Origin of the sequence: Haemophilus parainfluenzae ATCC 33392, assembly GCF_031191205.1 — a bacterium.
Taxonomy (GTDB): Bacteria; Pseudomonadota; Gammaproteobacteria; order Enterobacterales; family Pasteurellaceae; genus Haemophilus_D; species Haemophilus_D parainfluenzae.
Genome location: NZ_CP133470.1, coordinates 871,331 through 1,102,016, shown reverse-complemented (window position 1 = coordinate 1,102,016; position 230,686 = coordinate 871,331). Strand labels below are relative to the sequence as shown.

The window sequence follows — 230,686 nt, the reverse complement described above, 5'->3', positions numbered from 1 at the left end:
TTAAACTTTCGACATTTTTCAGTTCAATTTCCATATCCATCGTTGCCACTTGTTTTTTGGTGTCTGCACGGCTTGAAACCCCTAACACGCTGACTTTTTCATTCGCGAGCACGGTTGTAATATCGCGTAATAAACCGTTTCGATCACTGGCCACAATGCGAATATTAATATGGAACCCCGCCGCATAATTATCTCCCCAAAGGGCTTCTACTACGCGTTCAGGATGGGCAGCTTGTAATTCAATGAACTGTTCACAATCGCAGCGATGAATTGAGATGCCACGCCCCATCGTAATGTAGCCTGCAATGGCATCGCCTGGAATCGGTTGGCAACAACGCGCCATATGATGCAGTAAATTACCGACACCTTCAACAATCACATAGCCTTTTTTCTGCTGCTGATCTGCTTTTTGTTGTGCCTTTTGCTGTGCGGTATTCGCGCTTTTGCTCGCCACATGACGGAGAATTTCTTGATCCGCCTCTTCAGCCGTCACTTTAATCAATCGGCTTTGTAAGAAATTCACCAATTGATTTAAACGAATATCCCCGCTACCAATGCCCGCGTATAAATCTTCGAGATTTTTTAAGTTATAACGAGGTAATGCAACCTGCTCTACTTGTTTTAAACTGATATTCAAACGCGCAAGCTCATTATCTAACAGCTCTTTACCCGCAGGAACGTTTTTATCACGATCTTGTTTTTTGAACCACGCTTGGATTTTCGCACGCGCTTTTGACGTATGCGTAAACCCTAAATTAGGGTTTACCCAATCTCGACTTGGATTTGGATTTTTCTGCGTGATGATATCCACTTGCTCACCCATTTGCAGATGATAAGTGAATGGCACGATACGCCCACCAACTTTCGCCCCAATACAACGGTGCCCAATTTCACTATGAATCGCATAAGCAAAATCGAGCGGTGTAGAACCAGCTGGCAAGTCTACTACCTCACCTTTTGGCGTAAACACATAGACTCGGTCATCAAAGACTTGGCTACGCAATTCGGCCATCACTTCGCCAGAATCTGTAATATCATCTTGCCATGCAAGTAATTTACGCAACCAAGTGATTTTTTCTTCGTAAGCAGAAAGGCTACCCGTCGTCCCCTCTTTGTATTTCCAGTGTGCTGCGACGCCAAGCTCCGCATCATCATGCATTTGCTGGGTACGAATTTGCACTTCAATCGGCTTACCGCCTTTGCCCAATACCACAGTATGAATGGATTGATAGCCATTCGGTTTAGGATTGGCGACATAGTCATCAAATTCTTTTGGTAAATGTTTGAAATGAGTGTGTACGATACCAAGCGCGGTATAACAATCCTGCAATTTTTGCACAATAACTCTGACCGCTCTTACATCATATAAACCACTGAATTCCAAGTGTTTCTTTTGCATTTTTCGCCAAATGCTATAGATATGTTTTGGACGACCGTAAACCTCAACCTGATCAATATTTTCTTTTAAATAACCGGTTAATTCTGTCACAAAATCAGTAATATACTGTTCACGATCTAAACGACGCTCATGTAATAATTTAGCGATATTTCGATATTGTTCGGGATGCAAATAACGGAAACAGTAATCTTCAAGCTCCCATTTCAATTGACCGATACCTAAACGGTTCGCCAACGGGGCATAAATATTGGAACATTCTTTGGCAGCCAACACTTTTTCTTCTTCGCAAAAATGATTTTCCGCATCGCGAAGAAAGGTAATACGTTCAGCAAGTTTGATAATCACACAGCGGAAATCGTCCACCATCGCAAGGAGCATACGGCGTACATTATCCACTTGGGAAGCATTGGCAGAATGACTGGCATTGAGTTGACGGATGTTATCCATCTCTTCCACGCCTTTGAGTAATTTAGTGATTTTAGGGCCAAAATCTTCTTGAATTTGTTCCCAATCTACGAGTTGGTTGGCCACTAATGGGAATAGCATCGCAGTGAGCAAGCTCTCACTGTCCATATTCATTTCATGCAGTATTTCCACCATTTCCACACCGGATTGCAATGTGAGCACTGCATTTTCCATTTTATCGGTATGTTCAGCTATTTTAGCTTGAGCGTAATACCAAGCATCAATCAGGGACTTTTCAGTGGCGGCAGGAAGTTTAAGGCTCGAACACCATTGCTCGATCACAAAATCTTGCGGATTTAATAAGTGAGAACCACGAACTGCAACCATAATACCCCCTTGTTGATGAATATGGCTCGGTGACATCCTATCAACCGAGTTGTCTTTTTAAGACAACAAAAAAGTCTGACTATTCTATCAGAATTTACATCTTATTTGATAAATAATGTCACCGACTCCAAATGACTGGTATGCGGGAACATATCAATCATGGCGGTTTTGATAATGCGATAACCGAAAGAGCGAAGTATTTCTGCATCTCGTACTAAAGTTGCGGGGTTGCAAGACACATAGAGAATTTTTTCTGCACAAAGCTCACATAACGCATTCAGCGCAAAAGCGGCACCACTGCGAGGTGGATCGAGAAGAATTTTATTGAAATGTTGTTTTGCCCAAGGTTGTTCTGAAAAAGCTTGGTCTAAATCGGCTTGATAAAATTCAACATTCTCAATGTGGTTAAACTGTGCATTCGTTTGGGCTTTTTGAACCATGTCAAAAACACCTTCAATTCCAACCGCACTTTTCACGCGTTTGGCTAAAGGCAGAGTAAAATTACCCATCCCACAGAATAAATCTAAAACGTGATCGTCCTGATTCAAATCAAGCCAATCTAAAGCAGTCTCAACCATTTGAAGATTTAAGTGGGTATTCACTTGAATAAAATCGCGGATATCAAAAGATAAACGAATATCGTCCAGAGAATAATAAGGCATTTCACCATGCGCAAGTTGAATACATTGATCATCTTGTAAAAACAAATTCACAGCATTGACACGTGCAAACTCGAGTAACAAAGTGCGGTCAGTTTCGGCTAAATTTCCCTTATAGCGTAACAACATGGCTACGCCATTCTCTGCTGAAACTAATTCAACATGCCCTAATTGTTTCGGGACCGAATATTGCGCCCAAAGTGCGGTCAATTTTGGAATAAGATCATTAATCGCAGGCTCAGCGACTAAGCATTGCTGAATGCTGACTAACTGATTGGAGTTTTTCTGACGAAATCCCATTTCAATAGTTTTATTTTTAGCATTCCACAGCAAACTTAATCGTACACGACGACGATAGCCCCATTGTTCGCCACAAATCATTGGCATTAATTGAATAGGCTCTGCTTGCAGTTTACTTAATCGAGAAAAAAGGGCTTTTTCTTTCGCTTTACGCTGCATTTCTACAGGGATATGCTGTCCTTGGCATCCACCACAACGTTCATAATAACTGCATTGCGGTTCAACACGCTGACTACTCTTTTGTAGCCACTTTTGTGCAATGGCTAACCCATATTGACGTTTTTCATCGGTGACTACCGCTTCCACTTTTTCCGTTGGCAAGGCATTTTCAATGAACCAGGTTTTACCTTGAATTTTAGAGACACCTAGCCCTTGATAATCTAAATCCTGAATTTCAGCGACAACTTTTTGGGTGGTTTTCTGTTTTTTTTGTGGAGCGTAAAGTAAAGCCATGATGGTGTTTTAATTTATTTGTATCAAAGAAAGGAATTATTTTAAATAAAGCACGTTTTGCGTAAATAACTCTCGACTTTTCAGCGGCTTATCGCCTAAATAAGGTTTGAGCGCAATTCGAGTAAAGCGCTTTGCTGCTAGCAAGACGGATTCATCGGTGAATTCCAAACGGTCAAAAGCAAGCAAATCTCGCCCATAAAAGGTTAAGTTATCTTTCACTAACGAGGCGATAAAACCCTTTTCCGCACGATATTGGTAAGTCATCGATTCATCTACTGGTAAACCTGATCCTGCACAATGCAGAAAATCAATGCCATAACCTAAGATTTTAAGTAAATGAAATTCAAATAGACGCAATGTGGGCTCAACCTGTGGTTGAGTGGCTAAGCCTGTTAAGCATTGAAGATAATGCTGAAAAAGTTGTGGATTGGCCGTTTCGGGCTCGATCACTCGAGTAATCAGCTCATTTACATAAAACCCGCTATATAAAGCCGTTTGCTGCAAAGGCAACGTAATTGCTGCGGGCTCTGCTTTCGTGAGTGTTTTTAATGCGCCTTTTCCTGACCAACGAAGAAGTAATGGCGTAAAAGGCTGTAAGACAGATTTCCATGCAGAACGTTTCGCACGTGCACCTTTTGCAATAACCGTCAAACGCCCTGTTTCTTCAGTGAATAAATCCACCAAAAGGCTGGTTTCACTATAAGGACGACGATGTAACACAAAGCCGCGTTGGAGATCCATACAAGAATTATTTGCCTGATTTTAATTCACTTGGTTGTTTCACACAGTGTTCTGCGAGCACTTCACCTACGCTAGTTTGTAATTGACTGAAGTCATCACGCTCCTGCCAATACCAACGAATATTCGCATAATTTCTACCACGTTCAGAAATCACACGAGTCAATTTTTCGGTTACATCATTAAAAGTAACGGTCACCTGACTGAGTGTTTTTTTACTTTTCTGTTTTTGCTTCGTATGAACCACACTCACTTCTTTATTGCCTTTACACAAATAAACCGTCGCCGAACCCTTTTGAGATTTTTTATCCACGGTTTGCACTTTCATTTTCTGTGGTGCGGGGTCGCTTAATTCAACATTTTGTGAACAAGCGGAAAGGCAAAGTGCGGTCAAAATTACGCTTAATTTTTTTAACATGAATTCTATTTCCATCAAGGTTTGTTTATGATTGCTCACTTTTCGAAATGAGCAAGGATAAACAATCTCATCTAGAAAAATGGGCGATTACTCGCCCACTAAAAATTATTTTTTATATTGATATGAACCATCGGCTTGACGAATGAACTTGCCGCCATTTGATAAACGAAGCTCACTCACTCGACCTTGACTATTCACAGATACCTGTACTTTATCACCAGGTTTGAAACTGCTTAATGCATTACCTGCACCGCTTGCTTTTGTCATGGCATTCACATCTGAAATATTCAATTTATTATCACGGAATACTTGCATCAATGAAACACCTTGCGGCACCGTTAATGTTTTTGTTGCACCTGTTGAAGCGGTTTGTACTGTTGGTTCTGTTGCTTTCACCGCATTGTTGCTTGCTGATTTCGCATCCACAATTTGAACCTTACTATCTTTAGTTGCAACCGGTTTCGCTTCTTGAATTTTGCTTGACTCTTTTTTCACGGTTTGAGTCGGCTGAACTGTCACTTTTTCAGTTACAGGTTTAGGTTGTTTTTTCTCTTGAACCACAGGTGTCTGTTCGCGACGAGGTTCTGCTTTATGCTCAATCGTTGCGGTATGTTTTTCTACAGTTGGTTGTACTGTTTTCACGGGTTCTTTAACTGGTGCAGGAGCAACAGCTGGTTGAGTTGCTGGTTGTTGAACAACAGTTTGTTGTGCAGGCTCTGCAGGTTGTAATTTCGCAGCATCTGCTTTATCACCTACGTACTCCATGGCTGGAAGTGCATCTGATTTAGCTTCATTTGCGGCTTGTTCCGTTGTTGCCGGCGCTGCATTGTTATTATTATCTAATACTGTGGTTTCAACCGGTTGAGACTGATCCAATGATTGGAATTGAACCGGAATTTCATTGCTGTTTTGTTGTTCAAAAGACTCTACCGTATCTGAATTTGGTTTTAAGGTGAAGAAAATGATTAGTAATACCACTAAACCCAAAATCGCAATAAATAAACGACGATGTTTTTCTGGTAACATTTGTAAAACCTTCCATTTTTCAGGTGATTTCAAGCTTGCTGCAGCGGCTGGTGCAACGGTTTCTGCTTGAGTTGTCACGTCTTCCACAACCTCTTCTGTAGGTGAATTTTCAAAAATCACTTTTTCTTCAGCTACGTTTTCTACTTGAACATTTTCAACAGGCTCCTGAGGGCTGAAAGCACTTGCTTGAGCTACTTGTTCGACATTTTCACTTTGGAATGTTTGAGATGGCGAAAAAGGTTGGCTTGTGGCTGCTCCAAAAGTTGGCTCGCGACGAACATGAAATTGCGTATCTGCTTGTTGTTTTTTACCAAATAAACCTTTGGCTTTATCAAAAATTGAGCCACTTTGTTGAATCGTTTTTCTTGGTGTCACAGAGTCAGAGTGATTAAATCCTAAATCTAATTCATTTTGCGATGAATTGTCGTTAGGTTGATTTTTATTATCCACGGTATTACCTCGATTTGCTAAACTAAAGATCGCATAAAAGTGCGGTGAAAAATTGTATCGTATTTTATAGGATCTTACGTTGTGTATAAAGTCTTATTTGGCTCTCCACCGATTTCTCGTGCTAATTTGGGTACTAAATAGCCAGAAGTGAGTGCCTGCAATTCTCTATAAATTTGTAAGGCACGCTCATCCGAGATATAGAAATGGCTCGCCCCCTGTACTTTATCCAATAAATGCAAGTAATAAGGCAAAATTCCCGCTTGAAATAGCTTATCGCTCAATACTTTTAATGTATGTGGGTTATCATTCACATCCTTTAATAGGACCGATTGATTGAGTAATATTACTTTAGCTTCTGTCAGTTTTTGCATAGCGAAAGCGAGTCCTTCATCAATTTCATTTGGATGATTGATATGCGTCACAAACACAGCTTGTAATGGACTATTCAACAATAAATCACAAAATTCATCCGTAATGCGCTCTGGAATCACGACTGGCAAACGAGAGTGAATACGCAAACGTTGTAAGTGCTTTATCTTTTCAAGGCGTTCTAATAGCCACGCCCATTCACTATCCTTCGCCATCATCGGATCGCCACCCGAAAAAATCACTTCTTCAATTTCTGGATGTGCGGCGATATAGTCTATTGCTTGTTTCCAACTGACTTTATTGCCTGGATTTTGGTCATAAGGAAAATGGCGACGGAAACAATAGCGGCAATTAACCGCACAGCCTCCTTTTGCCATGAACAGCAAGCGATTTTGGTATTTATGTAGAATATTAGGCACGGCATTTTTTTGCTGTTCGTCTAAAGGATCTTGGCTAAAGCCTTCCGCTTCAATAAATTCTTGCTGAACCGTCATTACCTGCAAAAAAAGTGGGTCTTTCGGATTCCCTTTTTCCATTTTTTCAACAAAAGGTAAAGGCACTCGCATAGCAAAAAGTTTACGGGCAGCGATATCCTCGGCAAAATCCTCAACAGGCAAATTTAAGGTTTTTAACAAGATTTTCGGATCAGAAATCGCATTTTTTAGGGTTTCTAACCAATTTTGTTCTTCTCTAATCGCAATATTTCGGGTTAAAATACGCACTTTCAAACAATCTCTATTTTTTAGGATATTTTTAATATGGCTACATATACTACCAGTGATTTCAAACCAGGTCTAAAATTTATGCAAGACGGTGAGCCTTGTGTGATCGTTGAAAACGAATTCGTTAAACCAGGTAAAGGCCAAGCTTTTACTCGTACTCGTATTCGTAAATTAATTTCAGGCAAAGTATTAGACGTAAACTTCAAATCTGGTACTTCGGTTGAAGCTGCTGATGTTATGGATCTTAACCTCACTTATTCATACAAAGATGATGCATTCTGGTACTTCATGCACCCAGAAACATTTGAACAATACTCTGCTGATGCAAAAGCAGTGGGTGATGCTGAAAAATGGTTATTAGACCAAGCAGATTGTATCGTGACTTTATGGAACGGTGCGCCAATTACTGTTACCCCACCAAACTTCGTAGAATTAGAAATCATCGATACTGACCCAGGTCTTAAAGGTGATACTGCAGGTACTGGCGGTAAACCAGCAACATTAAGTACTGGTGCAGTGGTGAAAGTACCTCTTTTCGTTCAAATCGGCGAAGTAATCAAAGTTGATACTCGTTCAGGCGAATACGTTTCTCGTGTGAAATAATCTTTCATGGTGAGATGAAAAGAGCGGTCAATATTTAATGAATATTGACCGTTTTTTTATTACGTGTTCATTCGTTTCAGAGAAATAAAAAATGCGGTTATTTCTAACCGCACTTTGATTGATTATTTTACTTTTGAGCCTTCTAAATCTAAAGAAGGTTTTCTATCTGAGTTCACACAAATAACTTGTGCAGCCGCATAGAGCGTTGTATTAGGTTTTAAGCTAATTGTGTATTTCTCTTGTTTTTTCGGTGCGGCGCGTAAACCTTCACCCCAGAAATCATCATAAAAATCAGTACGAACTTGAGTTAAATGGTAGTTCTTACAGTTTAAAATTTTATATTGGCGAACAGAACGCGCATAGCGTCTTTTCTCATTTGGATACACATATAAACCTTTATCCAAATTCACCACGGCATCAAAGTGCACCTGATTTAAATCTTGGTTATCTACCCAAATAGAATCAGTATCAATGTAGTAATTTTTATCTTTTACTAATCGCACATACCCTACTCTATCTTTTGAAGGGGCGGTTAATGTCACCTCTTCTTGTGTAACTGGCGATTGAACAGCTAAACAACCTGCTAAAAGGGCTACACCTAAAAACGTTAATGCTAATTTTTTCATTTTTCCTCCTTAAAGCTTTCTAAAGCCTGCTGTTAATCTTTTTATACCTTAGCTTAATATTTTACCGTATGTCCATATCCTTCAAGAATCGTTTTGATATGTTCAAGCGATTCTTTCGTCGGAGGCAATACATCTGCGAGCTCATATTCAAAGCCAAGGGTTTTCCATTTATGAGCGCCTAATCGATGATAAGGGAGAAGTTCGACTTTTTCAATATTGGTCATACCTTCAATAAACTGTCCGAGCAGATGAACATCATGATCGTTATCGGTATAACCTGGAACTACTACATAACGAATCCAGGTTCGCTGATTACGTTTTTGCAGATATTTTGCAAATTCCAGCGTACGTTTGTTTGGCACGCCAATCAGATTTTGGTGCACTTGATCGTTCAGCTCTTTCAAATCAAGCAACACAAGATCGGTTACATCAAGCAATTCATCAATAATATGATCATAATGACGTACAAAGCCATTGGTGTCTAAACAGGTATTAATGCCTTCTGCTTTACAAGCTCGGAACCAATCTCGAACAAATTCTGCTTGGAGAACAGCCTCACCACCAGATGCCGTCACGCCACCACCAGTCGCATTCATAAAATGGCGATAACTCACCACTTCTTTCATAAGCTCTTCAACACTAATTTCGCGACCACCTTCAAGATCCCAAGTATCACGGTTGTGGCAATATTTGCAACGCATTAAACAGCCTTGCATAAATAAAATAAAGCGAATCCCCGGGCCATCCACGGTGCCACAAGATTCAAAAGAATGAATTCTTCCTAAAATTGACATTATATCTCCAATACTATTTGCAGGATTCATTAATAAACACATCATCATCTACAATATAAATGGATGCTAAATTTTCATCAATAAACGATAATAAAGCTTTTTCTTTACCCCCGTAAACATTTAATAAATATCTACATCTAGCTGGTATCTCATTATATGAAGTAACTAATAAAAGTTCCTTAATTTCCTTATCTCCATCCTTACCAGAAAGGATAAACTCCACACCATTCTTAAAAGAGAAAAATAGAGATATATTAATAAATATAAGCATTAAAAATACAAAAATCCTAATACGTCCAAACAAACTAACTTTTAAGGTATGTTTTTCATGACTACCCTTCGAAAAACCTGTCAAAATAAATATTGATAAATTCCTAAAATTAAATTCCGATAAACCATTTAAGTTAGACATATAAGAAAAAAACAAAAAAAATAAAACTAAAACATTAAAACAACAACAAATGCAAACACAAATAACTAATAAAGGTATAGGAAATAAAACACCTTCAAAATACGGAAAATAACTAGAAGAATATCCTACAATATCAATCACAGTTCCATTTATAGCAGAGCCTATAAAATACTTAACTATAGGGAAAAAAATAAAAGATAATAAAAAAATAATTAATTTATTTAACAATGGAATATTTATATTACTTCTACCATAAATATTACTCATACTTACTCGAAAATCTTGAAAGACAAAAAAAGATGACAAGAATAATAATATAGCAGGATCCAATATATCTAGAAATTCATCTCGCACATTTCGTTCATTAGGAATAAGTAATAATGAACCAATAAAAGTAAGACGAAATTTACAACCATACCAGAATAGAATAAATGATAGTATTAGTAAAGAAAAACATAAAGATGGATTGTCCTTAAAGGTACGTTGTAATTTAGAAAATTTATTGTGCATCGTGATAATACATCCTCAAAGTAAGAACAAGTAAAAAAAGTAAAAATATAGCTAGATTTTACCAAAAATATCATTTATAAAAAATGAGCCTGACTTAAATCAGGCTCATAATTTTTATGTTCCCGCTAAAGTGCGGTTAAATTTTATCGTGTTTTAGAACGATTCTGTGAATGTACGAGTGACGACGTCTTGTTGTTGCTCTTTAGTTAAAGAGTTGAAACGTACTGCGTAACCAGATACACGAATGGTTAATTGCGGATATTTATCTGGATTTTCCATTGCATCTAATAACATTTCACGGTTTAACACGTTTACGTTTAAGTGTTGACCGCCCTCTACTGTTGCTTCATGGTGGAAGTAACCATCCATTAAGCCAGCAAGGTTGCGACGTTGTGCTTCTGCATCTTTACCTAGCGCATTTGGTACGATTGAGAAGGTATAAGAAATACCATCTTTCGCGTAAGCAAATGGCAGTTTAGCCACAGAAGTTAATGATGCGACCGCACCTTTTTGGTCACGACCATGCATTGGGTTAGCACCTGGTCCGAATGGCGCGCCGGCACGACGACCATCTGGGGTGTTACCTGTTTTCTTACCATAAACCACGTTAGAAGTAATGGTTAATACAGATTGTGTAGGCACAGCATTACGGTAAGTTTTAAGTTTTTGAATTTTCTTCATGAAACGTTCAACTAAATCACAAGCGATGTCATCAACACGGTTGTCGTTGTTACCATATTGTGGATATTCACCTTCGATTTCGAAGTCGATTGCTACGTTGCTTGCTACAACATTGCCATCTTTATCTTTGATGTCGCCACGAACAGGCTTAACTTTCGCATATTTAATTGCTGAAAGTGAGTCTGCTGCAACAGAAAGACCTGCGATACCACAAGCCATGGTACGATATACATCACGGTCATGCAATGCCATTAATGCGGCTTCGTATGAATATTTATCGTGCATGTAGTGGATGATGTTTAAGGCAGTCACATATTGTTTTGCCAACCAATCCATAAAGCTGTCCATACGAGTCATTACGGTGTCGAAATCTAACACTTCATCAGTGATTGGTGCAGTTTTCGGACCAACTTGCATACCTAACTTTTCATCGATACCGCCGTTGATTGCGTATAACAATGTTTTCGCTAAGTTTGCACGCGCACCGAAGAATTGCATTTGTTTACCCACAACCATTGGTGATACACAACATGCGATTGCATAGTCATCATTGTTGAAGTCTGGACGCATTAAATCATCGTTTTCGTATTGAACTGATGATGTATCAATCGATACTTTCGCACAGAAACGTTTGAAGTTTTCAGGTAATTGTTCAGACCAAAGAATTGTTAAGTTTGGTTCTGGAGAAGTACCCATGTTGTAAAGGGTGTGTAAAATACGGAAGGTATTTTTGGTTACTAATGTACGGCCGTCTAACCCCATACCTGCGATGGTTTCAGTTGCCCACATTGGGTCACCAGAGAATAATTGATCGTATTCAGGTGTACGTAAGAAACGAACCATACGAAGTTTCATGACTAAGTGGTCAACTAATTCTTGTGCTTCAGTTTCAGTAAGTTTACCTGCTTTTAAATCACGTTCGATATAGATATCGATAAAGGTTGCAGTACGGCCGAATGACATCGCTGCACCATTTTGTGATTTAATTGCTGCTAAGTAAGCAAAGTACATCCATTGAATAGCTTCTTTAGCGTTAGTTGCAGGATTAGAAATATCGAAACCGTAGCTTGCTGCCATTTGTTTCATTTGGCCTAATGCACGGTGTTGTTCTGCAATTTCTTCACGTAAACGGATAGTTGCTTCTAAATTTACGCCATCTTCTAAGTCTTTTTGTAAAGAAGTGAATTGTGCGTATTTATCTTTCATTAAGAAGTCAACACCATAAAGTGCAACACGACGGTAGTCACCGATGATACGACCTCGACCGTAAGCATCTGGAAGACCAGTTAATACACCTGATTTACGACAACGTAAAATGTCTGGCGTATAAACATCGAACACACCTTGGTTATGGGTTTTACGATATTCAGTGAAGATTTTTTTCACTTCAGGATCTAATTCACGACCGTAAATTTTGCATGATCCTTCCACCATTTTAATACCACCGAATGGCATAATGGCACGTTTTAATGGAGCATCGGTTTGAAGACCTACGATTTTCTCTAAGTCTTTATTGATATAACCTGGTGCGTGAGAAGTAATCGTTGAAGGGGTATGTTCGTCAAAGTCTAATGGCGCATGTGTGCGGTTTTCAACTTTAATTCCTTCCATAACGGTTTCCCAAAGTTTTGTTGTCGCTTCGGTTGGACCTGCTAAGAAAGAATCATCACCTTCATACGGGGTGTAGTTCTTTTGAATAAAATCACGCACGTTGACGTTTTCTTGCCAATCACCGGCAACGAATCCTGCCCACGCAACTTTTTGTGCTTCATTAAGTTCTGACATAGTCATTTCCTTTTTTTAATTGATAAAAAATAAGTCTGTTTAGTTCGTTAGTACATTAGTGAGCTTTGGTTAAATAACGTTGGAATAAGCCGATACAAACCGCACCACCCACAATGTTTCCTAACGTTACTGGAATCAAATTCTTCACAATGAAATGATAGAGATCTAAATCTGCATATTTCATTGGATCCACCCCAATTTGTTGCCAAAATTCTGGTGTACTAAAATGTGCTGTAATAATGCCAAGCGGAATCATAAACATATTTGCCACACAGTGTTCAAAACCTGATGCAACAAATAAACCAATCGGCATGATCATAATAAATGCTTTGTCTGTAACGGTTTTACCTGAATAAGACATCCATACCGCTACACACACCATAATGTTACATAAAATACCAAGGTTAAATGCTTCAAACCAAGTATGGTGAATCTTATGTTGAGCGGTTGCCAAGATGGTTAAACCCCATTGGCCACTTGCTGCCATGGTTTGCCCCCCAAACCAAATCACTGCAGCAATAAATAAACCGCCGACAAAGTTGCCCAAATATACCACAATCCAATTTCGGATCATTTGACTTGTGGTTATCTTACCGCCTACGCGGGCAACTAAGGTTAAAGTAGAAGAGGTGAATAATTCAGATCCTAAAATTACCACCATAATTACGCCTAAAGAGAAAACTAACCCACCGACTAACTTGGTTAATCCCCAAGGCGCTCCTGCGCTTGCTGTTTGTGTCGTCGTATAGAATACAAAGGCTAAAGCAATACAAGCCCCAGCACTAATACCAGACAGAAATGATAAAAATGGGCGTTTTTGCGCTTTATACGCAGCAACGCTTTCAGCATAATCCGTTGCTTCAACTGGTGTGAGAGCAACAGAAGATTGATTTAAATTTTCTGATGCCATATCTAACTCCAAATAGTTGGTTTATTATTTCTTATACTACAACATAGGTATTCCTATACCCATTTGGTATTCTACTCTCTTATAAAACCATTGCAAGAAATCCCCAACTTATTCTAAAAAAATTTGATATTTTGCAAGTTTTGGTAAATTTTCTGCTCAAAAAATAAAAAAGCGGAATATCACTATTCCGCTTTTCATATAAAAATAACAACATTAAAACACGATACGATCTCGGTTTTTCTCTAGTGTGGCTTTGCCAATACCTTGTACTTCAAGTAGTTGTTCTGCCACAGTGAAATTACCGTGTTTTTCACGATATTGTACAATGGCTTCTGCTTTTTTCGCCCCAATACCAATCAGTGCTTTTTGAATTTCTGATGCACTAGCGGTATTGATATTTAATTTATCACTCACCGTTTGTTGTACAGTTTGTGATGGTGCTTGTACAGCAGTTTGTTGCTGCACTTGCGTTTGCGGTTGAGCCTGCTCAGCTGTTTTTTCTTCTGCAAGCGCTTGTGTGCTCAACATCGCGCCTGCAATAAACAATGAACTAAATAACTGTTTCATCAATTTCATAAAAATGCCCTTTATTAACAAAAAGTACCGTTGATTCATATCAACAGCGACATTTTTAAGAAACGCCAAAAACACGCAAGAAATTGACCGCACTTTTGCGATCCTGATCGCAAAAATTACATTTAAGCAAATAAAAAAACGACCTTAGCGAACCACTACAGCTGTGCCACTCGCAATCACCATAAACATACTTTTATTGCTTACTGTTGCGTAATTAATCTCTACGCCAACCACAGCATTAGCCCCTAAAGCAATCGCTTTTTCTTCCAACTCTTTCAAGGCATCTTGGCGTGCACGACTAATACGACGCTCATAAACACTCGAACGACCACCAATCACATCAGTAATAGCCGCAAAAAAATCACGTATGAAGTTTGCCCCAGCAATCACTTCCCCAAAGACGACTTGTTTATATTCTACGATTTGTTTCCCTTCAATATTAGGCGTAGTGGTAATAATCATTTTGTATCCTTTAATTCTTGTTAAAAATCAACCGCACTTTAGGCAGTTAATTTTGATTTCAAAACAGCTAATGCCTTCGCACGATGAGAAATTTTCTTTTTCTCTACGGTTTCTAATTCGGCAAAGGTACAGTCTTTTTCAGGGCTAAAAAAGAGCGAGTCGTAACCGAAGCCATTTTCACCTTTTTCTTCATAAATAATCTGCCCGTCACATTCACCTTGAGCAATGATCGGAGAAGGATCACTTGGGTGTTGTAATAACACAATCGTACTTACAAATTTTGCTTGGCGACGTTCAGTCGGTACATCGGCTAATTCTGCCAATAATTTTTCTCGGTTTTTCGCATCAGCTTCATCACCATCCACACCTGCATAACGAGCAGAATACAATCCAGGCGCACCATTTAACGCATCCACCACAAGACCGGAATCATCTGCAATGGCCGGTAAACCTGATTTTTCAGATGCATAACGTGCTTTCAGAATGGCATTTTCAACAAACGTTAAGCCTGTTTCCTCTGGGCTTTCAATGCCTAAATCGGTCTGAGCAATGACTTCAAAACCGAAATCAGCTAACACATCTGCCATTTCTTTTACTTTGCCTTTATTACCCGTGGCAAGCACAATTTTTTGTTTCATGATTTTGTCCTTCATATCAAACATTGTCTCATTTTAGCATCTCACCAAAAAATTTCGGAATAAATATTGACCTTAACCTTAGGTTAATGTTTATGATTTGCGCCCATTCAGTTATCACATAGGAGCAAAACATGAAAAAATTTATGACTTTTATCGTACTTAGCACTGCTGCTGTTTCAATTTGTGCCCAAGCGAATGAACAACAGCATCAAACACACATGAATATGCCAATGTCGACAGATTCTGCAATGCAACAAGAATTAATGCAAGGTATGAATCAGATGCATCAAGATATGATGGCGGCTATGCAATATCAAGATCCTGACGTCGCTTTTGCAGCAGGTATGTTGCCACATCATATTGGCGCAGTAAAGATGGCGGAAGTCGAATTAAAATACGGAAAAGATCCCGAGATGCGTAAGCTTGCTGAGAATATTATTAACGCTCAAAAAGCAGAAATTGAACAAATGCAAAAATGGCTTAAAGTGCACAATAAAAAATAAAATAACACAAAAAAGTGCGGTAAATTTACCGCACTTTCTCATAGAATTAGTTTACTTCTTTTATTCGTAACTCTTTTGGCACTTCAAAGAACATATTCTCTTCTAAGCCTTGAAGCTCTTCAATACTATCCGCACCAAACGCTTTCAAACGAGCAATCACGGATTGCACCAACTCTTCCGGTGCTGAAGCACCTGCGGTTACGCCAATTGTTCCAACGCCTTCAAACCAATCTGCCGCTACATCATTTGGATCATCAATCAATTTTGATTTCACGCCCATACGTGATGCTAACTCAGCTAAGCGGTTAGAATTTGATGAGTTTTTAGAGCCAACAACCACCACTAAATCACACTGTTTCGCTAATTCACGAACGGCTTCTTGGCGATTGGTTGTCGCATAGCAAATATCGTTTTTATGAGGTCCTTGAATTGCAGGGTATTTGCTTTTCAATGCACTGATAGTCTCTGCTGTATCATCAAGAGAGAGCGTGGTTTGTGTCATAAAGGTTAAATCATCATCTTCTTGAACTGGCAAACGAGCAATATCTTCCACGCTTTCAATTAAGAAAATGCCACCTTCGGCATTATTATACTGCCCCATTGTGCCTTCCACTTCTGGATGCCCTTTGTGCCCGATCAAAATCGCTTTTGTCCCTTTACGGCTTGCACGTGCCACTTGCATATGCACTTTGGTTACCAACGGACAAGTTGCATCAAACACTTTTAACTGACGATCTTTCGCTTCTTGACGAACGGCTTGTGACACACCATGAGCAGAGAAAATCACAATAGCGCCATCTGGTACTTCACTTAATTCTTCGACGAAAATCGCCCCACGCTCACGTAAACCATTCACCACAAAACGATTATGCACCACTTCATGACGTACATAGATCGGTGCACCATGAATTTCAAGCGCTAATTCAACAATGCTAATGGCTCGATCGACACCCGCGCAAAATCCGCGAGGATTAGCTAAAATTATCTTCATTTTTGACCGCTCTTTTTATCACCTTTAAAGGCATCTAATGCTAATAAACCCGCACCAATACAAATGGCAATATCTGCCACATTAAATACCGGATAATGATGAATATCCCAATAAAAATCTAAGAAATCCACTACAAAACCGTTATACGCTCGGTCCACCATATTGGCTAACGCGCCACCAATAATCAGCGCATAAGCTGAGTTTTGTAATTTTTGTTCTGCCGAATTCTTTTTCATAAAGTAAGCTAGCATTAAGGAAATCCCAATCGCGAGCACGATAAAGAAATACTTCTGCCAACCATCATGATCTGCAAATAAACTGAACGCAGCCCCAGGATTGCGCACATAGGTCAGATTAAAAATAGGCAATATATTTACGCTTTCATATAAATCAAAGCGCTGAACCACAATATATTTGGTCAGTAAATCGAGGATAAATGCGACCGCACTTATCCAAAGGAATGAAAGTCCTGTTTTATTTTTTGTCATAGGAAATTATCTGTCTTTATAAATGGACGATGATTTTAGCAACTCGAATAGCCTTTATAAAGTAAAAGGCATCAAATTATAAAAGGCGAACACATTGGTTCGCCTTGCAATGTTAATTACTTTTTCTTCACCGGTCTTTGCCAACCTTGAATATGGCGTTGTGGCACACGAGTAATCACAAGCTCATCTTTTTCAACGTTTTTAGTAATGGTTGAACCCGCACCGATGGTTGCACCATCGGCCACAGTAACTGGCGCGACTAATTGTGTATCAGAACCTACGAATACATCGTTACCAATGATCGTTTTAAATTTATTCGCACCGTCATAGTTACAAGTAATGACACCTGCACCAATATTACAGTTTTCACCAATTTCGGTATCACCGACATAAGTGAGGTGGTTTACTTTAGAACCCTTACCCACTGTGGATTTTTTAATTTCTACAAAGTTACCCACATGGGTTTCAGCCGCTAATTCAGCACCTGGACGTAAACGAGAGAATGGACCAATCGCTGCTTTCTCACCAATTATCGCATCTTCTAAAACAGAATAAGGCTTGATTTCAACATCATCACCGATGGTCACGTTTTTCAATACGCAACCTGCACCGATTTTTACACGGTCACCCAAGCGCACATTGCCTTCCACAATTACATTCACATCAATTTCAACATCTTTACCGTGCTCTAATGTGCCGCGTAAATCAAAACGCTCAGGGTCAATCAACATCACGCCTGCAAGTAAAAGTTTTTCTGCTTGTTTACGTTGATAATAGCGTTCCATTTTGGCTAATTGTAGGCGATTATTTACCCCTTCAACTTCCATAAAATCAGTTGCTTGAACAGCTACAATCGGACAACCATCTTGATGAGCTAAGCCAATTACATCAGTAATATAAAACTCGCCTTGGGCATTATTATTATCTAAACGCGCTAACCATTTTTTGAAACTTGCACCATCTGAAACTAACACACCTGTATTAATCTCTTGAATTTTGAGTTGCTCAGGCGTTGCATCTTTTTGTTCAACAATCCCTACAACTTTGCCATTTTCACGTACGATTCGACCATAACCTGTTGGGTTATCTAATACAACTGTTAATACTGCGATACCATTTTCAGGTTTCGCATCGATTAATTTTTGCAATGTTTCCGGTGTAATCATTGGGCCATCGCCATACACCATTAAAACATTTTCATCATCACGGAAAAAAGGCATCGCTTGTTGCATAGCATGTCCTGTACCCAATTGTTCCGCTTGGAATACCCAGTTCGCGCTTTCATTTGCCAAACGCTCACGCATTAATTCGCCACCATGACCATAAATCAAATGCACGTTTTCCGCACCTAATTGATTTGCCGTATCGATCACATGTTTGACCATCGGTTTTCCTGCCACTTTATGCAAGACTTTTGGTAAATCAGAATACATACGAGTGCCTTTACCGGCCGCTAAAATCACCACGCTTAATGCTTTATTTGTCATAAATTCATCTCTTCTTTATAAAAAATTTGGGCGTATTCTATCGTAGAATGGAGAATATGATAAGCCATTTAATTTTCATACATTCCTGACAAGACAAGATTGTATAAAAATCTCAAATCCTGTAAACTATCCTCCCGTCTTGATAGCTAATCATCTTTTTCTTTTATTTTTGACCGCACTTTTCAGTATTCTGCACAAATTTGCATAAAAGATGATTGGCTATAATCATTTTTATCCCAATATTTTAGGTCTCTCACTATGGCTACAAATTATATTTTCGTCACAGGCGGTGTGGTTTCATCGTTAGGTAAAGGCATTGCTGCAGCATCATTGGCAGCAATTTTAGAAGCACGTGGCTTAAACGTGACTATTATGAAATTAGACCCTTACATCAACGTGGATCCGGGTACAATGAGCCCAACCCAACACGGCGAAGTGTTCGTGACACAAGACGGGGCGGAAACCGATTTAGACTTAGGTCACTACGAGCGTTTTATTCGTACCAAAATGACAAAACGCAACAACTTCACCACTGGTAAAATTTATTCTGAAGTATTACGCAAAGAGCGTCGTGGTGATTATTTAGGTGCGACAATTCAAGTTATCCCACACATCACCAATGAAATTAAAGATCGCGTGATTGCCGGTGCACAAGGCCATGATGTGGTAATCGTGGAAGTAGGCGGAACTGTGGGTGATATTGAATCACTTCCATTCTTAGAAGCACTGCGTCAACTTGCCGTGCAAGTAGGCCGTGAGCATACTATTTTTATGCACTTAACTTTAGTGCCATATATCCCAACAGCGGGCGAAGTAAAAACCAAACCAACTCAACATTCTGTAAAAGAATTACTTTCGATTGGTATTCAACCGGATGTGCTTATCTGCCGTTCAGATCGCATGATTCCACCAAACGAGCGTGCAAAAATCGCCTTATTCTGTAACGTACCAGAACGTGCGGTCATCTCATTAAAAGATGTGAATTCAATCTACCAAATTCCGGCATTATTGAAATCACAAGGTTTAGATGAATTTATCTGCCAACGTTTCCACTTAAACTGCCCTGAAGCAGATCTTTCTGAATGGGAACAAGTGCTTTATCAAGAAGCCAACCCTGTGGGCGATGTGACCATCGGTATGGTAGGTAAATATACTGAATTACCTGATGCATATAAATCAGTGAACGAAGCCTTAAAACACGCTGGCTTAAAAAACCGTTTAAGCGTGCATATTAAATACATTGATTCTCAAGATGTTGAAACGAAAGGCGCTGATGTATTAAAAGGTGTCGATGGTATTTTAGTACCGGGCGGTTTTGGCTATCGCGGTGTAGAAGGCAAAATCTTAACCGCTAAATATGCACGTGAAAACAATGTGCCTTACCTAGGCATTTGTTTAGGGATGCAAATTGCATTAATCGAATACGCGCGTAATGTTGCAGGTCTTGAGAAAGCGAATTCATCTGAATTTGATCGTAACTGTGAGCAACCAGTTGTTGGTTTGATTACGGAATGGCAAGATGCGGAAGGCCACATTGAAACTCGTGATGACAATTCAGATCTTGGTGGCACAATGCGTTTAGGGGCACAACAATGTCATTTAATTGAAGGCTCAAAAGCGCGTGCATTATATGGCAAAGAAACCATTGAAGAACGTCACCGCCACCGTTATGAAGTGAATAATAATCTGCTTCCACAAATTGAAAAAGCAGGTCTTAAAGTAACTGGCTTATCTGCGGATCGTAAATTAGTGGAAATCATTGAAGTACCAAACCACCCTTGGTTTGTGGCATGTCAATTCCACCCAGAATTTACGTCAACGCCTCGTGATGGCCACCCATTATTCGAAGGCTTTGTCAAAGCAGCAAGAGAAAATCAGCTAAAAACTGAAAAGTAATTTGTTGATAATTCAATAAATAAGTGCGGTCAAAAACACAAGAATTTTTGACCGCACTTTGCATTTTTAAGCATTTTAATTTGATTGATTCTATTACTGTTTCACTAAACGATAAGGCAAGATCTGCATTTTACATTTATCAGAAATATCACCTGAATCGAAATCATCAATAAAATGCCAATGTGCGGTATCTTTTGTTAAATCAGTGAGATAAATTCGAGTGTTACCTACTTTATAACGACACTCACCAATAACAAAATTCCTTTCACTACTGGCTTCATCCATGTAATCACCGTGAACAACTTGGATAAGCTTCGCATGATTGGTTAAATCAGTGTAATACCACCAAATATCAAATTTATCTTTATCATTGGCTAGCTGAACTTGCAAACTCGGCTCTATAAAGTTCGCATTATAACTATGAGCTTGCATTATTTGTGAACTTATTAACTCATTATGTTTCCAAAGGTAATCATAATTAAGCTGGCGATTTTCATAAAATGCAACTTTACTCTTTAAACGAATCGTCGGTAGAATAACCTCGCCTTCAGGTATTTCACAACTAGCTAAGGTAAAATCAGAATAAGACATCGAAGGCCCCTTACCTTTTATTCGTACAAAAACAAAACTTCCTCTACTCAAACAAGACTGTCCATTAATAGAAATCGTTTCTGGCATGCCTAAGTCAGTATCATGTTGTTCACCCAATCTAACCAAATTATTGATTCTAACAACATGACTATTTAATGAAAGTTTATTTAAACGAAAATCGCCCCACTTAAAATATGTATTATCGAGCGTAATAACATAATCTGGCGCATCTTCTCCGGTTGTTGCAAAAACAAATGCATTCGGAGATAAATCATCAATACCTGCTAAATACGGTTTATCTTGTAACTGAACACCTCTAAGCGCCCAATCTTGTGGAGCTGAAGAAAACAAAAAATAAAATACAAAATAACTCAAAATAAATAATAATGTGGCAATTCCAAGCAATATACCAATTGTCCACAAACATATTTCTAATGGTGTCTTTAAAAGCTTCATATTTCCTAATATTTCTCTTAATCAATATATTTGTGTATTATGCTTTTCTTATCAAGACAGAAAAATTACCACTTTCTGGAATACTTTCATCATTTTCTTACCCCATAAAAAAGCAAATTTATTTAATTACACTTCAAAAAACATTTGAATTAGTATAACATTTTAGTCAACTATTTATCTAACTTAAATAAGTGGTTACTTTTAAATATATTTATAAAACATTCTTCAATTCAACTGCTTGTTATAAAAGGAATAACCATGCATAAATTTTTACTGACAACCTTTCTCGCTAGCCTTTCTACCTCTGCTTTCGCACTTTTCCCTATTCAAACTGATTGGCAAGCTAATCACTTACAAGGCAAAGTGAAGTCCGTTATTTCACAGTCGGAAGATAATCCAGAAACGGTAGAAGGAGAAGTGGTCACGAACGATACTCATCAATTTTATAATGAACAAGGCTTTTTAATTAAAACTGAAGATATTACCCAAGAATCTGAATATTCCGATAAAACGACGGCGAATTATCGATATGATCAAAACAATCGATTAGAAGAAATTCGTTACACTATCGATAAAGAGACTCATGGAAAACTCTACCACTATCAAGAAAACAGCGATGGTTCAGGCGTCATTTTAGAAATCACCTATGTAGGCAAAAAGCCGAAAAAACCAAATTTTCAAGAAGATTACATCAAAAGAGTTTACGACAAAGATAGCAAACTCATCTCTGAAGCCGTTTATTATGCAAAGATGATTGACGGCCATGCGAAAAAATTCCATTACAAGGACGATAAACTCATCAAGGTTTGTGATTTTGATGACAGTGGAAAAGAAAGCAATTGCGAAACTTATCGTTATCTCGAAAATGGCGACTTTGTACATAACACGTCTTTTAATGAGGGACGAGCAGATTTTACTTATGACAAAAACCACAACGAATTAAAACGTCAAATTTTTGATCAACATGGGAAATTAGAAGAGACGTTCACAACACGTCATAAATTTGATCAACACGGTAATGTGATTGAAAGCATTATGTATGATGAAAAAGGTATATGGTTAGATAAAACCACAAAGAAATATGAATATTATCAATAAACCACTTTTAAACGACGTATTCTAACTAGACTGCTTATGATATTTTTTAGATCTAAACCACGCGCTGAAAAATTAGATAAAAAATTAACCACCAAACTGGACAAAATCTTTCAATATTTTAAGGCGAAAGAAGAACCATCTGAGTGGTTGTTTGCCAGAAATCACAAGGTTGCGCCAATGGCAATCGCAACCTATTGGCATTATGGTAAAGCCAATTTAGATGAATCTGAATTGCTAGAAAATACGGGTTTATCTGATTTATACCAACCTCTCAAATTGCTCCTAACAAAAACAATGAAACTGCCTTGCATTACTCGCAGAGAATTTGAAGAGGAAAATTGGGCTCAATTATTTCTTTCTATTGATTTTAAATTAAACCCAACAGATAGCTCACTTTTTAGAGTTTTTGTTTTTCCTGATCAGGATAGCTTCGTTTTCGCCGAAACAGATCAAGCGGATAATCTTTTTCAGAATATGATGCAGGCAAAGCCATTTAATCAACATAGTCCACATTATGAGAAATTTTTATCTTCAGTTGATGCGGTTTTAAACGCGATTGAAAAGCCTGAAGATTTCACATTATTAGACCAAAAACTCGCCAAAATTGAGCATTATCTTAAAAATCAACCTGATGGTGATTTACTTGTCAAAAACAATGTCTTTGAAACAGATATTTACGCCTATCAATTTTACTATTCTGATAATTGGGACGATTACTCAAAAGAAAAATTTAATGAATTAGATTTTGGCGGCGACATGTATGATTTACAAAGCCAATTCTGTAACCCAATGGGATTCGTACCTGCTTCTCGAGAAGAATTTTTTAATGGTTCTGGCTATTCTTTTTTAAATATTGGGTTCGGCATAAAACCGCATAAGGAATATGAATATATTATTAAAGAAACTGAATTTGAATTTCCGCAAAGAATTGAGCTATTTGCTGGGCAACCTATTCGTGATGCTGCATATTCGTTACAACATACTGATAAGCTTTTTATTTTGGATTTAATGGCTGCGATTTATTATGCCAAACCGCTTGATGAACAACATTACAAGTTTGATTTGTTAAAACAAGCCGTTGATTTGATTTGCGATAGCATTGACAGACGTGAAAATGAAATCAATCAAGATGCCTTATTTGATGAGTTACTTATGTTGCTTGAAACGAAAAAATACATCAAAGCAAAATATATTAAGCAAGTTAAAAGCCTCTATAAATGGCTAAATAAAGACCTAGAAAAATGTCGAGAAAAAATGATCGCATTTGGTGATATCTATGAGGACGAAGATTTCGATGAAGAATACGCTAAATTAGAGCTTATCAGAAGTTATCTTCATTGCTATCAAGATGATTGGAAAATTGATTATGACTCACTCAATCATTTTCTTTCAGAAGCTCTTGAACAAACTTTTGAAATCACTTTCGAAGAAGCACAGCATGAGTTTGCACGCATTAAGAATAAAGTAGAAACAGAAAGTGATTATACTTTACTTTATGTTGATACGGGTTGCGACAATTTCTATTGCTTAGTTTGCCCAAAATCAGCAGAAACCCGCATAATAGAAATTGCAGACATATTAAATTTACCTATCAACCATTAAATTTTATGGACAGAAAACAACATGGCAGAAATAAAAAACGATCATTTTTAGCTAATTGTTGCAAAAACGCTGTGAAACATCACAGCGTTTTTTATTTAGGGTTACTTATCAAAAATAGCTTGTACAGATACTTCACTATAGTAATAACCTTTTTCCTTACTAAACTCCATTTCAAGCTCTCTCAAATAAACCGTGAAACTTGGTCCATCAATTTTTAATAAATCTTGAGTAAACGGTTTAAGATCAGCTTTAGACATTTTTTTCATCGGGTCTAATTGATGTTCCTTGAATACTTTGTGAATATGTTCATCCATATTAGTACAATATCTGTCATGATCTTCAACAAAGCAAACCTCTGGCTTCTCTTCGTGCTTATCCGCTTTTTCATCAGATTTCATATAAGTCTGAACCTCTGTACGATAAAATCCAGGTCTTGGTACACGAATCCATTTTTTATACGGCGTGACATCAATTGACTCCCATAGAAATTCTATTGTTGTTTTTCGGTCGCTAATTACTTGGCTATTGATGCTGATATGATCACCATAAATATTTAATGTAACAAGTTCTTCAGATTTTTCACCATATCTCTGCTTAAATATCTCGTGTCTTTCTTTATAAGGATCTTCTACATAAGAGTCTAGCGCTATATGACGAACCATATAAAATGTTACATTATCTAATTCTTCCCAATCTTTAAGCTCGCTCTTCGGCATATTCTCTAAACGTTCGACAAAATCTATATCATCACGAATTTTGCCTAAGCCATCTGATAAATTAAGTTTTTTCAATAACTGTTCAAAACGTGCAGTTTGGCTTTGGTAAGCAATTTCTTGTGGTTTAACAATCCAAGTCATAGCGAAAATTGCCACCATGACAACCCCAGAAATCAGGCGGTATTGACGTGCTTTTGGCACAATCAGAATCGCATAAGCAATCGTAATCGCCGTAGCCAAAGCCACTAAATAAATACGTTGTTCCGTCCAAGCATAGGCACTAATACGGCGATCAATCGCCAACCATAACAACACGATTGGCACAATAGATAGATACGGATAGAACTTAAAGAAAGTTTCCCAGCGGGCTTTAGCACAAATAGAACGTAATGCATATACGCCTAAACCACCAAGCAGGTAAGGCAAGGTAATATTCGCCAGCATGCCTTTTGGTAATACGCCTTCAAAAATAATTTGCACAACATAAGCATAAAGCAACACAGTGAAAATCATCAATGCTGGTGCTAATACAAAATTAACTAAGATCTCAAAAATGCGATTTAACGTCATTTCTGATTTAGCTTGGCGTTGTTGGAATACTAAGAAAAAGAGTGGCAAAGTAAAAATGCCTAAAGATGTATAAAAATGCTCATAGAAACTATCAGAAAACTCGACATTAAAGAGTGTAGTAATTGTAAATAGAATCGCTGCTACTAATCCAAACACCAACAACCATACCATTGTCGCTAAGCCAAGATGGAATAGATTGGTAAAATTACGGTAGGTAAACCCTTGATTATTTTTTTCAAATGGAAACCCTAATAACACCAGTAACGCAATAAAATTTGCGCCCCCAAATTTTGGACTCGATAGATAAAACTCTGCACTATCATTGGTCATGCCAATGATAGCTAGCGCCACCAATGGCACAATCCATGAAAAACGATACCAAGAATATGGTCGAGAGAGATAAATAAAGATAAATAGCATTGGCTCAAATACCCAGTAAGCCAAATGATCATTTTCTTTATGAGTCCCTAATTCCATAAACCAAATTCCAATTGCAAATGCACTAATTAGAAAAATTTCAATCGGATGTGCAGACACTGCATTTTTTATCTGCGCTTTAGTCTTTTCGAAAAATGTTGAAACAGACATAATCATTCCTTTTTTATTCTATAAAGTCTTAATTAACACTTAATAATTCATACTGAAATAGTATGGAATTTACTGGCACTTTAACGAACTTTTATGGATAAATCCACTAAAATTAAATAGATATTGGATAAAAAGAGACAAAATCTCACCGCACTTTATTGAAAAACAAGATACAGATCAAAGTGCGGTCATTTTTCCAAGACAAATTTCTAAATTTGCTTTATTATATTGCCACTTTAGGTTCGCCTAACTAATTTTAATTAACTTTAAACAGAGGAAAACAAAATGGCAAAAATCGTTAAAGTCATTGGTCGTGAAATCATCGACTCTCGTGGTAACCCAACTGTAGAAGCTGAAGTTCATCTTGAAGGTGGTTTCGTTGGTTTAGCAGCTGCGCCATCAGGTGCATCTACTGGTTCTCGTGAAGCATTAGAATTACGTGACGGCGACAAATCTCGTTTCTTAGGCAAAGGTGTATTAAAAGCAGTTGCAGCAGTAAACGGTCCTATCGCAGATGCATTAGTGGGTAAAGAAGCGTCTAACCAAGCTGAAATCGACCAAATCATGATCGATTTAGACGGTACTGAAAACAAATCTAACTTCGGTGCAAACGCAATCTTAGCGGTATCTTTAGCAAACGCAAAAGCAGCAGCTGCATCTAAAGGTTTACCTCTTTACGCTTACATCGCAGAACTTAACGGCACGCCAGGCGTTTACTCTATGCCATTACCAATGATGAACATCATCAACGGTGGTGAGCACGCAGATAACAACGTTGATATCCAAGAATTCATGATTCAACCAGTTGGTGCTAAAACATTACGCGAAGCACTTCGTATCGGTGCTGAAGTATTCCACAACCTTGCGAAAGTATTAAAATCTAAAGGCATGAGCACTGCTGTAGGTGATGAAGGTGGTTTCGCACCTAACTTAGCATCTAACGCAGACGCTTTAGCATGTATCAAAGAAGCTGTAGAAAAAGCAGGTTATGTATTAGGTAAAGATGTCACCTTAGCAATGGACTGCGCATCATCTGAGTTCTACAACAAAGAAACCGGCAAATACGAAATGAAAGGCGAAGGCCGTTCATTCACTTCTCAAGAGTTCACACACTATCTTGAAGAATTAACCAAACAATACCCGATCGTTTCTATCGAAGATGGTCAAGATGAATCTGACTGGGATGGTTTCGCATACCAAACTAAAGTGTTAGGCGACCGCGTTCAATTAGTGGGCGACGACTTATTCGTTACTAACACCAAAATCTTAAAAGAGGGTATCGAAAAAGGTATCGCAAACTCTATCTTAATCAAATTCAACCAAATCGGTTCTTTAACTGAAACTTTAGCAGCAATCAAAATGGCTAAAGATGCAGGTTACACCGCTGTAATCTCTCACCGTTCAGGTGAAACCGAAGATGCGACTATCGCTGATTTAGCGGTTGGTACAGCAGCAGGTCAAATCAAAACTGGTTCTATGAGCCGTTCTGACCGTATTGCGAAATACAACCAATTAATCCGTATCGAAGAAGCATTAGAACGTGCTGGCACACCAGCTCCGTTCTTAGGTTTAAAAGCGGTTAAAGGTCAAGCATAATTTTTGCTTAATTTAAGGTAAAATAGCACCGCACTTTGCATAAAAGTGCGGTGTTTTTTTAAGGTGTTTTTATGAAGACACAATCTGATTCACTACTTACTGAACCTTGGTTATCTTGGGCTATCGAAATCCAAAGCATTGCACAAAACGGGCTAACTTATTGCAAAAATATCTATGATATTGAACGCTATGAACGCTTGCGGGATTTGTCTGCTGAAATGCTCGCTTATAAAACAGCCATACCCAAAGAAACCGTTAAATCGTTTTTCTGCAATGAGACAGGTTATCAAACCCCTAAAATAGACTCGCGCGCAGCTATTTTCAAAGATGATAAAATTTTATTAGTACAAGAAAATGATGGACTTTGGTCACTGCCTGGCGGCTGGATAGATGTGCTAGAAACCATTCATAGTAATACGATTAAAGAAGTACGCGAAGAAGCGGGGCTTAATGTTAAACCGACTTTCATTATTGCTATTCACGAACAACATAAACGCAATTTTCCGCCTTTTGCGCATCCTGTACTCAAAACCTTCGTCATGTGCGAACCATTAAGTGGTGAATTTCAACCAAATAGTGAAACAGTTCAATCTTCCTATTTTGCGTTGAGTGAACTGCCGCCAATGAATGAAGAAAAAAATACGCCCGCACAGGTTGAACTTTGCTTTCAAGCACACCATAGTAGTCACTGGACTACACAATTTGATTAGGAAATACCATGTTACATTTAACCCTCGAAGATCAACTCTTTCTCGGTCAACCAAAACAAGTCGGCACACACTCGACTGTGCATGATCATCTGGCGGTAATGTTTGAAGATGATGGCGAAACCGGCTATTTTTATGCATTAGATATGCGTCAAAATGCGCAGCCTGTTGTCGATTGCTTACATGTTTATAATGTTGATAACACACGCAATCACCACGAAGCGCGTAAATTAGAAATTTGCTGGGATGAAAGTGGCTATTTAGCCTTATTACTTATTAACGGCTATCCCCATGCCGTATTTGATTTTGCTCATTTGATCGGCTATAACACTAACAAACATCCTCAGCCTGACTTAATGAGCATGTGGACACACGAAGAAATCACCAATGAATGTGCAACCGCATGGCTTGGTGTGAATACCATTAAATAGGATTAACTATGCGATTTTACCGCGGTCTTCAGCCTTTCAAGATCATGAGTTTTGATCTTGATGACACCCTTTACGATAACAATGATGTCATTCGTTTGGCCGAAGAACGCTTTCTTCAATGTGTACAAGAACACGCACAACTGAGCGAGCTTACCTCAGAATATTGGCGAAAATATAAATGGCAACTGGCGAAGAAAGATCCCTTGATTGCTGAAGATGTGATTGCCTGGCGTATCGAAACATTACGCAACTTGCTGATACATCATGGTAAAAGTGCGGTTGAAATTGACCGCACTTTAGCCCTCGCTATGGAAGAATTTATTGAATGGCGACATAAAATTGATGTGCCCGCAGAAAGTATTGAAGTGCTGAATCAACTGAAAGATCGGTACCCGCTTAGCGTGATTACCAATGGTAATGTGATTGCAAAACGTATTGGGTTTGAACACTTTCAGCTGAGTTTACGTGGTGGTGAACAAGGCAGAGCGAAACCTCATCAAGATTTATTCCACCAAACCGCCCATTATTTTGGCGTAAAACCGAGTGAAATTTTACACATCGGTGATAACTTAACTACGGATGTTCAAGGCGCCATTCAAGCCGGCTGCCAAGCTGTATGGATTAATTTATCAGGCAAAAACCTCAATTCATTTACTGAAGCAAGTGTTTTGCCTACATTAGAAATCAATCATTTAACTGAATTATTAACACTTTAACCCTATGATGAAAAAGAAAAATCAAGTTCTCGTCAGCCTTTCCATTGTGGCTTTATTGGGCGGTTGCTCAGAAGAGCAAGTTCAACGAGATGTTTATAACAGCCTTGAGGATTGTTTAGCCGATTGGCAAAAAATTGAATTATGCGAAGCTGACCAATCTAATGAAAATAACAGCGGTACAACTGCACATGCAGGATCAGGATCCTCTCTCTCGGGCAATTTAAATACACGTCCAAGTAATAATAGTGAATGGTCAGAAGACAATCAGACCGTTAAACAAACCTTAAATCCTGATGGTGCAACTCACTCTAGCAATTCAAACGGTTCAGAAGGAGCAAGCCACACGAGTTCTGCAACAGGAGAAGGACACGGCAGTATGGGCAGTGCGATTGCTGGTGCCGCAATGGGTTATATGATCGCGCGTACGATGGGCTCATTTTTAGGTCCAAGCTACAATCCAAGCAACCGTGCCGTTTCAACACCAACGGGTCAAGTTATCCAACCGCAAACTAATCGTTCTGTCGGTAAGCCTGTATTAGTGAAAGGCAATGCAGGTAGCACTTACAGCAAACCAGTTTCACGTGGCGGCTTTAAAAGCTCAAATTCAAGCAGTAACCGTAGCTCAGGCGGTTAAATATGAAACGAATCACAGGCTTTCCTACTCGCCCTAATATGGTGCAACAATTATTAGATGTGGGCTTTGATTACTATAATCTGCCCTCCTCTGATGGTTCCCATTATTGGTCGGATAATGTAGCGTATGAATTTACCCTAGCGGAAATCGATCATATTGAAGACGCCACCAACGAATTGCACGCGATGTGTATGGACTTTGTTGCCGATGAAGTGAAACAAGGTGATTATGCCCATTATCGCTTCACCGATTTACAGAAAAATCTGATTGAACAAACATGGGCTAAAAACGTACCGCACTTATATGGCCGTTTTGATTTTGGTTATGACGGCGAAAACCTCAAAATGTTTGAATACAATGCCGACACCCCTACTTCCTTGCTTGAAGCTGCTGTGGTGCAATGGCAATGGTTAGAGCAAATTGAAGGCTTAGCGCATCGTGACCAATTTAATTGGATTCACGAAGAATTACTGAATCGCTTTCAGTTTATTCAACAACAAACTGGGCTAAACGATTTCCATTTTAGTGCTATGCAAGAAGCGGGTCGCGAAGATTGGGGCAATATTGATTACCTAGCAGATGTGGCTTACAACGCGGGTTGGCATATTCATCAGCTTGCCATTGAAGATGTAGGCTACGATAAAGACAGTCAGCAATTCCTCGATCTGAATAATCAACCTATTGATTGTTTATTTAAGCTCTATCCGCTTGAATGGATGACCACGACAGAATATGCACCACACATGCTTAATTCATCCACCACCTTTATTGAACCGGCGTGGAAATTACTATTAAGCAATAAAGTGCTATTGGCGAAATTGTGGCAAAAACATCCAAACCACCCTTTATTACTACCCGCTTACTTTAGTAAACATGATATTACCGATCGTCAATCAATATGGGTAAAAAAACCGACGTTAGGTCGTGAGGGCGCCAATGTTTCTTACTATGAAAAACGTAATGGTCTAGAATTTGCTGCCAAAGGCAGTGAGCATTCTGCCTTTTACGATCAAGCTGGCTACATCTATCAACAAAAATTTGAACTGCCAAATTTTGATGGTATGTATCCTATGATTGGTTCTTGGGTAGTGGGTGATGTGGCTTGTGGCATTGGCTTAAGAGAAGATTTTACCCCAGTTACCGGCAATGATAGCCACTTCATTCCGCATTACTTTGTAGAATAAAAACAACGCAAAAACTGACCGCACTTAACAGATAATAAGGAGATAAATATGTATCCATTTAGTTTTCAAAACCCTACTCGTATTGAATTTGGTCTCGATAAAGAAAAAGAGATGGGTAAATATATGCACGAATACGGTGCAAAAAAGGCCTTAATTATCTATGGTAGTGAGCGTGTCAAACAATCCGGTTTATTTGAAGATGTGACAAAAAGCTTGCGTGAGCATGGAATTGAATACATTGAATGTGGCGGGGTAAAAAGCAACCCGACAATCAGTAAAGTTCGTGAAGCCGTTGCAATGGCAAAAGCCTTTGGCGCAGATAGTGTGTTGAGTATCGGTGGTGGATCTTGCCTTGATAGTGCGAAAGCGATCGCAGCCGGTGCTTGCTATGACGGTGATACTTGGGACTTCTTTAAAGGCACACTGGTACAAAAAGCATTGATGATTTTTGATGTAATCACCCTTGCGGCAACAGGCAGCGAAATGAACTGGGGCTCAGTCATTACCAATGAAGAAACGCAGCAAAAATATTCGATTCACAACAATCATTTATTCCCAAAAGTATCGGTCATTAATCCGAAATTACAAGCGACCGTCAGTCGTGATTATTTAGTGTATTCTGCCGCAGATATTATTGCTCATTCGATTGAAGCCTATTTCACCGCAGAATATCGCCCTGAAATTATTGATTTCTTAGTAGAAAGCAATATTAAAACCGTTATCCGTACGACTGAAATCTTGCTTAATGACCCACAAGATCTCAATGCGCGTGGTGAATTTGCCTGGGCAGCTACACTTGCGTTAAACGGCTTAACCCATTTAGGTATCTCACCTTACGGTTTCCCCAATCATATGATTGAGCATTCCATGAGTGCGATTTCAGATGTGCCACATGGAGCTGGGCTTTCTGTGATTATGCCTGCATGGATGCAATGGTATCAATCTCAAAGACCTGCTCAATTCAAACGCTTTGCTAAAGAAATATTTGGCCTAGAGAATGCTGAAGAGGGTATTCAAGCTTTAAAAACCTGGTTTGATAAAATCGGCACACCAACTCGCCTTGAACAACTTGGCATTGATGATAAAACCTTATTTGAAATTGTCGATAATGCGGTTCAAACCGCTATCAGAGCGAAAGTGGAAAAAACGTATACTAAAGAAGCTATTAAAGCCATTTTCGCTTTAGCGAAGTAATCTCTCATAAAAAAGAGCGGTCAAATTCACAAAACAATGGAATTTGACCGCTCTTTTTATATTCTCAACATTTCACTTGTTGAAAAGAATGCAAAAAATAACCGCACTTTAGTTACCCAAAGTGCGGTTAATTTGAATTAAGTTTTAACGCTTAATTATAGTGAAGCTTGATCAACAGCCACACCAGCACCCATAGTTGTAGAGATGCTTACTTTCTTGATAAAGATACCTTTTGCAGTAGTTGGTTTTGCTTTGTTTAAAGCAGCCAATAATGCTTGAAGGTTTTCTTTTAATTGAACTTCAGAGAAGTTTGCTTTACCAATTGTTGTGTGGATGATACCGTTTTTATCGTTACGATAACGGATCTGACCAGATTTAGCATTTTTAACTGCTTCAGCAACGTTTGGTGTTACGGTACCAACTTTAGGGTTTGGCATTAAACCACGAGGGCCTAATACTTGACCTAATTGACCAACAACACGCATTGCATCAGGAGAAGCGATAACAACGTCAAAGTTCATTTCGCCTTTTTTGATTTGCTCTGCTAAATCTTCCATACCGACTAAATCAGCGCCAGCTTCTTTAGCTGCATCTGCGTTAGCACCTTGGGTGAACACAGCTACGCGTACTTCACGACCAGTACCGTGTGGTAATACAGTTGCACCACGAACGTTTTGGTCTGATTTACGAGGATCGATACCTAAGTTTACTGCAACGTCAACACTTTCAACGAATTTAGCAGTTGCGAATTGTTTTAATAACGCGATTGCTTCGTTGATTTCGTATGCTTTAGTAGAATCTACGCCAGCTTTGATTGCTTTCATTTTTTTAGTCAATTTAGCCATCGTATTATTCCTCCACCACTAAGCCCATTGAGCGAGCAGTACCAGCAATTGATTTCATTTTAGTTTCGATAGTCGCGCCAGTCATATCTGCTGCTTTAGTTTCAGCGATTTGACGAACTTGATCTAAAGTTACTTTACCCACTTTATCTTTGTTCGGTTTACCAGAACCAGATTTGATACCTGCAGCTTTTTTCAATAATACTGCAGCTGGTGGGGTTTTAGTAATGAAAGTGAATGAACGGTCTGCATATACAGTGATAACAACTGGAATTGGTAAACCTTTTTCAATGCTCTCAGTACGAGCGTTGAATGCTTTACAGAATTCCATGATGTTCACACCTTGTTGACCTAATGCAGGACCAACTGGTGGTGATGGGTTTGCCATACCAGCTGCAACTTGCAACTTAACGTATGCTTGGACTTTTTTTGCCATTTTTTAGTTTCCTCTAAATGGGTGATAACGCCGAAATCGGCTCCCCTGTTAATGAAAGGCTGTATTTTAATTAATCAGCCTCAAAATTTCAAGTAGAAAAACTACTCGAAAAACAACCGCACTTTATTGCTTAAGTGCGGTCATTAAATCTCTTGTTTTGGAAAAGGGAAATTAACGTGTTTTTTCCACTTGACCAAATTCAAGCTCAACTGGTGTTGCACGACCGAAGATAGATACAGACACTTTTAAGCGGCCTTTTTCGTAATCTACTTCTTCAACCGTACCATTAAAGTCTGCGAATGGACCTTCTGTCACACGCACTTCTTCACCTGGTTGATATTCTTTACGATGACGTGGTTTTTCAGCACTTTGCTCTAAACGATTTAAAATTAAATCTGCTTCACGTTTAGAAATTGGCGCTGGCTTATCTGGTGTACCACCGATAAAGCCCATTACACGAGGTACACTTTTCACTAAGTGCCATGTGTCATCATTCATTGCCATTTCAACTAACACATAGCCAGGGAAAAATTTACGTTCACTTTTACGACGTTTACCTGCTACGTTTTCAACGACTTCTTCAGTCGGCACTAACACTTCGCCAAACTGATCTTCCATTTGTTGTTGTTTGATATATTCACGTAATGTGATTGCAACACGACTCTCAAAGCCGGAGAATGCTTGCAATACATACCAACGTTTTTTGGATACGTTTTCAGTTTCGCTCATTTTAGAATCTCAAATCAGTTAAGAAGTTAATCAATGCAATGATAATTGAATCAATTGCCCAGAAGAATAAAGAGGTAAGCACGGTTACCGCAATAACGATTAAAGTTGTTTGACGTGTTTCTGCACGAGTTGGCCATACCACTTTACGACCTTCAACTTTTGCTTCGCTAAAGAATGTACGAGCTTTTGTACCTTGGTTAGTAATTGCAGCGAAACCAAAGGCAATTAATAAGGCGACAACTACGCCAACTACACGCACTGGTAAAGAAAAGGCTTCTTTAAAATAAACGTTACCAATTGCTGCTGCGGTAAAAAATGCCACAGAAAGAATCCAAAGAAGCGTGTTTAAGCCTTTTGATTTTCCTTCTACGACTTGTTCTTGGTCGTGTTTCTTTTTCTCAACAATTTCAGTTGCCATAATTGAATCCGTATAAAATAAGGGATAAATAATTTTTAGATTAATTTCAGAACGTGCGATTGTAGCATTTTCTTTCGGAATTGCCTATGAAAAATGTCAGAAAAAACAACCGCACTTTCTGTTAATTTTTATATTCGAGTTTTGGTGGTTTGTTATCAACGATCGTTTCTTCATCCACAATCACTTTTTTCAAGTTTTCGATTGAAGGTAAATCATACATCGTATCTAACAATACAGCTTCAACGATTGAGCGTAAACCACGTGCACCGGTTTTACGTTCAAGGGCTTTTTTCGCCATCGCTTTTAATGCTTCTGGTGTAAATTCAAGCTCTACATCTTCTAAGCCAAATAATGCTTGATATTGTTTGGTCAGTGCATTTTTCGGTTGAGTCAGGATCTGAATCAACGCCTCTTCATCTAATTCGCTTAATGGCGCAATCATTGGAAGACGACCAATAAATTCTGGAATCAAACCAAATTTCATTAAATCATCTGGCTCAACTTGACGGAATAATTCAGAAAGATTTTCTTTCTCTTCTTCCTTCTCTACTTTCGCATCAAAACCAATTCCAGTATCAGTTTGTGTACGCTTACCGATGATTTTATCTAAGCCAGCAAATGCCCCACCACAAATAAAGAGGATTTTTGAGGTGTCCACTTTCAACATTTCTTGTTGAGGATGTTTACGTCCACCTTGTGGCGGTACAGACGCAATAGTGCCTTCAATTAATTTCAACAAGGCTTGTTGCACACCTTCACCAGACACATCTCGAGTAATAGATGCGCCTTCTGATTTACGGCTAATTTTATCAATTTCATCAATATAGATAATGCCCTGCTCTGCTTTTTCTGTATCGTAATCGCAGTTTTGCAATAATTTTTGCAGAACATTTTCCACATCTTCGCCCACATAACCGGCTTCAGTTAACGTCGTCGCATCGGCCATAGCAAAAGGCACATTCAAACGACGCGCCAAGGTTTGTGCTAATAAGGTTTTACCGCTACCTGTTGGACCAATTAACAAGATGTTACTTTTACCTAATTCCACATCATTGCTTTGGTGATTCGTGCGTAAGCGTTTATAGTGATTGTAAACCGCCACTGACAAGACTTTTTTCGCATAATCTTGCCCAATTACATAATCATCTAAGTGAGCGCGAATTTCGTGTGGGGTTGGTAATTTTTCTTCAACTGTCAGTTCGCTAGGCGTTTCGATTTCACCACTGTCTTCTAACATACTGTGGCAAAGCTCGATACACTCGTTACAAATATAACCATCTGTACCCGCAATTAATTTACCTACTTCACTTTTTTCTCTTCCGCAGAAAGAACAGTGAAGATCGTTATCATTTGTTGTCATGTTAAATCCTTAACGTTTAATCAACACATCGTCCACTAAGCCGTAAGCTTTTGCTTCTTCTGCCGACATAAAGTTGTCACGATCGGTGTCTTTTTCGATACGCTCGATGCTTTGACCAGTATGGAAAGCAAGACGCTCGTTTAAGGTTTGTTTAATTTTTAAAATTTCTTGTGCGTGGATCTGAATATCTGATGCTTGTCCACGGAAACCACCTAACGGTTGGTGAATCATTACACGTGCATTCGGTAATGCTGCACGTTTTCCTGCTGTACCACCCGCAAGTAAGAATGCGCCCATTGAGCAAGCTTGACCAATACAAAGGGTACGCACATCCGGTTTAATAAATTGCATGGTATCGTAAATTGCCATACCCGCAGTCACCGAGCCACCCGGTGAGTTAATATAAATATTGATGTCTTTTTTCGGATCTTCTGATTCTAAGAAAAGTAGCTGTGCCACGATCAAATTTGCCATACGATCTTCTACTTCACCACTCAAGAAGATCACGCGCTCTTTTAATAGGCGGGAATAAATGTCGTACGAACGTTCACCACGAGAGGTTTGTTCGACAACCATAGGAATTACACTCATTTTTGCCCCTAAATATGTGCTAAAAAATCGGGCAATATTCTACCCGAAAATCAGTAAAAACAAAAATGCGGTCGCTTTTCATTGAAAAAACAACCGCACTTTTCGATGATATGCTTGTGAATTTAATTCACGTTCTATCAATTATTATGCTTGTGGATTCATGATCTCATCAAATGAAGACGCTTTTTCAGTCACTTGAGCTTTAGCAAGAACGGCATCAACTGCTTGTTCTTCTAATACTACGCTGCGAATGTTGTTCATTAACTCTTCATTTTTGCTGTAATATTCAACTACTTCAGCTGGTTGTTCGTAAGCAGAAGCAATATCCGCGATCATTGCTTTCGCACGTTCTTCATCTGGTTTCAATTCGTTTGATTTGATCACTTCAGAGAATAATAAACCGACTTGAACACGACGTTTTGCATCCGCTTCAAATAATTCACGTGGTAGCTGTGCAGCTTGTTGTGCATTGCCACCGAAACGTTGTGCAGCTTGGTTACGTAATACATTGATTTCTTCTTCTACTGCAGAAGCTGGAACATCAATTGGGTTTTGTTCGATTAAACCGTTGATGACTTGTTGTTTAACGCGAGAAACTAATGCATTTTTCAATTCACGTTCCATGTTTTTACGGATTTCTGCACGTAAATCTGCCACAGTTTTGGTGTTTGGACCAAATTTAGCAACGAATTCATCTGTTAATTCTGGTAATTCCATTTCTTCTACTTTTTTCAAGGTGATCGCAAATTTTGCATCTTTACCTTTTAAGTTTTCAGAATGGTACTCCGCTGGGAAAGTCACATTGATATCGAATTGTTCGCCTGCTTTGTGACCTACGATACCTTCTTCGAAACCAGGAATCATGCGGCCTTGGCCCATGAAGAGAACGAAATCAGTTGCTTTACCACCTTCGAACTCTTCGCCATCAACATAACCAACGAAGTCGATTGTTACGCGAGAATCTGCTTTCGCTGCGGCTTTGCTTTCAACCCAAGTGGCTTGTTGTTTACGTAATACCTCAATCATTTTATCGATATCAGCTTCTGTGATTTCAACAGTTGGTTTCTCAACTTTGATGTTTTCTAAACCTTTTAATTCAACTTCCGGGTACACTTCGAAAGTTGCAGTGAATGATAAATCTTTACCTGGTTCGAACGTTTCGATAGCGAAAGTTGGACGACCTGCGATATTGATTTTCTCAGCGATTACTGCGTCAAAGAAATGACGTGGTAATAAATCGTTTAATACATCTTGACGGATTGATGCGCCAAAACGTTGTTCAATGATGTGAGCTGGCACATGACCTTTACGGAAACCATCAACACGTACATTTTTTGCTGCACGTTTGAATTCTTCACGAGTTGCTTTTTCTACAGCTTCAGCTGGAACGGTGATCGTCACACGACGCTCTAAACCTTGAGTTGTTTCAATATTTAATGACATTTGTAACCTCAATTAATGTTGCACTCGGTAAAAACCACACCGAACACGTTATTGTTTGTAAAAGTAAAAAACCGCCAAATTATAGCGAAAGAAAATCAAACAGTCGATAGAAACCGGAAAATTCAATAGAAAACCAGCTAAAATTGCACAATTTATCAACAATTTTTGATAAAGAAAAAAGTGCAGTCAAAAATAACCGCACTTTTTATCGAATTATAAACCTTTCGGTAAACGAATTTTTTGACCAGGGAAAATCTTATCCGCGTCTTTAATCACTTCTTTGTTCGCTTCAACGATAGCGGTGTATTTCGCGCCATTTCCGTAAGCTTTCTCAGCGATTTTCCACAAGGTGTCACCTTTTTGGATTACATAGAATGTTTCATCACTGCCTAAGGCTTCACCGTTATTGATGCTTGCATCGCTTGTTACTGAGTGGATACCTTGAATGTTACCCGCCATTAATACCGCTTTTTCTAATGCCGCTGCAGTTGATGCTACACCTTGGATATTTGCTACACCATTTTCCACGGTAACAGATAAGTTTTCCACACCTGGATTGTCTTCAGCGATGTGTTGAGTCACTGCTTTAGATGCATCTTCTTCTTTAGAGAAAACTTTCTTACCAATGTCACTGACAAAATCAAATAAACCCATTTTAAAGTTCCTTTTGTATGTTTGTTTAAGGGATTATTACGATACTGAAATTCCCTTAAGAAGTCCATAAATCAGAGTGTAAAGCTATGTAAATATTTCAAGAAAACTGATCTAAAATTGACCGCACTTTGATAGAATACGCCGATTTTTAATTTACTCACACAAAAAGGACAAATTATGCGTTGGGAAGGTCGTAGAGAAAGCTCAAATATTGAAGATAGACGTGGCTCTGGTGGCGGTAACTTCGGTGGCGGAAAAAGCACCGGTGTGCTCGGTATTATCATTCTTTTAGTCGGCGCTTATTATGGTGTGGATCTTTCAGGATTAGTGGGTACGCCTGATTTTTCAGGACAAAGCTCTCAACAGTTAGAAACTCAAGAAGAACAGCAGCTTGCGAGTCTTTCTAAAGTTGTATTAGCCGATACTGAAACCGTTTGGGGACAATATTTCAGACAAATGGGTAAAACTTATAGCGAGCCAACCATGGTGCTTTACAATGGCGTAACGCCAACCGCTTGTGGTACAGGTCAATCAGCAATGGGCCCATTCTACTGTCCGAGCGATCGCAAAGTTTACCTTGATTTATCATTCTATAATGAAATGAAAAATAAACTGGGTGCAGCAGGTGATTCAGCCTTTGCTTATGTGATTGCACACGAAGTCGGCCACCACGTACAAAATATGCTCGGCATTCTGCCGCAAGTGAATCGCGCACAACAAAGCAGCGATCGTAAAACAGCAAATCAACTTTCCGTTCAATTAGAACTTCAAGCTGACTGCTTCGCTGGTGTTTGGGCGAGCCAAGCGGTAAAAAGTGGTTTATTTGAACGCGGTGATGAAGAAAAAGCGTTTAATGCAGCAGAAGCTGTGGGCGATGACCGTTTACAAAAACGCAGCCAAGGTTATGTGGTGCCTGATAGCTTCACTCACGGTACATCGGCACAACGTCTAGAATGGTTCAGAAAAGGCTTACAAAGCGCTAACCCTTCTGTGTGTAATACCTTTAACTAATAAGATCTTTAAGGCTGATTCATATCAGCCTTTTTATTTCTGTTCATTTCAGCATAAAAAAGTGCGGTCAATTTTGACCGCACTTTTTCTTTATGATGTTAAGCTTACGCGAACTGACGTACTTCGCCGTTACCCGCTACGTTTTCCACACAACGTGGACAAAGTGTAGGATGTTCAGGGTTCACACCGATTTTGTCAGAATAATGCCAGCAACGTGGACATTTTTCACCGTGAGAACGTGCGACGCTTACGGCAATTCCCTCTAACTCACCAGTAGCGACATCTGCTGGTTTGTCAGCTAATGGTTTCACTTCTGCTTTTGAGGTAATTAACACGAAACGTAATTCATTGCCTAATTGCTCTAACAATGCACGATATTCATCGTTAGCATAAGCCGTTACTTCTGCTTCTAACCCCCCACCGATCACTTTGTCGTTACGGGCGATTTCTAATACACGGTTCACTTCAGAACGAACTTTAATCAGTTGTTGCCAGTAAACATCATCTAATTTTTCATTCTCACCTAAGCCAAATAAGCCTTCGTAGAATTCTTCAGTAAAGACAAATTCAGCACGTGGCGTCGCCGTTTGTGGCAAGTAGCCCCAAATTTCATCTGCCGTGAATGACAAGATTGGTGCCATCCAACGAACCAATGCTTCTGCAATGTGCCATAACGCTGTTTGGCAGCTACGACGCGCAAGGCTGTCTGCTTTGGTGGTGTATTGACGGTCTTTGATAATATCAAGGTAGAACGAGCCCATTTCCACAGAACAGAAACGCATTAAACGTTGTACCACCGTGTGGAATTGATAGTTATCGTACGCGTCTTTAATTTCTTTTTGAGCATCTAACGCACAAGCTACCGCCCAACGATCTAAGCTAATCATTTCTTCCGGTTTAACGGCATCACGTTGCGGATCAAAACCATTCAAGTTAGCTAGTAAGAAACGCGCAGTGTTACGAATGCGACGATAGCTATCTGCTGCACGTTTTAAGATCTCATCAGAAACGGTCATTTCACCGGTATAGTCGGTAGATGCAACCCATAAACGTAAAATGTCACCACCAAATTTATCCATGACTTCTTGTGGGGTCACGATATTACCGATAGATTTTGACATCTTACGGCCTTGACCATCCACGGTGAAACCATGGGTTAATACTTGTTTGTATGGTGCTTTGCTGTCTGTTGCCGTAGAAAGCATTAAAGAAGACATAAACCAACCACGGTGTTGGTCAGAACCTTCTAAATACATATCGATATCTTGGCCGTTAAATTCCGGACGATTTGCTACAACAGAAGAATAGGTTGATCCTGAGTCAAACCATACGTCAAGGGTATCAGGCACTTTACGATAGGTTTCTGCGTCCGCACCTAATAATTCTTTTTCGTCTAAATCCCACCATGCTTGAATACCGGCTTTCTCTACACGTTTCGCTACTTCTTCAAGTAACTCTAAAGTACGCGGATGAAGTTCTTCGGTTTCTTTGTGCACGAATAAGGTCATCGGTACACCCCAAGTACGTTGACGGGAAATACACCAGTCAGGGCGGTTTTCAACCATTTTCTCGATACGTGCTTGACCCCAATCTGGAATCCAGCGAACTTGTTTGATTTCACCTAATGCTTGTTGGCGTAAACCCTGTGTTTCCATACCGATAAACCATTGCGGTGTCGCACGGAAAATAATTGGGGTTTTGTGGCGCCAGCAGTGTGGGTAGCTGTGTTTAATTTTCTCAACTTTTAATAAGTTGCCCACTTCTTGTAATTTTTCAACAACCAATGGATTGGCTTCAAATACGCCTTTGCCTGCGAAGAATTCAGTGGTTGAAATAAATTTACCGTCATTCGATACAAGACCCGCCATTGGTAAATTATATTTTTGTCCTACAATAAAGTCGTCTAAACCGTGGTCTGGTGCGGTGTGAACTAAACCTGTACCGCCATCAGTGGTCACGTGATCACCTAAAATTACTGGTACAGTGAAATCATAGAACGGATGGTTAAAGCGTACTAACTCAAGCGCTTGACCTTTTACTGAACCTAACACTTCAACTTGTTCTACGCCCACAGCTTTCGCAACAGACTCAACTAATTCAGCAGCTAAAATCACACGCTCATCGCCAAGTTGTACCAAGTTGTATTCTAAGTCTGCATTTACCGCAATCGCACGGTTAGATGGCATTGTCCAAGGAGTGGTTGTCCAAATCACTGCTGATAACTTGCCATGACCTTTACCGACCGCATTAAATTTCTCTTCAATTTCAACCGCACTTACTGCTGGAAAACGAACATAGATAGACGGAGAAACTTTGTCCTCGTATTCCACTTCTGCTTCTGCTAAAGAAGAACCGCAATCTAAACACCAGTGCACCGGTTTTGAGCCTTTGTATAAGTGGCCATTCGCAATCACTTTACCGAGTGTACGGATGATGTTTGCTTCGGTGTTGAAGTTCATCGTTAAATAAGGATTATCCCAATCGCCCAACACACCTAAACGGATAAAGTCTTTTTTCTGCCCTTCTACTTGTTCCGCGGCATATTCACGACATTTTTTGCGGAATTCAGCTGCTGTAATTTTCTCGTTTGGTTTGCCCACTAAACCTTCTACTTTTAATTCAATTGGCAAGCCATGACAGTCCCACCCTGGGATATAAGGCGAATCAAAACCTAATGCAGTTTTGGATTTAACAATAATATCTTTCAGAATTTTATTAACGGCGTGACCGATATGAATATTGCCGTTCGCATACGGAGGGCCATCATGCAAAATAAAGGATTTCTTACCTTTCGTCGCTTGGCGGATTTTTTGATACAACTGTTTGTCATACCAATTTTTTAACATTACAGGTTCGCGTTTGGCTAGATCGCCACGCATTGGGAAACCTGTTTCAGGTAAATTTAACGTGTTTTTGTAATCAACTGTCATGTTATTTTCCAATTTTATATTTCAATATAATTCTATTTTGCAAAAAATGCTTTCGCTGTTTTTACGTCTTGTTCAATTTGAGCTTTCAACGCTTCAAAAGAAGGAAACTTTATCTCATCGCGAATCTTCTGGCAGAATTCCACTTCGACCATTTGCCCATAAATATTCTCAGAAAAATCAAATAAATGGACTTCTAATAATTGTATCGTACCGTTAATGGTTGGGCGTTTTCCCATGTTAGCGACGCCGTTAAAAATCTCGCCTGATTTTAACCGCACTTTCACGGCATAAACCCCTTTTACAGGGTTCACTTGGCGATGTAAGCGAACATTCGCGGTAGGAAAACCAATGGTTCGCCCTAATTTATTGCCGTGTATAACTCGACCCAAAATACGATAAGGCTTACCGAGTAAATTTTGTGCATGCTGTAAATCATCTTTAGCCAATGCTTCACGGATAGCGGTGCTACTGATACGTAACTCATCTAAACAGAAGGTGCGGCTGTCTTCTACTTCAAACCCAAACCGCTTTCCGGCTTGTTGCAACATCGCAAAATTGCCTAAACGCTTCGCACCAAATTTGAAATCATCGCCAATACTGAGAAATTTCACATTTAATTTTCGTACAAGCCAATCTTCAATAAATTGTTCTGCCGGAAGATTAGCAAAAGTGCGGTCAAATTTCGCGACGATCACCACATCCACACCCGCCTGAGCTAAATAATGTAATTTATCTCTTAATCGCATTAAACGCGCAGGCGCTTTGTCGCCCATAAAATATTCGCGCGGTTGCGGCTCGAAAAGCATCACCGCCATAGGTAAATTCAGCGCATTCGCTTTCTGGCGAAGATGACGCAAAATCGCCTGATGCCCCAAATGCACCCCATCAAAATTGCCAATGGTTAATGCACACCCTGACAAATATGGCGGTGAATAATGAAGCCCACGAATTAATTGCATTACATCTTATCCAAAAAACAAAAAATAATCGGTGCATTATAGCGGTAACTTAATGTTTTGTCAGTAAATGGTGTTTACGAACACCCAAGAGCACCAATACACCTAAATAAACTACTGCAGCCAGTCCGATTAACCAAACCAACCAATAGATACGCATTAAAAATGTCATGGAGGCCCATTCTTCAATTGATGGGCAGTTATACCAAAGCAAGCCTCCCATGGCTAAGGCTGCGCCTAAAACTTTCAGAAAAAAGACCGCACTTTTGCGTGAAAAATGATACACATCCGCTTTCGCTAAACCACGATAAAGCAAATAAGCATTTAAGGTTGCTGACATGGCAGAAGCCATTGCTAAACCCACATAACTAAATGGAATCGCCAATACGTTAAAGCCCATATTGCTCACCATAGCGATAATCCCGATTTTCACGGGCGTTTTGGTGTCTTGGCGTGCGTAATAGCCATTAGCCAGGATCTTAATCAGCATAAAGCTAAGTAAACCCGCATTGAATGCCCATAAGGAATAAGAGGCTGAATGCACATCTGTTAAGGTAAAACTACCACGCATAAATAATACCAATAACATTGGTTGGGCTAACACGGCAATACCAATCGCGGCAGGCACACCGAGTAATAAAATCATTCGCACGCCCCAGTCCATAGTGTTACGAAAATCAACCGCACTTTGGGAAGAATTGTCTTCTCGATTCACATGATGGCGAGCAAGTGTCGGTAAAATCACGGTGGAAATGGCGATACCAAATAGACCAAGAGGGAACTCTAATAGACGATCAGAATAATAAAGCCAGCTAATAGATCCCGTCATTAAGAAACTGGCAATGACCGTATCAAGCAGCAAATTAATTTGACTTACGGAAACCCCGAACAAGGCAGGAATCATCAATCGACGAATTTTAGCTACCCCTTCATCATGCCACGCCCATTTTGGTTTTACGAGCAAGCCTGCTTTCTTCAAGAAAGGGATTTGGAATAAAAATTGTAGCAAACCACCTAAGAAGATCCCGATGGCAAGAGCAAGATCAGGATTGTCTAATCTTGGCGCGAAAAAAAGTGCGGTCGCAATCATCGCGATATTAAGTAAAACAGGCGAAAACGACATCACGCCAAATTTACCTATTGTATTTAAAATCGCGCCGGAAAGTGCCACAAAGGTGACAAACCATAAATAAGGAAACGTAATTTTTAAGAGTAAAGACGCTTGTTCAAATTTGTGTGCATCAGGTCCATCATTTAGCCAATCGGTAAACCATCCGATCCCAAAGATCGCCGCCACAACAGGTGATCCCACCATAGCAAGTAAAGTGACAATACTGACTAATCCACCCAGTGTACCCGACACTTTCCCGATAAATTCTCGCGTTTTAGAAAGATCGCCCGATTTTTGATATTCAGCTAATACGGGTACAAAGGCTTGAGAAAATGCGCCTTCCGCAAATAAACGACGCAAAAAGTTTGGGATCCGGTTAGCGAATAAAAATACGTCTGCCGCCGCGCCTGCACCGATTAAATGGGCAATCACCACATCGCGGACTAAACCTAACACACGGGACACTAATGTCATCCCACTCACGATAATGCCGGATTTTAAAAGTCGTTTACTCAAAATAGGGGTCTCTTCAAAAAAATTTGCCTTAATTGTATAGAATTTTTGTTTTTACGCTATATTCCAACGAAAAAAACTGATAAAATCCTGCCCACATCGTTTGTGTGAGCCAATAGAAAGCGCTTTTTTTAAATAACGATGCTTACTTTCGGTTGTGTCTCACCGAAATCAACACAAATTATTCATTGACAAAAGTATAAAAAATCGGCATATTCTACGCCCTTATTTTGTCATAATCATCTAACAGAAATTTTAGGAGTTTGACCTTGGCTAATATCAAGTCAGCAAAAAAACGCGCGGTTCAATCTGAAAAACGCCGCCAACACAACGCAAGCCAACGCTCTATGATGCGTACTTACATCAAAAAAGTATATGCTCAAGTAGCAGCAGGTGAAAAAGCAGCAGCTGAAGCAGCATTCGTTGAAATGCAAAAAGTTGTTGACCGTATGGCTTCTAAAGGCTTAATCCACGCTAACAAAGCAGCAAACCACAAAGCTAAATTAGCTGCTCAAATCAAAAAATTAGCGTAATTAAAGCATTAAAACAGCTTAAAAATAAAACCGCACTTTGGTGCGGTTTTTGTTTGTCTTAAACCGTCCTGCCACAAACGCCCGATAACAAGCTTGCATTCCCCCCTTTAACCTGTAAACTACCCCACAACTTAAAAATTAATCATAAAATAAACGATAAATGACCAAAAAATCTTTAAAAAAAGCGGATCCGAATTATCAAAAAGAATTAGCCAAATATGGTAATCCAATCCCAAGCAGAGACTACATTCTGCAAATTATTCGTGAAAATAATGCCCCGATGAGTCGGGAAGAAATTCTGACCGCACTTTCAATTAAAAGTGACGAACAACAAGAAGCCATGCGCCGCCGCTTACGCGCCATGGAAAATGATGGACAGTTAGTTTTTACTAAACGTAAACGCTATGCCTTGCCTGAAAAATTGGATTTATTCAAAGGCATGGTCATCGGCCATCGCGAAGGCTATGGCTTTTTACAAGTCGAAGGCAAAAAAGAGGATCTCTTTATTCCTAATCACCAAATGCAACGCGTAATGCACGGTGATTTTGTATTAGCCCAACCGGCAGGCTTGGATCGACGTGGTCGTCGTGAAGTCCGTATTGTTCGTGTACTTGAAAGTCGTAAAAAACAAATTGTTGGCCGTTTCTTCTTAGAAAATGGTTTTAGCTATGTGGTGCCTGATGACAGTCGTATCGGACGAGATATTTTAGTCCCTAATGAACACCGCAATGGGGCCCGAATGGGACAAGTTGTCGTGGTTGAATTACAAGAACGCTCTGCCTCCTTTACTCAACCTATTGGTATCATTAGCGAAATTCTGGGTGACAATATGGCAAAAGGGATGGAAGTGGAGATCGCCCTTCGTAATCATGACATTCCTCACCAATTCCCAAGTGCGGTCGAAAAATACGTTAAAAAATTCACGGAAGAAGTGCCTGAAGAAGCCAAAAAAGGCCGTGTGGATTTACGCAATTTTCCTCTGGTGACCATTGATGGCGAAGATGCGCGCGATTTTGATGATGCCGTATATTGCGAAAAAAGTGGTAAAGGCTGGAAGCTTTGGGTGGCAATTGCCGATGTCAGCTACTATGTACGTTTACGTTCTGCATTAGATACTGAAGCTTATAACCGAGGTAACTCCGTTTACTTCCCAAATCGTGTTGTGCCAATGCTGCCGGAGATTTTATCGAACGGATTGTGTTCACTGAATCCACAAGTTGATCGCTTGTGTATGGTGTGTGAAATGCACGTCTCCGCCAAAGGTAAACTCACGGACTATCGTTTTTATGAAGCGGTAATGAATTCTCATGCTCGTTTAACCTATACGAAAGTCGCGGCAATTTTAGATGGTGATGATGAACTTCGCACGCGTTATCAAGGGCTAGTGCCGCATTTAGAAGAATTGCATCACCTCTATCAAGCGTTACTCAATGCACGCAAACAACGTGGTGCTATTGATTTTGAAACCATTGAAACCAAATTTATTTTCAATGCCATGGGACGAATTGATCGCATTGAGCCTGTTGTGCGAAATGATGCTCACAAAATCATTGAAGAATGCATGATTCTTGCGAATATTGCAGCAGCAAACTTTATGGAAAAACATAAAGAGCCTGCACTCTATCGTATTCATGCCACACCGAGTGAAGAAAAACTGACATCTTTCCGTGCATTCTTAAGTGAATGTGGTTTAAGCCTTGAAGGTGGCATGAAACCGACCACAAAAGATTATGCGAAATTGTTAGAGCAAGTGAAAGATCGTCCAGATCATGAGCTTATCCAAACCATGTTACTGCGTTCATTAAGCCAAGCCGTTTATCATGCGGATAATATCGGCCACTTTGGTTTAGCTTTAGAGGAATATGCACACTTTACTTCCCCGATTCGTCGTTATCCGGATTTAACCCTTCACCGTGGAATTAAATATTTATTAGCAAAAGAAAAAGGGGCTAAACGTAAAACGACAGATACTGGCGGCTATCATTATTCTTTTGATGAAATGGATTTATTAGGTGATCACTGCTCGATGACAGAACGCCGTGCCGATGATGCCACTCGCGAAGTAGCAGATTGGCTGAAATGTGAATATATGCAAGATCACGTGGGCGCTGAGTTTAGCGGAGTGATCTCATCTGTAACGGGCTTTGGCTTATTCGTACGTTTAGATGAGCTATTCATTGACGGCTTAGTCCATATTTCCACTTTAGATAACGACTACTATCAATTTGATGCGGCAAAACAACGTTTAATCGGTGAAAATAGTGGTATGATTTATCGCCTTGGCGATAAAGTAAAAATTCGCGTGGTCGCCGTTCATTTAGAACAAAAAATGGTCGATTTCAGTTTAGTCGAAAGTGCCAGAAAACCACGTCGTGTGGGCAAAACGGCAAAACAAAAAGCCAAAAAAGTCTTTAAGGAACTGCCACCTAAAGCGTCAAAAAAACGTAAAAGTGCGGTCAAAAATAAAGATGTTTCTAAGAAACCGACTAGAAAACGGAAGAAATAATATTTTAACCCAATCTCCCCAGTCTCCTCGTTGATAAAGCGGGGAGGATAATGACAAAAAATAATAAATAAGAGAACCCTATGTCAGAAAATATCTATGGTATCCATGCTGTAAACAGCATTTTAGCAAATAGTCCTGAGCGTTTAATTGAAGTTTTTGTGCTGAAAGGCCGTGAAGATAAACGCCTACAACCCTTACTCAATGAGCTCTATGCTTTAGGCATTGCGGTGCAATTTGTAACCCGTCAAACATTAGATAAAAAATCCAACGGTGAAGTGCATCAAGGTGTGATTGCGCGTGTACAAGAAGCCAAAGAGCTGAATGAACACGATTTGGATGAACTTCTTACTCGTAAGCAAAATCCACTTTTATTGGTGCTTGATGGCGTGACGGATCCCCATAACCTAGGAGCCTGTTTACGTACTGCGGATGCAGCTGGTGTGAGCGCCGTTATCGTGCCAAAAGATAAATCCGCTCAGCTCACTTCTATCGCACGTAAAGTGGCTTGCGGTGCAGCAGAGACTGTGCCATTAATTCGCGTCACTAACTTAGCGCGTACTTTGCGAGATCTACAACAAAATCATAATATTTGGGTGGTGGGTACAGCCGGCGAAGCAACAGAAACCATTTACCAAACTAAACTTACGGGTTCTCTTGCTTTGGTGATGGGGGCCGAAGGTGAAGGCATGCGTCGCCTTACCCGTGAGCATTGCGATCAGCTTATTAGTATTCCAATGGCGGGCTCAGTTTCATCCCTGAATGTTTCTGTTGCGACTGGCGTATGTTTATTTGAAATTGTGAGACAACGTCTAGCCGCCTAAAACGTGCAAAAAACTAACCGCACTTGATATAAAAAATGCCGACAAATCATGGTCGGCATTTTTGTTATTTTGAAATGGTTTTCCCTAATAGTATAGAGAACACTAAAGTACATAATGCTGGCACCAACCAAGCTAATCCTTGTGAGTAAAGCGGGAAATGAATCATGACTTGATGCAACCCTTCAGGCAAAACATCTAAGTTTTTCAAACTATCAACTAAACTAAAACAAACAGTCACAAAGATAGTTACGTAATAGCTCAATCGAATAGAAGGCAATTTATTACGCACAAGCTGTAAAACCACTAACATGATCGCCATTGGGTAAATCAACAACAAGGCTGGAATTGTCACTCGGAGTAATTTTGTTAAGCCATATTGTGAAATAATTGTCGTCATTGCGGTGAAGAAGACAATCCAAAATGGATAAGAAAAACGTGTCGAAAACTTGGAGAAGTAATCACCACAAGCACTGGTTACGCCCACTAATGTGGTTAAGCTTGCTAAAGTAATAATACCCGCCATAATCCAGGTTCCCGCCGTGCCGAATAAACTATTCACATAACGAGAGAAAATTTGTCCACCATTTGTTGCACCTTGTGCCACAGCATCAGAAGTCGCCCCTAAATAGAATAAGGCAAAATATAAACAACCTAATAAAATGACAGAGACAAAACCGGCTGAAATCGTATATTGAATAATCTTTTGTGGATTGGTCACATTTTTTGCAGATAATGCCCGCGCAACAATGCCACCAAAGGCAATCGCAGCTAGTACATCCATCGTTTGATAACCACTAATTAAGCCTGTGGTTAGTGCTGAATTCTCGGCATAAGCCTGCGATGGGGCAACAATCTCAGAAAGTGGTGAAACAAAAACCGTGATCCCAACAACGAGTAATAATACTAATAATGCCGGCGTCATCACTTCACCCACCGTTGAAATAATGGTACTTGGGCGAATCATAAATCCCATGGCGATAATATTAAAAATCACAGAGAAAATAAGACGAGTCGTCGCACTATCTTCAACGAGCCCCAATGGTAACCATGCCATTTCATAAGCAACATTGGTAATTCGAGGCATTGCAAAGGTTGAACCGATGACTAAATAAAGAATGGTTAAAAAGGATACGCCTGCCCACTTGGGTAAGTCCTTAGTCAGTTCTTCGCCACGTCCTAACACTGACACCACAACCAATGTAATAAATGGCATGAGTACGCCCGTTATCACAAACCCTAGCGAAGCCGTTGCCCAATGATTACCTGCGGAGTAACCTTCCATTGGAGGAAAAATAATATTTCCCGCGCCTAAAAATAAAGCAAAAATCATCATACCTAGTACGATGATGTCTTTTTTTGAAAACATAAGTATTCTCGAATAAATAAACTTTAAGAATTTTACTATTAAATTGTTTTTTATTCCAAAAATGAAAATAAATTCTGTGAAATAGATCACGAACTCTATCACATCCCAATTAAATCACACATTATCCATAGCCTATTTTCCAAAAATCAGTAAATTTGTGATAGTATCCAGCCTTTATTATTTTTTATTACTTTTTTAGGAGAGAATGAATGAATAAACTGAGTTTGATTCAACAAATTCAGCGTTTTTTCAAATTGGAATCAGCTGGCGGAATTTTATTACTTTTTTCAGCGGTAATCGCAATACTATTAGCCAATTCACCGCTCAATCAAAACTATAACGACTTTTTAAACTTACCAGTCAGCATTCAAGTAGGGACTTTTTCTATCGATAAAACCTTAATTCACTGGATCAATGATGGTTTTATGGCGGTATTCTTTGTTTTAGTGGGAATGGAAGTCAAAAGAGAATTATTTGAGGGTTCCCTTTCAAGCTATCAACAAGCGGTTTTCCCTGCTATTGCTGCCGTTGGCGGAATGGTTATTCCTGCCTTGGTTTATATTTTTATTGCACAACAAGATCCTACTTTAGCCGATGGCTGGGCAATCCCAATGGCGACAGACATTGCCTTTGCACTGGGCATCATGGCGTTATTAAGTAAACAAGTGCCACTCCCACTAAAAATCTTTTTACTTGCTTTAGCCATCATTGATGACTTAGGTGCAATTGTTGTGATTGCACTCTTCTTCTCCCATGGATTAAGCGTGCAAGCACTCGTCTTTGCTGCCATTGCAATTGCTGTACTTATTGCATTAAATCGCTTTAAAGTGACCGCACTTTGTGCCTATATGGTGGTGGGAACAATCTTGTGGGCTTCTGTATTAAAATCGGGCGTACATGCTACTCTTGCAGGCGTTATCATCGGGTTTTGTATTCCATTGAAAGGCAAAAATGGCGAAACGCCGTTACATGACTTTGAACATATTCTTGCGCCTTGGTCATCCTTTGTTATTCTGCCATTATTCGCATTTGCCAATGCGGGGGTAAGTTTTGATGGTATCGACTCAAGCATGCTTTCATCACCATTATTATTTGCGATTTCTTTAGGCTTAATTATTGGAAAACCACTCGGCGTATTTGGTTTCAGCTACCTTTCCGTAAAACTAGGCATAGCAAAACTTCCGCAAGGCATCAACTTCAAACAAATTTTTGCCGTAGCGATTTTATGTGGTATCGGTTTCACCATGTCAATGTTCTTAGCAAGCCTGGCCTTCAATGCTGATGCCGGTGAAAGCATTAATGCCCTTTCTCGATTAGGGATCTTATTAGGCTCCACGGTTTCTGCGATTATGGGGTATATGGCGTTAAAAGCCACAACAAGGTTACCGAAATAATCACGTCTTAATAAAAAATCCTTTGCCACTTTAGCAAAGGATTTTCTTTTTTATTTACACAACTATAACAAAATCCCGCTCTCTGCTTTGGTAAAATTCATTACAAACAAGCTCTTATAAGTGCGAACATGATATTCACCGGTTAGAACGCGACGGGTAAACGAATGGTAACTTTCCATGCTTTCAGCGTGAATAAGCAGCATAAAATCATAATCGCCAGAAATTTCATAACAGCTCACCACATCGGTTTCTTGTCGCATTTTCCGTTCAAATAACTCTTGAAAGCGGGAATGTTGATTATCCATTTCCACCATCACAAAAACACTAATGCCTCTACCCACGGCCTTTGGCGATACCACCGCCACTTGCTTGGTAATAACCCCTTTTTCTGTCAGTAATTGAATTCGACGCTGACAGGTTGCTACCGAGCTATGCACTTTTTCCGCAAGCTCTTTTAATGGCAGAGTCGCATCTTGTTGGAGGATATTTAAAATATCCCGATCTAATTTATCTAATTCCATGTTTACACCTTGAAAATAAATGCCAAATACCACTCAAACTTGAGAAAAATAATCACTAATTATTTTATATTGAGAAAATTTACCACACCAGACTTTTATAATGACGTTATCAAACCTAAGGAAATATAAAAATGGCTCAAGGTATTTTTCTCGGCATCATCTCGCAATTTTTATTTAGATTGCTCTATCTATTCAGCTTATGGCTACAGCCACTTAACGGCACGGATGTGTTTGCTTGGCGAATGGTCATGATGGTATTTGGACTCTTTTTGATTATCTTCCCAACCGTAGGTTGTCGTTCATTATCAAAATTAGTCAATGAAACCTTAGGCAAAGACAAAAAACGTTGGATGTTGTTTTCGCTCGGTACACTTGATGCTGGCAGTCAATTTTGGTTATTTATGTGGGCGCCTGTTAATGGTGAAGGAGTAAACATCGCAATGGGGTATTTCTTATTCCCATTAGTGATGGCATTACTAGGGCGTATTTGGCTGAAAGAAACCCTTTCCACCATTCAAATCATCGCTTTATGTATCGCCGCCTGCGGTGTGGCGCATGAATTGTGGCATAATCAAACCTTTTCATGGAGCAGTCTTTGGGTGTGCTTAGTTTATCCCTATTATTATTTAAGCCGTAAAGCCATGAAGATCCCCGCATTGCAAGGCATCACGCTCGATGTGTGCTTCATTGCTATTCCTTGTCTCATCTATTTGCTCATACAAGAACAGCAATTTTCTTTTGTAATCAGTGAAAGTCGATATTGGTATTTATTGCCTGCATTAGGTTTAGTGAGTGCAATCGGTTTGTCTGCCAATTTAAAATCAAATCAACAAATTCCGGTCAGTGTGTTCGCCGTGCTCAGTTATCTCGAGCCGACATTGCTCTTTTTAATTGCGATATTTTGGCTCAACACACAAGTTTCCCTTTCCGATTACTTTACTTATGTACCGATTTGGACCAGTTTGATTTTGCTTGGCATAAATGGCTTAAGGATAAAACATCATTAAAATTGACCGCACTTTGATATCAACAAGTGCAGTCATTCTTGAAATAATTCTAATTTACGTTCATAATGAACGAACATTCATATTTTATAGACTGAAGCCTTTTTTACTTCAGCATTTTCTCATAAGGCTCGCATTATGTCCGATCAACAAACAGATACACAAACTTCCTCAAATAATAAATCTCAACAACGTAAAAAAGGGCTTTCCATTTTTATTCTTTTGCTTCTTCTGATTGCAATCGGTTCTGCGGCTTATTGGTTTTTCTTTATTAAAGGCTTTGAAGAAACCGAAGATGCCTATGTGAGCGGCAATCAGGTGATGGTCTCATCACAAGTTGCGGGAAATATTTTAAAAATTAATGTTGATAATATGGATCCCGTACAAGCGGGCGACGTGTTATTGGAACTGGATGACACCAATGCTAAATTGAGTTTTGAGCAAGCTAAAAGCAATTTAGCCAATGCCGTTCGCCAAATTTCTCAACTGAATTACACCGTAAAACAATTGAAATCCGCCGTTCGTGCGAATGAAATTACGCTTGCTCAAGTACAAGGAAATTTAAACCGTCGCGTTCAATTAGTGAAAGATGGAGCGATCGATAAAGAATCTTTCCAACACGCCAAAGAAGCGGTTGAACTCGCCAAAGCAAACTTAACGACCTCACAAAACCAGCTTGAAGCCAATCAAGCCTTATTGTTAGACGGTCCTTTAAGTGAACAACCGCAAATTCAAAGTGCGGTCAGTAATTTGAAACAAGCTTGGTTGAATTTAGAACGCACAAAAATCCGCAGCCCAATTAAAGGCTATGTGGCTCGTCGCAATGCGCAAGTAGGACAGGCGGTTTCTGTTGGTGGCGCATTAATGGCAGTGGTCACTACCGATCAAATGTGGTTAGACGCCAACTTCAAAGAAACACAATTAACCCATATGCGAATTGGTCAGCCAGTTGAAATTTATTTCGACCTTTATGGAAAAGATAAAACCTTTAATGGAAAAGTGGTGGGAATCGAAATGGGTACGGGAAGCGCATTCTCATTATTGCCTACTCAAAATGCGACAGGCAACTGGATCAAAGTGGTGCAACGTGTGCCTGTACGAATTCAATTGGATCCACAACAGCTCATTGAAAACCCATTACGTATCGGTCTTTCTGCTACCGTGAAAGTGAATGTTAGTGATAGCCAAGGCGAAACCTTGCGTGACCAAGCGCCAGCTACAACGCTTTATTCCACAAATGTGCTGCAATATGATGAAAGTGCGATCAATAATTTGATCGAATCTATTATTCGTGACAATAGCCATTAGGTTCTGTTATGCCGCAATCTCATTTCAAACCGCTACAAGGCGGTGCGTTAGCGATGCTCACATTGGTGCTTTCATTAGCCACCTTTATGCTCGTGTTAGACTCCACCATCGCTAACGTAGCCATTCCAACTATTGCAGGTGATTTGGGGGCATCGTCGAGCCAAGGCACATGGGTGATCACTTCGTTCGGGGTGGCAAATGCGATTTCGATCCCGATTACAGGCTGGCTGGCAAAACGTTTTGGTGAAGTGCGGTTATTTTTAATCGCAACACTATTATTCGTGCTAGCCTCTTGGCTTTGTGGTATTGCAAATAGCTTGGAAATGTTGATCGTTTTTCGCGTCCTTCAAGGTGCAGTTGCTGGCCCCATCATCCCCCTTTCTCAAAGTTTATTATTAAATAACTACCCGCCAGAAAAACGCGGAATGGCATTGGCTTTTTGGTCAATGACAATCGTGGTCGCCCCGATTTGTGGCCCGATTTTAGGCGGTTGGATCAGCGATAATATTCACTGGGGTTGGATTTTCTTTATCAACGTTCCGATCGGGCTTGCCGTTGTCTTAATCAGTTGGAAAATTTTAGAAGGCCGAGAAAGTAGAATTTCTCATCAACCAGTTAATACTATTGGGCTGATTTTGTTAGCACTCGGTGTAGGTGCGTTGCAATTAATGCTGGATCAAGGTCGCGAGCTAGATTGGTTTAATTCCACTGAAATTGTGGTGCTTACCATTATCGCGGCGGTAGGTTTAATCGCCCTCATCATTTGGGAACTCACGGACGATAATCCAGTTGTGGATGTCTCCTTATTCAAATCCCGAAATTTCACCGTAGGTTGTGTTTCGACTAGTCTTGCTTTCTTGGTGTATTCAGGGACGGTCGTGCTCATCCCGCTTCTGCTCCAACAGGTTTATAACTATACAGCCACTTGGGCGGGGCTTGCGGCTGCACCAGTGGGATTATTGCCGATTCTACTTGCACCGATTATCGGGAAATTCGGCAATAAAATTGATATGCGGATTTTAATCACCGTCAGTTTTATGGTTTATGCGCTGACCTTTTATTGGCGAGCCGTGACCTTTGAACCTGAAATGACCTTTATGGATGTGGCATTACCGCAATTTGTGCAAGGCTTAGCCGTTGCTTGTTTCTTTATGCCGCTGACAACCATTACACTTTCTGGTTTACCGCCCGAAAAAATGGCTTCGGCGTCGAGCTTATTTAATTTCCTCCGAACCCTTGCCGGCTCAATAGGCACATCACTTACTACTTTTATTTGGTATAACCGCGAAGCCGTGCATCACACGCAACTTACAGAAGTCATTAATCCATATAATCCTATTTCCCAACAATTCTTCCAAACTATGGGGAGTTTTGGTTTAAGTGAAGAACAAACGGCATCATATATTGCCAGACAAATCACCGCCCAAGGATTTATCATCGGTGCCAATGAAATCTTTTTAGTTTCTGCGATAACATTTATTTCCTTGGTCGTTCTCATTTGGTTTGCTAAACCACCTTTCAGCAGCAAACATTAAAAACATCCAAAAAAATAACCGCACTTTTGTATCTGAAATAACAAGAATTTGTTATTTTGGATAATTGAGAAACAGGGAGGGTTAGCCAAATATTATGTCTTTTGCTTCGGAACCTGAAACATGCACAAAAAAATAGAAAATTTGTGTGCGTTGTACTAATATGCACAAAATATTCTGAATATTGTGCATGTTATGTAAACGTGCACAAGAAACCACACCTTTTTATGTATAAAGGAAGTCATAATGAACAACTATCAAATTCCAGATTTATTTGCCTTGGGCGAGATAGAAAGTAAAGCGGTATTGAAAGCTTGCAGTACTGCTCATCAGGCATTAGGTGAGTTAAAAGGCGTGGTACATACAATGCCGAATCAAAATATTCTACTCGGGACATTACCCTTGCAGGAAGCAAAAGAAAGCTCGGAGATTGAAAATATCATTACCACGCAGGATGACCTATATCAAAGCAATATCAATACACACCAATTCACTACCGTAGCTGCGAAAGAAGTTCACTACTATGCGCAAGCCATGTCATTAGGCTTTGACTCTGTCCGTTCCGATAAATTAATTACACTCAATCTAATTAAAGAAATTCAAGCTGCATTGGAAGGAAACAATGCGGGTTTTAGAAAGCAGCAAGGAACGGGGCTGGTAAATCAAACGACAAAAGAAATTGTTTATATGCCACCGCAAAATCCTGCCGATATTGAAAAATATATGTCTGATTTGGAAAGATTTATCAACGACTCGGCACAACTTGATTACGATCCCTTGGTAAAAATGGCTCTGATTCATCACCAGTTTGAAAGCATTCATCCGTTTTATGATGGCAACGGTCGGACAGGACGAATATTGAATATTCTATATCTGATTCAACAAGATTTACTCGATACTCCAATTCTGTATCTTTCCCGATATATCAATCGAAATAAAGCAAAATACTACCAGTTATTGCAGTCTGTCCGTGATAGCCAAAATTGGGAATCATGGTTGATATTTATACTAGAAGGCATTACAGAAACCGCAAAACGAACGGTTACTTTAATCAATGGAATTAAAGCTTTAATGCAAAATCACAAACAGCTCATCCGCAGTGAGTTACCGCAGATATACAGCCATGAGTTGATTAATAATCTGTATAAACACCCTTACACGAAAATTAATTTCGTCGTACGAGACTGCCAAATCCATCGTAATACAGCAAGATCTCATTTGGAAGAATTGGTCAGAATCGGAATTTTGAAGAAGGAAAAAATTGGAAAAGAAAATTTTTATATTAATGTGGAGCTATATGGGTTATTGATGGCTCAATGAGGATATATTGAAGTCAGAAAATCCTGAAAGTATACGCAGACACATTCTACCTGAAACGCGCGCTAGTCTGTCGATAGCTGATTATCAGAAATAGGATTGGGTGGTGAATGTACTGTTGTATTAAGGGTATTCTGTTGTATAAATAGAATATGGTTAATTAAATAACAAAAATCTAAGGAAAAATATGTCTATCCGCAGCACAAAATTTGCTAACGAAATAATTCCCCTATGGAAAGAAATTGAAAGCCTATTAAAAGATATCAATGTAAAAGGCTTGTCTACAGACGATCGAAATGAAATTGCTCACTCAAAAAAAGTTGTAGCTTATTTTTCAGGAATGCTTGATGCAATCGATCCTGATTTCATACCTATGCAGGTTTTAAATAATGTTATAAACCCTATGTCATATATAAAGGAGAGGCTAGTAAATTACGTTAATACATCTAATATTAGTTATATTAAGGATATTAATAATAATTACTTGGATACTTTACTTAAAGATCTCATGCCTTTCATTTTTTACAAAGGAAAGGCTGGTAAAGTTTTAACAACTGCTTTAGAACAATATGCTAAAGCAATGACGGAACATTCAAAACATTATCTAGAAGAACTCCAAGAATATTCTGAGAGGAATAAAAATATTACAAGAGATGCTAAAAATATTCTTTCCGATTTATCTGAGAAACAAGAAAATTTCGAGAATTATAATAATGAACTCTTTGAAAATGATGGTTTAGAAAGCAAAATAGCTGGTTTGGCAGCTGACTTTCAGAGTAAGCATAAAGAAATAGATAAATTATACCAATCCACTTTTAATGAAGATGGGTTGAAGGATAAATTATATAACTACCTTAATGATGCAAAAGAAGAAAGTTATAAAATTAAAGATCTGAAAAAAAACTCTTCTCAAGTATTAAATGAATTAGAAGAATTTCATGAAGAGATATTTGGAACGGAAAATGAAGATGGAGAGATAGAAGGAGGTCTGAAAAATGAACTTGAAACCCGCAAGAAGGAATTAGATGATTTTAAAAAGAAACAACAAGAACGTTACAACGAATTAAATAAACAAATTGAAAGCCTTTTACCTGGAGCAACGTCTGCCGGCTTATCTAACGCATATAATGCAATGCGAAAAAAATTTAGCAAAGATGTAGCATCTTATGGGAAATTGTTTTATTGGGCATTGGCAATTTTATTTATTGTTATTGTTTCTGTAAATGTAAATTTCGGTTCTCTTTTAAACTATATTTCAAGTATTTTTAGCAAAACTGAAATAATTACTCAAATTGAGCAACATAATAATGATAGTTCTATAGGAATTACTTTAATTTCTATTTTAAAAGGATTGATTTATAAGTTATCGTTTATTTTACCTGCATTTTGGTTAGTGATCTTTGTATCCAAACGACGTAGTGAAGCGCAAAGACTTGAACAAGAATATGCACATAAAGAAGCACTGGCAAAATCTTATGAAAGTTACAAAAAACAAATAGAAAAACTCAATGAGGAAGAACAGAGTAAACTATTACCAATATTGATGGGAAATATGTTAAAAGCAATTGCATTAAATCCAGCGGATACATTGGATAAAAATCATAAAGAACCAACACCAATTGAAGAAATTGTAAAGAAAAAAGAAATCTTAGAATTTATAGAAAAATTAAAAGGAATAGTTACATCCAAGCCATAAAATAATAGTAGATTTATGTGAAAAAAGGTCGTCTGAACTCCTCTTCAGGCGACCTTTTCCATCCAATTATTTTCTAATCCAGAACAATAAAATCCCTTTTTAGGAATATACATTTCCACATACCCTCCATAAAATGACTGCACTTTAATTATTCAACCAGACAGGAGCTTTATATGCAACAACGGATCCAAATCCCACGCAACGGCATTGAATTGGTGGGAGTACTTTTAACCCTGAAAACTTTTACGAAACCAAACAATATCCCGCCATTGTAGTGGTTCATCCGGGCGGCAACGTGAAAGAGCAAACAGCGGGTCTTTACGCGGGCAAACTTGCCGAGGCGGTTTTGGTGGCAATAGCTTACTGTGCCCGCCATCAAGGCGAAAGCGCTGGCGAATGTGTCAGGTATCAACATCGGCTGCAAGGCTCGTTTCTTTATATTATAAAGACACAGACAAGGCTGTAGAAAAAACTGGCGGATTTCTTTAAGGAATATTTATAATGTGTAAGGCTGTCTTTTGTGAGACGGCCTTATTTTTTATCAAATCAGTTGATGAAAATATCCTGTAGGGCGATTCAAGCAAGTAACTGCCTTTTGCGCTTACAGACTTTGCTCCGCTAACCATTCAAAAATAGAATTTCGTCCTGATGTTAATTGGTTGTCGTAAAGAAGCAAAAAGACACAATGTGGATCGATTGTTTTTCCCTCTACAATAACCTTTTTATAAAGCGTAAACATTGGCATTGTGGATTGTTCATCATGCACTTTTTCAAGAAGATGAAGTGTGTTCTCAATGGGAACAACTTCATCTAATTCGCTATGAACAAGCCATATTTTTTTATCCTTTAAGTGATGCAATTTTTCAGCTGCAGGCAATTTAGCAGGGCAAGCAATTAAAGCGGCAGAAAATAGATCAGGGGTATCTGAAAAAAGTCGCAATCCTTGATAACCACCCATTGAGCCACCAACAATATAAATTCTTTTTGGATCAATATCTTGATATTTCATTAAAGTGTCTTGAATTAAGGCTAATAAATCAGCCGTATAATCTCGCTCGCCATAATAATATAGACCATTTAAAGGAAACTTATCAACCCAAAAACTTGGGCATTGAGGAGCAAGAATATAAGGATAATCCAGCATATCTTGGTGTAATTGGTTTGCGAAAGTCACCGCCATTTTATCGGCGAGAATATTGCTCTGATTATTTCCCCCCTCACCTGCACCGTGCAAACAAATAATTAATGGATGTAATTGAAAAGAAGCCTTAGGTTGGTAGAAACTACAAGTGAGATCTTGATAAGTAAAATGAGTGAAACCTTGGGTATCAAGGCAAAGAATCGGCAAAATATGACATTGCGATACTGAAATATGAAGCGATTGATCAAATTCAATTTTTAGCTGTAATTCCGACCGCACTTGAGTAAATCGTTCAACATCAAAATGTAGTAATTTTGTGGTAAGACAATGTACATCTGGTTGAATAAACAATGTAAAATTATTCGAATCATTTTTATGGCAGGCATTAAAGTCTAGTTTTACCCATCGATGTTGAGTATTTAAACTCTTCACCCAAACTGAGACTTGCGAAATTGAGAGAACTGAAATTGCCCGATGAAAAAACAATTCAATACGCGTAAGCTGGGCGCCTAATACATTTACATTTGCAATAGGCTGACATTGACAACTAAATGGGTGAGAACATTCCATATTATCCCCCTTCGTTTATATGCTGAAGATAATAGCAATCTGTTCATTAACCTTCAATAATCGAATTAAAAAATAACCGCACTTTGATGATGCTCAAAAGTGCGGTTGTTTTTTCTAGCCTTTTGCTAAGATATCTTTCAGGAATCTCGCGGTATGCGAACCTTTGACTTTAGCCACGTCTTCCGGTGTGCCTGTCGCAATGATTTGACCACCGCCACTGCCCCCTTCTGGACCAAGATCCACAATCCAGTCTGCGGTTTTGATCACATCTAAATTGTGTTCGATCACCACGATGGTATTGCCTTGATCGCGTAAGCGATGTAACACCTCGAGAAGTTGTTTAATATCGGCGAAATGTAAGCCAGTCGTCGGCTCATCCAAAATATAAAGAGTTTTACCGGTATCGCGTTTTGAAAGCTCCGTTGCTAACTTAACGCGTTGTGCCTCACCACCTGAAAGTGTGGTAGAAGACTGACCTAAACGAATATAAGACAAGCCTACATCCATTAGGGTTTGCAATTTACGCGCAATCATTGGGATCGCATCAAAAAACTCACGAGCTTCTTCTACCGTCATATCTAACACTTGGTGAATAGTTTTGCCTTTATAACGGATCTCCAAGGTTTCACGGTTATAGCGTTTACCTTTACATTGATCACAAGGCACATACACATCCGGTAAGAAGTGCATTTCAACTTTCAGCACACCATCACCTTGGCATGCTTCACAACGTCCACCACGCACGTTAAAGCTAAAACGTCCTAGGTTATAACCACGCGCACGCGCTTCTGGCACGCCCGCAAATAATTCACGAATTGGGGTAAATAATCCCGTGTAAGTCGCTGGGTTAGAACGCGGTGTACGACCGAGCGGGCTTTGGTTAATATCGATCACTTTATCGAAATATTCCAAGCCTTCAATGGATTTATAAGGCGCAAAATCTGTTTTTTCCGCACGATTTAAGGCGTTTTGTGCCAATGGGAATAACGTATCATTAATTAGCGTTGATTTACCTGAACCTGACACCCCCGTGATACAAGTAAATAAGCCCACTGGAATCTCTAAATTTACGCCTTTAAGATTATTCCCTGTCGCGCCTTTTAATTTTAAAAGTTTGCTTTTATCAAGTGCGGTTCGTTTTTTCGGAATTTCGATTTTTTCTTCACCCGATAAGAACTTACCTGTAATCGAATTTGGGTTTGCCATAATCTCTTTGGCTGTCCCTTGTGCAATCACTTGGCCACCATGCACCCCCGCCCCAGGGCCAATATCAATAATATGATCCGCTTCTCGAATAGCATCTTCATCATGTTCCACCACAATTACAGTGTTACCCAAATTACGCAAGTGAATCAGCGTATTTAGCAAGCGTTCATTATCGCGTTGATGTAAACCGATTGAAGGCTCATCCAACACATACATGACGCCTACTAAGCCCGCACCGATCTGACTCGCAAGACGAATACGTTGCGCTTCACCACCCGAAAGGGTTTCGGCAGAACGAGAAAGGGAAAGATAATTCAAACCCACATTCACTAAGAATTCTAACCGTTCTCTGATCTCTTTCAGGATTTTTTCTGCAATTTGTGCTTTTTGACCGGTTAAAGTAAGCCCTTGGAAAAACTCAAGGCTTTCACCAATGCTTTTCTCTGAAATTTGTGGCAAGTTAATATTACCGATATACACGTTTCGAGCTTCAGGGCGAAGACGAGAGCCGCCACAATCTGCACAAGGGCGGTTACTGATATTTTTCGCCAATTCTTCGCGCACAGACATGGATTCCGTTTCTTTGTAACGGCGCGCCATATTATTCAAAATCCCTTCAAAAGGATGCTTACGGATCACCACATCGCCACGGTCGTTCATATATTGGAATTCAATTTCTTCCTTGCCTGAACCGTGCATCACAATATCTTTAATTTTTTGAGGCAAATCTTCGTATGGCGTTTCAATATCAAATTTATAATGTTTCGCTAACGAGGTAAGCATTTGATAGTAATAGAAATTACGACGATCCCAACCTTTCACCGCACCACCTGCGAGGGAAATGCTTTCATTTTGTACCACTCGGCTTTCATCGAAGAACTGCTGAACACCTAAGCCATCACAAGTCGGGCACGCCCCTGCTGGGTTATTAAATGAGAACAAGCGAGGCTCTAATTCGGGCACAGAATAGCCACAATGCGGACAAGCAAAATTCGCCGAGAAAACTAGCTCTTCCGCTTTCGGATTACCCATATCCGCTACAACAGCCGTACCACCAGAAAGCTCCAAAGCTGTTTCAAAGGATTCCGCCAAACGTGTGGCTAAATCTGACCGCACTTTAAAACGATCCACCACCACTTCAATGGTATGTTTTTTCTGTAAAGCAAGTTCTGGCGGATCAGATAAATCACAGATTTCACCATCAATTCTTGCACGAATATAACCTTGTGCCGCCAAGCTATCTAACAGCTTAACATGCTCACCTTTACGATTTTTCACCACGGGCGCAAGCAACATCATTTTGCTTTCTTCAGGCAAGCTTAAGACTTTATCCACCATTTGGCTGATGGTTTGTGCCGTTAATGGCACATCATGCTCAGGACAGCGTGGCTCCCCTACGCGAGCAAACAGCAAACGCAGATAATCATAAATTTCGGTGATCGTGCCCACTGTTGAACGCGGGTTATGAGAAGTGGATTTTTGCTCAATAGAAATCGCTGGTGACAAGCCCTCAATTGAATCCACATCCGGCTTTTCCATCAAAGAAAGGAACTGACGCGCATAAGCAGAGAGCGATTCTACATAACGGCGCTGCCCTTCCGCATAAAGCGTATCAAATGCTAAAGAGGATTTGCCCGAACCGGACAAACCTGTAATCACAATTAATTTATCACGCGGAATGGTTAGATTGATGTTTTTAAGGTTGTGAGTTCTAGCCCCACGAATGTCGATAGTATCCATAAAAAAAGCGATTGCCTTAAGAAAATAAATTCAAAAATTGCGGCCATTATCGCATATTTCAATATCTGTGCAAATATCCAGTTAATTTTTATGGATCTTTTGTTTCTTTTAAGGCAAAATAATCAAAATTTTTCACCTTATTTCTAAAATATAGAGGATTCTATGGCAGGTATTAATAAAGTAATCATCGTGGGTAATTTAGGTAATGATCCTGAAATCCGCACGATGCCAAATGGCGAAGCGGTAGCAAATATCAGCGTAGCAACAAGTGAAAGCTGGACGGATAAAAACACGGGTGAACGTCGTGAAGTCACCGAATGGCACCGTATCGTGTTATATCGTCGTTTAGCGGAAATTGCGGGTCAATACTTACGCAAAGGTTCACAAGTTTATGTTGAAGGTCGTTTAAAAACCCGCAAATGGCAAGATAACAACGGCCAAGATCGTTACACCACTGAAATTCAAGGTGATAACTTACAAATGTTAGGTGGTCGCAATCAAGAGATGGGCGGCTTTGCACCAGCACAATCTGCACCACAACCAAGCTATCAATCTCGTCCAGCACAATCTGCGCCAGCACCACAAGCGGAGCCTCCAATGGATGCGTTTGATGACAACATTCCGTTTTGAATTCCATATACATAAATTATGTAAAAAAACATCATAATAACCAGAGAGAAATCTTATAAAACAAGGTTTCTCTTTTTTTTACATTAATTTTGACACAATATCTTTAATTTGATAGTATTTATATATGATATTTTTGTAAATTAAATGGATATGCATAGATTAGAAACAGTCCTTTTTTCAAATGGAGAACGTTTTCCTCTATTGGTTAATGTGAAAACTGGTATTCCTGATTTTTATTCAACCTTATGGGTAACTGTAGAACTACGTAATCAATCCGCAGTAAACACAATTAGAAATAAGCTGGGAACTATACAGTGGATAATGAATTGGGAAAAACAGAATAATCTTGTTATTAGCGATCTAATTCATAACAAAGTACTCTTAACAGAAAACGAGTTAGAATCTCTTATTCAACATATGAGAATAAATGTAAAAAAGCAAAAGAATGTAATCAATACAAAAAAAAGTGTGTTAATGAAAGGCAGGAGTCAATTTATTGATATTTATTCTTCAGTATCTCTTAGTCATCAATATAATAGACTAACAACGCTTTCAGAATACATATTATTTCTATCTAAAGTAATTAATGTATCTAACGAATATATCGAAAAATTGATGAAACTAATTAAGTTAATTAAAGAGTCAAGACCTAAAAATCATAAAACATTATCTATAAAACCAGAAAGTGAGCTACCTGATGGATTGTTAGATGAGTTTATGTCTATTGCGAACTTTTCTAATCCTAATAATCCATTTCAAGATATTGGAATCAGAAAAAGAAACCATTTAATGTTTATCTTATTAAAGGAATTAGGGATTAGAAGAGGAGAATTATTATCAATTCAAATCCAATTTATTGATATAGGAACAGTTAAATCCTCAATCACAATTAGACGAACGCATGATGATAAATTTGACACAAGAAAGAAACAAGCTGTAAGTAAAACGAAAGAGAGACGTCTTCCTATTTCGCAGAAAATAGCTCAACTTATTGATGATTACATTATGAATTATCGTTCTAAAATTCCACACGCAAATACACATCCATATTTATTTGTTACTCATCGAAAAGGAAAAACTCAAGGATGTCCAATTAGTACAAGTTCTTTTGATAATGTTATTGTACCAACAATGAAAAAAGTAGATCCTAAGTTCTCTATCATTCACCCACATATTTTCCGTCATGAATGGAACTTAGATTTTTCACGAAAAGTAGATAAGAATAACCAGAATGTAGATAATGATTCTTCACATAAAGATTTTATTTCTCCTGAAAAAGAAGCCAAAATGAGGCAACATCTTATGGGGCATACATCAGAAAAATCAGGAAATATTTATAATCAACGCTATATTAGAGAAAAAGCAAACAAAATATTATTAGATCTTCAAATTGAGTTCCAAAAAAAGTTTGATAATTATGAGTCAGAATAAACGTTTTAGACAGTCAAGAGATGGGTATGCATTTGATGAAAATGAAAACTTTTGGCGTATAAGTAAAGACAACACAATTAACTTTTCTCAACCCATATTAAATATAAATAAAAAAACATTAGACGGATTTAGAAAAACATTAGCAATATATGCCGAAAAATACTCAAGTTATCACGTATCTCACATGTATCAACAGTTTCAACGATTAGTAATTTCAACTAATTTAGAAATCATTGATGTGCCAATAATATTGGATTGGAAAAATAAACTAGGAAAAGAGCATGAATGGTATTTAGGAGCATTAAAGGGTTTTTTACTGTCATGGCATGAGTATGGTTATTATGGAGTTGATAAAGCTGTTGCAGCTCTACTAGAAAGCTTTACATTGAGTGGAAATGAGAAAGGTAAATCGGTATTAATGAGGTGCCCTTATACAGGAGCATTTACTGAAAATGAAATTTTGGCTTTAATGGCTGAACTAGCTAGACTTTGGAGAGAAGAACTTATTTCATTTGAAACATATGCATATATTCACTTACTTCAAACTACAGCTAGAAGACCTATTCAAATACGCCATTTAAAATTTGAAGACCTAAGAAAGGAAATTTCTCAAGGAACATGGAATTATTTTTTAAATATCCCTAGTGCCAAAAAGAGAGGAATATTATTTAGAGAAACGTTTAAAAAGCTTGCTATCACAGAGGACTTATATTTAATTCTCCTAAATTTTATGGAATATCAATATAAGAAATTGCTTAGTCTGGTTGATGAAACCTTTATTTCTGGTTATAAAATGAAATTACCAGTGTTTATTGATTGGAGCTGTTTGAAGAAGAATATCAAAAATAGGAATTTTGATCTTTCATTATTAAACAAAGATATTTTTCATTATTCAGCTTCTTCATTGGAGCAAAATGCATTACGAAAATTCTGTATACATCAAAAAGCTGTTTCAGAGCGAACAGGTGAAATCATTCATGTTAATGCAAGACGTTTTCGTCATACAAGGGGAACGAATCTAGGAAGAAAAGGAGTTGGAGCAACGATTATAGCAGAACTCCTAGATCACACAGATACACAGAACGTCAAAGTCTATACTGAAAATACAGCTGATACAGTGCAATACATTGATCGTGTTATAGGTGCTGAAATGGGAAAACTCGCTCAAGCCTTTACAGGTAAAATTATTTCTAACTTAAATGAAAGTGAGAGAGGGTACGATCCAACATCTTTAATAACCAATAACGGAATAGATACGATAGGTGCTTGTGGAACAAATGATTTTTGTATAACTGGCTATGAAACTTGTTATTTATGTCCTAAGTTTAGGCCACTCATTGATGGCCCTCATCAACAAATCTTAAATAAGTTGTATGAAGAAAAGGAAGAACGTTTAAAACAAACTAAAAGTATAGATTATGCATCATCCAAAGATCGTATTATTTTAGCTGTTGAATATGTTGTTCAAGCTTGCAATGATATGAAAAGAACTATGGGAAGCCACTGATTATGAACAATCTAATTTTCACTCCTAAAGATAATAATCCTAAATCTAATTTAGAGCAATTTATTAATTTCAGTAAAAATCAGCTTACTATCTTTGGAAATGATTGCTGGGAAAACAACCAATGGAAAACAACATTCAGCATTTATCCAGTTCAGGTTCGTTTTTCCACAGAAAGAATTAAATCTACAGCTTATAAATATGAGCCATTAGCTGCACCATTCATTGAATTTGCCAAAGCCTATATTCGTTATACTTATTCTCTAAATCCCATTCGTAATTTAGCCAGACATATTGAATCTTTACGTATAGTTGAAATGGCTCTCTATAATATTAAAGGAAAGGCTGACATACTTCAGCTTGATTATTTAGTTATTCATGAAGTAGAAAATATCGTATCAAAAAAATATAAAAAAGGTACGGAATCAGTCAATAAATTAGGTTATCAAATTCAAAAATTATTTGATTTTTGTAGAGAAAATCAAATTACACCTCAACTACCCTTATGGAAAAGTCCTTATAAACGCCCTAGAGATTTAACGATATTGCTTGATGAAAAAGGAAAAGAATACCGCTCCAGTAAAATGCCAACTGATGAAGAAATGATGCTGGTTGCTAAACTCTTTCATGATGCCCCCAATTTAGACAAAGAAACTGAATATTATACAGCTGTTATGGCTCTACTTATGATCGCTCCATCTCGTTGTTCTGAGTTGATGTCTTTATCTGTTAATTGCTTAGAATGGGAAGAAGATAGCTTAGGAAATAAGCAATTAGGTATTCGATGGATACCAGCAAAAAATGGTAAAGAGGGATTAAAATGGGTTCCTAGCTGTATGCAAGATATTATTGTTGAAGCGGTTAAACGTTTAACAAATATAAGCTCTTTGGCTAGAGAGGTTGCTAAATTTGCAGAAGAAAATCCTAATATATCGATGTTATCCAATAAAGAGCTTGCACCATCCCATTCTTTATACCAAAAGCATTTGACTAAAAGTGAAATTGCTGAAGTGTTAGATATTGATTCCAAAAATAGCTGTAATACTAAATGGTTTAAAAATTTAATAAGTGAAAACGATGGAATTATAACTTATGAGATACTAGGGAAATTTTTGTATAAGAAATACACATCAAAATTTAATAATTGGCCTTATGTTGATAAACATAAAAGCGTGAAGGTTTCTGAGGCTTTGTTATTATTCAGAGAAAATGAATTTCATGATGATTTTTCCCCTAAAAGTTTTTCTTTTGTGTTACCAACGGTGAGTCAAATTAATGATAGATTTTGCTATTCTGAAACTCGCCCTAAAACATCATTATGGGAAAAGCATTGTATAGGCACATCCAAAGGAGAATTTATAAGATTGCCATCACACAATGCAAGACATTGGTTAAGCACAAAAGCTGAACGAGGTGGAATGGATGAGTTAACTTTAGCTAACTGGGCAGGAAGAGCTAGAGTTGCAGATAACAAAGCTTATGATCACAGAACAGAAGAAGAAAAAAGCGAGTCGGCTCGAGATTTACTCATTTCGGAGGATATTTCAATATTAGATAAAATTCATTTAAATCTTCCTGTTACCTATGAAGACTTAGGAAAAGATAGAATCGGAATAACAACCGTAACAGAAATAGGCATTTGCGAACACGATTATGCGATGTCTCCATGTTCTCGTCACGGTGATTGTGAAACATGTAAAGAGCTTGTTTGTATTAAGGGTTTAGAGTCTTCCTTAGGAATTTTAAAACAGCGCGAGATTCAACTAACAGAGCAATTAAGTAAAGCGAAAGAACACCATAGAATAGGTGTTTTTGGAGCAGATCGTTGGATAAGTAACCTATGGTGGAGATTAACACATATAAAAACTAAAATTAAATTCTTAGAAAATAGTGAAATCCCAAATGGATCGTTATTACGAATGCCTGATGAGTATGACCCTTCTCCAGTTAAATTAGCTTTACAAGAAAAAGGAATGGATATAGATATTCAAAAACCAGAAACAGCTAAATTAGACGATGAGTTATATAGACTAATGGAGTTATAGTATGCCAAAAATTCTTGTTACAGAAGAAAATTTAGAAGATATCATCATGATGATTAAGACTTGGGAAGATAAACTAACATGGGATTTACTTTGTTCTAAAGTTTCAGAATTATTGAATGTTAAAAGCATTGAGAGACAATCACTAGCTAATTATCCAGATATACAAGAGGCATTTAGCAAACAAAAACAAAAAATTAAAGAAAAGGCAAAGGCTAATCCAGAACCAAATGTAACAATGGATTATCTGCAAAAGCAAGTTAAGAATTTAAAAGCTCAGGTACAACGATTGGAAGAAATCAATGAGCGATATAAGCAACAATTTATTGTATGGCAATATAATGCATATATGCATGGAATGACGGAAGATAAGCTAAATAAGCCACTTATTGCAGTTAATAGACAACATCGGTAAACCGGATTGACTAAACATTTCATATATCATTTCCGCATCGCCCAAGATGAAATTTTGAAATTTACAAAGTTTGATTATTGAGGCGTTTACCACCTAAAAAACTGCTGATTACAGGTCAGGCATTTATACTACTGTTTCCCTGATTTCTAACCATTCTCTCTAATGTATTTTTTACCACAAAAAGGGCAGTTTTTTGATTCATCACTTTCAATCCACGCAAATGCATATAGTATATAGTTTTAAGAGATATTCCAGCCTAAATTTTGTCCATTACATCTATAAACATAATCTTGTGAGTTTTTGTTAATCCATTATGCTTATTTAATTTTGTTTGAGATCTTTAAATTGTAACTCCCCCCTAAAATCACCCCGTACTACAGAACGCAATCATTCCACACAAAACGCCTCAAAATAGCCAATTTTAGAGGGGAGTTACAAAAACGTTTTAAAGATAGGGTGAGACCTTTGCAAAAAAGCCTTTCCTCCAACAGCCGGAACCCAAACACAGGTTTTCTGCTGTTTCCGCCCCCAATACCTCCTGATTTTACCCAAATACCCCCTTAATCATCCCCGGACGCCCGATAATCAGGCATCCGGGCCGCCTTTTAGGCGGCAACAGACACACTTAGCCTGTTGGCCGCTTTCAACAGGTTTAAACACATCGCCTTCAGATGGCTTTGCGCACTCACTTTAATCAGCTCGAAATAGGCCGCCGGGCGTAAAAAGTGCGGTGTTTTGCAATTTTTCGCTTAAATTCCATCGCTTGTAGCTACAAAAGTGCGCTCTATTTTACGAATTTTTCTTTATATTCCCCAACAGTAATCTGCGCCCTTCAAATTCCTTGCCGGCAATTTCCAAAGCGAAGCGTTCTTTGTCGGCGTCGCGTACTTTGTTGTGTACGGCACGTAATTCCTGCACGCTAGCACCCAATGCCTTGACGATTTCATCGCCCATTTTCATGGAAGAATAGAAGGTTTCGCGCACTACGAAATCCGCTTCCGCTTTCACTAGGGCCAGCGCATTGCGTCTGTCCCAGGCGCGCACGAACACCTTGGCGTTCGGGTTGATATGATGAATATTTTCCACAATTCTGACCGCACTTTCTCCGTCGTCCACGCATACCGCTACGATGTCGGTGTGTTCCACGCCGCTGGCATGCAGCACGTCGGCGCGGGTGGCGTCGCCGTAATAGACTTTGAAACCGTATTCGCGTGCGACGTTGATGATGTCGGGATCGTTGTCCAGAATGGAAATGGTGGCACCGTAGGCTAGCGGCATTTGGCTGACCACCTGCCCCATGCGCCCGAATCCGATAATCAGCACGTTGCCGTTGAGTTCGCCCGCATGTTCTTCCACATCGTCCACTGCCGCAGCTGCGCGGGGTTCTTTGAAACAGCGGTCGAACAGCATAACGCTGAAGGGTGTCGTAATCATGGAGAGCACCACGATTGCCGTCATATTCGCTAGCACTTCCGCATTAATCGCCTGTTGTGCGGCAGCGGAGGCGAGTAATACGAAGGCGAATTCACCGCCCTGCGACATCAGTACGGCGCGGTGTATCGCGGTGTGATGGCTTGCTTTGGCAAAACGCGCCACTCCATAAATGGCAAGGCATTTCAAGATAATCATCAGTACAGTGGCGGAAAGAATTACCTTCCAGTTATTGAACACCGTTGCCACATCCAGCGACATCCCGACAGCTAAGAAAAACAGCCCGAGCAAAAGGCCTCGGAACGGTTCGATATCCGCTTCAAGCTGATGACGGAAGTCGGATTCCGACAGCAGCACTCCCGCCAGAAACGCACCCATCGCCATAGACAGACCGCCCAGCTCCATTAAATAAGCCGCACCGAGTACCACCAGCAGCGCGGCGGCAGTCATCACCTCGCGTGCTTTGGATTTTGCCAGAATTTTAAACAGGGGATTAAGCAGCCAAATACCTGTCGCAATCAACGCTGCCAAAGAAAGCGCGGCAACACCGATTTTCTGCCATAGCGGTACGGCATCGGCAACGGCATTGGGATTATCGGGTGCTAGAAATGCTACAATCGCCAGCATGGGCACAATCAGCAAATCTTCAAACAGCAAAATGGAGACAATGCGCTGACCTTGCGGTGTGCTGATTTCATGACGTTCGTCCATAATCTGCATGACCATTGCGGTGGAGGTGAGTGTAAAACCTACCGCCGAAATAAACGACATCACAAAAGAAAAACCGTAAGCCAGCCCGATTAGGGTAAGGAACAGACTGGAAATCGTCACCTGCAGGGTACCCAAGCCGAAAATCTGATTACGCAATTTCCATAAATGCGACGGCTTCATTTCCAGCCCGATCAAAAACAGAAACATCACCACGCCGAATTCCGCAATATGCAAAATAGCGTGGGAATCGGTAATGAGCTTTAATCCGAAGGGTCCGATAACCAGCCCCGCAGCCAAATAACCCAGAATCGAGCCTAGACCTAAACGTTTAAATAACGGCACGGCAACTACCGCCGCCCCCAATAACACCACCACGTGCAATAAATCGCCGTCAGCTGCTTCTACTGCCATAATTCCTGCCTTTGTTAATTCATAAAAATTTTTCGTATTATAAAGAAAAATCGCCGTAACACAAAAAAGTCGTCATTTGACGGCTTCCTCTAAGAAGAGTGCGGTCGGTTTTTGTTAATTTATTGCACTTTGCCGTCGATTTCGATCGGGGTATATTCCACCGGTACCCAAGTATAGCTGCCGTTGCTTTCCGCACGGATGTGTCCGATGCCGGGGAAGAGCATATGTGCGCCAGCTATCCAGATTTTACGTGTGGCGGCATCTTTGAGCGCGGCTTGGCGGCTGGCGCGTGCCTGTTTGGGGTCGCTGTCAAACTCAATGGCGATTTCGGGATCAAGCATTTGCAGTGTGTGGTTGTGCATCAAATCGCCCCACACCAGCATGGTTTGTCCTTTTGAAGTGAACTCGATGCCATTGTGCCCAGGCGTATGACCGGGGCTGGGGCGCGAGCGCATTCCGGGTACGACTTCTTCGCCACTCTGATAAAAACGCACTTTACCTGCTTTGGCATAAGGCGCTACGGCTTCACGCGCCAGCGTTGCCAAGCCGCGTACAGGTTCGGGCAATTCGTTGATGTTTTTATCCAGCCAAAAGCCTTTTTCTTGCTCCGCCAATAGCAACGTGGCGTTTGGGAAAACGCGTTTGCCGTTGCGCGTAAGTCCGCTGATGTGGTCAAAGTGCATATGGGTCGGAATCAGCAAATCGATTTGCTCGGGGCGATAACCTGCGGCTTTTAGGCTGTCCACCAGTCGTCCTGCGTTTTTGCCCATGATGTCCACGCCGCCCACACCGACATCCAGCAAAATCAAATTGTTACCCGTGTTCACTAAAAAACCAATCACAGCGGTATTCACGCCGCCGTCTGCTTCGCGTAAGCGGAAATTGTTGTTTAGTATTTTGTTCAAATCATCAAGCGAGCGTTGGCTGTATGGTTGGAACAATTTGGGGTCGGTAGACAAAAATCCGTCATACAGCGCGGTTACTTCAAAATCGCCGACCATTTGGCGAAAATAGCCCGGAGCTTGGGTTTTGACTTGTTTGACCTGATTGGGCGCAGGCGTGTAAGCAGGCGCGGCGTGGGCGGAAAAGGCGGGGCAACCAGCAATTCGGACAGGGTGTCGTCTTGCGCCACCCAGTTACGGTAGCGGCATAAGGTGCTGTAATCGGGGATGCTCAGTTCGTCGAAACGGCAAAACAGGTTGAAGTCGATGCGGGTAATGAGGCTGTGTTCGAGTTCGGGATCGGAGAGGCTGTGCCATTGTCCGAGCAGGACGGCTTTGAACATGGATAGCAGTGGATAGGCGGGACGACCGCGGTGGTCTCGAAGGTAACGGTTTTTTTGACGATTCAGGTACTGTTCGATCGGTTGCCAATCAATCACCTGATCCAACTTCAATAGTGGGAAGCGGTCGATGTGTTTGGCAATCATGGCTTGGGCGGTCTGCTGGAAGAAGGTAGTCATGAAAAATCCCCTAAATGTCTTAGTGGGAATTTAGGGGATTTTTGGGGGATTTTTGGGGGATTTTGCAAGGGTCTTATGTAAAAACAAATCGATAAGGTCTATAATTGGTGCGCAATCCATCATTTCACGGAGACAAATTATGCACACACAAAATCTTATTATCGGCTTTGGCAAAGCGGGCAAAACGCTGGCGGCGGATTTGGCGAAACACGGGCAACAGGTCGTGCTGGCGGAACAGTCGGCGCAGATGTACGGCGGCACTTGCATCAACATCGGCTGTATTCCCAGCAAAAAACTGATTGTCGAGAGCGAGCAGCGCGGGCATAACGCCGACAAAGCGGCTGTGTTTGCGGCGGCGATGAACGCGAAAAACACCCTGATTCCGAAATTGCGCGCCGCCAATTTCGCCAAACTGGACAATCTGGACGGCGTAACCGTGCTCAACGCGCGCGCTGAGTTTCTCGATGATCGCACGGTCAAACTGACTGACCCAGACGGCGGCGAGCAAACCCTTACCGCCGAACGCATTTTCATCAACACCGGTGCCACCCCGCGCCGCCTGGGCGTGGCGGGCGAAGACAGCCCGCGCGTACTGGACAGCACCGGTGTGCTCGCGCTGAACGAACGCCCGCGCCGCCTCGTCATCATCGGCGGCGGCTACATCGGCTTGGAATTTGCCTTTATGTTCCACGCTTTCGGCAGCGAAATCACCATTCTCGACGGCGGCGACCGCTTCCTGCCGCGTGAAGATCGCGACATCGCCGAAGAAATGCTGCGCGTATTAAACAGCAAAGGCATCAAGGTGTTGCAAGGCGTGAAAATTGAAGCGTTCCGCGACAATACGGCGGACACCAGCGTCATCACCTCGCAAGGCGAATTTACCGCCGACGCGGTGCTGGTGGGCGTAGGCCGCGTGCCGAACACGCAAGGATTGGGCTTGGCAAACGCGGACATCGAAACCGACCCGCGCGGCTTCATCCTCGTTGACGACCATCTGCGCGTGCAAGGCAAAAACCACATCTGGGCGATGGGCGACGTGGCGGGCAGCCCGATGTTCACCTACATCTCGCTCGACGACTACCGCATCGTGCGCGAACAGCTTTTCGGCGACGGCAAACGCAACCGCGCCGACCGCACCCCGTTCCCGACCGCCACCTTTACCGAGCCGCCACTCGCCCATATCGGCTTAACCGAAACCGACGCGCAGCAATCGGGGCGCGAGGTGAAAGTGTTGAAACTGAAAGCCGACGCGATTCCGAAAGCCAAAATCCTCAACCAAACCGACGGCCTGCTCAAAGCCGTGGTAGACGCGCACAGCGGCGAAATCCTCGGCGTAACCCTGTTCTGCGCCGAAGCGCACGAAATCATCAACCTGTTTAAAATGGCAATCGATTTCCGCGTCCCTGCCCGCTATGTCAAAAACCAAATCTTCACCCACCCGACCATCGCCGAAGGGCTGAACGATTTGTTCGCGGGCTGCTAAAAAACTAGTTGTACAACGACCGCACTTGATACGGAAATGCCATCTGAAAGCGATTTCAGAATCGGTGCGGGTATGTTGTTTGTAACCGAGTCTGTATAAACCGTTTTTCTTTGTCCAACGGGCATCTTTGTCTTTACTCGGTGTGGTTTGACCGCTGACTTGTCCTTCGTCATCGACTTCTATGGCTTGACGCGGTTTGCCGCCGGCGGTTTGAATAATGGTGGCGTCAATGACGGCGGCGGATGCTTTCTCTACTTTTAGGCCTTTTTCGGTCAGTTGGCGGTTAATCAGTTGCAGCAATTCGGACAGGGCGTCGTCTTGCGCCGCCAGTTGCGGTAGCGGCATAAGGTGCTGTAATCGGGGATGCTCAACTCGTCGAAACGGCAAAACAGGTTGAAGTCGATGCGGGTAATGAGGCTGTGTTCGAGTTCGGGATCGGAGAGGCTGTGCCATTGTCCGAGCAGGACGGCTTTGAACATGGACAGCAAGGGATAGGCTGGACGGCCGCGGTGGTCTCTAAGGTAACGGGTTCTTTGACGATTCAGGTACTGTTCGATCGGCTGCCAATCAATCACTTGATCCAACTTCAATAGCGGGAAGCGGTCGATGTGTTTGGCAATCATGGCTTGGGCGGTTTGTTGGAAGAAGGTGCTCATGAAAAATCCCCTAAATGTCTTGGTGGGAATTTAGGGGATTTTGGGGGGATTTTGCAAAGGTCTCAAAAGGAGAAAAAATATTACAAACAGCTGTTCCGTTAATTGAGCAAATTGATGAGTTATTTTTCGAAAGTTGAATAACGAAGAAGAACAATTTAAGCATTTTCTTGTTAGATTAAACAAATAATAAGAATATTATTTATGGAGTTGTCAATTTTGATAGCTCCATACTACATTTGAAACTCAAAAATAGAGCATAGCTATAGAACAGAAATTTATTCAAGAGAATTATTTACACCAAAGTATAGAAGTCCTCTGTTTTTATTTTCAAAAAGTAAAACAGAGAACATAAATGGTTGGCTCTTGAAAGCAATGTGTAAAAATTTTACGTTAATATTGTAAAATATAATGATATAATTACTCTGTTATCAGGGTTATTTTTACGTATTTTTAAGGAAGTCATCAATATTTGATTGCAACAAGTTGAAATAATTAGAGTTTTATTTTTCATTCTTTCCTTATATAGAAACAACCATTCTGAGTTACATATAATTTAAACATGATGAAGGGTCTGAAGTTATGTCAGACCTTTTTTTATAACATAAAGTCGGGGCATTTTTAGCATAAAAGTGCGGTCATTTTTCTGTGAGTTTTTCCAACTTGAATATCGTAAGTTTTAACCGCACTTTTTATCGTGATAAGAAAATAGAGAATTTTAGGAAGCAATTACGCAATCACCGATACTATAACAGCATCAACGTGTAGGTCTGCCTTGGAATTTCATTAGCACTGAAATAATGGGATTTTTGCCAATCTCTCTCAAAAAGAGCTTGTAAGGCCATTTGCTTATTGATTAATCCTTAGAAAAATAGGCCCAAACGTGGATATTTGCGCTATCGGGGGAAAAGAATAGTTGTGCATGGTCTGTAGGAGTTAACTTAAAAGATTAAGAAAAATTATTCTGTCATTTGGAAAAACTAAAGAATAATATCCCAGGTATAAATTTTGTTGACAACATTGTAAGTTGACTTATAATAAGCACGCATATGATCAAAGGGGGAATTACAATGGAATTTAGTTTTAGTTTGAAAATCAAAGCTACAAAAGAAGATGCATGGGAGTACTATGCAAATATTGAAAAATGGTATAATTGGGAAGAAGATTTAAAAAACATTACATTGAAAGGTAAATTTGAAACTGGTTCATGCGGAACTATGGAGCTTGAAGGAATGCCTCCTATGGAATATCAGCTTACTCTTGTAAAACCTTTTGAAGAATTCTGGGATAAAACAGAAACTCCTTTCGGAGATATTCTTTTCGGTCATCAAATAATTGATAATAATGACGGAAGCGTGAATATAAAACACACTGTGATTTTAGATAGTGAAGATGAGCAACATTTGGAATTTTTAAAACAAGTTTTTTCAGATGTTCCTCAGTCTATATTTATTCTAAAAAATCGTTTGGAAAAATAAGGTGATTGCTGTTTGTTTACATCAAAATATAAAGACAATTCAGAAAAATCAACAGGATTGTTGTTCATGAGGGTGTACAATAAATGGCATCTTATGATAAAAAAAGAGTTAAAGAAAATAAATTTGACACACCCTCAATTTGTTGTTTTAGCTTCTCTTGCTTATCTATCGCAAAATGACAATGAAGTTACACAAATTATGATTTCAAAACTCTCAGAAATAGATGTCATGACGGTATCTCAAATATTGAGTTTATTGGAAAAACATGATTTTGTGAAAAGAAAAGAACATTCAAGAGATACGAGAGCAAAAGTTGTTATTTTAAACAAAAAAGGAGAAGAAATATTACAAACAGCTGTTCCGTTAATTGAGCAAATTGATGAGTTTTTTTTCGGAAAGTTGGATAACGACGAAGAACAATTTAAGCATTTTCTTGTTAGATTAAACAAAGAATAAGAATATTATTTATAATTTATGGAGTTGTCAATTTTGACAGATCCATATTACATTTGAAACTCAAAAATAGAGCATAGCTATAAAACATCATTTATAAATGTAAAAGCCACTCTTTCGAGTGGCTTTATTTTAGGTTAAGTTTCCAAATTTACCTGATTGCACATCATGAATAGCTTGAAGGATTTCTTCGTGACTATTCATAACAAATGGGCCATATCCTACAACAAGCTCATTGAGAGGCTCCCCAGTGAGAATCAATAATTTTGCAGTATTATTGGATTCTATCAACACATCTGCAGCACCACGCTCAAAGGTAACCAATTCACCTCGCCGAGCAATTACGTTGCCACTGACTTGGATCGTGCCATCTAATACAAGGATAATCACATTGTGACTTGCTGGCACGCTGAACATATAGGCAACATTCGCATTCATTGTGGTATCCCACATATTAATTGAGCTGAATGTATCCGCAGGGCCTTTCGTATCGAGTAATTCGCCAGCGATAACTCTGACTGAACCTGCATTATTCGGTAATGCCACGACCGGAATATTTTCAGCTTTAATCGCTTGATATTTAGGCGTTGTCATTTTATCTTTTGCCGGCAAATTGACCCATAACTGCACCATCTCGAACAAACCGCCTTCTTTAGCAAATTTTTCAGAGTGCATTTCCTCATGCATCACGCCAGAACCGGCTGTCATCCACTGAACATCACCCGCACCAATAGTACCACCACCGCCATGTGAATCTCGATGCGATACTTCACCTTGATAAGCAATAGTCACCGTTTCAAAACCTCTGTGAGGATGTTCACCGACACCACGTAAAGCAAATTTAGAATCATCGCGACGACCACCTTGGAAAAATTTGGGTTCGTTGTAATCCATTAAAAGAAATGGATCGAGATTTTTATCTTTATCGTGATAACTAAACATCGAGGCGACATGAAAGCCATTTCCTACCCAATGTTTTGCTGGGGCAGTAAAAACATTTGCAACTTTTTTCATATAAAACTCCTTTGTTAATTTGTAGAACCTATCGTTCTGCCAATGCGAGAGTATTATATGGTTCAAAAATAAGAGATAAAGATGACTTTAATTGAAGAATATTTTACCAAAAGGAAACAATTAAAATTAAGCTGATATAAAAGAACAATTGAAGAGAATTTACAAAAACACCTAAAAATTTAACCGCTCTTTATAATAAAAATCCCCTAAATTCTGAATCTAGGGGATCTTTGCTTTAAATAATATGTTGTTTATTTCAAACCTTTTTTAACCAAATCTTCATAACCGCCATGGTTGATTACATTGGTATAGCCTGCATTTTTCAACTCAGTGAGTGCGGCTTCGGCACGGCGACCGCTACGACAGTAAAGGTTGATCGGTGCATCTTTATCTGAGCCAATCGCTTTAACGCCTTCAATGATTTTATCGTGTGGAATATTCACCGCATCTTGTAAATGACCTGCGTTAAATTCCTCGGCTGAACGCACATCAATCCAAACACCTTTTGCTTTTTCCGGTTGTACTGCACTTTGTTCTGTTTGTGGCGAAGTATTCGCAGAAGCAAAAAACGGCACAGCAATGGCTGCCGCAGAAAGTACTGCTGTGAATAATTTTTTCATTATTCAATCTCCTATTAAATAGAAATAATATATTTACCTAAATAAATTTAGGGGATATGTAAAACTAATAGTCATCATACGCCTAAATATAAAGATAATAAACTGTAAATGAAGTAAATTTTAAGTAAAATTTTCGTAAAATTTAACCCCACTTTGTAATATTTACCTTATTTAACACATCAATCTATCTAAACCTCATTATTCATTATTTCTGATTAGTAAAAGATGTTGTTCATAAAGTAGTATTTTTCACACAAAGATTTAACCGTACAATCTGCCCCATCAAATATTGAGGAGAAAATAATGAAAAAAATGCCTGTATTGTTTGTTGGGCATGGTAGCCCGATGAACGTGTTAGATAAAGAAAACCCGTTCAATCAGAATTTCAGCCTAATTACACAAAACTTTCCAAAACCCAAAGCCATTTTGATGATTTCAGCGCATTGGTACAGCAGCCGTTTGCAGGTGACATCAGGTGAACACCCTGAAATGATTTACGATTTCTACGGTTTTCCTGATGAACTCAGCCAAGTGCAATATCCTGCGCCCGGTTCGCCTGAGTTAGCAAAGCAAGTGCAGTCATTATTACAGCCAGAAAATGTTGAGCTAAATCCAACGCGTGGTTTTGATCATGGTGCTTGGGCGGTGTTGAAATATCTCTATCCTGATGCTGATATTCCCGTGGTGCAACTGAGCCTTAACCGCTTGCAATCAGCAGAATGGCATTTCAATTTGGCAAAAAAATTATCTGCTTTGCGAGAACAAGGTGTGTTGATTATTGGGAGCGGCAACATTGTGCATAATCTAAGAGCGATAAGTTGGGAACATATCGACCAAATCGGCGCGGGTTATGACTGGGCATTTGCTTTCCGTGAAACAGTCAATCAGGCGATTGCGACACAAGATGATGAAACTTTGGTGCATTATGAACAGTTAGGCGAAAAAGCCGAGCTTTCTGTGCCAACACCAGATCATTATTTGCCATTGCTGTACATCATAGCATTACGCGAACCACAAGACGAAATTACGTTTTTCAATGATAATTTGATTGCAGGATCTCTCAGCATGACGTCGGTTTTAGTGGGATAACATATTTGCAAAAAACATTTGGAAAACTGACCGCACTTTAAAAGAAAAAGGCCATCTGAAATCTAACATTCAGATGGCCTTTTTAATTGATTCAATTATTTCTTCGCAGGCTCTACTTCACCCACAGCTTTTTGAGATTTCTCATCCATTTCCACTTTAATATTGTGGTCCACCACCACATTCATGTTAATGGTGATGCCTTCCTTTGGTGTATCCAATTGGATGGTCGGTGTGCAAGCTGTGAGTGTAAACATAGCCGCAAAAATAAAAAAGTGCGGTTGAAATTTAAGGTGTTTTATCATTTGTCTTTGTCTAATTGCTTATAAAGTTTATATTGCAGATTTTGTTCAAATTGTGAGCCATAGTCAATCATATTCCACAATTCAAACATATTTTCTTGGTGCGTATAATTTAACGTTATCGGATTATGGGTTCGCTTGGTTGGATTAAATCCGCTAATACTCGCACGCAACGTCATTTGCCCTTTAGGATCGAGTGTCACCGCCGCATGAGAATTTTGCAGTTCCATTTCTTTTAATAAATCCACCAGAATATTCTCTGTCCAACCGCCTTTTTTCAGCCCTTTCACCATTTCATCCGTTAATTTGATGGACACATTTCCCACCTGTTCCAACGTGCCATTACAAATCAAACATTCTTTATGACCCAGCCAAAATGGCAAGGTCGCATTAGCACGGCCGGTTAAGGTTACTTGATTATATTGTGCCAAAGCTAACACTTGGGCCAAATCGATATTGGTAAAAGAAAGTGTCGCCATTTTACTTTGTGGAAAAGTGAGCTGAGGTACTGTCAATTCACCATCAAATAAGGAAAGTTTCACATTTCTTAAGATAAGTGGATTTTTCATGGTATTCGGATAGCGCCCGAATAAATCTAATTCCCCATTTGCGACAGAAAGCGCGCCATAGCGAATATTTTTAGTCGAAATATGAATGGGTTTGCCCGCAGCCACTTGTAATGCCTCGTTTTCATAATTCATTGGGAAGCGAATATTCAAGCCATACACTTCACCATCTGGCATGGTGATTTTGCCGCCTTTCAGATTCAGCTCTCCACCCATTTTCACGCCATTGGTATTAATCACGAATTTACTCTGTCCTTTGATGCTTCCCTCATGAATTAACCAGTTCCATTTTTGTGGGAAGAGTGATTGGAATACTTTTGCGGATTGTTCTTTCCAGCTGATTTCACCTGAAAGTGCACTATTCTGATATACACCCAAAACATCTAAAGGTCCAAGCGAGCCCGCCTTTAAATCACCTGCAAAATTGAAGTTACTGATACTCTTACCATCAATGCCTAAGCCAAAAACAGGCGAAACAAAACGACCGCCATAAGCCAGTTCAATCCAATCTGTTTTTGCTTGCAACAAGCCTCGAAGATGTTCTTCTTCATAATCCCAACGAAGTCGATCTTTAAGTTCCAATGAAAGTGGCGCCATTTTTACCTCTTTCATTTTGACTTCTTTGGAATGAGCAGAAAGTTGATTTAATTCAATATGATCGGCTTCCCAAAATCCTTTACCTTCCATTTTGACTGGCGTATTTAAGGATTTCCAGTTTGCACTTCCATTGATAATCCAATCCCAACGGTTTGTCGCTTGTTTTTCTACTGACTGCAACTTGTGTTCTTCATCTCGGAAATCAAACACGGTTTTAATACCCGCAATAAACTCGTGGGCGTTTCCGTCTAATTTTAAATTGAGATTTTCAAACTGCGGGGTTGTGCCATTCAACGTTGCTTGCAAACGCCCTTCTAAGCCATAACGACCGATAATAATGTCATCTAACGGTAAACGAACATGCAATTTGGTATCGGGTTGCACAGTATCCATTTTAAAGACCGAGCCAGGATAAAAATACACCACGGGATGTGTAAAAATCCCGCCAAAATGATAGGTTAAATTGGTAAGAGCCACAGTCGAGTTATAACGTAAATCCCCACGTGTTTTCAGCTCAAAATCCAATTCATTATTGTCATCGCCACCACCGATTTCGCCATTTTTGCCTGAGATCACGATCTCCCCTTTGCCCATCTCGCCAAAGGTTTGCAAGATCACGTTCATATCAATGCTTAACGGCAACAAGCCTTCTGCCGCACGGTGGATAGATAACCCAAGGAAGCCTTTAATCGGTTGATAGCTGTCGAAGGTCCAATAAAATTTCCCCCATGAAATATCCAAACCGTCTTTGGTGAACACAAAAGGCACATCCAACAACGGCGAATTTGCTGTTAAATCTTGAACATTTAACTGACCATCCGCACCTTGCCACGACACTTTTGCCTCGCCTTTGGTTACAGTGAGTTCAGAGTTATTCCAGTTAAATAAAACATTTCCTTGTTGAGGAAGTTGAGAAAGATCAGGCTCAAAATTCGCAGTAAAATGAAGATCATAGGTTTTATCGCCTGATTGTTTGATATCGGTATTGCCCGTCCATTGGAAGATCCCATCTCGCGGCGTAACAGTGGATTGATGATGCAGCTCAAGACCGTCATTATTCGCTTGAGCTTCAAGTGCCAACTGGTTGCCATTATAGTTGGCATCTAACGCCCAATCAGCCGATAAAAAAGGCTGCAATGCGGCTTGTTTCAGTGCATCGGTATTTATTAATTGAAAGTGTTTAACTTTGACATCAGAAATAGGTAATGCCGCCCAAAGTGCGGTCAAATTTGGTGGTGTGTTTTCAGCGTTATCGCTTGGTAAATGAGTTAAACAATCATAATTCAAGCTAGCCTTTTCAATATCAAGACTATGCGTATTCCACCAAGTGAGTTGCGCATCATTGAGGTTTACGAGGGTACATTGGTCTGTTTTCACTTTTAGCTCTGGCAGCGTTAAACCTGTTGCTTCCCATTGCCAATCATCGGCTAATTCAATGTGATAATGCGGTGCTAAAAAATGATTTGCAAGTTGTTCCACACGTTTCGGGGTCGCAAAAACGCGTAATAAGCCAACGCTTACTACGATCAAGAGCAACAAAATAATCAAAGCCCACAGGCAACGCTTTCGCATAGATTCCCCAATTACGCGATTACTCAATAAATAGAGGCGTATTCTATCTTATCTCGCCCCAAATAGCTCAACCAACTTATCCCCAAAGAAATAAAATACTAATCCAAAGGCGACAATAATTAATCCGATAAATTTCGTGATATTTACTTCTCGGATCGGCATTCCGATAAGACCAAAATGATCGATAGTAGCTGCCGTAATTAATTGTCCGACGATGATAAAAAATAACATCGCGGTAATGCCTAGCTTAGGTGCTAACAAAACCGTTGTGAACACGACAACTGCACCGAGTATCCCACCAATTAATTTCCACCAAGGTTGTGAAGGGACGGTTGATAAATTGCCCCATAAATCGGTTTTTACCCAAGCAATAAAAAAGAGAACGATTGTTCCCACTGCAAAAGAAATAAAGGTCGCGATCACCGCTTCGCCACTCATGGCTTTCGCCAACTGCGTATTAATGGCTGATTGCGTCGCGAGTGCGACACCTGCCGCTAAGGCGATAATGAGATAAACAAAAAACATTGAAACTCCCAACAGAAAATTTGGCTTATTTTAACCTTTTCCTATTTGTCTTGTCGCGAAATGCTTTCCATTCTGAAAAAATAATCAAAAATCTACCGCACTTTGCATTTCATTTATAAATACCTCAAAAGTTGTAAGTCATCTTACCTGTTTATTTGATCTCGATCACCATTTGACTATTCTTGATTTGACGGTAATCTTCAAATCAATACACTTGACTCCATTTGAAGCGATCGTTTGCCTAACGTATTGAAAGCAAAATAGACTGATTTTATCAACTCAATGGGAGGAATATCCATGACCCACATTATCGTTGCAACGCACGGTAAGTTTTCTGAAGAAATCGTCAATTCCGCCGCTATGGTGTATGGCGAAGATGAAAACTGCCATGTCGTGACTTTCTTACCGGGTGAAGGCGGTGAGCATTTAATCGAGAAATATAATGCGATTATTGCCACGCTGCCTGAAAACGAACCGGTGCTCTTTCTGGTTGATTTATTTGGTGGTAGCCCCTATAACGCTGCAAGCCGAGTCGCCAGTGAAAGAAATAATACCGATATCGTCACTGGCATTAATCTACCGATGTTACTAGAAGTGCTCGATGCCAAAGATGGCGCCAGCTTAGATGAATTGGTAGAAACCGCGAAAGAAGTCGGGGTCGCTGCCGTAAAATCCTTCCGTCAACCTAAAGAAAGCAAGCCTGCTCCAACGCCAGCAGCTAAACCAGCTGAAGCACCAAAAACCGCTCCAAATCCAACCGCACTTTCTGGCAATATAAACATTTCCTTGTTGCGTATTGATAGCCGTTTGATCCACGGTCAAGTAGCAACCTCTTGGGCAAAAGCGGTGAAATGTGAAGCGATTTTTGCAGTAAATGATGATGTAGCGAATGATCCACTTCGTCGTGATTTATTACTTCAAATCGCCCCTGAACATTTGAAAGCTTATGTGATTCCTGTGGAAAAAGCGATTAAGGTGTATCACAACCCGAAATATGCAGGCAAAAACATTCTTTGGTTGGTAACCAACCCAACAGACATCCTGCGTTTAATCGAGGGTGGCGTGAAAATTGATAAGGTCAATGTGGGCGGTATGACCTATCGCGAAGGCGATAAACTTATTTCTCAAGCTGTTGCCGTCAACCCAACAGATGTGGCGGCATTTAAACAGCTTTTAGATAAAGGCGTGGAATTAAGCTTACAACAAGTGGCGAGCAGCCCGAAATCAATGCTCACGCACAAAGAGCTTGATGCGATTCAATTTTAATTACGAGGACAATTCATTATGACAACAATGGAAATTATTTTAGTCACACTCGTTGCCGCCATTTGCGGTATGGGGAGTGTATTGGACGAACGTCAAACTCATCGTCCTTTAGTTGCTTGTACCCTAATCGGCTTAGTATTAGGTGATTTAGAAACCGGTATTATTGTCGGTGGTACTCTTGAATTAGTGGCATTAGGCTGGATGAACGTGGGTGCGGCAATGGCACCAGATGCAGCATTAGCCAGTGTGATTGCGACTATCCTCGTCATCAAAGGTGGCCAAGATAAAGGGAGTGCATTAGCGATTGCGATTCCAGTGGCCGCGGCAGGTCAAGTATTAACTATCTTCGTTCGTACTTTAACTATCTTCCTTCAACACAAAGCCGATGATTTTGCCGCAAAAGCCAACTTCCGTGGCATTGAATTCTGTCACTTTAGCGGTCTTGCATTACAAGCCTTACGTGTGGCAATTCCAACCTTCTTCGTTGCGTTAGTGGCAGGTACGGATACGGTGACTGAAGCATTGAACGCCATTCCTGAAGTGGTCACTCGCGGTTTACAAATCGCCGGTGGCTTTATCGTGGTCGTCGGTTATGCGATGGTAATCAATATGATGCGTGCAGGCGCATTAATGCCATTCTTCTTCCTAGGCTTCGTAATCGCCTCTTTCACCAATTACAACCTTGTCGGTCTCGGTATTTTAGGCACATGCTTAGCGATGATTTACATTCAATTAAACCCACGTTTCCATCAATCAACTGCACCACAAGCGGTTGCAAAACGTGAATTAGCTGACGATGAACTTGAAGGACTATAAGGAAGAAATTATGACTGAACAAACTAAAAAATCATTAACAAAAGGCGATATTCGTAGCACTTACTGGCGTTCAACTTTCTTGCTTGGTTCCTTCAACTTTGAACGTATGCAAGCAATGGGGTTCTGTGTATCGATGATCCCAGCCATTAAACGTCTTTACAGCAAAAAAGAAGATCAAGCAGCGGCATTAAAACGACACTTAGAATTCTTCAACACCCAACCTTGGGTGGCCTCATCTATCATCGGTGTAACCGCCGCGATGGAACAAGAACGTGCAAACGGTAACGATATTGATGACTCCGCAATCAGTGGGGTGAAAGTCGGTTTAATGGGGCCATTAGCCGGTGTAGGTGACCCAATTTTCTGGGGAACATTACGTCCTGTACTAGCGGCACTTGGTGCGGGCTTAGCCATTACCGGTAACCTTTTAGGGCCATTGCTTTTCTTCATCGGTATTAACCTTTGCCGTGGGTTAACTCGTTGGTATGGCTTTAAATATGGCTATGAAAAAGGCACCACAATCGTTAATGATATGGGCGGTGGTCGCTTGCAAAAATTGACGCAGGGGGCGTCTATCCTCGGTCTCTTTGTCATGGGTTCGCTGGTATCGAAATGGACAAGTATTAATATTCCATTAGAACTTTCCCGTTATAAAAACCAAATGGGCGAAGAAGTGGTGACCACAGTACAAAGCGTGTTAAACGATCTTCTCCCTGGCCTTGCGGCGTTAGGTTTAACCTTCTTATGTATGTATTTATTACGTAAAAAAATCAACGCTATGTACATCATCTTCGCCCTATTCGGCGTAGGTATTTTAGGCTATCATTTTGGTGTATTAGCCTAATACATTATGATATTGCCTTCCCTCTTTCACTTGAGGGAAGGCAAATTTTTAGCATGGCATATAAATCCTATGAACTGGAAAGATCTCATCAAGCCACCACCGGCTGAAGGCTATATTAAAAATTCATCTAATTTAGTGACCGCACTTTTTATTCTGGCGGGCATTCTTTATTACCCCACTAATGGCTATGGTGCCGTCATCGCCTTAATTGCTGCACTAATCGTATTAATCGGGCAAACAATGCTGATTGCTCAAACCAATAAAGATTTCACAGAAATGCAATTAGCCGAAAAGCAATTCCAAGCAACCCAAAACAGCGACTACCTCCGCTTTATTGAGGCTCGTGCTACTCAAATGCTGCGAGACAACAAAGTGCTTTCCGAAAAAGGCAAAAAAGAGTTGGAGAGATTACTGTCTGTCGTCAAAACGCATTTAGCCTAGCGACACCAAAATAATCATAACTTTTAGCTATATGAAATAAGCTTTTCTTCTTTTTCTTATTTAAGTTAGAAAGGTATTATCAAGCAGAAATTTATGATTTATCCCTTAGGAGTAGTTTATGTCTCAATTTAAAATTCACACTATTGAATCAGCCCCTGAAGCCGCACAAGAAGCCTTAAAAGCCGTACAAAATGCCAATGGGTTTATTCCAAATTTAATTGGTGTTCTTGCGAATGCCCCTACTGCACTTGAAACTTATCGTACAGTGGGCGGCATTAATGGTCGTAACAGCTTAACCGCAACAGAACGCGAAGTGGTGCAAATTACCGCTGCCGTAGTCAATGGATGTGGTTTCTGTGTAGCTGGCCACACGAAGATCGCTTTAAAAGTATTAAAACTTGAAGAAGAGCTTGTAAACCAAATTCGTGCAACTGCTCGTATTGAAAGTGATAAAAAACTCGATACTTTAGCGCGTTTCACCCTTGCCGTTATTTTGCAAAAAGCAAAATTAACTGAAGCACAGCTTAAAGCGTTCTTTGATGCAGGTTATACTCAAGAAAATGCCATTGATGTGATTTTAGGTGTCAGCCTCGCCACATTATGTAACTATGTGAATAATATCGCTGAAACCCCAATCAATCCTGAATTACAGGCATTTGCATAATCAAGCCAATATAAAAAGTGCGGTCAAAAATGACCGCACTTTTTTATTCCTTCACAAATTGTTTAATTTGATCTGAATTCAAATGTCCGGGTTGTGCTTTGATAAGATTTAAATCCTTATCCAATAGTAAATTAAACGGATAGCCTAATACATTAGCTCGTTTAATGATTTCACCCTTTTCATCCAATAATACGGTGATATTTTTGTAATCCAGACCTTTATACCAATTGATAAATTTTTGACTATTTTGTTCATTCTTTTGTCCAGGTGAGGCAATCGTAATCACATTAAAATCAAGGTTCTTTTCAGCACTGAGATCATCAATTTCTGCTAACCCCGCTAAACAAATTGGACACCAAGATGCCCACATTTTGATATAAAGCGGTTTGCCTTGATATTGTGATAAAGAGACGGTTTGATTATCCAACGTCTTCAAGGGGATGTCCGCCAAAGACACCTTCTCTTGTGCAAAACTGAATGGACTCAAAAACAATAAAAGTGCGGTCAATATTTTTTTCATTTTTTCCTCTTATTTCACAAAGGGAATCAAATCGCCATAACCTTGTTTTTCCATTTCATCTAATGGAATAAACTTAATCGATGCGCTGTTGATGCAATAACGTAAACCACCTTTATCACGCGGACCATCATCAAACACATGGCCTAAATGGGCATGGCCACTGCGACTTAACACCTCAATGCGAGTCATATTAAAGCTATTGTCTTTTTGATATTCAGCGACTTCTGCGGCAATCGGTTTAGTAAAACTTGGCCAACCACAGCCCGATTCAAATTTATCTTTGGAAGAAAATAACGGCTCTCCCGTAGTGATATCCACATAAATACCAGGCGCGAAATTATCCCAATATTCGTTACTAAAAGAACGTTCGGTATGTTTGCCTTGCGTCACGTCATATTGAAGTGCGGTCAATTTTTGCTTTAATTCCGCATCACTTGGTTTTGGGTATTTTTTATCATCAATTAATGGCTCATCGGCTTTTTTGATGTCGATATGGCAATAGCCATTCGGGTTTTTCTTGAGATAATCCTGATGATATTCTTCCGCCTCCACATAATTTTTCAGCGGTTCCACTTCAATTTGGATCGGTTCTTGATATTTACTTTGTAAGGTTTTTAATGCTGCCTCAATAACCGCTTTATCTTGCTCATTTTGATAATAAATGCCGGTGCGATATTGTCTGCCACGATCATTACCTTGCTTGTTAATACTGGTTGGATCGATCACGCGGAAATAATATTGCAGTAATTTATCTAACGAAATTTTATTTGGATCGTAAGTGACTTTCACCGTTTCCGCATGATCTGTCGCATGCAATAATTGGTAGTTAGTGGTATCACCTTTTCCATTGGCATAACCAGAAACGGCATCAGTCACGCCTTGAATTCTTTCCATATAAGCTTCTAGTCCCCAAAAACAACCACCGGCAAGATAAATAATTTGTTGTTCTTGTTTACTTTCCATTGTCATTTTTTGCTCCTTTGATGATTCTGTGTGATCAGCATACGTTAAACTACTTTGCAAACCGCCAAAAAGTGCGGTCAATATGAGAAATGTTTTTGTATATTTCATTTTCTTTCCTTATTATAGAAAAATCTTCAGCTTGCATTTCATTAGACGAAGACAAGCCCATTTTCTTACAAAATAAGGCAATTTTTTACCGCACTTTGTGCAAGGAACCTTTATGCCAAACATACATCTCCGCAATAATTATCAAAAAGCTGTTGTTTGTATGGTGTTAGCTTACATCAGCATTGCCTTAATGGGTGTATTTGTAAAATACGCCTCTGATGAATTACCGTCCAGTGAAATTTTATTTTCCCGCTTCTTTATTGGTTTTGTTTTTCTCTTACCCTTTTTGATTAAAGATGGGGATTTCAAAGTCGATATGTCGCAATGGAAATTTCTCATTTTGCGTAATCTAGCCGGCATTGCCAGTATGTTGCTAACCTTCTACGCCATTAAATATTTACCGATTTCTATTGCGATTTTATTGATGAATACGTCCGCACTTTTTGTGCCTTTATTGCTGTTTTTCTTTAAAGTCAGAACGCCATTAAAAGTATTAGCTTGCAGTTTTATGGGGTTTATTGGTGTATCCATCATTATGCTGACCAACGGCTCAATGAATATCAACCCTATCCATGTAGGCTATGCCTTAGGTGCTGCCGTCTTGGCTGCGATGGCGTTTATCAGTTTACAAGAACTCAATAAACACAACTCACCTAAAAATATCGTGTTTTACTTTCACTTATTAGGCTCGATTTTGTTGCCGCTCTTTTTTATTGCTCAATGGAAAATACCAACACTACATGGATTCACATTACTGCTTTTAGTGGGTGGATTCGGTCTTATTTTCCAATTATTACTCACTCGCGCCTTTAAATACGCGCCTGCCAATGTCATTACGCCTTTTGCTTTTACCGGTGTCATTTTTTCCAGTATCTGTGACTGGTTATTCTGGGATAACGTACCAAGCCTAAATTTCTGGATCGGTTCATTAGTTATTATTATTGCCGTCAGTTTACTTGCTAGAATGCGGGCAAAATAGAGAAATCCGACCAAATAGCTAAAATATAACTATTCTCAATAACATTGTTTGAGTGTATAATCCAAATGCTTTTTATTATTGAGGACACAACATGAAAAAATTATTCAAAACTACTTTAGCTTCCGCATTATTAATGGTATCCGCATTCGCTAGCGCCGTGACGGTTAAAGATGCGAAAGGTGGATTTATCCTTGATAAAACCCCAAGCCGTGTTGTGGCATTGGAATATTCTTTTGTGGATGCTTTAGCCCAAGTCGGTGTAAGCCCAGTAGGTGTGGCTGACGACAACAAAGTCGATCGTATTCTGCCGCAAGTGCGCGAAAAAATTGCTGCATGGCAATCCGTTGGCACGCGTTCTCAACCGAGTCTTGAAGTGATTGCTTCTCTCAAACCCGATTTAATTATTGCTGATCCATCTCGCCATACTGCAGTATTTGAAGAATTGAAAAAAATCGCGCCAACGGTGATGTTTGATTCCCGTCATGAAAGCTACCAAGAAAATCTTGAAACCGCGCAGAAAATTGGTGATTTAGTCGGTAAAAGTAGCGAAATGAAAGCAAAAATCAATGAACATAATGATTACATTGCCAACATCGCAAAAAATTTAGGTGTGCAAGGCAAAAAAGCCTCATTTGGTACTTCCCGAGAAGATAAATTTAATATCCAAAATGACAATGGCTATGTGGGTAGTTTCTTAACGACATTAGGTTTTGCCCCAACTAAACTCAATAGTGATCAATCTTTCGTAGAAATCAACCTTGAACAATTAGTAATGGAAAAACCGGAATACTTGTTCATCGCCCATTATCGTGATGAAAGTATTGCCCGCAAATGGGAAGCTGAGCCACTTTGGAAAGCCATTCCTGCCGTCAAAGCAAACCATGTTTACAGCGTTGACTCGGACATGTGGGCTCGTGGTCGTGGCTTAGAAGCGAGCAAAATTATGGCGAAACAAATTGAAGGTTTCGTGAAACAAAAATAATGATGAAGTCCACTTTCCGTTGGGGACTTCCCCTTATCATTCTGGCTTTCCTATTATGGGGAAGCCTGTTTTTGTATTATCCCATCGAAATTCGACCGCTTGCAGCGTTACAAGCGTTCCTCCCCGATGGCGACGAAATTGCCAAAATTACGGTAACCGATTTACGCCTACCGCGTGCATTAGTTGGCATGATTTTAGGTGCCAATCTTGCGGTGGCAGGGGCGTTGTTACAAACCATTACGCGCAATCCGCTTGCCTCGCCTACACTACTCAGCGTGAACTCAGGCGCTAGTCTTGCAATGGTGACCGCCAGTGCTTTTAGCCCTTTGATTCTTTCTGGTTATAGCATTGCTTTAGTGGCTAGTATCGGCGGCGGTCTGAGTTGGTTTGTGGTAATGCTGATCAGCAATGGTTGGAAAGACAACAGTGGGGATCGTAGCCGAGTGATTTTAGCGGGGATTGCCGTATCACTACTTTGTGCCGCGCTCACGAAATTGGTGCTGATTATCGCGGAAGATCATGCCTTCGGTATTATGAGTTGGCTAGCTGGCGGCATTGCACATGCGCGTTGGAATGAATTATTGACGTTATTTCCGTTCTTTATTTTAACCGCTCTTTTCTGTCTATTCTTTGCTAGTCGTTTGAATTTACTCAATTTAAGCGATGAATCCGCTCGTTCCCTAGGCATCAATCTCTTTCGTTTACGTTGGTACGCTAATATCATGGCGTTATTGATTGTGGGCTCAAGCGTGAGTGTTGCTGGCCCAGTTGCTTTTATTGGCTTACTCGTGCCCCATCTTGCCCGCTATTGGATTGGTTATGACTTGCGAAAATCACTCCCGATGGCGATGTTACTCGGCGCAATTTTAATGCTCGCTGCAGATACCATTGCCCGTGCGGTGAACTTCCCTAGCGAAGTGCCTGCTGGTGCGGTGCTTGCCTTAATCGGTGCGCCAGTCTTTGTATTATTTGCCAGAGGAAGACACTAATGCGAGCTTCTCATGTATCTTTTCGCGCTATCGGCTTTTATGTCGTCACGCTCAGTCTGATGGTACTACTCTTTGGGTTGAGTATTCGCCTTGGCACTTATACGCTTTCTTTTGAGGAAATTTGGGCGGCCTTTCAGCCTGACGATAAAAACTATTTTACCTTGATGGAATATCGCCTACCCCGTGCAGTATTAGCGATTTTATTAGGCGGCGCCTTAGCAATTTCTGGTGTGTTAGTGCAAAGCGTAGTGCGTAATCCGCTTGCTTCTCCCGATATTTTAGGGATTAACAATGCGGCGGGGTTGGTTGCTGTTTCGGTATTGATGTTCCTACCAAACTTAGCATTTTACTGGATGCCAATTTTTGCCTTTTTAGGCGGTGTGCTCTCTTTTGTCATTTTATGGATCGTGTGCGGTTTTAACTTCCGCCCTATCAAAATGGCAATCATTGGGGTCGCACTTTCCGCATTGTGGGCAGCCATTAGTCATTATCTGATGCTTACCAATCCGGTCGAGATCAATACGGCAATGTTATGGCTTACAGGAAGCCTATGGGGGCGCAGCTGGTCTTATTTAAATGTGGTATTGCCATGGTTAGTGGTATTGCTACCCTTGCCATTTATTTTCTGTCGCGATCTCGACACCCTTGGTTTAGGTGAAAACAAAGCCTCCACCTTGGGCGTGACGGTAAATAAAGTGCAAATTAGCGTTTTAGTGCTAGCGGTGGCCCTTTCCACTACAGCCGTGGCAATTTGTGGTCCGATTGCCTTTTTAGGCTTAGTTGCGCCGCATCTTGCTCGTCGTTTAGTCGGTGGCAGACATCGCACCCTATTACCGGCAGCCTTGATTATTGGCGCCCTCTTATTACAACTTTCGGATATTTTGGCGCGGGTGATTGACCCACCAACGGAACTGCCGGCAGGTATTCTGACCGCGATTATCGGTGCGCCATATTTCTTCTACTTATTGATGAGAACTAAATAATGAGCATTGAAATCAATAATTTATCTTTAGGTTATCAAGATAAACTCGTGGTTAAAAATCTGTCGCTAAAATTCCCGAAAAATAAAGTGATTGCGTTAATCGGCCCAAATGGTTGCTGTAAGTCCACCACATTAAAAGCGGTGGCTCGCTTGCTTAAACCGAAGCAAGGCTCAATCACCCATAAAGGTCAGGATATTTGGCAAAAAAGCCCTAAAGAATATGCCCAAGAATTGGCTTTTCTCCCGCAACAACACCTGGTACCAGAAGGGATTAAAGTACGCGAATTGATCGCTTACGGGCGTTCGCCTTACTTAAATCTTTGGGGAAAACTCAGTCAAAAAGATGAAGAATTGGTCACTTGGGCGATGGCGCAAACCCAAACTGCAGAACTCGCCGAACAGTTGGTTTCCGATTTATCTGGTGGTCAGCAACAACGCGTCTTCTTAGCCATGACACTTGCGCAAGATGCTGAATTAGTGCTACTCGATGAGCCGACTACTTATCTGGATTTAAACCGCCAAGCTGAACTCATGAGCATGATGCGACAAATGCAACAAAATGGCAAAACCGTGATTACGGTGTTGCATGATCTCAACCAAGCCTGCCGCTATTGCGATTACTTAATCGTCATGAAAAAAGGTGCCGTAATGGCACAAGGTACGCCCGATGAAGTGATGACCGAAGAGTTGCTGAAGGATGTGTTTGATTTGGATGTCATCATTCATCGTGATCCTATCAGCAACACACCGATGTTTATTTTGAAATAACCTACTATCACTTCTCTAAATATCAAATAGGCGTTTTATTTTACTAAAACGCCTATTTTTTCACCTAAAACACTTGATGTTATACATAGCTAATGCTTTTTATGGCTCAACTTAAGGTCGGATCACTTTACGAAACTTACACTTTCTTTACATTGTCATAAATATGGAGTCCACAATAAATAATTATAATTAAACATAGTAGAAGTTAATATGAAGTCTCTATCCCATGTCTTTAAGACTGTGCTATTAGTAGGTGTCAGTACCTCAGTAGTACAGGTTGCCTATGCCCAAAATTCCTCTATTGATACCGAACGAGAAAATATCATCATTTTCTCTCGTCAAGGAGAGGCCCAATTAAATCAAGCTATTCCAAAACTTGAGGCCTTATTTAAGAGGACAAACGATATTAAAGTGCGCGATGATTTAATTACACTCTATCTGAGGACGAATCAATCCGCTAAAGCACTTTCACTTTGCGAAAGCTGCGCACCAGCGCAATTTTCTCAAAATGAACTGGAAAATTTAGGCAAAGCCGCTCGAAATGAAAAACAATACGACCGTGCCGTTGCATTCTATTCCCAATTGCAAAAGCAATTCCCTGATAATCCAAATGGATGGCTTGGTGGTGCATTAGCCTCCACTGAAACCAAAAACTACACTGCGGCAAAAAATGCACTGAATGTTTATAAGAAACGTTTTGGACAAGATAATGCTTATCTTGATGCAGAAAGTTATTTGCTTGATTTCACCGAACCCGACATGGCTAAACTTGGCCGGTGGCAACGTCAGTTAGAACAAAATCCGAAAAATATCACCTTGATGAGAGAGTTGTATCGTTTAGCATCAAAATACAACCTTCTGCCATTACAAGAGAAACTACAAAAAGCCTATCCGGATCAATTCAATCAAAAAGACATGATGTGGTTTGAGCATGGTAAGACGATTACCTCTTCAAAAAATGCGACAACGCCTGCACAGCAAGAAAAATCATTTGAAGAATTGACCGCACTTTTGGCCAAAATTAATCCTGAGCATCCTCTGTATCAACAAGCATTGCAAGATCGTTTTGTGATGGGGGTTCGCTTGAATAAATTTGATGAAATAGAAGACGACTTCAATACATTACAGGCTCAATCTAATGTGCCGGCGTATTTAGAAGAAGCCTTTGGTGATTATTGGGCTGCAAAAGGCTCACCACACAAAGCATTAGCAATTTATCAAGTAATTGAACAACAAGCCCTACACAATAAATTCGCTGTGAGCGATGGTTTACTTCATAAACTCTCTCTGACCGCAAGCGATGCGGGCAAATTTGAATTAGCTCAACAATATTTAGAGCGTATGAATTCAAATGTTTATATCAATGACTATACCCGAACATCAAAAATTCTGAATCCAGGCTACGATTCTCGCTATTTTGGTTTGGCTCGTTTAGCTTTATGGCGCGGTAATAGTAAATTGGCTCAGCAACTTATAGATGATCGTCTATTTAATAAAACGCCAGGTGATCCATGGGTTATGTTGCAAAAAGCAGAACTTGAGCGACATCGTGGCAACTATGATGATGCCAAATTATGGGCTGAAAAAGCCGGTTATTTTTTGAGTAAAAATGATCAGCAAGAAGCACGCAATAACCTGGCAGAAACTGCTTTAAGTCAAAATGATTTACCAACAGTTTCAAAAACAATTGATGCAATGAATGAAGAACAATGTCAGTCAGCACAATCCCTCATAAACCATTACGAACAAGCACGTTCTGGCAAAATTGTAGGAAGTATCAGCTTACAGCATCGTACCTCACCAATCAGTTATAGCAATGAAAGTAGCCAAGATTATGCGATTTACACACCGAAAACAGCAAATGGTCATGATCTCTACGTTCATTACTTAGAAACTCGCTCCCCTTATGACAAAGAAAGTCTCATTTCTCGCCGAATTGGCGTAGGAACAGAGCTCAATTTCTATCCACTCCAAGTGAAAATGGAAAGCGGGAAAGGCATTAAGCTTAATGATAAAGCCTATTTTTCCACTGAGGCAAATTATACCCTCAACCAACACTGGTCATTTAATTTAAATGCCAATATTAATGGTAGTGGTACTCCAGTTAAAGCCATCAATAAAGGTGTGTATACCAAAGATATTGGTTTCTCTACTACCTATTCCTATTCCGATATTTTCCAAGCTGGGCTAGGTGGTGGCGTCATGAAATTTGATGATGGCAACTTAAGAAAAGAAGCCAATTTCTGGTTGAATCTCAATACATTCAAACATGACCGTTGGACGCTAACCAACAATTTCAGAGTCGATTACAGCAAAAATAAAACTATTGATTCTGCTGAATATTACAACCCAGCAAAAGCGACAAGCTTGGAATTCGGTGCTGATTTAAGTTACTACCAACCACTTAATTATGACTTAGTCTTAAATCACCACCTAAAAGCCAGCGTAGGTGCTTATAAACAGGCAGAACTTAGTCGAGAAAAAATGTGGTCGATTAGTTACGGACACCAATGGCGTATTGGTAAAAAATTTGGCGTGTCTTATGAAATCGGGCGTAAAAAGAATATTTACGACGGCAGTGCTGAATTCAACAATTTCGGAAATTTAAACTTTTCTATTTATTATTAAATACTTAAGCGGTATAACCTTATGAGATCTCTAAAACATTTTGCAAGAATCATTATTTGCACGCTTTCCCTTTTTTCGGCTTTTGCCTTTGCGCAAGATCGTTATGGCGTATTAGCCTATCACTCCGTTGTAGATGAAAGTGCGGCTGAAAATCAAAAACATTATTTTCCTCAAACGATTTCAGCCCAAACCTTAATTAAACATTTTAATTGGCTAAAAGAAAACGGATACAACGTGATCAGTTGGCAGCAAGTTATCGATGCTGAAAATGGTAAAGGCACATTACCTGATAATGCGGTATTACTAAGCTTCGATGATGGCTATGAAACCATGTATAACGTGGTCTTCCCGCTATTAAAGGCCTATAACTACCCAGCTGTCTTTGCGCCTGTAACGGGGTGGTTAGATACGCCAGAAAATCAAAAAATCACTTATGCCGATAAAATGCTGGATCGTTCTGTTTTTGCTACTTGGTCGCAAGTCAAAGAAATGGAACAAAGTGGACTCGTTGAAGTTGCTTCCCATACACATAATCTTCATAACGGTATTAATGCTAACCCATCTGGTGGTCAATTACCCTCTGTGATTGCGCCTGAATATAAAAATGGGAAATATGAAACAGAAGATGCCTACAAAAATAGATTGAAATCTGATTTCACCCGTACCGTTCAAACATTAGTCAATCATATCGGTAAGAAACCACGCGTAATGGTGTGGCCTTATGGACAATTTAATGATGTTTCTGTGCAACTTGCACGACAAGCAGGAATGCCACACTATTTCTCATTGGGTGAGAAAATTGTTAATAAAGTTGGCGATAAACACATTGGACGCTTATTACTTAATGCAGAAACCGATCTAAATACCGTTAAAAACTATCTCAATGGTATTGATGAAAGCAAGCAAATTCAACGTGTGCTACATGTTGATTTGGATTATGTCTACGATGCGAATAAGGCTCAACAAGCCAAAAACCTTGATAAGTTAATCGAACGCATCTATCGCTATGGTGTGACGACAGTTTATCTTCAAGCCTTCTCCGATCCAGATGGGGATGGCGTAGCCGATGCCTTGTATTTCCCTAATAAATATCTTCCTGTTCGCGATGATATTTTTGGTCGAATTGCATGGCAATTACAAACACGCGCAGGCGTACAAGTTTATGCTTGGATGCCTGTACTCGCCTTTGATTTACGCAAAAGCGTAAAAGAGGCGGAATATGTCATTGATAGCCGCACGGGCAAGCCTTCAACAAAAGCTTATTTACGCCTTTCGCCTTATAACAAACAGAATGTTGAAATCATTAAATCCATTTATAACGATTTGTCATTCTACGCAAAATTTAATGGCATTTTATTCCATGATGACGCGTTCCTAACCGATTTTGAAGGTGCAGAAGGTAATCACGCTGAAGGCATGGTTAGCCCACAAGCAAAACAAAAAACACAAGATTTAATCCAATTAACCCATCAACTCACCGATGCGTTAAAACCTTATTTCTTGCGTGGTTCATATTCTCTTAAAACGGCTCGTAATCTTTATGCATCAGTGATCACCAATCCAAATGCAGAAGAATGGTTGGCACAAAACTTAAAAACACTCACTGACAATTACGATACGACGGCCATTATGGCAATGCCATACATGGAAAATGAGCAGCCTATTTCACAAAAAGAAGCCTATCAATGGTTTGCTTCTCTTATTGAAAATGTGAAAGCTCAAGCGCCATTAGAGAAAGTCTTATTTGAATTCCAAGCGGTGAATTGGCGAACTCAAAAACCAATTCCTGAATCCGAATTGATTGATTGGATGACGCTATTACAAAAAAATCATATTTATAGCTATGGCTACTATCCGGATAACTTTTTAACGAATCAACCGGATATGAACAAAATGAAACCGTATTTTTCCGTAAATACGAATGCAGGAAAACAATAAGGATTGACTTATGAACCAACAATTCTTAGAAGCCGTGAGTATCTTCGTATTCATGTATCCTGCCGGAATGGCGATATATTGGGTGACGGCAAGTCTGTGTTATTACCTTTTTATGGAAGGAAAACTTGGGCACCCAACTTTCCAACAAATGCCAAAGGAACGTGTTCCGATGGTCAGCATTATGGTGCCTTGCTATAACGAAGGGGACAACCTAGATGAAGCTATTCCTTACTTGCTCCAACTCAGATACCCAAACTATGAACTAATCTTCATCAACGATGGCAGTAAAGATAACACGGGTGAAATTATTGATCGTTGGGCCAAAGCTGACGAACGCATCGTGGCGCTTCACCAAGAAAACCAAGGTAAAGCCAGTGCATTAAATCATGGTTTGTTAGTTGCTAAAGGTGAATATGTAGCCTGTATTGATGGCGATGCAGTATTGGATTTCGATGCGATCGATTACATGGTGCAATCCCTCGAATTAAACTGTGCTTATGGCGCCGTTACCGGAAACCCTCGAGTACGTAACCGAAGTACTATCTTAGGTCGTTTACAGGTGTCTGAATTTAGCTCCATCATTGGCCTAATCAAACGCGCTCAAAGTCTGATGGGAACCATTTTCACGGTATCCGGCGTATGTTGTCTCTTCCGCAAAGATGTGATGGAGGAAATCGGTGGCTGGAGCACCAACATGATCACCGAAGACATTGATGTTAGTTGGAAAATTCAAACGGCTGGTTACAACATCATGTATGAGCCTCGTGCCTTATGTTGGGTATTAATGCCTGAACGTCTTTATGGCTTATACAAACAGCGTTTACGCTGGGCACAAGGTGGTGCTGAAACCATTCTCAAATATTTCCCTCAGGTCTGGCGTTGGAGAAACCGCCGTCTATGGCCAATGTATGCTGAATATTTTGTTACCGCAACTTGGGCAATCTTATTAGTTGTACTGGTTGCGCTTGCACTATACCGGAAGATTACCTTAGGTATAGGTATTCAAAACATGGAGCTGTTTGAAACAAATATCTCGATCATGTTTTTTTCCTTCTTCTTACAGTGTCTCTTAAGCTTATACATTGATTCACGTTATGAAAAAGGATTGATCCAATATGGAATTTCCTGCATTTGGTATCCCTATGTTTATTGGTTACTTAATACGGTAACGTTACTCGTTGGAATCCCAAAAGCGATTTTTAGAAACAAGTCCAAGCTAGCTGTCTGGACAAGCCCTGACAGAGGAGTTTAAATAATGGCAACCGCCACTTTACAACAATTAATGATTATTAATAAAGGTAGCAGCCTTCCCTTGCTGATTAAAGCCAAAAGCTTTGCACTAGATCTAGTCACCTGGGCTTTATGGGCTTATATCATTACGTTTGTCGCGAGATATGCGGAACGCATCTTCACTAAACCGATTCTGGAAAGTTTCTTTTTCGTTGATGTGGTCAGCATCATGTTTTCTGTCTCTGCGGTATTAGTTATATTGGCTTATATTTGGTCTATTCTTACCGTAGCGAAAGAATAACTCGCAAAAAAATCTTAATATAAAAAACCGCACTTTGATTTGAAAACCAAAGTGCGGTTATTTTTAGAGATGTTTAATTAGATACGATATTCTCTAATTAAGCTTTTGGACCTGCTGCGATAAGTGCTTTACCTTCTGCGTTGGTCGCATATTTTTCAAAGTTTTTCACAAAACGTCCTGCAAGGTCTTTCGCTTTCGCTTCCCATTGTGCTTTATCCGCATAAGTATCACGTGGATCTAAGATCGCTGGATCTACGCCTGGTAATGCTTTTGGAATAGCTAAGTTAAAGATTGGTAACTCACCCATTTCTGTTTTTTCGATAGAACCATCTAAGATGGCATCGATAATACCACGGGTATCTTTAATTGAGATACGTTTACCTGTACCGTTCCAACCAGTATTAACTAAATACGCTTCTGCACCGGCAGCTTGCATACGTTTAACTAACACTTGAGCATATTGTGTTGGGTGGAGTGTTAAGAATGCTGCACCGAAACATGCTGAGAAAGTTGGCGTTGGCTCAGTAATACCACGCTCTGTACCGGCTAATTTAGCGGTGAAGCCAGATAAGAAGTAGTATTTGGTTTGCTCTGGTGTCAATTTAGACACTGGAGGTAACACACCGAATGCGTCCGCAGTTAAGAAAATTACTTTCGTTGCGTGACCTGCACGAGATACCGGTTTAACAATATTATCAATGTGATAAATTGGGTAAGACACACGAGTATTTTCAGTTTTAGAACCATCATCGAAATCAACTGAACCATCTGCACGAACCACGACGTTCTCTAGATTGCACGATAAATATCCGGCTCATTTTCTTCAGAAAGATGGATAGTTTTCGCGTAGCAACCACCTTCAAAGTTGAAGATACCTACATCATCCCAACCGTGCTCATCATCACCGATTAATTCACGTTTTGGATCGGTAGAAAGTGTGGTTTTACCTGTACCTGATAAACCGAAGAAGATTGCCACATCACCGTCTTTACCTACGTTAGCAGAACAGTGCATTGCACCCACACCTTTAAGTGGTAGGAAGTAGTTCATCATTGAGAACATACCTTTCTTCATTTCACCGCCGTACCAAGTACCACCGATTAATTGAATACGCTCAGTTAAGTTAAATGCAACGAAGTTTTCAGAGTTCAAGCCTTGTTCTTTCCAGTTCGGATTAGTGCATTTAGAACCGTTCATGACCACAAAATCAGGTTTAAAGGTTTTTAATTGTTCTTCTGTAGGACGAATGAACATATTTTTCACAAAGTGTGCTTGCCATGCGACTTCCGTCACAATACGCACTGCGATACGGTCTTTTTCACTTGCACCACAGAAACCATCCACCACAAATAAACGTTTACCAGAAAGTTGTTTAGTCACAAGACCTTTCAAGCTTGACCAGGTTTCTTGAGTCATTGGTTTATTATCGTTTTTTGCTACATCAGAAGTCCACCACACAGTATCTTTTGTGGTATCATCTAAAACGATGTATTTGTCTTTCGGGGAACGACCGGTAAAGATCCCTGTATCAACAGCCACCGCGCCAGTTGTGGTAAGTGTACCTTTTTCAAAGCCTTCTAAACCTGGTTTTGTTTCTTCTTCAAAAAGTTGTTCATAACTTGGGTTATAAACCACTTCTTTTACATCATGAATACCAACGGCTTCAAGTTCTTTAATTACGTTTTTAACATCAGTCATAGTTCACCTCTTGATTAAAGTTTAAAAATTTTTCCTATGCTTATTGTATGGGAATTGTCAAAAAAAAAATGTTAAGTAGATCTCATTTTTGAACATTCATTGGAAAATCCTACCCCTTTTTAGGTGGTTTAAAAGGCTAGGATACAACAAGGTTGATTTACCCATCACATTTTCGATATAGTGAGAACCATTATCAACTCAAAACTCGATAACCATGTTCTCATTTCTGCGTTTATTCTTTTTATTTTATCTGCTGATATTTACGCAAAGCACGCAAGCAGAACCCGACTTTAAGATTCCTCCTATTCAAGAAAGCATGAAAAAAATGTATCAAATTCAACAAAAAGATTTTACCTTTGAAGACAAACATTACCGTTTATTCATTGCGGTACCGCCAAAAACATCGCAAAAACTGACCGCACTTTACACTTTAGATGGCAATGCACAATTTCCAATGGCGGTGAATACTGTCAATCCCAATAAACCACTCCCGCTTATTGTTGGTATCGGTTATGTCTCTGATAAAGCCTACGTCATTGAAGAACGCACTAGAGACTACACTTTTCCGGCTGAAGGTACTGAATTTGCCAAAGGAGGGAAAGCTGCCGATTTTTTACGTTTTATTCAACAAGACGTAAAGCCTTATATTGAACAGCATTTCGATATCAATAAGGAAAAACAATATTTCTTTGGTCATTCTTTTGGTGGATTATTTGGATTGTACGTGCTCTTCCATCAACCAGATTTATTTCAACATTACACATTGGCAAGCCCTTCTCTTTGGTGGGGAAACGGCTCATTTTTACCTCAAAATGAGCCATGGATTAGCCAAAAACCATCACATATTCTGATTACATTAGGCTATTATGAAGAGCATCCTGAAGAGGATCCGAATATGACTGAAGAACAATTACAGCGTATTAATCAACGGAAAAAAATGCGAACAATCAATGCGCATCAATTGGCGAAAATATTGGAAAAACAAGGTAATTCCGTAGAGTTTATTTCCATTCCCAATAAAAATCATGGTGGCTCGATTCCAGACGCTATCAAACATTGTTTGGAACAAGTTCAACCATAAAAAAATCCCCGTCATCATGAACGGAGATTTTTCTTATTGAGCTTGTTTAAGTTTATCAATGGCTTCTTTATTGAAGAAGTAATGTGTGCCACAACATTCACACTGCATATCAATGCTGCCTTTATGCTCTTCTAAAAATTCATCAATTTCAGCTTCTGGAATCAGTAATAATGCTGCCCCAGAACGCTCAGATGAGCAACCACAGAAGAAAGAAACTGATTGCGGTTCAAAAACCTCCACAACTTCTTCGTGATATAAACGATAAAGCAATTCTTCTGCAGGTAATCCAAATAGCTCCTCATCTTTGACTGTTGCAGCTAATGTAGTTAAATGCTCAAAATCTTCTGGTGTACCTTGGCCATCCGGCATAATTTGTAACAACATCCCTGCCGCCACGGGTTTGCCTTCATATTCACCCGTGCGAATAATAAGCTGGGTTTGTAATTGCTCTGAACGGACAAAATAGTCTTCTAAACATTCCGTAATGGTTGGTTTATCTAAACCGATAACGCCTTGATAGCGCTCACCCTCGGTTGGTGCAATCGTAATCACTAATACGCCTTTGCCGATCATATCATGTAGGCTCATGCCGTCTTGAATATCACCTTGCACACGTGCTAAAGCACGAATTTGTTGCTGATCATTGCCATTAACTAAGGCTAATTTTAATGGACCATCACCTTGGATTTGAACCGTAATATTACCGTTAAATTTTAATGTTGCGGTCAACAAATTCGTCGCCACCATCATCTCACCTAATAAGTTTTGTACAGCTTTGGGATAATGATGGGTATTCAGGGTATCAGTGAAAGTTTGGTTTAATCGCACCCATTCACCACGCACTGCACGGTTTTGAAAAAGGTAACGGTAAAGTTTGTCATTATCTTGAGTGTAATTCATTATGTGTTCCTATTTATTCTTTGAATGAAAAGTGCGGTTAATTTTACGCATAAATTGTGAGTGGTTTATCTGATTTTTCGTCTCTAGTATTGAAGTCAATATTCAAAAACGGCGTTTTTTGTTACCGCACTTTGTGCCTGTGCAGTATTATGGGGGTGAAAATCAAAATTACAAGCCAAAAAGAAAAGCGGATAGCTCTCACTATCCGCTTTATCAGATTAAACTGATAAATTACCAGTATGCACGTAAACCGATAACCGTTTTGAAATCACGGCTACGATCAAGCTGTTTACCTGAGTCTTTATCAAAGGTGTTCTCATATTTAGTACGAGTCGCTTGCCATTCAATAAATGGTTTCACTTTTACTGAACCTTGTTTAAATACATAGTACTCGGTACCCACTAAGAACTGGCGATCAGTTGATTTTGAATATGCAGAACCTGCAGGTAAAGTTTTCTCTGTTTTATAAGAATACATTGCATATACATTCCAATCTTCATTTAAACCCTGGCGAATCACTGCAGTTACTTCATTATTTTTTACTTTGTTACCTGCACCACCTTTATTTTTAGTATCTTTGTGAGCAAGGTCTAAACCATAAGTAGTGTGAACAAAGTTATATGCTAAACCTAAAGCATAAGCATTGCTATAATATGCTGTTTTATTAGCATTTTCAGAAATTTGACGAGTGAAACCCGCTGCTACAGTTACATTTTGGATACTATCAATTTCGTGATTGAAGATAAGACCTGTACCCCAAGTGTTTTTACGGTTATTTTTTAAATCTACATTTTTGATGTTACGTTTGCTTGAACCACCGTAATACGCACCAAATTTCACTTTATTTGACCCATAATCACCGTTATAAACATATTGTGTTACACGACGAGCTGAAGTCTCTAATAGGCCATCAGTCAAGCTGTAAGTATTTGCTAAGTCACTTTGTTTTACTTCATCAGTGATAGTCACCATGTTACCGTAAGTTAATTCACCGAATTGTTTGTGGCCAAAACCAGCATAAAGTTGGTGAGTATAAACATGGTCAAAATCATGTTGTGAAGGTGCTTCACCACGCATACGCCATTCAGCACGACCTAAAGCATAGAAATCGCCACCCAAGCTTTGTTTTAATTTAAAACCAAAACGTGAACCGTTATTATCAACTGCGTGGTTGATGTGTTCTTTAGTTACATCACCATTTACATAGTTGGTTTTGTTAGAGGTACTTTCCCATTTAACACGTAAAGAACCGTAAAAATCAACATCAGTACCAGTTTGGTCAATGTGGAAGTTATACGCTTGTGCAGAACCTGCTGCTAGTGCAGCTACAGATAAAGCAAGAAGTGTTTTTTTCATAACGCTTTCCCTATTATTTAATGGAGTTAATAAAAATTGAACTTTTTTAGTCTATACATCACAACCCAAATGTGTCAATCTTAAATTTTTCCAACTATCAGAAAATAGACAATATTTTGACTAAAATTAATCTAGATCAATACATTTCCAATTATGCTACAAATTATTTAATTAATGTACTTAGGCTAGAAAGAACCTGCTCTGAAGTAATATTTCCCATTGAATTCGCTGTTAAATAATGCTGATTTTTACCATAACAGCCAATTAAGGTCGGATCAGTTGCGCCATAAAGCGTAATATTAGGTTTATCCAATGCTGCAGTTAAATGAGCAAGCCCTGTATCTACGGATACCACCGCTTTCGCATTAGTAATTTGATCAGCCAATTCATTTAATGAAAGCTTAGGTAAAATCATGGCATGAGGCAAGCCAGAAACTAATCGTTCCGCTCTCGCCTTTTCTTTTTCATTCCCCCAAGGCAAACGAATTTGAATAGAAAGTGCGGTTAGTTTTTCGATTAAATTTCGCCATTCTTTTTCTGGCCAATGCTTCTCATCCCTTGTCGTAGCATGAAAAAAGATCACGTAAGGCTCGATAGAATCAGTTGAAATAAAATGACGAGCAATACCATAATCCCCTTTTTCTTTTGGTAATGGATAAGATAATGCTTGAGCAAAAAGTTGACGAATACGCTCTACCGCATGTTGTTGATAGGATATGGCATATTTCTTATCGTAGAAGAATGAGGCTATTGGCTCTCGAATACTTTTCCGATCATAGCCATGTTTAACACCATTGGCTAAGCGTGTCGCAAAAAAGGCACTTTTAAAAAGCCCTTGTGCATCAATCACGGCATCATACTGATTGACTTGCAATAAAGTGCGGTAAGATTTCCACTCTTTTTTTGTTTGAGCCGAAAAAGGCGATTTTCGCCAACGTCTTAAGGCAATTGGAATGATTTGTTTCACGGCAGAATGCCAACGTGGAATTTCGGCAAAATTCTCTTCCACCACCCAATCAATAGAAAGATTGGGTATAGCTATTTGCGCATCAGTTAATGCCGGCAAAGTATGGATTATATCGCCCATGGAAGACGTTTTGATCACGCATACTTTCATTTAATTAACCTTCTTCCCCAGTGCATAATACCGAGCCCTGACACAGCTAAAATACCACCAATAATCAAGGAAAAATCCACTTGCTCATTCAACCAAACGGCTGAAAATAAAATCCCTAAAATCGGCACTAGAATAATATAAGCTGAGGCATTCCCTGCGCCTAAGTATTTCACGCCATCAAAATACCAGGCGTAGGCCAATACTGTGGCACCAAATGCAAGGCCAAGCAAACTGATCCACTCACCTTGAGATAAATTCAATACCGTAAGCCAATCGTCAGTACTTTCCACGCATAACGCACTCATAAATAACAATAGAAACCCAAAAATAGAAGATAATGTGGTTGCAGTGAGTGAATCAATACCCGCGAGTACTTTTCTAGCCAATAAGGTATAAACGACCCAACAAATTAGTGCGGCAATTAATAATATTTGCCCAAAGCCAAAGGAATCCATCATCTGTAAAAAATTCCCTTTCGTGAGAGCCAATAATGATCCCCCCATGGCAATAGTCATCCCGATTATTACCCAACGATTCCACTTTTCTTTAAATAAAAAAATCGCCAAAAGCGTAGTAAAGACAGGGTTCGTTGCCACAATAACAGCCGCTTGTCCCGCAGGAAGATATTTCAGCCCCCAGATAAAAAACGTGGAATAGGCAAAAACACCGAAAAAGGCGGTGACAAACAAACCAACCCACTGATTTGCACTAAGTTGTTTTGCATATTTGAAACGATTTGCCACATATAACCAAATCATGAGAGGAATAATGGCGAAAAAGAATCGCAAACTTGAGGCGACAAATGTCGGCATGGCCTGAGCAACCACTCGTCCCCAAGGCCAAGAGGCTCCCCATAAAATGGCCATTCCAATTAATTGTAAGTGAATGCGGAGAGGATTCATATCATTAACATATCCTGGTTAATCCTTTTCTATTTGCTTAAAGGCTCTACTTGGTAAGCGTTGATTTTTTCTTGCAAAGCAGATTCAAATGCTTCTCGATGAGCATCATTTTGAAAAGCGGAATAAGGAATATCTAAAAACAATCCAGAACCAACTCTAATTACTAAATAGCCATATTTATTTTCAATATTATGAATATAATGATAACTATATAATGTTTGGCAGAGATCTATTTTAATATATAAGCCATCTTCTTGAATTCGTATGGTTTGACTTCCTTTCTCCATTTTGTCGCCTATTTGGTTTTTAATCATACACATATTCAAATAAGGTCGTATTAGAAGAGCGTAGAAAAAAGAAAGCATTGAGATAGCAAACAATATATATCCCGCATAATAGGCCAAAATATTCTCGTAATAATCATAAAGAACTTCAGCCCAATTCCTCATGAAAAATGCAATAAAAAGACTTGGTATCAAGCAAAATAAATATAATAAAAAATCGCCAAGCCGCATCATTTTACGAAATTTATTGTGCTTATAAATATCGCGGCTTATTTTTTTTACTGCCTTAGTATAATTTTTATCTAATACGGGTTGATAGGTAATTTCCATTTTATATTCTCGCTTTCTCAAATCTCTAAAAGTGCGGTTAGTTTTTCTGCTACTTTTTCCGGTGTAATATCAATCAAACTTTGATGATACCCTTCCGAGCTATCTGTACTTTTACGCACCTTAATTAAATCGCCTTCAATTAAACGAATAATCACGGCCTTATCCGATAATGGTGGCGTATAAGTTGGGCTCGTTGGGCCGTAAAGTGCAACCAATGGACGATCTGTCGCAGCGGCAATATGCATTAAGCCGCTGTCATTGCTCACCACTGCAGTGCAGTTAGCAATTAAATCTACCGCTTGATTAAGATTCGTTTGCCCTGCCAAATTCAAACAGAATGGTTGTAGTTCTGCTGGCAACGCATTGCGGATTTGCTCGCCTGCTTCCACATCTTTTGGTGAACCAAATAATTCTACCGCATAGCCTTTTTCAATCAGCATTTCGGCTAACTTAGCATAATGATAATGCGGCCAACGTTTAGCTGGACCAAATTCAGCTCCAGGACAGAAACCGATTATCAGACGTTCGCCTAAAAGTGCGGTCTGTTTTTCAAAGTTTTTTAAGGTTTCCGCTTGTTGAGTGGGATCAACGGTTAAATAAGGTTTTAGAACAGGAATATCAGCCGCTTTTGGCACCGCATTTTGCTCAAAGGCTAACGCTACATAACGTTGCACCATCATAGGGTAATCACGTTTGTTATTGCGTAAATCGTTAAGCAAGAAATAACGGCTTTCTCCTTTCCAACCACGACGCACCGCAATTTTTGCAAAAGCAGGAATAAAAGCTGACTTCAAGGAGTTTGGTAATACGATTGCCATATCATATTGATTACGTAATGCCTTACCTAAACGATAACGTTCACACAAGGCAAACTTGCCGTGTCCGAGCGGCATTTCAATAGCATGACGCACTTCAGGCATACGGACTAAAAGCGGTTTACACCAATTCGGTGCCATCACATCAATTTGGCAATCGGGGTATTGCAGTTTGAGTTGTTGATACAAACTGTGCGACATCATCATATCGCCGACCCAAGACGGGCCGATAATTAAAATATTCATGCTTGACCTTATAACAAAAGTGCGGCTAAAAATAAGACTAATTTTAACCGCACTTTATTCATTTTCTAGTATTGAACGACATTATTTGTTCAATATTTTTATTTATTTAACCACGCCATGTACTCAGCCACACCTTCCGCTACAGTTTTAAATGGTTTGTCGTAGCCAGTAGCACGAAGTTTCTCAAGGTTAGCTTGCGTATATTCTTGATAGCGAGATTTCAAATGCTCTGGGAATGGAATGGTTTCCACTGCACCTTTACCATGGAATTTAATCACTGCTTTTGCTACTTCTGCAAAAGACTCTGCATTGCCAGTACCGCAGTTGAAGATACCCGAAATACCATTTTGCCAGCACCAAATGTTAACTTGTGCCACATCGCCTACATAAACGAAATCACGGCGGAAGTGCTCACTGCCAGCAAATAATTTTGGATTTTCGCCTTTCAGGATTTGATTATTTAAGTGGAATGCCACGCTTGCCATTGAACCTTTGTGGCCTTCACGCGGACCATATACGTTGAAATAACGGAAACCACATACCGGTGATTGCGCTTCAGGTAAAATCGCACGCACATATTGGTCGAATAAGAATTTAGAATAACCGTATACATTCAATGGGCCTTCAAATTCACGCTCTTCACGGAATTCAGTTTTGTCGCCATAAGTTGCCGCACTTGATGCATACAAGAACGGAATTTGACGATCTAAGCAGTAATGCAATAACTCTTTTGAATATTCGTAGTTATTATGCATGATGTATTTGCCGTCCCATTCAGTAGTCGCCGAGCAAGCGCCTTCATGGAATACCGCATCGATCTCACCTAAATCATCACCAGCTATAATTGACGCGATAAAGTCTTCTTTATCGCAGTAATCTGCAATATCAAGATCCACTAAGTTAATGAATTTAGTCCCGTCTTTTAAGTTATCCACTACTAAAATATCTTTGCGTCCCATATCGTTTAATGCTTTAACGATATTACTGCCGATAAAACCGGCGCCACCTGTTACGATAATCATAATTCTGTCCTCTTTAAAATAAGTCTGTGTATTGTAATAGATTTTGTGCCGCTTAGCCAAAAAACTCTGTGAAAAACAACCGCACTTTTAAGCCCCAATAACTTGTCCAACCCGTTGTGGCCAAATCCATTTTTCCTTTATTTAAAATAATAATCGTCGGTGTCACATTCACCTGCCATTGATCCGCAATCTTGCCTTGAGGATCGTTCACCGTTGTAAACTGATAGTGATGGGTTTGTAAATAATCCTCCACGTCCTTATTTGTCCCCGAACGTAGTGCGATAGAGACTACCGGATAGCCTTCTTCTGAAAGTGAACTAATCGCTGGAGAAGTATAACGACAATAACCACACCAACTTCCCCAGAAATAAATGATCGTCGGCTTAGCTTGATCTAATTGGGGTAAAAAGAAGGCATTTCCCTGTAAATCATAAAGTGCCGTTGCATTGATTTCAGGTGGAATATTAGGTTTACGAATAAAATCAAGAATACTGCTCACGATAATCAACGTCAGCAAGAGCGAAATCGCATTTTTTAATAAGGTTTTAAGTTTCACAACAAATTCCATGATCTAGATAAAAGGATTGTAATCGATCAGAAAAGTGCGGTCAAAATTACAGATATTTTGCTATGATAACCACATCATTTAATAAGGAGAAAAAATATGGATAATAAACAATTAGCACAATATATTGATCACACGGCCCTTACTGCTGAAAAAACAGAACAGGATATTCTTAAGCTCTGTGATGAAGCCATTCAATACGGCTTTTATTCAGTCTGCATTAATTCAGGTTATATTCCTTTAGCCAAAGAAAAACTCGCTGGCTCAAACGTCAAAATTTGTACGGTAGTCGGTTTTCCACTTGGCGCTAACTTATCTTCCGTCAAAGCGTTTGAAACCCAAGAAGCGATCAACGCTGGGGCGGGTGAAATCGATATGGTGATTAATGTCGGCTTGATTAAATCAAATAAATGGGATGCCGTAAAAGACGACATTCAAGCTGTATTAACGGCTTGTCATGGCGTGCCACTTAAAGTGATTTTAGAAACGTGCTTACTCACCAAAGAAGAAATCGTAAAAGCCTGTGAAATCTGTAAAGCATTGGGTGTGGCATTCGTTAAAACCTCAACGGGTTTCAATAAAGGCGGCGCAACCGTAGAAGATGTGGCATTAATGAAGAAAACGGTGGGCAACATTGGCGTGAAAGCCTCTGGCGGTATTCGTGATACTCAAACCGCACTAGCAATGATTGAAGCAGGTGCGACACGAATTGGTGCAAGCGCAGGTATTGCAATTGTAACGGGTGTTTCTGCTAATACCTCTAGTAATTACTAATTGATAATAAAAAAGGAGATTGAAGTGTGTGCTTCAATCTCCTTTTTTCATCATCAAAGACTTAATTAAGCTTTAATTTGCCCTTTTAAGAAATCTAACAATTGCTCTTTTGCAATCATTTGTTTTTCACCAGTGCGGCGATTTTTGTATTCAATTTCGCCGTTTGCGAGATTTTTCTCACCAATCACCACCATGTGTGGCACACCAATAAGTTCCATATCTGCAAACATCACACCTGGGCGTTCTTTACGGTCATCAAAGATTACTTCTACACCTTGAGCTTGTAAAGTGCAGTACAATTCTTCGGCATATTCTTGAACGCTTTCAGATTTATGCATATTCATTGGCAGAACAGCTACGGTGAATGGCGCAATTTCATCTGTTGGCCACACAATACCGCGCTCATCAAAATGTTGTTCAATCGCCGCAGCGACCACACGCGTTACACCAATACCGTAACATCCCATGGTGACGACCATTGGACGACCATCTTCACCTTGAACAGTCGCATTCATCGCTTCTGAGTATTTTTTACCTAATTGGAAAATGTGGCCTACTTCGATACCACGTTTAATCAATAAGGTACCTTTACCATCTGGGCTTGGGTCACCTTCAACCACGTTACGAATATCCGCCACTTTTGGTAACGCTACATCACGTTCCCAGTTGATATTGAAGTAATGTTTACCATCAATGTTTGCACCCGCGCTGAAATCAGACACTAATGCCACTGAACGGTCAATAATCACTGGAATATTGAGATTAACAGGGCCTAATGAACCAACACCTGCACCGATTTTGGCTTTGATAACAGCTTCGTCTGCAAACTCAAATGGTGAAGCCACTTCAGGTAATTTTTCTGCTTTGATTTCATTTAATTCATGGTCACCACGAATCACTAATGCTACCAATGGTTGCTCTTCGCTTGCCCCTTTTACAATTAAGGTTTTAACCGTTTTCTCAATTGGCAAATTGAATTGTTCCACCAACTCAGCAATTGTTTTGGCATTTGGTGTATCAACTAATTCCATCGCTTTCGTTGGCGCGGCACGCTCACCAATCGCCACCGCTTCTGCTAATTCAATGTTTGCTGCGTAATCAGATTCCGTAGAGAAAATCACATCATCTTCACCGCTATTTGCTAACACTTGGAATTCATGTGAGGCGCTACCGCCGATAGAACCAGTGTCCGCTTGTACTGCACGGAAATCTAAACCTAAGCGATTAAAAATATTGCTGTAAGTTTGGTACATCACCTCATAAGTTTGTTGCAAGCTCGAATGATCCGCATGGAAAGAATACGCATCTTTCATGATAAACTCACGTGAACGCATTACACCAAAACGAGGACGCACTTCATCACGGAATTTGGTTTGAATTTGGTATAAATTGATTGGGAGTTGTCTGTATGATGACACTTCGCGGCGAACTAAATCCGTAATCACTTCTTCATGTGTTGGACCTAATACAAAGTGACGATTACCACGATCTTCAAAACGAAGTAATTCGGGACCATATTGTTCCCAACGGCCTGATTCTTCCCATAATTCTGCCGGTTGCACGACTGGCATTTTGATTTCAAGTGCGCCACTTTTATCCATTTCTTCACGGATGATTTTTTCTACTTTACGAAGCACGCGCCAGCCGGTTGGCATCCAGTTATAAAGACCTGAAGCAAGAGGACGAATCATCCCCGCACGAAGCATTAATTGATGGCTCACAATGGCCGCTTCCGCTGGGGTTTCTTTTAATGTTGAGAATAAATATTGACTTGTACGCATTGAATTAACCTTAGATTCTAAGCATTGAGAAAAAAATTGGTGAGAGTATAACAAAAAGTGCGGTCATTTTTAACCGCACTTTTTCTGAGAAAAGATTATCTTCTCGGTAAGTATCTAACTGGATCCACAGATTTACCTTTATAACGGATCTCGAAGTGAAGTTTCACAGCATTGGTTCCTGTGCTACCCATTTTCGCAATCTCTTGGCCTGCTTTCACTTCTTGTTGATCGCTCACAAGGATCTTGTCGTTGTGCGCATAAGCACTTAAGAAATCATCGTTATGTTTGATGATGATTAAGTTACCGTAGCCACGTAATGCGTTACCCGCATACACAACACGACCATTTGCAGCAGCTTTAACTGCTTGGCCACGTGAACCACTGATATCAACCCCTTTGTTACCTCCATCGGTATTAGAGAAGCCTTGGATCACATTGCCTTGGGTTGGCCATTGCCATGCCACATTCGATGCCACTGGTGCCACAACGTTCGCATTAACTGGTGTATTGTTTGTGGTTTCCACTTGTGTTGTCGTCGTTGCTGGTGTGCTAGGTGTATTGTTTGTGAAAACTGGTTTTGAAGGTTCACCGTTACCCACACCTGATTTAATCGGACCAATTACCGTACCATCAGAACCAATTTGTGTGCCATTTGCACCTGGTGTATAAGTCACTTCTGGCTCAGCAGGTGCCGCTGGTGCGGTAGTTTTCACTGGAACCGTTGTAGTGATTGTTTTTGTTGAACAATTTGAAATTTTTAATGTTTGACCCACGCTTAAGCTGTAAGGCTCTTTCATATTGTTCATGCTTGCCAAATCTTTTACGTCCATACCTGTTAAGTAAGCGATTAAGAACATGGTATCGCCTTTGTTTACTTTATAGGTGTTTCCTTTGTATGAACCTTTTTGAATTTGGCTGTAATCTGGTGCATTGGTATTTGGATTACGTGGCACGTTGATTGCACCTGAGCTGGTACAATCAGAAACTGTTTTAGTTACCGTTTTAGTTTGCGGTTGAACCGGTGCTGGAGCAGGCTGTGGTTGAGTTGCTGCTGGCTGTTGTACCGGTTGGTAAGTTGGTTGGAAACTTGGCTGTGGTGTTTGAGTTCCCGTTGGCACGCTGCTGCCCATTGTACTTGGCATGGTATTTTGTTGGATTTCTGGCTGCCATGTACCGCTAGAGTTATTATCAACAGGTTGCATTACACCTGGAGAAAGTGTGCCATCCACATTTTCGATTGGTGCCGGGCTATTTGAACTACAAGCCGTTAAAATAGCGATACTCACAGGGAGCAATAAAAACGATTTTTTCATTTATTCTTCCTTTAACATTAAATTTATTTCATTTGATTTGGCATCGAATTCTTTTCAATTTCCGGCATAAAGCTACCACCAGCAATTGCTCCCGTTCCTTCTACTGGCTGCATAATACCATCAGGTAATGCATCAGGATCTTGTTTTTTGGGTTCTCCCGTACAAGCTGAGATCAGCAATGCACTCGAGATAATTAAGAGTAATTTATTCATAAAAAAGGTCATCCTGTTATTTTAAAATAAGATAAGCAATCACAGCCAGAGCAACCACACTCCAACCAATGATTTCAATAGATTTACGTAATTTCGCGGCGAATTTCTCCCCGCCCCATGCGGCCAGTTTTGCGACTAAAATAAAACGAGCAAAACGCGATACAAATGCGGTTATCACAAAGGGTATAAATGCCATTTGCATCACACCGGCGCAAATGGTGAAAACTTTGTAAGGAATTGGGCTAAAACCGGCAACAAAGACCACTAACACGCCCCATTCTTTAAACCACGCCATGGCCTGTTCCCAAGCGGCTTGGTAACCCCATTGTTGAATATAGCCTTGTACCCAATCAAAGGCGTAGTAACCAATAGCATAACCAATCATTCCACCGACAACCGAAGCGACAGCTGTATAAAGCGCAAAACGAAACGCACTTTTCGGTTTTGACATTGACATCGGAATCAACATGACATCTGGTGGAACGGGGAAGAAAATGGCCTCAATAAAACTCACAAAGGATAACCAAAACACGGCAAAGCGATGTTTTGACCATTGCATTGTTTTATCATACATCGCACCAAAAATATTCATTCACTTATCCTTTATTGCTTCAATAGGGAAAATTCGTTTCAAAACGGCACATTATTCACTTTCCAGCCAATCTTGTAAAGCAGCAATTGACTGATGAGCCGTAAGATCCGCTTGAATTGGCGTAATTGAAACATAACCATTTTTTACCGCATGGAAATCCGTGCCTTCACCATCATATTCTGGCAAGCCTGACGGGCCAATCCAATAGATATGTTCACCTCGAGGATCCTTTTGTTTAATCACTTCCGCTGCAGAGGTGCGATAGCCTAAATGGCAGACTTTAATGCCTTTGAGTTCTTCGTAAGGCAAATCTGGTACATTAATGTTAATCACTTCGCGTTTATTCAATAATTGAGGATGTAATTTGGGAATCAAATCACACACCACGCGAGCCGCTGTTTCATAATGCAAACGACCATCTAAAGAGACAGCAATGGCTGGCAATCCCAAATGTCGACCTTCCAATGCGGCAGCTAAGGTACCTGAATACAAGGTATCATCACCCATGTTACAACCTGCATTAATACCTGATACCACAAGATCCACTTGTCCAGATAAAAAACCGTTCAATGCCAAATGCACACAATCAGCCGGTGTGCCATTTACGCAATAATCACCACTGTCTAAATGACGCGGACGAAGCGGCTCAACAAGCGTTAATGAGCTTGATGCCGCGCTACGATTACGATCGGGCGCAACAATCACCACATCGGCAATTTTTCGTAATTCTTTTGCTAAAACTTGAATCCCTTCGGCGTGAAAACCGTCATCATTGCTGACTAAAATTCGCATTATTCTTCTTCCTTAATATTCACTAACTCTCGCACTAATGCAGTCGCATAACTCCCTGCTGGCAAATAAAATGAGAGCTTCAATCCTTCTTCAACAAACGTCCAATGGAAATCTTTTGCCTGCATCAATAAAGGGCGTCGAGAGGCTTTCATTCTTTCTTGTTTCATTAATTCTTGGAAAACCTGATGTTCCAAAACCACTTGATTTTCGACCGCACTTGCAGATAAATTTTCTTCGCCAATTAAAGGCGCGGTCAGCAAAATATCTTGCTCATTCAAACGTTGCTGTAAAACCGCTAAATCTTCATTTTCATCAGCTTTAAACCAACTGTGCGATCCGTTTAATTGCACAATATCGTCTCTTAGAACCTGATCTGCCACATTTTGTTCAATTCGTTCTGCTACAACTAAATTAAAAATTTCGCTACGAGCTGCAGAAAGGTAAAAACTGCGTTTTTTACGATCTTTAACCTTAATCTCCCCTTTCGCCCAACGAATCGCTTGAGTCAGATTATGACCATCACGCCCAAAACGTTGTTCAGTGAAGTAGTTAGGAAAACCGTATTTCGCCACAAAATTTAAGCGTTCATTTAACTCATCACTTTCTTTTGCTCCGCGCAATAAAATCTCGAAGGCATTTCCTTGGAGACTTCCTGTACGAATTTTACGATTGTGGCGAGTGACATCTAAAATCTCAACGCCTTCCAAGTGAAATTGACTAAAATCTGGCGTTTCCTTTCCCGGCATTTGCAAACAAAACCATTGTTCGGTGATGCCATGACGATCTTTCAAACCTGCATACCCCATATTTCGATCAGAAATACCCGCAAACTTGGCAAGTTTTTCACCCACAAACAGTGTATTGCAATCCGTTTTACGGATTTTTACCGCCACAAATTCGCCTTCGCCTGACATTTCATAGCCTAAATCTTCTTTAACAATAAAATCAGCGAACTCTTGCTTTAAAAGTGCGGTTGTTTTTGGCGGTGTTTTTAAGGTGAAATAAGGGAGATGTTTGACCATTTTTTCGTTCTAAAATAAGAAAGCCCAACTTTTTCGCTGCAATAAATAGCGTGATCAGCTGGGCATGTTAAGCACAATTTATTCGCGCAGAATTTTAACCTTTCCGCCCCCTCAAGGCAAACTGAAATGAGAATAAATTTTTAGCGACATTTTCATCTTTATCTCCTACAATGACCGCACTTTTTCTGACAAAAGGAATGCCTTATGACGAACTTTAACGAACTTCAAGAAGAAACCCGTGAAATCATTACGGATTTATTAAATGACGGCAGCGATCCAGATGCCCTTTATATTATCGAACATCACATTGCCCATTATGATTTTGATACTTTAGAAAAAATTGCCGTAGATGCTTTCAAAGCAGGCTATGAAGTGTCAGAAGCGGAAGAATTTGAAGATGAAAGTGGCAAGGTGATTTTCTGCTTTGACATCATCAGTGAAGTAGAATTAAAGCCCGAAATTATCGATGCACAACAAAAAGAAATTTTACCATTAGTGGAAAAATACAAAGGCATTTATGATGGCTGGGGCACGTATTTTGAAGATCCGAATGCGGAAGATGATGAATACGGCGATGATGGCGAATTTTTCGATGACGAAGATGTCGAAGACGACAACGAACGTTTACATTAATAATGAGGGGTGGTATTAATCGCCCTTAATTTTTATCTTACTCAAATAGGAATGAAAAAATGAAACTTAAAGCACTTTCTTTGGCATTACTGGCCTTACCTATCGCTTCTTTTGCCGAAGGACCAGTCGATAATTATCCACCTCAGGTGAGCTTTACCGTTGAATCGGAAAAAAATGTAGAACGCGATTTATTGCGAGTGTCCCTTTTTTACCAAGCGGAAGGAAATGATTTATCCGCTCTCAATAAAACCATGGCAGAAAAAATGAATAAAGCCATTGAGCTAACGAAAGCACAAAGTGCGGTTGAAATTAAAGACAACTCTCGTAATACCTGGATTCGCTATAATGATAAAGGCAAACAACAAGGTTGGACTGCCCGTGCGGAATTAACCTTGGAAAGTAAAGATTCTCAAGCGTTATCAACAGTAGTGCATGAATTAGATGGTGTCTTAGCGATTGATAGCGTAAGTGCCTCTGTTTCACGTGAAAAATTAAGTAGCTTAGAAAATGAATTAACCAAAGAAGCCTTAGCAAAATTTAAAGATAAAGCCCTATTACTTCAAGAATCTTTGCAGATGAAAGGTTATACCATACAAAACCTTGAGATTTCCTCACCCAAGGATTCAACGGACGATTATCCTATTTATGCTGCAGCCGAACTAAGCTCTAAAAGTTTATACTCTAGCGGGAAAGATGAAACTTACGCTCAAAGTGGCAAAGAGAAAATTAAAGTCAGTGTGAATGCGCGAATTGCATTGCTTAAAGAATAATTTTCTATACAATGAATGACGATTTTTTTAATAAGGAAAACAATATGAAAGTAGCAAAAAATACGGTTGTGAGTATCGCTTACCAAGTACGTACTCAAGACGGTGTATTAGTTGATGAAGCGCCAGCAAATCAACCATTAGAATATTTACAAGGCCACAATAACTTAATCATTGGTCTTGAAAATGCCTTAGAAGGTAAAGAAGTTGGCGACAAATTTGAAGTGCGTGTTCAACCTGAAGAAGGCTACGGCGAATACAATGAAAATATGGTTCAACGTGTACCAAAAGAGGTATTCCAGGGCGTTGATGAAGTCGTTGTTGGTATGCGTTTCTTAGCTGACACAGATATCGGTCCTGTTCCTGTTGTGATCACTGAAGTGGATGGCGATGAAGTGGTAGTTGATGGTAACCACATGTTAGCGGGTCAAGAATTACACTTCACTGTGGAAGTTGTTGGCACTCGTGAAGCAACATTAGAAGAAATTGCTCACGGCCACGTACATGGTGCGCATGATCACCACCATCACGATGATGAAGATGGTCACGGTTGTGGTTGCGGCGGTCACGGTCATCACCACCATGATCACGATCATGGGCACGACGGTTGCTGTGGCGGTGGTCATAAACACGATCATGATCACGGACACGGTCATGGCGGCTGTGGTTGCGGCGGTCACTAATCTTAATCTAGAAATAAAACTAGAGATAAAAAAAGTGCGGTTAAAAATAACCGCACTTTTTCTTTATCTAAACTTTCATTACAGAATGAATCGACTTAAATCTTCATTCTCAATCACTTCGCCCAATGCCTCAATCACATAAGCGGCATCGATATTCACGGTTTGACCGTCCATTTCGCTCGCATCAAATGAGATTTTATCCATTAAACGTTCCATAACGGTATGTAAACGTCTTGCACCGATATTCTCTGTTTTCTCATTCACACGGAAGGCGGCTTCAGCAATCTTCTTAATAGCATCTTGTGTAAATTCAATGCTCACGCCTTCTGTCGCCATAAGCGCTTTATATTGCTCCGTTAAAGACGCATTTGGCTCAGTTAGAATACGCTCAAAATCTTCTGCTGTTAATGCTGATAATTCAACACGAATCGGTAAACGACCTTGCAACTCAGGGATTAAATCCGATGGACGCGCCACTTGGAATGCACCCGATGCAATAAAGAGAATATGATCAGTTTTTACCATCCCATGTTTGGTATTCACCGTTGAACCTTCCACTAATGGTAATAAATCACGTTGCACACCCTCACGAGAGACATCTGCGCCACTGTATTCACCTTTTTTACAGATCTTGTCGATCTCATCAATAAACACAATACCATTTTGCTCAACGGCATCGATGGCTTTTTGTTTCAATTCTTCTGGATTAATCAATTTGGCCGCTTCATCGTCAATTAAGGTTTTTAATGCATCCTTAATTTTCATTTTGCGTTTTTTGGTTTTATCCGAACCCAAGCTTTGGAACATGGATTGCAACTGATTCGTCATTTCTTCCATGCCTGGAGGAGCCATGATTTCTACACCCATTGACACGCCCGCAGACACATCAATTTCGATTTCTTTATCGTCTAATTGTCCTTCACGTAATTTTTTACGGAATGCTTGGCGAGTGCTGCTATTGGTATCGTGGTTTTCCACTTCACCCCATTGATTTTTTGGCGGTGGCAATAATGCATCTAAAATACGATCTTCCGCTGTATCTTCTGCTTTCGCACGATTTTTCGCAATTTCTTGTTGGCGAACTAATTTCATCGCACTGTCCGTTAAATCACGGATAATGGAGTCCACTTCTTTCCCTACATAGCCCACTTCGGTGAACTTCGTTGCTTCCACTTTAATGAACGGTGCATTAGCTAATTTTGCAAGACGGCGTGCAATCTCGGTTTTACCCACACCCGTTGGACCAATCATTAAAATATTTTTAGGGGTCACTTCATGGCGAAGTGGCTCTTGCAGCTGCATTCGTCTCCAACGGTTACGTAATGCGATCGCAACCGCTCTTTTTGCCTCTTTTTGGCCGATAATATGTTGATCTAATTCGGAAACAATTTCACGAGGGGTCATTTCAGACATAATTTTTCCTTATTTATTCGGTAATTCTTCGATAGTGAAATTCGTATTGGTAAACACGCAAATATCACCGGCAATTTTTAAAGATTTTTCCACAATTTCACGAGCTGATAAATCGGTATTTTCCACCAACGCACGGGCTGCCGACAACGCATAATTACCGCCTGAACCAATCGCTAAAATCTGATCGGCTTCTGGTTGCACCACATCACCAATACCGGTAATGATTAAACTTTCTTTTTCATCCGCCACAATCAGCATCGCTTCTAATTTGCGTAACGCACGATCGGTTCGCCAATCTTTGGCTAATTCCACCGCGGCTTTTAACAAATGCCCTTGATGCATTTCTAATTTACGCTCAAATAATTCAAATAAGGTGAACGCATCGGCTGTGCCGCCTGCGAAACCGGCTAGAACTTTGCCATTATATAAACGGCGTACTTTGCGGGCATTCCCCTTCATCACTGTATTACCTAGTGAAACCTGTCCATCGCCCCCAACAACCACTTGGCCATTACGACGTACGCTTACAATTGTTGTCATTCTTTTTATCCTTCTTTTAAGAAAAGTTATTCGTTATATGGCGATCGATTCCACCAAATTCAAGGGGAAATTTTTCTTTGATGCTTTATTAAACAAACATCTCAAAAAAATGTGACAAAGATCACTTTTTTAAATAGCAAACGATTGCTATTATTTCACACCCATATTTTAAAGGGATATGATTTGTTACAAGTAAAACAAACTACTTAATGAGGAAAACATGAAAAATTTACTTAAACTTTCTGCCATTGCAATTTTAGCGGCAAGCGCAGTCTCTACTTTTGCATCAAACAAAGAACCTTACACTGAACAAGGTACGAATGCTCGTGAAATGACTGAGCAAAAACCGATTCACTGGATCTCTGTTGACCAATTGAAAAAAGAATTGGAAGGCAAAGCACCCATTAATGTGAGCTTCGACATTGACGATACTGTACTTTTCAGTAGCCCTTGTTTCTATCACGGCCAAGAAAAATACTCACCAGGTAAAAATGATTACTTAAAAAATCAAGATTTCTGGAATGAAGTGAATGCAGGTTGTGACCAATATTCTATTCCAAAACAAATTGCGGTGGATTTAATTAATATGCACCAAGCACGTGGTGACCAAATTTATTTCATTACCGGTCGTACAGCAGGCGATAAAGATGGTGTGACACCAGTGCTACAAAAAGCCTTTAATATTAAAGACATGCATCCTGTAGAATTCATGGGTGGTCGCAAACTTCCAACTAAATATAACAAAACACCGGGTATTATTGAGCACAAAGTGAGTATTCACTATGGTGACAGCGATGACGATATCCTAGCCGCAAAAGAAGCAGGTATTCGTGGTATTCGTTTAATGCGTGCCGCTAACTCAACTTATCAACCAATGCCAACCCTTGGTGGCTACGGCGAAGAAGTATTGATTAACTCAAACTACTAATCTTTATAAAAAAGTGCGGTTATTTTTGACCGCACTTTTCTTATCTAGTGAAAATCCTCTTAATTTTTAAAAAGTTTCTGGGAATATGCTAAAATTTTTGCGTTTCTAGGAGCCTATTTATGTCAGAACTCACGTCTAATCAATATTTAATCATCATTGCCGTACTGCTTTTTATCAGCATTGTGATGCTTTTTCTATTAAGCCGCAGCAAACGAGATACACAAGAATTACAACAAGATCTCAATAAAACCATCGGCGATTACAACCAATTAGCTGAACGTTTTGATTCCTTAAGTGCAGTCAAAAATCAACTAGAACAACAAGCCGTTAAAGCACAAACTCATGCAGAAGGCTTGCAAACCCGCCTTAATGAACGTGATGAAAAAATCCAATATTTAGAAAAAGAATTGGATGAAGAACAACTCCGCCACGATCAAATCGGCGGGCAAATCACTGCATTAAAAGAACGCTTTGGGATAGCATCGGCACAAGCAGAAAGCTTACAATGTCAATTACAACAAGCGCAAGAAAATGTGCTGCGAAAAGAACAAGAGCAGCAAAAAACACAAGAAAAATTGACTGCACTTTCACAAGAATTAACGGAGCTCAAAACCACCCTTTCCGAAAAAGAAAAGCATTTTGCTGAACAGCAACAGCATATTGAGCAATCCAAACAACAACTAGGCGTGGAATTCCAAAATCTAGCTAACCGTATTTTGGAAGAAAAAAGCCAATCCTTTAATCAAACCAATCAAACGGCATTGGAAACGCTGTTGAAACCTTTCCGTGAGCAAATTGAAGGCTTTCAAAAACGAGTGAATGAAATCCATTCAGAATCCGTAAAAGGTAATGCGGGTTTAGAAGCGGAAATCAAAAAGGTGTTGGAAATTGGCTTAAATATGTCGCAAGAAGCTAATAATTTAACCTCTGCACTAAAAGGGGAAAAGAAAACCTTAGGCAATTGGGGAGAAATACAACTTGAGCGCGCACTTCAGTTGGCTGGCTTGATTGAAAACGTGCATTACAGCGCACAAGCGCATTTTAAAGATGAACAAGGCGGTCGAAACTATCCTGATTTTGTGCTCAATTTGCCCGATGAGAAAAACATCATCATTGATAGCAAAATGTCATTGAATGCTTACGAAAGTGCGGTCAATTCTGAGGATGAATTTGAACGTGAGCGTTTACTAAGGGAGCATATTAAAGCGCTGAAAAATCACATTGATGACTTGCACCGCAAGGATTACAGCAATTTGATTGGCATGCGCAGCCCTAATTTTGTCTTGATGTTCATCGCTGTGGAACCCGCTTACATTGAAGCCTTAAAATTAGACCCAAGTCTGTTTAATTATGGGTATGAGAAAAATGTCATTATGGTTTCACACACGACCCTCATGCCAATTCTACGCACGGTGGCGAATTTATGGCGTATCGAACGCGGCAATGCCGAAGCCAAAGAAATCGCAGAGAAAGCAGGCGAAATTTATAACCAAATATGCTTGGTGGCAGAACGATTGAGCAAACTGGGCAATACCCTTTCCACCGTAAGCAATCAATATAACAGTACCGTTACCGCTCTTGTAGGGCAACAAGGTTTAGTGGGAAAAGTGGAGCGTTTTAAAGACTTGTCAGCAAAGGCTAACAAGACTATGCCAAACATTGAATTAATCAATAATGACGTAGATTTAACGCGTCTATCTCTTATCACTAACGAGAACGGGGTAAAATGAAGTATATCTGTTGAATTTTTCTTTAAAAGCGGCTATTTTCTTGCCGCTTTTTTTATTTCAATTTTTATTTGTAGGAGAATTTATGGCTATGGAACAAAAAGAAATCACGGATCCATATGTAAAATATAACGAACAAACCAGTTTTCTAAGCAAAACAATTTTTGCAAGTCGCTGGCTACAAGTGCCTATTTACTTAGGTTTAATTGTCGTGCAAGGCATCTATGCTTACAAGTTTATGAAAAACTTGTGGTACCTTTTAACCAATGTTAATGAAATGGATGCGGATACCATTATGCTCGCTGTACTCAATCTCATTGATGTAGTGATGATTGCTAACTTATTAGTAATGGTAACATTAGGTGGTTATGAGATTTTCGTTTCAAAACTTCGTACGAAAAATCATCCCGATCAACCTGAATGGATGAGTCATGTGAATGCAACTGTGCTGAAAGTTAAACTTTCCATGTCAATTATCAGTATTTCGTCGATTCACTTATTGCAAACCTTTGTGAATGCCTCAAAAATTCCTGAAAAAACGATTATGTGGGAAGTGATTATTCATTTTTCTTTCTTGATTTCGGCAATTGCAATGGCTTATACCGACAAAATTCTCTACAGTACAAGTCATAAAAATCATTAGTACACAAAGTGCGGTCAAAATTGACCGCACTTTTTGTATTTAAACCTATAAAAATATTCACTTTATACTTACAATAAAATCTGATAACCTGAGCAAATCACTATATTATTATCACGTATCTTTTAATAAGGAAATATATCTCATAATAAGGAAATATATCTCATGTTATCTCATAAGATTAAGCTAATTTTTCTAGTTGCGTTTACACTCTTTTTAACAAGTTGCTCAACAATGTATAACCCATTAGACACTTTATACTGGCATGGTAAAGAAGACTATGAGTTTTTTGCTCGAAAACGTTTACCGGATGAATCTTATCAATGCTTTAAAGACAATGAAAGAAGTTATATTCACGCTTATCGACTTGCTCTTTATGATTTACAAACCTATGAAGTTGGCAGAAACGCTAGAACAATCTTTCTAACAACAGAAAAAGTATATACTGGTGGCCATACATGGACTTATGTATTTACGGATGCAAGCCATAAAATCACATCTATTAGAGATGCCACAGGGTTTGGAGACATTGAAAAAGAATTTGGTTGTGGTGAGTATCAAGAAGCAGTAAAAATTGCTACACCAGAAGAACTAAAAAAACGCAAAATTAAACCTAGATTATGGGCTGCAATTGTTCGCACTCCAGAAATAAATCAAATGATGTGGGCTTCTGATGCAGCTTATAGTACTCTTGAGCAAGCCAAACAAGATTCACTAAAACAATGTCAAGAGTATGGTGGCAAAGACTGCCAATTAGTGATTGGTATAAGTAATATGTGTTTAGGGCTAGCTAGTGGTCGAGATAGTAGTGGTATGAGAGATTACTTCGGAAATAGCATCATTCCTGAGCACGCTAAAGAAATGGCGGTTGAAAATTGCCAAGCGAAAGGAGGTTCATCTTGTAAGCCTAGCCCAGCCCCTTCGCTTTGCGCCCTACCGTGTGATATGCTTAAAGATAAAACTTGTAACTTCGATAGCCCTCAGGTCATCATTCCAGGAGTTAAAGGCGGAAAAGCATTTAACGTAGCATTAGATGGTAATGTACTTAAATAGTAAATAATATTTTCAAAGTGCGGTCAAATTTGACCGCACTTTTGTTTTTTAAAACTCATCTTGATGTTTAAATTTCAATAAATCTCGACGTTCTTTTTTATTTGGACGACGATCCGGGTGTGGCATTGAAAGCGCATTATTTTTTCTTGCCCACGCCATTTCTTCCCGTTTTTTCACACTCTGTGCTGTTTCTTGGTAAAGCAGTTGAGCCTCAGGTGCACCACGACGTTGATCGCTCAACGCAATCACTTCAATTTCTTTTTCATCGCTGCCTTGGCGAAGTTTAATCATCGCCCCGATTTCTACATTTTTACTTACTTTGGCACGCTGACCGTTGTAATGGACTTTGCCCCCTTCAATCATCGCTTTCGCAATGCTACGAGTTTTATAAAAACGCGCCGCCCAAAGCCATTTATCTAAACGCACTTCGTTATTTTCAGCCATAACTCTTCCTATTTCTCTCACTTTGCGTATGATGAGCCAATGACAAGATAATAGGGCTAATATCATGAAAAAACAACTTCCACACATTCTCTCCCTTTCTACGGTGGCAAAATCCCGTTTGTTTGAAATTCAAGCTGTTGATCTCAAATTCTCTAATGGAATTGACCGCACTTATGAACGCTTCCGCCCTTTCAATCGAGATTCAGTGATAGTGATTGCCATTGATGGTGAAGATTTACTCCTGGTTCGTGAATACGCAGTCGGAACAGAACAATATGAGTTAGGCTTTGTAAAAGGTGGAATGGATACGGGAGAAACACCCGAACAAAGTGCGAATCGTGAATTACAGGAAGAAATTGGCTTGGGGGCAAAAAAATGGACATTTTTACGCACGATGAAGATCAATCCACAAATTATGGGACATAAAATGCACGTGTTATTAGGTGAAGATCTGTATCCAAATCAACTAGAAGGCGATGAGCCTGAACCATTAGAAATCGTGCGTTATCCTTTATCGCAACTTGATACGCTTTTAGTCAGTGATGAATTTAATGAAGCCAGAAACCTAGCTGCACTTTATTCTTTACGAGATTTTTTGAGAAAACGTAAATAAATCGAATAAATTTAGATAAATTCTAATCGCAAGCGATTAACTTTAAATAAAACTTGCATAAATGTTCTTTTTTTGAGAATGTATCACCATTTTTCAAAATAAACAGGAAAATTTATGTCGCATGATAATTTAAAAGAATTGACCTTCCGAGGAATGTTCCTTGGCGCGTTAATTACAGTGATCTTCACTGCATCTAACGTTTATTTGGGTCTTAAAGTGGGGATGACTTTCGCCTCCTCCATTCCAGCTGCCGTAATCTCTATGGCAATTTTAAAATTCTTCAAGGATTCCAGTATCTTAGAAAATAACATGGTGCAAACCCAGGCTTCATCAGCGGGGACATTGTCTTCTGTTATTTTCGTTATTCCAGGTCTATTAATGATGGGTTACTGGCAGGAATTCCCATTCTGGCAAACTGTACTTATCTGTGCCTCTGGCGGTACGTTGGGCGTACTATTCACTATTCCACTACGTCGTGCAATGGTGGTAAACAGCGACTTACCTTACCCTGAAGGTGTGGCTGCAGCTGAAATCTTAAAAGCAGGCAATAATGACGAAAGCGACAGTGGCGTAAAAGATATTGCTTATGGCGGTATTTTCGCGGGAACTGTTGCGTTCTTAACTAATGCATTACGTGTCATGTCTGACAGCGCAAGTGCATGGTTCTCTAACGGTAAAGCCGTTTTCCAATTACCTATGGGTTTCTCTCTTGCATTAGTCGGTGCGGGTTACTTAATTGGTATCGTAGGCGGTCTTGCGATGTTATTCGGTACATTCCTCGCTTGGGGTGTGGCTGTGCCTTATTTCACCGCAACAGGGGATATGCCTACAGATGCTTCCATCATGAGCTACGCGATGACCGAATGGAAAACCAAAGTTCGCTTTATCGGTGTAGGTACTATCGGTATTGCAGCGATTTGGACATTATTAATCCTTCTCAAACCAATGATTGAAGGGATGGTTCATTCTTTCCGTATGTTAAAAGGCTCACAAGCTGAATCAGAAAATCGTATTGATATCGACTTATCACCAAAAACCATCATTTACATTTTATTGGCGACTGTCGTGTTAATCGTAATTTCTTTATATCACTTCGTTGCTACGGCACCAATTTCTGCTGAACTTGCCATTTTATTAGTGGTGGTTTGTACTCTACTTGCTGTGTTAATTGGTTTCTTCGTCGCAGCGGCATCGGGTTATATGGCGGGATTAGTTGGTTCATCCTCTAGCCCAATTTCAGGTATTGGGATTATTTCTGTGATCGTGATTTCACTTGTTTTAGTAACCATTGGTAAAAGCAGTGGCTTATTTGAAACTGCAGATGGTCAAAAATTCTTAACCGCATTAACCTTGTTCACCGCATCGATCGTTTTAACCACAGCAACGATTTCAAACGATAACTTGCAAGACTTAAAAACCGGTCTTCTAGTTGAAGCCACCCCTTGGAGACAACAGGTTGCATTGATTATCGGTTGTTTCGTTGGTGCGTTAGTGATTGCGCCAGTATTAGAAATTTTATACCACGCTTATGGCTTCACGGGTGCATTACCGCGTCCAGACATGGACCCAACGCAAGCGCTTTCTGCACCGCAAGCAACCATTATGACCACCATCTCACAAGGTATTTTTACCAACCATTTAGAATGGACTTATATTTTAACTGGTGTGGGGTTAGGTATTGTATTGATTATTGTGGATGCATTTATGCGTAAAACCAGCAAAGGTCGCTTTGCCTTACCAGTATTAGCGGTAGGTATTGGTATTTACTTACCACCATCAATCAATATGCCGGTTGTGGTCGGTGCTGTGATGGCATGGCTTATCACTCGCAATATTAAGAGCTATGCAAAACGCACTAACAATACTGAAGTGGAGAAAAAAGCAGAACGTTTCGGTACACTTTTTGCAGCTGGTTTAATTGTGGGGGAAAGCTTAATGGGCGTAATTTTAGCTTTCATTATCGCAGCCTCAGTGACATCAGGCGGCTCTGAAGCACCATTAGCCTTAGAATTAGAAAACTGGGATAATATGGGTGAATTACTTGGTCTTGCCGTATTCATCTTTGGTATTTTTGTTTTCATTTCTCGCGTATTACGTGCGAAGAGATCAAAATAACAGATGAAAATAGGCTATCTTCGGATAGCCTATTACAGGAGTATAAAATGTCAACTCAATCCCCCTATTTGAATGCAATTATTCTCTTTCCACTTATTACACAAGTGATTGGAAGTAGTATAGCTTATGTTGTTTTTGAACTAGACTATTACCGAGAAGGCTATTTTGACTCAGCCTTATTCGGTTTTTTTTTTGACATTTTGGTTATTCACCGTACCCACAATCATTATTGCCTATTTTACTAAACGCTGTGGTTACCTTCGATATCAATGGAAAAAAATCCTCTTTCTCTCGTTTATTATTGTTTTTTGTTACTGGAGTACAGGTAATTTGATAATAGCTCCCAATACAAAATACCTTACTGATCGAGCATTATTCGTACTTAGCGGTTCTATTATTATGACAATCTATACAATCATTATCCTGCCACTGCTATTGCCTAAATCAAAGTAGAAAATAAGCATGCTATTATCTCAATCTCTTCTCGATCAAATCCTTAAACTCGCCAATGAAGCAGGAAAACATTTAGCTCGTTTTTACCAACAGGATGTGAAAATACAAACTAAATCGGATAATACCCCTGTCACGGAAGCAGATTTATTTGTCAGCCAATTTTTAATCGAAAAATTGACCGCACTTTTCCCTGATATTCCTGTTCTTTCAGAGGAAAATTGCAATATTCCCTTTAAACAACGCCAAACTTGGCAAACTTATTGGCTAATCGATCCCCTTGATGGTACACAGCAATTTATCGATCGCACAGATCAATTTTCGGTGTTAATTACACTCGTGCAAAACCACCAACCTGTACTGGGTGTGATTCACTTCCCTATTTTGAATATCACCTATTACGCAATGAAAGGTTTTGGGGCATTCAAACAAAGTAACAAAGAGATAACACGCTTACAGCCAAGAAAAATTGATCTTACAAAACCGTTAAAAATCGCCGTTGGCGCGACCACTTCACAAGAAAAAGTGCGGTCAATTTTAACGAAGAATTTGTTATGCAAATTTACGGTGGTCGGTTCTAGTAGTTTAAAAAGTGGTTTAGTCGCAGAAGGAACCGTTGATTGCTATATTCGCCTCGGTAAAACCGGTGAATGGGACACGGCAGGTTCTGAAATTTTATTAGCTGAAATCAATGGCGGAATTTTCGATCCACACTTTCAGCCACTCACCTATAACCAGCGTGAAAATTTAATTAATCCAAACTTTGTGATGGTGTCAGATAATACACAAAATTGGGCATCTGTCTTTCAATTTAATTGATTGGTTCGATTGGTAAAGTGCAGTAATATATTGCATTATTTAAAAAAACTACTCGGAACAATAAGGAATAATATGCAAACTAATAATAACTGTATCGTGATTTTTGGTGCTTCCGGTGATTTGACTCACCGTAAACTCATTCCAGCACTTTATAATCTGTTCAAATTTGGTCGTTTAAACAAATTTTCTGTATTGGGTGTCGCGCGTTCAGAATTAAACGATAATACTTTCCGTGAAAAAATGCGTGAAGCGCTACTTGAAACAGAAGAAACCACACCAGAAACGCTAGACGCTTTTTGTAGCCATCTCTATTATCAAGCCGTAAATACATCTGATGCAGCCGATTACGGTAAATTAGTACCTCGTTTAGAAGAATTACATACTAAATATCAAACGAATGGCAACACCCTTTACTATATGTCCACACCACCAAGCTTATATGGTGTGATTCCAGAATGCCTTGCAGCTCATGGTTTAAACGAAGAAAAAGACGGTTGGAAACGTATTATTGTCGAAAAACCTTTTGGTTACGATGAAAAAACAGCACAAGAACTCGACGTCCAAATTCATCGTTTCTTTGAAGAACATCAAATCTATCGTATTGACCATTATCTTGGTAAAGAAACCGTACAAAACTTACTTGTTTTACGTTTCTCAAATGGGTGGTTTGAGCCTCTCTGGAACCGTAATTTCATTGATTATGTGGAAATTACCGGTGCTGAATCAATTGGTGTAGAAGAGCGTGGCGGTTATTATGATGGCTCTGGTGCAATGCGTGATATGTTCCAAAACCACTTATTACAAGTTTTAGCCATGGTAGCAATGGAACCGCCCGCAATCATTAATGCGAACTCAATGCGTGATGAAGTGGCCAAAGTCATGCATTCTTTACGTCCATTAACGCAAGATGACGTTGAGCACAACTTAGTGCTTGGTCAATATACTGCAGCGGAAATTGATGGCAAAGAAGTCAAAGGCTATTTACAAGAAAAAGGCGTTCCAGCTAACTCTCGCACTGAAACCTTTATGGCATTACGTTGCGAAATCGAAAACTGGCGTTGGGCTGGCGTACCTTTCTATGTGCGTACAGGGAAACGCTTACCGGCACGTGTGACGGAAATTGTAATTCATTTTAAAACTACTCCACACCCTGTATTCAGCCAAAATGCACCAGAAAATAAATTGATCATTCGTATTCAGCCTGATGAAGCCATTTCAATGCGCTTTGGTTTGAAAAAACCAGGTGCAGGCTTTGAAGCCAAAGAAGTATCAATGGATTTCCGTTATGCCGATTTAGCCGACGAGCAAGTACTCACGGCTTATGAACGCTTATTACTTGATGCGATGAAAGGCGATGCGACACTCTTTGCGCGTACTGATGCCGTACACGCTGCATGGAAATTTGTTCAACCGATTTTAGACTACAAAGACGCAGGCGGTCGAGTTCATGAATATGAAGCGGGTACTTGGGGACCAGTTGCCGCTGAAAAACTCATTGCGAAAAGTGGTCGCGTATGGCGTAAACCAAGCGGTAAAATGAAGAAAAAGGTTTAATCATCAATATCTCGCCTTCTTCAATAAATAGAAGAAGGCTTATCACCGAATAGAGAGAAACAAACATGAACACCATTACCTTCCCAACAGCTCAGCATGCTGTTGAAAAGATTGCTCAAGAATTTGTGATTTATAGCCAATTAAATCACCCTGTGCATATTTCTCTTTCTGGAGGTTCAACGCCTAAGCTGTTATTCAAAACTTTAGCCAAAGCGCCTTATACCGAACAAATCAACTGGAAGAATCTGCATTTTTGGTGGGGCGATGATCGCATGGTTCAACCAACCAATCCAGAAAGCAACTACGGTGAAGTGCAAAAGCTCTTATTCGATCATATTCAAATTCCCGCAGAAAATATCCACCGAATTTGTGGCGAAAATGAACCTCACTTTGAGTTAAAACGCTTTGAAGAAGAATTAAGTGCGGTCATTCCAAACGGTGTTTTTGATTGGATCATTTTAGGTATGGGAACTGACGGTCATACCGCTTCTCTCTTCCCACATCAAACCCATTTTGATGATGAAAATCTTGCTGTCATTGCAAAACATCCTGAAAGCGGTCAAATCCGCATTTCTAAAACAGCCAAACTCATCGAACAAGCCAAACGCATTACCTACTTAGTCACTGGCGAAAGCAAAGCGAATATTTTAAAAGAAATCCAAACCACGCCAGCCGAAAACCTGCCTTATCCTGCAGCCAAAATTAAAGCAAAAAATGGGGTGACGGAATGGTATTTGGATAAAGCGGCAGCAGCATTATTGTAATACGCCCATCAAAAAAGGAACTTCGAGATGAAAAAAATATTGTTATTAACTTTATTGCCAGTAGCTGCAATGGCTGCACCATCGTTGAAAGGGTTTGAAAAGACTTATCAAAACTGGGATTTAATTTGTGATAATACCGGCACTTGTAATATGGCGGGTTATCCAGAAGGAGATGGCTCTGAGCATTCTGTTTCGATTTTATTTACTCGAAGTGCGGGGGAGCAAGCACCTGTGACGGCGCAATTAGCATTATTACCCGATGAACTGGGTAATAAAACAGCTGAAATTATCTTAAATGGTCAATCACTCGGTACGATCCAAAATTTCTCAGAAGAGGGGAACGCAAAATTAAGTGAAAAACAAACGACAGAATTACTCACTGCACTAAAAGGAAACGCAAGTATTGAAGTGATTTTTGGTGAGTTTAAGGAAAAAGTCTCTGATAAAGGTGCAGCTGCCGCGATGCTCAAAATGGATGAATTTCAACAACGTTTAAATACGCCTTCCGCACTCATTCGTCAAGGTCAAGAAAAACATGCGGTATTAGCGCCACAGGCTGCACCCAAGATTGAGGCCGTAAGTGTGAATAACCGTAAAACTACGGAATTAAAACGCGGTGAAAAACAGTTTGATACGGTATTAGCATTATTACGTAAAAGTAATGGGACGAATGAAGATGCAGAAAATTACTGTTATGAACTTCATAAAGATGATGTATGGAATAAACAAATCACACTTTACCCGCTAACGAAAGGTAAAGTGCTAGCTGAAGCTATTTGTAGCAGTAGTGCCTATAATTACACTAATTACTATGCCGTGTTAGATGGAAAATTAAGCAAAGTTGAACAAGTACTCGAAAATCGATACAACTATGCTGATTATGATAAAAACACCCACATTTTAAAGATAGAAGGATCATTTAAAGCGCGTGGTCTTGGAGATTGTTGGCATGGGCAGGAAGCCGTATGGAACGGTAAAACTTTTATCCGTACTAAAGAATATCCCTCAGGTTCTTGCAAAGGGTTTCCAGGTGGAGCTTGGGGCGGATTGCCGATTTTTGTGAGCGAGATGAACGTTAAATAAAAACCACTGCCCACTTGTAAGCGGGCAGATTTCCTCTGTTTTTTGCAAATCTTCTTTTAGGCATTTATAACATGAAAAAAGTTATTCTTCTCTCACTATTACCACTTACTGCAATGGCAGCACCATCGTTAAAAGGGTTTGAAAAGACTTATCAAGACTGGGATTTGATTTGTGATAATCTTGGAACTTGTCGTATGGCAGGTTATCAAGAGGAAGGAGACGATCCAGTTTCTATTTTATTTACTCGCGCAGCAGGTGAAAATGCTGCTGTTGAAGGGAAACTCACTATTTCACCATTCGGTGAAGCCGACCGTGATGTTCAAGTCGGTCAAGACATTGAAATTTGGCTAAATGGCAAATCATTAGGCACAGTCAAACATATTTCTGATGAGAACCCAGATAAACTCACTGAGGCGCAAACTAAGGCACTACTTAGCGGATTGAAAAAAGAAAGCGAAATTCGTCTCACCTATGGAAAAACCACGCTCAAAGTGTCAGACAAAGGTGCAGCGGCAGCCATGCTCAAAATGGATGAATTCCAACAGCGTTTAAATACGCCATCAGCGTTAATTTGTAAGGGACAAGAGAAACATGCGGTATTAGCACCACAGCCTGCACCAAAAATTGAGGTGGTAAGTGTGAATAACCGTAAAACCACGGAATTAAAACGGGGCGAAAAACAATACGATAACGTGCTCGCACTATTACGTAAAGCTAATAGCTGTGATGATGAGGATATAACAAGCCAAGATATAACACTTTATCCCTTAACACAAAACAAGGTATTAGCTGAAGCACTCTGTGTTAGAGGTGCTTATCAAAGCACCAATTACTATGCTGTACTCGATGACAAACTGAGCAAAGTAGAACAAGTATTGGAAGATCAATACAACTTTGCATATTATGATGAGAAGCTTAATGCTTTAATTGTAGAAGGATCATATAAATCTAGTGGCCTTGCTGAGAGCTGGTATGGCTACGAAGCAGCATGGAATGGCAAAACTTTCATCACTACAGCGGAACATACTTCTGGTTCTAGTAAAGGCTTTATTGGTGGAGCATGGGGCGGATTGCCGACTTTTGTGAGCGAGCTTAACGTTAAATAGAAATTTACGCTTATAGCGTGTGAGAAATCACGTTTCACGCACGCCAATATCCCGTTTTTAGCATAGAAGGAAACTTAAAATGATCAGCTATAAAACAAACTACCCTATTTCAGTTGAGCAATTTATTGCACTGCTAAATAAAACAACGCTCGGGGCACGCCGTCCGTTAGAGGATGAAAAGCGTGTCGCAGCAATGTTGCACCATGCGGATTTATTAATCACCGCTTGGGATGGTGAACGATTAGTGGGTGTCGCACGTTCCGTGACGGATTTTGTCTACTGCTGTTATTTATCTGATTTGGCGGTGGACGAACAATATCAAAAACAAGGTATCGGCTTGCAGTTAATTGAACACACCAAACAGGCGTTACATCCACAAGCCAAAATTGTGCTTTTATCAGCTCCACAAGCCGTGGATTATTATCCACATATTGGATTTACGCAGCATATGAGTGCATGGACGAAGAGTTAATTTATTAGAATGGTATGGAGACAAAAATGAAAAAATTGTTTGTACTACTTACTTCAACTTTGTTATTTGCTTGTTCATCTGGTCCATCTTTAGATCAGTTAGCGGCACAAATGCCAAAAGATAATCGCTCAGTAATGCTTCAAGTTCCAGAAGCAGGAAACCCAGTTTCAAATGGAATGCTTGTAGCAACGATTAGAACCGCAGGTGGTACTTCAGGAAAACGACTCGTATCTCTTTTAGCTACAGATAATTTACACATCGGAATTGCAGGGAACAGTCAATCTGTGAATAAAGCAGTTGCTATGTATGGACTAAATAATGCAGAAAAGGTCGGCAAAGATGTATCTTTATACCTTGTTGGAGATAGTCAAAGTGATAAAGCAGATCTAGAAAAAGCCGCAAAAGCGAAAAATGTAGAAATGCATTACATTATGCAAAAATAAGATACAGATGAATTAGATGCAGAGTGACTTTAATGTTGAATTTAGATAATAAAAAATTTGTTGCTGTTGAAAACACCGTAAATGGTGAGGTGAGTAGCCAAACAGAATTTCATTACCATCAACAAGGTAAAATGATTTGGGCCGAATATGGTGGCGGTGAAATTTTAAAAGGCTTTTTAATTGGGAAATGGGTTGACGATACTCAAATTGAATTTACGTATCAACATTTAAATCAATCTCTAGAAAATCGTTTGGGGCGTTGCTATACAACATTTTCTTTAGAAGAAAGTAAACTCATCGGTCATGAAAAATGGCAGTGGCTAGATACGTTAGAGCAAGGTAGCTCTTTAATTAGAGAAATTTAAAAGAAGTTTTGCTATAGGATATCTGAAACAAGCTTCTTATACCCTTAGATAGCGCGCGTCTCCTGACGCGTGCTGATAACTTACTAAATTTGTAAGGCACGCGTCGGGAGACGCGCGCCAGCGTAAATAAAAAATAATTGAAAAAATGACCGCACTTTTGCGTAGCAAGAAGATAGATTTCTGATAGTGTGCGCTTCATAGCCTGTGCTTGTAGATAAAGGCACACGTTGGGAAACGTGCACCATCATAGGAAGGTGATATGAAAATATTAGGTATTATCGGTGGAATGAGCCCGGAAAGTACGGCAACTTATTACACTGAGATCAATCGTTTAGTGAATCAGAAAAAAGGCGGGAATATTTCTGCGCCTATTGTCATGGTGAGTGTGGAATTTGAAGAAATTGTGCAATGCCAGAAACAAAGTGAATGGCAACGAGCCGGAGAGATTCTCGCTGAAGCAGGAAAAAAATTAGAGATGATTGGTGCAGAGGGTATTGTGCTTGCCACCAATACCATGCATAAAGTTGCACCACAAATTGAACAAGCTATTTCAATTCCGTTTTTGCATATTTTAGATGCTACGGCAGATGCTATTAAATCGCGAGGCTTAAATAAAGTGGCTTTGCTCGGTACAAAATTTACTATGAGCGATAATTTTTATCGCGACGGTTTACAGCAGAGAGGCATTATGCCGATTGTGCCAATTGATGAAACTCAAAACGAAATCCATCGAATTATTTTTGATGAGCTTTGTGTGGGTAAATTTTTACCGACATCAAAAGCATTTTATTTAAAAATCATTGATAAATTGAAAAATCAGGGGGCAGAAGGCGTAATTTTAGGGTGTACGGAAATCGGATTGTTGGTTAATCAAAGCGACTCGCCATTGCCGTTTTTCGACACGGCTAAATTGCATTCTCAAATGGCGGCGGATTTTGTGTTAGGAAAAAACGTTTGAAAAAACGACCGCACTTTTGGGATTTTGATAGCGCACGCTTCATAGCGTGTGCTTGTAGATAAAGGCACACGTTAGGAAACGTGCGCTATGTGAGGGAATAACAATGAAACCTATTTTATATTTTGCCCCTTGGTGCCCCGACACCGAACCGTTTGTCGAGGAATTAAAAGCGTTACATGTTGAATATGATGCCTTGGATATGGCCGGCGACCGTTTAAATTTCAAAGCCTTTCTAAAACTGCGTGATAACCATCCGGCTTTCGATGATGCCAAGAGAAACGGCTATATCGGCATCCCGGCACTGGTACTTGAAAACGGCGATGTGATTTTAGATAAAGCACAATTAAAAGCGATTTTTGGTTAATTAATGTCGGCGGTTTTGCCAATCCGTCGAGAAAACTAAAAACGGTTAGAAAAATGACCGCACTTTTGGGGGATTAGATAGCGCGCGTCTCCTGACGCGCGCTAGTTACTCGCTGTATGGGCATGCGTCGGGAGACGCCTCCATCGTGAGGTTAGGATTTAATTTATTCATTTAATAATTTGAGTTCATATTTAATGACTAAACTTGAGAAAGATTTCGAATTTCTAAAAAGGATTTTTAAAAAATTCTTTGATAGAAATGAAATAAAAAGTAAGTTGAATCAATTTGATGAATTAAGCATTACAGGTTGGGAGATTTGGTTACAAGTTGAATTAATGATTTATCTTAATTCATTACCTGATGAGGTATCGGAGTTTTCAAGAGAAATACGATATGACTTAGATAAAAGAAAAAATAAATTAAGAGATTGTTGTGCTATTGATTTACTCATTAGACAGAAAAAGGCGCATAGTCCAATTCCTATTGAGATAAAACAACATCGCAGTGCTTCAGAATGTATAAGACGAATGCTTTCTGATATTGAAAAATATGATCAGATTAGAGAAAGCAATCGTCCAACAGATAGATTTTTATGGTGTTTAGGTATTCATAGTAAAGTCGAAGATGAAACGATAAGAAAATATCTTAGAGATTTTGATTCAAAATTTGTTTTTACTTACCCAATACCTAAAACAGAGTTTATGATTACATTATTTTAATATTCAAATCGGTGCCATAAGTTGCACCCTACAAACAGGAGAAAACAATGTCAGTAAAAGGCGACATCGGTGTTATCGGCTTAGCCGTAATGGGGCAAAACCTCATTTTAAATATGAACGACCACGGGTTTAAAGTGGTGGCGTATAACCGTACCACATCCAAAGTGGATGAGTTTTTACAAGGTGCGGCAAAAGGCACAAACATTATCGGCGCATACTCTTTAGAAGATTTAGCCGCTAAATTAGAAAAACCGCGCAAAGTGATGTTAATGGTGCGTGCGGGTGAGGTGGTGGATCAATTCATTGATGCATTACTACCGCACTTAGAAGAAGGCGACATCATTATTGATGGCGGTAACTCAAACTATCCGGACACCAACCGTCGTGTTAAAGCATTGGCTGAAAAAGGCATTCGCTTTATCGGTTCGGGTGTTTCGGGCGGTGAAGAAGGTGCTCGTCACGGACCATCTATCATGCCGGGAGGTAACCACGAAGCATGGCCATATGTTAAACCAATCTTCCAAGCAATCTCTGCTAAAACCGAACAAGGCGAACCTTGCTGTGACTGGGTTGGCGGTGAAGGCGCTGGCCACTTTGTGAAAATGGTTCACAATGGTATCGAATATGGCGATATGCAATTAATCTGTGAAGCTTACCAATTCTTAAAAGAAGGTTTAGGCTTAAGCTATGAAGAAATGCAAGCTATCTTCGCAGAATGGAAAAAAACTGAACTAGATAGCTATTTAATCGATATCACCACCGATATTCTTGGTTATAAAGATGCCGATGGTGAGCCATTAGTTGAAAAAATCTTAGATACAGCAGGTCAAAAAGGGACAGGTAAATGGACGGGTATCAATGCATTAGATTTCGGTATTCCATTAACCTTAATCACTGAATCTGTCTTTGCTCGTTGCGTCTCTTCATTTAAAGATCAACGTGTTGCCGCTAATCAATTATTTGGCAAAACAATTCAACCGGTTGAAGGTGACAAAAAAGTGTGGATTGAAGCAGTACGTAAAGCCTTATTAGCATCAAAAATCATTTCTTACGCACAAGGCTTTATGCTGATTCGCGAAGCCTCTGAACAATTTGGCTGGAACATCAACTACGGCGCAACAGCGTTGTTATGGCGTGAAGGTTGTATTATCCGTAGCCGTTTCTTAGGTAACATTCGTGATGCATATGAAGCGAACCCAGATTTAATCTTCTTAGGTTCAGATAGTTACTTCAAAGGCATTTTAGAAAACGCATTAAGTGACTGGCGTAAAGTGGTCGCAAAATCTATCGAAGTAGGCATTCCAATGCCTTGTATGGCATCAGCTATTACCTTCTTAGATGGTTACACGTCAGCCCGTTTACCAGCAAACTTATTGCAGGCACAACGTGACTACTTCGGCGCACATACTTATGAGCGTACCGACAAACCACGCGGTGAATTCTTCCACACCAACTGGACAGGTCATGGCGGTAACACTGCATCCACTACTTATGATGTGTAAGTAAAAAACTCGTGATAAACTCACCGCACTTTGTTCGCATAAAGTGCGGTTTATTTTTACCTTATTTTGGAGAAACCTATGTTATCTCAATCACGCTTAGATAAAATTTCAGAAATGGAAAACCTTCTCAATGAAGCGGAAAGTTTCTTAGTCGAAGCGGAACAATTACTTGAAAAATGGCAAGTCTTCTTACCCAAAATGAAAACCTTAGAACACTATTATTTTGATGGTGACTGGCGAGACGATTATCAAGCTTATGAGGACGGTAAGATCCCAGAGGATATGCCTTGTGGTGTATTAAGTGAAGATTTAGTGTTTAATGCGAGTACGGGACATCATAGTTTGGCAATTGAATATCTGAAAGTCGTTGCGAAAGTATTAGATCAAACGAAAGATTAATACATCTGGTTGTTTAAAAAATCATCGAAAAAGCATATTTCTGAACTTTCATTCATCTCTGTTTGTCTTACGGATTACTATCATGATAGATAGTTTTATATGTTAAACACGGAGAGATCCTATGAAATTAATTGGAAAATCACTTGTTATCGCGATGACTGTTATTTCCCTTGCAGCATGTGGGAATATGAGTCGCACTCAAAAAAATACAACAGCTGGCGCGGCTATTGGTGGCGCAGCAGGCTATATGATTGGCGGTAATGCCGCAACGACATTAGGCGGTGCCGCATTAGGTGGCTTAATCGGTAGCCAAGTTCATAAATAGTCAAAAAAATAACCGCACTTAATGAGTGCGGCTATTTTTTTATTGTTTCTCTGTTGCTTTTTCTGCGCTTGGTTTACGGCGTTTACCAATGTTTTTCGTATCTTTATGACGAAGTTTGGTTTTCTTCTTCACCTCTGACTTTTTCTTTTCTTCACGCTTTTCTTTAATTCGTGCTTTTTGTTTTTTAGACATAGATTTTACTTCCCCATCTTTTGGTGGTTTGGTACGAGGTTCTAAGCCTTCTAAAATACGAGCTTTCAAAAGCTCTTCCGTGTAGCGTTTAATTTTACCGAGCAATTTGTAATCATGTGCTTCAACAAAAGAAACAGCCGTGCCTTTTTTTCCTGCACGAGCGGTACGACCAATACGATGCAAATATGTATCTGCACTGTAAGGTAAATCGAAGTTCATGACATGCGTCACATCATCAATATCAATCCCGCGAGCAGCCACATCAGTAGCCACTAACACCGTAACAACACCTGATTTCAATTTATCAATAGCGTTATTACGTTGCGTTTGTGCCATATCGCCTTCTAGATAAGTAGAGCGAATGCCACGTTTACGCAAAGTGTCAGAAAGTTCTCGTACATCTTCGCGACGACGAACAAATACAATACCACGGCTCACTTTCTCAGTTTCGATAAAACGTGCAAGTAACTTAATTTTATGTTCATTGCTATCGGCGTGATAATACCACTGGTTGATTTTTTTACGCTCACGACGGCTTGGCTCGGCATCAATTTTTACCGGATCATTTAATAAACGTTCTGCAAAATCAACTAATAACTCCCCTTCTAATGTGGCAGAGAAAAGAAGAGTTTGTTTACGCCAACGTGTTTCAGCGGCAATTTTCTCTGCATCTTGGCCAAAGCCCATTTGCAACATGCGATCTGCTTCATCAAAAATCAGCATTTCTACCGCACGACAATCAAAGTTCTCTTCTTTGATGTATTGCAATAAACGCCCCGGTGTTGCCACCACGATATCCTGATTTGAATTAAATACTTCCCCATGATTTTGATAAGCCACGCCGCCGGTAATGGTAGCTATCTTCAAATGCGTGAATTGCGCCAACTCTTCCGCTTGCTCTGCAACCTGCATTGCCAACTCACGGGTTGGCGTTAAAATTAAAATGCGAGGCGCGCCTGGCTTACGACGCGGATAATCCAATAAATGCTGAATCGCAGGCAATAAAAATGCGGCTGTTTTCCCTGTACCTGTTGGTGCAGAACCGAGCACATCTCGCTCTTCCATGGCAGCGGGGATCGCTTCTAATTGAATTGCAGTTGGACGGGTGTAGCCTTTCTTTTCTAAGGCTTTTAATAATTCGGGGGAAAGATCGAATTCTTCAAATGGGGATAAATTCATTATTTTGCGTTAATTTGTTAAAATTGTGGCTGATTATACCTGAAAGTGCGGTCATTTTCCGCAAGATTTTATGGGCAGCTTTACCTTCAAACAATTCCATATTAATCAACAACATTGTGCAATGAAAGTCGGCACAGATGGCATTTTACTTGGTGCTTGGGCGGATGTGTCTGATTGTCAGCGTATTCTTGATATGGGGACTGGCACAGGCTTGGTTGCATTAATGCTCGCCCAACGAAGTCATGAGTATTGTCAAATTGAAGCCATTGAACTTGATCCCCTTGCAGCACAACAAGCGCAAGAAAACTTTAAGGCCTCACCATGGCACAATCGCCTTCATTTAACACACCAAGATGTGCAAACTTATTGCCAAAAAACAGCACATCAATATGATTTAATTGTGGCGAATCCGCCTTATTTTACGCAAGGTGTGGAATGTAAAAATGATGAGCGTGCACTTGCCCGTTATGTTCAACAAAGTCATTTAGATTGGCTAAATTGGGCGGCAAGTTGTTTATCCGAAAAAGGAAAAATCAGTTTTGTCTTGCCTTATGAGGCGGGAAAAACATTGATAAATTCAACCGCACTTTATTGCATCAAGCAGACGGATGTCATTACAAAAATAGGAAAAGATCCACAGCGGATGTTGCTCACGTTTAGCCGAGAGAATTTGCCACAGGTAAAAGATAGCTTGGTGATTTATGATGAAAACAATCAGTACACCGAAGCATTTATTGCGTTAACGAAGGCATTCTATTTGAAAATGTAAGGGCATATTACTATGCCCTTTTTTATTGATGTGATTAGTGGCTTTCCGCTTTGACGAGTTTCGTCCAGTTGTAATAACCATATAATGAGTTAAGTAAGTAAGCACTATACATTAAGTACATCGCTGGCTGCTCTGCCCAAAGTAAAATGGAAAGCACATTTAAGACAATCCACAATAACCATTGCTCACGATAACGCAAAATCATCAATAATTGCGCCGCTACAGTGATAATTGTGGTTAAACCATCTAATCCTGTAGAGCTCCCACCCGCTGCTTTTAAAGCCTGCACAAAGCAGAATGTACCAATCCCAACACTCACGAGTAACATTGCCCAACCTTTTGGCGTCAAGGCTTTTGCAATTACACTTTCACCACCATTATCATTTTGCATGTGTTGTTTCCACATAAAATAGCCGATAAATTGTGATGGGATATACACATAGAGCACCGTATTCATTTCACCAAGGAAATTGTTTCCCCAGGCAACATAAAAATAGGTGTAAGCAAAAATAAGCCCAAAGAAATAATTGCTAATTTTTCCTTTACTCACCAATACCACACAGAGAATACCTGCAATACCCGAAATCATGCCTAATGGGCTATCTGGTGCAAGAACATAAGCAATAATTTGCGCAGCAAGGAAAATAACTACCCATGCCACTTCAAAAGGCTTCCAACCGGATAAAAATTCTTCTTTAAGTCGTTCTGTCCAATTCATGGAACACTCCTGTTTTATGAAAAAGTATGCCATTTTTACACCGCACTTTTTTAAAGTAAAGCTTAGGTGATATTTAATTTAATTATTGTGAGAAAAATCACACTTTACTTTTCATGCTTTTACTCGTCTTCACCTTGCATTCCCTTATAATCAGACTACAATATCGGCCCATTTTAAGAGATTCATTAAGAGGAAGATAATGTCATTTGCAATCGGTCAACGTTGGATTAGCGAAACAGAAAATAGCCTCGGATTAGGGATGATTACCGCCTTAAATTTCCGTTCTGTAACCCTTCACTTTCCTGCCTCGGATGAAACCCGAATTTATGCGGTGGCACAAGCGCCATTAACCCGAATTGCATTAAATAAAGGAGAACAACTTCATCACCAAGCTGGTTGGCAAGGTAAAGTCCTCGATATTCAAGAAATGAATGGTCTCTTATTTTATTTAGTCAAAAATATGCAAGGCGAAGAGATTATCGTCAATGAAAAAGAACTTTCTCCGATTATCTCCTTTAGCCAAGCGAAAGATCGCCTCTTTTCATCGCAAATTGACCGCAGTGAACATTTTGCGTTGCGCTATCAAACCCTTCTGCATCAACAAGCTCAATTTCAATCGCCTTTGCGAGGCTTACGAGGTAATCGTGCGGGTTTAATTCCTCATCAGCTTCATATTGCGCAAGAGGTAGGAAATCGTATCAATCCTCGTGTGCTCTTAGCGGATGAAGTGGGGTTAGGTAAAACCATTGAAGCGGGGATGATTTTGCAAAACCAGCTTTTTGCTGAAAAAGTACAACGTGTGTTAATTATTGTACCGGAGACCTTGCAACATCAATGGCTTGTCGAAATGCTTCGTCGTTTTAATTTACATTTTTCATTATTTGATGAAGAACGTTGTGAAGATTTTGCCGAACAAGCCATTAATCCATTTAGCACGGAAAGCTTAATTATCTGTGCACTAGACTGGTTGAAAGCTCACCCTCATCGCGTACAACAAGCCATTGAAGCTGAATTTGACTGTTTAATTGTCGATGAAGCACATCATTTGGCTTGGTCTGAAAATGCGCCGAGTGCAGCTTATTTATTGGTGGAACAATTAGCAAACGCTATTCCATCTGTTTTATTACTTACCGCAACGCCTGAACAACTGGGCTTGGAAAGCCATTTTGCACGTTTACGCTTACTTGATCCTGAACGTTTTTATGATTACCAAGCGTTCTTGAAGGAACAAGAAAACTATCAGCCTGTTGCGGATGCAGTGCAATCATTGCTTTCAGAGAAGCCGCTAAGTGCGGTCGAAAAAAATCATATTTCTGATTTACTTCATGAGCAGGATGTCGAACCATTATTTAAAGCCTTAGACTGTCACAATGACGACGAAAAGCAAGCGGCACGACAAGAACTCATTCAAAATCTCATCGATCGACATGGCACAAGCCGTATTTTATTTCGTAACACACGCCAAGGTGTAAAAGGTTTTCCACATCGGGTTTATCACCAAGTAACAATTGATGCAGCTGAAGTAGACGAAAAAATTCATTGGTTAATTGATTTTCTAAAATCACACCGAAATGAAAAAATCTTAGTCATTTGTAAAACAGCACAAACGGCAATTCAACTTGAGCAAATTTTACGAGAAAAAGAAGCCATTCGCAGTGCCGTTTTCCATGAGAGAATGTCGATTATTGAACGAGATCGCGCGGCGGCTTATTTTGCAGATACTGATAATGGCGCACAAGTTTTACTGAGTTCAAGCATTGGTTCTGAAGGCAGAAATTTCCAATTTGCTTGTCATCTCGTACTCTTCGATTTACCAGAAAATCCTGACTTACTTGAGCAATGTATTGGCCGTTTAGATCGCATCGGGCAAATGCGAGACGTACAAATTTATGTACCCTGCCTATCAGGTTCTGCACAGCAAGATTTAGCACGTTGGTATCATGAAGGATTAAATGCTTTTGAACAAACTTGCCCTATTGGTATGGCATTGTTTGAACAATATGAAACTTTATTAAAAGTGCGGTCAGAAAATAAAGCAGATTTTGAGCAACTCATTCTCCAAACGCAAAAACAAGCAAAAGCATTGCGTTTAGCCTTGGAAAAAGGTCGTGATCGTTTGTTAGAATTAAATTCTAATGGTGGTGAAAAAGCACAACGACTTGCGGCAGAAATTGCTCAAACAGATAATTCGCCACAATTAGTCGATTTTGTACTGAATTTATTTGATATTATTGGCCTAGAACAAGATGATTTAGGTGAAAACAGCATTGTTATCACACCAACGGGCACCATGCTTGTTCCTGATTTCCCAGGACTAAAAGAAGAAGGTGTCACAGTAACCTTTGACCGACAACTTGCCCTTGCTCGTGAGGAATTAGAATTTCTTACCTGGGATCATCCAATGATACGTCAAGGCATTGATTTAATCGCTTCTAGTGACATTGGCAAAGCGTCGATGGCATTATTAGTTAATAAACAGCTACCTGCAGGCACTCTTTTGGTTGAATTGATTTATGTGATTGAAAGCCAATCACCAAAAGGTTTGCAACTAAATCGTTTTCTTCCGCCTACACCTGTTCGATTATTACTGGATAGCAAAGGAAACAATCTTGCCGAACAAGTCAACTTTAATACGTTGCAAAATAAACTTAAGCCGCTAAGCAAAGACATTGCGAATAAAATGGTCAAAATGGCTCGTCCAAATATTGAGCAATTAATAAAAATAGGCGATCAAAAAATGACTGAAATCGCACAAGCTAAAATTCAAGAAGCCAGTAGATTGGCAGATCAAACATTGAGCGCTGAGCTCAATAGACTTATAGCCTTGAAAGCAGTAAATAAAAATATTCGCCAAGCGGAAATTAATGTATTAGAAAAACAACGTGTGCTTTCTCTGGAAGAGTTAAGTAAAGCAAGCTGGCGGTTAGATAGCCTTCGGGTAATAATGACAAACAAGGAATAATATGGCACTTATTGAATACCATCCCCCTTTAGAACCGTATTTAGATATTATCTACCAAGATAATCATATCTGCGTGGTAAATAAACCAAGCGGTTTACTTTCAGTTCCTGGCAATCAACCTGAATACTATGACAGTGCTATGAGCCGGGTGAAAGAGAAATTTGGATTTTGTGAACCCGCACACCGTTTAGATATGGCCACTAGTGGGATTATTCTGTTTGCATTGAGTAAAGCAGCAGATAAAGAGTTAAAACGTCAATTCCGTGAACGTGAGCCCAAAAAATATTATCAAGCATTAGTGTGGGGACACTTAGAACAAGATAGTGGGGAAATTAATCTTCCTATGATTTGTGATTGGGAAAATCGCCCGCGTCAACGCATTGATTTTGTATTTGGTAAAAGAGCGGTCACGTTTTATGAAGTTCTAGAAAGATTACCGACTAACTGCACTCGAGTAAAACTGACACCAATCACAGGACGTTCACATCAACTACGTTTACATACACTCGCACTAGGACATCCTATTTTAGGTGACAAATTTTATTCTCACCCACAAGCTAAAGCGATGTCACCTCGCCTATGCTTACATGCAGAAGAACTTACGATTACGCACCCCATCACAGGTGAAAAAATGACATTCAGAGCTGAAGCTGAATTCTAGAAATGAAATATAAAAAAGGCTCACTAATGTGAGCCTTTTTATTTTATAACAAATTATTATTCCGCTGCTGCTTCAGCAACTTCTGGACGATCAACTAACTCAATGTATGCCATTGGAGCGTTGTCACCTGCACGGAAACCACATTTTAAGATACGGGTGTAACCACCTGCACGTTGAGCAAAACGTGGACCTAATTCATTGAATAATTTCGCAACAGTTTCAATGTTACGAGTACGAGCGAATGCTAAACGACGGTTTGCAACGCTATCTTCTTTTGCTAATGTAATTAACGGTTCAACTACACGACGTAATTCTTTAGCTTTTGGTAAAGTAGTCTTGATGATTTCATGACTAACTAAAGCACTTGCTAAGTTACGGAACATCGCTTGGCGATGGCTGCTATTACGGTTTAGTTGACGACCACTCTTACGATGGCGCATGATCTTATCCTTCTCAGAAAAATCTTAACCTATGACCAAACTAGTCTTCAGCAATACTTGCTGGTGGCCAATTCTCAAGGCGCATACCAAGTGACAAGCCACGTGAAGCGAGAACGTCTTTAATTTCAGTAAGAGACTTCTTACCAAGATTAGGCGTTTTTAATAACTCAACTTCTGTACGTTGTACTAAGTCACCGATATAGTGAATTGTTTCTGCTTTCAAACAGTTAGCAGAACGAACTGTCAACTCTAAGTCATCAACAGGACGTAATAAAATCGGATCGAATTCCGGTTTTTCTTCCTTGACTTCAGGTTGACGAACATCACGCAAATCAACGAATGCATCGAGTTGCTCTGCTAAAATTGTTGCTGCACGACGAATTGCTTCTTCCGGATCAATAGTCCCGTTAGTTTCTAACTCGATAACTAGTTTATCTAAGTCAGTACGTTGTTCAACACGTGCTGCTTCAACATTGTAAGCAATACGGTCAACCGGGCTATAACAAGCGTCTACTAATAAACGACCGATTGGACGATCTTCATTTTGTGAATGAGTACGAGCAGATGCCGGTACATAACCTCTACCACGTTGAACACGAATACGCATATTGATAGATGCGTTTTCGTCTGTTAAGTGACAGATTACATGTGATGGATTAACAATCTCAACATCACCATCGTGGGTGATATCTGCTGCAACAACAGGGCCAATTCCAGATTTATTTAATGTCAGAATAACATCATCTTTATTCTGTACTTTAACCGCTAGACCTTTAAGGTTTAAAAGAACTTCAAGAATATCTTCCTGAACACCTTCTTTACTACTATATTCGTGCAGTACGCCATCAATTTCTACTTCAGTTACAGCACAACCTGGCATTGAAGACAGAAGGATACGACGTAATGCATTCCCTAGAGTATGACCAAAGCCACGCTCTAACGGTTCTAAGATCACCTTAGCATGAGTAGAGCTAATTTGCTCGATATCTACTAAGCGTGGCTTTAAAAATTCTGTAACAGAACCCTGCATTTTATCCTCTCTTTGCTTTTAAGCTTAACTATTATTTAGAGTAAAGCTCAACGATCAGATGTTCGTTAATGTCTGCTGATAAATCAGAACGTTCAGGAACACGTTTGAACACACCTTCCATTTTTGCAGAATCAACTTCTAACCAAGTTGGTTTTTCTCTTTGTTCTGCTAATTCTAATGATGCTTTAATACGTGCTTGTTTTTTAGATTTCTCACGAACAGCAACAACATCATTTACAGAAACTTGGAAAGATGGGATATTTACAACACGACCATTTACGACAATCGCTTTGTGGCTCACTAATTGACGAGCTTCTGCGCGAGTTGCAGCAAATCCCATGCGATAAACAACGTTATCCAATCTACCTTCTAATAATACTAGTAAGTTTTCACCAGTATTACCTTTTAAACGGTTTGCTTCTTTATAGTAGTTACGGAATTGACGTTCTAAAATACCATAGATACGACGAACTTTTTGTTTTTCACGTAATTGACTACCATAGTCAGACAAACGCGGTTTACGAGCACCGTGTTGACCTGGTGCTGTATCAATTTTACATTTTGAATCAATCGCACGCACACCTGATTTAAGAAATAAATCAGTGCCTTCACGACGGCTGAGCTTGAGTTTAGGGCCCAAATATCTTGCCATTTTCTTTCTCCAACTATCCTATTACGCCATTAAACACGACGTTTTTTCGGTGGACGACAACCGTTATGAGGAATCGGAGTCACATCAGTGATGTTCGTGATACGGAAACCCGCTGCATTTAATGCACGGATTGTTGATTCACGACCCGGACCCGGACCTTTAACCATAACTTCCAAGTTCTTTAAGCCGAATTCTTTAACGATTTCAGCACAACGTTCTGCAGCAACTTGTGCAGCGAACGGGGTAGATTTACGAGAACCACGGAAACCTGAACCACCTGCTGTAGCCCAAGCTAAAGCATTACCTTGACGGTCAGTAATGGTAACGATTGTGTTATTGAAAGATGCGTGAATGTGTGCTACGCCATCTACAACTTGTTTTTTTACACGTTTACGTGCACGAACTGGTGTTTTAGCCATTCTTTATTTACCCCGACTATTTTTTGATCGGCTTACGTGGACCCTTACGGGTACGCGCATTAGTTTTAGTACGTTGACCACGTACCGGTAAACTACGACGATGACGTAAACCACGGTAACAACCTAAGTCTAAAAGACGTTTGATGTTTAGTGTTACTTCACGACGTAAGTCACCTTCAACGGTAAATTTACCAACTTCGTCACGCAGTTTGTCAATCTGCTCTTCAGACAATTCGCTGATCTTAACATCTTCAGCAATACCCGCTGCAGCACAAATGCTTTTAGAACGAGTTTTACCGATACCGTAAATTGCAGTTAAAGCGATTACAGCGTGTTTGTGATCAGGAATGTTAATGCCTGCAATACGGGCCACTATGCACTCCTATTATTTTAACTAATTTGGTATTCTGATCTTGAAAAGCCCGTTTTCAGGATACTCAAACAGAATACCAAGGACATAAATGAGTTGAGTAGTATAACTACTCAACTGGTTCTTTGCAAGAAGAAATGTTAATTAACCTTGACGTTGTTTATGTTTAGGGTCGCTACACAACACGCGAACAACACCTTCACGTTTAACAATTTTACAGTTACGACACATCTTCTTAACGGAAGCACGAACTTTCATTGCTTATCCTTTTTACTTAAATGAACAATTACTGTCCAAAACCTTTAAGGTTTGCTTTTTTTAACGCAGATTCATATTGAGACGACATTAAGTGACTCTGAACTTGCACGATAAAATCCATAATTACAACAACAACGATTAATAAGGAAGTACCACCGAAGTAGAATTTAACATCCCATGCTGATGTCATAATATAAGGGACTAAACATACGAACGTTACATAAAGACCGCCAATTAATGTTAAGCGAGTCATTACTTTATCAATGTAACGTGATGTTTGTTCACCTGGTCTAATTCCTGGGATAAATGCACCAGATTTTTTTAGATTATCTGCTGTATCACGTGGATTATATTGCATTGCAGTATAGAAGAAACTGAAGAAAATAATCGCTACCGCATAAACAAGAAGATATAAAGGTTGTCCAGGATTCAACAACATTGATAAGTCATTTAACCACTCAAACTTATCATTCTGACCAAACCATTGTGTCAATGTAGCTGGGAATAAAATAATGCTTGAAGCAAAAATTGCTGGCATTACGTTTGCCATATTAACTTTTAATGGTAAGTGAGTTGAATGACCACCTAAAATTTGACGTCCTTGTTGACGCTTAGCATATTCAACACGAATTCTACGTTGTCCACGTTCTACGAAGACAACAAAATAAGTTACTGCAAAAACAATAGCAGCGATTAGTAGAAGAACTAAAGGATGCATTTGTCCTTGACGAGCTTGCTCAACTGTTTCGATGATTGCATGCGGCAATCCTGCAACAATACCACCAAAAACAAGAATTGAGATACCGTTACCAATACCTCTTTCAGTAATTTGCTCACCTAACCACATTAAGAACATGGTTCCGGTTACAAGACTCACTACTGCAGTGAAGTAAAAAGTAAAACCGATATTTGGCACTAACTGTGGCAACATATTCGGTAAACCGGTAGAAATTGCGATAGCTTGGATAGTAGCAAAAACCACCGTTGCATAACGAGTATACTTGGTGATTTTTCTTTGTCCTGCTGCGCCTTCTTTTTTCAATTCTGCTAAAGCAGGCGAAACCGTCGCAAGCAATTGCATTACGATAGATGCTGAGATATACGGCATGATACCTAATGCTAAAATTGATGCTCGGCTCAATGCACCACCAGAGAACATGTTTAACATATCAATGATGGTGCCTTTTTGTTGTTCAACTAATTGAGCTAGCACGGCGGCATCAATACCAGGAAGCGGAATAAAAGAACCAATACGATAAACGATAAGTGCACCTAATACAAAAAGCAATCTGCTTTTTAGTTCACCAGTACCACTATTAGTACTTCTGCTTTGATAACCTGGTTGTTTAGCCATTTGCTAATTATTCCTCAACTGAACCGCCAGCAGCTTCGATTGCTGCTTTTGCACCTTTAGTTACACGTAAACCACGCACAGTAACTGCAGATTTCACTTCACCAGCTAAGATAACTTTAGCGAATTGAATATCTTTAGTTAAAATGTTTGCAGCTTTTAATGCTTCTAAAGTGACAACATTTCCTTCAACTTTTGTTAATTCGTTTAAACGAACTTCAGCAGTTACAGCTGATTTCATTGAAGTGAAACCAAATTTTGGTAAACGACGGTATAATGGCATTTGGCCACCCTCGAAACCACGACGAACACCGCCGCCAGTACGAGATTTCTGACCTTTATGACCACGACCACCAGTTTTTCCTAAACCTGAACCAATACCACGACCAAGGCGTTTTGCGCTGTGCTTAGCACCTTCAGCCGGAGATAGAGTATTTAAACGCATCTCTTACTCCTCCACTTTAACCATATATGAAACTTGGTTAATCATACCACGTACTGCCGGAGTATCGATTAACTCAACAGTATGGTGCATATGGCGAAGACCAAGACCACGCAAGGTAACTTTGTGCTTCGGTAAACGAGCAATTGAGCTACGAACTTGAGTTACTTTAATAGTTTTAGCCATTATCAATTACCCCAAAATTTCATCAACGGTTTTGCCACGTTTAGCAGCAACCATTTCTGGTGATTTCATATTTGCTAATGCATCAATAGTTGCACGAACAACGTTGATTGGGTTGGTTGAACCATACGCTTTAGAAAGAACGTTACGTACACCAGCAACTTCTAACACTGAACGCATTGCACCACCGGCGATGATACCTGTACCTTCGCTAGCTGGTTGCATAAATACGCGAGAACCAGTGTGAACACCTTTAACTGGGTGTTGTAATGTACCTTCGTTTAAAGCGACATTAATCATATTGCGACGTGCTTTTTCCATCGCTTTTTGGATCGCTGCCGGAACTTCACGAGCTTTACCATAACCAAAACCTACGCGACCGTTACCATCGCCTACTACTGTTAAAGCAGTAAAGCTCATAATACGACCACCTTTTACAGTTTTTGATACACGGTTTACTGCGATTAGCTTCTCTTGCAGTTCACCAGCTTGTTTTTCGATGTTTGACATCTCAATTTACCTCATTAGAACTGTAGACCAGCTTCACGTGCAGCGTCCGCTAAAGTTTGGACACGACCATGATATTTAAAACCGGAACGGTCAAAAGCAACGTCTTTAACGCCTTTTGCTAATGCACGCTCAGCAACAAGTTTACCTACTACTGCTGCGGCATCTTTATTACCGGTATATTTAACTTGCTCACGAATTGCTTTTTCAACAGTTGAAGCAGCGGCAAGCACTTCTGAACCGTTTGGTGCAATAACTTGTGCGTAGATATGACGCGGAGTACGGTGAATAACTAGACGAGTTACACCTTGCTCTCTCATCATATGACGTGCACGAGCTGCACGACGGATACGAGCTGATTTCTTATCCATAGTGTTACCTTAATTATTTCTTCTTAGCCTCTTTCATACGTACTACTTCATCAGAGTAACGTACACCTTTACCTTTATAAGGCTCAGGACGGCGATAAGCACGAATATCTGCTGCAACTTGACCAATTAACTGCTTGTCTGCACCTTTTAAAACGATTTCCGTTTGTGAAGGGCATTCTGCAGTAATACCTGCTGGTAAAGTGTGCTCCACAGGGTGAGAGAAACCTAAACTTAATGCAACTGCGTTGCCTTTAATTTGAGCTCTGTAACCAACACCCACTAGTTGTAATTTCTTAGTGAAGCCTTCAGTAACACCGATAACCATTGCATTAACTAATGCACGAGCTGTACCCGATTGAGCATTCGCTTCAACAAAACCTTCACGTGGAGTGAAAGTAAATTGACCATTATCTTGTTTAACTTCAACTGAGTGATGAATTGTGCGAGATAACTCGCCATTTTTTCCTTTTACTGTTAATAGCTGACCGTCGAGTTTAACTTCAACGCCGGCAGGAATATTAACAGGTGCCTTTGCAACACGAGACATTTTCCTACCCCTCTATTAAGCTACGTAACAGATGATCTCACCGCCTAAGCCCGCTTGACGAGCTGCACGGTCAGTCATAACACCTTTAGATGTAGAAATTACAGCAACACCTAAACCACCCATAACTTTTGGTAATTCGTCTTTACGTTTGTAAATACGAAGACCAGGACGGCTTACGCGTTGGATGCTTTCTACAACCGGTTTGCCTTGGAAATATTTTAAAGTAATTTCCAATTCAGGTTTTGCACCTTCTAAAACTTTAACACTTTCGATATAACCTTCAGCAGCTAATACGTTGGCAATTGCCACTTTTAGCTTGGAAGAAGGCATATTGATTGCAACTTTGTTCGCAGCTTGACCGTTACGAATACGGGTCAACATATCTGCGATTGGATCTTGCATACTCATTGTACTTTTTCTCCGATTCCAAAATAAAGTGGTATATTACCAGCTCGCTTTTCTAAGGCCAGGGATCTCGCCGCGCATAGCAGCTTCACGAACCTTAATACGGCTTAAACCAAACTTACGTAAAACGCCGTGAGGACGTCCAGTTTGGCGGCAACGGTTACGTTGACGACTAGGGCTAGAATCACGTGGTAAAGTTTGTAATTTTAACACTGCATTCCAACGATCTTCGTCAGAGGCATTGACATCAGAAATGATTTTCTTTAATTCAGCGCGTTTAGCGAAGAATTTTTCAGCCAATTTAACGCGTTTTACATCGCGTGCTTTCATTGATTGTTTTGCCATTATAACCTGCCTTATTTACGGAATGGGAAATTAAAGGCAGCAAGTAGTGCTTGACCTTCTTCATCATTCTTAGCAGTAGTTGTGATAGTGATATCTAAACCACGTACACGATCTACTTTATCGTAATCGATTTCAGGGAAGATGATTTGTTCACGCACACCCATGCTGTAGTTACCACGACCATCAAATGATTTCGCGCTTAAACCGCGGAAGTCACGAATACGTGGAACAGCAATTGTAATTAAACGTTCAAAGAACTCCCACATACGCTCACCGCGTAGTGTTACTTTACAACCGATTGGATATCCCTGACGGATTTTAAAGCCAGCAACAGATTTACGAGCTTTAGTTACTAAAGGTTTTTGACCGCTAATTGCTGCTAAGTCCGCTACTGCGTTGTCTAGCAATTTCTTATCGGTCAATGCTTCACCCACACCCATATTCAGGGTAATCTTTTCGATTCGTGGGACTTGCATGACAGATTTGTAGCCGAATTTATTTTTTAACTCGTTTACTACTTGATCTCTGTAGTAATCATGCAGTTTCGCCATCGCATTACTCCAGTTTGTTAGATAATTTCATTGTTAGATTTGAAGAAACGTACTTTTTTGCCGTCTTCGAATCTAAAACCTACACGGTCAGCTTTGTTTGTTTTTGGATTGAAAATCGCAACGTTAGAAGCATCAATAGCCGCTTCTTTTTTCACTAAACCACCAGCTTGTCCTAAAGCAGGAACTGGTTTTTCATGTTTAGTGATGATGTTGATACCTTCAACAAACACTTTACCGTTTGGTAACACTTTAGTTACCTTGCCACGCTTGCCTTTGTCTTTACCGGCAAGTACGATTACTTCATCGTTTTGACGAATTTTTGCAGCCATTTCTCACTTCTCCTTACAGTACTTCTGGTGCCAAAGAAATGATCTTCATGAATTTCTCAGAACGAAGTTCACGAGTCACCGGTCCAAAAATACGAGTACCGATTGGTTGCTCTGTGTTATTGTTTAAAATTACACAAGCGTTACCATCGAAGCGAATGACTGATCCGTCTGGGCGACGAACACCCTTCTTGGTGCGCACAACAACTGCTTTTAATACATCACCTTTTTTAACTTTACCGCGTGGAATTGCTTCTTTCACAGTAACTTTGATGATATCACCAATAGCAGCATAACGACGGTGCGATCCACCTAGAACCTTGATACACATTACGCTGCGAGCACCAGAGTTATCGGCAACATCCAGCATAGTCTGTTCTTGGATCATATTTTATGCTCCGTTAAGTTAATAATACACCCTTGCGGGACGAACCTATCCATGCCTTATAAAGATATATGGCGGATAGGTGGCGGAGTTTACCAAAATCAAGCTAGAAACGCAATCAAAATTTTATGCTTAAATTAGCCTATTTAAAGTGCGGTCAAATTTTTATGACTTTTTAGCAAGTCTTGGAAAGAAAAAAGCCAACGGTATAACCATTGGCTTTTATTTTTTAACTTGTTAATTAAGCAATAACTGCTTTCTCAACAACACGAACTAAAGTCCAAGATTTGGTTTTAGAGAGAGGACGACATTCGCGAATCTCTACTACATCACCTAATTTGGCTTCGTTGTTCTCATCGTGTACGTGTAATTTAGTTGTACGACGGATAAATTTACCGTATAACGGGTGTTTTACCTTACGTTCAATAGCAACAACGAAAGATTTTTCCATTTTGTCGCTAACAACTTTACCTTGTACGCTACGAATTTTATCAGTCATTACTCACCCGCCTTCTCAGTTAAAATGGTTTTAACACGTGCGATATCACGACGCACTTGTTTAGCCTGATGGGTTTGTTGAAGCTGACCGGTGGCTGTTTGCATACGCAATTTGAATTGTTCACCTAAAAGGTTCACTAACTCATTATTCAGCTCTTCAACACTTTTTGTACGTAAATCTTGAGCTTTCATTACATCACCGTCTTAGTTACGAAGGTGGTCTTGATTGGCAATTTAGCAGCTGCTAATGCAAATGCTTGTCTTGCGATCTCTTCTGACACACCATCCATTTCATAAAGTACTTTACCCGGTTGGATTAAGGCTACCCAGTACTCAACGTTACCTTTACCTTTACCCATACGGACTTCTAATGGTTTTTCAGTAATTGGTTTATCTGGGAAAACACGAATCCAGATTTTACCTTGACGTTTAACTGCACGTGTCATTGCACGACGAGCCGCTTCAATTTGACGAGCGGTTAAACGACCACGACCAACTGCTTTTAACCCGAATGTACCGAAGCTAACTTCAGTACCACCCGCGATACCACGGTTACGGCCTTTGTGAACTTTACGGAATTTTGTACGTTTTGGTTGCAACATTTAGCGTTTCTCCTTACTTACGACCTTTGCCACGCGGAGCCTTTTTAGGCTTGTCGGCAGGTTGTTGTTCTGATTGCGCAACTGCAGCCATTCCACCCAAAATTTCACCTTTGAAGATCCATACTTTAACGCCGATTACGCCGTATGTAGTATGAGCTTCTGCAGTGTTATAATCGATGTCCGCACGAAGAGTATGTAGAGGTACACGACCTTCACGATACCATTCAGAACGTGCGATTTCTGCACCACCTAAACGACCGCTAACTTCAACTTTGATACCTTTAGCACCTAAACGCATTGCGCTTTGTACTGCACGTTTCATAGCACGACGGAACATTACACGACGTTCTAATTGAGAAGCGATGCTGTCTGCAACTAATTTTGCATCTAATTCCGGTTTTTTCACTTCAGCAATGTTGATTTGAGCCGGAACGCCAGCGATTTGAGATACTGCGTTACGTAATTTTTCAACATCTTCACCTTTTTTACCGATAACGATACCAGGGCGAGCTGTGTGAATTGTTACACGAATACTTTTCGCTGGACGCTCAATAGTAATACGTGAAACCGAAGCGTTTGCTAATTCTTTAGTTAAGAATTTGCGTACTTTGAAGTCACCGTCAAGATTGTCGGCGAAATCTTGTGTATTCGCGAACCAAGTAGAGTTCCAAGGTTTTACAATACCTAGGCGAATACCATTTGGATTTACTTTTTGACCCATTGCTATTCCTCTACTTATTAACGATCTGACACAACCACAGTGATGTGGCTAGTACGTTTTAAAATACGATCTGCACGACCTTTAGCACGTGGCATAACACGTTTCATGCTAGGACCTTCGTCAACGAAGATTTTAGCAACTTTAAGATCATCGATATCTGCACCATCATTATGCTCTGCGTTAGCAATAGCAGACTCTAATACTTTTTTCACTAAAGCCGCAGCTTTTTTGTTAGTAAAAGTTAAGATTTCTAATGCTTGCGCAACTTTTTTACCACGAATTAAATCGGCAACTAAGCGAGCTTTTTGGGCAGAAGTGCGAGCGTAACGATGTTTTGCGATAGTTTCCATCTATTTACCTCTTATTTCTTAGCTTTCTTATCTGCCGCGTGACCGCGGTATGTACGAGTCGGTGCAAATTCACCTAATTTATGGCCGATCATTTCATCAGATACATAAACAGGAACGTGCTGACGACCATTATGGACTGCGATGGTCAATCCGATCATTGAAGGAATGATCATTGAACGACGGGACCAAGTTTTGATTGGTTTTTTATCCCCGCTTTCCACCGCCTTCTCTACCTTCTTCAACAAGTGTAGGTCAAGGAAAGGACCTTTCTTGAGAGAACGTGGCATGGCTTATCCTCTTATTAATTTAAATTATTTGCCACGACGACGTACGATATATTTATCAGTACGTTTGTTGTGACGAGTTTTCTTACCTTTAGTTTGAACGCCCCAAGGAGTTACTGGGTGTTTACCAAAGTTACGACCTTCACCACCACCGTGTGGGTGATCTACTGGGTTCATTGCAGTACCACGAACTGTAGGGCGAATGCCTCTCCAGCGGTTAGCACCAGCTTTACCCAATACGCGAAGCATATGTTCTGAGTTACCAACTTCACCGATTGTAGCAACACATTCAGCTAATACTTTACGCATTTCGCCTGAACGTAAACGTAAAGTTACGTAGTTGCCTTCACGAGCGATGATTTGTACATAAGCACCAGCAGAACGAGCGATTTGACCGCCCTTACCTGGTTTTAATTCAACGTTATGTACTGTTGAACCAACTGGGATATTACGCATTGGTAATGAGTTACCCACTTTAATTGGTGAGTTAACGCCAGATTGGATTTGATCGCCAACTGACAAACCTTTAGGTGCTAAGATATAACGGCGTTCACCATCTTTATAAAGCACTAAAGCAATGTTAGCTGAACGGTTTGGATCATATTCTAAACGTTCAACAACCGCTGGGATATCTAACTTGTTACGTTTGAAATCGATTAAACGGTAATGTTGTTTATGACCACCACCGATGTGGCGAGTGGTAATACGACCATAATTGTTACGACCACCAGTTTTAGATTTAGTATCTAGAAGAGGCGCGTAAGGTTTCCCCTTGTATAATTCAGGGTTCACGATTTTAACAACGTGACGACGACCAGCGGAGGTCGGCTTACATTTAACGATAGCCATTCTCTAATTTCCTCCGATTACTCTGCACTGTCCACGAAGTCCAAGTTTTGGCCTTCGGCTAAAGTTACATAAGCTTTTTTCCAGTCGCTGCGACGACCCATTTTGTTACCACGGCGTTTAGTTTTACCTTTAACAACCACAGTACGAACTGAGTCAACTTTTACTTCAAATAATTGAGCAACAGCAGCAGCAATTTCAGCTTTGTTCGCATCTAAAGCAACTTTAAGTACAACAGTGTTAGATTTTTCAGCATTGTTAGTTGCTTTTTCAGAGATGTGCGGTGCACGTAGCACGCTTAGCAAACGTTCTTGACTCATGCTAGGATCTCCTCAATTTGTTTCACAGCGTCAACAGTAACAATCACTTTATCGAAAGCGATTAAGCTAACTGGATCGATACCTTGAACATCACGTACATCAACTTTATATAAGTTACGTGCCGCTAAGAATAGATTTTCATCTAAGCTTGCTGTGATAATTAACGCATCTTCAACTGCTAAATCTTTTAATTTTTGTACTAATACTTTAGTTTTTGGTGCATCTAATTCGAATTTTTCAACAACAACCAAACGGTCTTGACGAACTAATTCAGAAAGAATGCTTTTGATAGCACCACGGTACATTTTCTTGTTCACTTTTTGGCTGTGATCTTGTGGTTTAGCCGCGAAGGTTGTACCACCAGAACGCCAGATTGGTGATTTGATATCACCAGAACGAGCACGACCTGTACCTTTTTGACGCCAAGGTTTTTTACCTGAACCAGACACTTCAGCACGAGTTTTTTGCGCACGAGTACCTTGACGAGCACCTGCTGCATAAGCAACAACAACTTGGTGAATCAAAGCTTCGTTAAACTCACGTCCGAAGGTAGTTTCAGAAACAGTTAGTGCGTTTGCACCTACAACTTGTAATTCCATCTCTATCTCCTAGACTTATGCTTTAACTGCCGGCTTAACGATAACATCGCCATTGATAGCACCAGGTACAGAACCTTTTACTAATAGCAATTTACGCTCAGCATCTACACGAACAACTTCAAGTGATTGAACGGTTACACGCTCAGCACCTAAATGTCCTGCCATTTTTTTACCTTTAAACACACGACCTGGAGTTTGGTTTTGACCAATAGAACCAAGTACACGATGTGATAAAGAGTTACCGTGTGTAGCATCTTGAGTACGGAAGTTCCAACGTTTAACACCACCTTGGAAACCTTTACCTTTAGAAGTACCAGTAACATCTACTTTTTTAACATCTGCAAAGATGTCAACATTGATTTCTTGACCTAAAGTGAATTCTTCACCTTCAGTACGAAATTCCCATAAACCGCGACCAGCTTCAACACCTGCTTTCACGAAATGACCTGCTTCAGGTTTAGTTACACGATTCGCTTTTTTAGAACCAGTAGTAACTTGAACTGCAGTATAGCCATCGTTTTCAAGAGTTTTAACTTGAGTTACGCGGTTGGCTTCGATTTCGATAACGGTAACTGGTACTGAAACACCGTCTTCATTGAAGATACGGGTCATACCAACTTTACGACCGACTAAACCAATCATTGTAATAACCTCTTAATTAACCTAGGCTGATCTGCACGTCCACGCCGGCAGCCAAATCTAAACGCATTAATGCATCAACAGTTTTTTCTGTTGGCTCTACGATATCTACTAAACGTTTGTGTGTACGAATTTCGTATTGATCACGCGCGTCTTTGTTCACGTGTGGAGAAATCAACACGGTGAAACGCTCTTTACGAGTTGGTAAAGGGATTGGACCACGAACTTGTGCACCAGTACGTTTAGCTGTTTCTACGATCTCCGCAGTAGATTGATCGATCAAACGGTGATCGAAAGCTTTTAAGCGGATACGGATTCTTTGGTTCTGCATTAGACCAGAGCTCCAATAAAATTTAGCTAATAAAAAACTAACACCAATCACAATTCTAACTTCAAAATAGAAAAGGAGGTGTAAGTTACCTGTTATATAGTCTCCAAATCGGAAACATTGTTAGTATTACATATCGTAATACTCGTTTAATAAATGATTACATTAAACGGCTTCTATAAAAAGCCTGCAAATTCTACCGAAACCCATTAGGCTTTGCAAGTATTTTCTCTATATTTATCATCACCTAAAAGGTGCGGTCAGTTTGCTCAATAAAAACGCGCCCCAAAACAACCGCACTTTTACCGCCTTAAAGCAAAAAAGAAACCCGACATCATGTCGGGTTTCATCTTTATAGGTTGTTGTAAATTACCATTGATAACCTATACCAACACCACCACCTACATCACCTTGGGTATTGGCGTTACCTTGTAGTTTCAAGATCAATTTACCATTATCACTTGAACGGGAATATCCCACCGCAAAGGCATTTTGTCCTTTAAAGGTACCGCCGGCTGCCGCCACCATGGATTTACCCGGAATGTACACTTGCGGTAAGCTTGCCGCGGCGTTAGCACCGGCAACCCCGGCACGAGCTTCACGATTGACCTTACCAAGGCGATTATTCATATTATGAATATCATTTTTCAACCCGCCCAATTGGCTTACATTCACAGCATCTGTTGGATTCACACCGGCAGCGACGTTAGTAATGCGGGTTGCAGAACCATCCGCTTTCGCCACCTTCATGCCATCTGCCGAAGAGGTGATTTGCGTTGCATTATTGCCCTCACCAACCGTTAACGTATTACCCACATTAGCATTGGTAAAGGTTGCATTTTCTGTGGTAGAAATCGTAAAGGTTGTACCTTCTTGTTTAATAGCGATATTTTTACCGGATGCATAAGTAACGACATCGCCCGGTTTTACCCTCGTTTTCTTGCTGTTCGCTGCAGTATTAGCCACAAACTGATCAACATGTTCACCGGTGGTCACCTCAAAATTGGTAAGGTTGTTCATGACATCATCGCTAACCGTTAATGCACCGTCATTATTGACCGTAACGGTTTTACCGTCAGTTTTAGCCTCAATTACATTACCCTTAACAGTAATACCATTTTGACCGATGTAATTACCGGCAATTTGTTTAATTTTCTTATTCGGGTTGTTTGGATCGGTAACTTCTTTCATCACTACCGTACTACCATCAACATTGACATCATAAGAAACGTTGGTTTGTCCGTTTTCAACCGCTACATTTGCCGTAGTACCGTTACCATTGACAAAATTCACCTGATTACCGGCACCGATCTTGCCTTGTACTACACCGGCATTATCACCAACTTTCCAATAAGTGGCATTAATCGCATTTGCTACATCAGAAGCTGTCACTAAACCACCTTCAGTCGGCACCGCCAATTTACCGTCCTCAGCCGGCTTATTAGCATCTGTCACCGTTGCAGGTAACGCTGTAGTATTTACATTTACGGTGTAAATTTCTTGCTTATTATCTCCAGTTGAAGACGTTACATTAACCTGATTTCCTGCAACAACATTCGTTTTCGCTGCTTTAAGCTGAGAAACATTGACAGCATCGGTTGGATTCACACCGGCAGCGACGTTAGTAATGCGGGTTGCAGAACCATCCGCTTTCGCCACCTTCATGCCATCTGCCGAAGAGGTGATTTGCGTTGCATTATTGCCCTCACCTACAGTTAATGTGCTATTCACATTAGCATTAGTAAACGTTACATTCTCTGTAGTAGAAACAGTGAAATTTGCACCGTTTTGTTTTAATTTAATATTTTTACCGGCGATATAATTAACGGTCTCACCCGGTTTAACCAATTGCTCAGATGTACCCTCAACTACACCACCATTTGCCGTTGCAGTGGCTTTCCAACCGGAGTTATTAATAGCATTAGCCACAGTTGTCGCATTGACTAATTTATCGCCATCTGTCGGTGTAGTAACCTTACCATCAGTATTGCTTAATTCTGTGGTATTCACTTTAATGCCAAAGCCATTGGTGGTTGGTGTCACAGTAATGGTGTTATCCGTGTTTTCAACTTTCACAGAAGGCAAGGCAGACTTGTTCACCATTAATTTGCCGTTAGCATCTTTTACAATCGTATCGTTATCGTAAGCTACATTATAGGCAACTTTCGTTACACCATTTTGATCTTTAGCTTCAACAGTTGCTGTGGTTCCATCACCATTTATGAAATTCACCTGATTACCGGCGTTAACATTGGCTTTTACCGTTCCCTCGTTATCACCAACTTTCCAGAATACAGAATTAATCGCCTCCGCAACATTATCTACTGTTGCCACTTTGCCTTTTTCGGTATCAGCTACAGTAACTTTGCCTGCATCATTACCGCTTGTTGGCGCTGCCGTAATGTTACCGGTATTCACAGAAATGCCATCATTCGTCACATTAATGCTTGTGCCATTTGGTTTCACATTAAAGGTCACGGTGGAATCACCTGTTGCAGCATTATGAACGACTGCAGATTCGGTGCCCTTTCCATTAATAAAGTTCACATTATTAGAAGGTTTCACTAAATTTCCTGCAGCAGTCTTATCGTTGCCACCCAATTTCCAACCGGAATTATTAACTGTATTTGCTACAGTGGTAGCATTGACAAATTTACTGCCATTCGTGTTATCCGGAGCAACAACCTTACCCTCATTCACCGTTAGGTCAGTGTGTTTTACTTTGAAATCAAGCGTGCTGGTTGAACCATTTGTGGTTGGTGTAATTTCAACTGTGCCATCTTCGCTGGCAAAATTCACCGTATCATAAGGTTTTACAAAATCCACCGCACTTCCATTTGCCTGCAAGTTCCAACCGGCGTTTAAAACATCGCCAAGGGTTGCGGCATAGTTGTATTGGCTTGGGGTTAAAACCGGCGCAGCTTGAGTTTTAGTAATTGTTGCCGCACTATTGTCCTTCGGATTTATTGTGGTGCTGAATGTATCCGGCAACGTACTTTTAATATTCGCCAATGTCATAGGAGAAGTCACAGAATTGTTTCCATCATTCATGGACGCAATTACATCCGCATTTGGCACAACGGTTGAAGTAACATTACCCGCATCATCTAACTCATAGAATTTGCCATCCGGTTTTTTCACCGCTTTTTTGCCATTTACTGTGGTATAAACCACCGGCATTTGATCACGCAAACCGCTTGCCACTAAATATAATTGACTACCATTGATAGCATCAGTAGAGGTTGCGCTAATTTGACCGGCAGCAACATTTACTAACTGACGCTCTTTTCCTGCATCGCCTAAACTGACCACGCTAGCCGTATTATTCGCAGCAAAGCCGGAATAATAAACGCCGTTTACGGTGGCTTCATTGCTTGCAACTGCTGCTTTTGTCACAGAATTTGCCCCTAAAGCAACGGCATTAGCATGGCTCGCATTGGCACTTGCACCAAGAGCAAGCGCTGCTTCAGCGGAAGCGTTAGCAGATGCACCTAATGCGGCTGTATGCGTGCCTGTTGATGTAGAGTTCTGACCGACAGAAACCGCACCTTCACCATTTGCATTGGCAGAAGCACCACCCGCATAAGCACCATTTCCGGCAGATTTACTTAAATAACCAATAGATGTGGATAACCAACCGGATGCACTGGTTACGCCACCGATTGCAGTTGCCCCATTACCACTTGCAGTAGCACTCACACCAAACGCAGAGCCTTGTGCATTTAATGCTTTCGCACCATCACCCACGGCTAAATCAGATTGTTTCTTTGCAGAAGCCGCGTTACCAATGGCAATCGCATTATTTGCTTCGGTTTTCGCCGAACTACCCATAGCAACCGCATTCTTGCCAGAAGACTTGGATTCAACACCAATGGCAACAGAGCTAAAACTGGTTGTCGCATTAATACCAATAGAGACACCATGAGCTTCAGAATTTGCACCTAAACCGATTGATGTTGCTCCACGTCCACCAGATACAGAATCACGACCGATAGAAATAGAACCTTCGGAGGATGGGTCTTCTGGCTCGCAATCATTACATACCGCGCCGACAAGTTTCACTGTCGCATTCTGACCAATTGCAATACCCTCACGAGCACCATAGCCTTCTCCGTTTTTATCTTCAAATGCTACGGAAGCACCAGAACCGATAGCAACGGAACCCGGCGCTTTGGCTGCCTTGTTATCATAATTTGCTTCTTTAGTAATATCGGCATCACGATGCGATGCTGCAACACTAACGAAATGCTCATTACTTGGTTGAATAGCGCTAGCGCTTGCTTTAAATGGTGCTGCCATCACAGTACCTGGCATAGCCGAACCTAACACCAACAAAGCAGTAGCAACAGCAACAGAAACACCGTCTTCCTTGAAGATACGGGTCACACCAACTTTACGACCGACTAAACCAATCATTGTAATAACCTCTTAATTAACCTAGGCTGCTCTGCACGTCCACGCCGGCAGCCAAATCTAAACGCATTAATGCATCAACAGTTTTTTCTGTTGGCTCTTAGCTAATAAAAAACTAACACCAATCACAATTCTAACTTCAAAATAGAAAAGGAGGTGTAAGTTACCTGTTATATAGTCTCCAAATCGGAAACATTGTTAGTATTACATATCGTAATACTCGTTTAATAAATGATTACATTAAACGGCTTTCAATACCTGAAATCCTGTGGATATTACACAAAAACACCTAATTATGCAAGCTTTTTGTTCAATTAATTTCCACAAATAAAAAAGTGCGGTCATTTTCTCGAGTGTTTTTCACCTGAAAAAATGACCGCACTTTATATAAATAAAATTTATAGTTTGTTATCTAACATTGCAATATGTCTTGTTGCGGCAATCCAAGCGCCAACATAACCCATAATCAAGCAGCTTACTAATAAGAAGATTAGCTCACCAACACCTAATCCATTGAGCTCAAATGTAACCGCAAAAATATCCGTCACATATTTCACCGCTGAAGTAAAGTACCCGACAATAAGACTACTAAACAGCGCAGCAAGCAATCCGCCCAACACGGCATAAATCATACCAGTGTAAAGATAAGGACGAAGAATAAATTGATCCGTTGCACCTAATAGTTTCATCACATCAATACTTGCTCGGCTACTATAAACATCCGAGCGAATACTATTTCCGATAACCAGGAATACAGCTATTGTCATTAACACCGTGCAGAAAATTGCCACGTGTGCAAAAAGCCACGAAAGTGCGGTCAATTTTTCCATCCAATCATTATCTAGTCGAACTTCTTGCACGCCTTTAATTTTATTTAAATTTGCGCGTAGCTCAGCTCGTTTTTCTGATTCATTAAACGCTTTAGACGGTTTCACCATCACCACTGCCGGCAATGGGTTGTCATCTAAAATTTCTAACTCTTCACCAAAACCAGACCAACTTTTAAATTCTTTCAAACTGTCTTGACGAGAAACATAATTTAACGATTCCACACCTTCTTGCTGACGGATTTTTTCTACCACTAAGTTAGCATCTTCTTCACTTAAATTTTTATGTAAATAGATCGTGAGTTCGCTTTCCGGATAAAATTGAGTTGTTGCTAAGTGTAAATTTTTCCATAACAAATAGCTCACCGTTGGAATCGTAAGAGACACGGCAATAACTAAAATTGTTAGCAATGTACCAAATTTACGTTTTACTAAATCGTTCAACACAGAACGCAAAGTATAAGCAGTTTGCACGCCAAAAGAAGCATCAATACGTCTTGTCATTTTTTATCCTTAATAGCGTAAGTAGCCTTGTTCAAGTACAAGACATGGTTTTGGTTTTTGTTGAATTAAATTGATATCGTGTGTCGCAATTAACACCGTCATGCCTAAACGATTAAACTCTTCAAACAGATTGAAAATCCCTAAAGAAAGTTCACCATCTAAGTTACCTGTTGGCTCATCGGCTAATAAAAGTTGCGGTTTATGCACAATGGCACGCGCGATATCCACACGTTGTTGCTCCCCACCTGAAATTTGTGGAGGCATATAATTCGCTTTACTACGTAAGCCCACTCGATCTAGTGCAACCAATGCGCGCGTATGTGCTTCTTTCGGATTCATGCCAGCAATAATCAATGGCAATGCCACATTTTCTGCCACACTACGATCCGTTAATAAACGGTAATCTTGGTGAACCATGCCGATTTGACGACGTAAAAAGGGGATTTCATACTTAGACAAACGCGTAATATCATGGCCATTAAACCAAATATTACCGGCGTTCGCTTTCTCCATACCCATAATCAATTTAAGCAAGGTACTTTTACCCGCGCCTGAATGCCCAACAAGATAAGTCATACTTCCAACAGGAAGATGAAAATTCAAGCCCTGCAAGGCTGGCTGAGTCGCACCGTGATAAGCTTTAGAAACATTTGAAAATCGAATCACTTTATTATTCCTTTTTATTCTTCATTTTCGTGAACGAACAACGCTTCAATAAATTCTTCTGCATTAAATTCACGTAAATCTTCAATCTTTTCACCCACACCAATATAACGAATTGGTAAATTAAACTGATCTGCAATGGCGAAAATTACCCCACCTTTTGCTGTGCCATCTAATTTAGTTAATGTAATACCCGTTAACCCAACCGCTTCATTAAAGAGTTTGGCTTGGCTAATTGCATTCTGTCCTGTACCCGCATCTAAGGTAAGCATGATTTCGTGCGGTGCGGTTTCATCGTATTTTCTCATGACACGAACAATTTTCTTTAATTCATCCATGAGATTATTTTTATTTTGTAAACGGCCTGCCGTATCCGCAATTAAAATATCAATGTTACGTGCCGCGGCAGATTGCATCGCATCAAAAATTACCGATGCCGAATCTGACCCCGTACTTTGTGCCACAACCGGGATATTGTTACGTTCCCCCCATACTTGGAGTTGTTCTACTGCAGCAGCACGGAAGGTATCCCCTGCCGCTAACATGACTGATTTACCTTCATTTTGGAATTTACGAGCCAATTTACCAATTGTCGTTGTTTTACCTACACCATTTACGCCCACCATCAAAATGACATAAGGCTTTTTAGTCGTATCAATGACCAACGGTTTTGCAACCGGTTTTAGAATTTCTACCATTTCAACTTTAAGTTGTTGGTAAAGCAATTCCGCATCTTGTAACTGTTTACGACTTGCGTGCTCGGTTAAATTCTTAATGATTTTATTGGTTGTTGGCACGCCAATATCGGCAATTAAAAGCTGCTCTTCTAACTCCTCAAACAAATCATCATCAATCTTTTTACCTAAAAAGAACGCTCGGAAACCTGCACCAATATTTTGTTTAGTTTTGAGTAAGCCTTTAACTAAACGACTAAAAAAACCACCTTCACTTGGTTTTTCTTGCGTTTCGGTATTAATATCTGAACGGAATTCATCTTTAACATCTTCAACAATTTCAGGCTCAATCTCAGCATCAACCACAGGAAGATCTTCAACGATATTATCTTGCTCAATAATGCTTTCTGTTGGCTCTTCCGCAGGAAGTGCGGTAGAAATTTCTTCTGTTTTTTCTGTCTCTTCAGCCGTTGCCTCAATCACCGGTGTATCTAAAACTGGCTCAATATTGACCGCACTTTCAGGTGAAATCACTTCTTCTACAACAGGTTCAATATGCGCAACAACGGTATTCTCAGCTTTATCCTCTTGCAGCTGTTCCGCTAACTCCTGTAATTCTTCCTGTTCAACTTGCTCTAATTGAACGCTCTCCTCATTGTGAACGATCTCTTCCGTAGGCGAAACGTCGGCAGATTCGACAGATGGCTCCTCAATAATTGGCTCAATTTTTTGTTCTTCTTGCTTTTTATTACGACCAAAAAGAGAGGCCCAAAACCCGCCTTTTTTCTTTTCTTCTGACATAAATTCTTCTCTTAAACACAAATCTTTAAAAAATACTGCCTATTCTAGCAAAAAATCGTCTAAACTAAGCACAATTTTCACTAAAAATCTGTTTCTTTATGAAAAAAATGCAAGTTCAAAATGCCAAAGGTGAAGTTCGAATCATCGCAGGTCTTTGGCGTGGACGAAAATTGCCGGTTTTAAATGCGGAAGGTTTGCGTCCTACAGGTGATCGTGTAAAAGAAACCTTATTCAATTGGTTGATGCCTTATATTGTGGATAGCTATTGTCTTGATTGCTTTGCGGGCAGTGGCTCACTTGGTTTTGAAGCCCTTTCTCGTCAAGCGAAACAGGTGACGTTTTTAGAGTTGGATAAAACCGTGGCGAATCAATTAAAGAAAAATTTGCAAACGCTAAAAACAACAGCTGAACAAGCCAAAGTGATTAATCAAAATAGCTTAGAATTTTTAAAACAAGCGCAAAATCAACCGCACTTTGATGTGGTATTTTTGGATCCACCTTTTCATTTTGGCTTAGCAGAACAAGCAATTGCACTATTAGAGGAAAAGAATTGGCTCTTACCTCATGCATTGATTTATGTGGAAACAGAAAAAGACAAACCGCTTAGCGCGCCTGATAATTGGCAATTACTAAAAGAAAAAACCACAGGTATGGTGAGTTACCGCCTGTATCAAAAAGATTAGGAAATCATTATGTTAGACATTGTGTTATACGAACCTGAAATTCCACAAAATACGGGAAATATTATTCGTCTTTGTGCCAACACTGGCTTTCGTCTTCATTTAATCGAGCCACTTGGCTTTACCTGGGATGATAAAAAATTACGTCGTTCTGGCTTGGATTATCATGAATTTGCTGAAATCAAAAAACATAAAACCTTTGAAGCCTTTTTAGAAAGCGAAAAACCGAAACGTCTTTTTGCACTCACCACTAAAGGCGGCCCTGCGCATAGCGAAGTGCAATTTGAATTAGGGGATTATTTAATGTTTGGCCCAGAAACCCGTGGTATTCCAATGTCTATTTTGGATAAGATGCCAATGGAACAAAAAATCCGTATCCCAATGACAGCAAATAGCCGCAGTATGAACTTATCTAACTCGGTAGCTGTTGCAGTTTATGAAGCTTGGCGACAACTTGGTTACGAAGGCGCGGTGAATTTAAATCGATAAAAACCAATAAAATAGCTGCTTATTTTATACACAAAAATAAGCAGCTTTCTTTTTGCATTTAATTTGTGATCTCGATCACATATTTATAATTTTAAGATTCCCTTTTTACCAAAACAGCAGTATAAATAAATTACATTTAGAGAGGGATCTCGATGTACCCACTTGATCTATCAAGCTCTAGTCTTTCTTGACTCTTCAAGCAAACCTTCCCCGTTGTCCTAAATAAAGAATTGGCAGTCGAATGATTTGCCCTCCATTTGTATCCCTAAAATTTAACAACTATTGCAGCAAAATTAGTTTCATCTCACATCAATAAGGAGGTTGGGTGAATGAAGTTAATTTTGAATTGGTCGAAACAGCAGTGGCTAGGCATGGATGCTTACCAAAAAAGTGCGGTCAATTTTGGCCGCACTTCCTATTTCTATCATTTGCAAATCACTAACCTTGTATTGCTATTTTCTAAATAATCCGCAATTTGTTTTGGCACATCATCGGTGAAAAGATAATCTACATCTTTAAGCTCCCCTAATCGCACAATCGCTTGTCGAGAGAATTTCGAATGGTCGGTCGCTAATAAGGTTTGGCGAGAGCTTTCTATAATGGCACGTTTCACTTGGACTTCATGATAATCATAGTCCAATAATGAACCGTCAAGGTCAATTGCACTAATACCCAGAATCCCGAAATCTAAACGGAACTGAGAAATAAAATTAACCGTTGCCTCACCAATGATTCCACCATCCTTACGCAATGAGCCACCTGCCATCGTAATATCAAAGGTTTCATTTTGACGTAATAAATGAGCCGCATTGAGATTATTTGTCACAATACGTAAACGTTCATGACTTAACAAGGCACTTGCCACAGCTTCAGGAGTGGTTCCAATATCAATAAATAAAGAGGCACCATTTGGAATACGTTTTACTACCTCTCGAGCAATAGCACTTTTTTGGGAAGGGAAAAATTGTTTACGTTCAATATAATCAGAATTTTCTGCAGTTGAAGAGGGAGCCGCACCACCATGATGACGACGAATTAAATCTTGTTCTGCAAGGATATTCAGATCTCGTCTAATAGTCTGTGGGCTGACTTCCAGTTCGATAACCAGCTCTTCTGTGCTGGCATATCCTTTTAGCTTTACAAGCTCAATTATTTTCTGATGGCGTAATGATTGCTTCATATAAATGCCTATAAATTTGAATTAGCTAAACGATTTAGCCTTAATTTTACTCTGCAGAAATCCCCAAACCAATCCTAAGATAAAGCCTGAAATGTGGGCAGCGTTCCCTATATTAATACCAAAAAGCGGACTAATAAAGCCAAATACAAGCCCTACCAGTAACATCGTAAAAAAGCCTTCTGGCAAATCAAAGCTATGCGGGTGTAATTTATCCACCACCAACACATAACCTAACACGGCATAAACCACACCAGATAGCCCGAAAAAGGCAGGACCGGTAAAGTAATTTTGTACAGCACCAGTCACTGCAGCAGAGACTAAAACTAATAATAAAAAATAGAGAGAACCCAATCGGCGTTCAATCGCGCCACCGAATAACCAAAACCACGAAAGGTTAAATAAAATATGCGGTACCGATAAATGAACAATAGTATGAGTGAAATAACGCCATACTTCCTGATCTTCCCAAGAATAAGCCGGATAATGGAATACATCCATAATTGGCTCTTCAAATCCGATATTCTGCAAGAGATAAATCAACGCACAAAGTGCGGTCAAAATAAACGTGATTTTTTTCTTTCTTAATAAACGTTTCACCAATTTTCTCTCTTGAATCCCATCAGTTTCGCTACCAAATAAAGGCTGCATTTGCTATATTCCTTTTTCATTTAATTTTGCTCATCATATAAGGTTCATTATGAAAAAACAAACTATGCCGACAGGATTTAGTGGCTTCGCTTGGGGACTTGCGGCATTTTGTTTACCCATTTTACTGTGGCCTATGGCCTCTCTGCTTTCTACTGCTTTTGTGAAAAACCCTACACTGAGCGATTTTCAGATCGATCTTTTCTCGATTATCTTTTGGGTTTATCCCTTTGTTTTAGTCTTAATTGCGCGTTTACTTTATAAATTGCATCAGCATAAACCAAAACTCGCCGTAAAATTATTGCTACTAAGTGCGGTCATTTTTTATATTGTTTTAGTCTCTGTTGGCTATATTGGCTTTAGCGTTTAAGAAGATAAAAATGATAAAAATAAAAGGGAGCTTTCGCTCCCTTTAACTTATGTTCCTAATAATCAAAAATATAACTTAAAAACCCTGTAGATTTTAACTACACTTAACCGCTATAACCCCTTCCAGATATCATCAATAAATTATCTTTTAGTATAAATTAAACCAATCACATTTTATTACACTAACAGAAGATAAAAATATTTTGTGACAGCTATCACAAAACAAACATTCTCAGTTTGAAACGTTTCAATAAAAAGATCAATAATCAACCCGAATATTAATACGTTTCAAAATAGGAGACCTGCAATGAAACTACACTTTCTTGGTACAGGTGCCTCAGAAGGCATTCCAAACCCTTATTGTAAATGTGAGTTATGCGAACAAGTTAGGAAAACAGGAGGACGTGATGTAAGAACTCGTTCTTCTGCAATTATTGATGATGAAATTCAAATCGATATTTCTCCTGAATTTTTTCATCAAGCAAATGTAAATCATATTGATGTAACCAAAATTAAAGATTTACTCATCACTCATACTCATCCTGATCATTTTAATGTAGGAGAACTACATAATCGTGTAAGAAATTTTGCATTCAATGTTGAACATCCTATGTACATATACGGTAGCGATAAAGCAATTAACGGCTGTTTAAATGGCATTGTTGATCTGACTCCAGATCGTTTTAATCTTTCTATTCTTATTCCATTTGTCACCATTACTACTAGCAGCGGTGCAAAAATTACTCCACTTATTGCTAATCATGAAAAATGGGAAATGTGCTATATCTATTTTATTGAGAAAAATGGCAAAACACTGCTATACGGACATGACTCTGGCTATTATGGAGATTTAACATGGAACTGGTTAGAAAATAAAAAAATCGATTTAATCGTATTGGAGTGTACATATGGCTATCGTCAAAATGACAAAACCAATAATCATATGAGTATTGAAACCGTAATCAATATGAAACAAAAATTCAAGGAGAACAATAATTTATCACAACAAACACAAATTCTAACATCTCATCATTCTCATAGTTGCGGGTTTGATTATCAAAGTTTGGTAGAAATTTTTAAACCTCACCAAATTGAAGTCGCCTATGATGGATTAATTAAAAATATTTAAATTAGGAGAACGGATCATGTTTAAAATTCCCCGTCTTTTCGTGATGATGTTTATGCAATATTTTGTGCAAGGTGCTTGGAATATGACTATCGGAGCTGTACTTGCTACCTACAATATGAAAGAAAGTATTGGAACAACTTATTCTTTACTGGGACTCGCAACAATTATTTCGCCATTATTTATTGGTATGATTGCCGATCGCTTCTTTGCTTCACAAAAAGTAATTTCAATTTTACACATCTTAAATGGCTTAGTTATGTTGCTACTACCTACTTATATTTTAGAAGGTAATGTCACAGCATTTTTATTCATTATTTTCATTGTTGGTTTGCTATACTATCCAACCACAGCACTCTCCAATAGCATTGCCTTTCACCATATTTCAGAACAAAAACTGTTCCCATATATCCGAGTATTCGGCAATATCGGTTTTATTGTAATTGGTCTCATTATGGGTTATTACAAGATTTTTGATAATGTGATTGTCTTTAAAGTAGCTGCAATTTCAGCAATTGTTTGCGGACTATATTGCCTTACATTACCAAACACACCACCAACAGCTAAAGGTTCAAAATTAGATCTTCGTACTATTTTCTGCTTAGATGCTCTGTCTCTCTTTAAAGATCGCTATTTTACAATCTTTATGTTGGCAACATTTGTTCTCATGATTACCAAAACAGCTTATAGTGCCTATATTCCAGTCTATTTAAAAGTTTTGGATATGAACTCAGCCAATATGATGCAAATTGCTGTAGGTGCAGAAGTTCTATTTATGGTCTTACTAGTCAGCATGCTGAAAAAATTTGGTTTTAAAGTAGTAATCATGCTAGGTATTATCGGATGGGTTATCCGAATGTTTATTTTCTCTCATGCAGCTACTTCTGATGATTATTTCACATATATTCTTATTGGCTTATTATTACAAGGAGTTTGCTGGGACTTCTTCTTTACTGCAGGCGATGTATATGTGAATTCTAAAGCCCATGAAAGCATTAAAGCCCAAGCACAGGGGTTACGTTTTATAGTCTCTAATGGATTTGGTGTATTTATGGCATCCTCTGTTATCGGGGCAATTAATAATCATGTTGTCACCGAAAAAAGCATGCCACTTGCAGCCCCACAATGGTCTGAATTCTGGTTATACCCTGCCGTTGTCGCCTTAGTTGTTGGAATTTTATTCTGGATCTTCTTTAAAGATACAGAAGAATTTAAAAAATAATAAAATGATAGGGTGCAACTTTGCACCCTTTTAGGAAAAGTTATGTGGCTTTCTTTAGACTTTTTAAAACAAAATTTATCCGATATTTATCATCTATCTGCCTGGATAAAATTATTATTTGCTGCATTATTAGGAGGAATGATTGGATTTGAGCGAGAAAGTAAGCGAAAACCAGTGGGCATTAAAACTTGTATTATTATTGCAGTTACCACTTGCATTTTAACTACTGTATCCATTCATTCGGCCGAATATTACGCCTCTCTTTCTAACAATATCCGTACAGACCCAATGCGGCTTGCTGCTCAAGTGATTAGTGGTATTGGTTTCATTGGCTCAGGTGTTATATTACACAAAAGCGATGATGTTGTTTCAGGTATTACTACTGCGGCAATGATTTGGAGCTCCGCAGGCATTGGCATAACCATTGGTGCAGGATTCTATGGTGATGCCATTGCAGTAGCTTTAGTAATTTTACTCACATTAAAATACAGCCATTATTTAAAACTTATTGTACCTAAAAAGCAGACGAATAATCGAGCAACCATTATTTTAAAAGTATTAAACAATAATATAGAACGCGTAATTAATGACCTAGAAAATCACCAATGTGATATTGATAGCATTAACATTAAAGAGGAATCACAAAATTGTACTATATTATCAATCTCAGCAAACCTTACTGATAGAAAATCTTATTTAGAAATTTATCAATATCTTAAAGATCTCCATGATATTCGTGATATTGAAATGAATTATGCTTAATTCAAAAGCTATTCAGATTAATTATTTATAAAAGAGAATATATTATGAGTGCGTTTATTTTAACTGAACATCCACACCGTCGATTTAATCCTTTAAAAAATCAATGGGTTTTAGTCTCACCCCATCGGGCCAAACGACCATGGCAAGGGCAACAGGAAAAAGTCATTGATGATAATAAACCAAGCTATGATCCTGAATGCTATCTATGTCCTGGTAATAAACGTATCACTGGCGAATTGAACCCAATATATAGCGAACCTTTTGTGTTCAAAAATGACTTTTCTGCCTTACTTAGTGATACCCCCTCCTATGAAAAAAATGATGACCCTCTATTCAAAATTTCGGCTACGCAAGGTGAAAGTAGAGTGATTTGCTTTTCACCTGATCACAGTAAAACACTGCCACAACTTACCATACCTGAAATCGAACTGATTATCCGAGTATGGCAAGAACAGGTTTATGAACTAAAACAACGTTATCAATGGGTTCAAATTTTTGAGAATAAAGGTACAATAATGGGATGTTCAAATCCACACCCTCATGGTCAAATTTGGGCAAGTAATTTCTTACCAAATGAAATAATAATTGAAGATAAATACCAAGCAGAATACTATCAAAAATATGGAACACAATTATTACTTGATTATGTAAAACGTGAATTAGAAAAAAGTGAACGCATCGTAGCTGAAACTGAGGATTGGGTAGCCGTAGTCCCTTATTGGGCAACCTGGCCCTTTGAAACCTTATTACTTCCAAAATCGAAACAATTTAAATCGATTGAAGAATTAAACCAGACAGAACGTGAAGATTTAGCTCTTGTATTAAAAAAACTCACAACTCGTTACGATAATTTATTCAAGATAAGTTTTTCTTATTCTATGGGCTTCCACTTCGCCCCATTTAATAGTAAGGATAATTCTCATTGGCAGTTACACGCTCACTTCTATCCCCCACTTTTACGTTCAGCAACCATTCGTAAGTTTATGGTAGGCTACGAAATGCTGGCGGAAAATCAACGTGATCTAACGCCTGAACAAGCTGCTGAACGCTTGAATTCTGTAAGCGATACTAAACATTATAAAGAATATCTATAAAGTTAGATATTACGAAAAATATTCGCTATTTTTTCAACTGCAACATCTGTATTAAATTGATTATTAAGAAAAGCAAAAAGGATTAATCCGATTTGCTTTTCAATTTTCACCAAATCAATAGCATGACCTTTTGCATCCACATTTTCACGAACACCACTAAAATTTATTTTCTCAATCAGAGAAATCCAAGGAGACTGTCTAATCAATGCTTGATTCATTAATACATTTTTCCTTGCCGAAACACCACCAAGACGAACATAATGTTCATGTATTTCATCATTTAAAAACCATTCAAAAAACAACCGCACTTCTTCGTATTTTTTACATCCTTTCACTATTGCTAAACTTCCTCCACCAATAAGAGGCATATTTCCAGGCACTGGTGCACAACCAATTGAACTCGGCATATTGTGAGATAAATGAGAATAATGATTGGAATAAATCATTAACATTGCTGTTTCTTTTTTCTCAAAACATTCTACTGCCTTATCCCACCAACTGCCGTGTAACAATACAGCATTATCTTTTAACTCTGCTAAATTTTCTAAGACACGAAATGCAATTTCTCTACTAAATGCCGATACATCCTGTGCAAGAATCGGCTTGTTTGCTAACGAGTAATAACGAACTAAAAATTCAAGTGCTAGAATCTCAGGATTATCAATTAATGCTGTTCCATAACGAATAGGTGACTTAAGCATAAGATTATGGTCAAAAAAACGCGCAATACGATTAAACTCCTCGAATGTTCTTGGAGGCATTAAATCAGTCTTATATTGCTCATAAAAAAGCCGCTGCGTAATCATATCGTCAAAAATGGCTTTATGATAAAATAGAACCTGAATACTCGGATCAAATGGAATTGCATAGAGCTGGTCATTAACCAAACAAAATCGTTTAATCAAATTATTAGAATAATGAGATGCTAGTTCTGCTTGCTGAATAAAATTAAATGGTTGAAGATAACTGGCCAATAGCGGTAAACGCTCCATATCAAGACGCACAATATCATATTGCTTAGCTTGTTTTGGATTCGTCAAGACTTCGGAAATACTGACAAAAGGTACTGTATCAATCTGTACTTGAATACCTGTTTGCCGTTTAAAATGTGGGAGTATTTTCTTTAACGCCTCAATAGAAGGGCTCGATATTGCTAAAATACGCAATGAACTATGCAATATATCTGATTTTGTGAATAAAAATCCCTTATCTTGATGAAATAACTCAAGACATTCACCTTCTATAAGATGAATAATGTTCCTAACAATAAAATCATAACTAATATAATAGGAAATGAACCTCTCATCATGACTAAATTGATGATTAATCGTATAAATTTTTGGGGGTGATTGATTACAAAAGTAAAATGCATTATAAATCTCTTCAGCATGCAAAATATTTAGCGTAACAATTGAAGAAAGATGCTCATCCTCAATAAATTTCACAACTTCAAATGGATGTTTAAAAAAACAATAAACTAATTCAACAGCTTCTTTTATTTTATACTTTTTATTTGAAATAATACCAATTCGCTTATCTCCATTTCCTTTAGCTTCCTTAACAACATTAGCTAGAATAGATTTATAATCAAACCCAAGATAATATTTGGCATTTTTTATCTCTCTATAAAGAAAGATAATTTTAACTAATTCAATATCAAAATATTGCTTATATTCATTTGCATCAGGTAAACAAGATACAACAATCACAAATATAGTATTCTCACCTGAAATTTTCTCGAGAAACAAACGCTCTTTACTTGGATTATTATCAGTTAAATAAAGATTTAATTGATAACCCCTCTGAGAAAAATGCCCTTCTAAAGATTCATAAAGTAGATAATATTCGGGTGATGAGATAGAAGGAAATATAACTGCAATCTGATTACTTCCGCCTGACTTTAAAAAACTAGCTTGAATATTTTTCTGATAACCCAGTTTTTTTATTGCATCGTTTACCAAATTAATTTTTTCCAAACTAACGTTATGCTTTTTGTTTAGCACATTGGAAACAGTACCTAACGACACACCAGCTTCTTTCGCTATATCTTTTATCGTCGCCATAATTCTCTACTCCTGATTATTTAACTTGTATTGTAGGGGATCAAGTCATAAAAATCATCAACGCTTTCAGAATTTGGATATGAATGAAATCTAAGTAGTATTCTAGTCAAAGGCTAACCCTTTCTGCTAAACACCTAATAAATATGATTTTGGCATGCCGTTTGCTCAACTATATAGTTATACAACCAAATAAAAAATATCGCTCAATATAGCTGCACTTTTAAAGATTCTATGATAATTTCCTTCTACCAATATCATATAAAACTCATATCCTTATGATAAAAAACAAAAAAGGGAGCTTTCGCTCCCTTTTACATTATGTTCCTAATAATCAAAAATATAAAAAATTTCCTACCTAGCAATCAATTATGCAAAGTATTTTTCTAAATCGTCGCTACCACCGATGTGTTTACCACCAATGAATACTTGTGGCACAGTTGAGCGACCAGAAACTGCACGTACACTCACGATTGTTGCATCGTGACCTAATACGATTTCTTCAAAGCTTAAACCTTTATCGCGTAAAAGTTGTTTTGCTTTCGCGCAATATGGGCAGCCTGGTTTAGTGAAGATGGCGATTGATTCTTGCACTTGGTAATTTGGTGCAATGTATTTCAACATGGTATCTGCATCTGATACTTTAAATGGATCGCCTGGTTCATTTGGCTCGATAAACATTTTTTCCACTACGCCATTTTTCACGAGCATAGAATAACGCCAAGAACGTTTACCAAAACCTAAATCATCTTTTCCGACTAACATGCCCATACCTTCAGTGAAGGTACCGTTACCATCCGGAATGAATTTTACGTTATGTGCTTCTTCTGCTTCTTTCCACGCATTCATCACAAACGTATCATTTACTGATACTACTAAAATATCATCTACACCATGTTGTTTGAAAACGGGTGCAAGCTCGTTATAACGTGGTAAGTGAGAAGATGAACAAGTTGGCGTGAAAGCACCTGGTAATGAGAATACAACAACTGTTTTGTTATCAAATAATTCAGATGTAGTCACATCAACCCATTGATCACCTTGACGAGTACGGAATGTAACTTGTGGGACTTTTTTTCCTTCCATATTAGACATAATGTGTCTCCTCTGTTAGTTAAATGAATTTGCCTTAAAAACTTGATAGGCATTATAGAAAGTTTTGTGATATAGTTACAATCAATTAATTCTATCCTTTTAATTGACATATTCTATAAAGTGAGAACCCTATGAATATTCGTGATTTAGAATACTTAGTTGCCCTTTCCGAGTTTAAACATTTCCGTCGAGCGGCGGATTCTTGCAATGTTAGCCAACCCACTTTAAGTGGCCAAATCCGCAAACTCGAAGATGAGTTAGGCATTATTTTACTTGAACGTACGAGCCGTAAAGTGCTCTTCACGCAATCGGGTATGTTACTTGTGGAACAAGCTCGCACTGTATTACGTGAAGTAAAATTACTTAAAGAAATGGCTAGCAATCAAGGTAAAGAAATGACGGGGCCGTTACACATTGGTCTCATCCCAACTGTTGGGCCTTACCTACTTCCTTATATTGTACCAACATTAAAAGAAACATTTCCCGATCTTGAAGTATTTCTTTACGAAGCTCAAACTCATCAATTATTAGAACAATTAGAAACAGGTCGACTAGATTGTGCGATTGTAGCTCGTGTGCCTGAAACTGAAGCTTTTATAGAAGTACCAATTTTTAATGAAAAAATGTTACTTGCTGTTTCAGAAGAACATCCATGGGCTTCAGAAAGCAAAATTGCCATGAATACCTTAAAAGGGCAAGAAATGCTCATGTTAGATGATGGGCATTGCTTACGTAATCAGGCGTTAGATTATTGTTTTACGGCAGGAGCGAAAGAGGACTCTCACTTCCAAGCGACGAGTCTAGAAACTTTACGCAATATGGTGGCAGCTAATGCAGGTATTACCTTTATGCCAGAACTTGCTGTATTAAATGAAGGCACACGTAAAGGCGTAAAATATATCCCTTGCCATTCACCAGAACCGGCTCGAACTATTACTCTGGTTTATCGTCCTGGATCACCATTACGTAATCGTTATGAACGTGTTGCAAGCGCAATCAGTGAACAAGTGAAATCCATTTTATCGAATAAAAAATAATTCATCATAGACTGAGGAAAACAAAATGGCTGGTGTACGAGCAATTCAAAAAGAAAAAACCCGTCGAGCCTTGATTGACGCAGCGTTCAATCAATTGAGTGCAGAAAAAAGTTTTTCCAATCTAAGTTTACGTGAAGTGGCTCGTGAAGCAGGTATTGCACCGACTTCTTTCTATCGCCATTTTAACGATATGGATGAGCTCGGATTAGAAATGGTTGATGAGGCTGGTTTAACGCTTCGCCAATTAATGCGCCAAGCGCGTAAACGCATTGATGCTGGCGGAAGTGTGATCCGGGTATCCGTGGAAACCTTTTTTGAATTTATCACTCACAGCACCAACGTGTTCCGTTTGCTCTTACGTGAAAGCTCGGGTACCTCTCAAGCATTCCGTACCGCAGCTGCTCGTGAAATCAAACACTTTGTCGATGAATTAGCTGAATACATTGCGAAAAAAAATCACTATTCTCAATATGTGTCTTATGTACAGGCTGAAGGCATGGTAACCATCGTATTCACAGCAGGCTCCAATGCCTTAGATATGACTAAGGCCGAACAAGATTTGCTAAAAGAACGCGTTATCTTACAACTTCGCATGCTTGCGAAAGGTGGAGATTTTGCCGCACATAAAGAAAAAATGATGCGAAAATAGACCGCACTTTTCGACCAAAACAAAACACCCGCATCTCTGCGGGTGTTGTTTTATCTAAAACAGGGAATTATTTACCATCCCAAGCTTTAATCGCATCTAAACGTGCTTTCACTTTGCTGCTTGAATCACCTTTGAAGTAATCTTTCGCTAAGCCGCCTTCAAAACCACCATAGTTCGGGTTAGGTAAAACAATGAATGTTTTACCAAATTTCGCTTTGTTTTGTGCCACGAAATCACGACGTTCTGCATTTTGTTTACCATAGATCGCATCACCGAAGTCATCGAGGTTATCACCCACATAAACGACAATTTCATAGCCTTGTTTTTCAATTTCTTCAAAACGTGCAGCTTTTGGTGATTTATCTTTTTTCAAGTAAAACGCTGAATCTTCAACACCATTAAAGCCTAAACGTTTCATATCATCAATCGTACCTGCTTTTTCATTGCTTTCTTTACGATTAGAGACATAGAACATTTTACCACCGTGGGTATTTACATAGTTATTGAATTCTACTGCGCCTGGTACCACACCTGATTGACGAGCTTCTACCCAACGAGTCCAGTCTTTGCCATCAAATGGTTTATTGTTTTGCACTTGCCAACCTGCATAAAGGCTGTTATCTAACATGGTTTCATCTAAGTCCACCACAACAGCTTTTTTCTTACCTTTTTTCACTTTAGCGTGATCAAATGCCACTTTTGCCGCATTGTATGCTTGGTAAGAAAGGGCTTGGTATTCACCTGATTGTTGAATCCAGTTAAGACCTAATACCGCTTGTTGTTGAAGCTGAGCATCCGCTTCTGCACTCTTATCTTGAGTTGCACAACCCGTTAAAATAAATGCTGACATCGCTGCAATAGCAGTAAGTTTTAATGTTGTTTTCATTGATTGTTCCTTCTGTTAAAAAGTCATAATGACAAGCAAAAGTATAACAAGCCTATTCGGGCAGTGGCTACGGCTTTATCAAACTTTATAACTAATTTGTGAGATAGATCACATTTTTCATTCTGAAGTAATCTAACAAGCCCGATGAAATCATTTCAAAAATCATCTTATTTTTAACCGCACTTTTTCATCGCATTTCGCTGTATTTCACGGTAAACTATCCCCGGTTTTCAGAAATAATAGGTAATTTATGCGTCTTTTCATTGGAATTTTAGTGGGTATTCTCGTGCTATTTCAGTACGATCTTTGGTTTGGTAAAAACGGCTATTTTGATTACAAAGATGTCGCAGCTCAAATCAAAGAGAATAAAGCTGAAAATGAAAAGCTCTCACAAAGAAATCAAATGATTTCCGCCGAAATTCAAGGATTAACAAAAGGCTTTGAATCTATTGAAGAACGTGCACGCATGAGCCATGATATGGTCAAACCAAACGAAGTGTTCTATCACATCGTCAAAGAGCATAAATAATGAGCCGCGAAATTATTGCCGTTATTCCTGCTGCAGGCGTTGGAAGCCGTATGCAGGCAAATAAACCTAAGCAATATCTGAAAATCCTAGACAAGACGATTCTGGAACATACACTCTCTGTCATTCTATCCCACCCTGCAATCAATCACGTTATCCTTGCGGTGGGAAAAAATGATCCCTATCTTTCTGAAATTACCTTATTCCCTCATCAAAATATCACCCTAGTTGAAGGGGGAGAAACACGAGCTGAGTCAGTTCTAAATGGACTCAACGCGATAAAAAATGACCATGCTTGGGTGTTGGTGCATGATGCAGCCAGACCTTGTTTAACCCATCAAGATTTAGATAAATTGCTCCAAATCGATGATGAGCAAGGTGCTATTTTAGCTATTCCAGCGGTCGATACGATTAAACGCGCGAATAAACAACAAAATATTATTAAAACAGAAGATCGCACTGAACTCTGGCTTGCTCAGACGCCTCAATTTTTCCGTTGCGATCTATTAAGAAATGCACTTAAACAGGGGCTTTCTCAAGGCGCCAATATTACAGATGAAGCCTCTGCTATGGAACTAGCCGGATTTCAACCGCACTTAGTGGCAGGACGAAGTGATAATATTAAAGTCACGCGTCCAGAAGATTTAGCTTTAGCCGAATTTTATTTAACAAGGAAAACGCTATGATACGAATCGGACATGGGTTTGATGTTCATGCCTTTGGCGAAGATCGCCCTTTAATTATTGGAGGCATTGAAGTGCCTTACCACACTGGATTTATTGCCCATTCTGATGGTGATGTCGCCTTACATGCCTTAACGGATGCCTTATTAGGTGCAGCAGCATTAGGAGATATCGGTAAACTCTTCCCCGATACCGATATGCAATATAAAAATGCAGATAGCCGTGTTTTATTACGAGAAGCATTCCGCCAAGTACAAGAAAAAGGCTATAAAGTAGGTAATGTGGATGTGACCATTATTGCACAAGCCCCTAAAATGCGTCCGCATATCGATGCAATGCGAGCGAAAATTGCGGAAGATTTACATTGTGATATTGAGCAAGTCAATGTTAAAGCAACCACAACAGAAAAACTTGGCTTTACAGGTAGAAGTGAAGGTATTGCTTGCGAGGCTGTTGCATTATTATTAAAAGCTTAAATTTTAGGTAAAAGAAAAGGTTGGTAAAATACCAACCTTTTTTTATTTAGATCAAATTCTTATTGTTTTTTTAATAAATCGCGAATTTCAGTAAGTAATTCTTCTTGTGAAGGGCCTTTCACTTCTTCTACTGGTTTTTTCACTTTATTAATACCTTTGATCATCATGAAGATTGCGAATGCAATGATGATAAAATCAAAAACGTTTTGAATAAATACACCGTAGTTTAAGGTTACTGCTGGGGTTTCACCTACTGCTTCTGCTAATGTGATTTTTAAATCTTTGAAATCCACACCACCAGTTAAAATACCTAATACAGGCATTGCTACGTCAGCTACAAGTGAGCTCACGATTTTACCAAAAGCACCACCGATGATCACACCGACTGCCATGTCTACTACGTTGCCACGCATTGCAAATTCGCGGAATTCTTTAAGAAAGCTCATAAAATTTCCTTTTGTGTTGGTTTAAAAAATTAAAAGAGTGCGTATTATAGGTTTTCAGATTAAAAAGTAAACTGTTATTTAAATAAAAAATGCACTTGGTTGGAATAATTTTTCAATTTCTGACACGGATTTCTTGTCATTAATATAAACAATCACATTATCGCCTTCTTCAATAACAACCTGACGACGAGTAATGATTACTTCATTTTTACGTAAAATTGCCGCAATCATTGCCCCTACAGGCAGCTTGATATCGCCAATTTGTCTTCCAACCACATTGGATGTGGTCGCATCGCCATGCACAACAAGTTCAATGGCTTCCGCGGTACCATGACGCAAAGAGGCCACACTTTTGATATCCCCTTTACGCACATGTCCTAATAAAGCTGAGATTGTTGCCTGTTGTGGTGAAACCGCAATATCAATGGTTCCACCTTGAATCAAATTGATATATGCCATGCGTTGAATAAGCACCATGGCTTTTTTAGCCCCTAGGCGTTTTGCCAGTAACGCCGACATAATATTAGCTTCATCATCCGCACTTAGAGATAAAAAGACATCGACGCTCTCAATATGCTCTTCAAAAAGCAAATTTTGGTCAGAAGCATCACCATGGAAAACCAAGGTTTTAGAAAGTCTTTCAGCTAAAACTTTCGCTTTTTCTCCATCGCGCTCAATGAGTTTTACTTGATACTTATCTTCTAACTGTTTCGCCACACCTGAGGCAATATTTCCACTGCCAACAATCATGATACGTTTGTAGGTTTTCTCAAGGCGTTGCAACTCACTCATCACCGCTTTAATGTGCTCTGTCGCACAAATGAATGTGATTTCATCGCCCGCCTCAATAATGGTCGAGCCTTGCGGACGAATTAATCTATCATTACGTAAAATCGAAATAATACGGCAATCAATGTGTGGCATATGCTCTTTAAAAGCAGATAGTGCATAGCCCACTAACGGACCACCGTAATAGGCTTTTACAACCACAATGCTAATTCGATTATTGGCAAAATGCGCCACTTGTAAGGCACCTGGATAAGCAATTAAACGTGTAATCTCATCCGTAACTAAATTTTCTGGTGAAATCAGATGATCGATGGGGACGTTTTCATCATTAAATAATTTATCTTTCTCACGCAAATATTCCGCATTACGAATACGTGCAATACGTGTTGGGGTATTGAAAAGGGTATATCCCAACTGGCAAGCAATCATATTGATTTCATCTGATGCCGTTACTGCAACCATCAAATCTGCATCAGCGGCTCCTGCATCACGCAAAACCTTGGGTGAAGAAGGGGAACCTTTAACCACGCGTAAATCATGCTTATCTTGCAAATTCTGCAAATGTTGAGATTCATTATCGACTAGCGTGATATCGTTATCTTCACTCACTAAATTTGCCGCAAGCGTTGTGCCTACTTGCCCTGCACCTAAGATGATTATTTTCATTCTGTTCTCTCCACAACCAAAGGTCGGATACCAATTTCAGCTGAATTTAGACCGCACTTTAATGCCTCAATACGGCGACAAATGTTCGATGTGACTTGTTCAGCTTTTGCCATTTTTTCTGCGGTAATCGCTGGATCTTGTTTACCAAATAATAGGCCGTCGAGTAAACGTTCCGCATGCATACCTTCACGACAAAAATGCAACACGCCTACATCTTCAAATAATGTCGCTACTTTTGCCGTTTTAGTGGTTGCAATGCCTAAAGCGCCATCTTCACCGCCGAGCTCTCTGAATAATTGATGTGTTGGAAATCCGCCACACGCTAAGAAAAAAGCTTTATTGAAAATGATATTTCCCCCGCAGGTCATGCGCATATATTGCCATGCCAGATCAAAATTAGGGTGTTCTGCATAGCGTTGAGCTAAATTTATCGGCTTTAATGCTAATCTCACGACTGAAGTATCTGGCTGAAAATGAAAGGTTGCTGCAGCCACTTCCAATGCACCAGGTTCGTATGCATCATCCGCATCTAAAAATGCGACAAAATCGACCGCACTTTTAGCCGAGAGCATTGCGCCCCAATTTCGAGTCATCGCAACACCGCTATTTTTTGGCATTTGCTCGACGGAGATTCTGTCTGGATATTGTTCTGCAAGCTGTAAGGCTAATGCAAATGTATTATCTGTCGATGCATCATCAATCAGCCAAAGGTGACCAAGATTATTTTGCTGCAACACAGACTCCACTGCACGAACAAGCGTTTGTTCAGTGTTATAGCAAGGAATGACGACATCAATTAAAGGCAAATTCATTTAAGCTGACCGTTTTCTCAATTTTGCATAATAGAACCCATCCCCGCCATTCTCTTGTGGTAAGAATTGGATTCCTATCGTATTTTCCGTTTGTTCAAACGGCAATGGCATCAATTCTGCATTGGATGTTTCAGCTAAAAAACGCTGTATTTGCTGACTATTCTCATCGGGAAGCACCGAGCAAGTCGCGTAAAGCAAAATGCCATTAGGTTTCAATTTTGCCCAAAGTGCTTTTAGAATTTGCCCTTGCAAGGCAACCAATTGAGCAATATCCGTTTCTTGACGTAACCATTTAATATCTGGATGACGACGAATTACGCCCGTTGCTGAGCAAGGTGCATCTAATAAAATACGATCAAAGGATGCACCACTTAAACCTATTTCTGAGAGCCACTTTTCTGGCTCGGTCGCATCGCCACAAACAACTGTCGCCTGTTGATTCAAACGAGAAAGGTTTTCTTCGACACGTTTTAAGCGATGCGCTTCGACATCAAGTGCAATCACTTTCGCTTGTGGCGCCATTTCTAAAATATGCGTAGTTTTCCCACCAGGCGCTGCACAAGCATCTAAAATTAATTCACCATTTTGTGGCTCAAGCAATAAAGCAGACCATTGGGCATTGAGATCCTGAACTGTCACTGCGCCTTGTTCAAAATTTGGTAGTTTTGAGACAGAAAGTGGTTGAGCTAAGCGCAGAGCATGTGGATTATCACATTCAAATGCTGCTATCTCTTGCTTTTCCAACAAAGTGCGGTAAGTTTTCGTGTTATTTTGCTGTTGATTGACCCGTAACCACATTGGTGGCTTTTGGTTATTCGCCTCAATAATTTCACGCCAATTCGGATAAGCTTTTTTGATTTTATTCACAAACCATTCAGGATGAAGCGTTTGCCAATGCTTATCGACTACGGAAAGAATATCTTCTTTTTCCCGTAAGAAACGACGCAATACACCGTTAACTAAACCACGGAAACTGTCCGATTTTAATGATTTTGTGGCGTTCACCACTTCATCTACCGCCGCATGAGCGGGCACGCGCATATAAAGTAATTGGTACAATCCCACCAATAGCAAGCAGTGCACGATGCGGGTTTTACCCTTCAATGGCTTATCTAATAGTTTTTTTATAATATTTTCTAAACAAGGCAATACGCGACAAATACCAAAGGTGATTTCCTGTAATAAAGGCAAATCCTGTGGTTTTACCTGCAATTGCACTTCAGGAAGCAACGTTGATAAGGACTTACCTTGATCTAAAACCTGTAAAATCACTTGAGCAGCAATAGCGCGTACAGAAAGTGCGGTCGATTTTTCTGTTTTTTTGCGTTGAGATACCATTAGTTTAGAACCTTACCGACCTGGAACCAATCTGCTCGACCATTGAGGAAGTCTTGCACAGACATAGGTTTCTTGCCTGCGGGCTGAAGTTGCAATAAATTTAAAACGCCTTCTTTCGTGGCAATTTGGATACCTTTTTTATCGACACTTAAAATCGTCCCAGCTGGTTTATCCACATGTGGCAACACGGTAGCAGCATAAACTTTTAAGGTTTGTTCATTACCTTGTTCATCAGTTAATTGTAGGAAACTAATCGGCCAAGGATTAAACGCGCGAATATTACGTTCAAGCTGGGCTGCCGATAGCGACCAATCTAATTTAGCCTCTTCTTTGGAAAGTTTCTCTGCATAGTTACTTTGGCTATCATCTTGTTTTTCCGCAATGAATTTCCCTTCTTCCAAATGATCCAAAACATCAATCAATGCAGATGGCGCAATTTCAGCTAATTTATGGTAAAGCGAGGCGGAGGTTTCTTGATCATCAATATCGCAATACACTTTGTGCAACATATCGCCAGTATCCAAACCCATATCCATTTGCATAATCGTCACACCTGTTTGTTGATCCCCTGCCCAAATAGATCGCTGAATAGGTGCAGCACCACGCCAACGAGGTAAGAGAGAACCATGCACATTTAAACAACCTAAACGAGGCATATCCAACACCGCTTGAGGTAAAATCAAACCATAAGCGACAACAACCATTACATCAGCATTTAATGCTTTAAGTTCTGCTTGTGCTTCTTCTTTACGCAAGGATTTTGGTTGATAAACAGGAATTTGATGCTGTTCTGCTAATTGCTTTACAGGACTCGCCTGCAATTTTTTACCGCGGCCAGCCGGTTTATCTGGCTGCGTATAAACAGCAATAATATTGTGATGTGAATTTAAGAGTGCAGTAAGATGCTGTGCTGCGAAGTCCGGCGTACCAGCAAAGATGATATTCAATGGTTTCATAATGTTCTACGTTATGGTATTGATAGGAAAAGTGCGGTCATTTTATACCGCACTTTTGATTATTGTTTTGCAATTTGTTTTTTATATTTCACTAATTTTTCTTTGATACGTTGACGTTTCAACGGTGAAAGATAATCCACAAATAAAATGCCGTTCAAATGATCGATCTCATGTTGAATACAGATTGCTAATAAACCATCTGCATCAAGCGTAAATTCTTTTCCATGACGATCTAACGCTTTTACCGTGACTTTTTCTTTACGAGGCACTAAAGCACGGAATCCAGGGATAGATAAACAACCTTCTTCAATACCTGTTTCACCTTCAGAAGCCAAAATTTCTGGATTGATCAACACTAATTGATTTTGTTTGTCACCTTCAATATCAATCGTAATAATACGCTGCAAGATATCTACCTGTGGAGCGGCAAGACCAATGCCTTCTTCTTGGTACATCGTATCAAACATATCATCTACAATTTTGCGAATGTCATCATTGACTTCAGCAACTGGCTCACAAACAATCTTTAAGTGATCATCTGGATAAATTAATACATTAAGTGCGGTCATATTTTCTCTTGTTTCCAATAATAGAACTTCGCTAGGATTCTAGCACAGCTAGAAGAGGATGTGTAGAAAAGCCCCAAATGGGGCTTAAAAAACTAGAAAACTGACATAAAGGATTCAACAAAATTGTCTTGGTAATTTAGAATACTTGATTCTTTAGTACTCAGTTACATAATTCAAACTAATTTCTAAAAATATTATGTAAAATGATTAATTAATATAAATCCAAAATTTGTCAAAACTATATTTAATTACTAGGCACGTTAAACCAACTAGGAAGAATGGAGTTGCCGCTTTCCAGCTTGTATCTATATCCTCTTTATTCTGCTTAGAGTAACGCTTATCGAGCGCACCTGATTTGGTTTTTTTACCAGCAGTACCTATAATCAAGACTGCGAAACCGATCAAACAATAACTAAACCAATTATAAACAGTTAAAGCACAAGCCAAATTCCCACCTTCTACGGTTACAAAGAAGGAGGCTACATAAGCATACAAATAAGTATAAGCAAACATCAATGCTGGTATAACCAACAATAGAACTAAAAGAGGCATAGCAAATGCAGAAAACCATACAATAACAGCATATGATATAAATAAAATTGTTGAAAATATAAGAAATCCTATAAACAATAAAAATATCTATATTATTGTAACATATTCGTACCTAAAATTAAAGATATCAGTCTAATTCTTTCATATTTAATTTAATTTGATTCAATTTAATATTGAGAAATAAAAATTGAGATCATTCTATAGAGTTTTTAATAAAAATCCATAAACAAAAACCCCAAGCCATTCAGCTCGGGGTTCTACATTCACTACCTGGCGGTGTCCTACTCTCACATGGGGAAGCCCCACACTACCATCGGCGCATCGGCGTTTCACTTCTGAGTTCGGTATGGGGTCAGGTGGGACCACCGCTCTATCGCCGCCAGGATTATTCCTTTAATAACTTTTCTCTCTGCTCTCACTATCTCTAGTGCTCACAACCAAACAAGCTGATTCACTTCAAAACTTTCTTCTTCATCTCTGAGTCTTTTTATTTTAGTCTTACAACCTCAAAAACCCTTGAGCGTTGTATAGTTAAGCCTCTCGGGCAATTAGTATCTGTTAGCTCAACGGCTCGCACCGCTTACACACCAGACCTATCTACGTCTTAGTCTTAAACAACCCTTACTGTCTTAAAGACAGGGAGAACTCATCTCAAGGCAAGTTTCGTGCTTAGATGCTTTCAGCACTTATCTCTTCCGCACTTAGCTACCCGGCAATGCGTCTGGCGACACAACCGGAACACCAGTGGTGCGTCCACTCCGGTCCTCTCGTACTAGGAGCAGCCCCTTTCAATTCTCCAACGCCCACGGCAGATAGGGACCGAACTGTCTCACGACGTTCTAAACCCAGCTCGCGTACCACTTTAAATGGCGAACAGCCATACCCTTGGGACCTACTTCAGCCCCAGGATGTGATGAGCCGACATCGAGGTGCCAAACACCGCCGTCGATATGAACTCTTGGGCGGTATCAGCCTGTTATCCCCGGAGTACCTTTTATCCGTTGAGCGATGGCCCTTCCATTCAGAACCACCGGATCACTATGACCTACTTTCGTACCTGCTCGACTTGTCTGTCTCGCAGTTAAGCTTGCTTATACCATTGCACTAACCTGACGATGTCCGACCGTCATTAGCAAACCTTCGTGCTCCTCCGTTACTCTTTGGGAGGAGACCGCCCCAGTCAAACTACCCACCAGACACTGTCCGAGACCACGTTTCGTAATCTTCGTTAGAACATCAAACGTTAAAGGGTGGTATTTCAAGGACGACTCCATAATCACTGGCGTGACTACTTCTAAGTCTCCCACCTATCCTACACATCAAAATTCAATGTTCAGTGTCAAGCTATAGTAAAGGTTCACGGGGTCTTTCCGTCTAGCCGCGGGTACACCGCATCTTCACGGCGATTTCAATTTCACTGAGTCTCGGGTGGAGACAGCCTGGCCATCATTATGCCATTCGTGCAGGTCGGAACTTACCCGACAAGGAATTTCGCTACCTTAGGACCGTTATAGTTACGGCCGCCGTTTACTGGGGCTTCGATCAGGAGCTTCTCTTTCGATTACACCATCAATTAACCTTCCAGCACCGGGCAGGCATCACACCCTATACGTCCACTTTCGTGTTTGCAGAGTGCTGTGTTTTTAATAAACAGTTGCAGCCAGCTGGTATCTTCGACCGGTTCAACCTTCATCCGCAAGGGACTACAATCTACGCCGGCGCACCTTCTCCCGAAGTTACGGTGCTATTTTGCCTAGTTCCTTCACCCGAGTTCTCTCAAGCGCCTGAGTATTCTCTACCTGACCACCTGTGTCGGTTTTCAGTACGGTTTAGATAAACCTGAAGCTTAGTGGCTTTTCCTGGAAGTGTGGTATCGGTTACTTCAGCTCCGTAGAGCCTCGTCATCATCTCTCGGTGTTAAAGAAGTCCGGATTTGCCTAAACTTCACACCTACCAACTTAAACGCACATATCCAACAGTGCGATAACCTAACCTGCTCCGTCCCCACATCGCAGTTTATCCAAGTACGGGAATATTAACCCGTTTCCCATCGACTACGCTTTTCAGCCTCGCCTTAGGGGCCGACTCACCCTGCCCCGATTAACGTTGGACAGGAACCCTTGGTCTTCCGGCGAACGGGTTTTTCACCCGTTTTATCGTTACTTATGTCAGCATTCGCACTTCTGATACGTCCAACAGCCCTCTCGAGCCATCTTCATCCGCTTACAGAACGCTCCCCTACCCAACAGTATTGCTACTGATGCCGCAGCTTCGGTGCTATATTTGAGCCCCGTTACATCTTCCGCGCAGGCCGACTCGACTAGTGAGCTATTACGCTTTCTTTAAATGATGGCTGCTTCTAAGCCAACATCCTAGCTGTCTAAGCCTTCCCACTTCGTTTCCCACTTAATATAGACTTTGGGACCTTAGCTGGCGGTCTGGGTTGTTTCCCTCTCCACGACGGACGTTAGCACCCGCCGTGTGTCTCCTGAGTATCACTCTTCGGTATTCGTAGTTTGCATCGGGTTGGTAATCCGGGATGGACCCCTAGCCGAAACAGTGCTCTACCCCCGAAGGTGTCCGCTCAAGGCTCTACCTAAATAGATTTCGGGGAGAACCAGCTATCTCCCGGTTTGATTGGCCTTTCACCCCCAGCCACAAGTCATCCGCTAATTTTTCAACATTAGTCGGTTCGGTCCTCCAGTTAGTGTTACCCAACCTTCAACCTGCCCATGGCTAGATCACCGGGTTTCGGGTCTATACCTTGCAACTAGACGCCCAGTTAAGACTCGGTTTCCCTTCGGCTCCCCTATTCGGTTAACCTCGCTACAAAATATAAGTCGCTGACCCATTATACAAAAGGTACGCAGTCACCCTTAAAGGGCTCCCACTGCTTGTACGTACAAGGTTTCAGGTTCTATTTCACTCCCCTCACCGGGGTTCTTTTCGCCTTTCCTTCACAGTACTGGTTCACTATCGGTCAATCAGGAGTATTTAGCCTTGGAGGATGGTCCCCCCATCTTCAAACAGGATATCACGTGTCCCGCCCTACTTGTCGTTAGCTTAGTACCATGACCTGGACTTCGAGTACGGGGCTATCACCCTGTATCGCCAAGCTTCCCAGCTTGTTCCTCTGTCTCTGTCATTATCACTAACAGGCTCCTTCGCGTTCGCTCGCCGCTACTAACGAAATCTCGGTTGATTTCTTTTCCTCGGGGTACTTAGATGTTTCAGTTCTCCCGGTTTGCCTCACTTACCTATGGATTCAATAAGTGATAGTAGATTCTTCATCTACTGGGTTTCCCCATTCGGACATCTTGGATTAAACGCCTCTTATCGACTCATCCAAGCTTTTCGCAGATTAGCACGTCCTTCTTCGCCTCTGATTGCCAAGGCATCCACCTTGTACGCTTAGTCACTTAACTATACAACCTCAAAAATTCTTGATGTTGTGTTTTTAACTAAACACTTGATTGCTTTTGTTCAATCAAGATTTTCTTCTTACTCAGACTTTTTCTTATCCTTAAAGGACTTGAAAGTCTCTTCAGTTTTTCAGCTTGTTTCCTGGTTGTTAAAGAACAGAAGATAATAAAGTTATCTTTATTTGGCGTCCCCACGGGGATTCGAACCCCGGTTACCGCCGTGAAAGGGCGATGTCCTAGGCCTCTAGACGATGGGGACAACAAATAAAGATACTCTATCTTACACTTGCTTAACGCACTTTTCTCTCTTCATTCATTTTCTACAATATATCAATCAATCTGTGTGGACACTTATTGTCTCTCGTTTTTGGTAAGGAGGTGATCCAACCGCAGGTTCCCCTACGGTTACCTTGTTACGACTTCACCCCAGTCATGAATCATACCGTGGTAAACGCCCCCCCCGAAGGTTAAGCTATCTACTTCTGGTACAACCCACTCCCATGGTGTGACGGGCGGTGTGTACAAGGCCCGGGAACGTATTCACCGCAACATTCTGATTTGCGATTACTAGCGATTCCGACTTCATGGAGTCGAGTTGCAGACTCCAATCCGGACTTAGACGTACTTTGTGAGATTCGCTCCAGCTCGCACTCTCGCTTCCCTCTGTATACGCCATTGTAGCACGTGTGTAGCCCTACTCGTAAGGGCCATGATGACTTGACGTCATCCCCACCTTCCTCCGGTTTATCACCGGCAGTCTCCTTTGAGTTCCCGACCGAATCGCTGGCAACAAAGGATAAGGGTTGCGCTCGTTGCGGGACTTAACCCAACATTTCACAACACGAGCTGACGACAGCCATGCAGCACCTGTCTCAGAGTTCCCGAAGGCACCAATCCATCTCTGGAATGTTCTCTGGATGTCAAGAGTAGGTAAGGTTCTTCGCGTTGCATCGAATTAAACCACATGCTCCACCGCTTGTGCGGGCCCCCGTCAATTCATTTGAGTTTTAACCTTGCGGCCGTACTCCCCAGGCGGTCGATTTATCACGTTAGCTACGGGCGCCAAGCTTAAAGCTCAACCCCCAAATCGACATCGTTTACAGCGTGGACTACCAGGGTATCTAATCCTGTTTGCTCCCCACGCTTTCGCACATGAGCGTCAGTACATTCCCAAGGGGCTGCCTTCGCCTTCGGTATTCCTCCACATCTCTACGCATTTCACCGCTACACGTGGAATTCTACCCCTCCCTAAAGTACTCTAGCGACCCAGTATGAAATGCAATTCCCAGGTTAAGCCCGGGGCTTTCACACCTCACTTAAGTCACCGCCTGCGTGCCCTTTACGCCCAGTTATTCCGATTAACGCTCGCACCCTCCGTATTACCGCGGCTGCTGGCACGGAGTTAGCCGGTGCTTCTTCTGTAGTTAACGTCAATCACCTAGTCTATTAAACTAAATGCCTTCCTCGCTACCGAAAGAACTTTACAACCCGAAGGCCTTCTTCATTCACGCGGCATGGCTGCGTCAGGGTTGCCCCCATTGCGCAATATTCCCCACTGCTGCCTCCCGTAGGAGTCTGGGCCGTGTCTCAGTCCCAGTGTGGCTGGTCATCCTCTCAGACCAGCTAGAGATCGTCGGCTTGGTGAGCCTTTACCTCACCAACTACCTAATCCCACTTGGGCTCATCCTATGGCATGTGGCCCGAAGGTCCCACACTTTCATCTCTCGATTCTACGCGGTATTAGCTACAGTTTCCCGTAGTTATCCCCCTCCATAAGCCAGATTCCCAAGCATTACTCACCCGTCCGCCACTCGTCATCAAAGAAGCAAGCTTCTTTATGTTACCGTTCGACTTGCATGTGTTAAGCCTGCCGCCAGCGTTCAATCTGAGCCATGATCAAACTCTTCAATTCAAGTTCAATCGCTCAATACTGCTGACATAAAATGTCACTACTTAAAAAGTATTATGAATTTCTAGTTAGCACCTATTAAGACTTCAAAATTAAAAATATTTTTAAAACAAGTCAATCAACAAGTGCCCACACAGATTGTCTGATATATTGTTAAAGAGCAAAAAAGAACGACGCACCGGTTTTTCTTAAGAGTCACAACAGCGCGTCGTTGTGTGGAGTGCATTATAGGGATTTTTGGAGTCCGCGCAAGCACTTTTTAAAAAAATTTGATCAATAGATGATTTTTTAGACGCAACAGCCTTTAAGTAAGTCTATTCAACCTTTTTTAAAGTCCGTTTACAGCGCCTAAATCCATTTGCAGAAAGTATTTCATTAAGTTTATTAAGCCCTTTCTCCTTTTCTTTCTCAGTATAAAACTCACAATTACGATTTTCTAAAGCGCCACGAAGTCGCCAATAAAAAGCTTCAGTTGCACCAATATCCGCTTTTTTCAAACGAACAATTGCATTTTCAGCACCTATTTGTCGTAAGATATCCACATTATCAATACCGACTTTCTTTAGTGCTCGTTCATATTTAATAGATAAATTCGGTAAATCACGAATCCGTCCAATCTTAGAGAGCGCAGACTCGAGTTTTTCCTTCCTTATTTGAGTTATTGAAAGAATGATCAAAGTTCTCATTAAGACATTATCTTTCAAGATACTTTCAGTTAAAGCATAATAATCAGATAACACAAAGCGTTTATTGAGTTCATTTGTTGCAAAGGCTTTGCAGCCCAGCCCTTTTAATTTTACAGAAAGTTCACCTTTAGCCCTCAAGTAAACCTTATTATTAATCCAAACAGCAAACATATCCTTATCTTTATGGAATAATCCATATCCAGTAAATAGGTTTTTGCTTGTTACATCTCCAATCAGTTGATTTAGCAAATTACACACTCTGATAATATTATCATTGGGTATTGTTAGGATTTTCATTTTAAAGCTCTCCTTAGAGTAAAGTTTATTTTATTTAGCTATAACTAAGAAGCACCACTATAGAATAGTTATATCATAATCAATCAGGTATAACTAAAAGATTTTTTCAATTTTGTGAGATAGATCGCAAATGTAAAATTTATTTAAAAATAAACAAGTAGATTTGATAAAACAAGATTATAATTAACAACTTAAGCCTACTAAAAATTTGTAATATATAGGAATAAATAATGATAACTGGACTTGTTCTTGAAGGCGGCGGCATGAGAGGGATGTTTACAGCAGGTGTCCTTGATACACTCATGGGACAACACATTGAAATAGATAAAATTATTGGCGTTTCTGCGGGCGCATTATTTGGCATAAATTATGCATCCAATCAAAAAGAAAGAGCATTAAGATACAACCTAAAGTATCTTAAAGATAAACGGTACATGGGATTTCATAGCCTTTTTACAACAGGCAACATTGTCAATAAAGATTTTGCTTTCTATGATCTCCCCTTTAATCTCGACCCTTTTGATCAAAATGAGTTCGAAAAATCTCACATTGATTTCTATTTGGCAGCGACAAACATTGAGAATGGTAAAGCTGAATATTTCAAAATCGAAAATGTTTTCAAAGAAATGGAATACTTCAGAGCAACCTCGGCCATGCCTTTTGTCTCGCAATTTGTGGAAATCAATGGGCAAAAATATCTAGACGGTGGAATTGCTGATAGTATTCCATTTGAAAAAGCACAAGAGCTCGGTTGTGATAAAATCATCGTCATTTTAACCCAACCTATCGACTACCGTAAAACAAAATCTTCTTCTTTTTTATTCAAACTTTTTTATCGCAAATATCCACACTTAGTTAAAACCTTAGAAAATCGCTACCGCACTTATAATGAACAAGTAGAAGAAATCATTCGTTTAGAAAAACAAAATAAAATCTTTGTAATCCGTCCAAATGTACCGCTCAATATAGGTCGATTAGAACGAGATAAAACCAAAATAAGAACTGTATATGAACTAGGTGAAAAAATTCTCTCAGCACAAATTCAAGATCTAAAAAAATACTTAACAAGTTGATTTTAAATAAACTATTTCTCAATTTTGGAATCTGGTTCACATTTTTTCGTCAAGGAAAAAATTTTCTCTTGATACTGTACATCAATACAGATATAATCTAGCCAAATTTAGATAACTCTATTCAAGAAGGTTTTATATGGCAACTCAAGAAGAAAAGCAAAAAGCGCTCGCCGCAGCACTTGGTCAAATTGAAAAGCAATTCGGTAAAGGCTCAATTATGAAATTGGGTGATACTCAAGCCCTTGATGTAGAATCTGTTTCAACTGGTTCTTTAGGTCTTGATGTCGCTCTTGGTATTGGTGGTTTACCAATGGGTCGTATTGTTGAAATTTTTGGACCTGAATCTTCTGGTAAAACAACTTTAACTTTATCTGTTATCGCTCAAGCACAAAAAGTAGGTAAAACTTGTGCGTTTATTGATGCGGAGCATGCGCTTGATCCTATTTATGCAGCAAAACTTGGTGTTGATGTTAAAGAACTTTTAGTCTCCCAGCCAGATAATGGTGAACAAGCACTTGAAATTTGTGATGCATTAGTACGTTCTGGCGCTGTAGATGTCGTCATTGTGGACTCGGTTGCTGCACTTACCCCGAAAGCTGAAATTGAAGGCGAAATGGGTGATTCACACATGGGTTTACAAGCGCGTTTAATGTCTCAAGCGCTACGTAAATTAACTGGTCAAATCAAAAATGCAAACTGCCTTGTTATCTTTATTAACCAAATTCGTATGAAAATAGGTGTCATGTTTGGTAACCCAGAAACCACAACTGGTGGTAACGCGCTAAAATTCTACTCTTCTGTTCGTTTAGATATCCGTCGTACTGGTTCAGTTAAAGATGGAGATGAGGTAATTGGTAACGAAACTCGTGTTAAAGTCGTAAAAAATAAATTAGCAGCACCTTTCCGCCAAGTTGATTTCCAAATTCTTTACGGAGAAGGGATTTCCAAAGCTGGAGAATTAATTGAACTCGGTGTTAAACACAAACTTGTTGAGAAATCTGGTGCGTGGTATGCATATAACGGTGAAAAAATTGGTCAAGGTAAAGCTAATGCAATGAAATGGTTACATGAAAACCCTGCGAAATCAGACGAACTTGAAGCGAAGCTTCGTGCTGAATTAGTCGCTAACCCAGAACAAGCATTAATGGCTGATATTGAACAACCTACCGATGACGCAGAAAGTGATTTCTAATCACTAAAAGTGCGGTCAAAATTGACCGCACTTTTCATTTCAACCGTATTTCACCTAAAAGGAATTTCTATGTCTTCTCTTGCTTTAAGCTATGTCGTTAATTTACTTGCTCGACGTGAATATAGCGAATTTGAACTACGCAATAAAATGCAGGAAAAAGCATTTACAGAAGATGAGATCGATGAAACGATTGCTTACTGTCAGAAAAAAAACTGGCAAAATGATAAACGATTTGCTGAAAATTATTTACACGCACGTTCGCAGCGTGGGTATGGTGCAAATCGTATCAAACAAGAATTACGTCAACTAAAAGGTGTCCCTTCAGACGTAATCAATGAAGTCCTCGCAGAAAGTGAAATTAATTGGATTGAAATAGCAGAAAAGGTTCTACACAAAAAGTTTCCTAATTATGCAGAACCTCAACCAATCAAAAGCAAACAAAAAATTTGGCAGTATATGCTCTCTCATGGATTTTATTCTGAAGAATTTAGCGATTTTATCGGAAATGGAATAGAAGACTGATGAACCTAAAGAAATAAATCCCTAATACTGTAAAAATTAAACAACCAACTAAATGGCTAACTAAAACGAACAATCCATTTACCCACTCTTCTTTAAAAAAGAGTTCTATTACTTCGCCTGAAAAAGAAGAAAAGGTGGTGAGAGCACCAAGAAATCCAGTCACTAAGAATAATCGCCATTCAGGGCTAAATTGAGGAAATAACCAAAAGGCGACCACTAAAATCCCCATCAAAAAACAGCCAATAAAGTTCGCCACAAGTGTACCAAATGCAAGTGTGCTAAATAGTGAATTCAACCAAAGACCCAATCCCCATCGTAAGGATGCTCCGATGGCTGCGCCTGTGCTAACAAGAATAAGCGACTGAAACATTTATTTGATACCAAAAAGCTCCGCCAAATGTTTGGCTACCGCTTCGTCTTTATTGAACCCAATCTCTTCCAATTCAGGGCAAGCTTCTTTTAAACGAGGATCAGCATTTGCCATCACATAACCTTTACCAGCCAAAGAAAGCATTTCAACATCATTCTGACCATCGCCAAAAGCAATACAATCTTTTAATCCATAATTTCTATTTTCTAATAGATGAGCTAGTGCATCACCTTTAGATACATTTTTGTTCATGACCTCTAAGCAAGTCACAGCAGAATAAACAATCGTCGTTTTATCACCAAAATGCGTTCTAAGATAATCTTCCAGCTCCACAAGATCTTTTGGATCACGAGCAATAAAAAATACTTTTTCAGTTCCTCTTCCGTGATGTTTTGTGAAATCAACCACCTCATACATGAAACCTGAATCCTTGTGATATTTTGCTAATTCAGGCACATCTATATTGATAAACCAACCATCATCTTGATAAGTATTGATACAAATCTTGGTACGATCAAAAGGAATTTTATATAACTCAAGCACGATTTCTTCTGGAAGACTATTGCTATAAATAAGGTTACCTTTTAGGTCGCGTACTCTCGCACCATTGGAAGTGATCATTACAGCATGCTCAGCACCTATCTTACCTAAAATAGAAGAAACATCCGTGTGATTACGGCCTGTCGCTAAAATAATATCAACACCTTTTTGTTCTAATTTATTTAATATCTCAATTGTAAAATCACCAATTACATGATTAGCATTGAGTAATGTACCGTCAAGATCAGAAACAACGGCTTTAAATGGAAGTTGTTGCATAAAAACACCCGTATAAAAAATGAATCTGTATCATACCAAAACAACACGATTTTTGACCGCACTTTCTATCAAAAAAACGACATTCATTGATAAAAAACAAAAAGGCGTATCTTTCGATACGCCTTCTTTATCTAACTTGTTACAGTTAATACATCAATTATTTGATGATTTTCGCAACAACGCCAGCACCTACTGTACGGCCACCTTCACGGATTGCGAAACGTAAACCTTGGTCCATCGCGATTGGGTGGATTAAGCTTACTGTCATTTTGATGTTATCACCAGGCATTACCATTTCCACGCCTTCTGGTAATTCAATTGTACCAGTTACGTCAGTTGTACGGAAATAGAATTGTGGACGGTAACCTTTGAAGAATGGAGTGTGACGACCACCTTCATCTTTTGATAATACGTAAACTTCTGATTCGAAGTCTGTGTGTGGAGTGATTGAACCTGGTTTCGCTAATACTTGACCACGTTCGATTTCTTCACGTTTGGTACCACGTAATAATGCACCAATGTTCTCACCTGCACGACCTTCGTCAAGTAATTTACGGAACATTTCAACACCAGTTACAGTTGTTTTCGCTGTTGGTTTGATACCTACGATTTCAACTTCATCACCAGTGCGGATGATACCACGCTCAACACGACCTGTTACTACTGTACCACGACCTGAAATTGAGAACACGTCTTCGATTGGAAGAAGGAACGGCTGGTCAATTGCACGCTCTGGTTCAGGAATGTAAGTATCTAAGTGGTTTGCTAACTCAAGGATTTTTTCTTCCCATTCTGCAACGCCGTTTAATGCTTGTAATGCAGAACCACGTACGATTGGTGTATCATCACCTGGGAAATCATATTGAGAAAGAAGTTCACGAACTTCCATTTCTACTAATTCTAATAACTCTTCGTCATCTACCATGTCGCATTTGTTTAAGAATACGATGATGTAAGGTACACCTACTTGGCGACCTAATAAGATGTGCTCACGAGTTTGTGGCATAGGACCATCTGTCGCTGCTACTACTAAGATTGCACCATCCATTTGTGCCGCACCGGTAATCATGTTTTTAACATAGTCCGCGTGTCCTGGGCAGTCAACGTGTGCGTAGTGACGAGTTGGAGTATCGTATTCAACGTGTGAGGTGTTGATGGTGATACCACGCGCTTTTTCTTCTGGCGCGTTATCGATTTGGTCGAATGCACGAGCTGCACCACCGTAGTGTTTTGCTAATACGGTTGTGATTGCTGCTGTTAAAGTTGTTTTACCGTGGTCAACGTGGCCGATTGTACCCACGTTTACGTGCGGTTTTGTACGTTCAAATTTTTCTTTAGACATTTAAAGAGTCCCTCTAAATAGACACGGTTATCGATGGGTAAATTAAACCACATTAACCAATAAAATCATTACTACTTAATAAGGAGAGAGGAATTTGGAAGGCTGGTGCTGATAGGCGGATTTGAACCGCCGACCTCACCCTTACCAAGGGTGCGCTCTACCAACTGAGCTATATCAGCGTTTGGAGCGGGCAGCGGGAATCGAACCCGCATCATTAGCTTGGAAGGCTAAGGTAATAGCCATTATACGATGCCCGCAGTCCTAAATTCATCTGTCCCATCAGAATTCATTTAGAAAATGGTGGAGGGAGAAGGATTCGAACCTTCGAAGGCTGAGCCAACAGATTTACAGTCTGCCCCCTTTGGCCGCTCGGGAACCCCTCCACACTAAATGAATACTTGTTTACCAAAGGATGGTGCCGACTACCGGAATCGAACTGGTGACCTACTGATTACAAGTCAGTTGCTCTACCTACTGAGCTAAGTCGGCGTGTTGTAAGCAAGTGAGGCGTATTATATGGAAAATTTTATGCCTGACAAGTTTTTTTTATGAAAAATACGTTTTTTTTAACTATTCGCCTAATTTACAAGCAAAAAGCCACATTCTTGTTTTAAAACTCACCAATTTTGATAAAAAACGATGATCACAACTCATTTATAGGGTATATTTTGTCCAATTTTTTCACTCCAAATATAAAGCACCTTGGAAATTACAGAACAACTCACCCCCTTTCTGAACTTTAGTCGTCAACAATGGGCTGAATTAAGAAAATCTGTTCCGCTAAAATTAACGGAGCAAGATCTCAAACCGCTTTTAGGTTTTAATGAAGAGCTTTCTCTTGATGAAGTCAGCACCATTTATCTGCCGCTTGCACGTCTCATCAACTACTATATTGATGAAAACCTTCGTCGCCAAACGGTTTTAAATCGTTTTCTTGGTGGACAAAGCCCTAAAGTCCCTTACATCATTAGTATCGCAGGTAGTGTTGCTGTTGGGAAAAGTACATCGGCACGTATTTTGCAATCTTTGCTGACCCACTGGCCTACCGAACGAAAAGTTGATCTAATTACTACTGATGGTTTTCTTTATCCATTAGAGAAACTTAAAAAAGATGATTTGCTACAGAAAAAAGGCTTTCCTATTTCTTATGATACGGCCAAATTAATTCGTTTTTTAGCTGATATCAAATCAGGCAAGCCATCGGTAAAGTCGCCTATTTATTCTCATCTAACTTACGATATTGTTCCTGATAAGTTCGATATTGTCGATCAACCAGATATTTTAATTTTAGAAGGGTTAAATGTTCTCCAAACGGGTTCAAATAAAGCGAATCAAACCTTCGTATCTGATTTTGTGGACTTCTCCATTTATGTTGATGCTGACGAGAACTTACTTAAAGAATGGTACATAAAGCGATTCTTAAAATTCCGTCAAAGTGCTTTCACTAATCCGGATTCCTATTTTAAACATTATGCGAATCTCTCTGAGCAAGAAGCCATTGAAACGGCTAGCAACATTTGGGATAACATTAATGGATTGAATTTAAAACAAAACATTCTGCCGACTCGTGAGCGCGCCAATCTGATTCTTAGAAAAGGTGAAAATCACGAAGTTGAATTAGTGAAATTAAGAAAATAAAAAAGAGCGGTCAATTTGACCGCTCTTTTTCTCACTGCCTTACGACATTCTTCCATTCTCAATGCCAATCACCTGATCGCAAATCGCCATGGTAGATTGACGATGACTCACGAGAATAATCAATTTTTCTGCTTTCACGTTCAACAATGATTTCAAAATCATCGCTTCGTTTAAGCTATCCAAATTACTGGTCGGTTCATCGAGTAAAATAATCGGTGCGTTGTGTAGGAATGCACGAGCAATACCGATACGCTGTTTTTCACCATCAGAGAGGTTACCGCCTAATTCCGTCATTTTCGTTTGATAGCCTTCTGGCAAGCTTAAAATGAAATCATGAATTGACGCTTTCTTCGCAGCTTCCATAATTTCTTCTAACCTGGCATCACGGCGCGCAAGGCGAATATTTTCCTCGATGGTTTCGTTGAAAATATAGGTTTGCTGAGTAATGTACGCCATATTGTCTCGTAAACTACAGGTATTGATATTCGGTAAGGTTTCACCGTTAATTTTAATGCTACCCGATTTAGGATCATAAAAACGCATCAGCAGTTTTAACAAGGTACTTTTACCGCTACCGCTTCTGCCGTGAATCCCTAAGATTTCACCTTTTTTCACAGATAAACTAACATCCGATAAAATTTGTTCTTCACCATAAGCAAAACTTACGTTCTCAACATCAATGCGAGAAACATCTTTTAAATCGACCGCATTTTCTACGTCTTTTAATTCGGGTTCTTCTGCTAGCAAGCTTAATACACGCTCACCTGAAGCCAAGGTTTGTAACAAGTTGCTTGAAAGGTTACTTAATGCAATAACCGGGCCATAGCTCGACATCAATAAAATCACGCCAATTAAAAAGGCTGAGAAATCAATCTTATCTAGACTAAACAAAATTAAGCCCGTGAATAACATAATGATGTTAAACGCCGATACTGCCACTTCAGTGTAAACGCGCACTTTGGCTTCTTGAGCTTTAATGCGCTCAAAAGCTGTATCGATTTTTTGGCTGCGTTGTTGAATTTCATCTAAACGCTTTTTTGCATAACCGAAAAGCTGAATTTCTTTCATACCTCGTACACTGTCGAGGAAGAAGTCATTCATTTCGCCTACTAATTCACGATAGCGTCTGCCATCTTCACGCGCCAATTTGGTGGTGATAATTGGTAGAATCACACCTACCGTTAAATAAGCGGCTAATGCTACAACCACAAACCAACCTGAAAGATGAGCGAAGACCAACAATAAAATCGCAGAAGTAAAAAATGCGATCATAATTGGTGCAATGGTGTGCGCATAGAACACTTCGAGCAATTCGATATCATTAGTTACCAAGGATACTAATTGCCCCGCTTGTTTGTCTTGCAATTTCACAAAAGCCAAACGGCGTAAGGAAGAAAATACTTTATCGCGCAATAATGCCAATAATTTAAAAGCAATATAGTGCCCTGACATTTGCTCTAAATAACGCAATGCGCCACGAGCCACCGCTAACACGATAAGTGCGGTCAAAATTCCAGAAAAACTTAAATGGGTGTCAAAGTTTAATAAATTTACTAAACCCATCGCTCCAAGCACCATGATAAAGATAGCGGCAAGAAAACCGAGCGTTCCCATGGTGATAGTAAACGCCATGATATGCGCCAGTGGGGTCACTAGTTTCAACAAATGCCCCATCACAACAAAACCATTTTTACGCATTTGCCACCTCTCTAATTTGTTCTAAATCTTTTTGTTGTTGGAACATTTCAGCATACGCACCTTGTTTTGCCATGAGTTCTTTATGCGTGCCTTGCTCAATCAATTTACCTTGTTCAAGCACATTAATGCAGTCCGCATTCACGGCATTGGCCAAGCGATGGGAAATCATCACAATGGTTTTTTGTTGTTTAAATTGCTGAATGAACTGCAAAATAATTTCTTCGCTCTCTACATCAATGTTACTGGTTGCTTCATCAAAAATATAAAGCGCCGCATTGTGTAATAAAGCACGCGCTAGGGCTAAACGTTGGATTTGACCGCCAGATAAATTCGCACCACGACTTAATAACGGCATATCTAATCCACCATTATCTCGAACGAATTGCGCCAAATTGACTTGTTCTAAATACGCATAAATTTGCTCATCTGTGGCATCAACTTTAGCCATCGTCATATTTTCACGTAATGAGCCTTTAAATACATAACTGCTGTGGCTCACTAGAGAGACTTTTTCATAAAACGAATGACGATCAATCTCTTGAATTTCTTGACCATTGAACAAAATCTTACCTTGTTGCGCCTTATTAAAGCCCATTAGCAACGAAACCAAAGTGGATTTACCACAACCACTTTTACCCACAAAGACCGTAAGCTGATTTGGTAAGATGCTTAAATCTAAGCCTGTAATTGCTGGTTTCTCTTCGCTGTAAGCAAAATGCAAATCTTGAATATCCACCTGAATAGCATTTTTCGCTGCAAAATCGACCGCTTGAGTTTGAGTTTCCACTGGCGTATCTAACAATGTGAAAATCTTATCTGATGCCGCTTTACCATTCATCGCCACATGGAAGAAAGAACCCAATAAACGAAGTGGAATAAAGAATTCAGAAGAAAGTAGAATAAATAAAATGACACCTAATACGGTTAATTGATCGGCTTGAAATTGCAACAAAGCCGTTAAAATCCCGATTGCCGCACCACCGTAAGCCAGTAAATCCATGAGTGACACCGAATTAAGCTGCATGGTAAGTACTTTCATGGTAATTTTGCGGAAATGTTCCGCTTCTTCATCCATTGCTTTCGCTTTATAAGCATCATCTTGATAGATTTTCAGCGTGATTAAACCTTGTAGGTTATCTAAAAAGCTGCTGCCTAATCCCACATAAATCGACCAATATTTTGCCAAAAGTTTTTTCGCAATTTTATTCACCGCAATGATCGACATAGGGATAAGCGGCACGCAAATCAGCAAAATCACGGCTGTTTTAAAGCTGAAAAAGATCAGAAAAGCAAAGAGTGTGAGCGGGGCAAGCAAGCTATAAAAAAGCTGAGGTAAATAACGTCCGAAATAGATTTCAAGTTGTTCCACACCTTCTGAGGCCACTTGGATAATGTTTGACGTAGATTGTTGATTCACTTGGTTAAGTGGCATCGAAGCCAATTTGCGATAGATGAGGCTACGCAGCTCATGTTTGACTTTCGTACTAGCAAAATAAGAGGCCTGCACCGATTTTTTACCCGCAAAGGCACGCAATGCCAAAGCGGCAATTAAAACAATGCCCAAAATGACCGCACTTATCGGGCCTAATTCATTAAAATAAGCCGCCTGTAAAATATAAGAAAATACGACAGCACTAATAATTCCACCAATTAACGCCACCCAATTCCATAACACTGTGATGCCAATCCATTTTTTACTATCGGCCACCGTGTTAATTAGGCGTTTATCTATCATCATAATGATTGCTCCTAAAACAAAAAGAAGTACGCACATTACTATGCGTACTTTGCTATAAACAATTTAATATTAAAAACGAATTTCAACAGATGCTGCAAAGTTTCGGCCAGGTGCATAGAAGCGTTCAAGACCTAATCCATTTCTATCAATATTATTTGTTGTACTATGTGCATTGATACCACGTAAAGCATCCCAAGTATGATATTTTTTATCAAAAAGGTTATATACCCCTGCTCGTAATGTAATATCTTCAGTCACTTTATAGAATCCAAATAAATCAACTAAATAAACAGATTTATTAAGATATTTATAGTTTTCAACAGATTGATATAACTCTTCTTTTGAACAATAGTCACCTAACCAAGGATCGTTGGTCCATGATAAACAACGTGTTTTAATTTCAAATGTTTTCGCATCTTTTGCTTTTTTACCACCTAAGTAGGTTAATCGGCTAAAAATACCCCATTTACCATTTGGCTCCTCATAATCAAGCCCCAAAACAGCTTTTAGCGGTTGAATTGAAAGCATGCTGGTTGAGTTAGATAATTTGCCTTTGCTATAACCTAATGCACCATATAGTTTTAATCCCTTTGGAGCTGAAAGGACTGTATCTAAATTAAGACTTCCTTTTACCTCAATACCACTTACTCGTGCATTATCGACATTAACCATTTGTTGCATTGGCGTTTGATAAGTCCGTCCATATTGAGTTTGTTCAATGATACTTTCTTGTTCAAACAAGAAATTCCGATAACGAGTTTGATATAGGTTAATATCAAGCATACCTTTTTCATTTTGTGCCTTAGCAAAAAGCGTATGATTGATACTTCGTTCTGACTTTAATCCTGGATTAGATTTCCATGTACCATAAGCATTAGTAAAGCTGAAATATAATTCAGTGGCAGTAGGAATACGATAACCTGTACTCAATTGATAGCCAAATTTCCAAGTATCTGTTGTTTGAGCATCTAAACCAAGAAAACCACTCCAATTTGAAAAACTACTTTGTGCTGGTTCCCCTTCTGCTAAACAAGCCTTACTACAGGCCGCATTTAAAGCTTTAGGAGAAAGTTTAGCATAATCATAGCGAGTACCAACATTTGCAGAGAATGTCGGTCTCCAACCACTTTCAAAACGAGGATTCCATGTAATTTGATCTTTTAGTGAAGCACCGTATATTCTCGTTTTTACAGGTCTTTGAATGGTATACCAGTCGTCTAATCCAAATTCATTGGTATCATGGTTAATGTTTTTAAATTCTCGTTCACTTGCGTAGGCTTTAAAAGAGAAGACATGCTCGCCCCCCAAATTAAATGGCATGCTTTCTAATTCAGCAGAAATTCGTTTAAACACAGTTTTCATCCGACGATCATAAACTTCACTCAATTCTTTTTCATTTGTTTGCGAATTGCGCTGACCTTTATAGTTAACCGCTGCCAAATCTGTTTTTTGATAATCAAAATCCAATTTACTGGATGCTAAGTAATTAGATTCTGGCGTATAGAGATAATATGCATTGACATTAATACGTTTATTTTGATCATCCGCTTCACGCCAAGCACTTCCGTATGAAGTATAGCTACGTTCATCTACATATCGACTACCTTTTTGCCCATTAAGACCAACACCAACCTTATGATGTGAAGTAATTTGATAGCCCACCTTAGCTAAATAACTATGAAAACGGTGGGTAGCAGGATCTGGATGTTGACTTCTTGTGTAATTAAATTCAGGTCCCTCCCCCCTACTCTTAATTTCATGACCTGTACGTTGTGAGTACATCAAAACAGCATCCACCTTATCGCCAACATATCCAACACCTAGAGTTCTGACCCACTCACTATTTTTGCTAGCATATCCACCACGTAATAAGGCACCAAATTTATTATTAGATTTAACAATATCTTGTGCATCTAAAGTATGGTAATTAACACCGCCACCTAAAGCACCACTACCAGAATTAAGTGCATCTGAGCCCCGAACAATATCAATATCTCTAACTAACTCAGAATCAATACTCAAACGAGAAGGATTAAAATTGCCATAACGCGCATAAAGTGAGTTTTCCTCACTATCAGGCAAATTCACACCATCTACACTAATACCAACTCGATTACCTTCTACTCCACGAATAGAAAACCCTTTTAGGAATCGTCCATTATCGCTAATCCCAACATCTGTGGTATAACGCACAAGATCTCGAGTATCTCTCACTAACTCTTTTTGTAGAGTTGATGCAGTTTTATGTTCAACAGCTGACTGCGTTTGTCGCTCTGCACTCAGCTCACCTTCAACATTAATCGTCTTTAATTGTTCTTCTGCAAAAGAAGATGGAGAAATGGATGCCGTAGCAATAGGCAAAATTCCATAGGTCACTGCTAAAAATGTATTCTTTTTCATATTGTTATCCTTAAATAGCAAAACAGATAGAATTATAAAAAAGAATAATAGGAAAAAATAGATAAAATTGAGAATTATTTTTATTTTTGTGATCTAACTCACAAAAAATACCGCACTTGGTTTCCCTAAGTGCGGTCATTTTTAGTGATATTTTTGAATATTAGACTAAACGTCTAAGTTTGCTCGCAAGGCATTCATTTCGATGAATTCACGACGAGGCTCAACTTCATCTCCCATCAATGTGGTGAAGAGTTGGTCTGCTGCCACAGCATCTTTAATCGATACTTTTAACATACGACGAGCATTTGGATCCATGGTGGTTTCCCAAAGTTGCTCGGCATTCATTTCACCCAACCCTTTGTAACGTTGGATTTCTAAGCCACGACGAGATTCTTTCATCAACCATTCAACAGCTTGTTCAAATGATTGAACAGGTTGTGTTTTTTCACCACGTGTGACATAAGCGCCCTCTTCTAGTAAGCCATTAACTTGCTGACCGAATGTAGAAATCTTCGCAAATTCATTGCCGGTCACAAAATCAAAGTTGATGAAGTAATCGGTATCAATACCATGTTTACGAACGGTAATGACGGCTTCATATACTTGACGCTCGCTGTTAAATTGCGTTCTTGCTGAATATAAATGGGCTTCCGTTTCTTTTTCAGTTAAGTACGCAACAAAAGCATTCGCCCAATTTTCGACCGCACTTTCATTACGCATTAAATCAACGGTTAATTGTGGTTGGTAAACCAAGCCTTGCAACAATGGCTCTGGATAATAACGACTTAAGCGAGTAATTAATTTCTGAACATTGTTATATTCGCCCACTAATTTCTCAAACACTAAATCATTCATTGCTGGTGCATTAGCACTGATATGTAATGCTGCACTATCTAACGCAAGCATTAATTCATATTGCACCATTTCGTCGTTATCTTTGATGTAACGCTCTTGTTTACCTTTTTTCACTTTATAAAGTGGTGGCTGAGCAATATACACGTAACCACGCTCAATTAATTCTGGCATTTGACGATAGAAGAAGGTCAACAATAAAGTACGAATGTGTGAACCGTCCACGTCCGCATCGGTCATGATAATGATGTGGTGATAACGTAATTTATCCGGATTATATTCATCGCGACCAATACCACAGCCAAGCGCCGTAATTAATGTGCCCACTTCTTGAGAAGAAAGCATTTTGTCAAAACGTGCTTTTTCAACGTTAAGAATTTTACCTTTTAATGGCAGAATCGCTTGGGTTTTACGATCACGACCTGATTTTGCGGAACCACCCGCAGAATCCCCCTCCACGAGGTAAAGTTCTGAAAGTGCTGGGTCTTTTTCTTGACAGTCCGCTAATTTACCCGGGAGGCCAGCAATATCTAATGCGCCTTTACGACGGGTCATTTCGCGGGCTTTACGTGCTGCTTCACGTGCACGTGCCGCTGTAATAATTTGATTTACAATGATTTTCGCATCGGCTGGATTTTCTAATAAATATTCCTGCATACGCTCATTCATTGCAGATTCAACCGCACTTTTCACTTCAGAAGACACTAATTTGTCTTTTGTTTGTGAAGAGAATTTAGGATCGGGCACTTTCACCGAAATAATTGCCACCAAACCTTCACGTGCGTCGTCACCTGATGTGCTCACTTTCTCTTTTTTCAGTAACCCTTCGCTTTCCATATAGTTATTTAAGCTACGCGTTAATGCACCACGGAAACCGGCTAAGTGAGTACCACCATCACGTTGTGGAATGTTATTGGTAAAGCAATAAACGTTTTCGTTTACACCATCATTCCATTGCAATGCCACTTCCACACCAATACCGTCTTTTTCAGCTGAAAAATAGAATGGTTTTGGGTGAATTGGATTTTTGTTTTTATTTAAATACTCAACGAATGCTTGAATACCACCTTCATAATGGAAGTGATCTTCCGTGCCATCACGTTTGTCGATTAAACGAATCGATACGCCAGAGTTTAAGAATGAAAGCTCACGTAGGCGTTTTGCTAAAATTTTGTAATCAAAAGTTGTAATTGCAAAGATTTCTGGACTTGGCCAGAAACGCACTGTTGTACCCGTTGTTTGAGTTTCACCAATAACCGTTAAAGGCCCTTGAGGCTCACCTAAGTGATAGAATTGCTCATGCACATGACCTTGGCGACGAATGGTTAGCTGCAATTTATCAGAAAGTGCGTTTACTACGGAAACACCTACGCCGTGTAAACCGCCTGATACTTTATAAGAGTTATCATCGAATTTACCACCTGCGTGAAGTACTGTCATGATTACTTCTGCCGCAGAAACCCCTTCTTCTGGGTGAATATCTACCGGAATACCGCGGCCGTCATCTTGTACGGAAACAGAATTATCATCATGAATAGTGACGATAATATCGGAACAATAGCCAGCAAGCGCTTCATCGATAGCGTTATCCACCACCTCAAACACCATATGGTGTAGGCCTGTTCCATCATCGGTATCCCCAATATACATGCCCGGACGTTTCCGAACCGCATCAAGTCCTTTTAAGACTTTAATACTTGATGCACCATAAGCATTTTCTGTAACCGGTGTTTCTGACATAGTTTTTCTCTATTTTGTAATGAAAATTGTGCGGAATTATAGCAAAAAACTGACTATTTTGCGAAATAAAAGTGCGGTCAAAGTTTGCGTTATTTTTTTATTTATTATTTGACATCTTGATTTTTCTCCTGATATTACCTACCTCATTTTTTGTATAGAAATGAGTTTTGTTGTATTAAAAATTAAAGGATCATCAAATGATTTCATTCCTAAAATCTAATCCAGGCACGCCTATTCCTGATGCAGAAATTAGAGAACGCTATAATCGCTTAAGATAGCATGCATTATTTGGCATTTTTATCGGTTATGCAGCGTTCTACATTTTACGTAATAACTTCCTCCTTTCTTCTCCGGAATTAATTAGCGATTTTGGTTTCACCAAAAAAGATATCGGTTTTATTTCCGGTACCATGTTAATTGTTTATGGTTTAAGTAAAGGTTTCATGTCTGCAATCGCAGATAAATCAAACCCGAAACACTTTATGATTTTCGGCTTAATGATGTCGGCTGCGGTAAACTTGATGATGGGCTTTAGCGCATCATTCTGGGTATTCTTATTCCTTTGTGTGCTTAATGGTATCTTCCAAGGGATGGGAGCAGGTCCAGCTTACATCGTACTTGCAAGTTGGTTCCCGCGTAAATCTCGTGGTGTAACAACAGCTATCTTCAATATCTCTCACAACGTAGGTGGTGGTTTAGTCGCACCAATTGCGGGGGCAAGTATTGCTTGGTTAGGTCAAGAGCATTGGCAAGCCGCACACTTTGTTGTACCTGTAGCAATTGCCACTATTGTTGCTATTATTTTCTACATCTTCGGTGCGGGTCGTACTTACAATGAAGGCTTACCACCAGTTGGTAAAATTCTTGAAAATGAGAATGAAGAGTTAGTTGTTACAAAAGAAGAAAACGTCAACTTAACCACATGGGAAATCTTCCGTGATTACATTATGAAAGATATTAATGTATGGTTTGTTTCTTTCATTGACGTATTCACTTACATGATCCGTTTTGGTGTATTAACCTGGCTACCACTTTATTTATTAGAAACTAAAGGTTTCACTAAAGCTCAAATGGGTACAGCATTTGCTATCTTTGAATGGGCAGCAATTCCTTCTACGCTATTAGCAGGTTGGTTAACTGATACTTATTTCAAAGGTCGCCGTATGCCACTTGCTATCATCACCTTATTCGGTGTGGGTGCAGCAATGTTTGTTTACTGGGGCGGTAGTGACTTATTAACCGTAACCATCGGTGCAGGTATTATTGGATGCTTAATTTATGTTCCAATGTTCTTATCTTCACTTCAAACTATCGAGCTAGTTCCTTCTTTCGCAGCAGGTTCAGCAACGGGTTTACGTGGTTTATTAAGTTACATTTTAGGTAGTTTCTCTGGTACTGCATTATTTGGTATTTTGGCTGATAAATTCGGTTGGGATGCGGGCTTCTACCTCTTATTATTCGCTGTAGCAGGCTGTATTTTCTGTTGCTATATGACACATTTAGGTGTACTACGCTTAGAACGTAAAAAATCACAAACAGCTAATAACTAATCTATCCAAATGGGCAAAATAGAATAATCTTTGTTGCCCATTTTTCTCACTTCAACAAGATTAATTTTGGTCAATGTTTAAAAAGATTTTTAATCCAAAGTTTGAATATAAACGATAAAGCATATCTTCATACTTGGTTATTTCTCTTTTAGGGTAACAAAAGCATTTCTTTTAATTGAAAAATATAACGTGCAATAACATATGCTTCAAGTGAAGAAAGCTACAATAAATAACAATCATTCTCAATAATCAAAATAAAAACAATCACTTACCCTCTTATTTTGTAAGGAAAATAAGGGTGTTTTTGATTCTGATCAAATAAAGTTCCTCCATCAAGGCATATCATAGTTAAATTAACCATACAAGTAACGTGCCAATTGGAGTGATTATATGCAACGAAGTGATGGATTATTTTCTGCTTTAGCAGAAGTTTCCCGTCGGGATTTTATGAAGTTATGTACCGCGCTTGCGGCGACTATGGGGTTAAGTTCAAAAGCGGGGGCAGAAATGACTGCAGCTTTAACCGAGCCTAAACGCCCACCAGTATTATGGATTGGTGCGCAAGAATGTACGGGTTGTACTGAATCCTTGCTACGTGCCACCCATCCAACAGTAGAAAACTTGGTATTGGAAATGATTTCCTTAGAATACCACGAAACCCTTTCTGCAGCCTTCGGGGAACAAGCTGAAGATAATAAACACAATGCAATTAAACAGTATTATGGAAAATATGTTTTAGTCGTAGATGGATCTATTCCGGTGAAAGACGGCGGCGTCTATTGTATGGTAGCAGGTAAACCGATTGTAGAACACATCCAAGAGGCCGCTAGAGGGGCTGCCGCGATCATTGCGATCGGTTCTTGTGCAGCATGGGGTGGCGTACCTTCTAGCGGTGGCAACCCAACTGGCGCAAGCAGCCTATCTGAAGTCTTACCAAAAGGCACGCCGGTGATTAATATTCCAGGTTGTCCACCAAATCCACACAACTTCCTTGCAACTGTCGCTTATATTCTTACTTATAAGAAACTACCTGCAATGGACAAATTAAATCGTCCATTATTCGCTTACGATCGCTTAATTCACGAAAACTGCTATCGTCGTCCGCACTTCGATGCTGGACGCTTTGCTAAAGAATACGGCGATTACGGCCACCGAAACGGTTGGTGTTTGTACCATCTTGGTTGTAAAGGGCCAGAAACTTACGGTAACTGCTCTACCTTAGAATTCTGTGATGTTGGCGGTAATAACTGGCCGGTCGGTATCGGACACCCTTGCTATGGTTGTAACGAAAAAGGAGTGGGATTCACCAAGGGTATTTTCCAATTAGCGGGCGTAGAAAACCCTACACCACGTGTTGAAAAACCTGATGTCAATAACACAGAAGGTTCAGGGGCTACCATGACGGCTATTGGTTTATTAGGTGGTGCCGCTGCAATCCTAGCAGGCGTGAGTGTTGTGACCTTACGCGAATTAAGCGCTCAACATAAAGCGCGTGCCGAAGCGAAAGCCGCAGAGAAAGAAGAACATACAGGTAAATAACATGGATAGACGAAAATTTCTAAAAGCGGGTATGCTTGGCGGAATTGCTTCTTTGCCTGTGTCTAATGTGCAAGCAACAGAAGCGGTTGAGTCCATTCCCGGTGCACTTGGAATGCTTTACGACTCTACCCTTTGTGTAGGTTGTCAAGCATGTGTAGCTGAATGTCAAAACGTAAACCACACCCCCGTTAATCCGAAAGGTGATCAAACTTGGTCAAATAACGACAAACTCACGCCATTTACTCGTAACGTGATTCAAGTATGGAGTGATGGCGATGGCACAAATAAAGATAAAACCGAAAACGGCTATGCTTATGTGAAAAAGCAATGTATGCATTGCGTTGATCCTAACTGCGTTGCTGTTTGCCCTGTTCAAGCACTCACCAAAGATCCAAAAACCGGTATCGTAAAATATGATCCCGATATTTGTACTGGTTGCCGTTATTGTATGGTAGGTTGTCCATTTGATGTACCAAAATACGATTACGACAATCCATTCGGTGAAATCAGCAAATGTGAACTCTGTAACCAAAAAGGCGTTGAACGCTTAGACAAAGGTGAATTACCTGGTTGCTGTCATGTTTGCCCGACTGGTGCGATTATTTTTGGTACACGTGAAGAATTATTGGCAGAAGCGAAACGTCGTTTAAGCTTATTACGTGGCACCGAATATGATTACCCACGTCAACACGTTAATAGTACAGATAAATACCGTGCTACCCTGCCGGCATATCAATATCACATCTACGGTGAAAAAGAAGGTGGTGGTACCCAGGTACTTGCCTTAAGTGGTGTGCCTTTTACTAACCTTGGTTTACCTGACTTAGATGAAGTCGCGACAGGTTCTCGTGCGGCGCATTTACAACACTTCTTGTATCGCGGTTTAGCATTGCCATTAGTCGCACTTGCCGGTTTAACCTTTATGACTTACAAAAATATGCATGGCGATAAAATCGCTGAGCGTATTGCAGCACAAAAAGAAGCCATGCGTCAGGCACGCAAGGAAATCGAAGAAGCGGAGGATGAGCATCATGAGTAATCCACGTCCGGTAGGCGGTCGCCTTGTTTCTGCCGCAATTCTCTTTTTTGCACCACTTGCTGTGCTTTGCGTTTTATTAATTTTAAAACGTTTGGTTTTCGGTATTGGTTCTGTGACCGCACTTAATGGCGGTTATCCTTGGGGTTTATGGATTGCCTTTGACTTACTTGTCGGTACAGGATTTGCCTGTGGCGGTTGGGCCCTCGCTTGGACCGTGTATATTTTCAATAAAGGGAAATATCACGCTCTTGTTCGCCCAGCATTGCTTGCAAGTTTATTCGGCTATTCCCTTGGTGGTTTATCTATCACCATTGATATGGGGCGTTATTGGCATTTGCCGTATTTCTACATTCCAGGCCAGTTCAACACGAACTCTGTTCTATTTGAAACAGCATTTTGTATGACGGTGTATATCATCGTAGTGACCCTAGAATTTGCCCCTGTATGGCTTGGTTTCTTCGGCTTGAAAAAATGGTTTAATAAACTGAATAAAATCATGTTTTTCATTATTGCCTTGGGTGCCTTGTTACCAATGATGCACCAATCTTCAATGGGTTCCTTGATGATTGTAGCTGGTCACAAAGTCCATCCGGTATGGCAAAGCTATGAAGCACTACCAATTCTCTCCTTGCTGACTGCTTTCATTATGGGCTTCTCTATTGTGATTTTTGAGGGTTCCTTAGTTAAAGCGGGTCTTGCAGGAAAAACACCAGATGAACGTCATTTATTTACTCAATTGGCACGCGTTACCGCAGGATTAATTTTCTGTTTCTTAGCGGTGCGTTTTGGTGAATTGATTTATCACGACAAACTGCAAATGGTTGTGGGTTTCGATAAATTAACTAAATTTGAAGCATGGATGTTCTGGATGGAAGTCTGGTTGATGGTATTACCATTACTAACCCTCTTCCTTGGGGAGAAAAAATCAGATTCCCGTTGGTTATTTATTTCGGCATTAAGCATGTTACTCGGTGCGGCATTATGGCGTATGAACTATTCGCTTATCATGTATAATCCGGGCAACGGCTACCAATATTTCCCATCTGCGGAAGAATTGCTTATTTCAATCGGTTTCGTTTCGATTGAAGTATGTGCCTATATTTTAATCATTCGTTTATTCCCTGTATTACCGGTATTTAAAGAAAAACATACCGAAGACTCAGAAAAAATTATTGCCGAAAAAGCGGCATTCAGCAAAAAAGTTAGCGGAGCAGAATAATGTCAGAAAAAAAACGTATCTCAATTGACCCAATTACCCGTATTGAGGGTCATTTACGTATTGATTGCGAAATTGAAAACGGTGTCGTCACCAATGCTTGGTCATCAGGTACCATGTGGCGCGGTATGGAAAATATCGTAAAAGGTGCCGACCCACGTGATGCATGGATGATTATGCAACGTATCTGTGGCGTATGTACCACAGTACATGCAATTATCAGCGTACGTGCTGTAGAAGATGCTATCGGTGCTAAAGTACCTGTCAATGCACAGTACATTCGTAACATGATTCTTGCGGCGCACAGCATTCACGACCATATCGTACATTTCTATCAACTCTCCGCAATGGACTGGGTGGATATTACTGCTGCGCTACAAGCTGATCCTGAAAAAGCGACAGATATGCTAAAAGGCGTTTCTACATGGTCATTAAACAGCGCTAACGAATTCCGCAACGTACAGAAAAAAATCCAGGCATTAGTGGACAGCGGACAACTTGGTATTTTCGCTAACGGTTACTTTGGTCATGCAGCAATGAAACTTCCACCAGAAGTGAACCTCATTGCCGTCGCGCACTATTTGCAAGCCCTTGAATGTCAACGTGATGCTAACCGAGTGGTGGCATTACTTGGTAGTAAAACACCACATATTCAAAACTTGGCGATTGGTGGCGTAGCAAACCCAATTAACTTAGATTCCCAAGCAGTACTAAACCAAGAACGTCTCCTGTTCGTGAAAGCTTGTATCGACCGCTTAACTGACTTCATCAACCAAGTGTATAAAGTAGATGCGGCAGTATTTGCCGCTTACTATCCTGAATGGTTAAGCTTAGGTAAAACATCAGGCAACTACTTATCTGTGCCAGAATACCCAATTGATGCAGATAACTCTAAATTCATGCTAAAAGGTGGTTATATCGAAAACGGCGATTTATCGACTTTCCGTGCAATCGACCAACAAAAAGATGAGTTCGTTGTAAAAGGAATTAAAGAAAGTGGTAAACACGCTTGGTACGAAGATGATGAACCATTAGAACCTTGGGCGGGTTTAACTCGTCCGAAATACACCGGCTGGCAAGATGATGGCAAATACTCTTGGGTAAAAGCGCCAACATTCTACGGTAAAGTTGTCGAAGTCGGTCCTCTCGCCTATTTAATGTGTGGTTTGGCTGCGAATGACACGCCAACTGTCAACCACTTCAATGAATTAAAAGGCATTTATGAAAAATTGACTGGTAACACGTTAACTACCGATCAATTACATTCCACCCTTGGACGTATTATCGGTCGTACCGTGCATTGCTGTGCGATCAACGACATTTTAAGTGCTCAATGGCAAATGCTCATTGATAATATCGCTAAAGGTGATATGACGGCGTATATCAAAACAGATATTCCAGCAAGCGGTGAATTCCGTGGTGTTGGTTTCGGTGAAGTACCACGTGGTATGCTTTCTCACTGGGTTGTCATCAAAGACGGTCGCATTGAAAACTACCAAGCCGTTGTACCATCCACATGGAATGCTGGACCGCGTAATGAACAAGACCAAATGGGTCCTTATGAACTTTCCATTATTGGTACACCGGTGGCAGATCCGGCTAAACCATTGGAAGTGGTTAGAACCATTCACTCTTTCGACCCTTGTATGTCCTGTGCCGTACACGTCGTTAATACCGAAAACGGCGAAGTGACTGAAGTGAAGGTGTTATAATGAAGCCGTTAATTCTTGGCGTCGGCAATATTTTGTTAAGTGATGAAGGTGTCGGTGTGCGCGTGGTGCAGGAGCTTGAAAAACGCCCTGAAATTCAACCGCACTTTGACATTATCGATGGTGGTACTTGTGGCATGGAATTACTGGATGCGATGGCAAATCGCGAGCATTTGATTATTGTCGATGCCGTGCTTGCTAACAAACAGCCAGGTGAGATTGTCGTGTTACATGACGAGCAAGTACCCACCTTTTTCTCTCGCAAAATTTCGCCACACCAACTCGGCATTTGTGATGTACTTTCTGCAATGAAATTAACGGACGAATTCCCCAAATACCTTTGTCTCATCGGCATCCAACCAGAATCGCTAGAATCTGGAATTGGCTTGACTGAAACGATACAAAATGTGTTGCCAAAGGTTTTTGAAACGTTAAATCAAGTAATTGCTGAATATGGTTTGAATCTAGACTCCCCTCTTTAGAAAAGAGGGGCTGAGGGAGATTTGACTTAATTAATCGAGACAAGTGTTAAATCTCCCCTAACCCCTCTTTACAAAAGAGGGGAATTTTCTTTAAGGTTTCTCCACAATTCTTTAATCTTATTAATATTGAAAAATAAACCATGTATCGACACGAAAAAACACCTGACAAAAAGCAAAGCTTTTTGAACGTTGGCTTTGCCAACGGCTCTGAAGGAGCGAGTAAATCTTCAGGATTTACGAGTAAAAACTCTACCACACTTTTAAACTCTGTTTCTGGCTTTGAAGAAAACCCAACGGAGATTTTCCTTGCCGAAATGCAAAACATTGTACCTGAAATGCAAGATCTCCCTTTTTATCACAAAGGCATCGAGTGTTTCTGCCCTAAATTTGTTTTATTCGAAGACCAATGGATTGGCACAGTATTAACGCCATGGATGATGAGTGTGGTGATTCTACCTGGCCCTCAACAACAATGGGAACCACGTGAATTAGGTAATAAACTCACTGTGCAACTGCCTTACAAAGCACTTACTTTCGCCGTTAGTAGTCTTGAAAATGTACCGCAATATTTAAGTTGTTCCTTACATTCACCGCTCGATCCAAATCTGACTAATGAGCAAGCAGTTCAACTCACACAAGATTGTTTGCGTATGGTTTTATCCATACCAACCGCACAGCCGACATTTAATTCTGATCGCCGCAATCTATTTAAGGCGATGATCAAATAAATGTAAGCTACAAATAGTTAATAAAAATGGGCAAAGTAAACTAACTTACTTTGCCCATTTTGCTTTTCATCCCACACAAAGTGCGGTCAGTTTTTGCTTAATTTTTCAAATTAATACAACACACGTGCTTTAATTGTGCCTTCAATCTCACGAAGTTTCGCTAATAATGGTGATGCATCATCTGTTTCAACATCCACAACCACATAACCAATTTTCGGATCAGTTTGTAAATATTGTGCTGCAATATTAAGATTAGCTTCAACGAAAATTTGGTTCAATTTGTTTAATACACCTGGACGGTTTTCGTGAATATGAAGTAAACGTTTTGTGCCAACGTGTTCTGGTAAAGAAACTTCTGGGAAATTCACGGAAGAAAGGGTTGAGCCGTTATCTGAATATTTCACAAATTTACCCGCCACTTCAAAACCAATGTTTTCTTGTGCTTCCGCAGTCGAACCACCGATATGCGGGGTTAAGATCACATTATCAAATTTACGTAGTGGAGAAACAAACTCTTCATTGATTGATGCAGGCTCAACAGGGAATACGTCAATCGCTGCACCACGGATTTTACCCTGTCCAAGTGCTGCAGCTAAAGCATCGATATCCACTACCGTACCACGTGCTGCATTGATTAAAATAGAATCTTGTTTTAATTGCGCAATACGTTCAACACTCATTAAATTACGGGTTGAAGGTAAATCTGGTACATGAAGCGAAATCACATCGCAAGAACCTAATAACTCTTCAAGTGTGTGTAATTGTTTTGCATTACCCAATGGCAATTTATTTTCAATATCGTAGAAATATACTTCCATCCCTAGAGACTCCGCAATAATACTTAATTGCGAACCAATATGGCCGTAACCCACGATACCTAATTTTTTGCCACGTACTTCATGAGAACCCACTGCCGATTTATTCCATAAACCACGATGCACATCGGCATTCGCTTGAGGAATATTGCGCATTAAGAGCAAAATCTCACCCAACACTAATTCAGCCACAGAACGTGTATTAGAGAACGGTGCATTAAATACTGGAATCCCACGCATTTTTGCTGCATTAAGATCCACTTGGTTGGTACCGATACAGAAACAGCCAATAGCAATAAGCTTCGGTGCAGCTTCAATCATTTCTGCAGTTAATTGGGTACGTGAACGTAAGCCGATAAAATGCGCATCTTTAATCGCTTCTTTTAGCTCATCACCATCTAAAGCTTTTTTGTAAAAGTCGATGTTGGTGTAGCCCGCCGCATGTAAGGTATCTAATGCACTTTGGTGCACGCCCTCTAATAGCACAAATTTAATTTTTGATTTGTCGAGTGAGACTTTGTTTGTCATGTTTGCTTCCTTATTTTTATTAATCAATAATTTTTGCGCCGTCTGGTGTACCAACAATCACAATATCCGCCCCACGTAAGGCAAAGATACCATTTGTTACCACACCCGCGACATTATTCAATTCTTTTTCCATTTCCACTGGATTTAAAATCGCAAAATTATGTACATCTAAAATCACATTGCCGTTATCAGTCACCACGCCTTCACGATATTCCGGGGCACCACCAAGAGAGACTAATTTACGACCAACTTGTGAACGTGCCATTGGAATGACTTCTACTGGTAATGGGAACGTGCTACCTAACACATCCACTTGTTTACTAGCGTCCACAATACAAATAAATTTTTTCGCTAAAGCCGCCACAATTTTTTCGCGAGTCAGTGCCGCACCGCCACCTTTGATCATCATTTTTTGTGGATTGATTTCATCTGCGCCATCCACATAAATATCTAAACTTGATACATCGTTAGCACTAAATACTTCAATGCCCTGTTTACGTAATAATTCTTCTGAGGCTTTAGATGCTGCTACCGCGCCTTGAATTTGATCTTTTAATTCACCTAAGGCTTCAATAAAACAATTCACTGTTGAACCACTTCCCACGCCAACAATGGTATCGGGCTTAACATATTTTAACGCCGCACGTGCCGCTAATTTTTTCATTTCTAATTGGTCCATTTTTCTCTCCCTTTTAAATCGTGGATAACAACGTAAACGTTTGCCTTACTTTAATACGACACTATTAAATAAACAAGTGTAAAAATTTATTCGTGATGATGAAAAAATTTTATTCATCGAAAAAAAGCGCTAACAGCTCGTTCAAAAACAATTTCCCGTGTTCGGTGATCTGCCAAGAATCCAGTGTTTCGACGATATAATTCTGTTGAATGGCAAAATCAATTTGATTTTTGACCGCACTTTGCGAAAGCCCCGTATAATGCTCAAATTCTTGTTTTGGCACCGCTTCCAGTAAGCGGAAGCGATTCATAAAAAACTCAAAAGCGCGGTCATTTTTTTCCACGTTTTTTTCTTCATAAAGGTACTCACCTCGCAAATACCCTTTTGGATGCTTTGTTTTAGAAAAACGTAAAATTTTTCCATCTGAGAAAGTGAGTTTTCCATGTGCGCCACAGCCTATCGCCAAATAATCCCCAAATCGCCAATAATTCAAATTATGCTGACACTGAAAGCCCGGTTTCGCATAAGCGGATGTTTCATATTGCTGATAACCGGCTTCGGTTAAAAGTTGGTGACCTTGCTCAAAAATATCCCAAAGCTCATCATCATCCGGCAATGTAGGCGGACGGTAAGCAAACATGGTATTGGGTTCAATGGTGAGTTGATACCAAGAAAGGTGTGGCGGAGCAAGCTCTATGGCTTGTCGCAAATCATCTAAAGCCTCCTCAAGCGTTTGATTTGGCAAGCCGTGCATTAAATCTAGATTGAAACTTTTTAACCCAGAAACTTTCGCCAAACTGACCGCACTTTTAGCTTCCGCCGCATTATGAATACGTCCTAAACGTTGTAATTTATCGTCATTAAAACTTTGAATGCCCATGGAAATACGTGTTACACCCGCATCCACATAACCTTTAAAACGCTCTGCTTCCACGGTGCCAGGATTGGCTTCCATAGTTATTTCAATATTCTCGGAAAAAGGAATGCGACGTTGAATTTCTGCCAATAACAACTTGATACTTTCCGCTGAAAATAAACTCGGCGTGCCACCACCAATAAAAATTGAATGGAGTGGACGATTTTGAATACTAGCCTGATATTTCTCTAAGTCTGCCTCAAGATCGGCGATCAGATGTTGCACATATTCTTGTTCAGGAATTGCGCCTTTCTGTGCATGCGAATTGAAATCACAATAAGGGCATTTCTGCACACACCAGGGAATATGCACATAAAGGGAAAGAGGGGGAAATTTTTGCATAATTAAAAGTCAAAAGGGCTTGTTTTCACAAGCCCTAAAAATGAGTCATTAATTGACCGCTCTTGCTGTTTTAGTCGCAGCTTTACGGCGTGGTGCTTTCGCTTTCGTTTCCACTTTTACGAACTCAATGCCTTCGGGTGGATTTTCTAACGCTAAGCCTAACACTTCATCAATGGTTTCTACCGCATGAATCGCAAGATTTTCTTTTACGTTATCTGGAATTTCTTCCAAATCTTTCACGTTATCTTTTGGAATCAATACAGTTTTAATACCACCACGATGTGCCGCAAGTAATTTTTCTTTCAATCCACCGATTGGTAATACTTTACCGCGTAAGCTGATTTCACCAGTCATCGCGACATCGGCACGCACTGGGTTACCCGTTAAGCAAGAAACTAATGCGGTACACATTGCGATACCTGCACTTGGACCATCTTTTGGTGTAGCACCATCTGGCACGTGAATATGAATATCACGTTTTTCATGGAATTCAGAATTGATACCCAATTTTTCCGCACGTGCACGGACTACAGTCATCGCAGCTTGGATAGATTCTTTCATCACATCGCCCAATGAACCGGTGAAGGTTAATTTACCTTTACCTACCACTGAAGCGGTTTCAATGGTCAGTAAATCACCGCCCACTTCTGTCCATGCAAGGCCTGTTACTTCGCCTACACGGTTTTGCGTATCCGCTTTACCGAATTCAAAACGTTTCACACCAAGATAGTCATGCAAGTTATCTGAATTAACGGTAATGGATTTCACTTTTGGATTGACCAATAAATTCTTCACCGCTTTACGACAGATTTTAGAAATTTCACGCTCTAATCCACGCACACCAGCTTCACGGGTGTAATAACGGATAATATCTAAAATGGCGTTTTCTTCGATAGTTAATTCGCCTTTTTTCAATCCATTACGTTCAATTTGTTTTTGCAACAAATGACGCATCGCAATATTGAGTTTTTCATCTTCGGTATAACCAGAAAGACGAATAACTTCCATACGGTCTAGCAATGGACCAGGAATATTCATGGAGTTTGAGGTTGCCACAAACATTACATCAGACAAATCGTAGTCCACTTCAAGATAGTGATCATTGAAGGTAGTATTTTGTTCTGGATCAAGCACCTCTAACAAGGCTGACGCAGGATCACCACGCATATCCGAAGACATTTTATCGATCTCATCAAGCAAGAAGAGTGGGTTTTTCACGCCAACTTTTGCCATTTTTTGAATCAATTTACCCGGTAATGCACCAATATAAGTTTTACGGTGACCACGGATTTCTGCTTCATCACGTACTCCACCTAATGCCATACGCACATATTTACGACCTGTGGCATTCGCAATAGATTGACCTAGTGAGGTTTTACCTACCCCTGGTGGCCCGACTAAGCAAAGGATTGGACCTTTGATTTTGTTTAAACGTGCTTGCACCGCAAGGTATTCTAAAATGCGTTCTTTCACACGTTCTAAACCGTAGTGATCCGCATCTAAGACTTGTTGTGCTTTTGCGATATCTTTCTTCACTTTAGTGCGTTTATGCCATGGCACTTGAAGCATCCACTCAACATAGCTACGCACCACCGTTGCTTCCGCAGACATCGCTGACATCATTTTGAGTTTTTGTAACTCACTCTCTACTTTTTCACGCACATCTGCTGGCATACCTGCAGCTTCAACCTTTTGACGAAGTTGCTCAACTTCATCAATAGTATCTTCGCTTTCACCATCGTCCATTTCTTTGCGAATCGCTTTAATTTGTTCGCTAAGATAATAGTTACGCTGGCTTTTCTCCATTTGTTTTTTCACACGGCCACGAATTCGTTTTTCAACTTGAAGAATATCCGCTTCAGATTCCATCATGCCAAGTAAATATTCTAAACGCTCTTGTACACCAGCCAGTTCTAATACGCTTTGTTTATGACGAACAGTCACTGGAATATGCGCGGCCATGGTATCAGCTAAACGATCGGCATCATCAATACGTTGAAGCGCACCTAAAACGTCTGCAGGAATTTTTTTATTGAGTTGAAGATAGCTTTCAAATTCATTTAAAACAGCTGCCTTCACCACATCTAATTCTTTTTCATCACCAAACGTGGTTTCAATCGGTGTGACTTCCGCTGAAAAATGGTCTTCACCATCATTTAATTGATTAATTTTCGCGCGTTGTTGCCCTTCCACCAACACTTTCACCGTGCCGTCTGGCAATTTTAATAGTTGAATAATATTCGCAATCGTCCCGACATCGAATACATCATCAACGGTAGGTTCTTCCAAATCCGCTTGCTTTTGTGACACCAATAATAATTGTTTGCTCTCATTCATGGCTTCATCAAGGGCACTAATCGATTTTGCGCGCCCAACAAAAAGTGGCATCACCATATAAGGGAAAACGACAACATCCCGTAATGGCAACACAGGAAGTGTACGTTGTTGAGTTCTTTTGGCGTTCATAATTATCTCTCTTACATCAATTCTATAATTTTATTGAATATGGGGATGAGTTGCATAAATTCAAGGTAGGATTTGGCATATTAAGGACAAATCGAGAAATAGGCAAGTAAAGAACCACCTTTATTGATGCTTAATTGGAAAAACCATGGAATACAGGTACAATAAGTGCGGTCAAAAATCAGCATGATTTTACCCAATAAAAAACGTTTGAAAAAATAACCGCACTTTATCCATTATGACAGCAAAACAAACTATTACTTTCGCGACCTTTCAAGAATTACTGCCCGATTCTTGTAATCATCCATTAAAAAAACAATTAAGGGATAAAGCCCGTTATTACGGACGTAAATTTTTATTTAAAAAACAATGTGATGCTTTGGTTGATTTCTTAAATGATAATCAAACCTGGATTCCGCTTTTTCAACAAAATCCATATCGTTTTAATGCATTGCTTGCCACCTATTGTGACAAACGTTTTTCTGCAACCGATCGACTCAATGCCATTACCAATAATCTGCTAATGCTTGAAGAAAAAATGGGCGTAGAATTTTGTAAAAAACTACTCCAAGAAAAATCCCTTTTATTAGCACAATTAACGGATCAACTTGGTATTTATTTCAACATCAACCAGATTGACCCTTTTGAAGGTTATTTTTCCATTAACTTAAAAGACAATGATGGGCGTAGCATTTATGATGCTTCTTTCACCTTCTTAAAACCAAATAAATTACTCATTGCCTCCATTCAAGGTCCTTCTTATGAAGAGGCGCAAGAAGCTGTGAAACAAGCCACAAAAGAATTACACGGTGTTCGTCCAATGTTTATGTTGATGAATGTTTTCCGCTTGTTAGCTGAAAAATGGCAATGTGAATTAATCGGTATCCCTCACACTTCACAAGGTAAATACCGTTTATCTGCGCGCAGTAAAATCCTATTCAACTACGATGAATTTTGGCAGGAAAACCAAGGTCAATTAAAAGGTCAATATTGGCAATTACCGCTTGAAAGTACCCGCAAACCGCTGGAAGAAATCGCTAGCAAAAAACGTTCTATGTACCGAAAACGTTATGAAATGTTGGATGAAATGTCCAAGAATATTTCAAATTTTGAAAGTAAACACGGTTAATTCCGTGTTTCTTTTTAGGCTAAGTACAAAATAAATATAAAAACAATAATCTATCAATATCGAATACCACACATAAAAAGTTGTAATACATCTTTAAAAAGCTTTTGCTCTCTTCCTTTATAGTAGAATTGGAGGCTGGCAGAATTTAATATTTCATCTATTTTTTGAATAAAAAGATCAATTAACATGACAGGGAAATCATCACGGATAATCTTGCGTTTTTGTAAAGTACCAAAAAAATAATGCATGTATTGATACTTCTCTTCTTCCATTTCTTTAAAAAAAACCCGTAATTCTCTATCCTGTTCGTGATGTAAATCATGTAAAACTGGTACTGAGTATAACGTTTCCATAGAATCTTGCTGCATTGATAAAATTTTTGTAATAATTTTACTTAGATCTGATTGAGTATCTAGCAAATTATCAAAATCTTCTCGCATCTTATTTTTCTGTTCTTCAAAGATACACTTCACAAGTGCCTGCTTAGTAGGAAAATATTTATAAAACGTTACTCGACTTACATCTGCTACCCGACAAATTTCTGCTACAGAGGTTAATACCCAGCCTTGTTCATAAAACAATTTAGTCGCAATCTGTTTTAGTAAAACATCTTTTTTCATAACCAACTCCTTAAGTAGCAATAACATAGCCGAAAGCCTTTAATTGTCAAATGTCAAATTTGAGAAAAATTCTTATTTACTTTCGTATTGTGATTGTGTTAGGTTTACATTATTAATTAGTTAATGCAAAAAGTGTAAACCTTAAACTAAAATGAAGCCTAGGAGAACCCATGAACAAGTTATCCCCACGACTCAGCCTCATTAGCCTTTGCCTGATGAGTGCCTACTCTTTTTCTACCCATGCCGAAGAAAGTCAGCAGACCACAGTACTAGACGAAATCACAGTGACCGGTGAGAAATTTGAACGTAGTCAATCTTCGACTGGTTCAAGCACAACAGTGGTAACTGGTGATCAATTCAAACGAGAAGCTAATTTACTGTCTGCGACCCAATTATTAAAACGCGATGTAAATATTTTAGACACCGGCTTGGGCAATGATTTACCTACAGTGCGCGGCGTTGACGGTTCTGGCCCGGCGGTCGGTGCGGTAGCATTTTTTGCCGGTTCACGTCCACGTTTAAATATGCAAATTGATGGTAGAACTTCCAGCTATAACGAACTGGCGTTCGGTACAAAATCCCTCTGGGATATGAAACAGGTGGAAATCTATCGTGGAGCACAAAGCTATGCCCAAGGGCGTAATGCCATTGCCGGTGCGGTGGTCATGACCAGCAATGACCCAACGCAAGAATGGGAAGGTGCTGCGAAATTAAATATGGGGAATCATCGATTGGCACAAACGGCGGCCCTAATTTCTGGTCCTGTAGTGAAAGACGAATTAGCGTTTCGTTTAAGCGTAGATCATCAGCAACGGGAAACTGCTGTAGATTTACCACATTACGATCCCGTCGGCAACCCGCGTTGGTTTAAAGCCACCAATACCCGCGCCAAATTACTCTGGACGCCGTCTGCGTTGCCGGATCTCTATAGCCGTTTAACATTCAATCATTTAAACGCAAGAGCGCCACAAAGTGAAACGGAATTACAATCTCATTCACCACGTTACACGCCGGAACGCCCGGTATTCCAAACTCGCTCTGCCAGCACCATTTGGGACATTGGCTATCAACTCTCAGAGCGTTGGAAATGGGAAAATAAATTGGTTTATACCCACTTTATTCACGATAGAAAAACGACTTCGCCATTCAACACCGCATTGCCACCAAATCGTCGAGGTGTTCCGGCTCGCGTTGATGGCAATGAATTCCAAATTGAACCCATTATAAAATACGAAAGCGAAAAATACCGTGGATTATTCGGTTTGTTCTATTTCAATGCGAAACAAGATGAAAGTGTTACGATGCTTAATGGACGCATTGCTCGCACGCCGATTACGACAAATTTTAATGATAAAACGAAAACCAAGGCGGCCTTTGGTGAAATTACCTTTACACCGGATATTCCGTTTGAATTGACGATTTCTGCTCGCTATGAACAGGAACATCATCAGCGTAAAGGCAAAAGTGCGATGTTTTCCATCAACCGGGATAAAAAATACAATGTCTTCCTGCCAAAAGCAGACATTGCATGGAAAATTAACGATGATCAACGCTTAGGCTTTAAAGTAGGCAAAGGTTATAACCCAGGTGGTGCCGGTGTGACTTTCGGTGTGCCGTACACCAGCTATGAATATGACGCGGAATATGTCTGGAACTACGAACTTTATCATCGTTGGACATCCGCAGATAAACGCCTACGCATTAACAGCAACCTATTCTATAACGACTACAAAGACATGCAGTTACCGTTCACTCTTGGTCCAAATTCCATCGTGATCCGCAATGCCGATAAGGTCGTTACCTATGGCGCGGAAATAAATACCGAATGGCAGGCCACGGAGAAACTGGCACTCAATGCGGGCATCGGGATGTTAAAAACCGATATTAAACGTTATCCAAACAGCAGCATTGAAGGGAATAAACTCGCTCGCGCACCGAGTTTCAGCGGAAAAGTGGGGGCCAATTATCGTCTTCTTGACCACCTAGAAATTGGCACCAATTACAGCTACAACAGCAGTTATTATTCCACTGCCGACAACTTAGCCAATGGTAAAGTAGGACATTATGACCAACTTGATGTTTATTTAGCGTACGACTTTAAGCATGCCAGAATCACGCTCTATGCCGACAACGTGCTTAACTCACGCAAAGATATCTTACTCGTACCGCGCTCAGGCGACATTACCCGTCAACCAGAACGCCAAATTGGGCTTTCTACCGAGTTAAGATTCTAAGCAATGAGTAAGCAGCACCAACAAATTTGCCAACCTGTTGCCGCGCAATTACGCGCTTCAATGTGGTTGGCAACCTTCGCACAAGGGTTAAAAATCGGGATTTGGCTTTTGATGATCCACATTGTGTTTACCGTCAGCCAATCTCTTACGTTTCCTTATTGGCAGATTTTCGCGCTGCTTGCCACATCCATTTTGTATTACACCTGCAAAATTAAAGCGCACGACAAATCTCATTATGCGGCCTTTGAATTGGAAAAAATGCTACGCCAACAGCTTGCGAAAAAAATCAGTCAATTATCGTTAGGCAAAGTCAATGAAATCGGTTCAGGCGGTTTAACGAAAGTGCTGTGCGATGACGTAAACGAATTGCACACCTTTGTTGCCGATGCGCCCCCCCTTAAAGCGGAGGCTTATTCCACACCGCTTTTCGTGTTGGCGGCATTGTTTTGGTTAAATTGGCAAATGGCATTGGCTGTGGTGATTTTCCTTGTTGTATTGTTTACGATTCTGCAACGTTTAATGCAAAAAAGTCGATTAAATTATCGTGATTACGGTGCTGCCGTGAGCCGAATCAATAGCGCGATTATTGAGTATATTCAAGGTATGAGCACGATTCGTACCTTTGATGCAGGACAAAGTTCGTACAGCCGTTTTAGCACCGCATTAGAAAATTTTAATCAGGTCATCTTCGCTTTTTTAGCCAAAGTGGGCGCCCCAACACGTCTTGCCCGTTCGCTCTTTACACCAATGCCGATCATGTTGTTTTTGATCGTGTTAGGCGTGTATTTACACTCACTTGCGCTGCTTTCCACCTTTGGCTTTTTTGCCTTTTTAGTGTTAGCCGCTGGGTTAAT

219 protein-coding genes, 5 tRNA genes, 3 rRNA genes and 6 pseudogenes (2 of these 233 cut by a window edge) are annotated in these 230,686 nt (G+C 39.8%); 101 read left to right on the top strand and 132 right to left on the bottom strand.

Annotated elements, in window-relative coordinates; translation table 11 throughout:
* The 6 genes from relA to epmB all read right to left on the bottom strand — a co-directional run.
* Nucleotides 1–2,191: the 5' portion of a GTP diphosphokinase gene (relA, locus tag RDV53_RS05425; protein ID WP_032822524.1), read on the bottom strand. 59 nt of this gene lie to the left of the window's left edge; only the first 2,191 of its 2,250 coding nucleotides appear in the window; it begins with the start codon at nucleotides 2,189–2,191; the stop codon falls past the left edge of the window.
* Between the two features lie 101 nt (nucleotides 2,192–2,292).
* On the bottom strand, nucleotides 2,293–3,603 hold the full coding sequence (gene rlmD / locus RDV53_RS05420; protein WP_005695264.1) for a 23S rRNA (uracil(1939)-C(5))-methyltransferase RlmD: 1,311 nt from the start codon (nucleotides 3,601–3,603) through the stop codon (nucleotides 2,293–2,295).
* Between the two features lie 36 nt (nucleotides 3,604–3,639).
* On the bottom strand, nucleotides 3,640–4,344 hold the full coding sequence (gene recO, locus RDV53_RS05415; protein WP_005695263.1) for a DNA repair protein RecO: 705 nt from the start codon (nucleotides 4,342–4,344) through the stop codon (nucleotides 3,640–3,642).
* A gap of 7 nt (nucleotides 4,345–4,351) precedes the next feature.
* Nucleotides 4,352–4,759 carry an MliC family protein gene (locus tag RDV53_RS05410; RefSeq protein WP_032822526.1) on the bottom strand — a complete coding sequence of 136 codons (408 nt, stop codon included), beginning with the start codon at nucleotides 4,757–4,759 and terminating at the stop codon, nucleotides 4,352–4,354.
* 105 nt (nucleotides 4,760–4,864) lie between these two features.
* A complete protein-coding gene (gene oapA / locus RDV53_RS05405; RefSeq protein WP_005695261.1) occupies nucleotides 4,865–6,235 on the bottom strand; it encodes an opacity-associated protein OapA in 1,371 nt (456 codons plus the stop codon).
* A 74-nt stretch (nucleotides 6,236–6,309) separates the two neighbouring features.
* A complete protein-coding gene (gene epmB, locus RDV53_RS05400; protein ID WP_032822552.1) occupies nucleotides 6,310–7,326 on the bottom strand; it encodes an EF-P beta-lysylation protein EpmB in 1,017 nt (338 codons plus the stop codon).
* Nucleotides 7,327–7,362: 36 nt separating this feature from the next.
* On the opposite strand from epmB, the gene efp reads away from it, so the two are divergent.
* On the top strand, nucleotides 7,363–7,929 hold the full coding sequence (efp, locus tag RDV53_RS05395) for an elongation factor P (RefSeq protein WP_005695259.1): 567 nt from the start codon (nucleotides 7,363–7,365) through the stop codon (nucleotides 7,927–7,929).
* A 122-nt stretch (nucleotides 7,930–8,051) separates the two neighbouring features.
* Here the strand turns inward: efp and RDV53_RS05390 are convergent, their stop codons facing one another.
* From RDV53_RS05390 to rdgB, 8 genes are all read right to left on the bottom strand, one after another.
* Complete coding sequence (locus RDV53_RS05390; RefSeq protein ID WP_005695257.1) at nucleotides 8,052–8,555, bottom strand: surface-adhesin E family protein; 504 nt, start codon at nucleotides 8,553–8,555, stop codon at nucleotides 8,052–8,054.
* A 53-nt stretch (nucleotides 8,556–8,608) separates the two neighbouring features.
* Nucleotides 8,609–9,349, bottom strand: a complete 741-nt coding sequence (pflA, locus tag RDV53_RS05385) for a pyruvate formate lyase 1-activating protein (protein ID WP_032822527.1) — start codon at nucleotides 9,347–9,349, stop codon at nucleotides 8,609–8,611.
* A gap of 13 nt (nucleotides 9,350–9,362) precedes the next feature.
* Entirely contained in the window at nucleotides 9,363–10,028 is a 666-nt protein-coding gene (locus RDV53_RS05380) for a hypothetical protein (protein WP_147286810.1), read from the bottom strand.
* 396 nt (nucleotides 10,029–10,424) lie between these two features.
* Entirely contained in the window at nucleotides 10,425–12,737 is a 2,313-nt protein-coding gene (gene pflB, locus RDV53_RS05375) for a formate C-acetyltransferase (protein ID WP_005695254.1), read from the bottom strand.
* 55 nt (nucleotides 12,738–12,792) lie between these two features.
* Nucleotides 12,793–13,647, bottom strand: coding sequence for a formate transporter FocA (gene focA, locus RDV53_RS05370; protein ID WP_005695253.1), 855 nt, complete (start codon nucleotides 13,645–13,647; stop codon nucleotides 12,793–12,795).
* Nucleotides 13,648–13,860: 213 nt separating this feature from the next.
* The gene (locus RDV53_RS05365; protein WP_032822529.1) at nucleotides 13,861–14,223 is read right to left on the bottom strand and encodes a helix-hairpin-helix domain-containing protein; all 363 of its coding nucleotides are present in this window, start codon (nucleotides 14,221–14,223) and stop codon (nucleotides 13,861–13,863) included.
* A 144-nt stretch (nucleotides 14,224–14,367) separates the two neighbouring features.
* Nucleotides 14,368–14,685, bottom strand: a complete 318-nt coding sequence (locus RDV53_RS05360) for a heavy metal-binding domain-containing protein (RefSeq protein WP_005695251.1) — start codon at nucleotides 14,683–14,685, stop codon at nucleotides 14,368–14,370.
* Between the two features lie 38 nt (nucleotides 14,686–14,723).
* Complete coding sequence (gene rdgB / locus RDV53_RS05355; protein ID WP_032822530.1) at nucleotides 14,724–15,323, bottom strand: RdgB/HAM1 family non-canonical purine NTP pyrophosphatase; 600 nt, start codon at nucleotides 15,321–15,323, stop codon at nucleotides 14,724–14,726.
* A gap of 131 nt (nucleotides 15,324–15,454) precedes the next feature.
* Between rdgB and copM the strand changes: the two genes are divergently transcribed.
* Complete coding sequence (gene copM / locus RDV53_RS05350) at nucleotides 15,455–15,826, top strand: CopM family metallochaperone (RefSeq protein WP_005695249.1); 372 nt, start codon at nucleotides 15,455–15,457, stop codon at nucleotides 15,824–15,826.
* A 46-nt stretch (nucleotides 15,827–15,872) separates the two neighbouring features.
* On the opposite strand, the gene ispH is transcribed toward copM, so the two are convergent.
* The 3 genes from ispH to glmU form a co-directional block, all read right to left on the bottom strand.
* Entirely contained in the window at nucleotides 15,873–16,817 is a 945-nt protein-coding gene (gene ispH / locus RDV53_RS05345) for a 4-hydroxy-3-methylbut-2-enyl diphosphate reductase (RefSeq protein ID WP_005695246.1), read from the bottom strand.
* Complete coding sequence (lspA, locus tag RDV53_RS05340) at nucleotides 16,814–17,305, bottom strand: signal peptidase II (RefSeq protein WP_005695245.1); 492 nt, start codon at nucleotides 17,303–17,305, stop codon at nucleotides 16,814–16,816. Before lspA ends, ispH begins: the two co-directional genes overlap by 4 nt.
* A 116-nt stretch (nucleotides 17,306–17,421) precedes the next feature.
* Nucleotides 17,422–18,792 (bottom strand): bifunctional UDP-N-acetylglucosamine diphosphorylase/glucosamine-1-phosphate N-acetyltransferase GlmU, encoded by a 1,371-nt coding sequence (gene glmU / locus RDV53_RS05335; RefSeq protein ID WP_005695244.1) that lies wholly within the window; start codon nucleotides 18,790–18,792, stop codon nucleotides 17,422–17,424.
* A gap of 258 nt (nucleotides 18,793–19,050) precedes the next feature.
* Between glmU and pyrG the strand changes: the two genes are divergently transcribed.
* Nucleotides 19,051–20,688: a glutamine hydrolyzing CTP synthase gene (pyrG, locus tag RDV53_RS05330; protein ID WP_005695243.1), complete on the top strand. Its 1,638-nt coding sequence runs from the start codon at nucleotides 19,051–19,053 to the stop codon at nucleotides 20,686–20,688.
* 93 nt (nucleotides 20,689–20,781) lie between these two features.
* Here pyrG and RDV53_RS05325 read toward each other — a convergent pair whose 3' ends face one another.
* Nucleotides 20,782–21,735 carry a hypothetical protein gene (locus RDV53_RS05325; RefSeq protein WP_005695242.1) on the bottom strand — a complete coding sequence of 318 codons (954 nt, stop codon included), beginning with the start codon at nucleotides 21,733–21,735 and terminating at the stop codon, nucleotides 20,782–20,784.
* Between the two features lie 258 nt (nucleotides 21,736–21,993).
* On the opposite strand from RDV53_RS05325, the gene RDV53_RS05320 reads away from it, so the two are divergent.
* Nucleotides 21,994–22,833 (top strand): hypothetical protein, encoded by an 840-nt coding sequence (locus RDV53_RS05320; protein ID WP_005695240.1) that lies wholly within the window; start codon nucleotides 21,994–21,996, stop codon nucleotides 22,831–22,833.
* Nucleotides 22,834–23,010: 177 nt separating this feature from the next.
* Entirely contained in the window at nucleotides 23,011–24,435 is a 1,425-nt protein-coding gene (locus tag RDV53_RS05315) for a DUF6630 family protein (protein ID WP_232620858.1), read from the top strand.
* Between the two features lie 101 nt (nucleotides 24,436–24,536).
* Here RDV53_RS05315 and RDV53_RS05310 read toward each other — a convergent pair whose 3' ends face one another.
* Complete coding sequence (locus RDV53_RS05310) at nucleotides 24,537–26,309, bottom strand: DUF4153 domain-containing protein (RefSeq protein ID WP_032822531.1); 1,773 nt, start codon at nucleotides 26,307–26,309, stop codon at nucleotides 24,537–24,539.
* A gap of 285 nt (nucleotides 26,310–26,594) precedes the next feature.
* Between RDV53_RS05310 and eno the strand changes: the two genes are divergently transcribed.
* The 7 genes from eno to RDV53_RS05275 all read left to right on the top strand — a co-directional run bounded on the left by eno (nucleotide 26,595) and on the right by RDV53_RS05275 (nucleotide 32,771).
* On the top strand, nucleotides 26,595–27,905 hold the full coding sequence (gene eno, locus RDV53_RS05305; protein ID WP_005627703.1) for a phosphopyruvate hydratase: 1,311 nt from the start codon (nucleotides 26,595–26,597) through the stop codon (nucleotides 27,903–27,905).
* A gap of 71 nt (nucleotides 27,906–27,976) precedes the next feature.
* Nucleotides 27,977–28,615 (top strand): NUDIX hydrolase N-terminal domain-containing protein, encoded by a 639-nt coding sequence (locus RDV53_RS05300; RefSeq protein ID WP_005695236.1) that lies wholly within the window; start codon nucleotides 27,977–27,979, stop codon nucleotides 28,613–28,615.
* Nucleotides 28,616–28,623: 8 nt separating this feature from the next.
* Nucleotides 28,624–29,043 carry a DUF2251 domain-containing protein gene (locus RDV53_RS05295; RefSeq protein WP_005695235.1) on the top strand — a complete coding sequence of 140 codons (420 nt, stop codon included), beginning with the start codon at nucleotides 28,624–28,626 and terminating at the stop codon, nucleotides 29,041–29,043.
* 8 nt (nucleotides 29,044–29,051) lie between these two features.
* The gene (locus RDV53_RS05290) at nucleotides 29,052–29,759 is read left to right on the top strand and encodes an HAD-IA family hydrolase (RefSeq protein WP_005695234.1); all 708 of its coding nucleotides are present in this window, start codon (nucleotides 29,052–29,054) and stop codon (nucleotides 29,757–29,759) included.
* Between the two features lie 7 nt (nucleotides 29,760–29,766).
* The gene (locus RDV53_RS05285; RefSeq protein WP_032822532.1) at nucleotides 29,767–30,393 is read left to right on the top strand and encodes a hypothetical protein; all 627 of its coding nucleotides are present in this window, start codon (nucleotides 29,767–29,769) and stop codon (nucleotides 30,391–30,393) included.
* A gap of 2 nt (nucleotides 30,394–30,395) precedes the next feature.
* Complete coding sequence (locus RDV53_RS05280) at nucleotides 30,396–31,577, top strand: glutathionylspermidine synthase family protein (RefSeq protein ID WP_005695232.1); 1,182 nt, start codon at nucleotides 30,396–30,398, stop codon at nucleotides 31,575–31,577.
* Between the two features lie 48 nt (nucleotides 31,578–31,625).
* Nucleotides 31,626–32,771, top strand: a complete 1,146-nt coding sequence (locus RDV53_RS05275) for an iron-containing alcohol dehydrogenase (protein WP_005695231.1) — start codon at nucleotides 31,626–31,628, stop codon at nucleotides 32,769–32,771.
* Between the two features lie 155 nt (nucleotides 32,772–32,926).
* Here RDV53_RS05275 and rplA read toward each other — a convergent pair whose 3' ends face one another.
* From rplA to lysM, 8 genes are all read right to left on the bottom strand, one after another.
* The gene (gene rplA, locus RDV53_RS05270) at nucleotides 32,927–33,616 is read right to left on the bottom strand and encodes a 50S ribosomal protein L1 (protein ID WP_005695230.1); all 690 of its coding nucleotides are present in this window, start codon (nucleotides 33,614–33,616) and stop codon (nucleotides 32,927–32,929) included.
* A 4-nt stretch (nucleotides 33,617–33,620) separates the two neighbouring features.
* Nucleotides 33,621–34,049 (bottom strand): 50S ribosomal protein L11, encoded by a 429-nt coding sequence (rplK, locus tag RDV53_RS05265; protein ID WP_005695228.1) that lies wholly within the window; start codon nucleotides 34,047–34,049, stop codon nucleotides 33,621–33,623.
* Between the two features lie 171 nt (nucleotides 34,050–34,220).
* Entirely contained in the window at nucleotides 34,221–34,778 is a 558-nt protein-coding gene (gene nusG / locus RDV53_RS05260; protein ID WP_005695227.1) for a transcription termination/antitermination protein NusG, read from the bottom strand.
* Nucleotide 34,779: 1 nt separating this feature from the next.
* Nucleotides 34,780–35,196: a preprotein translocase subunit SecE gene (gene secE / locus RDV53_RS05255; RefSeq protein WP_005695226.1), complete on the bottom strand. Its 417-nt coding sequence runs from the start codon at nucleotides 35,194–35,196 to the stop codon at nucleotides 34,780–34,782.
* Nucleotides 35,197–35,317: 121 nt separating this feature from the next.
* Nucleotides 35,318–36,556, bottom strand: a complete 1,239-nt coding sequence (clpX, locus tag RDV53_RS05250; protein ID WP_005695225.1) for an ATP-dependent protease ATP-binding subunit ClpX — start codon at nucleotides 36,554–36,556, stop codon at nucleotides 35,318–35,320.
* Between the two features lie 9 nt (nucleotides 36,557–36,565).
* A complete protein-coding gene (gene clpP, locus RDV53_RS05245; RefSeq protein ID WP_005695224.1) occupies nucleotides 36,566–37,147 on the bottom strand; it encodes an ATP-dependent Clp endopeptidase proteolytic subunit ClpP in 582 nt (193 codons plus the stop codon).
* A gap of 144 nt (nucleotides 37,148–37,291) precedes the next feature.
* Nucleotides 37,292–38,590, bottom strand: a complete 1,299-nt coding sequence (gene tig / locus RDV53_RS05240) for a trigger factor (RefSeq protein WP_005695223.1) — start codon at nucleotides 38,588–38,590, stop codon at nucleotides 37,292–37,294.
* A gap of 213 nt (nucleotides 38,591–38,803) precedes the next feature.
* Nucleotides 38,804–39,244: a peptidoglycan-binding protein LysM gene (gene lysM / locus RDV53_RS05235; RefSeq protein ID WP_005695222.1), complete on the bottom strand. Its 441-nt coding sequence runs from the start codon at nucleotides 39,242–39,244 to the stop codon at nucleotides 38,804–38,806.
* A 177-nt stretch (nucleotides 39,245–39,421) separates the two neighbouring features.
* On the opposite strand from lysM, the gene ypfJ reads away from it, so the two are divergent.
* Nucleotides 39,422–40,255, top strand: a complete 834-nt coding sequence (gene ypfJ / locus RDV53_RS05230; protein WP_005695221.1) for a KPN_02809 family neutral zinc metallopeptidase — start codon at nucleotides 39,422–39,424, stop codon at nucleotides 40,253–40,255.
* 104 nt (nucleotides 40,256–40,359) lie between these two features.
* On the opposite strand, the gene ileS is transcribed toward ypfJ, so the two are convergent.
* The 3 genes from ileS to murJ are packed head-to-tail and all read right to left on the bottom strand — an operon-like array spanning nucleotide 40,360 to nucleotide 45,768.
* Nucleotides 40,360–43,185 (bottom strand): isoleucine--tRNA ligase, encoded by a 2,826-nt coding sequence (gene ileS / locus RDV53_RS05225; protein WP_005695220.1) that lies wholly within the window; start codon nucleotides 43,183–43,185, stop codon nucleotides 40,360–40,362.
* A gap of 32 nt (nucleotides 43,186–43,217) precedes the next feature.
* A complete protein-coding gene (gene ribF, locus RDV53_RS05220) occupies nucleotides 43,218–44,144 on the bottom strand; it encodes a bifunctional riboflavin kinase/FAD synthetase (RefSeq protein WP_005695219.1) in 927 nt (308 codons plus the stop codon).
* A gap of 49 nt (nucleotides 44,145–44,193) precedes the next feature.
* On the bottom strand, nucleotides 44,194–45,768 hold the full coding sequence (gene murJ / locus RDV53_RS05215) for a murein biosynthesis integral membrane protein MurJ (RefSeq protein ID WP_005695218.1): 1,575 nt from the start codon (nucleotides 45,766–45,768) through the stop codon (nucleotides 44,194–44,196).
* A gap of 266 nt (nucleotides 45,769–46,034) precedes the next feature.
* Between murJ and rpsT the strand changes: the two genes are divergently transcribed.
* From rpsT to rlmB, 3 genes are all read left to right on the top strand, one after another.
* Nucleotides 46,035–46,298: a 30S ribosomal protein S20 gene (rpsT, locus tag RDV53_RS05210; protein ID WP_005695217.1), complete on the top strand. Its 264-nt coding sequence runs from the start codon at nucleotides 46,035–46,037 to the stop codon at nucleotides 46,296–46,298.
* A gap of 160 nt (nucleotides 46,299–46,458) precedes the next feature.
* A complete protein-coding gene (gene rnr, locus RDV53_RS05205; protein ID WP_005695216.1) occupies nucleotides 46,459–48,804 on the top strand; it encodes a ribonuclease R in 2,346 nt (781 codons plus the stop codon).
* 80 nt (nucleotides 48,805–48,884) lie between these two features.
* Nucleotides 48,885–49,625: a 23S rRNA (guanosine(2251)-2'-O)-methyltransferase RlmB gene (rlmB, locus tag RDV53_RS05200; protein ID WP_005695215.1), complete on the top strand. Its 741-nt coding sequence runs from the start codon at nucleotides 48,885–48,887 to the stop codon at nucleotides 49,623–49,625.
* Nucleotides 49,626–49,689: 64 nt separating this feature from the next.
* Here the strand turns inward: rlmB and brnQ are convergent, their stop codons facing one another.
* Entirely contained in the window at nucleotides 49,690–50,991 is a 1,302-nt protein-coding gene (brnQ, locus tag RDV53_RS05195) for a branched-chain amino acid transport system II carrier protein (protein WP_032822533.1), read from the bottom strand.
* Nucleotides 50,992–51,200: 209 nt separating this feature from the next.
* Here brnQ and nhaA point away from each other — a divergent pair, with 209 nt between their 5' ends.
* Nucleotides 51,201–52,385, top strand: coding sequence for a Na+/H+ antiporter NhaA (nhaA, locus tag RDV53_RS05190; RefSeq protein WP_005695213.1), 1,185 nt, complete (start codon nucleotides 51,201–51,203; stop codon nucleotides 52,383–52,385).
* 62 nt (nucleotides 52,386–52,447) lie between these two features.
* Here nhaA and RDV53_RS05185 read toward each other — a convergent pair whose 3' ends face one another.
* Nucleotides 52,448–52,906 carry an Lrp/AsnC family transcriptional regulator gene (locus tag RDV53_RS05185; RefSeq protein ID WP_032822534.1) on the bottom strand — a complete coding sequence of 153 codons (459 nt, stop codon included), beginning with the start codon at nucleotides 52,904–52,906 and terminating at the stop codon, nucleotides 52,448–52,450.
* A 131-nt stretch (nucleotides 52,907–53,037) separates the two neighbouring features.
* On the opposite strand from RDV53_RS05185, the gene rarD reads away from it, so the two are divergent.
* The 5 genes from rarD to RDV53_RS05160 all read left to right on the top strand — a co-directional run bounded on the left by rarD (nucleotide 53,038) and on the right by RDV53_RS05160 (nucleotide 59,763).
* Entirely contained in the window at nucleotides 53,038–53,913 is an 876-nt protein-coding gene (rarD, locus tag RDV53_RS05180) for an EamA family transporter RarD (RefSeq protein ID WP_005695211.1), read from the top strand.
* Between the two features lie 135 nt (nucleotides 53,914–54,048).
* A complete protein-coding gene (locus RDV53_RS05175; RefSeq protein WP_005695209.1) occupies nucleotides 54,049–55,218 on the top strand; it encodes an EmrA/EmrK family multidrug efflux transporter periplasmic adaptor subunit in 1,170 nt (389 codons plus the stop codon).
* Nucleotides 55,219–55,226: 8 nt separating this feature from the next.
* On the top strand, nucleotides 55,227–56,753 hold the full coding sequence (locus RDV53_RS05170; RefSeq protein WP_005695207.1) for a DHA2 family efflux MFS transporter permease subunit: 1,527 nt from the start codon (nucleotides 55,227–55,229) through the stop codon (nucleotides 56,751–56,753).
* A 243-nt stretch (nucleotides 56,754–56,996) separates the two neighbouring features.
* Complete coding sequence (locus tag RDV53_RS05165; protein WP_005695206.1) at nucleotides 56,997–58,070, top strand: Fic family protein; 1,074 nt, start codon at nucleotides 56,997–56,999, stop codon at nucleotides 58,068–58,070.
* A 184-nt stretch (nucleotides 58,071–58,254) separates the two neighbouring features.
* Complete coding sequence (locus RDV53_RS05160; RefSeq protein WP_005695205.1) at nucleotides 58,255–59,763, top strand: coiled-coil domain-containing protein; 1,509 nt, start codon at nucleotides 58,255–58,257, stop codon at nucleotides 59,761–59,763.
* Between the two features lie 601 nt (nucleotides 59,764–60,364).
* Here the strand turns inward: RDV53_RS05160 and RDV53_RS05150 are convergent.
* Both RDV53_RS05150 and uvrA read right to left on the bottom strand, forming a co-directional pair.
* Nucleotides 60,365–61,474: a carboxylesterase family protein gene (locus RDV53_RS05150; RefSeq protein WP_005695203.1), complete on the bottom strand. Its 1,110-nt coding sequence runs from the start codon at nucleotides 61,472–61,474 to the stop codon at nucleotides 60,365–60,367.
* Between the two features lie 114 nt (nucleotides 61,475–61,588).
* The gene (gene uvrA / locus RDV53_RS05145; protein ID WP_005695202.1) at nucleotides 61,589–64,420 is read right to left on the bottom strand and encodes an excinuclease ABC subunit UvrA; all 2,832 of its coding nucleotides are present in this window, start codon (nucleotides 64,418–64,420) and stop codon (nucleotides 61,589–61,591) included.
* A 162-nt stretch (nucleotides 64,421–64,582) separates the two neighbouring features.
* Between uvrA and RDV53_RS05140 the strand changes: the two genes are divergently transcribed.
* The 5 genes from RDV53_RS05140 to RDV53_RS05120 all read left to right on the top strand — a co-directional run bounded on the left by RDV53_RS05140 (nucleotide 64,583) and on the right by RDV53_RS05120 (nucleotide 70,442).
* Nucleotides 64,583–65,050 carry a single-stranded DNA-binding protein gene (locus tag RDV53_RS05140; RefSeq protein ID WP_005695201.1) on the top strand — a complete coding sequence of 156 codons (468 nt, stop codon included), beginning with the start codon at nucleotides 64,583–64,585 and terminating at the stop codon, nucleotides 65,048–65,050.
* A 144-nt stretch (nucleotides 65,051–65,194) separates the two neighbouring features.
* Nucleotides 65,195–66,481, top strand: a complete 1,287-nt coding sequence (locus RDV53_RS05135) for a site-specific integrase (RefSeq protein WP_005695200.1) — start codon at nucleotides 65,195–65,197, stop codon at nucleotides 66,479–66,481.
* Nucleotides 66,468–67,988: a site-specific integrase gene (locus tag RDV53_RS05130; protein WP_005695198.1), complete on the top strand. Its 1,521-nt coding sequence runs from the start codon at nucleotides 66,468–66,470 to the stop codon at nucleotides 67,986–67,988. The genes RDV53_RS05135 and RDV53_RS05130 overlap by 14 nt, the downstream gene beginning before the upstream one ends.
* 2 nt (nucleotides 67,989–67,990) lie before the next feature.
* A complete protein-coding gene (locus tag RDV53_RS05125) occupies nucleotides 67,991–70,030 on the top strand; it encodes a hypothetical protein (RefSeq protein ID WP_005695196.1) in 2,040 nt (679 codons plus the stop codon).
* Between the two features lies 1 nt (nucleotide 70,031).
* On the top strand, nucleotides 70,032–70,442 hold the full coding sequence (locus RDV53_RS05120; protein WP_005695195.1) for a hypothetical protein: 411 nt from the start codon (nucleotides 70,032–70,034) through the stop codon (nucleotides 70,440–70,442).
* Nucleotides 70,443–71,047: 605 nt separating this feature from the next.
* Here the strand turns inward: RDV53_RS05120 and RDV53_RS10235 are convergent.
* The 4 genes and pseudogenes from RDV53_RS10235 to RDV53_RS05105 form a co-directional block, all read right to left on the bottom strand.
* Nucleotides 71,048–71,155 (bottom strand): annotated as a pseudogene (locus RDV53_RS10235) (IS5/IS1182 family transposase); the annotation flags it as partial.
* Nucleotides 71,156–71,231: 76 nt separating this feature from the next.
* Nucleotides 71,232–72,995, bottom strand: a complete 1,764-nt coding sequence (locus tag RDV53_RS05115; RefSeq protein WP_005695194.1) for a monovalent cation:proton antiporter-2 (CPA2) family protein — start codon at nucleotides 72,993–72,995, stop codon at nucleotides 71,232–71,234.
* 119 nt (nucleotides 72,996–73,114) lie between these two features.
* A complete protein-coding gene (locus RDV53_RS05110) occupies nucleotides 73,115–73,996 on the bottom strand; it encodes an MBL fold metallo-hydrolase (protein ID WP_005695193.1) in 882 nt (293 codons plus the stop codon).
* 98 nt (nucleotides 73,997–74,094) lie between these two features.
* A pseudogene (locus RDV53_RS05105) lies at nucleotides 74,095–74,457 on the bottom strand (transposase); the annotation flags it as partial.
* Between the two features lie 139 nt (nucleotides 74,458–74,596).
* Here RDV53_RS05105 and RDV53_RS05100 point away from each other — a divergent pair.
* Nucleotides 74,597–75,940 carry an FAD-dependent oxidoreductase gene (locus tag RDV53_RS05100; protein WP_032822536.1) on the top strand — a complete coding sequence of 448 codons (1,344 nt, stop codon included), beginning with the start codon at nucleotides 74,597–74,599 and terminating at the stop codon, nucleotides 75,938–75,940.
* A 54-nt stretch (nucleotides 75,941–75,994) separates the two neighbouring features.
* Here RDV53_RS05100 and RDV53_RS05095 read toward each other — a convergent pair.
* Nucleotides 75,995–76,596: pseudogene (locus RDV53_RS05095) on the bottom strand (transposase); the annotation flags it as partial.
* 1,067 nt (nucleotides 76,597–77,663) lie between these two features.
* Between RDV53_RS05095 and RDV53_RS05090 the strand changes: the two are divergent.
* Together RDV53_RS05090 and RDV53_RS05085 are read left to right on the top strand one after the other, a co-directional pair.
* On the top strand, nucleotides 77,664–78,071 hold the full coding sequence (locus tag RDV53_RS05090; RefSeq protein WP_032822537.1) for an SRPBCC family protein: 408 nt from the start codon (nucleotides 77,664–77,666) through the stop codon (nucleotides 78,069–78,071).
* A gap of 12 nt (nucleotides 78,072–78,083) precedes the next feature.
* A complete protein-coding gene (locus tag RDV53_RS05085; protein ID WP_005699716.1) occupies nucleotides 78,084–78,527 on the top strand; it encodes a MarR family winged helix-turn-helix transcriptional regulator in 444 nt (147 codons plus the stop codon).
* 129 nt (nucleotides 78,528–78,656) lie between these two features.
* On the opposite strand, the gene RDV53_RS05080 is transcribed toward RDV53_RS05085, so the two are convergent.
* Together RDV53_RS05080 and RDV53_RS05075 are read right to left on the bottom strand one after the other, a co-directional pair.
* Nucleotides 78,657–79,538: a pirin family protein gene (locus RDV53_RS05080; RefSeq protein WP_005695186.1), complete on the bottom strand. Its 882-nt coding sequence runs from the start codon at nucleotides 79,536–79,538 to the stop codon at nucleotides 78,657–78,659.
* Nucleotides 79,539–79,789: 251 nt separating this feature from the next.
* Nucleotides 79,790–80,158: a rhodanese-like domain-containing protein gene (locus RDV53_RS05075; RefSeq protein ID WP_005695185.1), complete on the bottom strand. Its 369-nt coding sequence runs from the start codon at nucleotides 80,156–80,158 to the stop codon at nucleotides 79,790–79,792.
* Between the two features lie 303 nt (nucleotides 80,159–80,461).
* Between RDV53_RS05075 and ygiD the strand changes: the two genes are divergently transcribed.
* On the top strand, nucleotides 80,462–81,247 hold the full coding sequence (gene ygiD / locus RDV53_RS05070; protein WP_005695184.1) for a 4,5-DOPA-extradiol-dioxygenase: 786 nt from the start codon (nucleotides 80,462–80,464) through the stop codon (nucleotides 81,245–81,247).
* Nucleotides 81,248–81,342: 95 nt separating this feature from the next.
* Here the strand turns inward: ygiD and RDV53_RS05065 are convergent, their stop codons facing one another.
* From RDV53_RS05065 to RDV53_RS05055, 3 genes are read right to left on the bottom strand one after another with little or no spacing between them, the layout of a single operon-like run.
* Complete coding sequence (locus RDV53_RS05065) at nucleotides 81,343–81,549, bottom strand: YnbE family lipoprotein (protein WP_005695183.1); 207 nt, start codon at nucleotides 81,547–81,549, stop codon at nucleotides 81,343–81,345.
* Complete coding sequence (locus RDV53_RS05060) at nucleotides 81,546–84,281, bottom strand: YdbH family protein (RefSeq protein ID WP_005695182.1); 2,736 nt, start codon at nucleotides 84,279–84,281, stop codon at nucleotides 81,546–81,548. Before RDV53_RS05060 ends, RDV53_RS05065 begins: the two co-directional genes overlap by 4 nt.
* 48 nt (nucleotides 84,282–84,329) lie before the next feature.
* Entirely contained in the window at nucleotides 84,330–84,806 is a 477-nt protein-coding gene (locus RDV53_RS05055) for a DMT family transporter (RefSeq protein WP_005695181.1), read from the bottom strand.
* A 297-nt stretch (nucleotides 84,807–85,103) separates the two neighbouring features.
* Between RDV53_RS05055 and RDV53_RS05050 the strand changes: the two genes are divergently transcribed.
* From RDV53_RS05050 to RDV53_RS05030, 5 genes are all read left to right on the top strand, one after another.
* Nucleotides 85,104–86,072 carry a mannose/fructose/sorbose PTS transporter subunit IIB gene (locus tag RDV53_RS05050; protein WP_080553563.1) on the top strand — a complete coding sequence of 323 codons (969 nt, stop codon included), beginning with the start codon at nucleotides 85,104–85,106 and terminating at the stop codon, nucleotides 86,070–86,072.
* A gap of 18 nt (nucleotides 86,073–86,090) precedes the next feature.
* Nucleotides 86,091–86,888, top strand: coding sequence for a PTS mannose/fructose/sorbose transporter subunit IIC (locus tag RDV53_RS05045; RefSeq protein WP_005695178.1), 798 nt, complete (start codon nucleotides 86,091–86,093; stop codon nucleotides 86,886–86,888).
* 10 nt (nucleotides 86,889–86,898) lie between these two features.
* Nucleotides 86,899–87,732: a PTS mannose transporter subunit IID gene (locus RDV53_RS05040; RefSeq protein WP_032822538.1), complete on the top strand. Its 834-nt coding sequence runs from the start codon at nucleotides 86,899–86,901 to the stop codon at nucleotides 87,730–87,732.
* A gap of 69 nt (nucleotides 87,733–87,801) precedes the next feature.
* Nucleotides 87,802–88,173: a hypothetical protein gene (locus RDV53_RS05035; RefSeq protein WP_032822539.1), complete on the top strand. Its 372-nt coding sequence runs from the start codon at nucleotides 87,802–87,804 to the stop codon at nucleotides 88,171–88,173.
* A 118-nt stretch (nucleotides 88,174–88,291) separates the two neighbouring features.
* Nucleotides 88,292–88,837 (top strand): carboxymuconolactone decarboxylase family protein, encoded by a 546-nt coding sequence (locus tag RDV53_RS05030; protein ID WP_005695174.1) that lies wholly within the window; start codon nucleotides 88,292–88,294, stop codon nucleotides 88,835–88,837.
* A 43-nt stretch (nucleotides 88,838–88,880) separates the two neighbouring features.
* On the opposite strand, the gene RDV53_RS05025 is transcribed toward RDV53_RS05030, so the two are convergent.
* A complete protein-coding gene (locus RDV53_RS05025; RefSeq protein ID WP_005695173.1) occupies nucleotides 88,881–89,357 on the bottom strand; it encodes a redoxin family protein in 477 nt (158 codons plus the stop codon).
* A gap of 9 nt (nucleotides 89,358–89,366) precedes the next feature.
* Complete coding sequence (gene msrAB, locus RDV53_RS05020; protein WP_005695172.1) at nucleotides 89,367–90,428, bottom strand: bifunctional peptide-methionine (S)-S-oxide reductase MsrA/peptide-methionine (R)-S-oxide reductase MsrB; 1,062 nt, start codon at nucleotides 90,426–90,428, stop codon at nucleotides 89,367–89,369.
* A gap of 112 nt (nucleotides 90,429–90,540) precedes the next feature.
* Between msrAB and RDV53_RS05015 the strand changes: the two genes are divergently transcribed.
* The 9 genes from RDV53_RS05015 to RDV53_RS04975 all read left to right on the top strand — a co-directional run bounded on the left by RDV53_RS05015 (nucleotide 90,541) and on the right by RDV53_RS04975 (nucleotide 101,225).
* A complete protein-coding gene (locus RDV53_RS05015) occupies nucleotides 90,541–91,407 on the top strand; it encodes a DMT family transporter (protein WP_005695171.1) in 867 nt (288 codons plus the stop codon).
* 91 nt (nucleotides 91,408–91,498) lie between these two features.
* Nucleotides 91,499–92,389, top strand: a complete 891-nt coding sequence (locus tag RDV53_RS05010; RefSeq protein WP_005695170.1) for a Fe(3+) dicitrate ABC transporter substrate-binding protein — start codon at nucleotides 91,499–91,501, stop codon at nucleotides 92,387–92,389.
* Nucleotides 92,389–93,378 (top strand): iron-dicitrate ABC transporter permease FecC, encoded by a 990-nt coding sequence (gene fecC, locus RDV53_RS05005; protein ID WP_005695169.1) that lies wholly within the window; start codon nucleotides 92,389–92,391, stop codon nucleotides 93,376–93,378. Before RDV53_RS05010 ends, fecC begins: the two co-directional genes overlap by 1 nt.
* Complete coding sequence (fecD, locus tag RDV53_RS05000; RefSeq protein ID WP_005695168.1) at nucleotides 93,378–94,361, top strand: Fe(3+) dicitrate ABC transporter permease subunit FecD; 984 nt, start codon at nucleotides 93,378–93,380, stop codon at nucleotides 94,359–94,361. The genes fecC and fecD overlap by 1 nt, the downstream gene beginning before the upstream one ends.
* A complete protein-coding gene (fecE, locus tag RDV53_RS04995; protein WP_005695167.1) occupies nucleotides 94,361–95,128 on the top strand; it encodes a Fe(3+) dicitrate ABC transporter ATP-binding protein FecE in 768 nt (255 codons plus the stop codon). Before fecD ends, fecE begins: the two co-directional genes overlap by 1 nt.
* Before the next feature lie 210 nt (nucleotides 95,129–95,338).
* A complete protein-coding gene (gene pgaA / locus RDV53_RS04990) occupies nucleotides 95,339–97,756 on the top strand; it encodes a poly-beta-1,6 N-acetyl-D-glucosamine export porin PgaA (RefSeq protein WP_005695166.1) in 2,418 nt (805 codons plus the stop codon).
* 21 nt (nucleotides 97,757–97,777) lie between these two features.
* The gene (gene pgaB, locus RDV53_RS04985) at nucleotides 97,778–99,694 is read left to right on the top strand and encodes a poly-beta-1,6-N-acetyl-D-glucosamine N-deacetylase PgaB (RefSeq protein WP_005695164.1); all 1,917 of its coding nucleotides are present in this window, start codon (nucleotides 97,778–97,780) and stop codon (nucleotides 99,692–99,694) included.
* A gap of 10 nt (nucleotides 99,695–99,704) precedes the next feature.
* Nucleotides 99,705–100,946, top strand: coding sequence for a poly-beta-1,6-N-acetyl-D-glucosamine synthase (gene pgaC, locus RDV53_RS04980; RefSeq protein ID WP_005695162.1), 1,242 nt, complete (start codon nucleotides 99,705–99,707; stop codon nucleotides 100,944–100,946).
* Between the two features lie 3 nt (nucleotides 100,947–100,949).
* Nucleotides 100,950–101,225, top strand: coding sequence for a hypothetical protein (locus tag RDV53_RS04975; RefSeq protein ID WP_005695161.1), 276 nt, complete (start codon nucleotides 100,950–100,952; stop codon nucleotides 101,223–101,225).
* Nucleotides 101,226–101,322: 97 nt separating this feature from the next.
* Here RDV53_RS04975 and pckA read toward each other — a convergent pair.
* Nucleotides 101,323–102,923, bottom strand: a pseudogene (pckA, locus tag RDV53_RS04970) (phosphoenolpyruvate carboxykinase (ATP)).
* Nucleotides 102,924–103,179: 256 nt separating this feature from the next.
* On the opposite strand from pckA, the gene RDV53_RS04965 reads away from it, so the two are divergent.
* On the top strand, nucleotides 103,180–104,004 hold the full coding sequence (locus RDV53_RS04965; protein ID WP_032822561.1) for an alpha/beta hydrolase: 825 nt from the start codon (nucleotides 103,180–103,182) through the stop codon (nucleotides 104,002–104,004).
* Between the two features lie 33 nt (nucleotides 104,005–104,037).
* Here the strand turns inward: RDV53_RS04965 and hslO are convergent, their stop codons facing one another.
* The 8 genes from hslO to RDV53_RS04925 form a co-directional block, all read right to left on the bottom strand.
* Nucleotides 104,038–104,904: an Hsp33 family molecular chaperone HslO gene (gene hslO / locus RDV53_RS04960; RefSeq protein ID WP_005695158.1), complete on the bottom strand. Its 867-nt coding sequence runs from the start codon at nucleotides 104,902–104,904 to the stop codon at nucleotides 104,038–104,040.
* A 231-nt stretch (nucleotides 104,905–105,135) separates the two neighbouring features.
* Nucleotides 105,136–106,260 (bottom strand): porin, encoded by a 1,125-nt coding sequence (locus tag RDV53_RS04955; RefSeq protein ID WP_005695157.1) that lies wholly within the window; start codon nucleotides 106,258–106,260, stop codon nucleotides 105,136–105,138.
* Nucleotides 106,261–106,423: 163 nt separating this feature from the next.
* Entirely contained in the window at nucleotides 106,424–107,377 is a 954-nt protein-coding gene (gene rfaC, locus RDV53_RS04950; protein ID WP_005695156.1) for a lipopolysaccharide heptosyltransferase RfaC, read from the bottom strand.
* A complete protein-coding gene (locus RDV53_RS04945) occupies nucleotides 107,374–108,279 on the bottom strand; it encodes a DMT family transporter (RefSeq protein WP_005695155.1) in 906 nt (301 codons plus the stop codon). The genes rfaC and RDV53_RS04945 overlap by 4 nt, the downstream gene beginning before the upstream one ends.
* A 29-nt stretch (nucleotides 108,280–108,308) precedes the next feature.
* The gene (locus RDV53_RS04940; RefSeq protein WP_005695153.1) at nucleotides 108,309–108,893 is read right to left on the bottom strand and encodes a YcxB family protein; all 585 of its coding nucleotides are present in this window, start codon (nucleotides 108,891–108,893) and stop codon (nucleotides 108,309–108,311) included.
* A 17-nt stretch (nucleotides 108,894–108,910) separates the two neighbouring features.
* Nucleotides 108,911–109,954 carry a lipopolysaccharide heptosyltransferase II gene (gene waaF / locus RDV53_RS04935; protein ID WP_005695152.1) on the bottom strand — a complete coding sequence of 348 codons (1,044 nt, stop codon included), beginning with the start codon at nucleotides 109,952–109,954 and terminating at the stop codon, nucleotides 108,911–108,913.
* 98 nt (nucleotides 109,955–110,052) lie between these two features.
* Nucleotides 110,053–110,976, bottom strand: coding sequence for an ADP-glyceromanno-heptose 6-epimerase (rfaD, locus tag RDV53_RS04930; RefSeq protein ID WP_014064303.1), 924 nt, complete (start codon nucleotides 110,974–110,976; stop codon nucleotides 110,053–110,055).
* A gap of 52 nt (nucleotides 110,977–111,028) precedes the next feature.
* Nucleotides 111,029–111,532 (bottom strand): protein disulfide oxidoreductase, encoded by a 504-nt coding sequence (locus RDV53_RS04925; protein WP_032822541.1) that lies wholly within the window; start codon nucleotides 111,530–111,532, stop codon nucleotides 111,029–111,031.
* 108 nt (nucleotides 111,533–111,640) lie between these two features.
* On the opposite strand from RDV53_RS04925, the gene deoC reads away from it, so the two are divergent.
* A complete protein-coding gene (gene deoC, locus RDV53_RS04920; RefSeq protein ID WP_005695149.1) occupies nucleotides 111,641–112,315 on the top strand; it encodes a deoxyribose-phosphate aldolase in 675 nt (224 codons plus the stop codon).
* Between the two features lie 65 nt (nucleotides 112,316–112,380).
* On the opposite strand, the gene proS is transcribed toward deoC, so the two are convergent.
* The 6 genes from proS to truD form a co-directional block, all read right to left on the bottom strand.
* A complete protein-coding gene (gene proS / locus RDV53_RS04915; protein ID WP_005695148.1) occupies nucleotides 112,381–114,096 on the bottom strand; it encodes a proline--tRNA ligase in 1,716 nt (571 codons plus the stop codon).
* 95 nt (nucleotides 114,097–114,191) lie between these two features.
* Nucleotides 114,192–115,409: a murein hydrolase activator NlpD gene (gene nlpD / locus RDV53_RS04910; protein ID WP_005695147.1), complete on the bottom strand. Its 1,218-nt coding sequence runs from the start codon at nucleotides 115,407–115,409 to the stop codon at nucleotides 114,192–114,194.
* A 23-nt stretch (nucleotides 115,410–115,432) separates the two neighbouring features.
* Nucleotides 115,433–115,621: a hypothetical protein gene (locus RDV53_RS04905; protein ID WP_032827500.1), complete on the bottom strand. Its 189-nt coding sequence runs from the start codon at nucleotides 115,619–115,621 to the stop codon at nucleotides 115,433–115,435.
* 16 nt (nucleotides 115,622–115,637) lie between these two features.
* The gene (locus tag RDV53_RS04900; RefSeq protein WP_005695145.1) at nucleotides 115,638–116,213 is read right to left on the bottom strand and encodes a YqaA family protein; all 576 of its coding nucleotides are present in this window, start codon (nucleotides 116,211–116,213) and stop codon (nucleotides 115,638–115,640) included.
* Between the two features lie 51 nt (nucleotides 116,214–116,264).
* Nucleotides 116,265–117,005 carry a 5'/3'-nucleotidase SurE gene (gene surE / locus RDV53_RS04895; RefSeq protein ID WP_005695143.1) on the bottom strand — a complete coding sequence of 247 codons (741 nt, stop codon included), beginning with the start codon at nucleotides 117,003–117,005 and terminating at the stop codon, nucleotides 116,265–116,267.
* A complete protein-coding gene (gene truD, locus RDV53_RS04890; protein ID WP_005695142.1) occupies nucleotides 117,005–118,027 on the bottom strand; it encodes a tRNA pseudouridine(13) synthase TruD in 1,023 nt (340 codons plus the stop codon). The genes surE and truD overlap by 1 nt, the downstream gene beginning before the upstream one ends.
* Nucleotides 118,028–118,231: 204 nt before the next feature.
* Between truD and rraB the strand changes: the two genes are divergently transcribed.
* The 3 genes from rraB to slyD are packed head-to-tail and all read left to right on the top strand — an operon-like array spanning nucleotide 118,232 to nucleotide 120,110.
* Complete coding sequence (gene rraB, locus RDV53_RS04885) at nucleotides 118,232–118,660, top strand: ribonuclease E inhibitor RraB (protein ID WP_005695141.1); 429 nt, start codon at nucleotides 118,232–118,234, stop codon at nucleotides 118,658–118,660.
* Nucleotides 118,661–118,719: 59 nt separating this feature from the next.
* Complete coding sequence (locus RDV53_RS04880; RefSeq protein WP_005695140.1) at nucleotides 118,720–119,430, top strand: SIMPL domain-containing protein; 711 nt, start codon at nucleotides 118,720–118,722, stop codon at nucleotides 119,428–119,430.
* Nucleotides 119,431–119,474: 44 nt separating this feature from the next.
* On the top strand, nucleotides 119,475–120,110 hold the full coding sequence (gene slyD, locus RDV53_RS04875) for a peptidylprolyl isomerase (protein ID WP_005698877.1): 636 nt from the start codon (nucleotides 119,475–119,477) through the stop codon (nucleotides 120,108–120,110).
* 78 nt (nucleotides 120,111–120,188) lie between these two features.
* Here slyD and hslU read toward each other — a convergent pair whose 3' ends face one another.
* Both hslU and hslV read right to left on the bottom strand, forming a co-directional pair.
* Nucleotides 120,189–121,523 (bottom strand): ATP-dependent protease ATPase subunit HslU, encoded by a 1,335-nt coding sequence (hslU, locus tag RDV53_RS04870; RefSeq protein ID WP_005695138.1) that lies wholly within the window; start codon nucleotides 121,521–121,523, stop codon nucleotides 120,189–120,191.
* 9 nt (nucleotides 121,524–121,532) lie between these two features.
* A complete protein-coding gene (hslV, locus tag RDV53_RS04865; RefSeq protein WP_005695137.1) occupies nucleotides 121,533–122,063 on the bottom strand; it encodes an ATP-dependent protease subunit HslV in 531 nt (176 codons plus the stop codon).
* Nucleotides 122,064–122,283: 220 nt separating this feature from the next.
* Between hslV and aphA the strand changes: the two genes are divergently transcribed.
* The 4 genes from aphA to RDV53_RS04845 all read left to right on the top strand — a co-directional run bounded on the left by aphA (nucleotide 122,284) and on the right by RDV53_RS04845 (nucleotide 126,411).
* On the top strand, nucleotides 122,284–122,991 hold the full coding sequence (gene aphA / locus RDV53_RS04860; RefSeq protein ID WP_005695135.1) for an acid phosphatase AphA: 708 nt from the start codon (nucleotides 122,284–122,286) through the stop codon (nucleotides 122,989–122,991).
* Nucleotides 122,992–123,110: 119 nt separating this feature from the next.
* A complete protein-coding gene (locus tag RDV53_RS04855) occupies nucleotides 123,111–124,721 on the top strand; it encodes a DNA recombination protein RmuC (RefSeq protein WP_005695134.1) in 1,611 nt (536 codons plus the stop codon).
* Between the two features lie 88 nt (nucleotides 124,722–124,809).
* Nucleotides 124,810–125,361, top strand: coding sequence for a TIGR00645 family protein (locus tag RDV53_RS04850; RefSeq protein ID WP_032804142.1), 552 nt, complete (start codon nucleotides 124,810–124,812; stop codon nucleotides 125,359–125,361).
* A 162-nt stretch (nucleotides 125,362–125,523) separates the two neighbouring features.
* Nucleotides 125,524–126,411 carry a DUF4189 domain-containing protein gene (locus tag RDV53_RS04845; protein ID WP_005698837.1) on the top strand — a complete coding sequence of 296 codons (888 nt, stop codon included), beginning with the start codon at nucleotides 125,524–125,526 and terminating at the stop codon, nucleotides 126,409–126,411.
* A gap of 48 nt (nucleotides 126,412–126,459) precedes the next feature.
* Here the strand turns inward: RDV53_RS04845 and hslR are convergent, their stop codons facing one another.
* Nucleotides 126,460–126,855: a ribosome-associated heat shock protein Hsp15 gene (gene hslR / locus RDV53_RS04840; RefSeq protein WP_005698885.1), complete on the bottom strand. Its 396-nt coding sequence runs from the start codon at nucleotides 126,853–126,855 to the stop codon at nucleotides 126,460–126,462.
* A gap of 64 nt (nucleotides 126,856–126,919) precedes the next feature.
* On the opposite strand from hslR, the gene nudE reads away from it, so the two are divergent.
* The 18 genes from nudE (at nucleotide 126,920) to RDV53_RS04755 (ending at nucleotide 140,906) form a co-directional block, all read left to right on the top strand.
* Nucleotides 126,920–127,468 (top strand): ADP compounds hydrolase NudE, encoded by a 549-nt coding sequence (gene nudE, locus RDV53_RS04835; RefSeq protein WP_005695130.1) that lies wholly within the window; start codon nucleotides 126,920–126,922, stop codon nucleotides 127,466–127,468.
* A gap of 114 nt (nucleotides 127,469–127,582) precedes the next feature.
* The gene (locus RDV53_RS04830; protein ID WP_005695129.1) at nucleotides 127,583–129,583 is read left to right on the top strand and encodes an OPT family oligopeptide transporter; all 2,001 of its coding nucleotides are present in this window, start codon (nucleotides 127,583–127,585) and stop codon (nucleotides 129,581–129,583) included.
* Nucleotides 129,584–129,630: 47 nt separating this feature from the next.
* Nucleotides 129,631–129,828 (top strand): hypothetical protein, encoded by a 198-nt coding sequence (locus RDV53_RS04825; RefSeq protein WP_147286811.1) that lies wholly within the window; start codon nucleotides 129,631–129,633, stop codon nucleotides 129,826–129,828.
* The gene (locus RDV53_RS10255) at nucleotides 129,749–130,036 is read left to right on the top strand and encodes an HI_0559 family membrane protein (RefSeq protein WP_500683406.1); all 288 of its coding nucleotides are present in this window, start codon (nucleotides 129,749–129,751) and stop codon (nucleotides 130,034–130,036) included. Before RDV53_RS04825 ends, RDV53_RS10255 begins: the two co-directional genes overlap by 80 nt.
* A 9-nt stretch (nucleotides 130,037–130,045) precedes the next feature.
* On the top strand, nucleotides 130,046–130,852 hold the full coding sequence (gene cysQ, locus RDV53_RS04820) for a 3'(2'),5'-bisphosphate nucleotidase CysQ (protein ID WP_005695128.1): 807 nt from the start codon (nucleotides 130,046–130,048) through the stop codon (nucleotides 130,850–130,852).
* A 72-nt stretch (nucleotides 130,853–130,924) separates the two neighbouring features.
* Nucleotides 130,925–132,406 (top strand): glucose-6-phosphate dehydrogenase, encoded by a 1,482-nt coding sequence (zwf, locus tag RDV53_RS04815; protein ID WP_005695127.1) that lies wholly within the window; start codon nucleotides 130,925–130,927, stop codon nucleotides 132,404–132,406.
* Between the two features lie 65 nt (nucleotides 132,407–132,471).
* Entirely contained in the window at nucleotides 132,472–133,170 is a 699-nt protein-coding gene (gene pgl, locus RDV53_RS04810; RefSeq protein WP_005695126.1) for a 6-phosphogluconolactonase, read from the top strand.
* A gap of 27 nt (nucleotides 133,171–133,197) precedes the next feature.
* Entirely contained in the window at nucleotides 133,198–134,253 is a 1,056-nt protein-coding gene (locus RDV53_RS04805) for a DUF1176 domain-containing protein (RefSeq protein ID WP_005695125.1), read from the top strand.
* Between the two features lie 71 nt (nucleotides 134,254–134,324).
* Entirely contained in the window at nucleotides 134,325–135,359 is a 1,035-nt protein-coding gene (locus RDV53_RS04800; RefSeq protein ID WP_005695124.1) for a DUF1176 domain-containing protein, read from the top strand.
* A 79-nt stretch (nucleotides 135,360–135,438) separates the two neighbouring features.
* The gene (locus RDV53_RS04795; RefSeq protein WP_005695123.1) at nucleotides 135,439–135,831 is read left to right on the top strand and encodes a GNAT family N-acetyltransferase; all 393 of its coding nucleotides are present in this window, start codon (nucleotides 135,439–135,441) and stop codon (nucleotides 135,829–135,831) included.
* 26 nt (nucleotides 135,832–135,857) lie between these two features.
* On the top strand, nucleotides 135,858–136,274 hold the full coding sequence (locus tag RDV53_RS04790; protein ID WP_032822542.1) for a hypothetical protein: 417 nt from the start codon (nucleotides 135,858–135,860) through the stop codon (nucleotides 136,272–136,274).
* A gap of 32 nt (nucleotides 136,275–136,306) precedes the next feature.
* A complete protein-coding gene (locus RDV53_RS04785; protein ID WP_005695120.1) occupies nucleotides 136,307–136,639 on the top strand; it encodes an avidin-fold protein in 333 nt (110 codons plus the stop codon).
* Between the two features lie 259 nt (nucleotides 136,640–136,898).
* The gene (locus tag RDV53_RS04780; RefSeq protein WP_005695117.1) at nucleotides 136,899–137,597 is read left to right on the top strand and encodes an aspartate/glutamate racemase family protein; all 699 of its coding nucleotides are present in this window, start codon (nucleotides 136,899–136,901) and stop codon (nucleotides 137,595–137,597) included.
* A 103-nt stretch (nucleotides 137,598–137,700) separates the two neighbouring features.
* Nucleotides 137,701–137,961, top strand: a complete 261-nt coding sequence (locus RDV53_RS04775) for a hypothetical protein (protein ID WP_005695116.1) — start codon at nucleotides 137,701–137,703, stop codon at nucleotides 137,959–137,961.
* 194 nt (nucleotides 137,962–138,155) lie between these two features.
* Entirely contained in the window at nucleotides 138,156–138,680 is a 525-nt protein-coding gene (locus RDV53_RS04770) for a hypothetical protein (protein WP_005695115.1), read from the top strand.
* 47 nt (nucleotides 138,681–138,727) lie between these two features.
* Nucleotides 138,728–140,182 carry a decarboxylating NADP(+)-dependent phosphogluconate dehydrogenase gene (gnd, locus tag RDV53_RS04765; protein ID WP_005695114.1) on the top strand — a complete coding sequence of 485 codons (1,455 nt, stop codon included), beginning with the start codon at nucleotides 138,728–138,730 and terminating at the stop codon, nucleotides 140,180–140,182.
* A 78-nt stretch (nucleotides 140,183–140,260) separates the two neighbouring features.
* Nucleotides 140,261–140,581, top strand: coding sequence for a DUF4298 domain-containing protein (locus tag RDV53_RS04760; protein ID WP_005695113.1), 321 nt, complete (start codon nucleotides 140,261–140,263; stop codon nucleotides 140,579–140,581).
* A gap of 121 nt (nucleotides 140,582–140,702) precedes the next feature.
* Nucleotides 140,703–140,906 (top strand): YMGG-like glycine zipper-containing protein, encoded by a 204-nt coding sequence (locus RDV53_RS04755; RefSeq protein WP_005695111.1) that lies wholly within the window; start codon nucleotides 140,703–140,705, stop codon nucleotides 140,904–140,906.
* Between the two features lie 39 nt (nucleotides 140,907–140,945).
* Here RDV53_RS04755 and srmB read toward each other — a convergent pair whose 3' ends face one another.
* The gene (srmB, locus tag RDV53_RS04750; protein WP_005695110.1) at nucleotides 140,946–142,277 is read right to left on the bottom strand and encodes an ATP-dependent RNA helicase SrmB; all 1,332 of its coding nucleotides are present in this window, start codon (nucleotides 142,275–142,277) and stop codon (nucleotides 140,946–140,948) included.
* A 70-nt stretch (nucleotides 142,278–142,347) separates the two neighbouring features.
* On the opposite strand from srmB, the gene RDV53_RS04745 reads away from it, so the two are divergent.
* A complete protein-coding gene (locus tag RDV53_RS04745; RefSeq protein WP_005695108.1) occupies nucleotides 142,348–143,046 on the top strand; it encodes a tRNA1(Val) (adenine(37)-N6)-methyltransferase in 699 nt (232 codons plus the stop codon).
* A 34-nt stretch (nucleotides 143,047–143,080) separates the two neighbouring features.
* Here the strand turns inward: RDV53_RS04745 and pnuC are convergent, their stop codons facing one another.
* Nucleotides 143,081–143,764, bottom strand: coding sequence for a nicotinamide riboside transporter PnuC (gene pnuC, locus RDV53_RS04740; protein WP_032822543.1), 684 nt, complete (start codon nucleotides 143,762–143,764; stop codon nucleotides 143,081–143,083).
* 199 nt (nucleotides 143,765–143,963) lie between these two features.
* Between pnuC and rapA the strand changes: the two genes are divergently transcribed.
* Complete coding sequence (rapA, locus tag RDV53_RS04735; protein WP_005695106.1) at nucleotides 143,964–146,726, top strand: RNA polymerase-associated protein RapA; 2,763 nt, start codon at nucleotides 143,964–143,966, stop codon at nucleotides 146,724–146,726.
* 1 nt (nucleotide 146,727) lies between these two features.
* A complete protein-coding gene (gene rluA / locus RDV53_RS04730; protein ID WP_005695105.1) occupies nucleotides 146,728–147,387 on the top strand; it encodes a bifunctional tRNA pseudouridine(32) synthase/23S rRNA pseudouridine(746) synthase RluA in 660 nt (219 codons plus the stop codon).
* A 56-nt stretch (nucleotides 147,388–147,443) separates the two neighbouring features.
* Here the strand turns inward: rluA and rplQ are convergent, their stop codons facing one another.
* From rplQ to ftsY, 33 genes and pseudogenes are all read right to left on the bottom strand, one after another.
* Nucleotides 147,444–147,827, bottom strand: a complete 384-nt coding sequence (gene rplQ, locus RDV53_RS04725; protein ID WP_005695104.1) for a 50S ribosomal protein L17 — start codon at nucleotides 147,825–147,827, stop codon at nucleotides 147,444–147,446.
* A 40-nt stretch (nucleotides 147,828–147,867) separates the two neighbouring features.
* Complete coding sequence (locus RDV53_RS04720) at nucleotides 147,868–148,857, bottom strand: DNA-directed RNA polymerase subunit alpha (RefSeq protein ID WP_005695102.1); 990 nt, start codon at nucleotides 148,855–148,857, stop codon at nucleotides 147,868–147,870.
* A gap of 31 nt (nucleotides 148,858–148,888) precedes the next feature.
* Nucleotides 148,889–149,509, bottom strand: coding sequence for a 30S ribosomal protein S4 (gene rpsD / locus RDV53_RS04715; RefSeq protein WP_005625866.1), 621 nt, complete (start codon nucleotides 149,507–149,509; stop codon nucleotides 148,889–148,891).
* Between the two features lie 29 nt (nucleotides 149,510–149,538).
* On the bottom strand, nucleotides 149,539–149,928 hold the full coding sequence (gene rpsK, locus RDV53_RS04710) for a 30S ribosomal protein S11 (protein ID WP_005543603.1): 390 nt from the start codon (nucleotides 149,926–149,928) through the stop codon (nucleotides 149,539–149,541).
* A gap of 16 nt (nucleotides 149,929–149,944) precedes the next feature.
* Nucleotides 149,945–150,301, bottom strand: a complete 357-nt coding sequence (gene rpsM / locus RDV53_RS04705; protein ID WP_005548758.1) for a 30S ribosomal protein S13 — start codon at nucleotides 150,299–150,301, stop codon at nucleotides 149,945–149,947.
* A 141-nt stretch (nucleotides 150,302–150,442) separates the two neighbouring features.
* Nucleotides 150,443–150,556, bottom strand: coding sequence for a 50S ribosomal protein L36 (gene rpmJ, locus RDV53_RS04700; RefSeq protein WP_005625868.1), 114 nt, complete (start codon nucleotides 150,554–150,556; stop codon nucleotides 150,443–150,445).
* A gap of 28 nt (nucleotides 150,557–150,584) precedes the next feature.
* Entirely contained in the window at nucleotides 150,585–151,910 is a 1,326-nt protein-coding gene (secY, locus tag RDV53_RS04695; RefSeq protein ID WP_005695101.1) for a preprotein translocase subunit SecY, read from the bottom strand.
* A gap of 7 nt (nucleotides 151,911–151,917) precedes the next feature.
* A complete protein-coding gene (gene rplO / locus RDV53_RS04690; protein ID WP_005695100.1) occupies nucleotides 151,918–152,352 on the bottom strand; it encodes a 50S ribosomal protein L15 in 435 nt (144 codons plus the stop codon).
* Nucleotides 152,353–152,355: 3 nt separating this feature from the next.
* On the bottom strand, nucleotides 152,356–152,535 hold the full coding sequence (gene rpmD / locus RDV53_RS04685; protein WP_005695099.1) for a 50S ribosomal protein L30: 180 nt from the start codon (nucleotides 152,533–152,535) through the stop codon (nucleotides 152,356–152,358).
* Nucleotides 152,536–152,541: 6 nt separating this feature from the next.
* Nucleotides 152,542–153,042 carry a 30S ribosomal protein S5 gene (rpsE, locus tag RDV53_RS04680; protein ID WP_005695098.1) on the bottom strand — a complete coding sequence of 167 codons (501 nt, stop codon included), beginning with the start codon at nucleotides 153,040–153,042 and terminating at the stop codon, nucleotides 152,542–152,544.
* A gap of 14 nt (nucleotides 153,043–153,056) precedes the next feature.
* Nucleotides 153,057–153,410: a 50S ribosomal protein L18 gene (rplR, locus tag RDV53_RS04675; protein ID WP_005695097.1), complete on the bottom strand. Its 354-nt coding sequence runs from the start codon at nucleotides 153,408–153,410 to the stop codon at nucleotides 153,057–153,059.
* 13 nt (nucleotides 153,411–153,423) lie between these two features.
* Complete coding sequence (gene rplF, locus RDV53_RS04670) at nucleotides 153,424–153,957, bottom strand: 50S ribosomal protein L6 (protein WP_005695095.1); 534 nt, start codon at nucleotides 153,955–153,957, stop codon at nucleotides 153,424–153,426.
* A 15-nt stretch (nucleotides 153,958–153,972) separates the two neighbouring features.
* Nucleotides 153,973–154,365, bottom strand: a complete 393-nt coding sequence (gene rpsH / locus RDV53_RS04665) for a 30S ribosomal protein S8 (RefSeq protein WP_005625877.1) — start codon at nucleotides 154,363–154,365, stop codon at nucleotides 153,973–153,975.
* A 36-nt stretch (nucleotides 154,366–154,401) separates the two neighbouring features.
* Nucleotides 154,402–154,707: a 30S ribosomal protein S14 gene (rpsN, locus tag RDV53_RS04660; RefSeq protein WP_005695094.1), complete on the bottom strand. Its 306-nt coding sequence runs from the start codon at nucleotides 154,705–154,707 to the stop codon at nucleotides 154,402–154,404.
* 11 nt (nucleotides 154,708–154,718) lie between these two features.
* Nucleotides 154,719–155,258 carry a 50S ribosomal protein L5 gene (rplE, locus tag RDV53_RS04655; RefSeq protein WP_005695093.1) on the bottom strand — a complete coding sequence of 180 codons (540 nt, stop codon included), beginning with the start codon at nucleotides 155,256–155,258 and terminating at the stop codon, nucleotides 154,719–154,721.
* A gap of 17 nt (nucleotides 155,259–155,275) precedes the next feature.
* On the bottom strand, nucleotides 155,276–155,587 hold the full coding sequence (gene rplX / locus RDV53_RS04650; protein ID WP_005695092.1) for a 50S ribosomal protein L24: 312 nt from the start codon (nucleotides 155,585–155,587) through the stop codon (nucleotides 155,276–155,278).
* Between the two features lie 13 nt (nucleotides 155,588–155,600).
* Nucleotides 155,601–155,972 carry a 50S ribosomal protein L14 gene (gene rplN / locus RDV53_RS04645; RefSeq protein WP_005619403.1) on the bottom strand — a complete coding sequence of 124 codons (372 nt, stop codon included), beginning with the start codon at nucleotides 155,970–155,972 and terminating at the stop codon, nucleotides 155,601–155,603.
* Nucleotides 155,973–156,210: 238 nt separating this feature from the next.
* Nucleotides 156,211–156,468, bottom strand: a complete 258-nt coding sequence (gene rpsQ, locus RDV53_RS04640) for a 30S ribosomal protein S17 (RefSeq protein ID WP_005695091.1) — start codon at nucleotides 156,466–156,468, stop codon at nucleotides 156,211–156,213.
* A complete protein-coding gene (gene rpmC / locus RDV53_RS04635) occupies nucleotides 156,468–156,659 on the bottom strand; it encodes a 50S ribosomal protein L29 (protein ID WP_005695090.1) in 192 nt (63 codons plus the stop codon). Before rpmC ends, rpsQ begins: the two co-directional genes overlap by 1 nt.
* The gene (rplP, locus tag RDV53_RS04630) at nucleotides 156,659–157,069 is read right to left on the bottom strand and encodes a 50S ribosomal protein L16 (protein ID WP_005695088.1); all 411 of its coding nucleotides are present in this window, start codon (nucleotides 157,067–157,069) and stop codon (nucleotides 156,659–156,661) included. Before rplP ends, rpmC begins: the two co-directional genes overlap by 1 nt.
* Nucleotides 157,070–157,082: 13 nt before the next feature.
* A complete protein-coding gene (gene rpsC / locus RDV53_RS04625; protein ID WP_005640982.1) occupies nucleotides 157,083–157,790 on the bottom strand; it encodes a 30S ribosomal protein S3 in 708 nt (235 codons plus the stop codon).
* A 17-nt stretch (nucleotides 157,791–157,807) separates the two neighbouring features.
* Complete coding sequence (gene rplV / locus RDV53_RS04620; protein WP_005625897.1) at nucleotides 157,808–158,140, bottom strand: 50S ribosomal protein L22; 333 nt, start codon at nucleotides 158,138–158,140, stop codon at nucleotides 157,808–157,810.
* An 11-nt stretch (nucleotides 158,141–158,151) separates the two neighbouring features.
* On the bottom strand, nucleotides 158,152–158,427 hold the full coding sequence (rpsS, locus tag RDV53_RS04615; protein ID WP_005539416.1) for a 30S ribosomal protein S19: 276 nt from the start codon (nucleotides 158,425–158,427) through the stop codon (nucleotides 158,152–158,154).
* A gap of 24 nt (nucleotides 158,428–158,451) precedes the next feature.
* Nucleotides 158,452–159,273, bottom strand: coding sequence for a 50S ribosomal protein L2 (gene rplB, locus RDV53_RS04610; protein ID WP_005640979.1), 822 nt, complete (start codon nucleotides 159,271–159,273; stop codon nucleotides 158,452–158,454).
* 17 nt (nucleotides 159,274–159,290) lie between these two features.
* Nucleotides 159,291–159,590 carry a 50S ribosomal protein L23 gene (rplW, locus tag RDV53_RS04605; RefSeq protein ID WP_005632756.1) on the bottom strand — a complete coding sequence of 100 codons (300 nt, stop codon included), beginning with the start codon at nucleotides 159,588–159,590 and terminating at the stop codon, nucleotides 159,291–159,293.
* On the bottom strand, nucleotides 159,587–160,189 hold the full coding sequence (rplD, locus tag RDV53_RS04600; RefSeq protein WP_005695085.1) for a 50S ribosomal protein L4: 603 nt from the start codon (nucleotides 160,187–160,189) through the stop codon (nucleotides 159,587–159,589). Before rplD ends, rplW begins: the two co-directional genes overlap by 4 nt.
* A 15-nt stretch (nucleotides 160,190–160,204) precedes the next feature.
* The gene (gene rplC / locus RDV53_RS04595; RefSeq protein ID WP_005632753.1) at nucleotides 160,205–160,831 is read right to left on the bottom strand and encodes a 50S ribosomal protein L3; all 627 of its coding nucleotides are present in this window, start codon (nucleotides 160,829–160,831) and stop codon (nucleotides 160,205–160,207) included.
* Nucleotides 160,832–160,847: 16 nt separating this feature from the next.
* Nucleotides 160,848–161,159, bottom strand: a complete 312-nt coding sequence (gene rpsJ / locus RDV53_RS04590) for a 30S ribosomal protein S10 (protein ID WP_001181005.1) — start codon at nucleotides 161,157–161,159, stop codon at nucleotides 160,848–160,850.
* Between the two features lie 366 nt (nucleotides 161,160–161,525).
* Complete coding sequence (locus tag RDV53_RS04585; RefSeq protein WP_005695084.1) at nucleotides 161,526–165,572, bottom strand: YadA-like family protein; 4,047 nt, start codon at nucleotides 165,570–165,572, stop codon at nucleotides 161,526–161,528.
* A 16-nt stretch (nucleotides 165,573–165,588) separates the two neighbouring features.
* A pseudogene (gene rpsJ, locus RDV53_RS04580) lies at nucleotides 165,589–165,669 on the bottom strand (30S ribosomal protein S10); the annotation flags it as partial.
* Nucleotides 165,670–165,967: 298 nt separating this feature from the next.
* Entirely contained in the window at nucleotides 165,968–166,900 is a 933-nt protein-coding gene (gene ftsX, locus RDV53_RS04575; RefSeq protein ID WP_005695083.1) for a permease-like cell division protein FtsX, read from the bottom strand.
* Between the two features lie 9 nt (nucleotides 166,901–166,909).
* Nucleotides 166,910–167,566, bottom strand: a complete 657-nt coding sequence (gene ftsE / locus RDV53_RS04570) for a cell division ATP-binding protein FtsE (RefSeq protein WP_005695082.1) — start codon at nucleotides 167,564–167,566, stop codon at nucleotides 166,910–166,912.
* Between the two features lie 14 nt (nucleotides 167,567–167,580).
* The gene (ftsY, locus tag RDV53_RS04565) at nucleotides 167,581–169,038 is read right to left on the bottom strand and encodes a signal recognition particle-docking protein FtsY (protein WP_005695081.1); all 1,458 of its coding nucleotides are present in this window, start codon (nucleotides 169,036–169,038) and stop codon (nucleotides 167,581–167,583) included.
* A 98-nt stretch (nucleotides 169,039–169,136) separates the two neighbouring features.
* Here ftsY and rsmD point away from each other — a divergent pair, with 98 nt between their 5' ends.
* Nucleotides 169,137–169,721, top strand: a complete 585-nt coding sequence (rsmD, locus tag RDV53_RS04560; protein WP_005695080.1) for a 16S rRNA (guanine(966)-N(2))-methyltransferase RsmD — start codon at nucleotides 169,137–169,139, stop codon at nucleotides 169,719–169,721.
* Between the two features lie 9 nt (nucleotides 169,722–169,730).
* Nucleotides 169,731–170,207: a tRNA (uridine(34)/cytosine(34)/5-carboxymethylaminomethyluridine(34)-2'-O)-methyltransferase TrmL gene (gene trmL, locus RDV53_RS04555; protein ID WP_005695079.1), complete on the top strand. Its 477-nt coding sequence runs from the start codon at nucleotides 169,731–169,733 to the stop codon at nucleotides 170,205–170,207.
* 424 nt (nucleotides 170,208–170,631) lie between these two features.
* Here trmL and RDV53_RS04550 read toward each other — a convergent pair whose 3' ends face one another.
* Together RDV53_RS04550 and RDV53_RS04545 are read right to left on the bottom strand one after the other, a co-directional pair.
* Entirely contained in the window at nucleotides 170,632–171,387 is a 756-nt protein-coding gene (locus tag RDV53_RS04550; RefSeq protein ID WP_005695078.1) for a DeoR/GlpR family transcriptional regulator, read from the bottom strand.
* 21 nt (nucleotides 171,388–171,408) lie between these two features.
* On the bottom strand, nucleotides 171,409–172,035 hold the full coding sequence (locus tag RDV53_RS04545) for a rhomboid family intramembrane serine protease (RefSeq protein WP_005695077.1): 627 nt from the start codon (nucleotides 172,033–172,035) through the stop codon (nucleotides 171,409–171,411).
* A 49-nt stretch (nucleotides 172,036–172,084) separates the two neighbouring features.
* Between RDV53_RS04545 and RDV53_RS04540 the strand changes: the two genes are divergently transcribed.
* The 5 genes from RDV53_RS04540 to galT all read left to right on the top strand — a co-directional run bounded on the left by RDV53_RS04540 (nucleotide 172,085) and on the right by galT (nucleotide 176,605).
* Nucleotides 172,085–172,402: a DUF5389 domain-containing protein gene (locus RDV53_RS04540; RefSeq protein ID WP_005695076.1), complete on the top strand. Its 318-nt coding sequence runs from the start codon at nucleotides 172,085–172,087 to the stop codon at nucleotides 172,400–172,402.
* Between the two features lie 306 nt (nucleotides 172,403–172,708).
* The gene (locus RDV53_RS04535) at nucleotides 172,709–173,530 is read left to right on the top strand and encodes an MBL fold metallo-hydrolase (protein ID WP_005695075.1); all 822 of its coding nucleotides are present in this window, start codon (nucleotides 172,709–172,711) and stop codon (nucleotides 173,528–173,530) included.
* 16 nt (nucleotides 173,531–173,546) lie between these two features.
* Nucleotides 173,547–174,749 carry an MFS transporter gene (locus tag RDV53_RS04530; RefSeq protein ID WP_005695074.1) on the top strand — a complete coding sequence of 401 codons (1,203 nt, stop codon included), beginning with the start codon at nucleotides 173,547–173,549 and terminating at the stop codon, nucleotides 174,747–174,749.
* A 42-nt stretch (nucleotides 174,750–174,791) separates the two neighbouring features.
* Nucleotides 174,792–175,511, top strand: coding sequence for an MgtC/SapB family protein (locus tag RDV53_RS04525; RefSeq protein WP_005695073.1), 720 nt, complete (start codon nucleotides 174,792–174,794; stop codon nucleotides 175,509–175,511).
* Nucleotides 175,512–175,555: 44 nt separating this feature from the next.
* Nucleotides 175,556–176,605, top strand: a complete 1,050-nt coding sequence (gene galT / locus RDV53_RS04520) for a galactose-1-phosphate uridylyltransferase (RefSeq protein WP_005695071.1) — start codon at nucleotides 175,556–175,558, stop codon at nucleotides 176,603–176,605.
* Nucleotides 176,606–176,607: 2 nt separating this feature from the next.
* Here the strand turns inward: galT and RDV53_RS04515 are convergent, their stop codons facing one another.
* Together RDV53_RS04515 and pgdx are read right to left on the bottom strand one after the other, a co-directional pair.
* Nucleotides 176,608–178,668, bottom strand: a complete 2,061-nt coding sequence (locus RDV53_RS04515; protein ID WP_005695069.1) for a LacI family DNA-binding transcriptional regulator — start codon at nucleotides 178,666–178,668, stop codon at nucleotides 176,608–176,610.
* Between the two features lie 366 nt (nucleotides 178,669–179,034).
* Nucleotides 179,035–179,760, bottom strand: a complete 726-nt coding sequence (pgdx, locus tag RDV53_RS04510; protein ID WP_005695068.1) for a hybrid peroxiredoxin PGdx — start codon at nucleotides 179,758–179,760, stop codon at nucleotides 179,035–179,037.
* A 131-nt stretch (nucleotides 179,761–179,891) separates the two neighbouring features.
* Between pgdx and oxyR the strand changes: the two genes are divergently transcribed.
* Nucleotides 179,892–180,797 carry a DNA-binding transcriptional regulator OxyR gene (gene oxyR, locus RDV53_RS04505; protein WP_005695067.1) on the top strand — a complete coding sequence of 302 codons (906 nt, stop codon included), beginning with the start codon at nucleotides 179,892–179,894 and terminating at the stop codon, nucleotides 180,795–180,797.
* A 25-nt stretch (nucleotides 180,798–180,822) separates the two neighbouring features.
* Entirely contained in the window at nucleotides 180,823–181,446 is a 624-nt protein-coding gene (gene fabR, locus RDV53_RS04500; protein WP_005695066.1) for an HTH-type transcriptional repressor FabR, read from the top strand.
* 67 nt (nucleotides 181,447–181,513) lie between these two features.
* On the opposite strand, the gene RDV53_RS04495 is transcribed toward fabR, so the two are convergent.
* Entirely contained in the window at nucleotides 181,514–182,332 is an 819-nt protein-coding gene (locus tag RDV53_RS04495; protein ID WP_005695065.1) for a 5'-nucleotidase, lipoprotein e(P4) family, read from the bottom strand.
* A 250-nt stretch (nucleotides 182,333–182,582) separates the two neighbouring features.
* Between RDV53_RS04495 and ftsB the strand changes: the two genes are divergently transcribed.
* From ftsB to ispF, 3 genes are read left to right on the top strand one after another with little or no spacing between them, the layout of a single operon-like run.
* On the top strand, nucleotides 182,583–182,861 hold the full coding sequence (ftsB, locus tag RDV53_RS04490) for a cell division protein FtsB (protein WP_005695064.1): 279 nt from the start codon (nucleotides 182,583–182,585) through the stop codon (nucleotides 182,859–182,861).
* Nucleotides 182,861–183,544 carry a 2-C-methyl-D-erythritol 4-phosphate cytidylyltransferase gene (gene ispD, locus RDV53_RS04485; protein WP_005695063.1) on the top strand — a complete coding sequence of 228 codons (684 nt, stop codon included), beginning with the start codon at nucleotides 182,861–182,863 and terminating at the stop codon, nucleotides 183,542–183,544. Before ftsB ends, ispD begins: the two co-directional genes overlap by 1 nt.
* Nucleotides 183,541–184,017 carry a 2-C-methyl-D-erythritol 2,4-cyclodiphosphate synthase gene (gene ispF / locus RDV53_RS04480; RefSeq protein ID WP_005695062.1) on the top strand — a complete coding sequence of 159 codons (477 nt, stop codon included), beginning with the start codon at nucleotides 183,541–183,543 and terminating at the stop codon, nucleotides 184,015–184,017. Before ispD ends, ispF begins: the two co-directional genes overlap by 4 nt.
* A gap of 59 nt (nucleotides 184,018–184,076) precedes the next feature.
* Here ispF and mscL read toward each other — a convergent pair whose 3' ends face one another.
* The 12 genes from mscL to RDV53_RS04420 form a co-directional block, all read right to left on the bottom strand.
* Nucleotides 184,077–184,463: a large-conductance mechanosensitive channel protein MscL gene (mscL, locus tag RDV53_RS04475; protein ID WP_005695061.1), complete on the bottom strand. Its 387-nt coding sequence runs from the start codon at nucleotides 184,461–184,463 to the stop codon at nucleotides 184,077–184,079.
* Nucleotides 184,464–184,541: 78 nt separating this feature from the next.
* Complete coding sequence (gene trkA / locus RDV53_RS04470; protein WP_005695060.1) at nucleotides 184,542–185,918, bottom strand: Trk system potassium transporter TrkA; 1,377 nt, start codon at nucleotides 185,916–185,918, stop codon at nucleotides 184,542–184,544.
* The gene (locus RDV53_RS04465; RefSeq protein WP_005695059.1) at nucleotides 185,915–186,730 is read right to left on the bottom strand and encodes a glycosyltransferase family A protein; all 816 of its coding nucleotides are present in this window, start codon (nucleotides 186,728–186,730) and stop codon (nucleotides 185,915–185,917) included. The genes trkA and RDV53_RS04465 overlap by 4 nt, the downstream gene beginning before the upstream one ends.
* Complete coding sequence (rsmB, locus tag RDV53_RS04460; RefSeq protein ID WP_005695057.1) at nucleotides 186,731–188,068, bottom strand: 16S rRNA (cytosine(967)-C(5))-methyltransferase RsmB; 1,338 nt, start codon at nucleotides 188,066–188,068, stop codon at nucleotides 186,731–186,733.
* Complete coding sequence (gene fmt / locus RDV53_RS04455; protein WP_005695056.1) at nucleotides 188,068–189,024, bottom strand: methionyl-tRNA formyltransferase; 957 nt, start codon at nucleotides 189,022–189,024, stop codon at nucleotides 188,068–188,070. Before fmt ends, rsmB begins: the two co-directional genes overlap by 1 nt.
* 59 nt (nucleotides 189,025–189,083) lie before the next feature.
* A complete protein-coding gene (gene def, locus RDV53_RS04450) occupies nucleotides 189,084–189,593 on the bottom strand; it encodes a peptide deformylase (protein WP_005698874.1) in 510 nt (169 codons plus the stop codon).
* Nucleotides 189,594–189,800: 207 nt separating this feature from the next.
* Nucleotides 189,801–190,223, bottom strand: coding sequence for a hypothetical protein (locus RDV53_RS04445; protein ID WP_005695054.1), 423 nt, complete (start codon nucleotides 190,221–190,223; stop codon nucleotides 189,801–189,803).
* 190 nt (nucleotides 190,224–190,413) lie between these two features.
* Nucleotides 190,414–190,529 (bottom strand): 5S ribosomal RNA (gene rrf / locus RDV53_RS04440).
* A gap of 143 nt (nucleotides 190,530–190,672) precedes the next feature.
* Nucleotides 190,673–193,570: ribosomal RNA gene (locus RDV53_RS04435) — 23S ribosomal RNA — on the bottom strand.
* Between the two features lie 180 nt (nucleotides 193,571–193,750).
* A tRNA-Glu gene (locus tag RDV53_RS04430) sits at nucleotides 193,751–193,826 on the bottom strand.
* A gap of 112 nt (nucleotides 193,827–193,938) precedes the next feature.
* Nucleotides 193,939–195,479, bottom strand: a 16S ribosomal RNA gene (locus tag RDV53_RS04425).
* The 16S, 23S and 5S rRNA genes sit together here with 1 tRNA gene alongside, the layout of an rRNA operon.
* Nucleotides 195,480–195,790: 311 nt before the next feature.
* A complete protein-coding gene (locus RDV53_RS04420; protein ID WP_005695053.1) occupies nucleotides 195,791–196,459 on the bottom strand; it encodes a TfoX/Sxy family DNA transformation protein in 669 nt (222 codons plus the stop codon).
* 230 nt (nucleotides 196,460–196,689) lie between these two features.
* Here RDV53_RS04420 and RDV53_RS04415 point away from each other — a divergent pair, with 230 nt between their 5' ends.
* The 3 genes from RDV53_RS04415 (at nucleotide 196,690) to recX (ending at nucleotide 199,246) form a co-directional block, all read left to right on the top strand.
* Nucleotides 196,690–197,532, top strand: coding sequence for a patatin-like phospholipase family protein (locus RDV53_RS04415; RefSeq protein ID WP_005695052.1), 843 nt, complete (start codon nucleotides 196,690–196,692; stop codon nucleotides 197,530–197,532).
* 136 nt (nucleotides 197,533–197,668) lie between these two features.
* Entirely contained in the window at nucleotides 197,669–198,724 is a 1,056-nt protein-coding gene (gene recA / locus RDV53_RS04410) for a recombinase RecA (protein ID WP_005695051.1), read from the top strand.
* Between the two features lie 69 nt (nucleotides 198,725–198,793).
* Nucleotides 198,794–199,246, top strand: coding sequence for a recombination regulator RecX (recX, locus tag RDV53_RS04405; RefSeq protein WP_032827499.1), 453 nt, complete (start codon nucleotides 198,794–198,796; stop codon nucleotides 199,244–199,246).
* Here recX and crcB read toward each other — a convergent pair.
* From crcB to RDV53_RS04370, 7 genes are all read right to left on the bottom strand, one after another.
* Complete coding sequence (gene crcB, locus RDV53_RS04400; RefSeq protein ID WP_005695048.1) at nucleotides 199,221–199,616, bottom strand: fluoride efflux transporter CrcB; 396 nt, start codon at nucleotides 199,614–199,616, stop codon at nucleotides 199,221–199,223. The two genes, recX and crcB, sit on opposite strands and share 26 nt — an antisense overlap.
* Nucleotides 199,617–200,435 (bottom strand): Cof-type HAD-IIB family hydrolase, encoded by an 819-nt coding sequence (locus tag RDV53_RS04395; protein WP_005695047.1) that lies wholly within the window; start codon nucleotides 200,433–200,435, stop codon nucleotides 199,617–199,619.
* A 157-nt stretch (nucleotides 200,436–200,592) separates the two neighbouring features.
* The gene (gene tuf, locus RDV53_RS04390; RefSeq protein WP_005635637.1) at nucleotides 200,593–201,777 is read right to left on the bottom strand and encodes an elongation factor Tu; all 1,185 of its coding nucleotides are present in this window, start codon (nucleotides 201,775–201,777) and stop codon (nucleotides 200,593–200,595) included.
* 103 nt (nucleotides 201,778–201,880) lie between these two features.
* Nucleotides 201,881–201,956, bottom strand: a tRNA-Thr gene (locus tag RDV53_RS04385).
* 3 nt (nucleotides 201,957–201,959) lie between these two features.
* Nucleotides 201,960–202,034 (bottom strand) — tRNA-Gly (locus RDV53_RS04380).
* A gap of 41 nt (nucleotides 202,035–202,075) precedes the next feature.
* Nucleotides 202,076–202,160 (bottom strand) — tRNA-Tyr (locus RDV53_RS04375).
* A 30-nt stretch (nucleotides 202,161–202,190) separates the two neighbouring features.
* Nucleotides 202,191–202,266 (bottom strand) — tRNA-Thr (locus RDV53_RS04370).
* A gap of 213 nt (nucleotides 202,267–202,479) precedes the next feature.
* Between RDV53_RS04370 and coaA the strand changes: the two genes are divergently transcribed.
* Nucleotides 202,480–203,415, top strand: a complete 936-nt coding sequence (coaA, locus tag RDV53_RS04365) for a type I pantothenate kinase (protein WP_005695046.1) — start codon at nucleotides 202,480–202,482, stop codon at nucleotides 203,413–203,415.
* Nucleotides 203,416–203,454: 39 nt separating this feature from the next.
* Here the strand turns inward: coaA and cydC are convergent, their stop codons facing one another.
* The 4 genes from cydC to gyrB all read right to left on the bottom strand — a co-directional run bounded on the left by cydC (nucleotide 203,455) and on the right by gyrB (nucleotide 211,843).
* Nucleotides 203,455–205,113 carry a thiol reductant ABC exporter subunit CydC gene (gene cydC / locus RDV53_RS04360; protein ID WP_005695045.1) on the bottom strand — a complete coding sequence of 553 codons (1,659 nt, stop codon included), beginning with the start codon at nucleotides 205,111–205,113 and terminating at the stop codon, nucleotides 203,455–203,457.
* Nucleotides 205,106–206,851 (bottom strand): ABC transporter ATP-binding protein/permease, encoded by a 1,746-nt coding sequence (locus tag RDV53_RS04355; RefSeq protein WP_032822467.1) that lies wholly within the window; start codon nucleotides 206,849–206,851, stop codon nucleotides 205,106–205,108. The genes cydC and RDV53_RS04355 overlap by 8 nt, the downstream gene beginning before the upstream one ends.
* A 69-nt stretch (nucleotides 206,852–206,920) precedes the next feature.
* Nucleotides 206,921–209,251 carry a TonB-dependent hemoglobin/transferrin/lactoferrin family receptor gene (locus RDV53_RS04350; protein ID WP_005695043.1) on the bottom strand — a complete coding sequence of 777 codons (2,331 nt, stop codon included), beginning with the start codon at nucleotides 209,249–209,251 and terminating at the stop codon, nucleotides 206,921–206,923.
* A gap of 165 nt (nucleotides 209,252–209,416) precedes the next feature.
* On the bottom strand, nucleotides 209,417–211,843 hold the full coding sequence (gene gyrB, locus RDV53_RS04345) for a DNA topoisomerase (ATP-hydrolyzing) subunit B (RefSeq protein WP_005695042.1): 2,427 nt from the start codon (nucleotides 211,841–211,843) through the stop codon (nucleotides 209,417–209,419).
* 197 nt (nucleotides 211,844–212,040) lie between these two features.
* On the opposite strand from gyrB, the pseudogene RDV53_RS04340 reads away from it, so the two are divergent.
* From RDV53_RS04340 to hybE, 7 genes and pseudogenes are all read left to right on the top strand, one after another.
* A pseudogene (locus tag RDV53_RS04340) lies at nucleotides 212,041–213,393 on the top strand (MFS transporter).
* 390 nt (nucleotides 213,394–213,783) lie between these two features.
* Nucleotides 213,784–214,932 (top strand): hydrogenase 2 small subunit, encoded by a 1,149-nt coding sequence (gene hybO, locus RDV53_RS04335; protein WP_005695040.1) that lies wholly within the window; start codon nucleotides 213,784–213,786, stop codon nucleotides 214,930–214,932.
* Between the two features lies 1 nt (nucleotide 214,933).
* The gene (gene hybA, locus RDV53_RS04330) at nucleotides 214,934–215,971 is read left to right on the top strand and encodes a hydrogenase 2 operon protein HybA (RefSeq protein WP_005695038.1); all 1,038 of its coding nucleotides are present in this window, start codon (nucleotides 214,934–214,936) and stop codon (nucleotides 215,969–215,971) included.
* Nucleotides 215,964–217,190 (top strand): Ni/Fe-hydrogenase cytochrome b subunit, encoded by a 1,227-nt coding sequence (hybB, locus tag RDV53_RS04325; RefSeq protein WP_005695037.1) that lies wholly within the window; start codon nucleotides 215,964–215,966, stop codon nucleotides 217,188–217,190. The genes hybA and hybB overlap by 8 nt, the downstream gene beginning before the upstream one ends.
* On the top strand, nucleotides 217,190–218,899 hold the full coding sequence (gene hybC, locus RDV53_RS04320) for a hydrogenase 2 large subunit (RefSeq protein ID WP_005695036.1): 1,710 nt from the start codon (nucleotides 217,190–217,192) through the stop codon (nucleotides 218,897–218,899). The genes hybB and hybC overlap by 1 nt, the downstream gene beginning before the upstream one ends.
* A complete protein-coding gene (locus RDV53_RS04315) occupies nucleotides 218,899–219,378 on the top strand; it encodes a HyaD/HybD family hydrogenase maturation endopeptidase (protein ID WP_005695035.1) in 480 nt (159 codons plus the stop codon). The genes hybC and RDV53_RS04315 overlap by 1 nt, the downstream gene beginning before the upstream one ends.
* Nucleotides 219,379–219,518: 140 nt before the next feature.
* The gene (gene hybE, locus RDV53_RS04310; protein ID WP_005695034.1) at nucleotides 219,519–220,106 is read left to right on the top strand and encodes a hydrogenase-2 assembly chaperone; all 588 of its coding nucleotides are present in this window, start codon (nucleotides 219,519–219,521) and stop codon (nucleotides 220,104–220,106) included.
* A gap of 110 nt (nucleotides 220,107–220,216) precedes the next feature.
* Here hybE and serA read toward each other — a convergent pair whose 3' ends face one another.
* From serA to lon, 4 genes are all read right to left on the bottom strand, one after another.
* On the bottom strand, nucleotides 220,217–221,449 hold the full coding sequence (serA, locus tag RDV53_RS04305; protein WP_032822468.1) for a phosphoglycerate dehydrogenase: 1,233 nt from the start codon (nucleotides 221,447–221,449) through the stop codon (nucleotides 220,217–220,219).
* A 19-nt stretch (nucleotides 221,450–221,468) separates the two neighbouring features.
* Entirely contained in the window at nucleotides 221,469–222,128 is a 660-nt protein-coding gene (gene rpiA, locus RDV53_RS04300) for a ribose-5-phosphate isomerase RpiA (RefSeq protein ID WP_005695032.1), read from the bottom strand.
* A 109-nt stretch (nucleotides 222,129–222,237) separates the two neighbouring features.
* Entirely contained in the window at nucleotides 222,238–223,386 is a 1,149-nt protein-coding gene (gene hemW, locus RDV53_RS04295; protein ID WP_005695031.1) for a radical SAM family heme chaperone HemW, read from the bottom strand.
* A gap of 48 nt (nucleotides 223,387–223,434) precedes the next feature.
* Nucleotides 223,435–225,852 (bottom strand): endopeptidase La, encoded by a 2,418-nt coding sequence (gene lon, locus RDV53_RS04290; protein WP_005695030.1) that lies wholly within the window; start codon nucleotides 225,850–225,852, stop codon nucleotides 223,435–223,437.
* A 235-nt stretch (nucleotides 225,853–226,087) separates the two neighbouring features.
* Between lon and RDV53_RS04285 the strand changes: the two genes are divergently transcribed.
* Nucleotides 226,088–226,978: a VirK/YbjX family protein gene (locus RDV53_RS04285; RefSeq protein WP_005695029.1), complete on the top strand. Its 891-nt coding sequence runs from the start codon at nucleotides 226,088–226,090 to the stop codon at nucleotides 226,976–226,978.
* Between the two features lie 53 nt (nucleotides 226,979–227,031).
* Here the strand turns inward: RDV53_RS04285 and RDV53_RS04280 are convergent, their stop codons facing one another.
* Nucleotides 227,032–227,598 (bottom strand): TetR/AcrR family transcriptional regulator, encoded by a 567-nt coding sequence (locus tag RDV53_RS04280; protein WP_032822471.1) that lies wholly within the window; start codon nucleotides 227,596–227,598, stop codon nucleotides 227,032–227,034.
* A 170-nt stretch (nucleotides 227,599–227,768) separates the two neighbouring features.
* Here RDV53_RS04280 and RDV53_RS04275 point away from each other — a divergent pair, with 170 nt between their 5' ends.
* Together RDV53_RS04275 and RDV53_RS04270 are read left to right on the top strand one after the other, a co-directional pair.
* Nucleotides 227,769–229,832 carry a TonB-dependent receptor gene (locus RDV53_RS04275; protein WP_032822473.1) on the top strand — a complete coding sequence of 688 codons (2,064 nt, stop codon included), beginning with the start codon at nucleotides 227,769–227,771 and terminating at the stop codon, nucleotides 229,830–229,832.
* 3 nt (nucleotides 229,833–229,835) lie between these two features.
* Nucleotides 229,836–230,686, top strand: the 5' portion of a protein-coding gene (locus tag RDV53_RS04270; RefSeq protein ID WP_005695022.1) for an ABC transporter ATP-binding protein. The gene runs 874 nt beyond the window's last position; 851 of the gene's 1,725 nt are visible here — the first part of the coding sequence; the start codon lies at nucleotides 229,836–229,838; the stop codon falls past the right edge of the window.

Bases quoted from the DNA above. Each gene is read 5' to 3' on its own strand.
- RDV53_RS04550 (WP_005695078.1), bottom strand. From the start codon at position 171,387: ATGAAGCAATCATTACGCCATCAGAAAATAATTGAGCTTGTAAAGCTA.
- rplR (WP_005695097.1), bottom strand. From the start codon at position 153,410: ATGGATAAGAAATCAGCTCGTATCCGTCGTGCAGCTCGTGCACGTCAT.
- RDV53_RS05010 (WP_005695170.1), top strand. From the start codon at position 91,499: ATGAAAAAATTATTCAAAACTACTTTAGCTTCCGCATTATTAATGGTA.
- RDV53_RS04755 (WP_005695111.1), top strand. From the start codon at position 140,703: ATGAAATTAATTGGAAAATCACTTGTTATCGCGATGACTGTTATTTCC.
- rfaD (WP_014064303.1), bottom strand. From the start codon at position 110,976: ATGATTATCGTAACAGGTGGCGCCGGTTTTATCGGCAGTAATATCGTT.
- rpsK (WP_005543603.1), bottom strand. From the start codon at position 149,928: ATGGCTAAAACACCAGTTCGTGCACGTAAACGTGTAAAAAAACAAGTT.
- cydC (WP_005695045.1), bottom strand. From the start codon at position 205,113: ATGCGTAAAAATGGTTTTGTTGTGATGGGGCATTTGTTGAAACTAGTG.
- RDV53_RS04795 (WP_005695123.1), top strand. From the start codon at position 135,439: ATGATCAGCTATAAAACAAACTACCCTATTTCAGTTGAGCAATTTATT.
- RDV53_RS05165 (WP_005695206.1), top strand. From the start codon at position 56,997: ATGAACAACTATCAAATTCCAGATTTATTTGCCTTGGGCGAGATAGAA.
- RDV53_RS04350 (WP_005695043.1), bottom strand. From the start codon at position 209,251: ATGAAAAAGAATACATTTTTAGCAGTGACCTATGGAATTTTGCCTATT.
- RDV53_RS05150 (WP_005695203.1), bottom strand. From the start codon at position 61,474: ATGGAATGTTCTCACCCATTTAGTTGTCAATGTCAGCCTATTGCAAAT.
- RDV53_RS04515 (WP_005695069.1), bottom strand. From the start codon at position 178,668: ATGGCGACGATAAAAGATATAGCGAAAGAAGCTGGTGTGTCGTTAGGT.
- RDV53_RS05300 (WP_005695236.1), top strand. From the start codon at position 27,977: ATGAAGACACAATCTGATTCACTACTTACTGAACCTTGGTTATCTTGG.
- ypfJ (WP_005695221.1), top strand. From the start codon at position 39,422: ATGCGTTGGGAAGGTCGTAGAGAAAGCTCAAATATTGAAGATAGACGT.
- ftsY (WP_005695081.1), bottom strand. From the start codon at position 169,038: ATGTCAGAAGAAAAGAAAAAAGGCGGGTTTTGGGCCTCTCTTTTTGGT.
- RDV53_RS04720 (WP_005695102.1), bottom strand. From the start codon at position 148,857: ATGCAGGGTTCTGTTACAGAATTTTTAAAGCCACGCTTAGTAGATATC.
- hybC (WP_005695036.1), top strand. From the start codon at position 217,190: ATGTCAGAAAAAAAACGTATCTCAATTGACCCAATTACCCGTATTGAG.
- RDV53_RS05410 (WP_032822526.1), bottom strand. From the start codon at position 4,759: ATGTTAAAAAAATTAAGCGTAATTTTGACCGCACTTTGCCTTTCCGCT.
- RDV53_RS04540 (WP_005695076.1), top strand. From the start codon at position 172,085: ATGAAAAAACAAACTATGCCGACAGGATTTAGTGGCTTCGCTTGGGGA.
- fabR (WP_005695066.1), top strand. From the start codon at position 180,823: ATGGCTGGTGTACGAGCAATTCAAAAAGAAAAAACCCGTCGAGCCTTG.
- rsmD (WP_005695080.1), top strand. From the start codon at position 169,137: ATGAAAAAAATGCAAGTTCAAAATGCCAAAGGTGAAGTTCGAATCATC.
- RDV53_RS05050 (WP_080553563.1), top strand. From the start codon at position 85,104: ATGACCCACATTATCGTTGCAACGCACGGTAAGTTTTCTGAAGAAATC.
- trmL (WP_005695079.1), top strand. From the start codon at position 169,731: ATGTTAGACATTGTGTTATACGAACCTGAAATTCCACAAAATACGGGA.
- RDV53_RS05185 (WP_032822534.1), bottom strand. From the start codon at position 52,906: ATGGAATTAGATAAATTAGATCGGGATATTTTAAATATCCTCCAACAA.
- RDV53_RS04355 (WP_032822467.1), bottom strand. From the start codon at position 206,851: ATGATGATAGATAAACGCCTAATTAACACGGTGGCCGATAGTAAAAAA.
- rapA (WP_005695106.1), top strand. From the start codon at position 143,964: ATGTCATTTGCAATCGGTCAACGTTGGATTAGCGAAACAGAAAATAGC.
- RDV53_RS05090 (WP_032822537.1), top strand. From the start codon at position 77,664: ATGGAATTTAGTTTTAGTTTGAAAATCAAAGCTACAAAAGAAGATGCA.
- RDV53_RS05285 (WP_032822532.1), top strand. From the start codon at position 29,767: ATGAAAAAGAAAAATCAAGTTCTCGTCAGCCTTTCCATTGTGGCTTTA.
- RDV53_RS04760 (WP_005695113.1), top strand. From the start codon at position 140,261: ATGTTATCTCAATCACGCTTAGATAAAATTTCAGAAATGGAAAACCTT.
- recA (WP_005695051.1), top strand. From the start codon at position 197,669: ATGGCAACTCAAGAAGAAAAGCAAAAAGCGCTCGCCGCAGCACTTGGT.
- RDV53_RS04830 (WP_005695129.1), top strand. From the start codon at position 127,583: ATGTCGCATGATAATTTAAAAGAATTGACCTTCCGAGGAATGTTCCTT.
- RDV53_RS04825 (WP_147286811.1), top strand. From the start codon at position 129,631: ATGTCAACTCAATCCCCCTATTTGAATGCAATTATTCTCTTTCCACTT.
- RDV53_RS04395 (WP_005695047.1), bottom strand. From the start codon at position 200,435: ATGCAACAACTTCCATTTAAAGCCGTTGTTTCTGATCTTGACGGTACA.
- RDV53_RS04465 (WP_005695059.1), bottom strand. From the start codon at position 186,730: ATGAATTTGCCTTTAATTGATGTCGTCATTCCTTGCTATAACACTGAA.
- rpsS (WP_005539416.1), bottom strand. From the start codon at position 158,427: ATGCCACGTTCTCTCAAGAAAGGTCCTTTCCTTGACCTACACTTGTTG.
- eno (WP_005627703.1), top strand. From the start codon at position 26,595: ATGGCAAAAATCGTTAAAGTCATTGGTCGTGAAATCATCGACTCTCGT.
- ispF (WP_005695062.1), top strand. From the start codon at position 183,541: ATGATACGAATCGGACATGGGTTTGATGTTCATGCCTTTGGCGAAGAT.
- rfaC (WP_005695156.1), bottom strand. From the start codon at position 107,377: ATGAAAGTATGCGTGATCAAAACGTCTTCCATGGGCGATATAATCCAT.
- rplD (WP_005695085.1), bottom strand. From the start codon at position 160,189: ATGGAATTACAAGTTGTAGGTGCAAACGCACTAACTGTTTCTGAAACT.
- rsmB (WP_005695057.1), bottom strand. From the start codon at position 188,068: ATGGTATCTCAACGCAAAAAAACAGAAAAATCGACCGCACTTTCTGTA.
- RDV53_RS04745 (WP_005695108.1), top strand. From the start codon at position 142,348: ATGGGCAGCTTTACCTTCAAACAATTCCATATTAATCAACAACATTGT.
- fecC (WP_005695169.1), top strand. From the start codon at position 92,389: ATGATGAAGTCCACTTTCCGTTGGGGACTTCCCCTTATCATTCTGGCT.
- RDV53_RS04495 (WP_005695065.1), bottom strand. From the start codon at position 182,332: ATGAAAACAACATTAAAACTTACTGCTATTGCAGCGATGTCAGCATTT.
- RDV53_RS05035 (WP_032822539.1), top strand. From the start codon at position 87,802: ATGAACTGGAAAGATCTCATCAAGCCACCACCGGCTGAAGGCTATATT.
- pnuC (WP_032822543.1), bottom strand. From the start codon at position 143,764: ATGAATTGGACAGAACGACTTAAAGAAGAATTTTTATCCGGTTGGAAG.
- rpsD (WP_005625866.1), bottom strand. From the start codon at position 149,509: ATGGCAAGATATTTGGGCCCTAAACTCAAGCTCAGCCGTCGTGAAGGC.
- RDV53_RS04940 (WP_005695153.1), bottom strand. From the start codon at position 108,893: ATGGAAATTACCTATCAACCCGTATTAGATAAAAATTATACTAAGGCA.
- rluA (WP_005695105.1), top strand. From the start codon at position 146,728: ATGGCACTTATTGAATACCATCCCCCTTTAGAACCGTATTTAGATATT.
- crcB (WP_005695048.1), bottom strand. From the start codon at position 199,616: ATGTTTCAGTCGCTTATTCTTGTTAGCACAGGCGCAGCCATCGGAGCA.
- RDV53_RS04900 (WP_005695145.1), bottom strand. From the start codon at position 116,213: ATGAATATTTTTGGTGCGATGTATGATAAAACAATGCAATGGTCAAAA.
- surE (WP_005695143.1), bottom strand. From the start codon at position 117,005: ATGCGAATTTTAGTCAGCAATGATGACGGTTTTCACGCCGAAGGGATT.
- RDV53_RS04975 (WP_005695161.1), top strand. From the start codon at position 100,950: ATGGCAACCGCCACTTTACAACAATTAATGATTATTAATAAAGGTAGC.
- RDV53_RS05380 (WP_147286810.1), bottom strand. From the start codon at position 10,028: ATGAGTAATATTTATGGTAGAAGTAATATAAATATTCCATTGTTAAAT.
- RDV53_RS05080 (WP_005695186.1), bottom strand. From the start codon at position 79,538: ATGAAAAAAGTTGCAAATGTTTTTACTGCCCCAGCAAAACATTGGGTA.
- RDV53_RS05295 (WP_005695235.1), top strand. From the start codon at position 28,624: ATGTTACATTTAACCCTCGAAGATCAACTCTTTCTCGGTCAACCAAAA.
- rpsH (WP_005625877.1), bottom strand. From the start codon at position 154,365: ATGAGTATGCAAGATCCAATCGCAGATATGTTGACCCGTATTCGTAAC.
- RDV53_RS05315 (WP_232620858.1), top strand. From the start codon at position 23,011: ATGGCAATCGCAACCTATTGGCATTATGGTAAAGCCAATTTAGATGAA.
- RDV53_RS04770 (WP_005695115.1), top strand. From the start codon at position 138,156: ATGACTAAACTTGAGAAAGATTTCGAATTTCTAAAAAGGATTTTTAAA.
- RDV53_RS05125 (WP_005695196.1), top strand. From the start codon at position 67,991: ATGAACAATCTAATTTTCACTCCTAAAGATAATAATCCTAAATCTAAT.
- RDV53_RS04905 (WP_032827500.1), bottom strand. From the start codon at position 115,621: ATGAATAAATTACTCTTAATTATCTCGAGTGCATTGCTGATCTCAGCT.
- clpP (WP_005695224.1), bottom strand. From the start codon at position 37,147: ATGAGTGTAATTCCTATGGTTGTCGAACAAACCTCTCGTGGTGAACGT.
- RDV53_RS05170 (WP_005695207.1), top strand. From the start codon at position 55,227: ATGCCGCAATCTCATTTCAAACCGCTACAAGGCGGTGCGTTAGCGATG.
- RDV53_RS05040 (WP_032822538.1), top strand. From the start codon at position 86,899: ATGACTGAACAAACTAAAAAATCATTAACAAAAGGCGATATTCGTAGC.
- RDV53_RS05280 (WP_005695232.1), top strand. From the start codon at position 30,396: ATGAAACGAATCACAGGCTTTCCTACTCGCCCTAATATGGTGCAACAA.
- RDV53_RS05325 (WP_005695242.1), bottom strand. From the start codon at position 21,735: ATGAAGCTTTTAAAGACACCATTAGAAATATGTTTGTGGACAATTGGT.
- RDV53_RS04790 (WP_032822542.1), top strand. From the start codon at position 135,858: ATGAAAAAATTGTTTGTACTACTTACTTCAACTTTGTTATTTGCTTGT.
- truD (WP_005695142.1), bottom strand. From the start codon at position 118,027: ATGGTCAAACATCTCCCTTATTTCACCTTAAAAACACCGCCAAAAACA.
- rpsQ (WP_005695091.1), bottom strand. From the start codon at position 156,468: ATGACTGATAAAATTCGTAGCGTACAAGGTAAAGTTGTTAGCGACAAA.
- lon (WP_005695030.1), bottom strand. From the start codon at position 225,852: ATGAACGCCAAAAGAACTCAACAACGTACACTTCCTGTGTTGCCATTA.
- hybB (WP_005695037.1), top strand. From the start codon at position 215,964: ATGAGTAATCCACGTCCGGTAGGCGGTCGCCTTGTTTCTGCCGCAATT.
- nusG (WP_005695227.1), bottom strand. From the start codon at position 34,778: ATGAGCGAAACTGAAAACGTATCCAAAAAACGTTGGTATGTATTGCAA.
- focA (WP_005695253.1), bottom strand. From the start codon at position 13,647: ATGGCATCAGAAAATTTAAATCAATCTTCTGTTGCTCTCACACCAGTT.
- copM (WP_005695249.1), top strand. From the start codon at position 15,455: ATGAAAAAATTTATGACTTTTATCGTACTTAGCACTGCTGCTGTTTCA.
- hslV (WP_005695137.1), bottom strand. From the start codon at position 122,063: ATGACAACAATTGTAAGCGTACGTCGTAATGGCCAAGTGGTTGTTGGG.
- RDV53_RS05130 (WP_005695198.1), top strand. From the start codon at position 66,468: ATGAGTCAGAATAAACGTTTTAGACAGTCAAGAGATGGGTATGCATTT.
- oxyR (WP_005695067.1), top strand. From the start codon at position 179,892: ATGAATATTCGTGATTTAGAATACTTAGTTGCCCTTTCCGAGTTTAAA.
- RDV53_RS04315 (WP_005695035.1), top strand. From the start codon at position 218,899: ATGAAGCCGTTAATTCTTGGCGTCGGCAATATTTTGTTAAGTGATGAA.
- nlpD (WP_005695147.1), bottom strand. From the start codon at position 115,409: ATGAAAAAATCGTTTTTATTGCTCCCTGTGAGTATCGCTATTTTAACG.
- rpsE (WP_005695098.1), bottom strand. From the start codon at position 153,042: ATGTCAAACATCGAAAAACAAGCTGGTGAACTGCAAGAGAAGCTAATC.
- rplA (WP_005695230.1), bottom strand. From the start codon at position 33,616: ATGGCTAAATTGACTAAAAAAATGAAAGCAATCAAAGCTGGCGTAGAT.
- RDV53_RS05365 (WP_032822529.1), bottom strand. From the start codon at position 14,223: ATGAAATTGATGAAACAGTTATTTAGTTCATTGTTTATTGCAGGCGCG.
- trkA (WP_005695060.1), bottom strand. From the start codon at position 185,918: ATGAAAATAATCATCTTAGGTGCAGGGCAAGTAGGCACAACGCTTGCG.
- ileS (WP_005695220.1), bottom strand. From the start codon at position 43,185: ATGACAGTTGATTACAAAAACACGTTAAATTTACCTGAAACAGGTTTC.
- rplW (WP_005632756.1), bottom strand. From the start codon at position 159,590: ATGAGTCAAGAACGTTTGCTAAGCGTGCTACGTGCACCGCACATCTCT.
- fecD (WP_005695168.1), top strand. From the start codon at position 93,378: ATGCGAGCTTCTCATGTATCTTTTCGCGCTATCGGCTTTTATGTCGTC.
- rpsN (WP_005695094.1), bottom strand. From the start codon at position 154,707: ATGGCAAAACAATCAATGAAAGCACGCGATGTAAAACGCGTTAAATTG.
- ispH (WP_005695246.1), bottom strand. From the start codon at position 16,817: ATGAAGATAATTTTAGCTAATCCTCGCGGATTTTGCGCGGGTGTCGAT.
- RDV53_RS04845 (WP_005698837.1), top strand. From the start codon at position 125,524: ATGTTATCTCATAAGATTAAGCTAATTTTTCTAGTTGCGTTTACACTC.
- RDV53_RS04785 (WP_005695120.1), top strand. From the start codon at position 136,307: ATGTTGAATTTAGATAATAAAAAATTTGTTGCTGTTGAAAACACCGTA.
- hslO (WP_005695158.1), bottom strand. From the start codon at position 104,904: ATGAATTACACTCAAGATAATGACAAACTTTACCGTTACCTTTTTCAA.
- rpmJ (WP_005625868.1), bottom strand. From the start codon at position 150,556: ATGAAAGTTCGTGCTTCCGTTAAGAAGATGTGTCGTAACTGTAAAATT.
- RDV53_RS05290 (WP_005695234.1), top strand. From the start codon at position 29,052: ATGCGATTTTACCGCGGTCTTCAGCCTTTCAAGATCATGAGTTTTGAT.
- secE (WP_005695226.1), bottom strand. From the start codon at position 35,196: ATGGCAACTGAAATTGTTGAGAAAAAGAAACACGACCAAGAACAAGTC.
- deoC (WP_005695149.1), top strand. From the start codon at position 111,641: ATGGATAATAAACAATTAGCACAATATATTGATCACACGGCCCTTACT.
- hybE (WP_005695034.1), top strand. From the start codon at position 219,519: ATGTATCGACACGAAAAAACACCTGACAAAAAGCAAAGCTTTTTGAAC.
- ftsX (WP_005695083.1), bottom strand. From the start codon at position 166,900: ATGACAAGACGTATTGATGCTTCTTTTGGCGTGCAAACTGCTTATACT.
- srmB (WP_005695110.1), bottom strand. From the start codon at position 142,277: ATGAATTTATCCCCATTTGAAGAATTCGATCTTTCCCCCGAATTATTA.
- RDV53_RS05055 (WP_005695181.1), bottom strand. From the start codon at position 84,806: ATGTTTTTTGTTTATCTCATTATCGCCTTAGCGGCAGGTGTCGCACTC.
- fecE (WP_005695167.1), top strand. From the start codon at position 94,361: ATGAGCATTGAAATCAATAATTTATCTTTAGGTTATCAAGATAAACTC.
- aphA (WP_005695135.1), top strand. From the start codon at position 122,284: ATGAAAAATTTACTTAAACTTTCTGCCATTGCAATTTTAGCGGCAAGC.
- RDV53_RS04275 (WP_032822473.1), top strand. From the start codon at position 227,769: ATGAACAAGTTATCCCCACGACTCAGCCTCATTAGCCTTTGCCTGATG.
- clpX (WP_005695225.1), bottom strand. From the start codon at position 36,556: ATGACAACAAATGATAACGATCTTCACTGTTCTTTCTGCGGAAGAGAA.
- pgaA (WP_005695166.1), top strand. From the start codon at position 95,339: ATGAAGTCTCTATCCCATGTCTTTAAGACTGTGCTATTAGTAGGTGTC.
- RDV53_RS05115 (WP_005695194.1), bottom strand. From the start codon at position 72,995: ATGGCAGTAGAAGCAGCTGACGGCGATTTATTGCACGTGGTGGTGTTA.
- ribF (WP_005695219.1), bottom strand. From the start codon at position 44,144: ATGCAATTAATTCGTGGGCTTCATTATTCACCGCCATATTTGTCAGGG.
- ftsB (WP_005695064.1), top strand. From the start codon at position 182,583: ATGCGTCTTTTCATTGGAATTTTAGTGGGTATTCTCGTGCTATTTCAG.
- RDV53_RS04280 (WP_032822471.1), bottom strand. From the start codon at position 227,598: ATGAAAAAAGATGTTTTACTAAAACAGATTGCGACTAAATTGTTTTAT.
- efp (WP_005695259.1), top strand. From the start codon at position 7,363: ATGGCTACATATACTACCAGTGATTTCAAACCAGGTCTAAAATTTATG.
- RDV53_RS05320 (WP_005695240.1), top strand. From the start codon at position 21,994: ATGCATAAATTTTTACTGACAACCTTTCTCGCTAGCCTTTCTACCTCT.
- RDV53_RS05310 (WP_032822531.1), bottom strand. From the start codon at position 26,309: ATGTCTGTTTCAACATTTTTCGAAAAGACTAAAGCGCAGATAAAAAAT.
- rplN (WP_005619403.1), bottom strand. From the start codon at position 155,972: ATGATCCAAGAACAGACTATGCTGGATGTTGCCGATAACTCTGGTGCT.
- RDV53_RS04415 (WP_005695052.1), top strand. From the start codon at position 196,690: ATGATAACTGGACTTGTTCTTGAAGGCGGCGGCATGAGAGGGATGTTT.
- rraB (WP_005695141.1), top strand. From the start codon at position 118,232: ATGACGAACTTTAACGAACTTCAAGAAGAAACCCGTGAAATCATTACG.
- pgaC (WP_005695162.1), top strand. From the start codon at position 99,705: ATGAACCAACAATTCTTAGAAGCCGTGAGTATCTTCGTATTCATGTAT.
- lspA (WP_005695245.1), bottom strand. From the start codon at position 17,305: ATGACAAAAAATAAAACAGGACTTTCATTCCTTTGGATAAGTGCGGTC.
- rpmC (WP_005695090.1), bottom strand. From the start codon at position 156,659: ATGAAAGCTCAAGATTTACGTACAAAAAGTGTTGAAGAGCTGAATAAT.
- nudE (WP_005695130.1), top strand. From the start codon at position 126,920: ATGAAAAAACAACTTCCACACATTCTCTCCCTTTCTACGGTGGCAAAA.
- rdgB (WP_032822530.1), bottom strand. From the start codon at position 15,323: ATGAAACAAAAAATTGTGCTTGCCACGGGTAATAAAGGCAAAGTAAAA.
- RDV53_RS04880 (WP_005695140.1), top strand. From the start codon at position 118,720: ATGAAACTTAAAGCACTTTCTTTGGCATTACTGGCCTTACCTATCGCT.
- gyrB (WP_005695042.1), bottom strand. From the start codon at position 211,843: ATGTCAGAAACACCGGTTACAGAAAATGCTTATGGTGCATCAAGTATT.
- RDV53_RS04285 (WP_005695029.1), top strand. From the start codon at position 226,088: ATGACAGCAAAACAAACTATTACTTTCGCGACCTTTCAAGAATTACTG.
- RDV53_RS04800 (WP_005695124.1), top strand. From the start codon at position 134,325: ATGAAAAAAGTTATTCTTCTCTCACTATTACCACTTACTGCAATGGCA.
- hslR (WP_005698885.1), bottom strand. From the start codon at position 126,855: ATGGCTGAAAATAACGAAGTGCGTTTAGATAAATGGCTTTGGGCGGCG.
- RDV53_RS04585 (WP_005695084.1), bottom strand. From the start codon at position 165,572: ATGATTGGTTTAGTCGGTCGTAAAGTTGGTGTGACCCGTATCTTCAAG.
- RDV53_RS05140 (WP_005695201.1), top strand. From the start codon at position 64,583: ATGGCAGGTATTAATAAAGTAATCATCGTGGGTAATTTAGGTAATGAT.
- ygiD (WP_005695184.1), top strand. From the start codon at position 80,462: ATGAAAAAAATGCCTGTATTGTTTGTTGGGCATGGTAGCCCGATGAAC.
- proS (WP_005695148.1), bottom strand. From the start codon at position 114,096: ATGCGTACAAGTCAATATTTATTCTCAACATTAAAAGAAACCCCAGCG.
- slyD (WP_005698877.1), top strand. From the start codon at position 119,475: ATGAAAGTAGCAAAAAATACGGTTGTGAGTATCGCTTACCAAGTACGT.
- gnd (WP_005695114.1), top strand. From the start codon at position 138,728: ATGTCAGTAAAAGGCGACATCGGTGTTATCGGCTTAGCCGTAATGGGG.
- rplQ (WP_005695104.1), bottom strand. From the start codon at position 147,827: ATGCGCCATCGTAAGAGTGGTCGTCAACTAAACCGTAATAGCAGCCAT.
- tig (WP_005695223.1), bottom strand. From the start codon at position 38,590: ATGTCATTAAATATTGAAACAACTCAAGGTTTAGAGCGTCGTGTGACG.
- rplV (WP_005625897.1), bottom strand. From the start codon at position 158,140: ATGGAAACTATCGCAAAACATCGTTACGCTCGCACTTCTGCCCAAAAA.
- hybA (WP_005695038.1), top strand. From the start codon at position 214,934: ATGGATAGACGAAAATTTCTAAAAGCGGGTATGCTTGGCGGAATTGCT.
- rpiA (WP_005695032.1), bottom strand. From the start codon at position 222,128: ATGGACCAATTAGAAATGAAAAAATTAGCGGCACGTGCGGCGTTAAAA.
- rplO (WP_005695100.1), bottom strand. From the start codon at position 152,352: ATGCGTTTAAATACTCTATCTCCGGCTGAAGGTGCTAAGCACAGCGCA.
- pgdx (WP_005695068.1), bottom strand. From the start codon at position 179,760: ATGTCTAATATGGAAGGAAAAAAAGTCCCACAAGTTACATTCCGTACT.
- RDV53_RS05175 (WP_005695209.1), top strand. From the start codon at position 54,049: ATGTCCGATCAACAAACAGATACACAAACTTCCTCAAATAATAAATCT.
- rpsC (WP_005640982.1), bottom strand. From the start codon at position 157,790: ATGGGTCAAAAAGTAAATCCAAATGGTATTCGCCTAGGTATTGTAAAA.
- RDV53_RS04775 (WP_005695116.1), top strand. From the start codon at position 137,701: ATGAAACCTATTTTATATTTTGCCCCTTGGTGCCCCGACACCGAACCG.
- rplE (WP_005695093.1), bottom strand. From the start codon at position 155,258: ATGGCGAAACTGCATGATTACTACAGAGATCAAGTAGTAAACGAGTTA.
- RDV53_RS04530 (WP_005695074.1), top strand. From the start codon at position 173,547: ATGTTTAAAATTCCCCGTCTTTTCGTGATGATGTTTATGCAATATTTT.
- pflB (WP_005695254.1), bottom strand. From the start codon at position 12,737: ATGTCAGAACTTAATGAAGCACAAAAAGTTGCGTGGGCAGGATTCGTT.
- recX (WP_032827499.1), top strand. From the start codon at position 198,794: ATGTCTTCTCTTGCTTTAAGCTATGTCGTTAATTTACTTGCTCGACGT.
- RDV53_RS05030 (WP_005695174.1), top strand. From the start codon at position 88,292: ATGTCTCAATTTAAAATTCACACTATTGAATCAGCCCCTGAAGCCGCA.
- zwf (WP_005695127.1), top strand. From the start codon at position 130,925: ATGCAAACTAATAATAACTGTATCGTGATTTTTGGTGCTTCCGGTGAT.
- recO (WP_005695263.1), bottom strand. From the start codon at position 4,344: ATGGATCTCCAACGCGGCTTTGTGTTACATCGTCGTCCTTATAGTGAA.
- waaF (WP_005695152.1), bottom strand. From the start codon at position 109,954: ATGAATATTTTAATTATCGGCCCGTCTTGGGTCGGCGATATGATGATG.
- cysQ (WP_005695128.1), top strand. From the start codon at position 130,046: ATGCTATTATCTCAATCTCTTCTCGATCAAATCCTTAAACTCGCCAAT.
- hybO (WP_005695040.1), top strand. From the start codon at position 213,784: ATGCAACGAAGTGATGGATTATTTTCTGCTTTAGCAGAAGTTTCCCGT.
- secY (WP_005695101.1), bottom strand. From the start codon at position 151,910: ATGGCTAAACAACCAGGTTATCAAAGCAGAAGTACTAATAGTGGTACT.
- RDV53_RS04855 (WP_005695134.1), top strand. From the start codon at position 123,111: ATGTCAGAACTCACGTCTAATCAATATTTAATCATCATTGCCGTACTG.
- mscL (WP_005695061.1), bottom strand. From the start codon at position 184,463: ATGAGCTTTCTTAAAGAATTCCGCGAATTTGCAATGCGTGGCAACGTA.
- RDV53_RS05120 (WP_005695195.1), top strand. From the start codon at position 70,032: ATGCCAAAAATTCTTGTTACAGAAGAAAATTTAGAAGATATCATCATG.
- RDV53_RS05015 (WP_005695171.1), top strand. From the start codon at position 90,541: ATGCCAAACATACATCTCCGCAATAATTATCAAAAAGCTGTTGTTTGT.
- rlmB (WP_005695215.1), top strand. From the start codon at position 48,885: ATGTCAGAAAATATCTATGGTATCCATGCTGTAAACAGCATTTTAGCA.
- RDV53_RS05275 (WP_005695231.1), top strand. From the start codon at position 31,626: ATGTATCCATTTAGTTTTCAAAACCCTACTCGTATTGAATTTGGTCTC.
- fmt (WP_005695056.1), bottom strand. From the start codon at position 189,024: ATGAAACCATTGAATATCATCTTTGCTGGTACGCCGGACTTCGCAGCA.
- rplK (WP_005695228.1), bottom strand. From the start codon at position 34,049: ATGGCAAAAAAAGTCCAAGCATACGTTAAGTTGCAAGTTGCAGCTGGT.
- galT (WP_005695071.1), top strand. From the start codon at position 175,556: ATGAGTGCGTTTATTTTAACTGAACATCCACACCGTCGATTTAATCCT.
- RDV53_RS05025 (WP_005695173.1), bottom strand. From the start codon at position 89,357: ATGAAAAAAATATTGACCGCACTTTTATTGTTTTTGAGTCCATTCAGT.
- RDV53_RS04805 (WP_005695125.1), top strand. From the start codon at position 133,198: ATGAAAAAAATATTGTTATTAACTTTATTGCCAGTAGCTGCAATGGCT.
- rplF (WP_005695095.1), bottom strand. From the start codon at position 153,957: ATGTCTCGTGTTGCAAAGGCACCTGTTAATATTCCTGCCGGCGTTGAA.
- ispD (WP_005695063.1), top strand. From the start codon at position 182,861: ATGAGCCGCGAAATTATTGCCGTTATTCCTGCTGCAGGCGTTGGAAGC.
- pflA (WP_032822527.1), bottom strand. From the start codon at position 9,349: ATGTCAATTTTAGGAAGAATTCATTCTTTTGAATCTTGTGGCACCGTG.
- rnr (WP_005695216.1), top strand. From the start codon at position 46,459: ATGACCAAAAAATCTTTAAAAAAAGCGGATCCGAATTATCAAAAAGAA.
- RDV53_RS04420 (WP_005695053.1), bottom strand. From the start codon at position 196,459: ATGAAAATCCTAACAATACCCAATGATAATATTATCAGAGTGTGTAAT.
- pyrG (WP_005695243.1), top strand. From the start codon at position 19,051: ATGGCTACAAATTATATTTTCGTCACAGGCGGTGTGGTTTCATCGTTA.
- RDV53_RS04545 (WP_005695077.1), bottom strand. From the start codon at position 172,035: ATGCAGCCTTTATTTGGTAGCGAAACTGATGGGATTCAAGAGAGAAAA.
- RDV53_RS05135 (WP_005695200.1), top strand. From the start codon at position 65,195: ATGGATATGCATAGATTAGAAACAGTCCTTTTTTCAAATGGAGAACGT.
- RDV53_RS04535 (WP_005695075.1), top strand. From the start codon at position 172,709: ATGAAACTACACTTTCTTGGTACAGGTGCCTCAGAAGGCATTCCAAAC.
- rpmD (WP_005695099.1), bottom strand. From the start codon at position 152,535: ATGGCTAAAACTATTAAAGTAACTCAAGTTCGTAGCTCAATTGCTCGT.
- RDV53_RS04850 (WP_032804142.1), top strand. From the start codon at position 124,810: ATGGAACAAAAAGAAATCACGGATCCATATGTAAAATATAACGAACAA.
- hemW (WP_005695031.1), bottom strand. From the start codon at position 223,386: ATGCAAAAATTTCCCCCTCTTTCCCTTTATGTGCATATTCCCTGGTGT.
- rarD (WP_005695211.1), top strand. From the start codon at position 53,038: ATGGCTCAAGGTATTTTTCTCGGCATCATCTCGCAATTTTTATTTAGA.
- RDV53_RS05075 (WP_005695185.1), bottom strand. From the start codon at position 80,158: ATGAAAAAATTATTCACAGCAGTACTTTCTGCGGCAGCCATTGCTGTG.
- pgaB (WP_005695164.1), top strand. From the start codon at position 97,778: ATGAGATCTCTAAAACATTTTGCAAGAATCATTATTTGCACGCTTTCC.
- RDV53_RS04955 (WP_005695157.1), bottom strand. From the start codon at position 106,260: ATGAAAAAAACACTTCTTGCTTTATCTGTAGCTGCACTAGCAGCAGGT.
- lysM (WP_005695222.1), bottom strand. From the start codon at position 39,244: ATGGGTTTATTTGATTTTGTCAGTGACATTGGTAAGAAAGTTTTCTCT.
- RDV53_RS04780 (WP_005695117.1), top strand. From the start codon at position 136,899: ATGAAAATATTAGGTATTATCGGTGGAATGAGCCCGGAAAGTACGGCA.
- rpsJ (WP_001181005.1), bottom strand. From the start codon at position 161,159: ATGCAGAACCAAAGAATCCGTATCCGCTTAAAAGCTTTCGATCACCGT.
- RDV53_RS04525 (WP_005695073.1), top strand. From the start codon at position 174,792: ATGTGGCTTTCTTTAGACTTTTTAAAACAAAATTTATCCGATATTTAT.
- RDV53_RS05110 (WP_005695193.1), bottom strand. From the start codon at position 73,996: ATGGTCGGCGATTTTGAAGTAACCGCGCTGTATGACGGATTTTTGTCT.
- def (WP_005698874.1), bottom strand. From the start codon at position 189,593: ATGACCGCACTTAATGTATTAATTTATCCAGATGATCACTTAAAGATT.
- RDV53_RS05060 (WP_005695182.1), bottom strand. From the start codon at position 84,281: ATGCGAAAGCGTTGCCTGTGGGCTTTGATTATTTTGTTGCTCTTGATC.
- RDV53_RS05160 (WP_005695205.1), top strand. From the start codon at position 58,255: ATGTCTATCCGCAGCACAAAATTTGCTAACGAAATAATTCCCCTATGG.
- hslU (WP_005695138.1), bottom strand. From the start codon at position 121,523: ATGTCTGAAATGACCCCTCGTGAAATTGTTTCCGAATTAGATCAACAT.
- brnQ (WP_032822533.1), bottom strand. From the start codon at position 50,991: ATGTTTTCAAAAAAAGACATCATCGTACTAGGTATGATGATTTTTGCT.
- uvrA (WP_005695202.1), bottom strand. From the start codon at position 64,420: ATGGATACTATCGACATTCGTGGGGCTAGAACTCACAACCTTAAAAAC.
- rplC (WP_005632753.1), bottom strand. From the start codon at position 160,831: ATGATTGGTTTAGTCGGTCGTAAAGTTGGTATGACCCGTATCTTCAAT.
- RDV53_RS05045 (WP_005695178.1), top strand. From the start codon at position 86,091: ATGACAACAATGGAAATTATTTTAGTCACACTCGTTGCCGCCATTTGC.
- msrAB (WP_005695172.1), bottom strand. From the start codon at position 90,428: ATGAAATATACAAAAACATTTCTCATATTGACCGCACTTTTTGGCGGT.
- rplX (WP_005695092.1), bottom strand. From the start codon at position 155,587: ATGGCTGCAAAAATTCGTCAAAACGATGAAGTAATCGTACTTGCCGGT.
- pgl (WP_005695126.1), top strand. From the start codon at position 132,472: ATGAACACCATTACCTTCCCAACAGCTCAGCATGCTGTTGAAAAGATT.
- RDV53_RS05390 (WP_005695257.1), bottom strand. From the start codon at position 8,555: ATGAAAAAATTAGCATTAACGTTTTTAGGTGTAGCCCTTTTAGCAGGT.
- serA (WP_032822468.1), bottom strand. From the start codon at position 221,449: ATGACAAACAAAGTCTCACTCGACAAATCAAAAATTAAATTTGTGCTA.
- RDV53_RS04945 (WP_005695155.1), bottom strand. From the start codon at position 108,279: ATGAATCCTCTCCGCATTCACTTACAATTAATTGGAATGGCCATTTTA.
- RDV53_RS05360 (WP_005695251.1), bottom strand. From the start codon at position 14,685: ATGATTATTACCACTACGCCTAATATTGAAGGGAAACAAATCGTAGAA.
- tuf (WP_005635637.1), bottom strand. From the start codon at position 201,777: ATGTCTAAAGAAAAATTTGAACGTACAAAACCGCACGTAAACGTGGGT.
- RDV53_RS05100 (WP_032822536.1), top strand. From the start codon at position 74,597: ATGCACACACAAAATCTTATTATCGGCTTTGGCAAAGCGGGCAAAACG.
- rlmD (WP_005695264.1), bottom strand. From the start codon at position 3,603: ATGGCTTTACTTTACGCTCCACAAAAAAAACAGAAAACCACCCAAAAA.
- nhaA (WP_005695213.1), top strand. From the start codon at position 51,201: ATGAATAAACTGAGTTTGATTCAACAAATTCAGCGTTTTTTCAAATTG.
- rplB (WP_005640979.1), bottom strand. From the start codon at position 159,273: ATGGCTATCGTTAAATGTAAGCCGACCTCCGCTGGTCGTCGTCACGTT.
- rplP (WP_005695088.1), bottom strand. From the start codon at position 157,069: ATGTTGCAACCAAAACGTACAAAATTCCGTAAAGTTCACAAAGGCCGT.
- glmU (WP_005695244.1), bottom strand. From the start codon at position 18,792: ATGACAAATAAAGCATTAAGCGTGGTGATTTTAGCGGCCGGTAAAGGC.
- RDV53_RS05065 (WP_005695183.1), bottom strand. From the start codon at position 81,549: ATGATAAAACACCTTAAATTTCAACCGCACTTTTTTATTTTTGCGGCT.